This window comes from Mycobacterium sp. IDUB_17 (assembly GCF_055419465.1).
Window position 1 is genome coordinate 1 of record NZ_JBVAXS010000007.1, and the last position, 225,689, is coordinate 225,689.

Sequence of the window (225,689 nt, forward strand, 5' to 3'; positions counted from 1 at the left end):
CCTAAACGGGAAAAAGAGCGTGGCCAAAAAACAACAAACAAAAACCACCAAACACACTATTGAGTTCTCAAACAACAGACTTTACTTCTTCGCTGCCCTGTTTTGGGGCAACCTCACCAGCTTAATCAAGTCTCTCTGGCTTGTCAAGCTGCCCGTCCTGGCTTGTTTCATCCGGACCGAGGCAACTCCGCCAGCCTAGTACCGAACTGGCGGGGAGTCAAACTCCCTGAGCTAGGCCTTCAGCAGCTGATGAAACTTGCTGCGCTCCGGCACTTTCTAAGAGCTTACCCTCTCGATCTCCGCTCCCAAAATCAGCAGGTTCTCGACGAACAACGGGTACCCGCGATCGATGTGAAACACGTCGTGGACCTCGGTCTCGCCGTCGGCGACCAGCCCGGCGAGCACCAGGCCGGCGCCGGCGCGAATGTCCGACGACCACACCGGCGCGCTCGAAAGCTGCGGGATCCCGCGCACGACGGCATGGTGGCCGTCTGTCCGCGCATCGGCACCCAATCGGATCATCTCCTCGACGAACCGGAAGCGAGCTTCGAACACGTTCTCGGTGATCATCGACGTACCGTCGGCCACTGCGGCCAACCCGATCGCCATCGGCTGCAGGTCGGTCGGGAATCCCGGGAACGGCAGCGTCGCCACGTTGACCGCCTTGGGCCGCTCGTACTGCACCACCCGGAAGCCGTCATCGTTCTGGGTCACGGTGGCACCGGCGTCGTGCAACTTGTGCAGAACCAGCTGCAGGTGCTGTGGGTCCACGCCCGTCACCGAGATATCGCCGCGCGTCATCGCCGCGGCTATCCCCCAGGTCGCCGCCACGATCCGGTCACCGATCACCCGGTGTTCCGTGGGATAGAGCCGATCGACACCGGTGATCGTCAGCGTCGAGGTCCCCGCGCCGGAGACCTTGGCACCCATCTGGTTGAGCATGGCGCAGATGTCCACGATGTCCGGCTCGCGCGCCGCGTTGTGGATGGTGGTGACACCTTCGGCCAGCACCGCGGCCATGAGGATGTTCTCCGTCGCCCCCACGGACGGGAACTCCAGTTGGATCTCGGCACCCCGCAGATGGTCGGCCTCGGCCACCACACAACCGTGCTCGATATTGCAGGTCGCACCCAGTTGGCGGAGCCCGGCCTGGTGCATGTCCAGGGGCCGCGATCCGATGGCGTCACCACCCGGAAGCGCAACCTTCGCCTTCTTGCACCGTCCTACCAGCGGGCCCAGCACACACACCGAGGCGCGGAACTGACGGACCGCCGCGAAATCCGCGTCGTACTTGGGTTCGTCGGGCGATGTGATGCGCACGGTGTCGCCGTCCAGCTCGACGGTGGCGCCCAACCCGCGCAGGACCTCGGCCATCAGCGGCACGTCAAGGATGTCAGGGCAATTGGTGATCGTGCTCGTACCCTCGGCAAGCAACGAGGCCGCCATCAGTTTCAGCACACTGTTCTTCGCGCCACCGACAGCAACTTCGCCTGATAACCGGCTGCCTCCGGTCACCAAGAAACGCTCGCTCACGCCGGTTAGTGTAAACAGCCCGGCGTCGAGTTTCCGCCTGCTCGCACAGATCCGGCGGGCCCGGCCAACGTGTCCACGAGCCCGGTACGGTTCAGCTATGGCGGTTCATCTCACCCGTATCTATACCCGCACCGGCGACGACGGCACGACCGGGCTGAGTGATTTCAGCAGGGTTTCCAAGAATGATTCGAGGTTGGCGGCCTACGCCGACTGTGACGAAGCCAACGCTGCCATCGGCGTCGCAGTCGCTCTCGGCGAACCCGATCAGCAAATCCTGGCGGTATTGCGGCAGATTCAGAACGATCTGTTCGACGCCGGCGCCGATCTGTCCACCCCCGTCGTGGAGAACCCCGAGCACCCACCGCTGCGAATCTCGCAGGCCTACATCGACCGGCTGGAGAAGTGGTGCGACGAGTTCAACGAGGCGCTGCCTGCGCTGAATTCGTTCATCCTGCCCGGCGGAACTCCCCTGTCCGCACTGTTGCACGTCGCGCGAACTGTGGCCCGCCGCGCTGAGCGGTCGGCCTGGATCGCGGTGCAAGAGCACGGTGAATCGGTGAGCGTTCTGCCGGCGAAGTACCTCAACCGGTTGTCAGACCTGCTGTTCATCCTGTCGCGGGTGGCGAACCCGGATGGGGACGTGCTCTGGAAGCCCGGAGCCGCTCAGTAATTGCGCCGCCGGGCCCGCGGCGACGGCCGCGATTCCAGCCAGGAGGTGAACGCCGTCAAGGCGCCCCGGTCCAGGGCGATCTCATACCCTTGCCGGCGTTCGGGACTGTGGTCGCGAAGTTCGAGAATGACCGTCGCGGCGGTCATGATGTCGAACTCGTCGCCACGCGGGGCGCGACGCGACACCACTTCCAGCCCCCGCCGGCTCAATTGCCGGTCAGGCCACCACCGCATGCTGGACAGCCGGTAGAAACCGGCCTCCCCTCCGCGGTAGCGCATCACACCATGGCGCCAGCCACTACCGCCTTCGGCGGGAAAGTCACGCAGGATGGCGGCTGTTCCACCAACCTGACGTAGTTTCCACAGCCGGTAACTCAGGGCACCGACCAAAAGGAGCAGAACGCAGACGAGCGCGACCATGCCGATCATGGGCGCGCTCATCTGTCGTCTCTGTCGTCAGTCGATCTGGCCGAGCGCGCGCAGGCGTGCACGGCCCCAGGCCGCAGTCTGCTCGTCGTCGGACTCTGCATCCTGCTTGGCCGAGTCGGCGTCGATCTCGGTTTCGAACTGAGCGTTCTCCACCAAGATCCGGACCGTCTCCTCGGTCACCGACAGGAAACCACCGTCAACGGCGATACGCAGATCGTCCTCGCCTTCGCGCTCGACTCGCACCATGGCGTCGTCGACCAGCTGCGCCACCAACGGAATGTGCCGCGGCAGGATGCCGATCTCACCAGCGGTGGTCCGGGTGAAGACGAACGTAGCGGTGCCGGACCAGAGCTCACGCTCGACGGCAACGATCTCAACGTTCAATTCAGCCATTCCACACCACCTTTCGGGCTAGAGCGCTCATCACAGCTTGGCGCCGAGGCTTTCGGCCTTCTTCGCCAGGTCGTCCAGGCCACCGATGAGGAAGAACGCCTGCTCGGGCAGGTGATCGAACTCGCCCTTGGCCAGCTTGTCGAAGGCCTCGATGGTCTCCTTGAGCGGCACGGTCGAACCCGGCTGGCCGGTGAACTGCTCGGCCGCCATCATGTTCTGGCTCAGGAAGCGCTCGATCTTACGGGCGCGGTACACCAGAACCTTGTCCTCTTCCGACAGCTCGTCGATACCGAGGATGGCGATGATGTCCTGAAGATCCTTGTAGCGCTGCAGGATCCGGATGACTTCCTGGGCGACGCGGTAGTGCTCGTCGCCGACGACGCTGGGGTGCAGGATCGTCGAGGACGAAGCCAGCGGGTCCACCGCGGGGAAGATGCCCTTGGAGAACACCGCACGCGAAAGCTCGGTGGTGGCATCCAGGTGGGCGAACGTGGTGGCCGGGGCCGGGTCGGTGTAGTCGTCGGCGGGCACGTACACGGCCTGCATCGAAGTGATCGAGCGACCACGGGTCGAGGTGATGCGCTCCTGCAGCTCACCCATCTCGTCGGCCAGCGTCGGCTGGTAACCCACGGCCGAAGGCATACGACCCAGCAGGGTCGAAACCTCGGAACCGGCCTGGGTGAACCGGAAGATGTTGTCGATGAAGAGCAGCACGTCCTGGTTCTGCTCGTCGCGGAAGTACTCGGCCATGGTCAGGGCCGACAGGGCGACGCGCATACGGGTGCCTGGCGGCTCGTCCATCTGGCCGAACACCAATGCGGTGTCCTTGAGCACGTTTGCGTCGGCGAGCTCGACCCACAGGTCGTTGCCCTCGCGGGTGCGCTCACCCACGCCGGCGAACACCGAGGTACCACCGAAGTTGCGGGCAATACGGTTGATCATCTCCTGGATCAGAACCGTCTTACCGACGCCGGCGCCACCGAACAGGGCGATCTTGCCACCACGCACATACGGCGTGAGCAGGTCGACGACCTTCAGACCGGTCTCCAGCATCTCGGTGCGGGGCTCCAGGTCGGCGAAGGCCGGCGGCTTGCGGTGGATCGACCAGTGATCGAAGTCCTTGCCGTAGCCGGGCTCATCGAGGCAGTCGCCGAGGGCGTTGAACACATGGCCCTTGACGCCGTCGCCGACCGGCACCGAGATCGAGGCGCCGGTGTCGCGGACGTCGGTGCCACGCACCAGGCCGTCGGTGGGCTGCATGGAGATGCAGCGAACCAGGCTGTCGCCGAGGTGCTGGGCAACCTCAAGCGTCAGGGTCTTGGCGAGCGCGCCATAGGTGATATCGGCGTGCAGCGCGTTGAACAGCTCGGGCACGGCGCCGCGCGGAAACTCAATATCCACCACCGGGCCGGTGATGCGGACTACGCGGCCCGCGGTCTTTTCTGCAGTAGCAGTCATTCTCTCTTCGCTTTCCTACGAGGCTTTCGTCTTTGGTCCGGCTAGCGCGCGTCGGCCAGCGCGTTCGCGCCGCCCACGATCTCGCTGATTTCCTGGGTGATCTGCGCCTGACGTTCGCGGTTGGCCGCGAGCGTGAGTGCCTTGATCAGATCGTCGGCGTTGTCGGTGGCCGACTTCATGGCGCGCCGGCGCGAAGCCGACTCCGAGGCGGCCGCCTCCAGCAATGCCGCGTACACGCGGGTGGCGATGTAACGCGGCAGCAATGCGTCGAACAGGTCCTCGGCATTCGGCTCGAACGAATACAGCGTGTGCGGACCGGTGTCCGGCTCCCCGACGTACTCGACGACCAACGGCGCGATCTGATGTGCCACCGCGGTCTGCGAGAGCATCGAACGGAATTCGGTGGAGACGATGTGGAGTTCGTCGACACCCAAGATGCCGTCGGCTCCTGCATCGTCGCCCTCGTCATCGGCGCCGGACATGAACGTCGCCACCAGGGTGTCGGCGATCTCCTTGGCGTTCTCGTAGGTGGGCCGCTCGGAGAAGCCGGTCCACGACTGGGTGACCGTCCGCTGCCGGAAGCTGTAGTAGCCCAGGGCTTTCCGGCCGACGACGTAGAGCACCGGGCTCTTGCCCTGTTCCCGCAGCAGCGAGAACAGTTCTTCGGCCCGGCGCAGCACGTTGGCGTTGTAACCGCCGCAGAGACCGCGATCCGAGGACACCACGAGCACACCAGCCCGCTTGGGGTTCTCCCGCTGCACGAGCAGCGGGTGATCCAGCGCGCTGGCGCCCGCAAGCTCGGTGAGCATGTTGGTGATCTCGGTGGAGTAGGGCCGGGCCGCGTCGACCCGGGCCTGCGCCTTGGCGATCCGCGACGTGGCGATCAGCTCCTGTGCCTTCGTGATCTTCTTGATCGACGAAGCGGAGCGGATACGCCCGCGTAGCTCGCGAAGTGTGGCTGCCATTGGTTACCTAGGCCTTCTTCGGAGCCGGCTTGCGGACCTTGACCGATTCCTTCTCCAGGTCCTCGGGGTCCAGTGCATCAGCATCGGCCTCCTTGACAACCACGGAGCTGCCGTCGGTAGCGGCGAAGCCCTTCTTGAACTCGTTGATCACCGCAACAAGGTTGGCTTCGTTCTCCTCGGAGAGCTTCTTGGTCTCCTTGATGCTCTTGAGGATGTCGGAGTGGCTGGCCTTGACATGCTCCAGCAGCTCGTCGACGAAGCGGGTGACGTCCTCGGCCGGAACCGAATCCAGGTGGCCCTGGGTACCGAGGAAGATCGAGACGACCTGATCTTCGACCGCCAGCGGGCTGTACTGCGCCTGCTTGAGCAGCTCGACGAGGCGGACACCACGATCCAGCTGAGCCTTGGAGGCCGCATCCAGATCCGAGGCGAAGGCCGCGAAGGCCTCCAGCTCGCGGTACTGCGAGAGATCCAGACGCAGCGAACCCGCGACCTCTTTCATGGCCTTGATCTGCGCGGCGCCACCGACGCGGGACACCGACACACCGACGTTGACGGCCGGTCGCACACCCTGGTTGAACAGGTCGGACTCCAGGAAGCACTGGCCGTCGGTGATCGAGATGACGTTGGTCGGGATGAACGCCGAGATGTCGTTGGCCTTGGTCTCGATGATCGGCAGACCCGTCATCGAACCACCGCCCAGCTCGTCGGAGAGCTTGGCGCAACGCTCCAGCAGACGGGAGTGAAGGTAGAAGACGTCGCCGGGGAATGCCTCGCGGCCCGGCGGGCGGCGCAGCAGCAGCGAGATGGCGCGGTAGGCGTCGGCCTGCTTGGAGAGGTCGTCGAAGACGATCAGCACGTGCTTGCCGTCGTACATCCAGTGCTGGCCGATGGCCGAACCGGTGTACGGTGCCAGCCACTTGAAGCCGGCCGGATCGGACGCGGGGGCCGCGACGATGGTGGTGTACTCCATCGCGCCACCCTCTTCCAGCGCGCGCTTCACGCTGGCGATGGTGGTGCCCTTCTGGCCGATGGCGACGTACACGCAGCGCACCTGCTGCTTGGGGTCGCCGGTCTCCCAGGCTTCGCGCTGGTTGAGGATGGTGTCGACGCAGACCGCGGTCTTGCCGGTCTTGCGGTCACCGATGATCAGCTGACGCTGGCCACGGCCGATCGGGGTCATGGCGTCGATGGCCTTGATACCGGTCTGCAGCGGCTCGGACACGCCCTGGCGCTGCACCACCGAAGGGGCCTGCAGCTCGAGTGCGCGCCGGGTCTCGGACTCGATGTCGCCCTGGCCGTCGATCGGCTGGCCGAGCGGGTTGACGACGCGACCGAGGAACGCGTCGCCGACCGGCACCGAGAGCACCTCGCCGGTGCGCTTGACCTGCTGGCCTTCTTCGATCTTTTCGAACTCACCCAGGATGACGGCGCCGACGCTGTGCTCGTCGAGGTTGAGTGCCACACCCAACACACCGCCCGGGAACTCGAGGAGCTCCTGGGTCATGACCGAGGGCAGGCCCTCGACGTGAGCGATGCCGTCACCGGCATCGACGACGGTGCCGATCTCTTCACGCTCGGTGTCGGCGGAAAACGAGGATACGTAGTCCTCGATGGCACCTTCGATATCAGCAGCCGAGATTGTCAACTCTGCCATGGTTTTTCGTCTTCCTACCTTGTTCTTGGGTGGTTCTTGGTTCGGGTTAGTCCGGCAGCTGGGTCGCCGCGGCGGCCAGTCGGGACGAGATCGAGCCGTCGATCACTTCGTCACCGACGGTGATCGACAGACCACCGAGCAGTTCCGGGTCGACATACAGCTGCACTGACACCGGGTGTCCGTAGATGCGGGTGAGCACCTCCGCCAGCCGGGTCCGCTGGGCATCGGTCAGGTCAGCCGCGGCGGTCACGTGAGCGACCACCTCGCCGCGGCGGGAAACTGCGAGCTCGGCGAGGTCGATGACGGCCTCGTCGGCACGCTCGCCGCGCAGCAGTCCCACAGTCTGGGCCAACAGCGCGGCCGCCGTCCCGGTCCCACCCGCGTCGCCAAGCACCTTGTCCAGCAAGGCAATCCGACCGTCGACCGGGGTGGTGTAGTCACTGAGCAGGGCCGAGAGCTTGGGCTCGGCGTCGAGGAGGCGGCCGAACCGGAACAGCTGGTCCTCCACCTCGTCGACCTCACCGGCGGTCTCGGCGCGCTTGAGCAGCGCCAGACGTGCGGTGTGTTCAATCGCGTCGACCAGGTTCGCTTCGGTCGACCAGCGCTGCGAGACGGCGGTCCGCAGCACGTCCAGTGCGGTGTTGCCGACCTTGCCCGACAACAGTCGGTCGACCAGCTCGACCTTGGCGGCAGCGTCGTCGGTCGGCTCGGCCAGATGCCTGGTGAGCATCGACTCCGACAGCAGCAGCCTGGCCACCGAGGTCAGTTCCTCGGCCAGCGTGGTCAGCCCGTCGGCATCCAGACCGCCTGCGACGGAGTCGAACTTGTCGACCACGACCGCCAGCGACTCGCGACTCGCGGCTCGCAGCTTCGCGGTTGCGGCGGTGTCGATCAGCACGGCCGACGGGGCCATCTGGTCCAGCTCGGCGAGGAACCGGTCGACGGTGGCCGCCTGGGCGGCCGGGTCGGCGACGTGTGCCCGGACCAGAGCGTCGGCCTTGGCCACCGACTCCGATCCCAGACCGGTCCGCAGCTGGCGGATGAGCTGCTGGCGCATCAGCTGAACCTGCTGGGCGCCGTGCGCCTTGATCCGCTCGGCCTCGGTGCCGGCTTGCTCGGCCAGCTGAGCGGTGATCCGCTCGGAGTCCTGCGAGGCCTCGTCGGTCACCTTGGTCGATTCGGCCTTGGCCTCGGCGAGCGCCTTGGCATGCATCTCATCGGCGTCGGCGAGCTTCTTCGCCGCGTCGGCGCTCTCGGCGAGCGCGACCCGCACGGCGTCCTGCTGCTTCTGCATCAGGCTCCGCACCGGCGGCACCACCCACTTGATGATGATGAATGCGATGAAGGCAAAGCCGATCAGCTGCCCGATAAATATCGACATCTACTGCGTCCCACCTGATTTCACGTCGACGCCCAAAATTCGGTTGGCCAGGGTCTGCGAGAGTCCGTCCACGGACGACTCCAGGCCCGACCGCACCTCGGCACTCTGAGCAGCAAGCTGCTCATCGGCCTGGCGCACGGTCTCGGCCACTTCGGTGCTCGCCTCGGCGCGCTTGGCGTCGACCACCTCGCGACCCGCTGCGCGAGCCTCGTCACGGATTGCCGATGCCTGGGTGCGTGCCCCGGCCATCGCCTCGTTGTAATCGGCCTGTGCCGCGGCCACCTGTTCGGCCGACTTCCGATTGTCGGCGGCGGTCTTCGCCAGCATCGCTTCGCGCTCTGCCAGCACCTTGCCGACCGGTGGCACAACCCATTTCGCGATCACGGCGAGCGTGATCAGGAAAATGATCAGCACGGCGAAGAAGGTGCCGTTGGGGACCAGGAAGTTGCTCTGGCCCCCACCGCCTCCCTCGGCTGCCTGGCTCGCAGCCAGGATCGTTGCGCTCAGTTCACCCATGCTGATGGACTACTGCAGGCCCGGGGTGGCGAAGACGAACAGCGCCATGAAGGCCAGGTTGATGAAGTACGCGGCCTCCACCAGACCGACGGTGATGAAGAACGGGGTGAACAGCCGGCCCTGGGCCTCGGGCTGACGGGCGATGCCCGAGATCAGCGCGTTACCCGCGATACCGTCACCGATACCAGCGCCGATGGCGCCGCCGCCCATGATCAAACCGCCACCGATCAGCGCGCCGGCCGTGATGAGGGCGTTGGGGTCGAGTTCCATTCCTTTTATCCTCCTTGATAACTGGTGGCTGTGCCGCCAGAGGTTCGTGTCCTGCAGTTGTAGGGGTCTAGCCGGTCATGCTCAGTGCTCGTCGTGGTCCAGCTCCATCGACTGGCTGAAGTACAGGATCGTCAGCAGCGAGAAGATGAAGGCCTGGATCAGGCCGACGAACAGGTCGAAGGTCTTCCAGATCGCGTTGGGTGCCCACTGGATGTACCAGGGGAACATCGCGATCAGCGCGACGAGGATGCCGCCGGCGAAGATGTTGCCGAAAAGACGGAGGGCCAGCGAGATCGGCTTGGCGAGTTCCTCGACGATGTTGATCGGCATCAGCGCGGGAACGTGACCCTTGAGCACCTTCACCGGGTGGCCGATGATGCCGCGGCGCCAGATGCCGGCCGCGTGGTAGCAGATGAACACGAACAGGGCCAGCGCCAGCACGAAGTTGATGTCAGAGGCCGGCGGCTTGTACCACTCGGCGGCGGCGCCGTCCGCTCCCCCGTACTGCAGCGGCAGCACCGACAGCCAGTTGGAGACCAGGATGAAGACGAAGATCGTCACCGACAGCGGCAGCACGAACGGCGCGACCTTCATGCCGATCGCGGCCTCGATCTGGCCGCGCATCTGGATGGTCAGGGCCTCCCAGAACAGCTGCACACCGCCCGGGACGCCGGTCGAGGTGACCTTGGCCCGCAGGATGAATGCCAGGGCGATCACGATCACCGCGGTGACCGCGGTGGCCAGGATGGTGTCACCGTTGAACGTCATCCCGAACAGCTCGAACACCATCGTGTGGTGGCCGACGTGGATGGCAGCGCCACCCTCTTCGGCGGCGAGCACGGTCGTCGTCTGAGTCATATAGGTCAGCTCAACCCTTCGATTCCGTATCCAAGACATCCAGGCCGTTCGAGCGGATCTTCCGCAGCACGGGGATGCTGGTGCTCATCACCAGCAGAGCCTGGAAAATCGCCAGCCCGAACAGCACCGCGATGCCGCCCGAGGTTTTGAAGACAAATGCGATGCCGAGGGCGATCGCGGTGATGATCAACAGCCGTGTCGCGGAGTTCACGGCCATCTTCTTCTTGAGCGGGTGGTCTTCGGCCGTGATCGCTTCGACGGCCCGGCGCACCAGCAAGGCGTTGACCAAGCCGAGGGCCAGGCCGACACCGAAGAAGACGCCGAAGAAAATGTGTCCGGTGAATCCGGCGGCCAAGATGGCCAGCGCGGTCAGGACAACGCAAACAATCAGCAGACGCAGCGGCCGGAAGGCCACCGACGGGAACACCAACGGCGCGTCGTGCGCTGGCGTCGTCACTGCTTCACCCCAATCCCGCTGTCACAAAAAGCTGCACCCTCGGAGGTGCCAACGGTTGCTATCCCCTGGCAAAAGCCTGTGCATGCCCGCCGAGAATATCGGAGGGCTGCGGGCGGGCTCGAATCACCCACGGGGTAGCTCCCTTTGTCGGTCGTTGATCGGCACCTGACGGTTCGTCGAACCGATGGGCCGGGCCGGCAACCCGCGAGGTTTTTCGGGTTCTGGCAGCAGACTAACACATGGTAGGCACCCCTAAACCTGGCCTACTACTTTTCGTCGTACTTCGCCTCGTGCTCGTCCTCGGAGCCTTCGCTTCCGCGTTGTAACAGGGGAATCAGAGTCACCACGATCGCCACCAGAATGGCGGCCACCACGACCGCTCCGGTGTAGCGCGGATCGAAGAAGATCGTCGCTGCCGCACCGAAGGCGATGATGCCCACCCACAGGTAGATCAGCAGCACGGCGCGGCGATGCGAGTGCCCGATCTGCAGCAAGCGGTGATGCAGATGCATCTTGTCCGGGCTGAGCGGACTGCGGCCGGCCCGGGTGCGCCGCACGATGGCCAGCAACGTGTCCAGGGCAGGCACCAGCATCACGGCGATCACCAGGAGGAACGGCGACATCAGCGCGAAGACGTCGCGTGCGCCGTAGGCATTCTGCGAGATCGGCCCGGCAGCCGTCGTCGACGCCGCGCCCAACATGAGGCCGATCAGCATCGACCCGGAGTCGCCCATGAAGATCTTGGCCCGGTGGAAGTTGTGCGGCAGGAAACCCAGGCAGGCCCCGGCCAGCACCACCGATATCACCGCGGGTGGATAGAACAGGACGTCGCCGCCGTGGTCGCGCAGCAGCCCGACCGAGAACACACAGATGGCGAGGGCGGTGATGAGCCCCAGGCCCGCGGCCAGACCGTCGAGCCCGTCGACGAAGTTCATCGCGTTGACGATCGACACCGTGAGTGCGAGCGTCAGCAGGATCGACGACACCTGGTCGAGCACGATCGTGCCCACTCCCCCGAACGGGATGTAGAGCACGCTCCACGCCACACCCATCGTCACCAGCACGCTGGCCGCGGTTATCTGCCCGGCGAACTTCGTCAGGGCGTCCAGGCCCCAGCGGTCGTCGATCAGCCCGATGGCCATGATCAGCCCGCCCGCGACCACGACCGCGGGCATGCCGGTGGAGTAGACGAAACCCCGAGTGAGTGCGGGCAGTTGGGAGGCCAGCAGCACCGCGGCAGCCACCCCGATGTACATCGCGAGCCCGCCCATCCGCGGAGTCGGCTGCACATGTACGTCACGTTCGCGGGGATAGGCGACGGCGCCGAGCCGGATGGCCACCACCCGCACCCAACCGGTGGCGAAGTAAGTGATGATCGCGGCGGTCAACCCGACGAGCGCCAGCTCACGCAGCGGCACACCGGCCCCCCGGTCCGACAGCGCGAGAAGGCCGGAATTGACCGCGGGGATCACTGCGTCACCGGCCGACATCACCGATGAACCGTACTGCAGCAAGCTGAGATCACTCCGTAGGTGTTGTTGTGAGCGTGGACGTTTCCACGCCAAGGACCCTAGCGATGTCCCCCGCACTGATCGGGCCGGTCCGCAGGATGCGGGGCTGGGTGCCGGTGAGGTCGACGATGGTGGATGCGGCCTGTTGTTCGGCGGGCCCGCCGTCGAGATAGACCTCGACCTTGTCGCCGAGTTGCTCGTGGGCCTGCGCTGCCGTCACCGCGGCGGGCTGGCCCGAGACATTGGCGCTGGACTGGGCCATGGGGCCGACTTCCCGTAGCAACTCGATGGCCACCGGGTGCAGCGGCATCCGCAGCATGACGCTGCCGTTGGCGTCCCCGAGATCCCACTGCAGTGAGGGGGCCTGCGTAACCACCAGGCTCAGCGCCCCCGGCCAGAATGCCCGGATCAATTCGCGGGCCGCTGAGGGGACCGAATAAACGAGCCCGTCGATGGTGTTCCACGAACCGACGAACACACCGACCGGCATGTTGCGGCCCCGGCCCTTGGCGGCCAGAAGCGAACCCACCGCGTCCGAGTCGAACGCGTCGGCGCCGATGCCGTAGACGGTGTCGGTCGGCATCACCACAAGGCGGCCACCTTTGACCGCGCTGACCGCCGAGGCGATACCGGTCGCACGCTGATCGGCGTCGGTGCAATCGAAGATGGTCATGTCGACTCCCCGGTCGGTGCGCGCATCAACTCAGCTTCTCCCAATACGGGTCGCCGTCACGAAGCGGGGTCGCCCGGCGAGGTCATGGCGCGCGGTGACCTCGGTGAAGTGCCCGTCGCGGGTGAAGGCCTCGACGGAGAGCTCGGATGTGGTGTCGTCGTGCTCAACGGCGCAGAGCGCACCGTCGCGCAACCACCGGGCGGCCAGCGTGACGATCGGCCGGATCACCGACATGCCGTCGGGGCCGCCGAACAACGCAGGCACAGGATCATGTTCGGCCACTTCGGGTTCAAGGACCGCAGCCTCGGGGATGTAAGGCGGGTTGGACACCAGCAGGTCCACCCGGTCGTCGAGTTCGGGCAACAGTCCCGGGGTGGTGACGTCGGCGTCCAAGATTTCGACGCGCGTCCCTGCCGCGTTGCGACGCGCGAACTCCAGGGCCGCCGGCGAGTTCTCCACGGCCAGCACCCGGGCGTCAGACCACTTCGCAGCCAGCCCCAGCGCCAAAGCACCCGAACCCGTGCACAGGTCGACGATCACCGGGTTGCCCGGAAGTTGTTGCGCCCAAGCCCATTCCAGCAGCGCCTCGGTCTCCGGCCGGGGAATGAAAACCCCGGGGCCGACCGCGAGCGTCAACGGGCCGAACGGCGCGGTGCCGATCAGGTGTTGCAGGGGAATCCGGCGGGCCCGGGCGGCGACGAGTTCGTCGTAGGCCTGCTCGAACCGGTCACCGGGATCGTCGAGGAACATCAGCCGGCTGCGGTCGACACCCGCGACGTGCGCGGCGAGCAATTCGGCGTCGATGCGCGGGGAGGCGACGCCGGCGGCGGCCAGGCGTGCCGTTGCGGCTTCGATCGTCTGCCGCAGCCGGGTGGTGCCTCCCCTGGCGGGCCGGGTCATGACTGCTGCTGCAGCCGGGCCTGTTTGTCGGCGGCGGCCAGCGCGTCGAGCAGTGCGTCCATGTCCCCGTCGAGCACCTGGTCGAGGTTGTGCGCCTTGAAGTTGATCCGGTGATCCGCGATCCGGTTCTCGGGAAAGTTGTAGGTGCGGATCCGCTCGCTGCGGTCGACCGTGCGGATCTGGCTGGCCCGGTCGGCCGATGCGTCGGCCGATGCCTGCTCCTCCGCCAGTGCCTGCAGTCGAGCGGCGAGCACCACCATGGCCCGGGCCTTGTTCTGCAGCTGCGAGCGCTCGTTCTGGCAGGTCACGACGATACCCGTGGGCAGGTGGGTGATGCGGACCGCGGAGTCGGTGGTGTTCACGCCCTGGCCGCCCTTGCCCGAGGACCGGTACACGTCGATGCGCAGGTCGGATTCGTCGATCTGCACCTGCTCGACGTCTTCGGGCTCGGGGTAGACGAGCACGCCCGCGGCCGAGGTGTGCACGCGGCCCTGCGATTCGGTGACAGGCACGCGCTGCACCCGGTGCACGCCACCCTCGAACTTCATCCGCGACCACACACCGTCGGCGGAATCGCCCTTACTGGCGATGGTGATGGTGGCGTCCTTGTAGCCGCCGAGGTCAGACCACGTCTCGTCGAGCACCGTGACGGTCCAGCCGTGCCGTTCGGCATACCGGATGTACATGCGGGCCAGGTCGGCGGCGAACAGTGCCGACTCCTCCCCGCCTTCCCCGGACTTGACCTCCAACACGATGTCATCGGCATCGTGGGGATCGCGGGGGGCAAGCTGGTCGGTCAGCTGGGCGTCGAGCTCGGCGACCTTGGCGGTCAGCTCGTCCACCTCGGCGGCGAAGCTGGCGTCGTCGGCGGCGAGTTCGCGGGCAGCCTCCAGGTCGCCGCGGGCGGCATCCAACTTGCGGTAGGTACCCACGACCGGCGACACCTGGGCGAAGCGCCGGCCCACCTTGCGGGCGGCGGAGGCATCGGCGTGCAGGTTGGGATCGGCGAGCTGGCGCTCCAGGTCCGCGTACTCAGCGAGCAGCGCCTCGATCGCGGGTGCGGTATCCGTCACGTCAGCCTCCTCCAACTTTCTCCGGAAACGAGAACAGCGCCCAGATCTGACGCAAATGCGACAGATCGGGCGCCGTTGACGTAGCTACTTGTCGGCTGCGGCAGCCTGATCACCGGCAGGCTTGCGCTTGCCGTACCGCTTCTCGAAGCGGGCCACGCGGCCGCCGCTGTCGAGGATCTTCTGCTTGCCGGTGTAGAACGGGTGGCACTGCGAGCAGACCTCGACCACGATCTGGCCGCTCTGCTTGGTGCTACGGGTCTGGAAGGTATTGCCGCAACCACAGTGCACCGTGGTCTCGACATACTCAGGGTGAATGCCTGTTTTCATGGTTCCTCTTCAATCGTTGGCCCGGGTCGCCCACGCGGACGTGAACCGGGACCGAGGGTCGGCGGTTCATTATGCCAGGTCAACCGCCAACCTCCTAAACGCGGGATGACCGGCCGCTATTCCTCCCCCGGTCTCGATCGGAACTCGGACAACCGGCGCTCGAGGAATCGCCGTTCCGGATCCGTCTTGGCCAGCAGCAGGGCACGCTCGAACGCCTGCCGCGCCTCGTCGTCTCGACCCAGGCGGCGCAGCAGTTCCGCTCGACTCGACGGCAGATAGCGATAATCGCCGAGCTCCAGCGCGTCCATGAGTTCGAGGGCGCGGGCTGGATCACCCGCCTCGGCGGTGGCCACCGCACGGTTCAGCCCGACCACTGCCGATCCCGTCAGGTACTCGAGCCGCTCATAGAGCGCGACGACCGCGGGCCAATCGATCTCCGGGTCGGCCTGCAGTGAGGCGATCGCAGCCTGCAGCACGTACGGTCCGCTGGGTCGCCGCATAGCCAGCGCACGGTCGAGGGCGGCCCGGCCGTCATCGACCTTGGTCTGATCGTGCAGAGACCGGTCCTGCTCGGCCAACGGGATCAAAGCACCGGAAACGATCCGGGCGGCACGTCGCGAATCGTGCAGCAGCATCAGGGCCAGCAGCCCATGCACCTCGGGCTCGTCGGCCTTCAGCCCAGCGACCAAGCGCCCGAGCCTGATCGCTTCCGCGGCGAGGTCGTCGCGATCGGTGAACCCCTGGTTGAAGATCAGGTAGATCACCGCGAGCACAGCCGACACGCGGTCCGGCAGGACACGGTCGGCGGGCAGCCCGAACGGGATGTTCGTCGCCTTGATCTTGGCCTTCGCCCGAGAGAGCCGGCGCTTCATGGTCTCCTCGGAAACCAGGAACGCCCGGGCGATCTCGGCCGTGGTGAGCCCGCCCAGCGCCCGCAATGTGAGCGCCACCTGCGCCTCGGTGGCCAGCGCCGGATGGCAGCACATCAAGATCAGTTCCAGGCGTTCGTCGGGGATGGCGTTGTCGTCCAGATCGACGTCGTCCAGGAACACAGTCCGTTGATCGACTCGGAGCAGCCCGGTCTTGGTTCGCCGAGTCTGTTCCCGACGCACCCGGTCGATCGCGCGGTTGCGCCCGGTACGCACCAACCAGGCCACCGGCGCCTGCGGCATTCCGTCGCGGGGCCAGCGTTCGGCGGCGATGACGAACGCCTCCTGCGCGGCGTCCTCGGCGAGGTCGAAGTCGCCGAGGATGCCGATGAGTGCGGCCAGGACCCGGCCCCACTCGCGCTGGAAAATCGCCTCGATCAGTGCGCCCCCTCCCCGGGGGTATCGATGAGCGGTCGTACCTCGACCGCACCACCCAGCCTGATCGCCGGGACGCGCTGCGCGAACTCCAGGGCTTCATCCAGGTCAGCGGCCTTCAGCACGAAGTAGCCGCCGAGAACTTCCTTGCTGTCGGCGAACGGGCCGTCGGTGATCAGTCCCTGTCCCGGACCGCTGCGGATCGTCGTCGCCGTCTCGGCCGGCTCCAGGTGGGCGCCGCCGACGCACCGAGGATCCTGACGCAGCCCGACGTACTCGGCGTTGAGTGCGGCATATTCCTCGGGCGGCAGACCGTCGTGCGTGCCCGGCTTGGGGTAGATCAGGATTGCGTATTTCATCGTCATCTCCTTCGGGGGAATCGTCTAACAGCATCAAGACGAACGGGCGGGACCCGAGGGGACAACACGATCAAATAATCGAGTAAGTGGTGCCGTCGCGCTTCCAGAGCACCCGACCGGCCGGATCGGCGCCGAGGGCGACCAGTTCACGCTTGAGAATCTTGTTGGTCGCGGTGCTGGGCAGATCGTCGGCGAGCCAGACGTACCGCGGCCAGGATTTGGGCGATAGATCCGCCTGACCGGCAAGGAATTCGGTCAGCCCTTCCGGAGTGAGCTCCTGGCCATCGCGCAGCACGACGGCCGCCATCACCTGATCGCCGACGAACTCGTCGGGCACCGGGTAGACCGCCACACGGCTGATCACCGGCTGCCGCAACAGGATTCGCTCGATGGGTGCCGCGGTGATGTTCTCGCCATCCACCCGCATCCAGTCCGCGGTACGCCCGGCCAGGTAGATCCAGCCGTCGGCGTCGCGGTAGGCCAGGTCACCCGACCAGTACATGCCGTGCCGAAGGCGTTCATCGGTCGCGCCCTGATCATTGTGGTAGCCGCGGAACATCCCGCTGCCGTTGGTGTTGACCAGCTCCCCGGTGGCGGCGTCGGCGTTGACCAGAGCACCGGTGTCATCGAATTCTGCGATTGCGCATTCTTCGACGGTCTCCGGGTCGTAGATCGCCACCCCGGGAAATCCCTGGCCGACACTGCCGGCCGGGGTGCCCTCGGACCGGGTGATGATGATCGCCAGTTCCGTCGAGCCGAAGCCATCCCACACGCTGCAGCCGAACCGGCGGCTGAACTCGTCGATGTCGCGGTCAGCCGCCTCGTTGCCGAACGCCACCCGCAGCGTGTTGTCGTGATCGTCGGCCTGTTCGGCGGTGGCCAGGATGTAGGCCAGCGGCTTGCCGACGTAGTTCATATAGGTGGCACCGTACCGGCGGACGTCCGGAAGGAAGCCGGACGCGGAGAACTGTGCGGGCGCCATGGCCGCGCCCGAACTGAGCGCCACGCCCCAGCCCGCGTACACCCCGTTCGAGTGGAACAACGGCATGGCCAGGTAGCAGGTGTCCGCCTCGGTGAGGTCGTACCGCTGCACCAGCGCCGCGGCGGAGAACAGCACGATGGAGTGCGCCACCTCGACAGCCTTGGGCTCGCCGCTGGTCCCCGAGGTGAAGATCATCATGAACGTGTCATCGGGCCCGACCTCGCGCTGGGGCGTGAGTTCCTGCGGCGACCAGGCGGCCTCCGATACATCGATCACGGTGACGCCGGGCAGGTCGACGCCGTCGAGCAGGTCGCGGTGCTGCGGGTCCACGAGCACGATCTGACATTCGACCCGCGCGATATCGCGGGCCAGCGCATCGCCCCGACGGGTGTTGTTGATGCCGCACAGCACGTAGCCGCCGAGCGCCGCGGCGGCCAGTGCGGTCAGCATGTCGGGGGTGTTGCCGAGGAGTGTGCCGACATGCAGTGGACGCCGCGGATCGGCCAGCCCGATCAGCGTGGCGGCCTGGGCCTTCGCCTCGGCGATGTGCTCGCGCCAGGTCCAGGTACGTTCGCCGTACTTGATGGCGACCGCGTCGCCACTTTCGCGCTCGCGGAGCAACTGCTGCAGCGTTTCGGCCATCCGATGATTCCCCAAAGTTCAGTGAACAGATTTAGAAAACTGTCTACCATGGTTGTGGCGCGACGGGATACACCCTTGGCAGAATCATGTACCTAACCCCATCAGATGACCAGGAGACACCACAGTTGACCAGCACCACGGCACCCCGCAGCGTGCGAGATCGACTGATCGACGCTGCCGAAGAATGTCTGCGCACCAAGGGCATTCGCGCGACCACCGTCTCAGAGGTGGCCGAGGCCGCAGGCGTGTCCCGCGGGTGGCTCTATCGCCACTTCCCGGACAAGGCGACGCTGCTGGGCGCGGTGATCGTGCGACTCAACGACACATTCTGGTCGGAAGCCCACGCCATGCTCGAGCAGGTCGACGGCTTGGACAGCCAACTCGTCGCGGGTGTCGCGAACGGCCTGCGAGCCTATGACGATCCGGGCGCGGTGTTGATGAAGCTACGCAACGACGAGCCCGAGGAGTTCGCCGCGTGTGCGGGCGCCGGCGTGCAGGGCATGATCCCCGATCTCGCCGAATTCTGGTCGCGATACCTGGTGGCCGCCCGCGACCGCGGCGAGGTCCGCGCCGACATCGATGTCCCCGAGGCGTCGGAATGGGTTGCGCGAGTTCTGATCTCGCTGGCGACCTTGCCCGGGAACACGCTGGATCCCAGCGACGGCGACGCGGTGCTCGCGTTCGTCCGGCGTTACGTGATGCCCGGATTACGCCCCGACGCAACTGCCTGACGATACGCAAAAGGCCCCCGCGTACGGGGGCCATTCGCGCGTCGCTCGCGTTTAGTCGACGTCCATGTTGCCCGGGGCGGTCTTGGAGACCTGCACCAGGAACTCGTAGTTGGTCTTGGTCTTGCGCAGCTGGCTCATCAGCAGGTCGATGGCCTGGTGGCTGTCCAGCCCGGACAGCACCCGGCGCAGCTTGTGCACGACGGCGAACTCGTCGGTGGAGAGCAGCAGCTCGTCCTTGCGGGTACCCGACGGGTTGACGTCGACCGCCGGGAACACCCGGCGCTCGGCGATCTTGCGGTCGAGCTTGAGCTCGGCGTTGCCGGTGCCCTTGAACTCCTCGAAGATCACGGTGTCACCGGTCGAGCCGGTCTCGACCATCGCCGTGGCGATGATGGTCAGCGAGCCGCCGTGCTCGATGTTGCGGGCCGCGCCGAGGAACCGCTTCGGCGGGTACAGCGCGGTGGAGTCCACACCACCGGACAGGATGCGGCCCGAGGCCGGCGACGCGTTGTTGTACGCGCGGCCCAGACGGGTGATCGAGTCGAGAAGGACAACCACGTCTTTGCCCTGCTCGACCAGGCGCTTGGCCCGCTCGATCGCCAGCTCGGCAGCCTGGGTGTGGTCAGACGGCGGACGGTCGAAGGTCGAGGCGATGACCTCGCCCTTCACCGAACGCTGCATGTCGGTGACCTCTTCCGGGCGCTCGTCGACGAGCACCACCATGAGGTGGCATTCCGGGTTGTTCTTGGTGATCGCGTTGGCGATGTCCTGCATGATCGTGGTCTTACCGGCCTTGGGCGGCGACACGATCAGGGCACGCTGACCCTTACCGATCGGCATGATCAGGTCGATGACGCGGGTGGTCAGCCGCTCAGGCGTGGTCTCCAGGCGCAGCCGCTGGTTCGGGTACAGCGGGGTCAGCTTGGTGAAATCGGGCCGGTTCTTGGCCGCTTCGACCGGACCGCCGTTGACGCTGTCCAGGCGCACCAGCGGGTTGAACTTCTGCCGCGGGTTGTTGCCGCCGCTCTCACCACCCTCGCGGGGCACACGGACCGCACCGGTGACCGCGTCGCCGCGGCGCAGACCGTTCTTGCGGACCATGTTCATGGACACGTAGACGTCGTTCGGCCCGGCCAGGTAGCCCGAGGTACGGACGAAGGCGTAGTTGTCGAGGACATCGAGGATGCCGGCGACCGGCTGGACGACGTCGTCCTCACGCAGTTCGGTGTCGTTACCGCCCTCGGTGCCACGCTCTCCGCGGCGGCGGCGGTCGCGGTCACGGAACCGGCGGCCGCGGCGGCCCTGACGGCCATCGCCATCGCCGTCGTCGTCGTTGTTGCCCGACGAGTTGCCGCCCCGGTTCTGCTGGTTGTCCTGCTGATCGGACTCGCGGGCCTGGCCCTTGTCCTGCCGCTGGTCGCGGTCCTGCTTCTGGTCGCGCTTGTCGTCCTGCTTGTTGTCGGCCTTGTTCTCGTCGCCGGACTGCTCGCGCTTGTCCCGCCGTTCCTGGCGGTCACGCTTGTCCTGCCTGGCAGGCTTTTCCTGCTGCTCAGCGGCAGGCTCGGCGTCCTTGGTGACGGCCTCAACAGCGGAATCGGCCTTCGCCTCAACCTTGGCGGCCTCATTGGCGGCGTCACCCTTGGTGGTGTCGCCCTTGGCGGCGTCGGCCTTGGCGGTGTCGTCATTGGCGGCGTCGGCGACCGGGGCACCGGCCTGACGCGAAGAACCACGACGCTCACGACGACGGGTCGCCGGCGGCTCAGCGGCCTCGGCTCCGGCGTCCGGCCGGACGTCGGCGGGGGCTTTTTGCGGGGCCTCGGCGGCACCGTTGGATTCGCCACGGTGGGCGCGGATAGCTGCGATCAACTCACTCTTGCGCAAACCGGACGCGCCTTCAACACCGATTTCCTTGGCCAGCGCTCGCAGCTCAGGCAGCACCATGGTCGACAGCGACGCGGGCCGGGCGCTCGAAGCGCGCCGCGCGGTGTCCGATCCGGGCGCAGAGGCAGCAGCCGGCGCCGCGGTGTCAGCGGTCGCAGTGCTTTCAGATGTCACGGCGTGCGGTGAATCCCCAGCGCCATTGGCGCTGTCAGCCGTGAAGAGGTCCGTATCTGTCACGGATTTCCTTTCTTTCCCTCGCTCATCAGGTCGTACGAGGGTTCCCCAAAGGTCGATGCGCGTTCAGCTGAACCGCTGAGCGCGTAGCTCACACCGTCGCCTGCGCAACGGCGATCGCCAGGATTCGCCGATATACGGCGAACCGTCAGTCCACGAGTAGAACACAAGAAGATTGGGTGGTCGTCCTGGTGTCGACGCAGGCAGAGACCCTGCGAGTGCTGGACGAGAGCGAGAATAACTCGCTTTGGTCAAGTAATCAAGCAACATCGACGCTGGGCGTGTGGTGTTTGCTTCTTCTCGTGCCGCTCAATCGTCAGTTCCTGGCGACCACACCAGACGTCCAGCGGACGCCCGCTCCGACCGACATTTCCCTGACGGTGAACCCATTGGCAGTGCCGTAATCCATGGCCTCATCAGGCAATCCCGCCGCCGAACTCAGCCCAAGCACCGTAGGTCCGGCTCCGGACAGCACCGCTGCCACACCACAACGCCGCAGCAGCTGCAGGTATTCCGCCGAGGCCGGCATGGCCGCGGCGCGCTGTGGCTGATGCAACACGTCCTGAGTGGCGGCCATCAGCAGATCCGGGCGCTCACTCAGCGCCACGACCAGCAAGGCCGCACGGCTCAGATTGAATCGCGCGTCGTCGTGGCTGACCTGTTCGGGCAACACGGCGCGGGTCTCGGCGGTGGACGACCGCTGCTGCGGAACCGCGGGAAACAGCCGAATGTCCGGATGTACCCGAACCGGCGCCGCCCGGTAGCGCGGCCGCCCGTCGTCATCGGTTTCGGTCCAGGACACCACCGCCCCGCCGAGAACTGCCGCCGCGGCATTGTCCGGATGCCCCTCGAACTCACTGGACAGCTGAATCAGCTGCTCAGCGCTCATCGGATCCGAACCAGCTTGCGCCACAAGACCATTGACCACAGCCAAGCCGCCCACGACAGCGGCGGCCGACGACCCGAGACCACGCGAATGCGGAATCTCATTGCGGCAGCGCACGATCAGTCCGGCCACGCGATGGCCGGTGGCCGCCAGCCCCGCCTCGATGGCCCGCACCACGAGGTGCGTCGCATCAAGCGGCACCTGGCCCGCACCCTCCCCCTCGACCTCCAGCTGAAGGCCGGATTCGGTTGTCTCGACGATGATCTCGTCGTAAAGGCTCAACGCCAACCCGAGGCTGTCAAAGCCTGGGCCGAGGTTGGCGCTGGACGCTGCGACGACAGCGGTGGCCGTGAGTCCGGCGGGCAGGGTCTGATTCACCAGGCTCAGACCAGTCCGAGCTTGGCGACGACGGCAACCGGATCGACCGGCACCGGGGTGACGGTGGGCATGTCCTTGAGCGCGGTATCGGGATCCTTGAGGCCGTTGCCGGTGACGGTGCAGACCACGGTCGAGCCACGCGCGACCCAGCCGTCCTCGATCGACTTGAGCAGACCTGCCACGCTGGCCGCCGACGCGGGCTCGACGAACACGCCTTCGCTGCGGGCGATCAGGTGATACGCCGCCAGGATCTCGTCGTCGGTAGCCGCCAGGAACCGGCCCTTGGACTGCTGTTGGGCCTCGACCGCTCCGGACCACGACGCCGGCGAACCGATCCGGATGGCGGTCGCGATGGTCTCGGGCTCCTTGACCGGCTCACCCAGCACCAGCGGGGCAGCTCCGGCCGCCTGGGTGCCGAGCATGCGCGGAAGTCGGTCCGACAGGCCGTCGCGGTGGTACTCGGAGTAGCCCTTCCAGTAGGCAGTGATGTTCCCGGCGTTGCCCACCGGCAGCGCGTGCACATCGGGCGCGGTGCCCAGCGCGTCGACGATCTCGAACGCGGCGGTCTTCTGCCCCTCGATGCGGTACGGGTTGACCGAGTTCACCAGGGCGATGGTCGGGAAATCCGCGGTGATCTTGCGAGCCAGCTCCAGGCAGTCGTCGAAGTTGCCGTCGACCTGAATGATCTTGGCGCCGTACATGACCGCCTGCGCCAGCTTGCCCATCGCGATCTTGCCCTGCGGGATCAGCACGGCACAGGTGATGCCGGCCTGCGCGGCATAGGCCGCAGCCGAGGCCGAGGTGTTACCGGTGGAAGCGCACATCACGGCTTGCTGTCCGCGCGCCAGTGACTCGGTGACCGCCACGGTCATGCCGCGGTCCTTGAACGAGCCGGTCGGGTTGAGCCCCTCGACCTTGAGATGCACTGTGCAACCGGTGAGTTCGCTCAGGCGCTTGGCATGGATGAGCGGCGTGCCACCCTCGAGCAAGGTGATCGGCGTCCAGTTGTCGCCGACCGGCAGCCGATCGCGGTAGGCCTCGATCAATCCCGGCCAGGGCCGGTGCACCGGTCCTGCGCTGGTCTTTCCTTGCGTCCCGGGGTTCATGCGTCCGTTCCTTCCATACGCAGCACGCTGTTGATGGTCTGCACCACGTCGAGATCGGCCAGCGCCTCGACGGTTTCGGAGAGCGCGGCATCGGTGGCCTGGTGGGTGACCACCACGATGCGTGCACCACACGGCCGGCCGCCCTCGTCGACCATGCCCTCCTGACGTACCTCGGCGATGCTGACCTCACGCTTGGAGAACTCGGCCGACACGGCAGACAACACGCCGGGCCGGTCCGAGACGTTCATGTTCACGTAGTAGCGGGTGGGGATGAACCCGATCGGGGCGATCGGCAGCTTGGCGTACTTGGATTCGCGCGGGCCGCGTCCACCCTGGACCCGGTTGCGCGCGGCCATCACGACGTCACCCATCACCGCCGACGCGGTCGGCGCTCCCCCGGCGCCCTGGCCGTAGAACATCAGCCGACCGGCCGCCTCGGCCTCGACCACCACGGCATTGAAGGCACCGTTGACCGCCGCCAGCGGGTGCGACAACGGCACCAGCGCCGGGTAGACCCGCGCCGAGACACGTTGCTTGCCTTCATCGCTGGTCAGCCGCTCACAGATGGCCAGCAGTTTGATAGTGCAACCCAGGGCACGAGCGGATTCGAAGTCGGTCGCGCTCACCTTGGTGATGCCCTCGCGATAGACATCGTCGGCGGTGACCCGGGTGTGGAACGCAATCGAGGCCAGGATGGCTGCCTTGGCCGCGGCGTCGTAGCCCTCGACATCGGCCGTGGGATCGGCCTCGGCATAACCCAGAGCACTGGCGTCGGCCAATGCCGAGGCGTAATCGGCTCCGGTGCTGTCCATCTCGGACAGGATGTAGTTGGTGGTGCCGTTGACGATGCCCGCCACCCGCAGCACCGAATCACCGGCCAGCGACTGGGTGAGCGGGCGGATCACCGGGATGGCGCCCGCCACTGCGGCTTCGAAATACAGGTCGACGCGCGCCTTTTCGGCGGCCTGCGCCAGCTCGCCGGTGGACTGCGCCATCAACGCCTTGTTGGCGGTGACCACCGACTTGCCCTGCTCGAGCGCGGCCAGGATGGCCTTGCGGGCCGGCTTCACCGGCCCCATCAACTCCACCACGATGTCGACGTCGTCGCGCGATACCAGCTCGACTATGTCGTCGGTGAGCAGATCCTTGGGCACACCACGGTCACCGGAGACCTTGCGCACCCCGATGCCGCGCACCTCGAGCGGGGCGCCGATGCGGGCGGCGAGATCGGCGGCGCTCTCGTTGATGATGCGCACCACTTCGCTGCCGACGTTGCCCAGCCCCAATACCGCTACGCCGATGGGCTTCTCACTCATTGACCACTCACCTCCAGGCTCAAAAGATCGTCGACGGTCTCCCGACGGAGCACCAAACGCGCCTTGCCGTCCTTCACGGCCACCACAGCAGGTCGGCACAGCAGGTTGTACCGGCTTGACATCGAGTAGCAGTAGGCGCCGGTGGCGGCAACTGCCAGCAGGTCGCCGGGCGCGATGTCCTCCGAGACCCAGGTGTCGCGAACGACGATGTCACCGGTCTCGCAGTGCTTTCCGACGATCCGCGCCAGCGTCGCGGGTGCATCGCTGACCCGGGAGACCAACCGCGCGTCGTACTCGGCGCCGTACAGGGCGGGGCGGATGTTGTCGCTCATCCCGCCGTCGACACTCACGTAGCGCCGTTGCGCGGTGGCGCTGATCGCCACGTCCTTGACGGTGCCGACCTCGTAGAGCGTGATGGTGCCCGGCCCGGCGATGGCGCGGCCCGGCTCGACCACGAGCTTCGGCGTCGGGAGCCCAACGGCCTCGGACTCGCTACGCACGATGGCCAGCAGCTTGTCGGCAAGCTCCTGCATCGGCGGCGGATCATCCTGCGGCACATAGGAAATACCCAGACCGCCGCCGAGATCGATGATCGACATCTGAGACGTCTTCTCGACACCGAATTCCGATACGACGTCACGCAGCAGGCCGATCACCCGGTGTGCGGCCACCTCGAAGCCGGCCACGTCGAAGATCTGGCTGCCGATGTGACTGTGCAGTCCGACCAGGCGCAGGTTGTCGGTGGCGAACACCTTGCGTACCGCGTCCATCGCCGCGCCACTGGCCAGTGACAATCCGAACTTCTGGTCCTCGTGGGCGGTGGAGATGAACTCGTGGGTGTGCGCCTCCACCCCGGGCGTCACCCGCACCAGCACGTCCTGGACGATGCCCGCCGCTCCGGCGACCTCGTCCAGACGCGCGATCTCGATCAGGGAATCGACGACCACATGCCCGACCCCGACCTTGACCGCCGCGGTCAGCTCGGCAACGGATTTGTTGTTGCCGTGCAGGGTGATTCGCTCCGGCGGGAAGTCGGCGTGCAGCGCCACCGCAAGCTCGCCCCCGGTGGCCACGTCGAGCGACAGACCTTCCTCGTCGACCCAGCGCGCGATCTCACTGCACAGGAACGCCTTGGCGGCGTAGTGCACATAGTCGCCACCGCCGAACGCCGCGGCGATGTCGCGGCAGCGGGACCGGAAGTCGTCCTCGTCGATCACGAACAGCGGAGTGCCGTATTCGGCCGCCAATTGGGTGACCGGCACCCCGGCGATCGACACCACACCGCCGTCACCGCGAACCAGGTTGCGCGGCCACACATTCGGGGCCAGCAACATGACCTCGTCGGGACTCTGCGGCTTCACCGGCGCGCCGGGGTGGTGAACCTCTTCGGCGTGCCGCGGCCCGGCGGGATGCGCGTTCACATGCGCTCCGGAGCAGTGACACCGAGGATGGCCAGTCCGTTGGCGATAACCTGGCGGGTGGCCTCGCACAGCGCCAACCGCGCCGCGTTCAGATCGCCCGGTTCCTCGTCGCCCTGCGGCAGCACGCGGCAGGCATCGTAGAACCGGTGGTAGTCGCCGGCCAGATCTTCCAGGTAGCGGCACACCCGGTGCGGCTCACGCAGCGCGGCAGCGGCTTTGAGCACCCGGGGGAACTCTCCCAGGTTGCGGATCAGAATGCCCTCTTTGTCGTGGGTCAGCAGATCGAGGTGAGCCGTGTCGGCGGTGACATCGAGGTCGGCGGCATTGCGGGCCAGCGCCGACAACCGGGCATGCGCGTATTGCACGTAGTAGACCGGGTTTTCGTTGGACGCGCTGGACCACAGCGCCAGATCGATGTCGATCGGGGTGTCCACCGAGGAGCGGATGAGTGAGTACCGTGCGGCGTCGACGCCGATGGCGTCGACGAGATCGTCGAGGGTGATGACGGTGCCTGCGCGCTTGCTCATCCGCACCGGCTGGCCGTCGCGGACCAGGTTGACCATCTGGCCGATCAGCACCTCGACGGTGTCCGGGTTGTCACCGAGCGCGGCCGCGGCAGCCTTCAGCCGTGCGATATAGCCGTGGTGGTCGGCGCCGAGCATGTAGATGCACAGGTCGAATCCACGCTCGCGCTTGTCGAGGTAGTACGCCAGGTCACCGGCGATGTAGGCCGCGTTACCGTCGCTCTTGATGACGACGCGGTCCTTGTCGTCACCGAATTCGGTGGTGCGCAACCAGGTTGCGCCGTCCTTCTCGTAGATGTTGCCGGTCTCGCGCAGCTTGGCGATGGCCTGGTCGACGCGGCCGGAGGTGTGCATCGAGTCTTCGTGGGTGTACACATCGAAGTCGGTGCCGAACTCGTGCAGCGATTCCTTGATGTGGGTGAACATCAAGTCCACGCCGATCTCACGGAAGGCTTCCTGCCGCTCATCGTCGGGCAGGCTCATCGCATCGGGCCGCTTGGCCAGCACCGCCGCGGCGATGTCGTTGATGTAGCTGCCGGCGTAGCCGTCCTCCGGTGCCGGCTCTCCCTTGGCCGCGGCGACCAATGAGCGGGCGAACCGGTCGATCTGGGCGCCGTGGTCGTTGAAGTAGTACTCGCGGGTGACGTCGGCGCCCTGTGTGGTCAGCAGCCGGCCCAGCGCGTCGCCGACCGCGGCCCAGCGGGTGCCGCCGATGTGGATCGGCCCGGTCGGGTTGGCCGAGACGAACTCCAGGTTGACCTTCTCGTTCAGCTCGGCAGAGTTGCCGTACGCCGCGCCCGCGTCGAGCACGTTGGTGATGATGACGCCCTGCGCGGAGGCCTCGATGCGCAGGTTGACGAAGCCGGGACCGGCGACCTCGGCGGCGGCGATGCCGTCGGCCGCGGCCAGTGCGGTGGCCAGCCAGCCGGCCAGCTCGCGCGGATTGACGCCGACCTTCTTACCGAGCTGCAGCGCGAGGTTGGTCGCGTAGTCGCCGTGCTCAAGGTTGCGCGGGCGCTCGACCGTGACGGTGTCGGGCAACGCGGCGGTGTCCAGGTCGTGTTCGGTCAGCACTGCGGCGGCAGTAGCCTTGAGCAGCTCTGCAAGGTCAGCGGGGGTCACGAGGGTCCATCCTATGGTCTGGGGTCCCCGCGCCCCGAATCCGTATTCGCTCTTGTATGCGCTACGCTATGCAAGCCCAATCGGCGCAGCTGGTCTCCAGCCCGCGCCCCCGTAGCTCAGGGGATAGAGCGTCTGCCTCCGGAGCAGAAGGCCGCAGGTTCGAATCCTGCCGGGGGCACTCTTCCTACCAGCGGAAACAGGTTTTTCCAGCTAACACGTGCGATCTGCGCGCAATCCCGTCTCATGGCTCTGACCAGCGTCGGATGTAGCGCGGTCACTCCCGGAAGTCGCTCCATTCGATCTGCCCGTCGGGTCCGATTTTGGTCGTTTTGGTGTCCTCTCGGGCAATCCGCAGCGCCAGCGCTTCAAAGTGCTCGAACCGGGACGGCGCCTTGTCTTTCTCCCGAAGAGCCTTGATGGTCGGCCGCCACAGACTCCAGCGGTACGGGACGTGAAAGCCGAGTGAGCGGTACACGAGGTCGAAGTCCATCTGGCCGGGATCGACCATGATCGCGATGTCCTCCAGATAGCTCGGATCAGTCAGCAGCGTTCGATACTCGACGGCGTTCCTCCGTCGAAGCTCCAACACGGACTCCTTGAGTCGCTCCGGTCCAGGTGCGGCGGTGTGATCGAAGTCGTCTAGGCCAACCGTCGCGTAGCGCTGAACGTCCCGGCGCACCTCCCGATTGAGGGGCTCGTCCCACCGCCGCGACAGTTCCGCCATATGTTGCCCATTGCGGGCATTGCGGGCCTCCGCGACAGCGGACAGCGCCATGGTGCCAGCGATCACCAGGATGGCAGTAAGCACGACCATGGCGATGTCGGCCCAGTTCGGGCCGTTCGAATCAATCGGGATATGACGGACGATGTCGGCGCAGTGTTCCACCACTGCCCCGACGATGACGCCTATCGCCAGTAGCGTGACCATCCTCCATCCGCCCCGCTTCCACCACGCCCGGATGCCATCCGCATGCTTGGACCCGTTGGTCCCCCCGCCAGCCATGTGCGGGACTTTAATGCGCCTCGATACGTGATTACAGCGAACCGTTCACACCCCCGGCTGCGTCTAACCATCCATGAATGACATCGAACGGGCAGCCATCGCCGCCGAGGGATCCGACCCTGATGATCCGCCCAGTAACTACTCACGGCCTATCAGCTGAGCACTATCTCACCGAGAAATACAGCCCCTGTCTACCTGCACGTGCAAGATGATGCCCGGCAGACAACGAGAGGGCACGCACTCATGACGACACCGGCGAAACTGGGCACGCAGGCCATCGGCGCGGCTGGCGAACTGCTGGTGCAGTATCAGTTGCTCAAACATGGCATCGACAGTGCTCGATTGACCACCGATTCCGGGATCGATCTGGTGATGTACATGCCCGGGTCGAGCGTCGCGAAGACCATTCAAGTGAAACCAAGTGGAGGCCTGTGCCTGCCGGCGGAACGGGGAAGGACTCACTGAACTGGCCGGTCCCGGTGAAAGATTCAGCGCAATGGCTGGCGTGCGTCGACCTGTCTCGCGATGCTGTATGGCTGTTGACGATGGAGCAAGCACGCAGCTATCAGAAGCAAACTCCACCGCTCCTGTATTGGTTCACCGGCGAGTCCCCCGCAGGCGCGTTACGCGAAGATCAGATGGACGCATACCGACTCGATGCCGTCGCAACAAAGCTACGCGAAGGCCACTCGAAGCCACTCCCTTAGCGGCGCGATGGGTTATGCCGGGCTATTGACGCCCTTCGACCAGGTCCACGCCGTCAGCCGCCAACCGTCGTCACCGTCGCGGAGGGCAACCGTGAAGACTCCCCCGTTCTGCACGATCCGTTGACCGTTGAGATCGAACGTCATCGTCGTCGGGACAACGACGTAGCCACAATCCCCAGTGACATCGACGTGCCGCGGCTCACCGAGCGTGACGTGGTAGCCCGAGGCGCCGACATGCTCGCCCTCGGCGAGCACATCGCGCCACCAGTCCCGGGTGGCGGTCGGACCCTGCCACACGTGGGGCGCCATTCCGTCGAGAATCTGCATCGGATCGGCGCAGGCCGCGGCCAACCCATCGACGTCGCCCCGGTTGAAAGCGTCGATGTACCGGCGGACCGCCGCCATCGGATCGTTCGGCCGTGACATCACACCGCCTCCTCGCTCTGGTCACTACGTCGGAAACGCTAGACGCCGCCGCCGGCGAAGGCCCCGGAACGAAAACTCTATAGAATATTTTCTATAGAGTTTTCAGGGAGGATGCAGCAGTGATCACTTTGTCCGCCGAAGAGCAGGCCATCGTCAGTACCGTCCGCGACTTCGTCGACAAGCAGGTCCGGCCCGTGGTCCGCGAACTCGAGCACGCCAACACCTATCCCGAAGAGCTCATCGAGGCGATGAAGGAACTGGGCATCTTCGGGCTCGCGATCCCGGAACCCTATGGCTTCGCCGCCGTTTCGATGCCGTGCTACGCACAGGTCACCGAGGAACTCGCGCGCGGCTGGATGAGCCTGGCCGGCGCGATGGGCGGGCACACCGTGGTCTCCAAGCTGCTGTTGCAGTTCGGCACCGAGGAGCAGAAGCAGAAATACCTCCCGCGGATGGCCACCGGCGAGCTCCGCGCGACGATGGCGCTGACCGAACCCGGCGGCGGCTCCGACCTGCAGGCCATGCGGACCGTCGCCACGAAGAACGCATCCGGCTATGTGATCAACGGGTCGAAGACCTGGATCAGCAACGCCCGCAAAGCCGGCCTCGTGGCGCTGCTGTGCAAGACCGATCCGGCCGCCAGCCCCGCCCACAAGGGGGTGTCGATCCTGTTGGTGGAGAAGGTCCCCGGCTTCACGGTCTCGAAGGACCTGCCGAAACTGGGATACAAGGGCGTCGAGAGCTGTGAGATCAATTTCGTTGACTGCCAGGTGGATTCGGAGGCACTGCTCGGTGGCGTCGAAGGACGTGGCTTCGCGCAGATGATGAAGGGACTCGAGGTCGGCCGAATCCAGGTCGCGGCCCGGGCAACCGGGGTCGCCCGTGCCGCCTTCGACGACGCACTGCAGTACGCGCAGGACCGGGAGAGCTTCGGGGTGCCGATCTGGCAGCACCAATCGGTCGGCAACATGCTCGCCGACATGGGCACCAAGCTCTACGCCGCCCGCAGCCTCCTGCTCGATGCGGCCGAGAGGATCGACGCCGGCGGGCGCTGCGACATGGAGGCAGGCATGGCCAAGCTGTTCGCCTCCGAGACCGCGATGGAAATCGCGCTCAACGCGGTGCGGATCCACGGCGGCTACGGATACTCCACCGAGTACGACGTCGAACGCTATTTCCGTGACGCGCCACTGATGATCGTCGGTGAAGGCACCAACGAGATCCAGCGCGGCGTGATCGCCAAGCAGTTGGTCAAACGCGGCGGACTCGACATCTGAGGCATGCCATGACCGGGAACTCGAAAAGACTCGTACCGATGCGGTTGTCCGACGTCGCCTCGGCCCACGTTCGCGAACTCATCGTTTCGGGACAGCTGCAGTCCGGAGAGTTCATCCGACCGGAAACGGTCGCCGATGAACTCGGGATCAGCGCCACTCCGGCGCGCGAAGGCCTGCTCCAACTGCAGACCGAGGGCTTTCTGTCCGTGGAGCCTCGGCGCGGTTTCATGGTGACCGCGCTGTCCAGCGACGACATTCGCGACATCTATGACGCCCAGGCGCTGTTGGGCGGTGAGCTCACGGCCCGCACTGCCGCCACGATCACGCCGACCGCGGTCGATGAACTCGAACGCATCCAGGAGGCGCTCGAACGTGCCGCTGCCGCCAACGATTTCGATGAAGAGGAACGCCTCAACCATCAGTTCCACGCCCTGATCTACGAGCTGAGCGGATCGCGCAAGATGCGCTGGCTGATCAAGACAACGCTGGCATACGCACCGCGAAAATTCTTCGCCGCGGTGGAAGGGTGGCCCGAGGCCTCGGCCCAGGATCACCGCGCCATCATCGAGCATCTGCGGACCAACGACCCCGAGAAGGCCCGTGCCGCGATGGCCCGGCACATCCGCAATGCCGGCGCATTACTTGCCGAGCACCTGGCCCAGAACGGCGACTCCGCATGATCGCCACTTCACCCGACCGTGCGGTTCTGGCGAACGAAAGTTTGAATCCATCGCTACCCCGGTTCCGAGGGTCCTGCCTGCCCTGAGCAGAACGTGGCCCCGGTCTCCAAAGCGGCGGAAGAAAAGCCTTCAGCTAACTGCCCCAAGGGTATACAGTGACCCCAACGTTTCGGGATTCCGTCAGTGGGGGGACAAAAGCATGCAGAAGTTCGTCGCAGCAGCGGTGGCCGCTGGAGCCTTGGGCGCCGGACTCGCACTCGCCGCGCCGGCCGCGGCGGCACCGAACTGCTCCGACATCGTCGACAAGATCAACAGCGAGGATGGCTACACGCCGACCAGCGGCGAGAAGTGGTCCTGCGCCACCGAGATTCAGGCGAACAAGTGGGCCACCTTCCCGGGCAACATCACCGACAAGTGGGGCAGCTTCCCCGCCAACACCGCCGACAAGTGGGCCAAAGCCCCCGGCGAGGTCGCCAAGAAGTGGAGCGACTTCCCCGGCAAGCTGAAGGACAAGTGGTCCGGCGGTGGTGAGGAGTAAACCTCCGAACACCGCCTCGCATCAGTGGTGATCCGTTTACAGCGGGTCACCACTGATCTGTTTGTGACCCTCCGCCTCCCCCACGCCGAGCGCGGCGAGCAGCGCCTCGCGGTGCGCGACGAACTCAGGGTTGCGGTAGGTGCGGGCACCCGGCGTCTGGAAGTCCAGGTGACGATCGACGACGAACGATCCGCCGTCGAGGACGAGCACGCGATCAGCCAGCGTCACGGCTTCGTCGACATCGTGCGTCACCAGCAGGACCCCGGGTTCGTACTTCGCGCACAGTTCCTTGAGCAGGTGGTGCATGCGAACCCGGGTGAGCGCGTCGAGCGCCCCGAAGGGTTCATCTGCCAGCAATAGCGCGGGATTGCGCACCAGCGACCGGGCCAGCGCCACCCGTTGTTGTTCACCCCCGGACAGCTCGTACGGCCAGGCCTGTTCGCGTCCGGCCAGGCCGACATCGGCGAGCACCGTGCTCGCCCGTTGTCTGACCTCGCGACCGGACAAACCGAGCGCGACGTTGTCGAGTACCCGCGCCCACGGCAGCAGCCGGGAGTCCTGGAACACCACCGACACATCGCGGGCGACGAACAGGTCCCCTGTTCCGGCGACTCCGTGATCCAGCCCGGCCAGCGCCCGCAGCAGCGTGCTCTTGCCGGAGCCGCTGCGCCCCAGCAGGGCCACGAACTCACCCTTGCGGATGCTGAGGTCCACCGCGTCGAGAATCGTTGTGCCACCGAATGATCGGCTCAGTTGCCGGACGACGGCGACTTCGTCGGTCAGGTTCCCAGTGCGCGCCGCCACGACAACGCTCTCCTCTCGATGGCCCGGACCGCGTAGTCGCCGGTGAGTCCGAACACCGCGTAGACGAGCAGGCCGACCACCACGACGTCCAGCTGCCCATACAGCCGGGCTTGGGTCATCAGATAGCCGATACCACTGGTCGCATTGACCTGTTCGACGACCACCAGCGCGGTCCACGAGATGGTGACCGCGAGCCGCAGCCCGGTGAAGAAACCGGGCAGGGCACCGGGGATGGCCACCTTGCGGATGAACTGACTGCGGGAAAGCCCAACGGTTTCCGCGAGTTCGACGTGGCGCAGGTCGACACCCTTGAGCTGTGCGGTGGTGTTGATGTAGACGGGAATCAGCACGCTGGTGGCGATGATGATGATCTTCATGGTGTCGCCGATGCCGAACCAGATGATCGCGAGCGGGATGATGGCCAGGGTCGGCACGGCGCGCTTGACCTGGATGGGCCCGTCGACGATGGCCTCGCCGATGCGACTGAGCCCCGAGATCAACGCGAGCACCAGACCCAGTGCCACGCCGATGGCCAACGAGATCGATGCCAGCTTGAGTGAGGCGAGGATGTTCGTGGGCAAGCGACCGTCCGACCACATCTCGCCGATCGTGCGCACGATGTCCAGCGGGTGCGGCAGGGTACGCGGATCGAGGATGCCCAGCTGCGACGTGACGATCCAGATGACAACCAGCAGAAGCGGTCCGACGGCCAGCGACGCGGGGATGGCGCGCCCCGGCCCCAGCCGCCGGCGGCGTTCACTGCCCGACCGGTGTTCCAGATGCGGATAGTCCTGGCGTCCGGCAGCCTCCGCTCCCACTGTCACCGCCGAAGCGGGCGCCGTCTGGACGGTGGTCACTGTTTGCCCGTCGACGTCGCATTGAGATCGGCGAACCGGGAATCGAATTCGTCCTTGGCGGGCAATTGTTTCCCGGAGAATGCGCCCGCCTGCTGCAGCAGGTCGATGGTCTCCTGCTGGGTGGTGATCAGCTCATCAGTGAACCCCGGCACCGAGGACTTTCCGTCGGCCGCGGCGATGGCCTTTGCGTCTTCCGGGCTGACCTTCTGATCCTTGATCAGGTACTCGTCGATCCAGGTCTGCTTGTTGTCGTTGAGCCACTGTTCGGCGCGGTACCAGGCGATCACGAACTCGCGGATGGCCGCCGCGCGAGCCGGGTCGGACAGCGCTTCCCTGCTGGCGTAGACGTAGTACAGGCCGGGATAGGCACCTGGGGCATTGGGGATTTCGATGCTCCCCTCCCCCTGCGTGGACGCGAGGTACCGGACGCGGTCCGGTTGCTTGAGCACCGCGGCGTTGACCTGCTCGGCACGCAGGCCGTCGGCGAACTCGGCCAGACCCAGATTGATGGGCTGTACGTCCTTGATGCTCAGGCCGGCGGACTTGAGGTTGCGTAGCACGACCGCCTGCTGCGCCGTGCCCTCGTTGATCGCAATCTTCTTGCCTGCCAGGTCTTTCAGTGACTTGATACCCGAACCCGGTGAGGTTGCCAGCACCAGCCCGTTCCCGTCGTACTTCACCGCCCCGACGATCGGCACCCCGGCGTCCGAATACTGCGCGAGGATGGGCGGAACATCGCCGACCCGGCCCAGTTGCGCGTTGCCCGAACGGATCGCCTCCAGGCGCAGCGGTCCGCTGCTGAAGTTGGCGTAGGTCACGTCGGCGCTGAGCCGGTCCTGCTCACCGGAGAGTTTGAACAACGTCTTGAGCCGGTTCGCGTCGTCGGCGACCACCAGGCTGGTCCCCTCCGGAACCGCCACCGGAAGCGGTGCATCCGCGGACAGTCCGCCGCTGCCTTGCGCCCCGGATCCGGACGACTGGCAGCCGGCCACCACGCCCGCGACGAGGCCGGCGGCCAGGATCACCCGGGTCAAGCGGGTCAACGGATTACGCATATCTGGTTCCCTGTCAGCTCGCGGCCGACACGGGAGCGTCCGCGCCGGTGGTGAATCGGTTGGCCGGCCGGTCCAAACCGAGGTGGTCACGAAGTGTGCTGCCGGTGTATTCCTCGCGGAAGATGCCGCGGCGCTGCAACTCTGGGACGACGTGGTCGACGAAGTCGGTCAGCGAGGACGGCAGGGCCGGCGGGATGAGATTGAAACCGTCAGCGGCGCCGGTGGTGAACCATTCCTCGATGGTGTCGGCCACCTGTTCGGGCGTGCCTGCGAACAACCGGTGTCCCCGACCGCTGCTGAGCCGCAGCAGCAGCTCACCGACGGTGAGGTTGTCGGTCTCGACCAATCGCTTCACCAGCGCAAGCCGGCTCTTGATGAACGTGTCGCCCGGATCCTCGGCCGGGAAGCTCAGTTTCCGGTCCAGATCGTCCTTGGTGACCGCGAATCCGACGATGGCGCTCAGTTGTTCGAGCCCGTAATCGGGCACGGTGAGTTCTTCGAACTCGCGTTGCCGCTCGCGCGCCTCGGCTTCGGTGCCACCGATGATCGTCGACAGCCCGGGGAGAATGTGCACTTGGTCCTGGTTGCGACCGTAGCGCCGGATACGGGCCTTGACGTCGCGGTAGAAGTCTCGGGCTTCGTCCACTGTGGGTTGCGCGGTGAAGATGGCCTCGGCGTACCTGGCCGCGAGATCCTTACCCGGCTCGGAAGACCCGGCCTGGAACAGCACCGGATGCCCCTGCGGGGAACGCGGCACCTCCAGCGGCCCGGCCACATCGAAATGCGGGCCGGAGTGGTTGATCGCGTGGATCTTGGCGGGATCAACGAAGCGTGGCGCGACCTTGTCGCCGACGATGGCGTCGTCTTCCCAGCTGTCCCACAACTTCAACGCGACCTGGAGGAACTCATCGGCACGCCGGTACCGATCGGCCGGGTCCGGGTGATTTGGCACCCCGAAGTTGGCCGCGGCCGACGCATTGGCCGTCGTCACGACGTTCCAGCCGGCCCTGCCTCGGCTCACGTGGTCGAGTGTGGCGAACCGCCGCGCCAAACCGTACGGGTCGTTGTACGTGGTCGACGCCGTCGCGATCAGCCCGACGTTGGTGGTCGCCCCGGCCAGCGCGGCAACCAGCGTGATCGGGTCGAGCGCATCGAACGGGCGAAACTCGGTCTGGTCCTTGAGGACTGGATGGTCGGCGAAGAAAACCGCGTCGAGCTTGCCACGCTCGGCGATGCGGGCCAGTTCGATGTAGTGGGCGATGTCGGTGACGCCCGACAGATCGGTTTCCGGAAGACGCCACGCCGCTTCGTGTTGACCGATGTTGCGCAGGAATGCGTTGAGGTGCAACTGCCTTGCGGGCGCAGCCATTGAGACGAGCTCCTTTGGTCGGTGAACCGGGCTGCGTCTATTTCAGGGGGCGGGCTGTGCTGCGAGAACAGTTAGGATCAGTGAAATTTCAGCTAACCCGCAGACAGCACACGAGCGTGCGGCTTGCCTGCCGCACGCTCGTGAGGGGTTTGGTGCCTTCGGTCGGCCTCAGCCCAAGCCGGTCCACTTCTTCAGAACCTTGCCCGGGAAGCTTCCCCATTTCTCTGCGGTCTTGCCGGGGAACGTCGCCCACTTCTCAGCGGTCTTGCCGGGGAACGACGTCCACTTCTCAGCGGTCTTACCGGGGAACGACGTCCACTTGTCGACGATGGGGCTCTCGGGCAGATCGACCCCACCGGTGAGCGCGCTCTTGGCGGCGTCGGTGACGGCATCGGTGACCGACGAAGACACACGGTCACACGGCGAGCACCCGACGGTGCTGTTGCCCTTGGAATCGGCCGACGCGGGCGCGGACAGCGCCACCGCAGCGCCGATGGCCCCCGCGGCGAGGGTCGTGGCGATCAAACTCTTCTGCATTCTGAGTCCCCAACTGTCGTGTCCGGCATCGCCTGACGGCGACGCCAATTTGACACGCTAGTCCCAGAACCCCGCTGGCGTCCTGCCATGTCAGACGCCCGAGATCGTTTGCTGTAGCTGCAACTGCATGGGGTGGCCCCTGGCCGCAGCCCATTGCACCCGACCGGACCGGTCACCGTAACCGAACAGCAGGTAACCGCCGGGTTAACAGCCGCGTGGTACGCCGATCTATCATGCGCTTACTCGGTATTCGAGGGCGCCGCAGACAGTTCACCTTGAAGACGACAACGCAGGGGAACTCATCGCGATTTCGAGACCCAGACTACGCGGCAGGCCTCGGAATGATCTTGCTCACGTTTTGCTGGAGTGGCCCGGCCAGGATGCCTCAGGCGAAGACTTTGGCCACCTCGGCCACACGGCGCAACTGGTCGATATCGGAGCTGGTGGGGATCAGGTGCACCTCGTCGGTACCGATGTCCTCGAACTTGCCGAGCACCTCGATCAACTCCTCTTCGGTGCCGGCCCAACCGGTCATGGGAGCCATGGCGTCGACATATTCGGCCGGGATCCAGTTCATGTACCGGCGCAGGTGCCGGTGCACCTGGGCGCGGGCTTCCTCGGGTTTACCGAGCGCAAACCAGAACGACGTGGCGAGGTGCGGCTTGGGTTTGGCCGCCTCGGCCCAGGCGGTGCGGGCGATGTCGAACAACTCGGCCTGGCGGGTCAGATCCAGATCCAGAGTCGTGCCGGCTACGCCGTCGGCCCAGGCCGCGGCGTCACGGATGGTCTTCGGCCCGATGGAGCCGATCTGCAGGGGCGGGCCACCGGTCTGAACCGGTGGCGGCCCGACCGGAAGCACCGAGTCGGTGACTTTCTCACCGGCCCAGACCCGTTTCATCACCGCGACGCGCTCGGCCATTCCCCGCCGGGTCTGGGACGACGGGTCGGCGCCGACCGCGTGGTAATCCTCGTGGCGGCCACCGACGCCGATGCCCACGGTCAACCGGCCGCCGCTCAGCAGATCACCGGTCGCCAGCCCTTTCGCCAGCATCACGGGGTCATGCAACTGCGGCACCACCACCGTGGTCACCAGCCGTACCCGGTCGGTCCACGCCGCCAGTGCGCCCAGCAAGGTCAGGCTGTCGGGATTGTCGAAGGCGATGCGCTCGCCCCAGCGCAGCGACGAGAACGGGCCTCCGTCGATGACGTGCGCCCAGGACCGCAGCGTCGTCGCATCCAACTGAGGTTCCATGACCGGCATCGTCATTCCCACGCGCACGCACGGATTCTGTCACGTCCAGGTGGCAGCATGAACCCCATGGCCATCACCACGTCCTCGGTCGCCCATGTGCGGCTCACGGTCACCGACATCGAACGGTCCCGGCAGTTCTACGAGAGCGTTTTCGGCTGGCCGATTCTGATCGAACTGCCGCAGGACGCCGATGCCTCCACCCGCGCCCTTCTCAGTTTTCTGCACGGAGGCGTCATCTACGACGCCGGGGCAACGCTGATCGGCCTGCGTCCGGTCGGGCGCGACGCGTTCGACGAGAACCGAACCGGGCTGGACCACTTGGCCTTCCGGCTCAAGAACCTCGCGGAGCTGAACGATGCCGCGCAGCACCTCGACGATCTGGACATCGCGCACGAACCCGTCAAAGACATCGGCCCCTCCTACATCCTGGAGTTCCGCGACCCCGACAACATCGCGTTGGAGCTCACCGCGCCGAAGTAGGTTTCAACGGCGCAGGCCGGCGACCCTGAGCAGCTCGGGGCGTCGGAGCACCAGTCCGATCCACATCAGCACACCCAGATAGACCGCGAACAGGGTGTGGCTGAACAGCGGTGCCTCGACACGCATGTTCGCGGTTACCGCGCCACCGAGGTAGGCGGTGATGCCCACCGCGCCCAGCACCGCCGTGCGCGGGACGGCGTAGACGACAACGCACACCGCCAGGACGACTCCCATCACGAGGGCCTGCCCACCGGGAAAACCGAGGGCGGCAGTTCCGTCCTTGACCTGCTGGGGAAGGGTGAACTTGCCGAATGCGTCGAACACGAGAAAGGCACCGACAAGCCCGCTGATCCCTATTCCGATCTTGCGGCTCAGCGGCTTGGCGACAGGGCCTTCGGCATGGGTGTCGGATGTGGACAGGACGGTCATGGGTTGCTCCTAGCGTTTCGAGAGGGCGACAGCGGGTAGACCGGTCCGCCGGGCGAAACTCATCGGTGAAGGACAGGGGTGGTTATCCCCCACCCGGGTCTGGGGAAAACGCTGTGTCGCCGGGCCGCGCAACTTCGTAGGTTGAAGGGCATGGTCGCAATCAGCGAAACCGGATCGCCGGTCCTGCCCGTATCGCCCCCGCCGGCGCCCGAGCCCGTGACGACATCACGCAACATCGGCCTCGTGCCGACCGCATCGATGATCACCGGTGCCGCAGTGGCATTGGTGTGGTTCTGGATTCCGTTGTCCATCATGGTCATCGGGTTCTCCTCGATTCCTTCGGTGATCGGATTCCTGCTCTCGGGGGTGGTCTTCATCTACCTGATGCGCGGTGTCGAGTGGGTCGAGCGAACGCGCAGCGAAGCGGTGTTCGGCCTCGGTATCGGGATTCCGCCGCGCCAGCTGTCGCCTCACACGGGGTTCCAGGGTTGGGCGCACCAGCAGTGGCTGGACATCAGCAGTACCCGGTTCTGGAAAGCCGTATGCCACCACTACCTTCGGATGACCTACGACATGCTGGCCGCCGGCCTCGCGTTCGCGTTACTCGCCTTTGCGTTCTTGGGTCCGGCCGCTGCCGTCGCCATTCGGCAGAGCGACAACGACGCCGGGCTGATCTTCCTCTCGCCGCCGATCGCCTGGCTGCTGGCGATCGTCGCCGTCATCGCCGCGGCGGCCATCCTGATCCTCGCCCCTGCCATGGATGCCGCGATCGACCGTTGGCTCTTGTCGCCGTCGCCCACCGCAGCCCTGGAGTATCAGGTCAACGCGCTGGCCGATGCCCGGCAGGGAGCGGTGTCCTCGGCGCAGACCGAACGCCACCGCATCGAACGCGATCTGCACGACAGCGTGCAGCCCCGGCTGGTGTCCCTGGCGATGACGATCGGGCTGGCCCAGACCAAGCTGGATTCGGATCCGCCCGCCGCCAAGGCACTGATCGCCGAGGCCCACGATGACGCCAAGAGCGCACTGGTGGAACTGCGCAACGTGGTGCGCGGTATCGCCCCGACGATCCTGTCGGATCGAGGTCTCGACGCTGCGCTGTCATCGGTCGTGCACCGTGCCGAGACCTCCGGAGTACCGACCACATTGCACATCGAACTTCCGCGCAGGCTGCCCGATGAGGTGGAATCGGTCGCCTACTTCGTCGTCGCCGAGGCGCTGACCAATATCGCCAAGCATGCCAACGCCACTCAGGCCGTCGTCACCGTGCGGTTGGATGAGACCGCCAACGTGCTCCACGTCTCGGTGTTCGACGACGGTCAGGGCGCCGCAGTCATCGATGCCGGCGAGAACGCGACGGGTCTGCGCGGTCTGGACGAACGGGTACGTGCCGCAGGCGGGACCTTCGGGGTTTCCAGCCCCGCCACCGGACCGACGATCGTCACGGCGGTGCTGCCATGCGGATCGTGATCGCCGAGGACTCGGCGCTACTGCGGGCAGGCATCGAGCGGATCCTGGCCGACGCCGGGCACGAGATCGTCGCCGGGGTACCCGACGCCACCAACCTGCTGCGCCTGGTCAACGAGCATCACCCCGACCTGGCCATTCTCGACGTCCGGATGCCGCCGACCTTCACCGATGAGGGCATCCGGGCGGCGGCGCTACTGCGCAGCCAGAACCCCGAGTCCCCCGTCCTGGTGCTCTCCCACTACGTCGAAGAGCGTTACGCAGCCGATCTGATCGCCTCGGACACAAGAGGATTCGGCTATCTGCTCAAAGACCGGGTGGCCGATGTGCCTGCATTCCTCGACGCCGTCGCGGTGGTGGGCGGCGGAGGCACGGTGCTCGATCCCGAGGTGGTGTCACAGATCTTGCTACGTTCGGCCCGCCATAGCGCCCTCGACCAGCTGACCCCGCGCGAGCGCGACGTCCTGCAGTTGATGGCGGAGGGCAGAACCAACTCAGCCATCGCCGCCGCGCTGCACATCTCCGTCGGCTCGGCCGAGAAACACATCGCCTCGATCTTCACGAAATTCGACCTCGCTCCCGACGAGAGCGAGAACCGCCGGGTGCTGGCCGTACTGCGTTACCTCGAGACCTAGACCGAACATCCCTACCGGGAAGGACTTTCCATCGTGACCACCATCGCCCCTCCGCCGCCGGTGAACCCGCCGCCTCAGTTGAACCCCGGTGGACGCACCACATTCCGCCTCGTCCTGATCGCCGCGGCGACGCTGCTGGTGGCCGGCACCGTGGCCACGCTCGGTGTGGCGGCCTGGGCCGTGAGTGCCGTCCGGGTCGTCACCGATCGCCAGGGCCTGCCCGCGACGATGCGGTCACTGGTGATCGACACCGCGAGCATCCCGGTCGCGATCCGTATCACCGCGGACCGCGAAACTCGGGATGCCACCGCGGATCTACGCCTGGTGAACACCTCTCACAGCGGCGCGCACCGACTGCAGGTCACCACAGACGGCAACGAGACCCGGATCGCCATCGCGGGCAATCCCTCTCGCATGCTGGCATGGGCCCGCGGCGGGGAGATCACGATCGCCGTGCCGCCGGAGCAGGCCCGGCGGCTGACGGTGCGCACCGAGCAGGAGATCGGCACGGTGATTGCGCAGGCCGACGTGGACCAGTTGATCTCCCGCGTCACCGATGGGGCGATCATCCTGCGCGGCGCTGCCCGCCGCGTCGAGGCCCACACCGTCGACGGCGAGATCGTCTCGCGCGACCCGATCGCGGTCACCGAAGAATTCAGCGCCACCACGTCTGACGGTGACATCACCGTTGACTTCCGCGACTCCGCGCCGCGCCGCGTCGATGCGGTGAGCCGCAACGGCGATGTCGTGATCGGACTGCCGGAGCGGGGACCGTATCTCGTACACGCACAATCCGGAGCATCGACAGAGGTACGGGTGCCCGAGACCACCGACCCCGACACCGCGGCCGCCGAGATCACCGTCCGCTCCGACGACGGCGACGTCGTGGTGGAGCGGGTGGGTCCGGGACGGGCTAGAAACTGAGTTGTGAGATTGCGTGCAGGGTCGTGATTTCTCGACTTTCACGACCCTGAGTGCAATTTCAACCGTCCACGTTCGACCTCTACGCCAACCCGGCCATGATCTCGGCCACCGAACCGGTCCGGCCCTGGCGCCACCCGGTTCCGGCCCACACATTGGTGCCCTGCGGATCGCCTGCGGCCACCGAGGCCTTGCGTACCGGGCTTGTCAGGTAATGGATCTCGGGGTAGCCCAGCGGGGCCTGACCGTCGTGGTCGATGATGAAGCGGTTGCGCAGCCCGCGGGCATAGCGGCCGGAAAACGCCCGGGTGACAACGGTTTCGGTGAACTCAGAACTCTGCAGGGCGGCGCGGTGCACCGGGCTGCTCCCGGCTTCATCGGCCAGCAGGAACGCGGTGCCGAGCTGGGCGGCCGCCGCACCGGCAGCCAGCACCCCCGCGACATCGTCGGCGTTGATCAGCCCGCCAGCGGCCACAACCGGGATATCCACCGCCGCCAGCACGTCGGCCAGCAGATGGTCCAGTGACTGCGATGCGGGCGAGGCCGCCGGATCGAACGTGCCGCGGTGTCCCCCCGCTCCCGGCCCCTGGACGGCGAGGACGTCGACCCCGCGGTGCACCGCCAGCCAGGCTTCGTCCAGCGTCGTCACCGTCCCCACGGTGGTGATGCCGGCGCCGCGCAGCCGGGCCACCTCGGGCTCGCTGGGCAATCCAAAAGTGAACGACACCACCTCGGGACGTAGATCGAACACCACGTCCAGCTTGGCCGCCCACGCGTCGTCGTCGTAGCGCGGGGCACCGAGTTCCACACCGTAGCGCTGTGCTTCACCGGCCAATTCGGCGGCATAGGCCTGGATCTGTTCTGGCGTACCCGCACTGGGTTGCGGTGCAAAGAGATTCACGCCGAGTGGCTCGGTGGTCAAACCGCGTGCGGCCGTGATTCTTTCGACGAGCGCATCAGCGGTGAGATATCCGGCCGCGAGGAACCCCAGCCCACCGGCATCGCTGCCCGCCGCGGCCAGCTCCGGGGTCGAGGGGCCACCGGCCATCGGCGCCACGATCACCGGGTGCCGCAGCCCGCGAACATCGAATGTGCCCATCACCGCACCGCCTTCCCGAACAGCAGCACGTCCTGCGGTTCGTCACTGATATTGGGGAACGTCGCACACCGCGCAAGCCTTCCCTCCAGCGACAGACCACACCGGCGCAGCACCCCGGCCGAGCCGGCATTGTCGACGTGGCAGTATGCCGTGACCCGGTACACAGTGGGATCGGGCTGCACGTCGGTCAGCATCAACGAAACCGCTTCCGACATCAGGCCCCGTCGCCACCACTGACGGGCCAGGCAGTAACCGAACTCCACCGAGAACGGCTGCGGGCGACGCCGCGCACACAACCCGACCACCTCGCCGTCGACTTCGATCAACCAGGTCTGCTCATCACCGGCGTTGAACAACGTGGTGATGACGCGGCGCGTTTCGGCCACCCCCGAGTGCGGGCGCCAAGACAGATATCTCGTCACCTCGGGATCGGAGGCGATGCGGGTGTACAGCACCTCGGCGTCCTCGACAACCGGTGGCCGCAGCCGCACCTGTGGCCCGGCCAGGATCTGGGTGTTGGGCATGGTCTCTATCCTGCACCGTTGCCGGGGCCACCCGTCCAGCGGTTTACTGGACTGAATGGCAATCACCTTCAATCACACGATCGTCGCCGCCAAGGATCGGCGGGTCTCAGCCGAGTTCTTCACCGAGTTGTTCGGGCTGCCCGGCCCGCAGGAATTCGGGCCGTTTCTCGCCGTGACACTGAATCACGGAGTGAGCCTGGACTACGCCCAGATCGGCCCCGACGAGGAAGTCCGGCCGCAGCACTACGCATTCCTGGTGTCCGAGGACGAGTTCGACTCGATCTACGGCAAGATCCAGGACCGCGGCATCCAGCACTGGGCCGATCCGCATGGTCAGCACCCGGGCGAGATCAACCACAACGACGGCGGCCGCGGGGTCTACTTCCAGGACCCGTCGGGGCATTACCTGGAGATCATCACGCGCCCGTACGGGGGCTGATCGCTGCGACTAGCGGTGACCGCGCTTGTGCTCCTGATCGCGGTAGGCGTCGGCCAGCTTGTCGACGTGACCAGGCAGCGAACCGGCCGCCACATCGGCCAGGCTGGTCTCCTCCAGCACCGAGCGCATGCTCGCGCGCAGTGCACGCCAGACATCGGTCAGCGCCGCTGTAGGACCCGAGTACGGCAGGTCTCCCAGCCCGATGTCGCGCACGCTGGCCAGCGGTCCGTCGATGCAGCGCAGCACGTCGGCGATGCTGATCTCACCGGCCGGACGGGCCAGCTCGTAGCCGCCGTCGCGGCCTCGATGGCTGCGGACCAGCCGATCGGTGCGCAGGGCCGTGAGGATGTCGACCAGGAACTGCGCCGGGATGCCCTGCGCCTTGGCCAGGTCATCGGTTTTGACCAGCTCGCCGTCAGCGACCGTCGCGAGCTGGACCATGGCTCGGACGGCATACTCCGCCTTCGCCGACATCCGCATGCTCAGGATTGTGCCAGTTCACTCATCGCCCGCACCGATGCACCGAAGCTGGGTGCCCGCTGGGTCGGCGTGCCTAATCAGGAATCCCCGCGGCGTCCGGGACCACGATGGCGAACAAGTCCGACATCGCGGCCAGGCTCGCCGACTGCATGACCGCGGCGGGCACCGGTGCACTGTCGGGGCCGGCCAGCGTACGGGTGGCTGTGGCGGCGGCCACCACCGTCGGGGCGTATCCGAGGTTGAAGGCGCCACGCGCGGTGGAGTTGACGCACATGTGCGTCATGAATCCGGCCAGCACCAGGTTCGACGCATCGAGGCCTTTCAGCCGATCGTCGAGGTCGGTCTGGACGAATGAATTGGGGAACTGCTTGACCACCACCGGTTCTCCCTCGCGTGGAGCCACCGACGCGACGATCGCACCGCTCTCCCCCTCGATGTCATACAGCGAGCCCGGACCGTCGGAGTGCTGGATGTGAATGATCGGTATGCCCGCGCGGCGGGCCCGGTCGAGCAATTGCGCCGTCTGCTCGAGCGCGGCCTGCACCCCTTCGAGCTCCATGATTCCCTGGGTGTAGGTGTTCTGGCAGTCGATCAGGACCAGGGTGGAATCGGCGAGGCGGGCCGGTGCGGCGGGGAGGCTGGCCAGTTCGCGCAGCGTGGGGCGGGTCATGTTGATGAGCCTAGTGACCAGCGGCGGTGGTTAGGCTGCATCGGTGGGACTACCGGATTGGTCGAGAGGCAAGATCACGCTGGTCATGGGCGCTGTCGCGGCGCCCATCGCGGTGATCCTGATCGTCACCGCACCGAGCGAGAAGGCCCCGAGCGCGGACTGCCAACGCGTCGATCAGATTGCCCACCACCTCGTCACGGCAGGCGCCCTCCCGGGAGGGGACGGAGTCGCCGACCCGAACGTGACCCGAAAGGCCGCTGAAGCGGCTGCAGCGGCTCGGGACGAAGCCGCGTCGATCGAAGACCCCGATTTGAAACGGAAAGCGCTGGCATTCGCGGACGCACTGCACCAGTTCAGTCAGGGCAATCCCAGCGCGCCGCCGAACGGGTGGCCTGACAAGAACTACATGGGCGGATACCAGAATTCATTCAGCACGCTCCACGAACTGAAGCTCGCCTGTCCGAATGTCGGAACCGATCAGCTCCCCGACGGGATTGCGAGGTAGGCCGTCGGATCACGACTCCAGCAGCCGCTTCTCGTACGCATCCAGGCCCGCCAACAGGACCGGGCTGTCGCGGTAGTCGGCACGAGCCTGCGCGATGAACTCGGCGTTCTCGTCGTTGTCGCGCTGGGAGCCCATCTCGGTCGGGTATCGCTGAGCGGGATCGGCGGGTGGGGCCCAACGGAGTTGGCGGGCGCGTACGAACGCGTGGACCGCGGCAAAGTCACGTAGCTGCCGGTCGACATCGGCAAGATGGCTGCCGTATATCTCCTGCGGAACGGTGGCCTCGCCGAATGCCGCGTGAAGCGATGCCTCACCCGGCACAGCGGCGGCGACGGCATCCCAGATGGGTTGTGCGATCAAGGCAAAGACCAGCGGGTCCCCGTCCAGAACGGCCAACGGCAGGACCTCGAGGTCATCGCCTTCGAAGGTCGGCGACAACGACCAGGAGGATTCGATGAGACCAATCAGCGCATCGAGGTTGAAGTCGTCATCGTCGAACTCGACGAGATCCTCCAATGGGTGAATCCTGGCAGTGAATCGCCCACTGCGGCTTTCACGCGCGAAGTACTCGTAGACCAGTGTCGAGTTTCCATCGTCTGGGATGCCGTCAATCGTGCCGTAACCGTCGTACTCGCCTGAGAGCCCCAGCGCGACGGGTTCGTAACCAGCCGCGGTGCAGCGCAGAATCACCGCCGTAGCGCCGACGAAATCGACGCTTACACCGGTCAGCATGCATCGGCAGTCGTAGAACCCCATGCCCGGATCCTGGCATGGCTCGGGATGGGTTCTGCGCACCGATTTCTGTGAGGGACTACCCCGCCGTGACGGCCAAGACCCGTTCGGCCAGCTCGGGCCGGCACACGATCAGGTCGGGCAGCGTCGGATCAGCCGAGTTGTAGACCAATCGCGAGCCGTCGATGCGTGAGGTGTGCAGGCCGGCGGCACGGGCCACCGCGACGGGCGCGGCCGAATCCCACTCGTACTGACCACCGGCGTGTACGTACACATCAGCGACTCCGCGGACCACCGCGGCGACTTTGGCTCCGGCCGAACCCATTTCGACGAGGGTTCCGCCGAGTGCCTCGCGGACGGCCAGCGCCACTGCAGGCGGGCGGGTGCGCGACACCACGACCCGCGGCGGACCGTCGAAGGGACGCGGTGCGGCCACCTCGGGGGTGGACAGCGTGGTGTTCTGCGCGGGCAGCGCGACCGCGCCGGCCACGAGTTCGCCTGCGCTCCACAGCGCCACGTGCACGGCCCAGTCGTCGCGGCCGAGTTCGGAGAACTCCCGGGTGCCGTCGAGCGGGTCGACGATCCAGACCCGTTCGGCGCTCAGCCGTGCCGGGTCGGCCCGCTCGTCGGCCGTGGCTTCCTCGGACAGCACCGAGTCGCCGGGACGCAGCGCGGCCAGCTCGGCCATCAGGAAATCGTGGGACTGCTTGTCCCCGGCCGCCTTTCGCTCGGCGGCCGAGGCATCGGCAAAGTCGGCACGGACGTCGAGCAGCAGATCCCCGGCCCTGGTGGCCAGCCGGGCAGCCAGTTCGTGATCGTTCACGACGGTAATTCCAGCAGCTCGATCACCATGTCGGCCAGTTCAGCGGTGCCGTGGTCCGGAGTGAGCCGCAGATCCGGGTTCTTCGGCCGCTGGTACGGGCTGTCGATGCCGGTGAAGTGGGTGATCTCACCGGCCCGGGCCTTGGCGTACAGACCCTTGGGATCACGACGTTCGCAGTCTTCCAGCGGGGTGTCGCAGAACACCTCGTAGAAGTCGACGCCGCCCTCGTTGGCCACCTTCCGGGCCAGCTCACGGTGCTCCTCCAGCGGGCTGATCGCAGGCACCAGCACGATCTGGCCGGAGTCGGCCAGCAGCGCGGCGACGTGGGCCAGCCGGCGCAGGTTCTCGGCCCGGTCGGCCATCGAGAAGCCGAGGTCCGCGTTGAGGCCGTGGCGCAGGTTGTCGCCGTCCAGAACGTATGCAGGCACGCCCTTTTCGAGCAGTTTCTGCTCGACCAGCATCGCCACCGAGGACTTGCCCGAGCCCGACAGGCCGGTGAACCACACGGTGCGGCCACGGCTGAGTCGATCCCCCGGGGTTACCAGCGAATCGTGCCGGACCGCATTGGGGCTCGCGGTCTCGTTGCGGGTGTCGCGCAACACCATGCCGGCGCCGACGGTGCCGTTGGTGTTGGGATCGATCAGGATGAACGATCCGGTGGCCGCGTTGCGGCTGTACTCGTCGAGCAGCAGCGGGGCCTGGGTACGCAGCGAAATACGGCCCAGCTCATTGAGTTTGAGCGCACTGGCGGACTTGTCCCGATGCAGGGTGTTGACATCGAGGCGGTAGTCCAGACCGGTGATCTTGACCCTCGTGGTGCGGGTGGTGTGTTTGATCAGGTACTCGCGACCGGGCTCCAGCGACGACTCGTCGGCCATCCAGCACACGGTGGCGTCGAAGTCCTGGGTGACCCGGGGCTGGTTGTTGGGCCGGGCGATCATGTCGCCGCGCGAGATGTCGATGTCGTCGGACAAGCTGATCGACACCGCCATCGGCGGGAACGCCTCTTCGACGACACCGCTGGGGCCGTCGATCTGGGTGATGCGCGTGGGCTTTCCGGCCGGCAGCACGATCACGTCGTCACCGGGACGCAGCACGCCGCTGGCCACGGTGCCGGCGTAGCTGCGGTGGTCGGCGTGCTCGTGAGTCTGAGGACGGATCACGTACTGCACCGGGAAACGCACGTCGACCAGGTTGCGGTCACCGGCGATGTAGACGTCTTCGAGGTGACTCAGCAGAGACGGTCCCTCGTACCAGGGCGTCACATCGGATTTCGTCACCACGTTGTCGCCGTTGAGCGCCGACATCGGGATCGTCGTCACGTCGTGCACGTCCAATCGTGCTGCGAACGCGTGGAACTCGTCGCGGATCGCCTCGAAGCGTTCCTGGTCCCAGTCGATCAGGTCCATCTTGTTCACGGCCAGCACGATGTGCTGGATGCCCAGCAGCGAGGCCAGGAACGCGTGCCGGCGGGACTGCTCGAGCAGGCCGTGGCGCGCGTCGACCAGCACGATCACCAGCTGTGCAGTGGAAGCCCCGGTCACCATGTTGCGGGTGTACTGGATGTGGCCCGGGGTGTCGGCGATGATGAATTTGCGCTTGGCCGTGGCGAAATAGCGGTAGGCGACATCGATCGTGATGCCCTGCTCGCGCTCGGCCCGCAGGCCGTCGGTGACCAGAGCCAGGTCGGTGTAGTCGTGGCCACGTTCCTTGGAGGTCCGCTCGACCGCGGCCAGCTGATCCTCCATCACAGCCTTGGAGTCGAACAGCAGCCGTCCGATCAGCGTGGACTTGCCGTCGTCGACGGATCCCGCGGTGGCGATGCGAAGAAGCGTCGACATCAGAAGTAACCCTCTCGCTTGCGATCTTCCATTCCGGCCTCGGAGATCCGGTCATCGGCGCGGGTGGCGCCACGCTCGGTGAGCCGAGACACCGCGGTCTCGGCGATCACCTCGGAAACCGTTGCGGCCGTTGACTCGACGCAGCCGGTGCAGGTGACGTCGCCGACGGTGCGGAACCGCACGGTCTTCTCGATCACCGGCTCGTCCTTGCGGGGCTGCATGTACTTGTGCACTGCCAGCAGCATGCCGTCGCGCTCGAACACCTTGCGCTGGTGCGCGTAGTAGATGGACGGCAGCTTGATCTTCTCGGCGCCGATGTAGGACCAGATGTCGAACTCGGTCCAGTTGGAGATCGGGAAGGCACGGATGTGCTCGCCCTTGTGGTGACGACCGTTGTACAGGTTCCACAGCTCGGGCCGCTGGGCCTTGGGGTCCCACTGGCCGAACTCGTCGCGGAAGGAGAACACGCGCTCCTTGGCGCGGGCCTTCTCCTCGTCGCGCCGGGCCCCGCCGAAGGCCGCGTCGAACTTGTTCTCCCGGATGCCGCGCAGCAGCGTGACGGTCTGGATCGGGTTGCGGGACGGGATCGTCTCCACCACACGCCCCGCGTCGATATCGTCCTGCACCTTGGCGACGACCAGCCGCGCACCGTAGTGCTCGACGAGTTCGTCACGGGCCGCGTAGACCTCGTCGAAGTTGTGGCCCGTGTCGACGTGCATGACCGGGAACGGCAGGCGCCCCGGCGCGAACGCCTTGACCGCCAGGTGCAGCATGACGATCGAGTCCTTGCCGCCGGAGAACAGCAGCACGGGCTTCTCGAACTCCGCGGCGACCTCGCGGATGATGTGGATGGCCTCGGCCTCCAGGGACCGCAGGTGGCTCAGCTCGTAGTGACCGGCACGGCCGGTCTGCTGATCGGATTTCTGCGCTGTGGTCATCACTTCCCCATTAAGTTGGTAGGAATGGCCAGAATTGCAAGCATGGCCAGGAATCTAGCCGCCCGGTCGCCGCGGTGTCAATGGTGGTCTACCCGTCAGGCCGGTGCCCGCTGACGTGGGCCCCGGCCTGCCGGGGCAGGAGCACCGTGGCGAGCAGGGTCAGCGCCAGCAAAGCGCCCAGGACCAGGTAGGTCACCGAATATGAGGTCAGTTGGCTGAGCAGTAACGCCGCCACCGCGATGCCGAGGCCGGCGGCCAGCTCCTGCACCGAGGCGTTGAGCGTGTTGGCATGCGTCAGCTCCTCCCCCTCGACATCGGAGAACGCCAGGCTGTTGTATGCAGTGAAGCCGATCGACCGCAGCGCCCCGCTCAGATAGAGAACGACGGCCATCACGACCACCGGCAGGCCCGGCCGCACCAGGGCCAGCAGGCCGAAACACGCGACCGAGGCCAGCCCGTTGACCAGGAGCACGGTGCGGATGCCGAATCTGCGCATGAGCGGCGTGGTGGCCGGCTTGATGGTCAGGTTCCCGGCGAACAGCGCGGCCACCATGACACCGGCGGCCAGCGGCGTCCAGCCGAACTCCAGCTGGAACTGCAGCGGGAGCAGGAACGGCACCGCGGTGATGACCAGTCGATACAGCGACCCGGCCACCACGGTGATGCGCAGCGTGTGCACCCGCAGCACCCGCAACTGCACGAGCGGGGCCGTCGCGGTGAGCAGCCGCCACACCGCGCCGGCGAGCAGCAGGACCGCTGCGGCGCCGCACCCGCCGACCAGACCCCAGTCGGTCCCCGAGACCCGGATGTTCTCCAGGGCGATCAGGGCCGCAGCAATCCCCGAGCCGAGCGCCAGCAGACCCGGCCAATCCAAAGATCGGGCCGTGCGCTGTGGCTCGCCACGGACGAGTTTGAGCGCCAGAACAATTCCGATCACGCCGATCGGAATGTTGACCGCGAAGATCCATCGCCAGCTGCCCAGCGTCGCGATCGCCCCGCCCAGAACGGGGGCCAACACAGGCGCGGTCAGCGCCGGCCAGGTCAGCAATGCGATGGCACGCACCAGGTCCGACTTGCCGCTCTGACGCAACACGGCAAGCCGGCCGACCGGCACCATCATGGCGCCGCCGACCCCCTGCAACATCCGCATCAGCACCAGCATCGGGAGCGACGTACTCGCCGCACAGCCGACCGAGGCCAAGGTGAACACCGCGATGGCCCCGATGAACACCCGGCGCGTGCCGAATCGGTCGGCCAACCAGCCGCTGGCCGGGATCAGCACCGCCACCGTGACCAGATAGGCCGAGATCGCCACATTGACGTCGATGGCCTCGACACCGAACGAGGCGGCGATCAGCGGGATGGCCGGCGTGATGATCGTCGCGTCCAGGATTTCCATGAAGAGGCTGCCGGCCACCAGCAGCGCCATGCCCCGCGGGAAGGGCGGATTCTCGGGTACTGACATCACAGCTGCCCGCCCCCACGAGCCGGGACGGTTACCCCGCAGGTAATTGAGACGCCGACCGCCGTCGACACACACTGGCGGCCATGAGTATCCAGACCGGCCCGGCCGTGATGGCGGATTTCCTGCCCCAGTCGCCTTTCGTGACCAAGCTCGGGATCGTTGCCGAAACGCTGGAGGGCCCCGAGGTCCGGCTGCGGTTGCCGTGGGATCCTTCGAACATCACGATCGCCGACATGGTGCACGGCGGTGCGATCGCGGCGTTGGCCGACGTGACGGTGATGGCCGCGGCCTGGGCTCAGGCCGAGGTTCCGGATTCGCTTCGCGGAGTGACGGTCTCGATGACCATCAGCTATCTGGCGCCGGCGCGGGCGACCGATCTGATCGGCCTCGGGCGCGTGCTGCGCCAGGGCAGGTCCCTGGTGAACTGCGACGTCGATATCGTCACGCCCGACGGCGAGGCGGTGGCCAAGGCCATCGCGACGTACAAGGTGGGGTGAGCCTGCCGCGAAAATCAGGTGCGACGTTCGCGTTCGTAGCGCTGTGGCGAAAAAACGGCCGGATTCCCGCCGTAGCGCTACCAACGTGAACTTCAGCCCTGCGCGACGCACTGACGAGGCATCCTCACAGCGTGACCTCGTTGAGCTTGCCGGTGGCGACGTCGAAGACGAAGCCGCGCAACGACTCATGCTTGGTGACGAACGGGCTGGCCTCGATCCGCCGCAATGACTGACGCACGTCCACTTCGAGGTCGACGAATGACTCAGCCGCCCAGTTCGGCTTGATACCGGTGTCGTCCTGGATCTGCTGTTTGAAACCGTCATCAGTGAAAGTCAGCATGCCGCAATCGGTGTGGTGGATCAGGATGATCTCCTTGGTCCCCAGAAGACGCTGACTGATGGCCAGCGACCGGATCTCGTCATCGGTGATGACACCGCCGGCATTGCGGATGACGTGTGCCTCGCCGTCACCCAGACCGAGGATCCGATACACGTCCAGCCTGGCATCCATGCACGCCACCACCGCGACGTGCTTGCTCGGCGGCAGCGGCAACGGCCCGGTGAAGGTCGCGGCATAGACCTCGTTGTTGGCCAGGTACTGATCGGTGACAGACATATTTCGACGCTAACCCCGCAATGGGCGGCGCGGCTAGCGGCAGAATCAGGCTGAGTCGATGGGGTGCCCGCTGCGTGGAACGAGCGACAGCCGTCCTGCCGGGGGTGCAGGACGGCCGCCGCAGTCGGGACGTCAGGGACGTGGCGACGACAGGTCGTACACCGGAGTGTCGCCGACCAGGGTCTTGGTGAAGTGCGCCTTCACCCAGTCGGTGATCTCTGCGGCACTCCCGTGCTCTTCGCGCGGCGGCCCTGCAGGCCCACCGCGACCGCCCTCGGGCCGATCCAGGAAATACCGGACCTGACCGTCTGCGACGTACTGCTGGAACTGCGCGAGTGTCGGCGAGTTGTCACTGCCGGTGAACCCGCCGATTGCCATCAGCGACTCCCCCGTCCTGAGCTCGAGGTCGCTGACCATCATCGACCCCACACTCGCTGCGGCCCAACGGCCTTCGGCGCCCGAGATGAGCTCGGCCAGGGCCGGATCATCGGCTCGCCCGAAGCCCGGCGGCGGGCCGCCCGGCCCACCTGGACCGCCGAACCCGGAGTCCCGCTCGGGACCCGACATCGCGATCGGTCCACCGCTGTGACCCGCAGCCACCGTCTCCACGGTGTAGGCCGCGGTCGCACCGAAGCCGAACATCATGGCGGCCAAGGCCACCACCGCGGTCAGCCTGCCGGGACGGTGGGCGACGACAGCCAGGGCCACCGCGATGAGCACCGAGCCGACCAGCACGATCCAGCGCAGCGCCGGTAGCCAGTCGGGGGTCCGGTCGAGCAGGACGAAGGCCCACACCCCGGTGCCGGCCAGCATGACCGCCAGTACCAGCCGCGAAGCCAGCCGTGCACGAACCCGCCACAATTCGGCGACCGATATGCCCACGACCGCGGCCACGGCAGGCGCTAGCGCCACGGTGTAGTAGGGGTGGATGATCCCGTCCATGAAGCTGAAAACCACGGCGGTGACCAGGAGCCAGCCGCCCCACATCAGCAGGCCGGCCCGCAGCCCGGCGGTCCGCGCGGTGCGCCGCGTCAGCCACAGTACGGCGACCAGGCCGATCAGCGCGGCGGGCAACAACCACGATGCCTCGGTACCCATGGACATTCCGAACATCCGGCCGATGCCCGGATCGCCGCCGAACATCAGGTTTGCGCCGCTGCCGGGTCCCTGACCGGGTCCGGGGCCGCCCGGGCCGTGGCCAGGCCCCGGGCCCTCCTGCCCCATGATGCGTTGCAGGCCGTTGTAGCCGAATGCCAGTTGCAGCAGGCTGTTGTCGGTCGAACCGGCGATGTAGGGCCGGGAGTCGGCCGGCCACAATGCCACCAGGGCGATGTACCAACCAGACGAGATGACCATCGTCGCCGCGCCGATCAGCAAGGTGCCCAATCGTTTCCAGATACCGACCGCGGGTGCGGCCACCAGGAACATCAACGCCAGGCCCGGCACGACCAGGAACGCCTGCAGCATCTTGGTCAGGAAGGCGAAACCGAGCGCACATCCTGCCAGTGCCACCCACCCGGCGCTGGCCCTGGCCGATACCGGGCCGACCGCGCGCACCATGAAGTAGGCGGCGAGCACCAGAAGCAGTACCAGGAGCGCATCGGGATTGTTGTAGCGGAACATCGAGGCCGCCACCGGCGTCAACGCCAGCGCCGCCCCAGCGATCAGCGCGGCGCCGGGACCGCTGGTCCGCCGCACGGTGGCGTAGAGCAGTGCCACCGCACCAATGCCCATCAGTGCCTGTGGCAGCAGCATGGTGAACTCGTTGAAGCCGAACAGCCGGCCTGACAACCCCATTGCCCACATCGCGGCCGGCGGCTTGTCCACCGTGATGGCGTTCCCGGCGTCCAATGACCCGAACAGCCAGGCCTTCCAGGACTGGGTGCCGGCCTGGGCCGCGGCTGCGTAGTAGCTGTTGGCCCATCCCGACGATCCCAGGCCCCACAGGTAGAGCACCGCAGTGCCGGCCAGCAGAGCCCAGTAAGAGGGGCGAACCCAGCGCGGGGTGAGAGCCTTCGGAGATTCCGCGGTCGCTTCCGCGGAAGCCGGTGCCGTGTCAACGATGGTCGTCATAGCCCTGTCTCTCGGTTCGACCCGGCGGCACGCCGCGTCCGCGAGGGATGGAATACCCACCCCCGCAACAGTACGAAGCGCACCACGGTGGCCAACAGGTTGGCTGCCACCAACACTGCAAGTTCGACGCCGCGGTGCGGCACGGGCGCCACGAAGTGCAGGAGTCCCAAGGATCCGCTGGTGATCGTCAGCGCGATCGCGAACACCGTCAACCCCTCAAGATGATGGCGGGTGATGTTGCCGGCGCCGGCGATACCGAACGTGAAACGGCGGTTGGCGGCGGTGTTTCCGATCGCGGTCACCAGCAGGGCCACCAGATTGGCGGCCTGGGCGCCGACGCCGGCCCGCAGCGCCGTGAACAGCAGCAGATAAGCCAGCGTGGACACCACGCCGACGGCGCCGAAGCGCACCGCCTGGCGCAGCAGGGATTGGGGGGCACCCGATTTCCGCGACGATCCCAGCTGCGCGGCGATGGTGTTCACCGGGATCGAGCCGTTGGCGAATCCGCGTAGCAACCGGCCGATGCCCTTGAGGTCTGCGGTGGCGGTGGCGACGATGTCGACCCGGCTGTCCGGATCGTCCACCCAGTCCACCGGCACCTCGTGGATACGCAGGCCACTGCGCTCGGCCAGCACCAGCAGCTCGGTGTCGAAGAACCACCCGGTATCGGCGACATACGGCAACAGCCGGTGGGCAACATCGGCCCGGATCGCCTTGAATCCGCACTGGGCATCGGAGAACCGAGCTGCCAGAGTTGATTTCAGGATCAGGTTGTAGCAGCGCGAGATGAACTCGCGCTTGGCTCCGCGGACCACCCGTGAGCCGCGACCCAGCCGGGTGCCGATGGCCAGGTCGGAGTGACCGGAGATCAGCGGCGCCACCAACGGCGCGAGCGCGGCCAGATCGGTGGACAGGTCGACGTCCATGTAGGCCAGCACCGGTGCGTCCGAGGTTGACCACACGGCGCGCAGTGCGCGTCCGCGCCCCTTCTCCTCCAGTCGCACCACCCGCACACCGTCGAGTACGGAGGCGAGTTCGGCGGCGATACGCGGGGTGTCGTCCGTGCTGGCATTGTCGGCGATGGTGATGCGGACGGGCACGGCGAAGTTCTCTTCGAGGTAGCGGTGCAGCCGCCGTACCGAATGGGCAAGCGCCGCCTGCTCGTTGTACACCGGCACGACAATGTCGAGCACTGGAACCCCGGCCTCCCGGGCGGCCAGTGCGGCGTTGGGCCGTGACGCGAATTGGAACCGCTGCTCGGGGTCTTGGACCAAGGTTGTCATGACTTCATCGTTCTCCGGCGGCTTGTGATCTGGGTGGGGCGAAGCTATGCGCCTGCTATGTGTTCGTCGCACGCTGTGTCAGGTCGTAGATGGTCACGTCGTCGACGGCGACCGGGTTGTAGTGGGCCTGTACCCATTCCGCGATCTCGGTGGACGCCTGGCTGCCGCTCGGCATATGTCCGCCGAATCCGCCCGCCATGATGTGGGAGCGGATGAAGTAGTGGATCGCGCCGTCGTCGACCAGCTGTCGGAACTCCTGAAGCGTCGGCGCGGGATCGGTGCCGTTGAAACCGCCGACGGCCATTACCGGTGCACGAGTGGCCAATTGGTATCCAGCGGCATTGGACGAACCCACCACTGCTGCCGCCCAGGTGTAGCGGTCGGCATCGGCGGCCAGCGTCGCGGTCAGAGTCGGACCGGGTTCCGGTGCGGCGAACAGTCCGCCGAAGCCGCCGCCGCGCGACGGCCCGACGGACGGTATCGCCCCGTTGTGCGGACTTGCCGCGGTGGCGATCGAGTATGCGGCCGGACCGGCCAGACAGGCCCCGACGGCCAGCGCCGCGGTCACCCGCACCATCGGGCGATCCAGCCGTCCCACCATGAGCAGAAGTACCGCCGCCCCCACTCCGCCGACTGCCACCGCGGCCCGCAGCCACGGATACGGATCGTCGTGGCGGGCCAGCAGTACCGCCGTCAGGATCGCGGTCACGAGCACCGCACCCGACGTCGCTGTGGCGGCACGGATATCGGCGCGGTGCCGCCACAGCAGCGTGGCGCCGATCCCGGTCACCGCGCCGATCGCAGGGGCGAGTGCGACGGTGTAGTAGGGGTGCACGATGCCGTTCATGAAGCTGAACACCACCGCGGTGACCAACAGCCAACCGCCCCACAGGATCAGAGCGGCACGGGTCGGATCGGTGCGGGCCACGCGGCGGGTCAGGTAGAGCCCGGCCACCAGGCAGATCAGGGCGGCGGGCAGCAGCCAGGCGATGTCGGCGCCCATCTGGGATCCGAACAACCGGCCCGGCCCGACATCGAAGTTGAGGTTTCCCAGGCCGCCCGTCTCGTCCCCGGTCAGTCGTCCCAAACCGTTATAGCCCAGGGCCAATTCGACGATGCTGTCATTCTGCGAACCACCGATATAGGGCCGTGCCGAGGACGGCCACAGCTCCACCAACACCAGATACCAACCACCGCTGAGGACCATGGCGACACCGGCGGCGACGACATCGAGCACCCGCCGGCCCAGTGGGCGGTCTCCGGCGATCAGCGCCGCGGCGGAAACGGCCGGCAGCACCAGGAACGCCTGCAACATCTTGGCGAGGAACCCGAAGCCGACCGCGACCCCGGCGCCCACGAACCACCAACGGCTGGCATCCTTTTCGATCCCGCGCTGCACGCAGTAGGCCGCCGTGACGAGCAGCAGCACCAGCAGTGCGTCGGGGTTGTTGAACCGGAAGATCAATGCGGCCACCGGCGTCAGCGCCAGCACCGTACCGGCCAGCAGACCGGCCCACGGGCCGGCGGCCCGGCGCACCGCGGCGTAGAGCATCGCGACCGCTCCGACACCCATCAACGCCTGCGGCGCGAGAACACTCCACGAGTTCAGTCCGAACAGGCGCACCGAGAGGTCGATGATCCACAACGCCGCAGGTGTCTTGTCGACGGTGATGGCATTGCCCGCATCGCTGGACCCGAACAGCATGGCGGTCCAGTCCTGGGCCCCGGCCTGCGCCGCGGCCGAGTAGAACGCGTTGGCCCACCCGCTGCTCGACAGGTTCCACAGATAGAGCACGGCCGTGCCGGCCAACAACGCCGCGAGCGCGATGTGTCGGGCGACCGGGCTGGAGGGGCCGGGATTCGTACGGCCGGGCCCCGAGGCAGCCGGCGTTGCCGTCTCCTGCTCGGCAGCGGGATCTGCGGCAACGAGGGTCACTACTCCATGTTTGCCGCGGCCGCTAGGTGTCCGATTGGTCCGTCCTGTGTGTGCCCTGTGAGCTCGTCCCAGGCAGCCGCACCACGAACTCGGTCGAACCGGCGGTACTGCACACCTCGATGGTGCCACCGTGCGCCTTGACCACTGCGGCGACGATCGCCAGGCCCAACCCGGTACTGCCCTCCCGTCGTGACCGCGACGAATCGCCGCGGGCAAACCGCTCGAATACGTCGGGCAGCAATGCCGCCGGGATACCGGGGCCGTCGTCGGCGACGCTCAGCAGTACCGCGCCCTCGTCATTGTTGCCGGGCTTCAGCGCAACCGTGACCGAGGTTCCCGCTGGGGTGTGGGTCCGGGCATTGGCCAGCAGATTCGCCAGTACCTGATGCAGCCGGGCCTCATCCCCCTCGACCATCACCGGGTCCTCGGGCAGGTCGAGTGCCCACTGGTGGTCGGGGCCGGCGATGTGCGCGTCGCTGACCGAGTCGACCACGAGCCGGGACAGGTCCACGCTCTCGCGTTCCAGGGGCCGGCCGGCATCGAGGCGGGCCAGCAACAGCATGTCCTCGACCAGTTGCGTCATCCGCGTCGTCTCGGACTCCACCCGATTCATCGCGTGGGCCACATCGGCGGGCAGGTCATCGCGTTTGCGCTGGGCCAGCTCGGTGTAACCCCTGATCGCCGCGAGGGGCGTTCTCAACTCATGGCTGGCATCGGCGACGAATTGGCGTACCCGGGTCTCACTGGCGTGGCGGGCCGACAGCGCGCCGGCGATGCGGTCGAGCATCCGGTTCAGCGAGGTGCCCAGCTGACCGACTTCGGTGTGGGCGACGGCCGGGTCGACGGGCACGATCCGCGTGGGCAGCTGCACTTCCCCACGATCGAGTTCGAGATCGGCCACTTTCCGTGCCGCCGCCGAAACCCGTGACAGCGGGGCGAGTTGACGCCGAATGATCAGCGTGCCCGCGGTCGTCGCGGCGATCAATGCGATGGCCGCCAGCAGGCAGAACATTCCCAGCACCCACAACAATGTGTCGTCGACGACGGCGGTCGGCAGGCCGGTCACGATGATCTGCGAGCCGCCGTGGCGCGGGTGCAGGCCGATCAGCCGGTAGCGGCCCAACCCGTCGAGGTCGACGGTCTGGGGATCCCGGGTTCCCGGAATCTGGGCCAGCTGTGCCGCCGCGGCTGCGGTCACCTCGATCCGCTCCCCTTCACCCGTGATCACCCCGGCATCCACGGGCCGATGGGGCGACACCACGGCACCGACCGTGCGAGCGGCCTGCCCTGGCGCGTTGAGAAATCCGGGGCCCGGCCCTTCCTCTGGATCGAACGGCACGCGATGGTGGCCGCGCATCCCCGGCGGAGGCGGGGATCCCGGTGGCGGAGGCGGCAATTCGAAGATGGCCGCCGAGCGCCTTCCGGCCTCGATCAGTTGCTCGTCCAGCTGGTGCATCAGAAACCGCTGCAGCGCAAACTCCGTGGCCACCCCGATGCTGGCGCACACCACGGCCAGCAGGGCCACCTGGGTGACAACCAGCCGGGCGCGCAGCGACCAGGTCCGCGGTGACCACCACCGAGTGGCGCTTCCGGTCCCGGCAGTCACCTCAGCGCGCGGGACGGAGGACATAACCCGCACCGCGCAGAGTGTGGATCATCGGATCGCGCCCGCTGTCGATCTTCTTGCGCAGATACGACACATACAGTTCGACGATGTTGGACCGGCCACCGAAGTCGTAACTCCACACCCGGTCCAGGATCTGGGCCTTGCTCAACACCCGCTTGGCGTTGCGCATCATGAATCGCAGGAGCTCGAACTCGGTGGCAGTCAATGTGATCGAGTCACCGCCGCGGGTCACCTCATGACTGTCCTCGTCGAGCACGAGATCGCCGACGATGATCTTCGCGCCGCCGTCCTCGCTCGTCACCCCGGTGCGCCGGAGCAGTGCCCGCAACCGCAGCACCACTTCCTCCAGGCTGAAAGGTTTGGTGACATAGTCGTCGCCGCCCGCGGTGAGACCCGCGATGCGGTCCTCCACCGAATCCTTGGCGGTCAGCAGCAGCAGCGGCAGGCCGGGAATCTGCTCGCGCAGTTTGCGCAGAACGTCCAGACCGCTCATGTCGGGCAGCATCACGTCGAGGACGACGACATCCGGCGGGTTCTCCCGGGCCGCGGTGATCGCGCTCGCGCCATCTCCTGCCGTGGCGATGTCCCAACCCTCATAGCGCAGCGCCATCGACACCAGTTCGGCCAGTACGGGCTCGTCGTCAACCACCAGGACCTGGATCGGGTTGCCGTCGGCGCGGCGCATGACAGCGCGCCCGGACTCGGAATCGGTGCCATTGGTCGTCATGCTCACCCGTTCAGTATTCGCCGGCTCGATAGGCCCGAACTGAGCGCTGTCTATGCGCCAGCTGTGAAAGAGGGCCATATCCGGCGCAGAGCACGCACACAGCCGACTCACAGACAACACCTGCACCGTGGACCGCATGAGCATCCGACACACGGCCGCCGCAGTCGGCATTGCGGCGGCGATTGCCGGGCTCGGCGGCGCGACGATCTACGCCGCCACCGAAACTCACAGCTCGGGCTTTCCCGGGCCACCGCCCGGCATGCGCGGGCCGGGAGACCGGCCCGACCCGGCCACCGTCCACAGCGAGTCGGTGCTGGCCGACCACGATGGCAGCTACACCACGGCGCTGACGCAGACCGGCACGATCACCGAACTGACGGCCACCTCGGTCACGGTGCGCAGCAACGACGGGTTCATCCAGAGCTACACCTTGCCGGCCTCCGCCCAGACCCCGTTCGGGGTCGACGACCGGGTCCTGGTCCGGGCCACCCGCACCGGGCCGGCATCAACCGAAAGGCCGGCCGTCACCAGCATCGGTGAGGCCCCGAACCGTCGGCCCTCCCCCTAGTTGCCGTAGCCGTCGGGCAGTTGCGCTTTCACCGTCGGCTTCGCGAAAGACGTTTCCAACTCACTGGGAGCTGTTGTCTTCGTTACGGTTTCACCGACTTTGACCGCAGGCACCGCCGCGCTCGTCGGCGCCTCGGCCAGCATCGCGCCGAGGGCGCACATCATCACCAGTGCGATCGCTCCCACACCGGCCATCGCATGGTTGGTCCGCTTGTTGCGTTCGGCTCCTGTCATACAGACCTCCCTACCCGGGACCCACGGGCAAGGTAAACCGGCCGCGTCGCCTACCGGCTGACGGGATCAGCCGTGATCAGTGCGGAGTGGCAAACCCGGGCGGAGTCGTCGCCGATACCGTCGGTGAGGCCTCGGATGTCTCCGGAGCCGTCGGCGGAGTTGTCGGAGTGACGGTCTGTCCTGTGGTGATGGCAGGCGGTTCGACCCGCTGCTGGGCGCCGGTGAGACCACCGCCCACCCCGACTCCGAGCATCGCTGTGGCTAACCCGCCGATCGCGCCGATGCCGGCAGAGATCAATTTCAGATTTCGCTGATTGTTTTCCTTCGCGCAACCCATGCGCTCACCTCCCGCCGCCTCGTATATCCGATGCGGCCGGAGGCGAAACCACTACCAGGCGCCTCGCCCGGCGATCAGTGCGTGACGGCGAATCCGGACGGCGGCGTATAGCCCCTGATCCCAGGTACGGCCATCGAAACCGCCGGTGCAGTCGGAGGCGTCGTATCCGTGCTGGTCTGGCCGACGTTCATATGGGATCCGGACGCCAGCGCCGGCGAGCCCGGGGCCCCGACACCGTCCGAAATGGCTCCGATGACTCCCAGCCCCACCACTGCCGCACCACCGGTTACCGCAGCGATCACTTTCACATTCTTGAGCCCGCTGACCTTCATGTAATTCAGTGAACTACCGATTTCTATGCCGAGGCTGTGGCTCGACTGTCAGTTACCCACCGAGTGCGGGCGCGCCCGTGATCTCACACGACGACGGTGACCGGATTCCGGTTCCGGCTGATCTACCCTGTCTGGCATGCAGCCGTGGGTGGGAAGAACCGGATGACGCGCTTTCTGGCGCGCCGGCTGCTCAATTACATCGTGCTGCTGGCTCTGGCATCGTTCCTGACGTTCACCTTGACGTCGCTGAACTTCAAACCGCTCGACAGTCTCGAGCAGCGCAATCCGCGGCCACCGCAGTCCGCGATCGACGCAAAAGCCGCTGAGCTAGGCCTCGACCAGCCCATTCCGCTGCGCTACGCGAACTGGGCCGCCGGCGCGGTCCGCGGCGACTTCGGCACCACGGTGACCGGCCAGCCGGTAGCTGACGAGTTGTGGCGACGCATCGGGGTGACCTTGCGATTGCTCGTCATCGGCGCGATATCGGGCACCGTGATCGGCGTGGTGGTCGGGGCCTGGGGTGCGATCCGCCAGTACCGGCTGTCGGACCGCGTCATCACCGTGGTGTCCCTGCTGGTGATCAGCACACCATCGTTCGTGATCGCCAACATGCTGATCCTCGCCGCGCTCAACGTGAACTCGGTACTAGGCGTCCAGATTTTCGAGTACACGGGGGAAACGGCGCCGGTGCCCGTCGGCGGCGCCTGGGACCAGTTCGTCGACCGGCTTCAGCACCTCGTGCTGCCGACGCTCACGCTGGCGCTGATAGCCATCGCCGGCTACAGCCGCTACCAGCGCAACGCGATGCTCGACGTGCTCGGCCAGGACTTCATCCGCACCGCGCGGGCCAAAGGGCTGACCCGGCGTCGCGCCCTGTTCAAGCACGGGCTGCGAACGGCACTCATCCCGATGGCCACCCTGTTCGCGTACGGCGTGGCCGGGCTGGTCACCGGTGCGGTGTTCGTCGAGAAGATCTTCGGCTGGCACGGCATGGGCGAATGGGTGGTACAGGGCATCGCCACCCAGGACACCAACATCATCGCGGCCATCACGGTGTTCACCGGCACCGTGATCCTGGTCGCCGGCCTGCTCTCGGACGTCATCTACGCGATGCTCGACCCGAGGGTGAGAGTCACATGACCCAGACCTCCGCCCCCACCGGTGATGCCGCCGCGGCCCGCTCCGGTCTGCACACCGAGGAGTTCGCCACCCGGCGCACCCTGGTGTTCCGGCGGTTCCTGCGCAACTGGCCCGCCGTGGTGTCGCTGGCACTGCTCGTGATCATGTTCGTGGCCTGCTACACGCTGCCCTCGGTGCTTCCCTACAGCTATTCGGACCTCGACTACTACGCGCTGCAAGAGCCGCCGTCGGTCGACCACTGGTTCGGCACGAACGCACTCGGGCAGGACATCTTCGCCCAAACCCTGCGCGGCATGCAGAAATCCATGCTGATCGGTGTCTGCGTGGCGTTCATCTCGACCGTCATCGCCGCCACGGTCGGATCGGTGGCGGGATACTTCGGCGGCTGGCGCGATCGCACGCTCATGTGGATCGTCGACGTGCTGCTGGTGGTACCCAGCTTCATCCTGATCGCGATCGTCACGCCGCGCTTGAGCCAGTCCGACCGGGTGTTCTGGCTGATCGTGCTGCTCTCGGCGTTCAGCTGGATGATCAGTTCGCGCATCGTGCGCGGGATGACCCTGAGCCTGCGGGAGCGCGAATTCGTTTTGGCTGCACGCTATATGGGTGTCAGCAGTTGGCGCATCATCGTCCGGCACATCCTGCCCAACGTGGCATCCATCCTGATCATCGACACCGCGCTCAATGTCGGGGTGGCGATCCTGTCCGAAACCGGTTTGAGCTACCTGGGATTCGGCATCCAGGCGCCCGACGTATCGTTGGGCACTCTGATCGCCGACGGCACCAAATCCGCCACCACGTTCCCGTGGGTGTTCCTGTTCCCGGCCGGGGTACTGGTGCTGATCATCCTGTGTGCCAACCTGATCGGTGACGGCCTGCGCGACGCACTCGACCCGGGAAGCGGCCGGCTGCGACGCAAGAAGGCACGCCGATGAGCGAACTACTCGAAGTATCCGGCCTGACCGTGGACTTTCCGACCGACACCGACGTGGTACACGCGGTGCGGGGCCTCAACTTTCACGTCGGCGCCGGTGAGGTGGTCGCGCTCGTCGGCGAGTCCGGCGCCGGGAAATCGGCCAGTGCCATGGCCGTCGTCGGGCTGCTGCCCGAATTCGCCGAAGTCTCCGGATCGGTGCGGCTGCGCGGCGAGGAGCTCGTCGGCTTGTCCGACGCGCAGATGTCACAGGTCCGCGGCAACACCATCGGAACGGTGTTCCAGGACCCGATGTCCGCGCTCACCCCGGTCTATACCGTGGGCGATCAGATCGCCGAGGCGCTCACCGTCCACAACCGCGATCTGGGCCGGCGCGCGGCCCGTACCCGGGCCGTCGAACTGCTCGAGCTGGTGGGCATCGCCCAACCCGAGCAGCGTGCCCGGGCCTTCCCGCACGAGTTGTCCGGCGGCGAACGCCAGCGGGTGGTCATCGCCATCGCCATCGCCAACGACCCCGATCTGCTGATCTGCGACGAGCCCACCACCGCCCTCGACGTCACGGTGCAGGCCCAGATTCTCGAGGTACTCAAGACCGCACGCGACGTCACCGGCGCCGGGGTACTGATCATCACCCACGATCTCGGGGTGGTGGCCGAATTCGCCGACCGCGCCCTGGTGATGTATGCCGGGCGGGCTGTCGAGGACGCTCCGGTGACCCGGTTGTACGAGAAGGCCCGGATGCCTTACACCGTCGGCCTGCTCGGCTCGGTGCCACGCCTGGATGCCCCGCAGGGCACCCGCCTGGTCCCGATCCCCGGGGCGCCGCCGTCGCTCACCACGACGCCGCACGGCTGCCCCTTCGCCCCGCGCTGCCCGCTGGCCATCGACGAGTGCGACGCCGCCGAACCCGAACTGATCGAATTGGCGCCGGGCCACCACGCCGCCTGCATCCGCACCGACCAGGTCAGCGGGCACAGCGCCGCCGAGATCTATCAGGTGACCGGCACCGGCACCACCGCCGCCGCCCCCGAGGCCCGGCCCGCCGATGCCGACGTGGTGCTGCGGGTGCGCAACCTGTCCAAGACCTACAAACTGACCAAAGGGGCGGTGCTGCGCCGGCAGGTCGGTGAGGTCCGGGCCGTCGACGACGTCAGCTTCGACCTGCGCGGCGGCCGCACCCTCGGCATCGTCGGCGAGTCCGGATCGGGCAAATCCACCACCCTGCACCAGATTCTGAATCTGTCTGCACCGCAGTCGGGTTCGATCGAAGTCCTCGGCTCCGACGTGGCCACCCTGAACCGGAGAACGCGCCGCGCCCTGCGCACCGACCTTCAAGTGGTGTTCCAGGATCCGGTGGCTTCACTGGACCCGCGGCTGCCGGTGTCGGATGTGTTGGCAGAGCCGTTGACCGCCAACGGTTTCGACAAACCGCGGATCGACGAGCGGGTGGCCGAGCTACTCGAGTTGGTGGGCCTGCGACGCGCCGACGCGGGCCGCTATCCGGCCGAGTTCTCCGGCGGGCAGAAACAGCGCATCGGGATCGCCCGCGCCCTGGCATTGCAGCCCAAGATCATCGCACTCGACGAACCGGTCTCCGCGCTCGATGTCTCGATCCAGGCCGGGATCATCAACCTGCTGCTGGACCTACAGGACCGGTTCGGCCTGGCCTATCTGTTCGTCTCCCACGATCTGTCGGTGGTCAAGCACCTGGCTCACGATGTCGCGGTGATGCACAAGGGGGCGGTCGTCGAACAGGGCTCCGGCGACGAGGTGTTCGCCAACCCGCGGCACGCCTATACCCGCAAATTGCTGGCCGCGGTTCCGCAACCAAAGCCGGTCGACTGAGTTCACCTGTTGTACGAGCCCTCACGGACCCAACTGAACCCACGTTCCACCACCGGAAACGAATTCGGATCCACCTTGGTGCACCAGGCGTGGATGCGGTGCCCGGCGTAGTCGTCGGCGTCGATGACCAACCGGTTCGGGCCCGGCCACCAATATGTCAGGCGCACCCGCACCGGCGTCTCCTTGAAGGTACCCACCTCGACGTAGTGGTTCAGGTCGATGAAATGCCGGCCCGGGTCGATGGTGCCGCCGTACTCCTCGAACGAATCGTCCATGTGCTGGATGGTCAGCCTCACGGGATCGACCATGCTGAACGATCGGTCGAAAATCACTCGGCGCCACTGTAATTCATCGGTCAGGAGCGGATCACGCCGGTAGCCTTCGGCGGAGAAACCGTCGACCTGATAGATGCCGTACAACTCCGGGACCGGTCTGGCCCATTGCCGCCAGTTCTGCACGGCGATGACGCCGAGCAGGTTCGCGCCGAGAATCAACTGGGCCACCAGCGCAATCCGGTTGGCCCGCCGGGCGGCGAACAGCTGCGGTGTACGCGCCGCAGGGACCGCCTGATCGGAGAAGAACGCCGCAGCCAGCCGCGCGGCATACGGAGCCAGCAGGAACAGGCTCATCAGCAGCAGCATCGACGAGACCGTCTTGAGTCGGATGTCGTAGGTCATGTTGAGCAGGAAGACCTGCGTCATGTCGACTGCACATAGGAGCGCTCCCGCCGGCACCGCCCGCGGGATGAGCAGTAGCACACCGGCAAGCAGTTCAGCCGAGCCGAGCGCAATCTGGTACGGCTGGGAGATGCTCACCTGCGTCCACAGCACGCCTTGCGGGCTGAAATTGCCGAACGGCTCGACCAGGCGGTTCAGGACGAATGGCATCTGTGTCGGGATGGCCTTGGCCATCCCGAAATAGAACATCGCGGCGGCCAGCACGAGCCGCAAGTACAGCGACATCCAGGCCCACATCCGCGGATACCCGCCGCGACGGCGGTCCAGCACCGACCACAGCAGCGTGGCCACCGTCGACACCACCACCATGAGAAACAGAGCGGTCCACTGGAAGGCGCTGTCACTGCCCACCTGCGTACTCTCGACCCGCAGCCCCAGAATGTGCGACGCCGTCCACTCGATGGGCGGGCGCAGCGTCGCGAGCAGCCCCGACACCGACGACCACGGCAGCCTGATCCCCACCCCAGCCAGCAGGATCGGGGTCAACCCCAGCAGGCAGGCCAGGCCGAACAGGCCGAAGTAGCAGGATCCGAACCGGAAGCCGATCCGCGTCGCAAGCGGCCAGCGAACATCGCCTGCATCTGTGTCCGTCACGACGCCCCTCCCCGTCAACCACACCCCGTCATCACGGTATCGGCCCCCGCAGACCCAGCAACCGCCAACTGACACCTCGGGGTCCTGTCCCCAAATTGCCCCGGCTCCCTCTAGCATCGGCGAGATGAACGGATTGAAGATCCGACGCCTCGCCGTCGTCGCAGCGGTCACCGCACTGGCCCTGGCCGGGTGTTCGGGCGGCGAGCGGGAAACCCCGTCGGCCGGGGGTAACGCCGAGGTGGGCACCACGAACGACATGAATCCGCAGGATGTGGCGAACCTGCGCCAGGGCGGCAACCTTCGCCTGGCACTGACCGAGTTCCCGCCGAACTTCAACCCGCTGCACCTCGACGGCAACACCGGCGACGTCGGCGCGCTCACCAGATCCACGATGCCCCGCGCCTTCGTGATCGCGGCCGACGGGTCGGCGAGCGTGAACACCAACTACTTCACCAATGTCGAACTGACCGGCACCAACCCGCAGGTTGTCACCTACACGATCAATCCCAAGGCGGTGTGGACCGACGGCACCCCGATCACCTGGGAGGACATCAAGTCCCAGACCGAGGCCAACAGCGGCAAGGACCCGGCGTTCGTCATCGCCGCGCCCAACGGCTTCGAGCGGGTAGCCTCGGTGACCCGCGGCGTGGACGACCGCCAGGCCGTGATGACCTTCGCCAAGCCCTACGCCGACTGGCAGGGCATGTTCGCCGGCAACGGCAGCCTGCTGCCCAAGAGCATGACCGCCACCCCCGAGGCCTTCAACAAGGCTCAACTCACCCAGCCCGGGCCGTCGGCGGGCCCGTTCGTGGTGTCCAACATCGACCGGGGCGCACAGCGGATCACGTTGAGCCGCAACCCGAAATGGTGGGGTCCCCCTCCCGTGTTGGACACCATCACCTACCTGGTGCTCGATGACGCCGCCCGCATCCCGGCGCTGCAGAACAACACCATCGACGCAACCGGTACCGTGTCGCTGGATGAACTGACCATCGCCCGCAAGACCGCGGGCATCAGCATCCGACGGGCGCCGTCGGCCAGCTGGTACCACCTGACCTTCAACGGCGCACCCGGCTCGATCCTGGCCGATCCGGCCCTGCGCCGCGCGGTCGCCAAGGGCATCGACCGGCAGGCCATCGCCAACATCACCCAGCGGGGTCTCACCGACAATCCGGTGCCGCTGAACAACCACATCTACGTCGCGGGCCAGCAGGGTTATCAGGACAACGCGGCGTCGGTGGCCTTCGATCCCGAGAAAGCCAAGGCCGAACTCGACGCGCTGGGCTGGAAAGTGCCTGAGGGACGGCAGTTCCGGGAGAAGGACGGCAAGGAACTCGTCATCCGCAACGTGTTCTACGACGCGGGCAGCACCCGGCAGGTGGCCCAGATCGCGCAGAACATGCTCGGCCAGATCGGGGTGAACCTGAAGCTCGACACCAAGCCGGGCACGGGATTTTTCACCAACTACATCATCAAGGGCGACTTCGACATTGCCCAGTTTGCCTTCCTCGGCGACGCTTTCCCGTTGAGCTCGCTGACCCAGATCTACACGCAGGACGGCGCCAGTAACTTCGGCAGGATCGGCAGCCCTGAGGTCGACGCCAAGATCGAGCAGACGCTGGAAGAACTGGACCCGGTCAAGGCGCGCGCCCTGGCCAACGAGCTCGACCAGATGTTGTTCGCCGAGGTGTTCAGCCTCCCGCTGTTCCAATCACCCGGCAACGTGGCGGTGCGCAGCAACCTGGCCAATTTCGGGGCCCCGGGGCTGGCCGACACCGATTACACCAAGGTCGGCTTCCTCAAGTAGTTTCCGGGCACAGCCATTTGGCAGTGGGCAGCGCCGTCTCCACGACAGTGGCCACCGCGATCGCAGACACCGCCACCCGGATCACGGGACGTGCAGGCAGGGCGTCCAGCTCGGCGGCGGTGGCCGAAAGTTGTTCGGCCACACCGTCGCGCACCGCACGGATCACTGCGAACGCAGCACGCTCGCGGGTGTCGACGACACTGTGCACCACCGTCGGCATCCGAACCAACACGGATTCGGGGACCAGTGCCGCGATCCGCTCGGCCACAGCCGGCGGAGTGGTCAGATCCCGGCCACCGGACAGCACGACGGTGGGCCAGTGGAACTCCGGCAGCTCGGCGAGCAAGTCGAAGGGCTCGGCTTCGAACGGTTCGTAGAACTTCGCGCTGCCGATCATGTCGGCCATCTCCAGAGCCGGGTCCAGCGGCAGGCCGTCGGGCACGCCGGCGTAGTTCAACTCGCGAAACGCGATCCGCCCGACAAGATCTACCTCGTTGCGGTACGGCGCTTTTCGCGTCGAGAGCCGGCTCAGCCGGGCCAGACCCGACCACACCAGCGTGCGCCCGCGCAGCAGCAGATCGAGTTGGCGGTCCAGCAGTGCGGCACCGCCCAACCCATAGAGCAGGCCGGCCAGCTCTCCCCCTCTGGTGGCCAACGCCCCATCGGCCACCAGGCGGCGCACCTTGGGCGCCAGGCCGGCGGTCTCCGGGTCTGTGCCCTCCCACAGCAGCCCGCGAATGGCACTGCGCATGACTTCGATATCGGCGGTGGACAGCAGCGGAGAGTCGAGCACCATCGCCGCGATCCGGTCGGGATGCCGCACCCCGAACCCCGCGGCGATGTAGCTGCCGTACGACGTGCCGTAGAGCACCGCCTCGTGCACACCGGCGTCGTCGAGCACCGCGGCGATGTCATCCACCACCTGCTCGACGGTGATGGCCGCCGGAGGCAGATCCGCACCCCCATCGGTATGCCGCGACATCCCGATGCCCCGGTGCTCGATCATGATCACGTCGAACCCGGCCGCGGCCGCGCGCCTGCGCAGAGCGCGGTAGGGCTGGATCGATGCGACGCCGGGACCACCCGGGATGATCACCACCGGGTGCGCGGATTTGCGCCCGGCCCGTACGTAGAACAGGTCGAACTGCTCGTCGGAACCCGGACTGACCGGGCGTCGCACCGCCCGCACCCCCGGTAGCGCAGCCAGTTTGTCGTGCACCCGCCTGCGCTTGGCGTTCATCGTCATTGCGCTCCATTGTGCCGCGCAGCGCTCAGCTCAGATAGATGGCGAAGATCGCCCCGAACAGCACCACCAGCCACCCGTCGGTGGCGAGCTTGAGCCACGTCGGCGCGGTCCGGACCTCCATGAACTGCCGGATGATCAACCGAGACTTGATCAGCGTCAGCGCGAGCACCAGCGCGGTGATCGGCACACTGGCTCGGAGGGCATCCGAGTACTGGGCCGGCGCCAGCCACCAGGATCCGACGGTGATGGCGACCAGCAGTAGCCACGTCTGAGTCACGGCCTTGTCGGTCATGATCACCTCACCACGTACAGCAGGCCGAAGATGATCACCCAGAGCAGGTCGACCATGTGCCAGTAGACCGCGCCCGCCTCCACCACCGATGTCCGACGGCGGGCCGGATTGCGCAATTCCCGCACGATCACACCCAATGCGATGAGCCCGATCAGCACGTGGATCAGGTGTACACCCGTCAGCACGTAGTAGAACGAGTAGAACATCTCGGAGTTGGTGTGGCCGGCCCGGATCTTGACCACCCATTCATAACCCTTGCAGGCCATGAACATCACGCCGCCGACACCGCCGGCATAGGTGAGCCGGATCGCGGTCTCGGGGCGGCCGGCCCGAGCGGCCAGCACGGCCCGGGCCACCAACCAGGAACTGGTCAGCAGGATCACCGTGTTGACGACACCGATGGTGATGTCGAGATGCTGTTGAGCACGCAGGAATTCGTCCGGATGCATGGTCCGGTAGATCATGAAGACGATGAAGTAGCCACCGAAGATGACCAGATCACCGAGCACCATCACCCACATGTGGCCGTCGCCCGGCAGGCGTCCGGATGCGGCTCGCCGTTGCGAGTCAGACTGCGCCAGAACCGGATTACTCGTCATTGCGTCACTCATTCCAGTCCCGGCTCTTCTGCAGCCTCACGCATCGCGGCCTGCCGCAACAGCACGATCAGTGCCGAAAGCCAGACCGAGAACACCACCACTGCCCACCAGAACGCGATCGAGCCATTCCATGCGAACGGTCCCGACGAAAAGACGAACATCTGGGTGGCGATCACCTCGGTGATGATCTGCCAGATTGTCACGTACGCGAACCAGGCCGGGAACACGTTGTTCTTGTCGTAGAGGATGGCGATCGCCAACACCAGGTAGGCAGCCGTGAAACAGCCCAATGAGCCGTTGTACGAAAGCATTCCGAGGTCATAGAGCAAGCTGATCAGTTCCGGGTCACGGTCGGGCCGGAAGGCCGCGGTCAGAAAGCACACCGACACCAACAGAAACCCGGGCAGCGCGCCGACGCCCATGCCGCCGATGTAGCCGTAGGCGAACACCGACCCCACCGACATCCGTTTGATCTGATAGGCGACCAGTCCGTTGGTCATCGCCGCACCGCCCAGCAGGATCAGCAGCAGGCAGAAGCCGATCTTGATGGTCAGACCGTGTTCGGTGAAGAACGCCACCTTGTCGGCCGCGGTGACATCGGGCCGCGGTGGCGGTGTCACCCGGGTGAGGATGCAGATGATGACGCCGAAAGCTCCGTACCAGATCGGGAAGAACCAGGTCATCAACCGCACATCGGGCTTGCCCGGGGGCGCTTTTGTCATTGTCGTCATGCCGCAGTGCCCTCTACTACGCCCTCGTTGACGGCCTGGTTGAGCACCGCGCGACGCAGTACGAAGAACATCACGACGACGAAGACCGCGAAGGCACCGTTGCGCAACCAGAAGGCCAGCACGCCGTCCCAGGCCAGCGGCCCGGTGTGGAACACCGCCGCGCCCGCCGCCGGGATCATGGCCACTGCGGTGGCCAGCGAGTAATGCCCTACCCATCGGGGGAACACCGGGTCGGGCCCGTTGTCGAAGTAGACCGCGACTGCCAGCAGCGCGAACTGCGACACCACCATGCCCACCGGCGCGACGAACACGATCCAGGCCAGGTCGTTGAGCAGCAGGATCAGCTCGGGGTTGCGGTCCGGACGGAACGCGGCCACCAGGAAGAACACGTTGGACAGCGCGAAGATCGTGGCGCCGCTGACCGCCGCGGTGAGGTAGCAGTACGCGAACACATGGCTCTGGGTCTTCATACGCTTCATCTGGACGACGATCACCATGAAGAACGGCAGGATCAGGATCCCGCACAGGTTGAACGTCACCTGACTGAATCGGATCCAGGCGTTGTGATCGGCGTAGAACTCGGCGACCTGTTGTGCGTTCCAGGTCGGCGACATCGGCGGCCAGAAGCCGGGGAACGCCAGCAGCGCCACCAGCAGCACCGCGCCGACAACCGGCCCGGTCCACAGGCTCACCCACTGGGCCTTGATGTTCCCGGCTTCAGGCAGGTCTTGAACCTGCTCCAGGATCTGCACGCCAACCTCCAAAACTGACTTGAGTCAGAAGCACTTGTTGTCGAAACCGTAACGGCAGTCGGTACGAATTGAAAGAGTCAATACTGAGTGCAGTCAGTTTTTCGGTGTCGTAGCATCGGGCCGTGCGCACTGGACCACCACGCAGCCGCAAAGGCCTCCAGACGCGGGAACGGCTGCTGGGGGCCGCGATCTCCGAGTTCAAACGCGACGGTATGGCGGCGGCCGATACCGCCGCGATCGCGTCGGCCGCCGGTGTCGCCCACGGCACCTTTTTCTTCCACTTCCCCACCAAGGAACACATCCTGGTGGAGCTGGAACAACGCGAGCAGGTCCGCATGGCCACCGAACTCACCCGGTTCTTCGCCACACCGCACGATGTGCGGGCCACCCTGGCCGAATCCGTCCGCATGCTGGAGAAACTCGAACGGCGCCTTGGTCACCGTTTGTTCAAAGATTTTCTGGCCCTGCACTTTTCCACCACCCGGCCACCGTCAGAGGAGTGGGCCGGTCATGCCGTGATCGTCGCTGTGGTCGAGGAGTTGCAGCGGGCGCAGGAACGCAATGAGATCCCTGCCGACGTGGACGTGATGCACAACGGCGTGTCATTTCTGGTCGGGTTGTACGCGCTGCTGATCACCATCCCGGACGCGGCCGAAGTCCGGGCCCCGGTGATCGCCGAGTACCTGACCACGTATGTGTATGGCCTGCGGGCGGTCTAGGTGGCTTAGGTTCGGGCTGATCCAAACGCGTGCCCACCCATAGGCGATGCGGATACAACGGTGCCATGACGACCGTCGAGAACGTGACCCGTGTTTTGCCCGGTACGCCGGAGTGGGATGACCTGCTGGCCTCGATCGCCGCGGGCGCCAAGGACCGCGACCTCAACGACGAGAATCCCTTCGATCAGGTCGCCGCGCTCAAGCGCGCCGGGTTCGGCACCCTGCGCCTGCCCGAGTCCCTCGGTGGTGCCGGATTCACTGTGCCGCAGCTGTTCTCCGCGGTGATTGACGTGGCCAAGGCCGATCCCATCGTGGCCCACATCTTCCGGACCCACTTCTGGTTCACCGAGGAGCGGCTGCGCGGCGCCGACGATCCGGTGTCCAAGCGCTGGCTGGGCAAGATCGCCGAGGGAAAGATCTTCGGTAACGCGTTCAGCGAGAAGGGTTCCCTGGCCGTGGGCAGCCTGGTGTTCAACACCCGGCTGCTGGCCGATCCAGCCGGGTCAGGGTTCCGGCTGACCGGCGAGAAGTACTACAGCACCGGCACCTTGTTCTCGGACTATCTGACTGTCACCGCAACCACCGACCACGACTCAGTGGCCAACGTCCTGGTACCCACCGACCGGGAAGGAGTGCGGCTCGTCGACGATTGGGACGGATTCGGCCAGCGCCGCACCGGGACGGGTACCACGACATTCACCGACGTCGCCGTCGCCGCCGACGAGATACTCACCGACACACCGTATGACGCCGAACCGGTGCCGACCGTGCAATACGCCTCGCTCCAGTTGTTCATCCATGCGGTGGTCGCCGGCATCCTGGCCAATGTCGTCGACGACGGTGTGACGCTACTGCGCTCCCGCGAACGCAACTTCAGCCATGCCGTCACCGAGCGGCCGACCGACGATCCCCTGCTGCAACGCCAGCTCGGGGTTCTCGCCAGTACGGCCTATGTGGCGCGGGCCGCGGTCCTTGATGCAGCCGCGGCGATCGGAGCCGCGACCGATTCCGCGGTCGACGGGGTTCCCGATACTCGCCTCGCCGCGGAAGCGCAGCTCAAAGTCGCCAAGGTCAAAGTCCACCTCGACGACGTCGCCCCCGAAGCCGCCACCCGACTGCTGGAACTCGGAGGGGCCAGTGCCGCCTCCCGGCAGCGCAACCTGGACCGGCACTGGCGCAACATCCGCACGATCACGTTGCACAACCCGGTGGCCTACAAGGCACGGGTGATCGGCCAGAACCTGTTGCACGGCACGCCCGTTCCGGCCAACGCCTACTTCTGAGTGCGGGAGTGACGTCCCAGGCCTAGGGTCCACAGGAGAGGCGACCCCGGCGTCGAAAACGACGACACGTCCTGCGTCAGGCGCTCAGTTCGATGTGGTGTGCGCCGCCGACGCTCGCGTAGCGCTCCGGGCTGCAGGTCAACACGATGACCTGCCCATCCCCGCCGACAGCGTCGAACACCGCGCCCATCTTGGTCAACCGGGCCGGATCGGTGAAACCGAGCGCGTCGTCGATGATGACGGGCACGCTGTCCTCCTTGGCCACCATGGACGCACCGGCCAGCCGCGCGACGATCGCCAACTGCTCCTTGGCGCCGCCGGACAGCGATTCGTACGGGACCGTCCGCCCCGACAATGTGCGGGTCCGGATGTTGAGATCGCTGTCGACGTCGACCTCGAAATCCTCACCGAACACGAGCCGGCCCAGCCGCTGCACCTCGAGGCGGAACGGATCGGCGTAGCGCTGCCGGGTGGCATCACGGTGGCGCGCCATCACCGACCGCAGCGTCTCGGCCGCGCGAGCCCGGCGGTGCACCCGTAGATACTCGGCATGGGCATGTTCACGTTCGGTCTCGGCGGCATCCAGATGTCCCTTACGCCCCTGGGTGCCGTACACCTTGAGTTGAGCGGACACCTCCCGCAACCCCTCGACCGCCGTCTCGTGACGGGTGTCCAGCAGCGCGGCGCGGCGCGCCGCCTCGTCGAGCGCGGCCTTCACCGAATCCGGTTCGTTGGCCGACAATTCAGTACGGAGCGCGGCCACCCGGCCCGCGGAGGCACCGGCCTCCTCATCGGCGGCCTGGGCCTTGACGGCCAGCTCGTCGTCGCCGGTTTGCGCGCGCTGGACTTCCAACCGGCCGCCGGCCACCGTCATCTCCGCCTGGGCCGTGGTGAGCTTGTCGCGCAGCACACTGAGCCGGGTCGACTTCTCCGACAGCTTCTTGGCCGCGGCGGCCACCACCTTGCGGCTGGTCTCACTGTCGGCCACCGCCTGGCGGTGCGTTGCCACAGCGGTGTCGAGCTCGGTTCGGGCGGTGGCGGTGTCGGTGGGCCCGGCCAGCTCGAACAGCCCGGCCTCGTGGGGCTGGCCGGCCCGCAACTGCGTCAGCCGTGAGCGCAGATCCGCCAGATCGTCCTCACCGGTGAGCGCATCGACCGTGGCGCGCAACCGGTCCCGGCTACCGAGCAGTTCCCGGCGTCGGGCGTCGAGGACACGCGCGGCCTCCACATCGCCGACCCCGGCCGTGGCCAGCACGGCGGTCAGCGCGTTCTGCGCCTCGTCGAGACGGGCCTGTGTCTGCGCGGCGGGGGTGCCCGGCACCACGCGGACCGTGAGCACTCCGGGCACATCGATTTCGGTGTCTGCAGTGGTGTTGACCGACCAGGGTTGGCCTGCCTCCAGGGATACCTGCGCCTCATCCACCCGGACATCGCAGTCCGCGACGGCCACGAGTTCGATTCGCGCCGAGGCGAGTTCAGCCTGTCCCGCGGCACGTTCCACCGCCACCGCGGCGGTCTCGATGGTCCGCATCCCAGCATCGTCGAGGGTGATCTCAGCGAGTTCAGTCTTGATCCGGTCCAGATCCCGTACTCCGGCGTCGATCTTGCTCAGCCGGGTGGCCAGCCGGTCGGCCTCGTCGCGATCGGTCATGCGCGTCAGCGTGGTGCGGGCCGTCTCCACCCGGGCTTCATGTTCCTGCGCTGCCACCCGAGCCTGTTCGGCCGCTTCCTCGGCAGCCTCGTGAACCTCACGGGCCGTGGTGGTTTCACCCTCGGTCACGCCAAGGGCGGCCTGCAGCTCGGTGATGGTGGCGGCGCGCTCTTCGAGCTCGGCGCGCAGCCGTCGGCGTTCGATCAGCGCAGCGGCCGACGCGGCCTGGGCTACCCGGGCGGCCTCGGCGACCACCTCGGCCTCCTTGAGCCGCTGCAGCAGTGCGGCAACCTCATCGGCGGCCTTGCGGGCCGCGGCCAGGCCGGCCCGGGCCTGTTCGCGTTGACCGGCGACACCGGCGACCTCGACGGTGAGTTCGGCATGCCGGCGCACCGCGTCGTCGACCTCGGCCACTGCGGCAGCACACTGCGCCACCTCACCCTCGGCGGCCGCGAGCCGCTTGGTCACTGCCGCCCACTCGCCGGTCGGCCGACCGGTGGCGGTGAAGTAGCGCAGATACTCCGCGTCGATGCGCTCGATCAGCAGCGGCTCGTCCCCGGAGAGCGCGACCGCCTCGCCCGCGGCCACATCCAGTGCCCGGGCCAGTGCATCCGAGCCCGACAGGTCGACCGGTGCCGTCGAGCTCGACTGCAGCACCCGCTGGGCCTGCCACAGGTTGGTGTCCACCGTCTCGGCGAGCATGGCCAGCACCCGCTCATGAGCTTCGTCGCCGCTGAGCTGCTCGCGGACCGGCGCCAGCACCGTCAGCTGGGTCTCGGCGCGCTTGTGAAAGCGCTTGCGGTACATGAACCGGTAAGGGCCGGTGGAGATTTCGGCCATCACCTCGGCACCGACATCGGCGTGCGTCGGCTTGACCTGCTTGACTTCCTTCTTGCCCGAGCGATCTTTGGCCTCGAGCAGCAGGTCCAGCGCCTCGATCATCGACGACTTGCCGATCTCGTTGGCGCCGCTGACCACCACCACACCGTGATCGGGGAACTCGATCTCGCGGTGGGTGATGCCGCGGTAGTTGGTCAGGACCAGGCGGTGCAGTTTCATGCCGCACTCCCCCGCTCAACCAGGCGCAGCAGCAGCCCCAGTGCCGCCCGCGCGTCGTCAGCGCCGGCGCCGTCGGTGCGGGCGGTGGCCACCAACTCGTCCACCGCGGCCGCTGCGAACCCGCCGATTCCCAGGTCGTCGAACTCTCCGTCGGCGGGCAGGACCGCGATCTCGGTGTGCCGCTCCCATTGCGTCAGCGCGGCGAACAGCCGGGCGTAACGGTCCAGGCAGGCGTCGAGTGCGGCCTTGTCCGTCACCGTCAGCGAGCCCGACAGCGCCAGACGCACCACGGTGCGTTCCTTGTCCTCCAACAGATCCAGGTTCAGGTCCAGATCGGCCACGTCGCGGTCGGTGTCCACCTCACGGCGCAGCGTGACGAACCGCCAGCGGCCCACCCGCTCGGAGTCGACCCGGACGCCGCGGTGCGGATCGGTCTCGTCGATCTCGACCAGCAGCACGTGTCCCGGATCGGATTCGATGTCGTCGTAGTTCGTCACCTCCGGTGAGCCCGAGTACCAGACCCGGCCGGTCGACCCGACCTGGGTGCGGGAGTGCTTGTCCCCCAATGCCACATAGTGAACCGCACCGCGCGCCAGCGCGTCCTCGACGCCGGCCAGCCGGATCAGCGACGGCTTGTCCTTGTCCGGATCGAGGATGTCGACGCCGCCGTGGCCGACCACCACGCGGGTGACACCGTCGGCGGGCAGATCGGCCAGCACGTCCCCGATCAGATCCGAAGTCGGCGCCTTGGAGCGCCACGGCGCCGCCACGATTTCCAGCCCCGGCCGCACCTCGTGCACGCCCGCACGATCGAGGACCACGACGTTGTCCGGGCATTCGGCGGTGAACAGCGCACTGGTGTAGACCGACGCGGCATCGAGCGGGTCATGGTTGCCGGGCAGCAGATACACCGGCACGCCGATGGCCCGCATGGCCTCCAGCGACAGGCTGACCTCACGCGGGGCCAACTGGTTGTGCTCGAAGACGTCCCCGGACACCACGACGAACTCCGCACCCGCGGCCGCGGCCACGGGGCCCAGGGCCGCCACAGCCTCCCGGCGCGACGCCGAGTAGCGGGGCTGCGCCTCACCATTCAGGAAGTGACGGGTCATGCCGAGCTGCCAGTCGGCGGTATGCAGAAAACGCATCGGGCCCCGTCCCTTCTGTGTCCATTGCCTGTGGGTTCATCTTCCGAGCAAGGCGAGTCTAAAACCGGGGGCCGACAAGTCCTGGGACCTGCAGCGGCATGGCCTAACCTGGTTGGAATGGCCGACCCGATCAGTCCGATCAGAACCCTGCTGCTGATGCGCCACGCCAAGTCGGACTATCCCGACGGGGTGGCCGACCACGACCGTCCGCTCGCCGCCCGCGGCATCAGGGAGGCCGCGCTGGCCGGCGACTGGATCCGGGCCAATTTTCCCGCGGTGGACGCGGTGTTGTGCTCCACGGCGACGCGGACCCGTCAGACGTTGGAACGCACCGGCATCCAGGCACCCGTGCAGTTCGCCGAACGCATCTACGACGCCCGGCCGGGCACCGTCATCGACGAGATCAACGGTGTGTCGTCACGTTTCGGCACCGACCCTTCCACGGTATTGGTCATCGGGCACGAACCCGCCATGTCCGCCGTCGCGCTCGGACTGGCCGACGGATCCAACCGCGCTGCGGCGGAGAGCATTTCGTTGAAATTCCCGACCTCGGCGATCGCCACGCTGCGCACCGGCCACCCGTGGGACCAGCTCGAGCTCGGCGGCGCGACGCTGGTGCGTTTCCACGTGCCTCGCTAGGAGTTGGTGGCCAGCGTCAGTTCCATGAGCTTGATGGCCATGGGGCAGGCATCGATTCCCGGCGCCTGCGGATTGACCCACCAACCGACCACACCGGCCGCGTCGCTGGCCACGCCGCATGCACCATTGAGCCCGTTGGGCCTCATGACGATCGAATCGACGCCGGCGATCCGGCGTTGTTCGATCGCGTACTGCAGCTTCTCGGCGGTCTGGCGCTCGTTGGCCAGGCTGCCCTGCTCGTACCAGAACCGGGTGATGTCGACCAGGCCGGCCGGGTTGGCCGCCTGCCAGCGGCACACCGCGCCGACGAACGTGCTCTGGATGTCCAGCGGGTCGGCACCCACCGTCTTGGCCAGGATGTCCTGGGTCAGGACATCACATTCCTTGAGCAGGTTGGGGTAGGTCTTCTCGGACTTGTTGTTGCTGGGGCCGCCACTGGACCCCTCCTTGGCCGCGGTGCCGTCCACCGTGGTGGTGCAGCCGGTCAGCCCGACGAACACCGCCAGCCCGGCGAGCACAGCCATCGGTCCTCTGATCCCAAGTCGCGTCATCATTTGGAATTCACAATCGACTGGCGGGTCAGCTCCTTGGCGACCTCGCACGGATCGGGATAGGGCTTCTGATCGAAGCTCACGGACCATTCGATGAAATCGTCGTCGAACTGGATGCCGATCTCACACAGGTTCACGTCACCGGCCTTGAGCGGGTTCTCCCCGACGGCGATGAAACCGCCGTGGCCCTCGATGTTGATGTCCTCCACGCTGGTCCGCGACAGCTCCTCGGTCTTGCGTTCGCGGCCGATCGGGCTGCCCCGGAACCAGGTGAAGGAGAAGTGCGGTCCCAGGATGCTGCCGCCCTGCAGCCACTGGCAGCCCGAGGAATTGGTCGCGGTGTTGACCAGCCCCTGCACCTGGGTCAACTCGGTCACCGTCTGGTCGGTCACGCCACCGCAATGCGGAAAGTGCGGGCCGTGCTTGCCCGTTCCACCGGCACTCGGCGACTCGGTCTGCGGAACCTGCGGGGATGCCGGCTCGCCGGACGAGCAGGCGGCGAACACCGGAACCATTGCCGCAGCCAACACCGCGAAGGCTCTGGCGTGGGCGAATCGTGGCATGGCGGCCGTGCGGACAGTCACGCCATGCACTGTAGCGGCAACACCTATGCCCTATCCCGACATGCCGACTGACCTGGACTTTCACCAGCAAGGACACGACGGCGGCTGGACACCGACGACACCGCGCCGGTGTGCGAGAGTAGCCAGATGCTCTGGGCGCTGCTGCGACAGTACGTGCGGCCGTACCGGCGGCTGCTCGCGGTCGTCGCGACACTTCAGGTGATCAGCACCCTGGCCTCGCTGTACCTGCCGACGGTCAACGCGGCCATCATCGACGACGGGGTGGCCACGGGCGACACCGGGCACATCGTCGAGCTCGGCGGAGTGATGCTGGGCGTCACCGGTCTACAGGTGGCATGCGCCATCGGCGCGGTGTTCTTCGGGTCGCGGGCAGCCATGAGCTTCGGCCGCGATCTGCGTTCGGCGATCTTCCACCATGTCACCACGTTCTCGGCCGAGGAGACCGGCCGCTTCGGCGCCCCATCGCTGCTGACCCGAACCACCAACGACGTCGGGCAGATCCAGCAGCTGCTGCAGATGACCGCCACGATCCTGATCACCGCTCCGATCATGTCGGTCGGCGGCATCCTCATGGCGCTGCACCAGGACGCCGGGTTGTCGTGGCTGCTGCTCGTCAGCGTGCCGGTGCTGGCATTGACCAACTACTGGATCATCCGCCACCTGTGGCCGATCTTCCGTCGCATGCAACGGCTGATCGACGGGATCAACCGCGTGTTGCGCGATCAGCTGTCGGGCATCCGGGTGATCCGGGCGTTCGCCCGCGAACCCGTCGAACAGCGCCGGTTCACCGAGGCCAGCCAGGCCCTTTCGGCCACCGCACTGGACGCCGGGCGGTGGCAGGCGCTGATGCTGCCGGCCACCACCCTGGTCATGAACATCTCCAGCGTCGCACTGATCTGGTTCGGCGGGCTGCGCATCGATGCCGGGCACATGCAGGTGGGCTCACTGATCGCGTTCCTGGCCTACTTCATGCAGATCCTGATGGCCGTGTTGATGGCGGCGGTGCTGGCGGTGATGATCCCGCGCGCATCGGTGTGCGCCGAGCGCGTCACCGGCGTGCTGTCCACCCGTCCCCAGATCACCAGCCCGCACGATCCGGTCCGACCGCGAACTCTCACCGGCGAGATCGCCTTCGACGACGCATCGTTCAGCTACCCCGGCGCCGATCGCCCGGTGCTGCAGCAGGTTTCGTTGCATGTCCGGCGCGGTACCACCACCGCGGTCGTAGGGTCCACCGGCTCGGGCAAGTCCACCCTGCTCGCCATGATCTGCCGGTTCTACGACGTCACCTCCGGGGCGGTCCGCATCGACGGCCTCGACGTCCGAGAACTCGACCTCGAACAGCTGTGGGCGTCGATCGGCCTGGTCCCCCAGCGCGGCTACCTGTTCTCCGGGACCGTCGCCGAGAACCTGCGCTACGGCGCGGCACCGGGGCAGGAACTCACCGACGAACAAATGTGGGAGGCGCTGCGGATCGCGGCGGCCGACGACTTCGTTGCCGCTCACCCCGACGGACTGCAGCGCCCGGTGGCCCAGGGCGGCATCAACTTCTCCGGTGGCCAGCGCCAGCGGCTCGCGATCGCCCGGGCGGTGATCCGAAGGCCCGCGGTCTATCTGTTCGACGACGCGTTCTCGGCACTCGACGTGCACACCGATGCCCGGGTACGCGCCGCCCTGCGCGAGGTATCGGCCGACGCGACCGTCGTGATCGTGTCGCAACGGATCTCGACGGTGGTCGAGGCCGATCAGGTGGTCGTGGTGGAGGACGGCCGCGTCGTCGGCATCGGCACCCATGAGTCACTGCTCGCCGACTGCCCCACCTACGCCGAGTTCGCCGCATCGCAGGCGATCACCGCCGGAGACCGGCGATGACGGGGCCCGTGCTGCGTCGCTCGGGGACGCCCGTCGCACCTCCCCAACGCACCCGCGACTTCCGCGGGTCGGCCCTGCGTCTGCTCAGACGCCTGGTGCCGCAACGCGGTCTGGCGATCTCGGTGGTGCTGCTCGGCGTGGCCGGTGTCGCGATCGGGGTGATCGGCCCGCGGATTCTCGGCCACGCCACGGACCTGCTGTTCAACGGCGTGATCGGGCGCGGGCTACCCGCGGGGCAGACCAAGGAGCAGGCCATCGCGGCGGCCCGGGCCCGCGGCGACACCACGTTCGCCGACCTGCTGTCGGGCATGAACGTGGTCCCAGGTCACGGGGTGGACTTCGCTGCGGTGGCCCGCACCCTCGCGTTGGCGCTGGGCCTGTATGTGCTTGCCGCCGTGCTGGTTTGGTTGCAGGCCCGGTTGCTGAACGTCACCGTGCAACGCACCATGGTGGCGCTGCGGGCCGAGGTCGAGGACAAACTGCATCGGCTTCCGCTGTCTTACTTCGATTCCCGGCAGCGCGGCGAGGTACTCAGCCGGGTCACCAACGACATCGACAACATTCAGACCTCGGTGTCCATGACAGTCAGCCAGCTGCTGACCGCACTGCTGACAGTGTTCGCGGTGCTCGCGATGATGCTGACCATCTCGCCGCTGCTGGCGCTGCTGACCGTCATCACCGTGCCGCTGTCGCTGTGGGTGATCCACTGGATCACCCGCCGCTCTCAGCCGCTGTTCGTGGCGCAGTGGCGTAACACCGGGCGACTGGCCGCCCACATCGAAGAGACCTACAGCGGTTTCACCATCGTCAAGACATTCGGGCACCGGGAGGCAGCGCAACGGCGGTTCGACGAACTCAACGAAGAGGTCTACCGATCCAGCATCGGGGCGCAGTTCTTCTCGGGCCTGGTGGGGCCGGCGACCATGTTCATCGGCAATCTCAGCTATGTGGCCGTCGCGGTGGTCGGCGGCCTGCAGGTGGCGGGAGGGCAGATCACCCTGGGCAGCATCCAGGCATTCGTCCAGTACGTGCGCCAGTTCAACCAGCCGCTCGGCCAGGTGGCCGGGATGTACAACACGCTGCAGTCCGGGATCGCCAGTGCCGAACGTGTTTTCGACCTGCTCGACGCCGAGGAACAGTCGCCCGACCCGGATCCCCCGCTGCAGATCCACACGGGCCGCGTCGAATTCGACCGGGTGAATTTCAGCTACCTCCCGGACACCCCGGTGATCGAGGACCTGTCGCTGGTGGCCGAAGCCGGCAGCACCGTGGCGATCGTCGGCCCCACCGGTGCAGGGAAGACGACATGCGTGAACCTGCTCATGCGGTTCTACGACGTCGACTCCGGCCGGATCCTGATCGACGGCGTGGACATCTCGACGGTCAGCCGGCAGTCGCTACGGTCCTCGATCGGCATGGTGCTGCAGGACACCTGGCTGTTCGGCGGCACCATCTACGACAACATCGCCTACGGCCGACCGGACGCGACCGAGGATGAGGTACGCGAGGCGGCCAGGGCGGCCTATGTGGACCGGTTCGTACACACCCTCCCGAATGGCTACGCCACCCGCGTCGACGACGACGGCGGCGCCATCAGTGCCGGCGAGAAGCAGCTCATCACGATCGCGCGGGCGGTGCTCGCCCGGCCGCGGGTGCTGGTGCTCGACGAGGCGACCAGCGCGGTGGACACCCGCACCGAACTGCTGATCCAGCAGGCGATGGCCGAGTTGCGCCGGGACCGGACGAGTTTCATCATCGCCCACCGGCTTTCGACGATCCGCGATGCGGACCTGATCCTGGTGATGGACGCCGGCCGGATCATCGAACGCGGTACCCACGAGGAGCTCATGTCGCGGCATGGCCGGTACTGGGAAATGACCCGGGTTTAGCGCCCGAAATCCGTTACAAACCGTAGTGTCGGTGTAATGGCGACCGGTACCGTGCACACGTTCTGCCGGTACTGCCTGGCCTCGTGCGGCCTCGAGGTGACGGTCGAGGACAACCACGTGGTCAAGATCGCCGCCGACAAGCTCAACCCGCACACCTGGGGAGATTTCTGCGCCAAGGGCCGCACCGCCGGTCAGGTCGTGGAACACCCGCGGCGCATCATCGCGCCGATGCGCCGGGTCGGTGACACCTATGTCAAGGCGAGCTGGGACGAGGCGATCAGCGACATCGCGCAGCGGATGAACCGCATCATCGAGGCCGGGGGCCCAGATGCGGTGGCGGCCTACTACGGCAATCCGGCCGGATATTCGTCGTCGAACCTGGTGTTCATGAACGCCTGGCTGGACGCCATCGGCACGCACAACCGGTACGCGGTCGGATCGGTGGACCAGAACGCGCTGCACGTGGTGGCCGAGGCCATGTACGGATCGCCACTGATGGTGCCGGTGTCCGATGTCGACAACTGCGATTACTTCCTGATCGTCGGGGCCAATCCCGCTGTGAGCGCCTGGAATTGGGTGGAATCGGTACCGGGCGGCTGGCGTCGCGCGCTGGCTCGCCAGAAGCAGGGTGCGCGCATCGTCGTGGTCGACCCGATCCGTACCGAGAGCGCGCAGGCCGCCGATCTGCATCTGGCGGTACGCCCCGGCCAGGACTGGGCGCTACTGCTGGCGATGGTCAAGGTGATCCTCGACGAGGGGCGCGAGCACCGCGGCGATTGCGCCGAGCTGGCCACCGGGGTGGGCAATCTGCGCGCCCTGACCACCGAAGCCGACCTCGACGACCTGGCCGCGCGGTGCGACATCGCCCGCGACGTCATCGAGCAGGTGGCCCGCGAATTCGCCTCGGCGCCAGGGGCGATGGCCATCACGCGCACCGGCGTGTCGCTGCAGGCCGCGGGCACGGTGGCCGAATGGCTGGGGCACGTGCTCAACCTGATCACCGGGCGGATGGACCGTCCGGGTGGACGCCGCTTCGAGCCCGGCTATGTCGACACGCTGCGACTGGCCGGGCTGGCGGCGACCCGCCCGCACACGAGCCGGCTGGCCGGGCGGGATCTGGTGGCCGGCGCCCACGCGCTGGCCGAACTGCCCGACGAGATCACCACACCCGGTCGCGGTCAGATCCGGGCATTGGTGATCAACTCCGGTAACCCCGTGGTCTCCGGACCCGACGGGGCCAGCCTCGACGAGGCCCTGGCCCAGCTGGATCTCCTGGTGGCCATCGATCTGGTGCAGCGCGAGAGTCACCGGCATGCGCACTGGCTGTTGCCCGCGGTGCACTGGCTGGAACGCGATGATCTGCTGGCCTTCACCAGCGGCATGCACGACGAGCCCTATGTGCAGTACGGCGTGAAGGCTGTCGAGCCGCCGGACGGTGCCCGCGAGGAATGGCGGATATTCACCGATCTGGCGCTGGCCATGCGCCGTCCGCTGTTCGGCGCCAGAGGTCTCAACAGTTTTGTCCGCGCTACCCGGTGGCTGGGAAAGCGCTTCGGGCGGCCCGGGTTGTCGTTCGGGCCGCAGTGGATGGACCGCCTGATCATCCTCACCTCACGGAAGTTCGACGGGCACAAGCTCACCTGGCGCGAGCTCAAAGCGCACCCGCACGGCCTGGTGCTCGGGCCCCGGCAGTTCGGCCGGTTCCGCGAGGCGTTGCGGACGCCGGACCACAAGGTCCGTGCGGCGCCGGCAGAGTTCGTGACGCGGACCCGTGAACTGCTCGCCACACCGGATCTCGGGGCGCCCGAGGGTTTCCCGTTCCTGCTGGGCAACCGGCGCCGACGGCACTCGATGAACTCGTGGCTCAACGAATTGCCGGGCCTGCATCCGGCAGGCAAGGGCAACGAGGTGCTCGTCCACCCCGACGACGCCGCAGCGCTGGGCATCGCGGCCGGCGACCGGGTGCGGGTGGTCTCGCCGGTCGGGCGCTTGGAAGTGACGGCCTCCCTCAGCGACCGGCCCCGCCGCGGGGTCGTCGTGCTCGACCATGGCTGGGGCTCACGGGTATTCGACCCGCGACACGGCAGCGCACCGGACTCCTACGGGGTCAACCGCAATCTGCTGGCCGACCGCACATCGATCGATCCGCTCTCGCAGACCTCGACGCTGGGCTCGGTGTACGTCGGGATCGAGCGGGTCTAGGCGCCGGGGCCTTCGGAGCGCAGATCGTCGACCGTCTTCATGGCGTCGCGCAGCTTGTCCAGCCACTCCTCGGTGTGCTGACCGACCAGGCGCACCGACCAGGCCAGCGCGTCCGAGCGCGACCGCGCCACGCCCGCGTCGACCAGGGTGTCGAGCACCTGCCGCTCGGGCTGCTTGAGCCGGGTCATCACCGGTACGGCGATGTGGGTGAACAGGATTCGCTCGGTGCCGCCGTCGCCGGCACTGACCTCGACACCCCAGGAGACCTTGCGATCGAAACGGCCCTGCGCCTCGTCGGCGATGCGCATGCGCTCGCCACGAGTCTCCTCGCGGAACCGGGCTGCCCGCCCGGACGCGCGGGCAGCGGTCTCGCCTTCTGGATTGTCTGTGGCATCGGGAAGCCGGCCGATGACGGTGATCTCTTCACGGTCGACGATCACGGTCGGGTCGCCGGTGAACCAGGTATCGGGCAGTCGCCCCGCGAACCATTCGGCGGCCTCATCTGCAGACCGGCGATGGTGTTGATGTTTGTACATGATTACATGATTACACCGTTACACCGCAGATGGGACAGCGTTCACCCACGGCGAACGCGGTTTTTGCGGCTAAGCGGTCAGTTGCGCTTGAGCAGCAGTGCGGCGCCGCCGGCGAGCACGAGGGCCACCAGCAGCAGCCCCGCCCACCCTGGACCGGCTATCCACCACACGGCGCCCAGCACCACGATCGCCGGCGACACCGCGAACAGCACCATGCCGGGGTGCTGCTTGAAGACCGCGAGCGCACCCTGGGCGCGGATCGGGTCGATTTCCTTTGCCATGGCACCAGAATGCCAGCTGACCGGCCGCTCAGGTGGGCAGCAGCAGAATCTTGCAGTGTTTGTCAGGCTGCCGGAGTTCCGCGAAGGCATCGGTGGCCGAATCCAGCGGCAGCGTCGCCGTCACGAACGGCGCCACGTCCACCGTGCCGCTGACGATCCAGTCCAGGGCCCTGGCGAACTCGTCGGGGCGGTAGGCGAAGACGAAACGGATCGAGAGTTCCTTGGTGGTGCCGATTACGGGTGTGATGGTGTCCGGTTGCATACACACCCCGACCACCACGATCCGGGTCTGCGGCGGCACCGATTCCATCACGGTCGCGAGAATGCCTGGTACTCCGACACATTCGAACACCACCGTATTGGCTCGCTGCGGCGTATCCATCAGCGGAGACATGGGCACCGGGGTACCGGCCAGCTCGGCCCAGCTCTGGTACGGGCTGGTCACCGCGGGATCGATGACAATATCGGCGCCGATCTGCTCAGCCAGGGCACGGCGGCCGGGCGAGAAATCCGCCGCGACGACGGGCCCCACCCCGGCCGCCTTGAGGCAGGCGATGACCGACAGCCCCACCGGCCCACAACCGACGACGAGCACGGCGTCTCCGGGCTGCAAGTCGGCCGCGGCAACGGCGTGCACACCCACCGCCAGAGGTTCTGCCAAGGCCGCGTAGTGCACGGGGACATCGCCCGTCACCGGGACCAGGCGCTTCTCTTGCAGAACAAGGCGTTCGGCCAGCCCGCCCGTCACCCCCGGGGAGAGCCCCAACAGCTGCGGCCCGTCGCCGGTGTCCAGGTAGGGGACGGACGTGACCGCCGTACCGATCGGGACGATGCGTTCGGTGCCGGGACCGTAGTCGAGCACCTCACCGACGAACTCGTGCCCGAGCACGATGGCCGGCACCAGGTCCGGCATCGCGGCCTGTGACTCGACCAGGTGCAGGTCGGACCCACAGATCCCGCAGGCCAGAGGGGCTACGAGTACCTGCCCATGGCCGGGTACCGGCTCGACGACGTCCTCGACGCTCACCGAACCACGCTGCGCGATAACGGCTTTCATCAACCACCGAACCTCTCGCCGGACATCTGGACGAAGTTACCGTAGTCGTCACGGTACTTGCTGAGATCCACGACTTGTAGCCTGGTGTCGATTTCGCCTCCACCCGACGATTCGAGGAATGACTGTGAACGGAAACTGGCAACCCGGCTGGCTGCCCGACCCCGAGGGCCGCTACGAATACCGGTGGTGGGATGGGCAATCCTGGACCGACCAGGTGTCCCATCAGGGTCAGGCCGGCAAGGCGCCGATGGGCGCTGCCCCACAGCAGGCCCCGCAACAGCCACAGCCCCAGGTTCAGACCCAACCCACGGGTGACGGGTTCAACGGCATCAGCGGGGATCTCGTCGACGGGCGGTTCAGCGAGAAAGAGGCGACGCCGATCGCCAACCAGAACAAGAAGATGCTGCGGGTACGCCTCGGCGAACCCTTCATGGCCCGGCAGGGCTCGATGGTCGCCTACCAGGGCAACGTCGACTTCGCCTTCGAGGGTGGTGGCGCGTCGAAGTTCATCAAGAAAGCTCTCACGGGTGAAGGCCTTCCGCTGATGCGCTGCCAGGGCCAGGGCGATGTGTTCCTGGCCGATCAGGGTTTCGACGTACACCTGCTGCAGCTGTCCAACTCAGGCCTGTCGATCAGCGGCAAGAACGTGCTGGCCTTCTCATCGAGCTTGGACTGGAACATCGAACGGGTCCGTGGCGGCAGCATCGCCACCGGCGGCCTGTTCAACACCACCCTGCGCGGCACCGGGTGGGTGGCGCTGACCACCGACGGCCCGCCCGTGGTGCTCAACGCCTCCGAGGCCCCGACCTTCGCCGACACCAATGCCGTCGTGGCGTGGTCGGCGGACCTGCAGACCCAACTCAAGACCAGCTTCAAGGCGGGCGCGCTGATCGGCAGGGGCTCCGGCGAGGCCATTCAGGTCGCGTTCCACGGCAACGGCTTCGTGATCGTGCAGCCCTCGGAGGGTGTCACGGTTCCGATGCAGTAAGCGGTGCGCTGGGCGCCAGCTTCCCGCCGTCCCGAGTCAGCGCGTAGAGCGCGGCCGCGGATACCAGCCCGATTGCCGTGAGGCCCAGCCACACCAATTCGGCCAGGTCCGCGGCGCGCGCCGCGCCGATCAGCGAGCCGGTCGCCACGTTGCCCAGCAGGATCCCGACTCCGACGACGGTGTTGTAGAACCCGTAGTGGGTGGCCACCAGCCGATCGCCCGACAGCGCTACAACGGTGTCCATCTCGAACGGGAACACCGCGGCCGAGCCGAGGGCCAGTAGCGCGGACGAGCCGAGCAGTGCGGCCACCGCGGCGGCGCTACCGAACCGGTCGCCGTCCGGCACCACGGCCATCGGGACGAAGGCCGCCGCCAGCACCAGCAGACCCACCACCAGGCTGCGGCGCGGGCCCCAGCGGTCGGAGAACCACCGCGTGATGCGCAACTGGCCGCCCACCGCGATCAGGCCGGACACCACGAACACGGCTGCCACCAGTGCCGTTTCGTTCCCGGGCCGCAGCGCCGCAGCCTGTAGCGGCAACGCCAGATAGACCTGGAAGGACAGCACGTAGGAGCCGATCATCGCCACCGCGAACAACACGAACCCGCGGTTGGCGATGACGCTGCGCCAGTCGTCGAGTACCGAACTCCGCTCGGTGACCGGTTCGGGGCGGTGCCGCGGCAGTGCGAGCAGCTGGGCCACGGTCAGCACCGCGAAGACTCCGGCCGCTGCAGCGGCGGTCACCCGGAAATCGAAGGCCAGCAACGCCATTCCCACCAGCGGGCCCAGCAGGATCCCGGCCTGGTAGAACACATTGAACGTGGCGAAGGCCTCGAGCCGCCGGTCACCGGCGTCGGCGGCCAGATAGGCCCGCACCGCGGGATTGAACAGTGCCCCGGCGAAACCTGTTGCCGCCGAGGCGATCAGCATCGCCGGCAGGGAATCCGCGACGACGAGCAGACCGAACCCCGCAGTGCGCAACAGACACCCGGCGACGATCAGCGGCTTGTAGCCCAGCCGGTCGGCCAGGGTGCCGCCGACGATGAACATGCCCTGCTGCGAGAAGTTGCGCACTCCCAGCACCAGGCCCACCGCCCACGCCGCCAGACCGAGCGGCCCGGCGAGGTAGCCGGCCAGGTACGGCATCAACATGTAGAAGCCGAGATTGATGCCGAACTGGTTGACCATCAGCAGCCGGCTCGGCAGGTCGAAACTGCGGAACTGAGTGATGAGTCCGCTCATCGAGCCACCACCGTGGGGTCGACGACCGTCTCGCAGCGGGTCCAGGTTTGCACCACGCGGTCGGTGTGGTTGGCGATCGTCTCCGGTTCATCGGCAGGTTGGTGATCGAGCAGACCCAGTTCACGGCAGTAGTCGTCGTTGTACACCGTGTCGAAGTAGCGCTGCGGGCCGTCGGGGAACACCGCGGCAATCGTGGTGCCGGCCGGGTGGTTTCGGGCTGCCCAGCCGGCGACCAGACCGACCGCCCCGACGCTCCAGCCCCCACTCGCGTAGTACGTCGACGCCAGCGTCCGGGCGGCCCACACCGCGTCGGCCGGTGCGACCCAGTGCACCTCGTCGAACGCGGCGTAATCCACGTTGCGGGGATAGATACTCGAACCGAGGCCCCGCATGACGCGGGTCGCGGCGGGTTGGCCGAAGATCGTCGAGCCGATGGTGTCGACCCCAATCAGGCGCAGATCCGGGTTGAACTCCCGCAGCACCCGCGCCACCCCGGCCGAATGCCCGCCGGTGCCGACAGAGCAGACCAGCACGTCGACATGACCGATCTGGGCATTGAGTTCCAGCGCCAGCGGCCGGTAGGCCTCGACGTTGTCCGGGTTGTTGTACTGGTCCGGGTACCAGGCGTTTTCATCGGTTGCGAGCAGGTCGGCCACCCGGTCCCGCCGGGCCTGCTGCCAGCCCCCGGTGGGATGCGGTTCGGTCACCATCGATACCTGGGCACCGTAGGCGGTCAACATGCGCTCGATGATGGGTTCCAGACCCGGATCGGTCACCAGGGTCACCGGGTGGTGGTAGATCGTGCCGGCGAATGCCAGCCCCAGGCCCAATGTGCCACTGGTTGATTCGATGATGCGGCCACCTGGTTTCAGATCGCCGCGGGCCCGGGCCTGCTCGACCATGTGCATGGCGGGCCGGTCCTTCATGCCGCCGGGGTTGAAACCTTCGAGTTTCGCCCAGAATCCGCGCCCGGCGTCGGCGAACGGAGTGGACACCCACAGGGTGGGAGTGTGACCGACCATGGTGTTGGGACCATGGTTTCGGCGCAGGATGTGGAATGAACGGGTGGACAGGGCATGGTTCATGGATTTGCCGTTTCTGTATCCGCCGCGGCCGCGCGCGGCAACTGACCTGGACAGCGTTGGGGCAACGGCGCATTGAGCGCCGGCACCCCCGCCGGCAGATCAGCGGCGTGCGATACAGATCCGGGTCAGAAGTTCCTGTCCGGCGAGGAGGACACCGTGTCGGTCGGGCGGACCTCGCTGCGCGCGCACCGCGGCGCACGCGCACACCACCGCACAGCCGAGGACGAGCGCCACAACCGAAAGCGCTGCGGGGGTAACGGAGGGCCTGGGCAGAACGGCGGCGGTGAAGTCATCCGGCATGTGTGCAGGCGAACCATCACTGACGTGCGGGTGGTCCAGCATCATCAGATCGGCGCCCTCGCCGATCGCTGCCGAGACCGCGTGCGGCAGATGCGTCGGGTGGTCGTGGCTCGTCGCCTGCCACTGCCCGGTGAGTACCCCGGCCCACAAGACAATCGCCATCATGGCTGCCAGCCGTGACAGTGAGTGCATGCGAGAGCTGCGCGATATCACGATGTTTCCAACTGTAACCGCGCGATACCCACGATTCCGGTTGTGCGTGAATCGAATCCAGCCTGTGATTGATCAGCGATCATCGGAATCGTCTCAGCCGCAGGCTGTTACTGACCACGAACACCGAGGAGAACGCCATCGCGGCGCCGGCCAACATGGGGTTGAGCAGTCCGGCTGCGGCCAGAGGCAACGCGGCGACGTTGTAGGCGAATGCCCAGAACAGGTTGCCCTTGATCGTGGCCAGCGTGCGCCGGGACAACCGGATGGCATCTGCGGCCGCCCGCAGATCACCGCGGACCAAGGTCAGGTCACTGGCCTCGATCGCCACATCGGTACCGGTCCCCATGGCCAGGCCGAGGTCGGCCTGGGCCAGCGCCGCGGCGTCGTTGACACCGTCGCCGACCATGGCCACCACCCGGCCCTCGTCCTGCAGGCGTTTGATCACATCGACCTTGTCCTGCGGCAGGACCTCGGCGTATACCTCTTGCACACCAACCTGTTCGGCGATCGCGTGCGCTGCCGCCTCGTTGTCGCCGGTCAGCATGATCGGCTCCAGACCGAGGGCACGCAGCTGCCCGATCGCCTCCTCCGAGGTGGGCTTGACCGAGTCGGCGACCACCAGCACCGCGCGCGCCTGCCCGTCCCACCCCACGGCAATCGCCGTGCGGCCCAGCGCCTGAGCCTCGCGCATCGCGGCATCCAACTCCTGGGGCAACTGTTGCGACCAGTCGGCCAGCAGCTGACGCCGGCCCACCACCAGGGCATGGCCGTCGACGACGCCCTGCACCCCGAGGCCCGCCACGTTGGTGAAATCTTCCACCGGGGGCAGGTCCCCGACCTTCTCGCGGGCGCCCTTGGCGATGGCCCGCGCGATCGGATGCTCGGAGCCGTCCTCGACCGCACCGGCCAGCCGCAGCACCTCGGCGGGATCCTCTCCGGGCGCGGTGAACACGTCGAGCAGCGTCATCGCCCCGGTGGTCACCGTCCCGGTCTTGTCCAGCACCACGGTGTCCACGCGACGGGTCGACTCCAGCACCTCGGGCCCCTTGATCAGGATGCCGAGCTGGGCACCGCGGCCCGTGCCGACCAACAGCGCCGTCGGTGTGGCCAGGCCCAGCGCACACGGGCAGGCGATGATCAACACCGCCACCGCGGCGGTGAAGGCCGCCGCCACCGATCCGCCGGTGCCCATCCAGAAACCCAAGGTTCCCACCGCGAGCGCGATGACGATCGGCACGAACACCGCGGAAACCTTGTCGGCCAGGCGTTGTGCCTGTGCCTTGCCAGATTGCGCATCCTCGACCAACCGGGCCATCTGGGCCAGCTGGGTGTCGGATCCGATTCGCTTGGCCCGCACCACGAGCCGGCCGCCGACGTTGACCGTCGCGCCGACCACCTGGTCCCCCGGGGCGACTTCGACCGGCACCGATTCGCCCGTGAGCATCGAGGCATCCACCGCTGACGAACCGTCGACCACCTCTCCGTCGGTGGCGATCTTCTCGCCGGGACGGACCACGAACTCGTCATCTGTGGCCAGCGACTCGATCGGAATGCGTTGTTCCACACCGTTTCGCAGCACTGCGACGTCCTTGGCGCCGAGCTCGAGCAACGCGCGCAACGCCGCCCCCGCACGCCGCTTGGATCGCGCCTCGAAATACCGGCCGGCCAGGATGAAGGTGGTGACTCCCGCCGCGACTTCCAGGTAGATGTTGCCGGTGCCGTCCGACTGAGAGATCGACAGCGAGAACGGATGCGTCATACCCGGCATTCCGGCGGTACCCCAGAACAGCGCGTACAGCGACCAGCCGAACGCCGCGATGGTGCCCATCGAGATGAGCGTGTCCATGGTGGCGGTGCCATGGCGCAGGTTGCTCCAGGCCGCCCGGTGGAACGGCAGCGCGCCCCACACCACGACCGGCGCGGCCAAGGTCAACGAGAGCCACTGCCAGTTGGTGAACTGCAGCGCCGGGACCATCGCCATAGCCACCACCGGGATGGTCAACACCGCCGACACGATCAGCCGGGTGCGCAACGCGGCGGTCGGATCGCCCTCGACATGGCTCTCACCCGGTTCGGTGGCGGGCAGTTGTGCTGTGTAGCCCGCGGATTCGACGACCTCGATCAGCTGCTCGGGCGTCACCTCACCCGCTACGTCGACAGTGGCCTTCTCGGTGGCGAAGTTCACCGTCGCGGTGACGCCGTCCAGATGGTTGAGCTTCCGCTCGATACGTCCGGCGCACGAGGCACACGTCATCCCGCCGATCTCGAGTACGACGTGTCCGGTGGCGGTGCTCACGGTGTCCCCTCAACGGTGAATTCGGCGGTGTGCACCGCATCGCGGTGCTTGAAGTCCAGGAACAGCCGGTACTCACCGGCACTGGGAAGCGTGGTGTGGAACGCGATCTGCGGACCGGGCGCGGTGGCCGGGTCGGCCGCATCGCTCATCGGATGGACGTGCAGGTAGGCCAGATCCGACGCACGCACCGCGACCAGATGCCCGTAGGCGCCCAGGTACGGCTGCAGATCGGTGACCGGCTTGCCGTCGCGGCTGACCGAGAGCGTCAACTCCGATGGTTGCCCCGCCCTGGTCACCCCGGCGAGTGAGACGGTGTAACCGTCAACCGTCGCAGTGGTGGCAGGTGCAGGCAGCGGCTGCGGCTGGTACTTCCCGGCAACGGCCATGTCCGCGTCGAGCGTGACCGCACGACCGTCGGCCGGCACGAAGTCGGCGAATACCCGGTAGTCGCCGGGCTCGGTCAGATCCAGCGGAACGCTCCAAGTGCCGGAATCGTCGAGTACGGGATGCACATGCTGGTAGTCGGCGAGATCGCGGCGCACCACGATCAGATGCAGCAGCTTTTCGTGGCTCTCGACGTAGTCGGTCACCGGGGCGCCGGAGCCGTCGACGATGCGGAACCGCAGCGGTACCTCGGTGCCGGACGGCAGCGCAGTCTCATCGAGTTGCAGCGTGTACCCCGCCCCATGGGCTGAACCGTGGCCGACGTCGTGGCCTTCGGCGGGGACACTGCCCGGCGTGACCGCAGAACCGATCCCGAAGGACACGGCGAAAACCACGACGAGTCCGACGACGAACCCGATGAGCTTCTGCGGCGCACTCACGATCGACCCCTGCTCAACCCGCGACGGCGTAGCCGGCCTCGGCGACCGCGTCGCTGATGGCGGACGGATCGAGCTGACTGTCACTGTCGATGGTCACCAACCCGGTCGACAGGTCGACCTCGACGGTGCGCACGCCAGGAAGGCCGCCGACCTCTTCACGCACCGACGTGACGCAGTGCCCGCAGGTCATGCCGGTGACCGTGACAGTCTGGGTACTCATGCAGTTTCCTCCTGAACCGGATTCGATATCGCTTCATACTATACCCCCCTAGGGTATGAAATTCCTATGTCCCCCACCTCACTCCTGCACTATGGGCTGATGGAGCACATTCCGGGCGGCTACCGGGCCCTGGTGGTCGACGACGAAGCCCCACTCGCCGAGGTCATCGCCAGCTATCTGACCCGCGAACAGTTCGAGGTCACCCTCGCCCACGACGGGTCCGAGGCGCTGCGACTGGCCCGTGAGGTCGACCCCGACGTAGTGGTCCTCGACCTCGGCCTGCCGGGTATAGACGGCGTGGAGGTCTGCCGATCGCTGCGCACGTTCTCCGACGCCTACGTGGTGATGCTGACCGCCCGCGACACCGAGATGGACACCATCGTCGGCCTGTCGGTGGGCGCCGACGACTACATGACCAAACCGTTCAGCCCGCGGGAACTGGTGGCCAGGATCCGGGCCATGCTGCGCCGCCCGCGCGTCTCCTCCCCCGCCGCGACCGACGGCCGCGTGTTCGGCGCGCTGCGTATCGACGTCGACGGCCGCCAGGTGTTCCTCGATGACGAGCCGATCATGCTGACGCGCACCGAATTCGACGTACTCGCCGCGCTCTCGGCCCGCCCCGGGGTGGCGCTCAGCCGTCGCCAGATCCTCGAATCCGTCTGGGAGACCACCTATGTCGGCAATGAACACCTCGTCGACGTCCATATCGGTCACCTCCGCCGCAAGCTCGGCGACGATCCGGCTGATCCGCTGTACGTGATGACGGTGCGCGGGGTCGGATACCGGATGGGTACCGGGCAGGACGGCCAACGGTGAGCATCGGCCTGCGCACCCGACTGCTCTCGGCCCAGGCCCTGGTGCTCGTCGCCGGTGCGGGCACCACCGGACTGGTGGCTGCCATCGTCGGTCCGCCGCTGTTCCGCGAACATCTGCACCGCGCAGGGGTATCCGGCGACTCCGCCGAGCAGATGCACGCCGAAGAGGCCTATGTCTATGCCACGGTGATCTCGATCGGGGTGGCGTCGTGCGTCGCGATACTGGCGGCCCTGATCGTCACCTGGTACTTCGGCAGGCGTCTGCAGAAGTCGCTGACCCAGGTGTCGCAGGCCGCCACGGCCATCGCCGACGGCCACTACGACTCGCGGGTTCCGCCGGCTCATCTCGGTGACGAGTTCGACTCCCTGGCAAGTTCTTTCAATCAGATGGCCGGGCGATTGGAGGCCGTCGACGCCGGCCGCCGCAGACTGTTCAGCGACCTTGCCCATGAGATCCGCACTCCGGTTTCGGTTCTGGAGGCCTACTTCGAGGCCATCGAGGACGGCGTGAGAACTCTTGACCCCGAGACTGTTTCGATGTTGCGCCAGCAGACCCACCGCCTGGTCCGGTTTGCCGGCGACGCCGGCGCCCTGGCCAAGGCCGAGGAAAGCCCCGCCACGGTCACCCCGGTCCCGGTAGCGACTGACACCGTGGTGGCCGCCGCGGTCGCCGCGGCCCAGGACCGGTTCGACGACAAGGGCGTGACGCTGGGCTGGCGGGCGGACGAGAACCTGCCATCTTTGTGGGCGGACCCGCACCGGCTGGCCCAGATCCTGGGCAACCTGCTCGACAACGCGCTGCGACACACCCCGGCCGGGGGCCGGGTGACGATCGATGCCGGCATGGCCGCCGACCGGAGCGTCAGGCTGACGGTGACCGACACCGGCGAGGGCATCCCCGCCGAGCACCTGCCCCATGTCTTCGAACGGTTCTACCGGGCCGACACCGCGCGCGACCGCGACCACGGCGGCTCCGGGATCGGGCTGGCGATCGTGAAGGCCCTGGTCGAAGCGCACCGCGGCCGCATCAGCGTGAGCAGTTCGGGCGCTGGGACCACCTTCACGATCATCCTGCCGACCGGTTAGAGCGAACCCAGGATCTGGCGCATGGTGTCGATCTCCTGCTGCTGCGTCTTCACGATGGTGCGGGCCATCTCGACCGCCGCGGGGTACTGACCGTCCTTGATCTCGTCCTGCGCCATGGTGATCGCGCCCTCGTGATGAGCGATCATGTGCGTCAGGTACAGCTTGGCCGCCTCGACGCCCTGGGCGTTGCGCAGCGCGGTCATATCGGTCTCCGACACCATGCCCTGCATGGCGGGCATGCCACCCTGACCCATATTTCCGTGGCCCATGTCGCCGTGGCCCATGTTTCCGTGGCCCTGCTCCGGCATCGGCGGCATGGGGGGCATCGGGGGGTTGCCCCACTGCTTCAGCCAGCCCTGCATCTGCTCGATCTCCGGGGCTTGGGCACCCTTGATCTGGGTGGCCAGATCAGTCACCCGCGCATCGATACCCTGCTTGGCCAGCAGCACGTCGCTCATCTCGACCGCCTGCTGGTGGTGCGGAATCATGTGCTGGGCGAACATCACGTCGGCATCGTTGTGAGCCTCGCCGGCGACCGGTGAGCTCGCTGCCGCCGAGGTGCTCTGGGTGTTCGTCATCGGCTCGGCAGTCCTGTCAGCCTGGTCGTTGCTACAGCCGGCCACCAGGGCCGCCGCGACCACCGCGCCGGCACTCAGCATCATCAGTTTCATCACATCTCCAGCGTCCCGAGAGTCGATGTGGCTGCTCTAGTCGTTCGATGAAGATTCGATAAAGCTCTGGAGATCTCTATGCGGGCCGGGCCCGGAAGAGCTTCACGTCATTCTTGACGCCCTTGAGGTGTCGGGCTCCGGCAAACGACCAGCCGAACCGGCTCTCGCCGCCTTCGGTCTCGCCGATCGCCGCGCGGGTGGACTCGGCCACCAGTACGGTCCCGGGCCGCGCCGCCCCGGTGACCCGGCTGGCCAAATTGACCGAACCACCGAACCAGTCACCCGCCCGGCTCACCGCCGGCCCGGTCGCCAGCCCGACCCGCAGCCGCGGGAATTCCTCGTCGGTTTCGGTGGCAGCCACCAATCGCAGGGCCGCGTCCAGCAGTGCCGCCGGATCGGTGCTGACGAACATCACCGCGTCACCGATGGTCTTGATCAGCCGCACCGGGCCGACTGCCACCTCACGTGCCGCGTCGGCCAGCCGATTCGCCAGCCGCTCAAGGTCTTCGGGCTGCACGACCTCACCCAGCCGGGTGAAGCCGACGATATCGGCGAACGCGATGGTGACCAACCGGGCACCGGGCATCGGCAATCCCTCGGCGCGCTCAGAGGCAGTCACGGCCTCGGTCTCCAACGAGTGGCGCAGTTGCACGAACAGCATGTCGCGGATCATCGGCCCGATCAGCGGCGCCGCCTCCGCCACCAGCGCCTCGGTCGCCTTGGCGGTTTCCAGTTCTGTGGCTCCCGGCGTCAGCACGGCCGCCAGCGCGGCGTAGCGCATCACCTCGGCGGCCCGGCCCAGTCCCTCGGAGAGCACCCGGGTGATCAACACGATCTGGTCCGGAGCGATGCCCAGCTCCAGGAAACGCTCGGCGAACGCCACCGCCTCGGCGTCGGCGCGCAACAGCACAGCGGCATCGGGATCCTCGACTGTCGCCAGCCCCATCGACCGTTGCAGTCGCTGTACCAGTCCGACATCGAGCCCGGTCTGCTCGCTGATCTCGCGCGTCGACACATAGGTGCCGTCGTCGCCTGCCACCCGGCGCGAGGCCAGCAGCATCGGGGTACCGGCCTGGCGGATCTGGTCGGCCGTGATGCCGCGGGACAACAGCCATTCGACCAGTTCGGCACGCTGTGCGCCGGCTTCGCCGTCGAGCCCGTCAAGGAGTGTGGGGTCTGCCACCATCAGGTCAAGGTATACCGACGGGCTGCATGAACGGCCGGAGCTGTCGAGGACGCCAGCAACGACGACATGTCCTGGGGATAACGGACGTCCACGACCACCGAATCCCCGAAGCGGTACGGCCTGCCGGCCACCAGGCCGACGAACTGCTTACGCAGCCGCGACATCTCGGCGCGCACCGTCACCACCCTGGACCGGTCGCCGTAGAGATCCTCCGCCAGCTCCGGTGCCGACCGGCCCTGCTGGCTGGTCGCCAGGACCAGCAGAATCTCTGCATGGCGGCAGGAGATGCTGCGCCGCCAGCTGCCGAACTGGCCGGACATCTCCAGCGTCGGTTCGCCATCGCGTAGGTCGAGGATGACCCGCGACGGGGCCGCGCTGGGCTCGGCGTCGTCGGCCACCCGGACCAGCCACCCGCCCGGCAGTGCCTCCACATCGCACATGCCCAGCGGGGGAATCCACACCCGGCCGGGTAACCCGCTCTCGGGCAACAAGATCCGGTTGTGCAGCGGCAAGGAGTCCACCGCCGCGACCCAGCCCTCACCATCGACTGCCAGTGCCGGGCTGCCCACCCTGGCCAGGATGGGCGCCGCCACCGCACGCAGGCGGTTCAATGTTCGGTCATGCGCCTCGCGCAGTTGCGATTCCGCGAGCCGCGCCACCAGGTCCACCAGGGCGACCGTCGTCGGATGCACCGTGGAGGCCGGGCCTGACACATCGACGATGCCGATCACCTGACCGGTCCGCGGATCTCGGATCGGCGCGCCGGCACACGTCCACGGGTGGTGGCTGCGCAGGAAATGCTCAGCCGAGAAGATCTGCACCGCACGATGGGAGGCCAGCGCGGTACCGATCCCGTTGGTGCCCACCGCGTTCTCACTCCAGGTCGCGCCTTCGATGAAACCGAGGCGGTCGGCGAGGCTGAGCACGCGCGGCGAACCCGAGCGCCACAGCACCCGTCCCCTGGCATCCGCCACCACCAGGATGTTGTGGCCCTCGTCGATCACCGAGTCCAGCCCTCGCGAAACATCGTCGAGTACAGCGATGAGTCCGGACTGCTGCCGCAGCAAGTCCAGGCCGGTCGTCTCGACCTGCGGCGGGATGTGATGATCCGGGTTTATCCCCTTGGCGCGCAGCCTGTTCCAGGAGTCTTCGATCACCGCCCGAGGACGCGCAGGCGCGCGGTCACCCGACATGGTCGCGTCGTACACCGCCGACAAGAGCATGGCGTACCGCCGCGGATCCTCACCAGGCGAGACCGCGGGCTCAGGTATCGACGAACCGGCCATCATCGCCGATTGTGCTCCACATCACATCGGGACGCCAAACTCGGGCTACCGATACACCAGCCCCCCGTCGATGAGACCCGCCTGACCAGTCATGTAATCGGCATCCGGTCCGGCCAGATAAGCAACGAATCCGGCCACGTCCTCGGGTGTTTCCGGCCGCCCCAACGCGATGCCGCCCGCGTACTTCTGGAATGTCTCCCCCTCGGCGGCGCCGGTCAGTTCGGCGAACCGCTTGTCGATCTCGACCCACATGTCGGTGCCGACGATGCCGGGACAGTAGGCGTTGACGGTGATGCCCGCAGACGCGTACTCCTTGGCCGCGGCCTGGGTCAGGCCACGCACCGCGAACTTGGTCGCGCTGTACACCCCGAGCATGGCGAAACCGTCATGACCGGCGATCGACGAGGCGTTGATGATCTTGCCCGGCCGGCCCAGCTCGATGAACTTGGCTGCGGCAGCCTGGATTCCCCACAGCACGCCGTCGACGTTGATCGACCACACCCGGGCGACGTCGGCGGCCGTGACCTCGGCGATCGGTCCGACCAGCGCCACCCCGGCGTTGTTGACCATGATGTCGAACCCACCGAGGGTGGCCGCGGTGTGCTCGACCGCCGCGTAGACCGAGTCGCGGTCACTCACGTCGGTGACGAAAGTCGTTGTTTTCGAGCCGATTTCGGCGATCTCCTCGGCGACGGCGTTGATACCGTCCGGTACCACGTCGACCAGTGCGAGGTCGGCACCTTCCCGCGCCAGCCGCAGCGCGATACCCCGACCGATCCCCCGGCCCGCGCCTGTCACCAGCGCCACCTTGCTCTGCAACGTCACGATGCACCTCCGCTCGGGTCGACCAGAACCTTCATCTTCCTGCCTGCGTGCAGGGCTTCGAACCCCTCGTCGATCACGTCATCGATGGCGATGGGAGTGACCCATCCCCTCGTGTCGTACACCCCCTGCGCCATGAGATCAATGACCGCCTCGAAGTCGGCCGAGGTGTAGCACAGCGAACCCTGGATCCTGGACTCGTTCATCACCAGGTTGAGCAACGGTGTCGTCAGCGGCTTCTCGTAGATCGCAACGCTGACCGTCGGTTTGCGCGCACCCACGCACGCCGTGGCCGCCTCGATCGCGGGAGCCACGCCGGCAGCGTCGAATGCCGCGTCGGCCCCGCGGCCCCCGGTGTGATCCGCGATGAACGCCGGGACGTCGACGGCCGTCGGGTCCAGGGTCAAGGCACCGAGCGACTCGATCGCGGACCTGCGGGTGGGCGAGGGTTCCACGACGAACACGTCGTCGAGTCCCTTGCCCCGCAGCGCGAACCACAGGCCGATTCCGATCGGTCCGGCGCCGAAGATCACCGCGGTGTGCAGCGGGCCGACCTCACCGAGGGTGGCGGCGTGGTAGGCCACCGACATCGGCTCGACCAGCGCGCCGAGTTCGAGGGAGACGTTGTCAGGAAGCCGGTGCAACATGGCGATCGGCACCACGGTGTATTCGGCCATGCCGCCGTCGGACATCAGACCGTGGAATCCGATCTGCTGACAGATGTTGTAGGTGCCGGCCCGGCACGGTGCACAGTGTCCGCATCGGTAGATCGGCTCGACGGCCACCCGGTCGCCCGGGGCGAAGCCGGTGACGCCCGCACCCACATCGGTGATGGTTCCGGAGAACTCGTGGCCCATGGTCAGCGGCAGCTGCCGGCCGGTCAGCGGATGCGGCTCGGTCGGCACGAAGATCGGTCCTGCATAGTATTCATGCAGGTCAGTACCGCAGATTCCGTTGAAGCCGACTTTGACCTTGACGGTGCCCGGGGCGGGGTCGGGCTCGGGGACATCGGCGACTTCGACCTTGTTCGGTCCGTAGTACACGGCTGCTTTCATAGTGGACGTTCTTAGGCGACCTGCCGGGTGCGCCGTAAGGGTTGCAAGACGTTGCGGTCTCAAACGCCGGGTCGGTTGCAACCCCGTGCAACCCTTGTTGCGGTGTTTGACACGGTGTGGGCTGAGCCACATGACACAGACCACCGCCGCACCGCTGGCCACCCTGTCACCGCAGGAACGGGTTGACGCCTGGCTGGCCGATTTCGAATCCGCACTGGCCGACCGGGACGTCGAACGCGTCGTCGGAAAGTTCGCGACCGACAGCTTCTGGCGTGACCTGGTCGCCTTCACCTGGAACCTCAAGACCCTCGAGGGCCACGACGGCATCGCCGACATGCTTACCGCGCGGCTGGCGGACACCGACCCGTCCGGGTTCCGGACCGCGGAGACCCCGACCGAGGAATTCGACGGGGAGGCCGTCGTCACCTCGGCGTTCATCGAATTCGAGACCGCGGTGGGCCGCGGCAAGGGGCACCTGCGCCTGCGCGACGAGTTGGGCTGGACCCTCCTCACGACCCTGCAGGAGCTCAAGGGGCACGAGGAGCGCAAGGGCACCAACCGGCCGCTGGGCGCCGTGCACGGCTCCGATCCGGACCGGCGGTCCTGGTCCGAGAAGCGCCTCGACGAGGACCTCACGCTCGGCTACACCGAGCAGCCCTACATCGTGGTGATCGGTGGTGGCCAGGGCGGTATCGCGCTGGGCGCCCGGCTGCGCCAGCTCGGCGTGCCCGCCATCGTCGTCGACCAGCACGAACGCCCCGGCGACCAGTGGCGCAACCGCTACAAGTCGCTGTGCCTGCACGATCCGGTCTGGTACGACCACCTGCCCTACCTGCCGTTCCCGGCCAACTGGCCGGTGTTCGCGCCGAAGGACAAGATCGGCGACTGGCTGGAGTTCTACACCCGGGTAATGGAGGTGCCGTACTGGAGCTCGACCGCCTGCCTGTCGGCGTCCTACGACGAAGACGAGCAGCGGTGGACCGTCGAGGTGAACCGCAACGGCGAGCCCGTCACGCTGCGGCCGACGCAGCTGGTGCTCGCAACAGGCATGTCGGGCAAGCCCAGCATCCCGACGCTCCCGGGCCAGGAGACCTTCCGCGGGGAGCAGCACCATTCCAGCCACCACCCCGGCCCGGACCGATATCTGGGGAAGCGAGTCGTGGTGATCGGCTCCAACAACTCCGCCCACGACATCTGTAAAGCGTTGTACGAGAACGACGTCGACGTCACCATGGTGCAGCGCTCCTCGACACACATCGTGAAATCGGACTCGCTGATGGAGCTCGGCCTGGGCGACCTGTATTCGGAGCGGGCCGTCGCCGCGGGAATGACCACTGAGAAGGCCGATCTCACCTTCGCATCCCTGCCCTATCGCATCATGGCCGACTTCCAGCGGCCCATCTACGACGCAATCCGCCAGCGCGACAAGGACTTCTACGCGCGATTGGAAGCCGCCGGATTCGATCTGGACTTCGGCGACGACGACTCCGGCCTGTTCATGAAGTACCTGCGCCGCGGCTCGGGCTACTACATCGACGTCGGTGCCTGCGAGCTGATCGCCGACGGCAGCATCAAACTCGCGCACGGCGAGGTGGACCGGCTGACCGAGGACTCGGTGATCCTGGCCGACGGCACCGAGCTGCCCGCTGATGTGGTGGTGTACGCGACCGGGTTCGGCTCGATGAACGGCTGGGCGGCCGACCTGATCAGCCAGGAAGTCGCCGACCGGATCGGCAAGGTGTGGGGCCTCGGCTCCGACACCACCAAGGACCCCGGGCCGTGGGAAGGCGAACAACGCAACATGTGGAAGCCCACCCAACAGCCCAATCTGTGGCTGCACGGCGGCAATCTGCACCAATCCCGCCATTATTCGCTGTATCTGGCGTTGCAGCTCAAGGCCCGCTACGAGGGCCTGGCAACGCCGGTGTACGGACTGCAGGAGGTCCATCACCTGAGCTGAAGACTCACGACATGGCGCCCCGAACGTGACATAACCCCCACACCGTTCGGGGCGCCCGCGTGTGCGCGGTATACATGCGAGGGTGACCGAGCTGCTGCACGGGTTGGATCCCATCGTCGGCGAGGCGCCCCGGGTGCTGATCCTGGGCAATATGCCCAGCGTGATGTCGCTGACTGCCGGTCAGTACTACGGCAATCCGCGCAACGCGTTCTGGCGGATCACCGGCTCCCTCTTCGGATTCAGTGCCGATGCGCCCTATCCGGATCGGGTGAGGGCCCTGTGTGCACACAACGTTGCCGTGTGGGATGTACTGCGGTCCTGTCGTCGGGAGGGCAGCCTCGATTCGGCCGTGGAACGGGACAGCATGGTGCCCAACGACTTTGCGGTGTTCTTCGCCTTACGTCCCACGCTCGATCGGGTGGTGTTCAACGGGGCCGCCGCCGAGGCCAATTACCGGCGCCTGGTCGGCACGCCCGCGCTGCCCAGTGTGCGGGTGCCGTCGACCAGCCCCGCACAGACGATGCGCTACGAGGACAAATTGGACGCCTGGCGGACCGCACTGGGCGGTTAGGTTCGGTCAGGCCAGCCGGTCCACGATGTCCTTGGCCTCCTTGAGCCGCAGCCCGGTCTCATCGCGCAACAGTTTGACGGCGGCGATCTTGTTGCCCTGCAGGGCGAGCTGGCGGACCATCTGGCTGGCCATCATCTCGCTGGGCTGACCCGTGGGCGGCACTGACACCGGGTGCCCGGCCGCCGAGGCGGCCCGTTCCAGGGCGGCAACCCGGCGCTCGAGTTCCTGGACGCGTCGGCGCAGGTCGTTGCTCGATTCGTCACGGTCGGCGAAAAGTCCCATCGTGCCAGTGTGGCATCCGTACCCTTTCGGCGTTGCTGCGTTCTATCCTCGTTGCAGCAGGTTCTCCGATGGCGGGGGCTTCGAAATGACGGAAACTGCGACGTGCCGCGCGTGTGGTACCGAGCCGCGAGCGGGTGCCCGGTATTGCGATGCGTGCGGGGCGCCCGTCACTTCGGCAGCGGGCGCCGAGTACAAGCAGGTCACCGTCTTGTTCGCCGATGTCGTGCGGTCCATGGACATCGCATCGACCCTGGGCGCCGAGCGGCTCCGCGAGATCATGAGCGATCTGTTCAACCACTCCGCCGCCGTGGTCCGCCGATATGGCGGCACCGTCGACAAGTTCACCGGCGACGGCATCATGGCCATCTTCGGGGCGCCGGTTGCATTGGAAGACCATGCTTTTCGGTCCTGCCTGGCCGCACTGGAGATCCACCAGCAGACCGCCCTGCTGGCGGTGCAGGTAAAGGCCCGCGACGGCCTCGACCTGCAGTTGCGCATCGGATTGAGTTCCGGCCAGGTCATCACCGGCGAAGTCGGCACCGACACGATGAGCTACACGGCGATCGGCGAACACGTGGGGATGGCCCAACGCATGGAATCGGTCGCCCCACCCGGCGGAGTGATGCTCACCGAGTCGACCGCCCACCTGGTCGAAGACACCATGATGCTGGGCGCGCCCGAGATGGTGCAGGTCAAGGGTGCCGACCAGCCGATCCGGGCGCGCCGGCTACTGGAGCTCAATTCCGCACACAACCTGCTCAATGTCGGCGAATCGACCCTGGTCGGCCGTGGCTGGGAATTATCCGCCATCGAGGGCATCCTGGAGCGCTCGATCCAGGGGCACGGCAGCATCGTCCTGCTGGTGGGCGGGCCCGGCATCGGCAAGAGCCGGCTGGTCAGCGAGCTCGCGGCGAAGGCCGCCGCCCGCGGTGTACCGGTGAACTCCACATTCTGCGAGTCGCACACCAGCGAAATCCCATTTCATGCCATCGCCGGCCTGCTGCGGGCAGGATTCGGTGTGGCAGACCTGGACCGTGAGGCGGCCCGCGCGAAGGTTCGAGACCAGGTCCCCGACGACACCACGGAGAGTCTGGAGCTACTCGACGACCTGCTCGGCATCGCCGACCCCGATGTCGTTCTGCCGGTGATCGACCCCGACGCTCGGCGACGCCGGCTCACCACCCTGGTCAACGCGGCGTCGCTGGCGCGGACCACGCCGGCGGTCTACGTCATCGAGGATGCCCACTGGATCGACGGCGTCAGCGAATCGATGTTGTCGGACTTCCTGTCGGTGACGCCGCAGACTCCGTCCCTCGTCGTGATCACCTACCGCCCCGAGTACCACGGGGCATTGAGTCATGTCCATGGCGCACAGACGATAGTGCTTGCGCCACTGGATAATTCGGAGACCTCCGCCTTGATCACCGAGCTCCTGGGGCCCGGTGACGGCGTAGCCGACCTCACCGACACCATCGCCGGGCGGGCCGCCGGGAACCCGTTCTTCGCCCTCGAGATCGTGCGCGACCTGGCCGAACGAGGCCTGCTCCGTGGCGAACGCGGCGCCTACGTGCTGTGCGACGGGCAGGGCCGGGTGAGCGTGCCGGCCACCCTCCAGGCCACCATCGCCGCGCGTATCGACCGGCTGGATCCGGCGGCCAAACGAACACTGAGCGCCGCCGCGGTGATCGGGTCCCGGTTCAGTGCCGGTCTGTTGGCCTGCCTGGACACCGAGCCGTTCTTCGGGGATCTGATCGAAGCGGAGCTGATCGATCAGGTGCAGTACACCCCGCACGCGGAGTTCGCATTCCACCACCCGATGGTGCGGACCGTCGCCTACGAATCACAGCTCAAGTCCGATCGCGCTGAACTGCATCGACGCCTGGCCGACACCATTGCCGACCGCGAACCCGAACTGGCCGACGAGAACGCAGCATTGATCGCCGAACACCTGGAAGCCGCCGGCGACCTGCATGCGGCATACACCTGGCACATGCGCGCCGGAGCGTGGGCGAACAACCGCGATACCGCGGCAGCCCAGATGTGCTGGGAGCGCGCCCGGCAGATCGCCGACCTGCTGCCCGCCGACGATCCCGACCGGCCCGCGATGCGGATAGCTCCGCGCACTCTGGTGTGCGGCAATGGCTTCCGCAGCAAGGTGAAGGTCTCCGGCGCCCGGTTCGAGGAACTGCAGGAGCTGTGCGAGTCCGCCGGAGACAAAGCCTCACTGGCCATCGGTATGGCCGGGCTGACCGGCGAACTGATGCTGCAGGGCCGGGTGCGCGACGCATCACGGCAGGTGTCCGAGCACATGACCCTGATCGAGTCCATCGGTGATCCCGCACTCACCGTCGGCTTGTCGGCGACTCCGATCTCGCTCAAGATCGAAAGCGGCGAAATGGATGAGGTGCTGCGCTGGTCCCAGATGGCGATCGACCTGGCCGACGGCGACACCACCAAGGGCAACTTCATCGTCGGCTCACCGCTGGCAGCGGCCTTCGCAGCACGCAGCATCGCCAAATGGGCCCTGGGCCTTGATGGTTGGCGCGCGGACCTCGATCATGCTCTCGCCATGGCACGCAACACCGACAGATTCACCCACGCACTCGTCATCACCTGGACGTACTTCACCACGGTGTCCTGCGGCGTACTGCTCGCCAGCGACGACGCGCTGAGCGACATCGACGAGGCGCTGCAGATCACCGAAGGCGCCGGCGACGACATCGCGCTCGGCCTGGCTCGAGTGACCATGGGATACGCCTTGCTGAACCGAGATTCGCCGGCGGACCGGGAGCGCGGACTGGCCATCCTCGGCCAGGTACGGCAGATGTGCGTGAGCGGACGGTTCTATATGTCCGAGCTGGTTGGCATCGATGTGTACACCGCGCGCGAACGGGCCAAGCGCGGCGACCGGGCCGGGGCGATCCGGGTGCTGCGCGAAGCGGTCGACGACCTCTTTCACAGTGGACAGCTTCCCTACAACATCCTGGCGACCGGAATCCTCGCGGAGACCCTGCTGGACCGCGGCGCCGCGGGTGACGTGGACGAGGCCGAGGCCGCGATCGCCAGACTGGTGGCGATCCCGGTAGGCGATGGCCTCATCCTTCGCGACGTCATGTTGTTACGGATCCGCGCTCTCATCGCCCGCGCCAAGGGCGACGACGCCGGCTACCGCGATTTCCGCGACCGGTACCGGGACCTGGCCGGCCGGCTCGGCTTCGAGGGACACATGGCGCTGGCCGCGGCGTTGCCCTGACTGCGCGGCCGGGTCGCGGGCAACCTATTACGCTTCAGCCACCACGCCCTAGCCGATTGAGGTGATCGATGACGTTTCCGCCGACAAGCCCCTGGCCCCCTTCGCAGAACTGGCCGCCACCACAGCCTGTGCCCGGTCAGGGGTGGGGACCGGCCCCCGGCGGTTACCCGACGCCACCCCCGGCCGGCCCGCCGCCCGGCAACCGATCCACCCGGCTGATCATGATTGCCGTGGTGATCCTGGTTGTCGTAGTCGTGATTGTCGCGGCGCTTCTGCTGCTCGGCAGATTCGGCGAGAAGACCAAGACCGTTGGGGATTCCGCGTTGTCGGGTGCGCTGCTGACCGAGGAAGAAGCCGGCAAGGTCCTGCACGTCGGAACGCTGATCGGCAACTCCGACGATGGCAACGGCAGTGTTCAGTCGACTTGGGATACCAGTGACCCCGGCGAAACCTGTCTGGTCGGCACCCCCGGCGCCGAACGCGATCACGAGGGCAGCGGATCGACGGCCGTACGGCGGCAGTATCTGCAGTCACCCGACGACAGCGGCGACGGACCGAGCGCCTATTTCGACCAGGCAGTCGTAGCGTTTCCCGATGCTGACACCGCGCGGCGATTCGTCCAGAAGGCGAAAGAGAAATTGCAGCAATGCGCCGGAAAGACCGTGGAATCGGACGATACCGATGGGTCGGCCCACCAGTGGCGCAACGGCGATGTCTCAGAAGTCGACGGCGTGCTGTCCTCCTCGGCGGATGAACTCGGCGACGCGGGCGGTTGGACTTGTCAGTACGCGGTCGCCCCACGGCACAATGTCGTGGCCGAAATCCAGTTGTGCGGAGGCAACGCCGATGCCGACACCCTCGGTCAGCTCGTCTCGGAGATGACCAACAAGATCGATGAGGCGGCAGGAAGATAGCGATCGCGCTACAGCTTCTCCAGACCGGAATCCACTGAAACTGCGCTTGTGTCGGTAGACGGTGGCATAATCGAACGTATGTTCGACACCGATTCTGATGTATCCCTGGTCGACAGGATCAGTGCTGCGGCGCGGGCGGAGTCGGTGGCGATCGCGGCACGGTTGGCCGCGATCGGGGCGTTGGACAGCCTGCGGGAACAGGAGTTGGTCGAAAGCATTTTGTGGCGGACTGATCCGTTCGAGGAAGTGGCCGCGGAGGTCTCGGCGGCGTTGCGGATCAGTCGGGGTCGGGCCGGGACCCAGGTTCACCATGCTCGAGTATTGCGGGACAAGCTGCCCCAGGTGGCGGCACGGTTCGCGGTCGGGGACATCGACTATCGGGTGGTGTGCACCATCATTGCCCGCACCGGCATCGTGGATCCTGCGGTGTGGGCCGGGTTGGATGCCGAACTGGCGGCGCGGGCGCATCGGTGGATGCGGTTCTCGCAGCGGCAGTTGCGGGATCGGGTGGATCAGTGGATCGCCAAACTCGACCCGAATGGGGTGCGGGTGCCCCCGGATGTGGCTGAGGAACGGTTCGTGCAGATCGAGCCGGGCAGCCCCGGCAAGGCCACAGTGTGGGCCAACCTGGATGCCGCCGACGGGACAGCGTTGGATCAACGCCTCAACGCCCTGGCCGACACGGTGTGTGAGAACGATCCACGTACCCATGAGCAGCGCCGCGCCGATGCGGTGGGGCCCTTGGCCCGGTTGGAATCCCAACTGCCGTGCCGGTGTGGTCATGACGACTGCCCCGCGGCGCAGAAGCGGGCCGCGGCCGATGCGGCGGTGGTTCATGTGCTGGCCGATCGGGCCACCGTCGACGGCAGCTCGGATGATCCGGGATATCTACCCGGGCACGGGATCCTGCCCGCCGAGTCGGTGCGCGACCTGGCCGCCACGGCGAAACTCAAGCCCCTGCACGTGCCCACCCGACCTGCAGAACCCAGCGAGTCGTCTGACGCGACTGAGCCGACCGAAACCACCGAACCTGGCGAGCCCACCGAACCTGGCGAGCCTGCCGAACCTGGAGTACCCAGCGAGTCGCCCGACATGTTTGAGTCGGCCGATCCCAGCGCGCCCGCCGAACCCGCCGACCCCGATGCCGGTGAGCCTCGCTATCGCCCTTCGGTCGCACTCTCGGAATTCATCCGCTGGCGCGACCTGACGTGCCGGTTCCCGGGCTGCGATGCCCCCGTCGAGCGCTGCGACATCGACCACACGATGCCCTACCCGCTGGGGCCCACGCATCCCTCGAACAACAAGCTCTACTGCCGCGCCCACCACTTGGTCAAGACCTTCTGCGCGGGCTGGTCAGACCGTCAATTGCCCGATGGCACCGTCGAATTCACCGCACCCACCGGGCACACCTACACCACTGAACCCCACGGCGCCGGCCTGTTCCCGACCCTGGCACAACCCACCGGGGAACTGAACCTCCCCGAACCGCCGGCCCACCACCCGAACCGGGGCGCGATGATGCCGACCCGCCGCCAAACCCGCGAACAAGACCGCCGAGACCGCATCAACGCCGAACGCCGGCTACGCGCCGAACTCAACAACGACCTCGAAATCGAACGCCAATACCAAGCCTGGCTCGCCGAAGAATACGGACCACCCCCACCATTCTGATTAGGTGTAGACGCTGCTTGCCCGCAGCGAAAGGTACAAAGGCGCCACCCACGAGTTGCCTGCGCGGTAGCGTCCGTGGGTAGCTGCAGACGGGAGAACCCATGAAGCTCTTCATCATCGGAGGCCTGGCTGCCGTGCTGACGGCGGCCGGGCTGATCACCTCGGCCCCGCCGGCCAGTGCCGGCTGCCTGTATGGCGGTAACGTCATCAGCAAGTGCGACGGACCCATCCAGCCCGACGGCAGCTGGCAACGTTGCATCGGAACTTGGGGCTATGTGCCCAGCGGTTTCAGTTCCCACCTGGTGCCCGTGAAGCGCTGCGACCCGATGGGCCCGGGCCACGACTATCCCTTCGATTTCACCTTCACCGATCCGCCGACCCATATCGACGACTAATCGCCTCCATGCTGAGCCGCGTACTCCCCCGGCGTGCTGCCCAGCATGGACCGGAAGTCGTTTATGAAGTGGGCCTGGTCATACCAGCCGAGTCGCACTGCGAGATCGGCGAAATCGACGCCGGGCACACTCTCGATCTCCAGCGCCGCCTGCTGCAACCGGTACCGGCACAGCACCCACTTGACCGTCACCCCGACATAGCGACGGAACACCCGCTGCGTGGTCCGCGCACTCCACGGTGAGAGCGCCATGACCTGTTCCACCCGATGCAATGACGCGTCGTCACGCATCCGGTCGACCAACGGGACCAGCGCACGGTAGGTCTCATCCATCGGGGCTGTCGAAGCGGAGATGCCGGCTTCCAGGCGGGCGTGGACGGTAGCCGCATCCTCACTTAGAACGGCTGGTGTACCGAATAATTCGTCACTCGCAGGTACCACCCGACCGGTCATCGCGGCAGCGTCCCCACCGAAGCGGGCGGTGAAGCCCCCGGGCCGGAATCGGGCTCCGACCACAGCCCCGCGCCCGCTGATGGTGATGCGGAAAACCTTGGGCACGACACCATGCAGCAAGGTACTGGGCAGCTGATGACCATGGCGCACAACATCATCGCCCCACTCACGGGTCAGATGCATGGCCGGGAAGGTGATCACGGTGCTCTCGACCGGACCTGCCTCGCGCCGGTCCCAACTCACCGACCAGAAGTGCTCGACGAACCTCGCGGCGTCCTCCGACGGCGCCCACCGGTGCAGGTCGAACGCCGAGACATTGCCGGAACGGCCGACCACCCCGCGCACTGGCGCGTTTTTCCAAGCGGCCATGGCCAATAGCCTACGAAACTGGTCAACATGAGTGTCACACCGATTCCCGCGGGCTACAGCAGCCTGACCCCGTTCATCTGCGTCGACGGTGCCGCCGCGGCGATCACGTTCTACCAGAACGTGTTCGGCGCCGATGTCACCGAGCGGATGGACGGACCCGACGGCACCGTGGCACATGCCGAGTTGGACTTCGGCACCGGCCGGCTGCAGCTCGGCGATCCGCAGGAGGCCTATCAAATCGCTGCCCCCACCCCCGGAGCCCCTGCAACTCATTCGATCGGGTTGTACTGCCCCGACGTCGACGAGGTGGTGGCCCGGGCCGAGGAGGCGGGTGCGACGATCCGTGAGCCCGCGCAGACCTTCGTCACAGGCGACCGGTTCGCCTCCATCCTCGATCCGTTCGGCCAGCGCTGGACCGTCATGACGCGCGTCGAGGACTTCACGCCGCAGGAGCGCGAACGCCGCGTCGCCGAATGGGCGGCCACCGCCGGGGGTTAACGTGGCGGCATGTCTTGCGTATTCTGCGCCATCGTCGCAGGGGAAGCCCCCGCCGTCCGCGTCTACGAGGACGACGACTTCCTGGGCATTCTCGACATCAGGCCGTTCACCCGGGGACACACCCTGGTGATCCCGAAACGGCACACCGTGGACCTGACGGATACCCCGCCGGAAACCGTGGCCGCGATGGCCGGCATCGGCCAGCGCATCGCGCGCGCAGCCCGGCTGTCCGGGCTGCACGCCGACGGCAACAACATCGTGATCAACGACGGTAAGGCCGCCTTCCAGAGCGTGTTCCACATCCACCTGCACGTGGTGCCGCGCCAGGCCGGCGACAAGCTGTCGTTCGTCAAGGGCATGGTGGTGCGCCGTGACCCCGACCGTGAGGAATCAGGGCGCCTCCTACGTGCGGCGTTGGCGCGGCTCGACGAATCCGCGCAAGATTGAGCGCATGAGCATGCCCTGGTGGGAGCGCTATATCGGTCTCCCGATGTTGATGTTGCACGACAAGATCTACAAAGCCACGGACGGCCGGATCGGCCACACGATCCCTGGCGGCCCGTCGACGCTGATCCTGCATACCGTCGGCGCCAAAACCGGTCAGCAGCGCGCGAATTCGCTGGCCTACGCACAAGACGGCGCCGACTACCTCGTGGTGGCGTCGAAAGGTGGCGAGCCCACATCTCCGGGCTGGTACCACAACCTGAAGGCCAAGCCGCAGGTCGAGATCAACGTCGGCCCCAAGCGGTTCGGCGTCACGGCCAAGCCGGTGCTGCCCGGCGACCCTGACTACCCGCGGCTGTGGGACATCGTCAACGACATGAAGGGCAACAAGAACCGCTACATCGGCTACCAGAAGCGGACAACACGCCCCATTCCGGTGGTCGTGCTGACGCCTTAGAAGAGTTCCTTGGCGAGCAGTTCCAGGGTGGTGTCGCGCGCCGTCGCGGTGGCCGGGTCGGCACCGCGGCGAGCCGAGCCCACCGGGTTGACCATGACCTCGTCGACGTCGAATTCTTCGGCCAGGGCCCGGACCTGGTCGGCCGCCTCGGTGGGCGAGCCCACGACCGCGCGGGCCAGACCGGAGGCCACGATGGCCTGTGCCTGCGGAGTGAGAGTCGTCGCCTCGGCATCCTCGACCAGATCGAGGGCGCCGAGCGGCTGACCGGTGCGCAACCGGCCCATCATCTGCAGCTGCGGCAGGAGCAACGCCTTGGCCTCCTCGGTGGTCTCGGCCACCGAGGCGTTGACGGTCAGGAAGGTCACCGGCTCGGACGCCAGGTCACTGGGCTGGAATTCGTCGCGGTAGACGGCCAGCGCCTCGGCAGTGCCGTGCCCGGAGAAATGATGGGCGAACACATACGGCAGCCCCTTGGCCGCCGCCAGGTGCGCCGAGTACATCGACGAGCCGAGCAGCCACATCCGTGGCTCGGTCACCGCGGCCGGCGTCGCCTTGAGCACATAGTTCTCCCGCATCAGATCCCGCGGCAACGGCACCCGTACCCCGCGCGCGCCCATCAGCGCCACCACGTCGTCGAGGTACTGCGGGAACGCCTCGATATCGCGATCATCGCGGCCGGCGGCGCCGCGTAGCGCCAGCGAGGTGACGGGATCGGAACCCGGGGCCCGGCCGATGCCGAGGTCGATGCGACCCGGATGGGCGGCCTCCAGCAGCGCGAACTGCTCGGCCACCGCCAGCGGTGCATGGTTGGGCAACATGACCCCGCCCGAACCCAGCCGCACCTGCGTGGTGTGCGCGGCCAGATGGGCGATCAGGACCGGCGGGCTGGTGGCAGCCACCGCCGGCATGTTGTGGTGCTCGGCGAGCCAGTAGCGGGTATAACCGAGCCGGTCGGCGGTCTGGGCCAGGTGAGTCGTTGCGGTCAGGGCATCGGCAGTGGACTGGTCGGTACGCACCGGGACGAGGTCGAGGACAGAAAGCCGCATGACAGCGTCAACGTCACGAGCGGCCCGGTTCGTTCCCGCCCACCTGTGCCACCAGGCGTTCGGCGGTGACGAAGATGTCATCGAGCATGGCCTCGGTGAGCCGACCGGTGAAGGTGTTCTGCTGGCTGGGGTGAAAGCAGCCGAGCAGGGTGACCGGGCCGAAAGCCGAGGTCAGCACCGCCGTCGCGCCGTGGCCGAACTTCGGGGCCGGTTTGGTGTCTGAACCGAGCAACTCCAGCGCGGCCCGCCACGCGAACCCACCCAACGCGATGACCACCCGCACCGATGGCCCGACCAGCCGCCACTCGGCCTGCAACCACGGCGCGCAGGTGGCGCGCTCGGCTGGGGTCGGCGCGTTGGCCGGCGGCGCACAGCGCACCGCCGCGGCCACCCGGGTGCCGATCAGCTGCATGCCATCGGCAGCATCGACACACACCGCCTGGTTGGCCAACCCGGCCCGGTGCAACGCGGCGAACAGGAAATCCCCGGACCGGTCCCCGGTGAACACCCGCCCGGTGCGGTTGGCGCCGTGGGCGGCCGGGGCCAGCCCGACGATGAAGATGCCCGGCGCCTCCGCACCGAACCCGGTGGCCGGCCTACCCCAATACGGTTGATCGGCAAAGGATTTTCGCTTGGCCACAGCCACCTCTTCGCGCCATTCGACCAGCCGGGGGCAGGCCCGGCAGGCAGAGATCAGCGCGTCCAGTTCCGGCACGGTGGGCACTCGGGCGGCCAGTCGCCGCACCTGCGCGGCGGTCTTGGCCACCGGCGTCGTCGCATCCGCCGGATCGCCGGGCCACCCCGAACCGGGCGGTACCGGCGAGGTGAACTCAACCCCCGTCCTGGGATGAGGCAATCGCACCAACTCACTGTGCCGGAAATTCCGTCGCGGCGGGTGCGGGCGCGCTGTTAGATTCGCCGCGATACCCCATGACGAACACCAAGCGCGGCCCATTGCTGCTGATCCTGTTCGCCGCGTTGATGGCCGGCGCGGGCAACGGCATCACGATTGTCGCATTCCCGTGGCTGGTGTTGCAGCGCAACGGATCCGCGCTCGATGCGTCGATCGTCGCGATGGCCGGGACGTTGCCCCTGTTGGTGGCCACCCTGATCGCCGGGGCCGCCGTCGACTATCTGGGCCGCCGGCGGGTCTCGATGATCTCCGATTTGCTCTCGGCCCTGTCGGTCGCGGCGGTTCCGATGCTGGCCCTGATATTCGGGGTGGACGCGGTCAATGTCGCGGTGCTGGCGGCCCTGGCCGCGCTCGGCGCGTTCTTCGACCCGGCCGGGATGACCGCGCGCGAGACCATGTTGCCCGAGGCGGCGGGCCGGGCCGGGTGGACGCTGGACCACGCCAACAGCGTGTACGAGGCGGTGTTCAACCTGGCCTACATCGTCGGCCCGGGCATCGGCGGTCTGCTGATCGCCACCCTCGGCGGGATCAACACCATGTGGGTGACCGCCGGGGCGTTCTGCTGTTCGATCCTGGCCATCTCGGTGCTACGACTGGAAGGCGCGGGCACCCCGGACCGCTCGATGCTGACCGAGGGCGTGCTCGCGGGCATCGTCGAAGGGCTGCGATTCGTCTGGCACACACCGGTATTGCGGACGCTGGCGATCGTCGACCTGGTGGCCACCGGCCTCTACATGCCGATGGAATCCGTGTTGTTCCCGAAGTACTTCACCGACCGCAACGAGCCAACCGAACTGGGCTGGGTGCTGATGGCGTTGAGCATCGGCGGGCTGCTGGGCGCACTCGGCTACGCGGTGCTGTCGAAGTACATGAGCCGACGGGCCACCATGCTGACCGCGGTGATCACGCTCGGTGTGGCGATGACTGTGATCGCGTTCCTGCCGCCGCTTCCACTGATCCTGGTGCTGTGCGGGATCGTCGGGTTCGTATACGGCCCGATTGCGCCCATCTACAACTACGTCATGCAGACCACCGCACCGCAGCACCTGCGCGGCCGGGTGGTCGGGGTGATGGGTTCACTGGCCTACGCCGCAGGCCCGCTCGGGCTGATCCTGGCCGGGCCGCTGGCCGACGCCGCCGGCCTGCACGCGACGTTCCTGGCCCTGTCCCTGCCGATGCTGCTGCTCGGCCTGGTCGCGCTGTTCCTGACCGCGCTACGCGAGCTGGACCGGCCGTCCAGACAGGAACACGATTCGACGTAACCTCTTCGGGTGAGCGACGACTCGTGCCTCTGCCTTCTGTGCGCACCCCCGGCCGACGGCCCCGCCTGGGAGGAACGCGACAACCGCATCAGCGCGAGCGTGACCGATCACGGCTGGCACGTGATGGGCGTCGGCGCCGGGGGCGAGGCCCCTGCCGACTGGGCGTACTCGATCGGCCTGTGGCACACCCTGCGCAGTCCGGAGGTCTGCCTGTTCGGCCTACGGATCGAAACGATGATGACGATCGTCAATGTCGCGGGACAGGAAGTCCGCGACGGCCGTCCACTGGAACCCGACCAGGAACGTGACGACATCCTCGACGACTATTCGGTGGCCCTCCGGGAGGTACACCCCAGTTGGTACCGGGACTTCTTCGGTGCCGGGATCGACTTCCACCAAGCATGGTTCCCGGTCGTACAGATGTTCTGGCCCGACCGGGACGGCAGATTCCCCTGGGACGAGCAGGCGCAGGAATACTGCCGGGCGAGCCAGCCGCTGTTGTGGATCCCGAAAGAGGAGACCAGCGGACCGTGGGCTGAGCTCGACTAGCTCCTGATCCGTGGCGGGGCAAAGACTTTCGCCAACTGCCTGACCGCGGCGGGATCTCCGTCGATCACCAGGCTGCCATCGGCTAACAGGGCGGGCACCTGCGCCGGGTCCATCGCCGCACCCAACACCTCGGCCTCGCCCATGAGTGTCACGTCGGCCGCCGTCCCGTCCTCACACGCGTCGATGCGGTCCGGCCCGATCTCGACGGTCGCCTGCCCCTCGGGCGTCACCAGACACACGGTGACCGGTGGCCCGTCACGGTCCGCACTGACGAAGGCACGCACCGCGCGGATCAGCCACTCGGGACGCACCGCATCCCCGGGTGCGCGGGTCTCGATCAGATGCCGGCCCCACCGGGAGTAGGCGTTGATCACCTCCTCGAGCGCCCGGCCGTCGTCGGTGAGCTCGTACACCGCGGTGGATGCGGGCTTGGGCAGCATCCGCTTGCGCGCCAGCCCGTTCGCCTCCAGGTCGCGCAGCCGCCCGGCCAGCATGTCGGTGGAGATCGGGGCCAGCGAGCTCAGTAGATCCCCGTACCGCAGCGGGCCTTCCAGCAGGTCCCTGACCACCAGCAGGGTCCAGCGATCCCCGACCATGTCGAGGCTCTTCGCCAGTGCGCAGTGCTGCCCGTAGGACCGTGACGCCATACGCCCAGAATAGCTGAAGTTGGAATTTCCAACTTGATACTTGTTTTTTCCAAGTCGGTGGGCCTACCGTGACGACATGACCCTCGACCATCTGCTCACCGCCGCCACCGACGAGGCCCTGGCCTTCGCCGACCTGCTCGAAAGCCTCGACGCGGACCAGCGCCGCTGCCCCACCCCATGCGCGGGGTGGACAATCGACGACCTGGCCGACCACGTGGCCGTCGTCTGTTTCCGCGACGCCGAGGCCTACCACCGTGCACGGGCCCAAATCACCACGCCGCCAAGAGAACTCACGCTGGCCAACCCCGACTTACCGGCGGCCATCCGGCTGGCGGTCGGACATCTGCAGACCGCGTTCGACCAGGCGCCCAGTCAGTGGCCGGTGATACCGGCCCCGTTCGGCGACTTCCCGGTGGCCGCCGCGCTCCGCTCGCTGATCCTGGAATTCGGGGTACACCTCGACGACCTGAGAGTGGCCACCGGCGACCGGCACTCGACGTTCTCCCCCGCCACCATCGAAGCGATCCTCGGATTCGGTGAGCTGTTCCTGCTACGCCAAGCCCAGCCGCTGGAGAGCGGGCCCGTCACCTTGAGGCTGACCGCGCCGTCGAAGTCGATGGCGATCACCTGGACCGGAACGAACTGGGTCCAGGGCCCAGGGGCCGACGAGCACCGCGTCGACGGCTCCGACGACGCGATCGCCCGGCTCATGCTGCGCCGGGGCGAAGCCGACGACCTGGTGGGCGCAGCGATTCGCCCGCTCTGAGACAGCCCTTCTAGCATCGAAGCGTGAATGCCGCCGCGCTGCCGATGCTGATCAGCGAACTCCCCGAGGGTGTCGTCGTCACCGACCCCGACATCCTGGCCTCCTATCGCCAGGACCGGGCTGCCGATCCGACTGCGGGCACACCGCTGGCGGTGGTCCGGCCCACCCGCACCGAGGAGGTGCAGACCGTGCTGCGCTGGGCCAGCGCGCACCAGGTGGCGGTCGTGCCGCGCGGCGCGGGCACCGGGTTGTCCGGCGGCGCGACGGCACTCGACGGCGGCATCGTGTTGTCCACCGAGAAGATGCGGGACATCACCGTCGACCCGGTCACCCGCACCGCCGTCGTCCAACCCGGGCTGCTCAACGCCGAGGTGAAGAAAGCCGTTGCCGCACAGGGCCTCTGGTACCCACCCGACCCGTCGTCCTTCGAGATCTGCAGCATCGGCGGCAATGTCGCCACCAACGCGGGCGGGCTGTGCTGCGTCAAGTACGGCGTGACCACCGACTACATTCTGGGCCTGCAGGTCGTGCTGGCCGACGGCACTGCGGTGCGCCTGGGCGGCCCGAGGTTGAAAGACGTTGCCGGACTGAGCCTGACCAAGCTGTTCGTCGGCAGCGAGGGCACCCTCGGCGTGGTCACCGAGGCTACGCTGCGGCTGCTACCCCCGCAGCACTCCCCCTGCACCGTGGTGGCCACCTTCGATTCCGTGGAAGCCGCGTCGAACTCAGTCGTGACGATCACCGGCAAGATCCGGCCGTCCATGCTGGAGTTCATGGACTCGGTTGCCATCAACGCCGTCGAGGACAAGCTCAAGATGGGGCTGGACCGCAACGCCGCGGCGATGATGGTGGCGGCCTCAGACGATCGGGGTGCCGCAGGAGCCGACGACGCCGAATTCATGGCACAGGTGTTCACCGAATGCGGTGCCACCGAAGTGTTTTCCACCTCCGACCCGGACGAGGGCGAGGCCTTCGTCGCGGCCCGCCGGTTCGCCATCCCGGCCGTGGAGGCCAAGGGGTCACTACTCCTGGAGGACGTCGGGGTGCCGCTGCCCGCACTGGCCGAACTGGTGAGCGGAGTGGCGGCGATCGCGGCCCATCGGGACCTGCTGATCTCGGTGATCGCCCATGCGGGTGACGGCAACACCCACCCGCTGATCGTCTTCGACCCGGCCGACGCCGACATGGCGGCGCGGGCCCAGCTGGCATTCGGCGAGATCATGGATCTCGCTGTGGGACTGGGCGGCACCATCACCGGCGAGCACGGCGTGGGCCGGCTCAAGCAGCCGTGGCTGGCCGGTCAGATCGGCCCGGATGCAGTGGAACTCAACCACCGGATCAAGCGGGCGCTGGACCCGCAGAACATCCTCAACCCGGGCGCGGCGATCTAGACCCCGCTCAGGCCATCCCGTAGCTGGTGAGCAGACTGGTTGTGCGCCAGGCGATCAACGCGGCGAACAGCACCAGTACCGCCACCGAGACCCCGGCCTGAATCGCGTTGCGGCGCTCACGCGGGGCGTACACGAAGGCCGCGGCGATGCCCGCACCGGTGACCAGCCCGCCGATGTGACCCTGCCAGCTGATCGCTCCGGTCCCCAGCGCCGGCCCGGCGAAGGTGAACACCAGATTGATGACGACGACGGCAACGATCGAGCGGACGTCGAGGTTGAGCTTGCGGGCCACCACGAAGATCGCGCCGAACAGGCCGAAGATTGCCCCGGAGGCGCCGGCCGTCGCACTGTTCAGCGGGGACAGCAGATACACGAGCACCGAGCCGCCGAGCCCGCTCAGCGCGTACAACGTCCCGAACCGCAGCCGGCCCAGCCACTGTTCCAGCGGCGGCCCGACCACGTAGAGCGCCCACATGTTGAACGCCAGGTGCATCAGGCCGTAGTGCAGGAACATCGACGTCACCAAGCGGTAGTACTCGTCGTGCGCGGCGACACCGGGCGGCCACAGCGTGAGTTCCTGCTCCAGGTTCTTCGAGGTCATCTGCACCACGAACATCAGCACGTTCACTGCGATAAGGGCATAGGTCAGGATCGGCGCACCCGTGCGCACCTTCCCGCCGAACTGGGTGCGCGGTGCCTGAACCGACTTGGCTCCCTCGTTGACGCAGTCCACGCACTGATGCCCCACGGCCGCCGAGCGCATGCACTCCGGGCAGACGGGACGCTGGCAACGCGTGCACCGCACGTAGGTGGGACGGTCCGGATGCCGGTAACACGTCGGCGTCTGGGCAGGTAGCTGCGGCGTGTCAGGGATGCTCATCACGCCCGAGCCTAATGCGGGCCGATCCGCATGAGGCGATTAGATCGGCGAGTGGACAATCAATTGCTAAGGTCTGGCCCGAACTCCATACCGTTGACCAGTACCGGCAGGACGTGGGTAGGCGTCGGCCCCGCTTCGACCGATTGGGTGGTTTGACGGTTGCGCGACCGCCGTTCTGACCTCCAAGGCAATCTCGAACGGAATCAGGGGCCCACATGAACAACAGCGACGCCGCAGATTACATCGTCGTCGGCGCAGGCTCGGCCGGATCAATCGTGGCCTCGCGCTTGGCCTCGGCGGGCGCAGAGGTCAGCCTCATCGAGGCCGGCGGGACCGACCGTCGCCCCGATGTCCGGATACCGGCGGGGATCTCCTCGCTCTACATGACGGCGAACTGGAAACACCAGTGCGCACCCGATTCCAGCAAGAATGGCGACGTCGAACGGTTTCCCGGCGGCCGGATCATCGGCGGCAGCGGGTCGATCAACGCCATGGTCTATGTGCGTGGCCGTAGCGACGACTACGACCGTTGGGCCGACGCCGGGTGCCAGGGCTGGTCGTACGACGAGGTGCTGCCGCATTTCAAGGCGATCGAGACCTGGACCGGCGGCGAGGATGCGTATCGCGGTGCTACCGGCCCGATCCCGGTGTCGTGGTGCGGACACCATCACGACGTCGACGAGGCCTATATCGCGGCCGCCGTCGAGGCCGGCCATCGACTGAACCCCGACCAGAATGGCGTTTCGCAGCTGGGCGTCGCTCGGACTCAGGTCAATCAACGCCGCGGACTGAGGGTTTCGTCGGCGCGCGGTTTCTTACGACCGCTACCGCCGGACAGACGGCCCCGGCTTCTCACCAGGACGTACGTGCAACGGATTCTGGTCGAGAACGGCCGAGCTGTAGGTGTCGAATGTGCGGGCCGTGGAAGCCGTGCAGGCCGCCGACTCCTGGCCCGCCAAGGGGTCCTCGTGTGCGCAGGTGCCATCGGTTCACCGGCCATGTTGTTGCGTTCCGGAATCGGACCGTCGGGCGCTGTGTTGGATCTGCCCGGCGTCGGCGCGAACTTCCAGGATCACCTGGTCGCCACCCAGACCTGGGAATCTCGAGTACCCACCGCCAATACGCTGGGCCCCATCCGTGCACTCAAGGGGATCGGTTCCCTGTTGCTCAGAGGCGAAGGCATACTCACCCTGTCTCCGTTCGAGGCACAGATCTTCACCGATGAGTTCCAAATCGCCGTGAGCCCAATGCATTACGACCTCGACTCCAACTCCGGCCGGATGGGGCTCGAACGTACCGACGGATTCACCGTGTACACCGTGCTCATGCATCCGCGCGGACGTGGTCGCGTCGTGCTGGACCACGGATCACCACGCATCGAATTCGAGCGCCTGGGCGACGGCGATGACGTCCAGCGGCTTCTCAGGGGCACCGCCACTGCCCGCGACATCATCGAGAATTCCTCGGCGATGCGGGGCATCGCCGGCGAATACCGGAACACGGGCGAGCAGAACCACGCCTGGCTGGCACAACGCGAGGCCAGCATCGGCCATGCGGTCGGAACCTGCCGGATGGGCACCGATGACGGATCGGTGGTGGACCCACATCTGCGCGTTCACGGGATCGAGGGACTCCGCGTGATCGATGCGTCGGTCATGCCGACATTGACCTCGGGCAACACCAACGCACCCACGATGATGATCGCCCACCGCGCAGCAGACCTTGTCCTACACGACGCGCGGTGAGTACGACCGCACGAACCAGCTATTGACACTATTCCGCTCGATGTCGTACGAATAAGACATGGCAGCGACTTTGTCTCACAGCTCCGCCCGGTTCGTACCCGCCGACGCCGACACCTGGCCCAACCCTTGGCCGATGTACGCCGCGCTGCGCGACCACGACCCGGTGCACCACGTGGTGCCCGACGAGCATCCCGAGCAGGACTACTACGTGCTGTCCCGGCACGCCGACATCTGGGCCGCGGCCCGTGACCACGGGACCTTCTCCTCGGCACAGGGCCTGACGGTCACCTACGGCGAACTGGAGATGATCGGCCTGGCCGACAATCCGCCGTTCGTCATGCAGGACCCGCCGGTACACACCGAGTTCCGCAAGCTGGTCTCCCGCGGGTTCACCCCACGCCAGGTAGAAGCCGTCGAGCCGAAGGTTCGGGAGTTCGTCGTCGAGCGCCTCGAGGGGTTGCGCTCGAACGGCGGGGGCGACATCGCCGCCGAGCTGTTCAAACCGCTGCCCTCGATGGTCGTCGCGCACTATCTCGGGGTGCCAGAGGAAGACCGAGACCAGTTCGACGCCTGGACCGATGCGATCGTCGCGGCCAACAGCTCGGCCGGCGGCATCACCGCGGCCATAGGCACCGCCGGCGCCGCCGTGGCCTCGATGATGGCCTACTTCTCCGAGCTCATCGAACGGCGCCGCAGCGAACCCGGCGACGACACGATCTCGCACCTGGTGGCCGCAGGCGTCGGCGCCGACGGCGACATCGCCGGCGTGCTGTCGATCCTGGCCTTCACCTTCACCATGGTCACCGGCGGGAACGACACCACAACCGGAATGCTCGGCGGCGCAGTACAACTCCTGCAGCAGCGGCCCGATCAACGCCAACTCCTCATCGACGATCCCGAACTGATCCCGGAAGCGATCGACGAATTCCTGCGGCTGACCTCTCCGGTACAGGGACTGGCTCGCACCACCACCCGCGACGTCACCATCGGTGACACCACGATCCCGGCCGGACGGAAGACCCTGCTGCTGTACGGCTCGGGAAACCGCGACGAACGCGAATTCGGCGACAACGCAGCCGAACTCGACGTGCGGCGGGCTCCGCGCAACATCCTGACCTTCAGCCACGGTGCGCATTTCTGCCTCGGCGCGGCGGCCGCGCGGATGCAGTCCCGGGTGGCGCTGACCGAATTGCTCTCGCGCTACCCGGATTTCGAGGTCGACCTGGACTCGGTGGCATGGGCAGGCGGCAGCTATGTGCGACGGCCGTTGTCGGTGCCGTTCCGGGCCGGGGCCTGATGCCCCGCGACTGGTTGTCGGCACGGCGGTCCGAAGTGGCCGCCGACCACATCCTCGACGCCGCCGACGCCCTGTTCACCCGACAGGACGCGGCGACCGTCGGCATGCATGAGATCGCGGCGGCCGCAGGCTGTTCCCGTGCCACGCTGTACCGGTATTTCGAGAATCGGGACGCGCTCTATACCGCCTACGTGCACCGCGAGGCGCGCCGACTGTACGAAGAGGTCAGCGAGCAGGTGGCCGCGGTCACCGATCCGGCGCAACGGCTGATCGAAGGCGTGATCACCGCGCTGAACGCAGTGCGCGACAGTCCGGCGCTGGCCTCGTGGTTCGCCACCGCACAGCGACCGATCGGCGGAGAGATGGCCGAACACTCCGAGGTGATCCGGGCATTGGTCGAGGGCTTCGTCCGTTCGCTCGCCGGCGGAGCCGACGGCAGCGACGACGAGGTGGGCCGGCGGGCCCGGTGGCTGGTGCGGGTCATGGTGTCGCTGCTGGTCTTTCCCGGCTGCAACGAAGCCGACGAGCGCGCCATGCTGGCCGAGTTCGTCGCCCCGCTCGTCATACCGGGACAACTACCGGTCGAGTAGCCGATTGCCGGGCGGGACAGGCTGACCTGGCCCATACTTTCGAGTATGGGCAGCCATCCGACGCCACTGCCACCGCTACCGGTGGTCACCAGCATCGCCGAAGTTGTCTCGGCGATCGACACGATTACCGACTGGGCCGTGGAAACCTCAAGTCGGCTGGGCTATTTCGCAGCCCTGTACAAGCGGATCACCATCGCAGTCGGCACCGCGGTGGAGGACGGGGCATTCGAGGACGGTCCGCGGATGGACCGGCTCGACGCGGCGTTCGCGTCCCGGTACTTCGATGCGCTCAACGGGTACTTCCACCCCGACCGCTACCCGAAACCCACCCGGTCGTGGCGGGCCACCTTCGAGTGGGCCGACAAGCCCGAGCCGATCCTGGTGCAGCACATGCTCGCCGGGGTCACCGCCCACATCGTCCTGGATCTCGGCATTGCGGTCCAGGGTCTCGTCGGCGCGGGCCGACTACCCTCGCTGCACAAGGATTTCGACACCATCAACGCGGTGCTGGCAAGCCAGATCGGCGGGGTGGTCAACGACATCAACGAACTATCCCCGGCATTGGCGGACATCTATGCCGTACTCCAACAGCATCAGATCTTCGTCCTCAACGAGGCGATCCGCTCCCTGCGCGACAGCGCCTGGCGGTTCGCCACGGTACTGGCCCTTGAACCCGGATTCGCCCGGCCCGCGACGATCTGGGCGCGAGACCTACAGGTGAGCCAACAGGCGCAGGCAGTGTTCGACCCGCCCAGCCTGGTCGGCGCATTCGATCTGGCGATCAAAGAGATCGCCGCGCGCGAGAGCCGCGACGTGGCCCACAACGTCCAGGTGCTCGACGAGATCGCGGCGACGCCCGCCCCGATCCAAACCGCGCTGTGATCCGGGTGGCTCAGGCCACCCAGTACGCCTGCGCCTTGATGGATCTGCGCGGGATCCCGTACTCCTCGCGGAAGACCCGCGCCACGGCCCGGGTGGTGCGGTTGTTGCAGGCGACCCAGCCGAAGTGGTCGGAGGCGTCGAAAGCCGATGCGCTGAGGGTCTCCAGCAGATCCTCGTCGAATCGGTCCACCCAGATGATCTCCGCGCCCCCGGTGACCGGGAGCTCACGGTCGTCGTCGTGACCCGCCTCCAGGAAGACCCACGCGGGGGCATCCCCGATCGCGTCCAGCAGCGAGTTGATGGCCGGAAGCGAGGCGGTGTCGCCGACGATCAGGTAGCCGGCCGGTGCCGGTTCGGGCAGCGTGAAGTTGCTGCCGAGGACCGTCACGTCCAGAACGTCGCCGGGCTGGGCCTCGCGTGCCCAGCGGGTGGCGATGCCGTCGTGCATGGCGAAATCGATGTCCACCGTTCCGGCCTGAGGATCAGCGTTGACCAGCGTGTAGCCGCGTTGATGGGCCTTGCCCTCGTCAGGGAACCAGCCCCGCACCCACATCGTCGGGTGCACCCGGTGTTCGGCGAGCAACCGCTCGGCACTGAAATGCAGCCTGAGGTAATTCGGCGTGAGCTCGGTACGGCCCGACACCGTCAGCTCGTAGTCACCGCCCCGCCAGAGCTTGACCAGGGCTCCTTCGAGCCCGCGCGACGCCTTCTGCTCGCCCATGCCACCTCCCGTGAACATCTTCGTTAGGTAAGCATAACCTAACTAAATATTCAGGAGCGGACGCGCGTGAACCGGTGCAGCAGCCAGGCCGCCGGAATGGTGAAGACCATCGTGAGCACGAACAGGTTGAACATCGACCCCGTGTAGACCGGATCGCGCATCACCTCGACCATCACCAATTCCATGATCATCAGGTGGATCAGGAAGATCTCGTAGGAGATCTCACCGAGGAAGACCATCGGGCGGGAAGCCAGAAACCGGTTGTACCAACCATGGTCGCCGAGTGCGGGCGGTGCCACCAGCAATGCCGCGATGAACGCGTAGAAGAACGTCTTGACCAGCGCCTCGCTCAACTTGGCGGGCGACGTGGTGGGCTCCCCCGCGATCGGCGTCGACGCGATGAAGTAACTCACCAGGGCCAACGGCACACACACCATCCCGTAGCCGCGCACCTTGAGCTGCCCCAGCACCGTCAGCGCCATGCCCGCCACGAACCAGGCCATGTAGGTGGGCAGCCAAAGCCGGGCCCCGTCAGGGAGATTCGTGGAATCGTGCACGATCCACAGCCACCCCGGCGACACCGCGGCCAGCAGCGCCAGGCCGAAGAACAACAACCCCGGCCGCCAGCGCCGCCGGCACAGCACCACCAGTAGCAGATAGGCCATCAGCGGCAGCGCCACGTAGAACGCCGCCTCGACCGCCAGGCTCCACATCTGGGTCAACCCCTGATGCAGATAGGCGAACAGGTAGTTGTCGGTGTAGATCTGCGACAGCGTCAGATTGCGAAACAGCCCCATCCAGGTGTGACCAGGATTCGGGCCCGCCGTGCGAAAGTGGTAGAGCAGGTAGGCGATCAGCACCGTCACGACATAGGCCGGCATGATCCGTCGCACCCGGTGCCAGGCATAGCGGCGCACCGACGGTGCCTCGCCATTCGTGGCCGCGGCCTTCACCCAGGGCCGGAACAACAGGAAACCACTGAGCACAAAGAAGATCGGCACACCGATCTCGGCGCGCGAATACACCAGCCCGAGATAGCCCTGCCCGTATTTTCCGGTGGTGTAGGCCGCATGCGTCAGCACCACCAGGATGGCGGCCACGGCACGGATCCCCGTCAGAGCGGCGACACGCGTCGAGGCAGAAGCCACGGTGTCTATCGACTCAAGGCCACCCTGATCCGACGGCCCCGTCACGCTCCTGGAGACCGTCACTTGGTCTTCCGGTGCGGCTTCCCCGAGCGATCGCGGTAATCCGAACGGTCTTTGTTGTCGGATCGGCCCTTGTACTCGGAACGGCCCTTGTATTCGCGGCGCGGCCCACGATCGCCGCGGTCGGCGCGCTCAACATGCTCCCGCTCCAGATTGATGAGCATCCCCGAGATACGGGTGTTCTCCAGGGCTTTGAGTGTCTTGCTGGGCAGCTTCTCCGGCAGCTCCACCAGCGAGTAGTCGCCGCGAATGGTGATGTGGCCGAATTCGTTGCGGTGCAGGCCACCCTCATTGGCAATGGCGCCGACGATGTGGCCGGGCCCGACCTTGTGCCGCTTGCCCACCGAGATCCGGTAGGTCGCCAACCCTTCGCGCGGCGGGCGCTCCTTGCGCGCGGGCCGCTCGCCCCGATCGTCACGGTCGCGCTCGCGGCGCTTCTCCGGCGGCGGCTCGGTCATCAGGAACTCTTCGCCGTTGCGCGACTGCAACGCCAACGCCGCGGCGATATCGACCATCGGCACGTCGTTCTCGCGCTCGTAGTCCTCGATGATCCGACGGAACAACTCCAGGCCCGGACCATTGATCGAGTCGGTGATGGAGTCACGGAACTTGGACACGCGCTGCGCGTTGACATCGTCGACGCTGGGCAGCTCGGCCTCGATAACCTTCGACCGGGTGTGCTTCTCGATCGACTTGAGCAGGTGGCGTTCGCGCGGGGTGACGAACAGCAGCGCATGTCCGGACCGGCCGGCCCGGCCGGTCCTGCCGATGCGGTGCACGTACGACTCGGTGTCGTGCGGGATGTCGTAGTTGACGACATGCGAGATGCGTTCGACGTCCAGACCGCGCGCGGCGACGTCGGTGGCGATCAGGATGTCGATCGTGCCGTCCTTCAGCGCGCTGATCGTGCGCTCACGCTGAGCCTGGTTGATGTCACCGTTGATGGCTGCAGCCGCGAAACCGCGGGCCTTGAGCCGCTCGGCGACCTCCTCGGTGGCCTGCTTGGTGCGGACGAACACGATCATCGCGTCGCCCTCTTCGACCTCGAGCACCCGCGTCAGCGCGTCCAGCTTGCGCGCGCCGGCCACCTGGATGAACCGCTGCGTGATGTTCTCGGCGGTGGCGGTCTTGGCCTTGACCGTGACCTCGACCGGATCGTGCAGGTACTTGGTGGTGATCTTGCGGATGGCCGGCGGCATGGTGGCCGAGAACAGCGCCACCTGCTTGTACTCCGGGGTGTCGGCGAGGATCCGCTCGACCTCTTCGGCGAAGCCCATGGTGAGCATCTCGTCGGCCTCGTCGAGCACCAGGTAGTCCAGGTTCGACAGATCCAGCGTGCCGCGCTCTAGGTGATCAATCACCCGGCCCGGGGTGCCCACCACCACCTGCGCTCCGCGCCTCAGCCCGGACAGCTGAACGGTGTAGGACGCCCCGCCGTAGATGGGCAGCACGTTGATCGCGGGCAGATGCGAGCCGTACCGGCCGAACGCCTCGGCGACCTGCAATGCCAGCTCACGAGTCGGTGCCAGCACCAGCGCCTGGGTGTTGCGGCTGGTGGTGTCGATCTTGGACAGGATCGGGATGGCGAAGGCCGCGGTCTTGCCGGTACCGGTCTGGGCCAGCCCGACCACGTCGGAGCCGGCGAGCATGGCCGGAATGGTCGCGGCTTGGATCGCCGACGGCGATTCATAGCCGACTTCAGTGACTGCCTTCAACACCGCAGGGTGGATCTGCAGGTCGGCAAACGTTGGGGCGGTATCCCCCGAATCCGGGTCTGGCGAGGTCATCGGTTCAGAAGTCTAGTGCCAATCGACGGGAATCCTGGCCGCGCGCCTGCACAAACCCGCCACAGGAGCGCGGTAGGTTGCCCAACTGTGAAACGGGTCGCAATGTTCACCATGGCCCCCGGCGCCATCTTGGCGGCTGTGCTCACTCTCGCGGGGTGCGGATCGGGCGATTCAACCGTCTCCAAAACCCCCGATGCGGGACCCGGCCCGGCCCCGACCTCGGTGTCCGCACCTGCCCCGAAGGCCGCTCCGACGTCAGCACCACCACAGGCCGACCCCTGCGCGGTGAACCTGGCCGCCCCGGAGATCGCCAAGGCCGTCTCCGAGCTGCCCCGTGATCCGCGCAGCAATCAGGCCTGGAGCCCCGAGCCGGTGGCGGGCAACTTCAACGAGTGCGCACAGCTGTCGGCGGTGATCGTGCGGGCCAACACCAACACCGAGCACCCCAACACCCGGGCGGTGCTGTTCCACCTCGGCAAGTTCATCCCGACCGGCGTGCCCGACACCTACGGCTTCAATGGCATCGACAAATCGGTCAGCACCGGTGACACCGTGGCGCTGCAGTACTCCGGCGGATTCCACGGGCTGGCCAGCACCGTGAAGTTCCGCTGGAACGGCAGCGGTGTGGAGTTGACGGGCAACGTCTAGCTTCATCCCGATGTCGGTGCCCTCACCTACAGTGGCAGCGTGTTCGTCACCGACGAGGGCGCGTCGGGTCCGACGGTCATCTACAGCGCCTCGGATCTGGCCGCGGCCGCCCGCTGTGAGTACGCCCTGCTGCGTTCCTTCGACGCGCAGCTCGGTCGTGGCCCTGCGGTGTCGTCCGACGACGAACTGCTCGCTCGCACCGCACAACTCGGCGGCGAACACGAGCAGCGCCATCTCGAGGACCTGCGCGCGCACTCTGAGGTGACGGTGATCGGCCGGCCCACCTACACGGCGGCGGGGCTGACGACGGCGGCCGAAGCCACCCTCGAAGCAGCGCAACGCCGCGACCCGGCGATCTATCAGGCCGCGATGTTCGACGGACGGTTCGCCGGGTTCGCCGACTTCCTGATCTGGGACGGTCAGCGCTACCGCCTGCGGGACACCAAACTGTCCCGCTCGGTCAAGGTGGAGGCGCTGCTCCAGCTGGCCGCCTACGCCGATGTGCTGTCGGGCGCCGGCGTGCCGGTCGCCGATGAGGTCGACCTCGTCCTCGGCGACGGGGCGATATCCAGCTACCGCGTCGACGAACTGCTGGCGGTGTACCGCCCGCGGCGCACCGCGCTTCAGGCACTGCTCGACGGTCACCTGGCCGGCGGCACCGCAGTGCAGTGGTCCGACGACACGGTGCGGGCGTGTTTCGGCTGCAGTGAATGCGAGCAGCAGATCCGCGCCACCGAGGACCTGTTCCTGGTGGCCGGAATTCGGGCCAGCCAGCGCGCCCGGCTCATCGAGGCCGGTGTCACCACCACCCGTCAACTGGCCGACCACACCGATGCGGTGCCCGGGTTGGCCCAGCGCGCCCTGACCGCGCTGAGCGGGCAGGCCCGGCTACAGGTGGCACCGCGGCCAGATGGCAAGCCGCCCTACGAAGTCGCCGATCCGCAACCGCTGATGCTGCTGCCGGATCCGGACAAGGGCGACCTGTTCTTCGACTACGAAGGCGACCCGTTGTGGACGGCCAACGGACAGGACTGGGGCCTGGAATACCTGTGGGGTGTCCTGGGCGCCGAAGGGAACTTCCAGCCGTTGTGGGCGCACGACCGGGCCAGCGAACGCCAGGTACTCATCGATTTCCTGGACCTGGTCCGCAAGCGGCGCAAGCGTTTTCCCAAGATGCACATCTACCACTACGCGCCCTATGAGCGCAGCACCCTGCTGCGTCTGACCGGCCGCTACGGGGTCGGCGAGAACGATGTCGACGACCTGCTGCGCAACGGTATCCTCGTCGATCTGCTTCCGTTGGTACGCAAGAGCATTCGCGTCGGCACCGAGAACTACAGCATCAAATCGCTGGAACCGCTGTACATGGGTAACGAATTGCGCGGCGGTGAGGTCACCAAGGCCACCGATTCGATCACCGAATACGCACGCTACTGCGCACTGCGCGACGCCGGTCACCACGACGAGGCTGCCACCGTACTCAAGGAGATCGAGGACTACAACCGCTACGACTGCCGGTCCACCCACCGGCTGCGGGACTGGCTGATCAATCGAGCGTTCGAAGCCGAGGTGCCACCGCGCGGCCCACAACCGGTGCGCGACGGAGCACCGATCGAGAAAGCCGACGCCGTCGACCGCAAGCTGATGCGCTTCGCCGGTGACGGAGTGGAACCTCGAACGGCCGAGCAACAGGCGGTGGCACTCATCGCCGCGGCCCGCGGTTTCCACAAACGTGAGGACAAACCGTTCTGGTGGGGTCATTTCGATCGGATCAACAGTCCTGTCGACGAATGGGCCGACAGCACAGGTGTTTTCGTCGCCGAACAAGCCCGGGTCGTGACCGACTGGCACACTCCGCCCCGGGCCCGCAAACCACAACGACAGGTCCTGCTGACCGGCACCATCGACACCGGGGAGCTGGGCACCGAGATGTACGCGCTCTACGCCCCGCCGGCACCGGCAGGCCTGTCCGACGACCCGGACCGTCGCGGCTTCGGCAGCGCCGCCGTCGTCGAGTGCAACAACCCGGATGCGCCCACCGAGGTGGTGATCACCGAACGCCAACCCAAACACGGCGACGCCTTCGCCCAGGTGCCGTTCGCGCTGACCCCCGGGCCGCCGATCAACACCAAGCCCCTGCAGGCATCCATCGACAGCACGGCAACCACCGTCTCCGCCGGTCTGCCGAAGCTGCCCGCCGACGCGGTGACCGATGTCCTGCTGCGCCGCCCACCCCGCACCGTCAGCGGCCGGGCACTGCCCCGCGGCGGGGAGACCGCCGCCGATATCACCGCGGCCCTGCTGGATCTGAACTCCTCATACCTCGCGGTGCACGGGCCGCCCGGCACCGGCAAGACCCACACGTCGGCGAAGATCATCGCCCGCCTGGCCAACGAATATCACTGGCGGATCGGCATCGTCGCGCAGTCACACGCGGTGATCGAGCATCTGCTGGATCAGGTGATCGACGCCGGGGTGGACGCGGCGCTGGTTGCCAAGAAACGCAAGGGCGCCGACCCCCGGTGGACTGAGATCGGCGAGAACGCCTTCGCGTCGTTCATCGCTGATCATCCCGGATGCGTGATCGGCGGCACCGCATGGGATTTCGCGAACGAGGCCCGGGTCCCGCGCCTTTGCCTCGACCTGCTGGTGATCGAAGAGGCCGGCCAGTTCAACCTGGCCAATACCGTCGCGGTGGCCCCGGCCGCACGCAACCTTCTGCTCCTGGGGGATCCGCAGCAATTGCCCCAGGTCTGCCAGGGCACCCATCCGGCACCGGTCGACGATTCCGCATTGGGGTGGCTGGTCGAGGGCGCGCACACGCTGCCGGCCGATCGCGGCTATTTCCTGGACTGCTCGTTCCGGATGCATCCGGCAGTGTGCGGCCCGGTGTCGCGCCTGTCCTATGACGGTCGGCTGAAGTCACACGAAAAGGTCAGTGGCGCACGCAAACTCGACGGTATCGAACCCGGAGTTCGGGTACTCGAGGTCGGGCACCTGGGCAATTCGACCGACAGTCCCGAAGAGGCCGCAGCGATCGTCGCGGCCATCACCGGCCTGCTCGGCGCCACCTGGACCGACGAGCACGGCAGCACGCCGCTGGGGCAGGACCACTTCCTGGTGGTGACGCCCTACAACGCCCAGGTGACCACCGTGCGTCGAGCTCTCGACGCGGCGGGCCTGACCGAGGTACAGGCCGGCACGGTGGACAAGTTTCAGGGCCGACAGGCACCTGTGGTCTTCGTATCGATGACGGCGTCCTCGGCCGCCGATGTGCCCCGCGGGATCGGGTTCCTGCTGAACCGCAACCGGCTCAACGTGGCGATCAGCCGGGCCAAATATGTCGCGTACATCGTGCGCTCACCCCAGCTCACCGACTATCTGCCGGCTCAGCCGGACAGCCTGATCGCGCTCGGTGCATTCCTGGCCCTGACCGATCCTGTGATACACCCGACCGGTGACTGAAACGCTTACCGAAACGCTTGCCGGGATCGTCGGTGCCGGGTACGTCACCACCGACCCCGACGTGTTGGACGGTCGCTGCGTCGACCACACCGGGCGTTACCGCGGACAGGCCACCGCGCTGGTCCGCCCCGGCAGCGCCGACGAAGTGGCCGCGGTGCTGCGGGCCTGCCGCGACGCCGGAGCGTGTGTCACGGTGCAGGGCGGCCGAACCTCGCTGGTGGCCGGGACGGTGCCCGAGAACGACGACATCCTGCTGTCCACCGAGCGACTCACCGAGATCGGCACCGTCGACACCGTCGAGCGCCGGGTCAGTGTCGGCGCCGGGACTCCCCTGGCCGCCGTGCAGCGGGCTGCCACCGCGGCCGGTCTGGTGTTCGGGGTGGACCTCGCCGCGCGGGAATCGGCCACGGTCGGCGGCATGGCCTCCACCAACGCCGGCGGTCTGCGCACGGTGCGCTACGGCAACATGGGCGAGCAGGTACTGGGCCTGGACGTCGCACTGCCCGACGGGTCGGTGGTGCACCGGCACAGCCGGGTACGACGCGACAACACCGGCTACGACCTGGCCTCCCTCTTCGTCGGCGCGGAGGGCACCCTCGGCGTGATCACCGGGCTGGACCTCCGGCTGCATCCCACCCCCACCCACCGGGTCACCGCCATCTGCGGGTTCGCCAACCTGGACGCACTGGTCGGCGCCGGCCGCATCTTCCGCGACCTCGAGGGCATCGCCGCCCTGGAGTTGATCGACGCCCGAGCCAGCGCACTGACCGCCGAGCACCTCGGCGTGGGCGCCCCGGTCGACGGTGCCTGGCAGCTGCTGATCGAACTGGCCGGTGACAGCGACCAGACCGAACGCCTGGCCGATGCGCTCGAGGGCGCCGACCTCTGCGGCGAACCTGCCGTCGGCGTCGACACGAACTCCCAGCAGCGGTTGTGGCAGGTGCGCGAATCGGTGGCCGAGGTACTCGGATTGTTCGGCCCGCCACTGAAATTCGATGTCTCCCTGCCGCTGTCGGCCATCCAGGGTTTCGCCGACGCGGCCGCCGAATTGATCGCCAGCCACGCGCCAGACGCCATCCCGGTGCTGTTCGGTCACATCGGCGAGGGCAACCTGCACCTGAACGTGCTGCGCTGCTCCACCCAGTCCGAACCCGGGCTGTACGCCGCGATGATGACGCTGATCGCCGACTGCGGCGGCAACGTCAGCTCAGAACACGGCGTCGGCTCACGCAAACGCGACTACGTGGCGATGTCACGCACCGAGGCCGACATCGCGGCAATGCGCACGGTCAAGGCCGCGTTCGACCCCGGTGGTCACCTCAATCGCGCCGTACTGTTCGGTCACGCTCGGACATGAACTCGGCGTAGAGGTTCTCCCACCGGTCAGGGTCAGCGGATACCGGTTGAGCCACGGGGACCGCCCGGAATGCATCCGTCACCGCCTCGGCGTCCACTGCGTCGTCGTCGCCGTCATGGCTCACGGTGAACTCGACGTAGTCGTCGTCATCGTCGTCACGAGGATCGATGTAGGGCTCCGGGTCGGGCTCCGCCGCCAAGGTGGGCTGGGCATCGAAACCGAGCAGGAACAGGGCCGCCACCACACCGAACAGCGCGACGAACGCGGGCAGCAGCATCGACTGCGACATCGCCGCGGCGAACGGCGCGTGCAGGAACTCGGGCAGCTCGGCCGCCGAACCCTCCCCGCGCGGCGCCGCACTTGCCGCCCCCGGCAGTTCGGCGCCGATGCGCGACGTCATGTACGCCGCGATACCGGCGCTGCCCAGCACCGACCCGACCTGGCGCGTGGCGTTGTACACACCCGACCCGGCCCCGGCCAGGTCCGGCGGCAGGTTGCGCGTCGCCGTCGCGGCCAGCGGCGACCAGATGAATGCCATCCCGACGCCCATCACCACCTGCGGCAGCAGCAGCCGCCAGATCGGCGTCGTCGGCGTCATCTCCAGCGCCAGCCAGGTCAACCCGATCGCCATGGCCGAGAAGCCGAAGCCGATCACCGGCGTCGGATGCGCCCGGTCGACGATGCGGCCCACCACCGGTGCCAGCACACCGCTGGCGATCGCGGTCGGCGCGGTCAACAGGGCCGAGCGGATCGGCGACAGCCCGCACACGGTCTGGGCGTAGAACATCAACGGCAGGATCATCGCGGTCACCGCGAACCCGATCGTCGCGACGCCCACGTTGGCCAGGCTGAAGTCGCGGTCTTTGAAGATCCGCAGCGGGATCAGCGGCTCGGCGGTGTTGACCGCCTGCCAGCACACGAACGCCACCATCACCGCGATGCCGACGGCCCCGGTGGCCCACACCCACGGCGCCCAGTCCCGCGACTGCCCCTCCTGCAGCGCGAACACGATCAGGAACATGCCGACGCCGGACAACACCACGCCCAGCACGTCGAACCGGTGCGGCTGGGTCGGCAGCACCGGAACCAACCACACCGCCAGCGCCAGACCCAGGATTCCGATCGGCACGTTGACGAAGAAGATCCACTGCCAGCCCAGTCCCCCGACCAGCACGCCACCGGCCAGCGGCCCGACCAGGGTGGCCACCCCGGCGGTCGCACCCCACACGCTCATCGCCACCCCGCGCCGCTCGGGCGGGAAGATGCGGGTGATCGTCGACAACGTCTGCGGCGTCAACAACGCCGCGCCGATGCCCTGCACCACGCGTGCGGCGATCAACATCTCGACGCTGCCGGCCAGACCACACCACAGCGAGGCCAAGGTGAACACGGCCAGTCCGGCCAGATAGAGGTTCTTGGGCCCGTACACATCGCCGAGCCGACCGGCGACGAGCAACGGCACCGCATAAGCGAGCAGGTACGCACTGGTCACCCAGATGACCCCGTCGTAGTCCGCACCGAGCTGATCCATGATCGTGGGGTTGGCGACCGCGACGATCGTCGCGTCCACCAGGATCATGAAGAAGCCGACCATCATGGCCCACAGCGCGTTCCACGGATTCTCCGGACGCGCGGACACCCTGCCCTGCGGGCTCGGGGTGCGGGCGTTCAGCACTGGAGACATGTCGAATGTGGTGGGTTGGGCCTCGGGTCCGACCTAATTTGGGTTGTTGGCGCGCCCAGCCGACGCTACCCGGGACGGGTCAGGCCGGCTCGACAACCGCCTCCGGAGCGACGTCGAGCGTGTCGCCTGGGTATTCGCCGGCATCGTCGTCACCGTTACGCCGGCCCACCATCAGCAGCGCCGCCAAGGCGATCGCCATGCCGGCCGTCATCACCCACGACAACGCCGGCGCACCGTTGCCCAGGGCCCCGATCGCGGGTGCCACCGCGGCACCGAGCCCGAACTGCGCCGCGCCCAGCAGCGCGGCCGCCGTTCCGGCAGCGTCGGGATGGCGCGACAGCGCCACCGCCGGGGCATTGGGAAGCACCAGGCCCATCCCGGCCAGGATCGCCAGCACCGGCACCAAGAACGCGGACAGCCCGCCCACGTGCGCGACGGTCAGTGCGACGAACACCACGCCGGCCAGCGTCGACCAGGTCAGCGCCGCCACCGTGATGGCCTGCGGCGAGAACCGGCGCAGCAACACCACGTTGAACTGTGTGGAGCCGATCAGCGCGATGGCGCCCGCGGCGAACACCAGCGCGAACGCCTGCTGGTCCAGACCGTAATGGCCCTGCAGGACGAACGGCGCGGCCGAGATGTAGGCGAACAGCCCGGACATGCCCAGCGCGGCGACCAGCACCAGGATCACGAACCGCGAGTCACGCAGAAGCTCGACGTAGGTGCCGATGATGCCGCCCACCGCCAGCGGGCGCCGGTGCGAAACCGGCAGCGTCTCGGGCAGGGCGAGCGCAGCCATCACCAACAGTCCGCCGGCCGCCACCACCAACGCGACGAAGACCCAGTGCCAGGACCCGTGCAACAGCACCGCCGCGCCCAACGACGGGGCCAGCACCGGAGCCACCCCGAGCACCAGCATCAACCGCGACATCACCGTCGCCGCCGCCGTGCCGCTGTAGAGGTCACCGACCACGGCGATGGCCACCACCGAGGCGGCCGCCGCACCCATGCCCTGCAGTCCGCGGGCCAGCCCGAGGATCGCGATGTTGGGCGCCAGTACACACAGCACCGAGGCCACCATGTGCAGCACGATGCCCGCCATCAAGGGACGCCTGCGGCCCAGCGAATCGGACAGCGGGCCGACGATCAGCTGGCCGAGTGCCAGGCCGGCCAGGGTGCCGGTGAGCGTCAACTGCGACACCGAGGAGGAGACCGAGAGCTCGTCGGCGATCCGGGGCAGCGCCGGCAGATACATGTCGATGGTCAGCGGCCCCAGCGCCACCAGGGCGCCCAGCACCAGGATCATCCGGATCCGGCCCGGCATCCGAGTGTGCGCTGTTGCCGATGCTGCCTGCCCCACGTCGGGCGATGATGCCATGAAGTTGAACAGCCCCGCATTTGAGTTTTTTGTTCCCCGTCACGTCCGGCGGACGTACGCAGTGACAGCCGTCACCCTCGGGCACCCGCAGCCGGTCGTCGTTCGTTCTCCCGGCGTCAGGTCACGCGTTAGCCTGGCAGTCAACGATGGGTTCACACCTGGGAGGCCCCGAAGTGCGTGCGCGGTCCAAGCCACAACTGCCTGCGACGGTCGAGGCGTCCGAAGATCCCAGCGCCGCCGCCAGGGTGCTCTCGACCATCATCGAGGGCAGCTCACGGGTCCAGGCGCCCGCGGTCAAGGCGTACGTGGATCGGCTGCGCAGCAACCAGCCCGATGCCACCCCGGCCCAGATCGTCACCCGGCTCGAGAAGCACTACCTGGCCGCAGTGATGGCCAGCGGTGCCGCCGTCGGCTCCGCGGCGGCGTTCCCGGGCATCGGGACCCTGGTGGCCCTGTCGGCCGTCGCCGGCGAGACAGTCGTGTTCCTCGAAGCCACGTCGGTGTTCGTGCTGGCGGTCGCCGAGGTCCACGGCATCCCCGCCGACCACCGCGAACGGCGCCGCGCCCTGGTGCTCTCGGTGCTCGTCGGCGATGACAGCAAGCACGCCATCGCCGACCTCCTGGGCACCGGACGCACCAGCGGCGCATGGCTGTCCGACGGTGCCGCGACCCTACCGTTGCCCGCCGTCTCGCAGCTCAACTCCCGGCTGGTCAAGTACTTCGTCAAGCGGTATACGCTCAAGCGCGGCGCGATGGCTTTCGGCAAGATGCTGCCGGTGGGTATCGGTGCTGTCATCGGCGGTGTCGGCAACCGGCTGATGGGTAAGAAGATCGTCGCCAACGCCCGCCAGGCGTTCGGCGCGCCCCCGCCGCGGTGGCCTGCAACGCTGCATGTACTGCCGTCCGCAAAGTCCTGAGGCCCATGCCGACCTCGGGTCGCGCCGAAAGGCGATAGCCTTTATGCGGCGGTCGAGCGGGGTCAACCGCCCACAGAAGAAACACAAGCGGCAAGCCTCCTTGTGACGGCGAGCCGGACATAAGAATCGAGGCGAGTGTCTGCCGTGAGCAGTTCACCTTCACCATTCGGGCAGAACGAGTGGTTGGTCGAGGAGATGTATCGCAAGTTCCGCGAGGATCCCTCTTCGGTGGATCCGAGTTGGCACGAATTTCTGGTCGACTACTCCCCTGAGCCCACCACCGACAACACCGTCGCCAACGGTCAGTCGACGGCGCCGGCAGCGCCGGCAGCGCCAGCAGCGCCGGCTGCGCCGGCAGCAACTCCGGCCGCGCCTGCGGCGGCCGCTCCGGCAACCGCCGCTCCGGCGGCGCCCGCGAAGCCTCCGGCAAAAGCGGCTCCGGCCAAGGCTGCGCCGGCCGCTCCCACCGCGGCCGAGGGCGACGAGACGCAGGTGCTGCGCGGCGCGGCAGCAGCCGTCGTCAAGAACATGAACGCTTCGCTGGAGGTGCCCACCGCGACGAGCGTGCGGGCCATCCCGGCCAAGCTGATGATCGACAACCGCGTCGTCATCAACAACCACCTCAAGCGCACCCGCGGCGGCAAGGTCAGCTTCACCCACCTGCTCGGCTACGCCATCGTGCAGGCGGTCAAGAAGTTCCCGAACATGAACCGGTACTTCGCCGAGGCCAACGGCAAGCCCGCCGCGGTCACGCCGGCCCACACGAATCTGGGCCTGGCCATCGACCTGCCCGGCAAGGACGGCAGCCGCTCACTGGTCGTGGCCGCGATCAAGCGCTGCGAGACCATGCATTTCGGCCAGTTCATCGCAGCATACGAGGACATCGTGCGGCGGGCCCGCGACGGCAAGCTGACCGCCGAGGACTTCTCCGGCGTGACGATCTCGCTGACCAACCCGGGCACCATCGGCACCGTGCACTCGGTGCCGCGGCTCATGCAGGGCCAGGGCGCCATCATCGGTGCCGGCGCCATGGAGTACCCGGCCGAGTTCCAGGGCGCCAGCGAGGAACGCATCGCCGACCTGGGCATCGGCAAGCTGATCACCCTGACCTCGACGTATGACCACCGCATCATCCAGGGCGCGGAGTCGGGTGACTTCCTGCGCACCATCCACCAGTTGCTGCTGGACGACGAGTTCTTCGACGAGATCTTCCGCGAACTCGGCATCCCGTACGAGCCGGTGCGCTGGCGCACGGACAACCCGGACTCCATCGCCGACAAGAACGCACGCGTCATCGAACTGATTGCGGCCTACCGCAACCGCGGCCACCTGATGGCCGACATCGACCCGCTGCGGCTGGACAACACCCGGTTCCGCAGTCACCCGGACCTCGACGTCAACACCCACGGGCTGACGCTGTGGGACCTGGACCGCGAGTTCAAGGTGGACGGGTTCTCCGGCAAGCAACACATGAAGCTGCGCGATGTGCTGTCGGTGCTGCGGGATGCGTACTGCCGCCACATCGGCGTGGAGTACACCCACATCCTCGAGCCCGAGCAGCAACGCTGGCTGCAGGAACGCGTCGAGATCAAGCATGACAAGCCGACCGTCGCCGAGCAGAAGTACATTCTGAGCAAGCTCAATGCGGCCGAGGCGTTCGAGACCTTCCTGCAAACCAAATACGTTGGGCAGAAGCGCTTCTCGCTCGAAGGTGCAGAGACCGTCATCCCGATGATGGACGCCGCGATCGACCAGTGCGCCGAGCACGCGCTCGACGAGGTCGTCATCGGCATGCCACACCGCGGCCGGCTCAATGTGCTGGCCAACATCGTCGGCAAGCCCTACAGCCAGATCTTCACCGAGTTCGAGGGCAACCTGAACCCGTCGCAGGCGCATGGCTCCGGCGACGTGAAATACCACCTCGGCGCATCCGGCAACTACATCCAGATGTTCGGCGACAACGACATTCAGGTGTCGCTGACCGCCAACCCGTCGCACCTCGAAGCGGTCGACCCGGTGCTCGAGGGCCTGGTCCGAGCCAAGCAGGATCTACTGGACGGCAGCAGGGACGCCGACGTCTCCGGTGAGTACCCCGTCGTCCCGCTGATGTTGCACGGCGACGCGGCATTCGCCGGCCAGGGCGTGGTCGCCGAGACGCTGAACCTCGCGCTGCTCAACGGTTACACGACCGGCGGCACCGTCCACATCGTGGTCAACAACCAGATCGGGTTCACCACGGCGCCAACGGATTCGCGCTCCAGCGAGTACTGCACCGACGTCGCCAAGATGATCGGTGCGCCGATCTTCCACGTCAACGGCGACGACCCGGAGGCCTGCGCCTGGGTGGCGCGGCTGGCCGTGGACTTCCGCCAGGCGTTCAAGAAGGACGTCGTCATCGACATGCTGTGCTACCGCCGCCGCGGACACAACGAAGGCGACGACCCGTCGATGACCCAGCCGTACATGTACGACGTCATCGACACCAAGCGCGGCTCCCGCAAGGCCTACACCGAGGCCCTGATCGGCCGCGGCGACATCTCGATGAAAGAGGCCGAGGACGCCCTGCGCGACTACCAGGGCCAGCTCGAGCGGGTGTTCAACGAGGTGCGCGAACTGGAGAAGCACGCCGCCGAACCCAGCGAGTCCGTCGAGTCCGACCAGCAGATCCCGCAGCGGCTGGCCACCGCGGTGGACAAGTCGCTGCTGGCCCGGATCGGCGATGCCCACCTGGCCCTGCCGGACGGGTTCACCGTGCACCCGCGCGTCAAGCCGGTGCTGGAGAAGCGCCGGGAGATGGCCTACGAAGGCAAGGTCGACTGGGCATTCGCCGAGCTGCTCGCGCTCGGGTCGCTCATCTCGGAGGGCAAGCTGGTCCGGTTGAGCGGCCAGGACACCCAGCGCGGCACGTTCACCCAGCGCCACGCCGTCATCGTCGACCGCAAGACCGGCGAGGAGTTCACCCCGCTGCAGCTGCTGGCCACGAGCACCGACGGCACCCCGACCGGCGGCAAGCTCCTGGTGTACAACTCGGCGCTGTCGGAGTACGCCGCGGTGGGCTTCGAATACGGCTACTCGGTGGGCAACCCGGACGCAATGGTGTTGTGGGAGGCCCAGTTCGGCGACTTCGTCAACGGCGCCCAGTCGATCATCGATGAGTTCATCAGCTCCGGTGAGGCCAAGTGGGGTCAGCTGTCCGACGTCGTGCTGCTGCTGCCGCACGGCCACGAGGGCCAGGGCCCCGACCACACGTCGGGCCGCATCGAGCGCTTCCTGCAGCTGTGGGCCGAGGGTTCGATGACCATCGCGGTGCCGTCGACCCCGGCGAACTACTTCCACCTGTTGCGCCGCCACGGCCTCGACGGCATCCAGCGTCCGCTGATCGTCTTCACCCCGAAGTCGATGCTGCGCAACAAGGCCGCCGTCAGCGACATCCGGGACTTCACCGAGAACAAGTTCCGCTCGGTGCTGGAGGAAGCCTCCTACACCGATGGTGAGGGCGACCGCAGCAAGGTCACCCGGGTCCTGTTGTGCAGCGGCAAGATCTATTACGACCTGGCGGCACGCAAGGCCAAGGACAACCGTGAGGACGTCGCGATCGTGCGTCTCGAACAGCTCGCCCCGCTGCCGCGGCGCCGGCTGGCGGAGACTCTGGACCGCTACCCGAACGCCACGGAGAAGTTCTGGGTACAGGAGGAGCCGGCCAACCAGGGTGCATGGCCGTCACTGGGCCTGACCCTGCCCGAGGTGCTGCCGGACTACTTCACCCCGATCAGGCGGATCTCGCGGCGCGCGATGTCGGCTCCGTCCTCGGGGTCGTCGAAGGTACATGCCGTCGAACAGCAGGAGATCATCGATCTGGCCTTCGGGTAACCAGCTTCCCTGATCTCCGAAGTCAACGAAATGGTCGCTGCCGCACGACGGTAGCGACCATTTCGCTTCTTTCGGGGCGGGTTTCGATCAGGGTGCGCACAACGCTGGGCGGGGCGAGTGGCGCTAACTAGACAACTAGGGTGACATTGACGCCCGTCGCCGCCCCCGCCCAGACGGGCCCAGCGACACCCACCAATCCCGCCACGGTGCGCACCGCGGTCCTGGCCAGCGTGCTCGGGACGACGATCGAGTGGTACGACTTCTTCCTGTACGCCACGGCCGCGAGCCTGGTGTTCAACCACACCTTCTTCCCGGACCAGAGCTCTTTCGTCGGCACGATGCTGGCGTTCGCCACGTTCGCGGTCGGGTTCCTGGTCCGGCCCATCGGCGGATTCGTCTTCGGTCACATCGGCGACCGGATCGGCCGCAAGAAGACGCTCGCCCTGACGATGCTGCTGATGGGCACGGCCACCGCGTTGATGGGTGTGCTGCCCACCGCGGCGCAGATCGGTGTGCTGGCGCCGATCCTGCTTCTGGTGTTGCGCGTGGTTCAGGGATTCGCCCTCGGCGGTGAGTGGGCCGGCGCGGTGCTGCTGGCCGTCGAGCACAGCCCTCGTCATCGCCGCGGATTGTTCGGGAGCATCCCCCAGGTCGGGCTGGCGCTGGGCCTGGCGCTCGGCACCGGAGTGTTCGTGCTGTTGCAGCTGTGGCTGTCGGCCGAGGCGTTCCAGGCCTACGGGTGGCGGATCGCGTTCCTGTTCAGCGTCGTGCTGGTGATCTTCGGCGTCGTGGTGCGGTTCCGGGTGGCCGAGACCCCGGCGTTCGAGAAGCTGCGCGACGACGACGAACGCTCGGCGGTCCCCGTGAAGGAGATCTTCCGTCCCCCGACGCTGCGCTCGACCGTGCTGGGCCTCTTGTCACGCTGGGGCGAGGGCGCCGCGTTCAACACCTGGGGCGTGTTCACCATCTCGTATGCCACCGCGACCCTGCACCTGGGCAAGGTGCCCGTCCTGACCGTGGTGACCGCGGCAGCGCTGCTCATGGCGGTGCTGCTGCCGGTGTCGGGTCTGCTGGCCGACCGGTTCAGCCCGAAGGCCGTCTACGCGTCGGGCATCGCCGCGTACGCGGTCGTGGTGTTCCCGGCGTTCGCGTTGTTCGGCACCGGCAACATCGTGGCGTACGCGGTGGGAATGTTGTTGGCGTTCGGGGTCATTCACGCCTGGTTCTACGGCGCGCAGGGCACGCTGTACGCGTCACTGTTCCCGACCCGCACCCGCTACACGGGGCTGTCGACGGTGTATCAGCTCTCCGGGGTCTACGCCTCTGGCCTGACCCCGCTGATCCTGACGGCGTTGATCGCGGCGGGCGGCGGCACCCCCTGGTTGGCGTGCGGGTACCTGGTGGCCACCGCGGTGATCAGCGTCGTCGCGACACTGTTGCTGCGCCCCGAGCACTAGGCGGCAGCAAGAGTCAGCACGTCAGTACCAGCGGGCCGGACTCGGTGATCGCCACGGTGTTCTCGGTGTGGGCGGTACGGGAGCCGTCGGCCGATCGGATGGTCCACCCGTCGCGGTCGTAGACGATGCGGTTGGTGCCGGCGGCAAGCCACGGTTCGAGCGCCAGCGTCATCCCCGCCCGCAACTTCATGCCGCGGCCCGGATTGCCGCGGTTGGGCACGTGCGGGTCCTCATGCATGGTCCGGCCCAGCCCGTGCCCACCGAATTCGAGGTTGACCGGGTAGCCATAGTCGGCCGCGACGGCGCCGATGGCGGCCGAGATGTCGCCGAGCCGGTTACCCGGCCGTGCTTCGGCCGTTCCGGCGGCCAGCGCCTCCTCGGTGGCCCGGACCAGTCGCACGTCGGCGGCCGCGGGGGTTCCGACGATCACGGTGCGCGCCGCGTCAGCCACCCAACCGTCGATGGACACCGCGAAGTCCATGCTGAGCACATCGCCGTCGCACAGCCGGTAGTCATGCGGAAGGCCATGCAGCACAGCGTCGTTGACCGACAGGCAGATGACGTTGCGGAACGGACCTTTGCCGAACGACGGGTCGTAGTCCCAGTAGCAGGACTCGGCGCCGCGGCTTTTGACCATGTCGCGGGCGTGGTGTTCGAGGTCGAGCAGGTTCACTCCGATCGCGACGAGCCCACTCAGCTCGCTGAGCACCTCGGCCACGAACCGCCCGGTGACCCGCATCTTCTCGATCTCGGCGTCGGTCTTCAGCTCGATCATGTCTACACCTTCCTCGGTATTTAAATACCAACACTAGCGGTATATAAATACCGGCGCTACCGTGGAGCCGTGGTCCGCACCCCGCTCACACCCGCACAGATCGCAGCCGGCCGACGGCTCGGCGAGACCCTGCGCGCCGCCCGGGGCGCCCGCTCGCTCGACGAGGTGGCCGAACATGCCGGCATCTCCCCGGAGACCCTGCGCAAGATCGAGACCGGCCGGCTGCCCTCCCCCGCGTTCGGCACGGTCGTCGGACTGAGCGACGCCCTCGGAATTCCGCTGGAGGCCCTGGCGCAGGTATGGCGGCCGGTGCGCGCGGCGGCGTCATAGCCCTACCGTGGGAGAAATGGACTCCCCGGATTACGGATTCGACGGCGATTACAACAAGGTGTCGGCACGCAACCAGGCCGCGATCGCCGGCGGCGCGTTCATCGGCCTGCTGATCACGGCGATCATCGGCATCGTTCGCGGTCGACACCGAACCGGCTGGCTCGCAGGGGGTTTGGCCGCGTTGCTGGCGACCACCGTCGGATTGTTCGTGCACGCCACGCGGCGCGGGAAGTTCGCGGTGTGGCGCGACATCCTCGACGACCTGGCCCTGCGGGGCGATGAGACGCTGCTCGATCTCGGCTGCGGGCGCGGCGCGGTGCTGCACGCCGCGGCCAAACGGCTACCGGACGGACGCGCCCTGGGCGTCGACCTGTGGCGTGCCGATCAGACCGGCAACTCGCCGGAGCAGACTCTGGCCAACGCGGCAGCCGAGGGCGTCGCCGACAGGGTCGAGGTACACACCGGCGACATGACCGCGCTGCCGTTCGACGATGCCAGCGTCGACGTCATCGTCAGCAGCCTGGCCATTCACAACATCCCGGATCGCGCCGGCCGGTCCCGCGCACTCGATGAGGCCGCCCGGGTGTTGCGCCCCGGTGGGCGACTGGCGATCGCCGATATCTGGGACACCCGGCGCCACACCGACCGGTTGCGCGCCATCGGCTGGCAAGACGTGCGGCGACGAAATCTCGGCTGGCGGATGTGGTGGGGCGGCCCTTATGTGGGAACTCACCTCGTGACCGCCACCAAGCCAGCCGACGAACGCGAGACCGCGGGTACCGGCTAATCTCGACAAAAGGTCGAACGACACAAGGGAGTGGGCATGGAAGGCTTCGCCGGAAAGGTCGCCGTCGTAACCGGCGCCGGATCAGGCATCGGACAGGCTCTGGCCATCGAGCTGGGACGCTCGGGCGCCAAATTGGCGATCAGCGACGTCGACACCGAAGGCCTGGCCGTCACCGAGGAACGCCTCAAGGCGATCGGCGCCGAGGTCAAGACCGACCGGCTCGACGTCACCGAGCGCGAGGCTTTCCTGCTCTACGCCGACGCTGTCAAGGAGCACTTCGGCAAGGTCAACCAGATCTACAACAACGCAGGCATCGCATTCAGCGGCGACGTCGAGATCAGCCAGTTCAAGGACATCGAGCGGGTGATGGACGTCGACTATTGGGGCGTCGTCAACGGCACCAAGGCCTTCCTGCCGCACCTGATCGCCTCCGGCGACGGGCACGTCATCAACGTCTCCAGCCTGTTCGGCATCTTCTCGGTTCCCGGCCAAGCCGCCTACAACTCGGCCAAGTTCGCGGTGCGCGGCTTCACCGAGGCCCTGCGTCAGGAAATGGCCCTGGCCAAGCATCCGGTCAAGGTGACGTGTGTGCACCCGGGCGGGATCAAGACCGCCATCGCGCGCAATGCCACCGTCGCCGAGGGACTGGACCAGAAGGCGCTCGCGGAAACCTTCGATCGGCAGCTGGCCAACACCACTCCCCAGCGCGCCGCCACGATCATCCTCGAGGCCGTGCGCAAGGACAAGGCGCGCGTGCTGGTCGGGGCCGACGCCAAGATCCTCGACGTCATCGTGCGGATCACCGGCTCCGGCTACCAGAAGCTGTTCGCCTCCGCGATGGGTCGGATGATCCCGCGCTGACGCCGGCCACTGGATCTGCCGAGATCTGGTCGCTGTCGGTGTCGTAGTCGAACAGCTCGCCGTAGCGACCCCAGTCGATCGCGATGTCGAGTTGGCGCTGGGCGTCGTCCGGACCGAACCCACGCCGGAGCAGATCCAGGAAGAACCCGGCCCGCAGGTTTCCATCGGAGCTGGTACCCAGCGCGGTGCAGATGGTGCGGACCAACGGCGCCCGCGTGCGCGCTTGCTCGGCGAAGATCCGCTTGCTCGACTGGATGTCGGCGGTGGTGAATTCACCTCCGGTAACCGTCAATTCGAGGTCCCCGTGGCGCACGTGCAACATCCCGAGCATGGCCGCGGCGTCCACGAGCGGCAGCAGGTCGTCGATCTCGAAGTTGAGTTCGGTGGCGATGTCGGGCAGGTCGGCTTTCCCGCCTCTGGCGTAGACGATCTCGACCAGCCCGGCCAGGCCGCCGACGGTGGCATCCGGCAGCGGGACGCTCGTCGGGGTCGCCTCGGTGGATTCGGGCCGCGCCGCACCGGATTCGGTACCGGTCAACAGCTCGTAGAGCTTGTCGACCAGCGCCTCGAACGCCGGAGCGCGGCGGTCTCTGGGCCGGGCCAGGTCCACGCTGACCTCGGCGCGGATCCGGCCGGGGTTGGCGTCCAGCACGATGACCCGATCGGCGAGCAGCACGGCCTCCTCGATGTTGTGGGTCACCAGGCAGATCGCCTGGGTCGGGAACTGCCCTCCGGTCCACAGCGCCATCAGCTCGGTGCGCAGGTTCTCGGCGGTCAGCACGTCCAGCGCGGAGAACGGCTCGTCCATCAACAGCAGATCCGGCTCCAGCACCAGCGCCCTGGCGAACCCGACCCGCTGCCGCATGCCGCCGGAAAGCTCCTTCGGATAAGCCGATTCGAACCCGTCCAGGCCGATCATGTCGATCGCGGCCAGGGCCTGCGCCCGCCGCCGTGACGGCGACACACCGCGGGCGGCCAGGCCGAGCTCGACATTGTCCTGCACGGTCAGCCACGGCATCAGCGCGAACGTCTGGAACACCATGGCGGTGCCTGGATTCGCGCCGTTGAGCTCGGTGCCGCGATAACGGACGGAGCCGCTCGTCGGGGCGATCAGGCCGGCGATCGTGCGCAGCAGGGTCGACTTGCCGGAGCCGGAGCGGCCCAGCAGTGCGACGACCTCGCGGGCCCGCAGGTCCAGCTTGATGTCGTCGAGCACCAGCAGGGAGTCACCGGCCGACCCGGTGAAACTCTTGCTCACGCCGTCGACGCTGACCAGTACGTTGTCGGTCATGGGAACCTCCATCGGATTTCGTTTCAGGACAAGGAGAATCGGCGTTCGGACAAGGTGTACAGGCGACGCCAGAACAGCCGGTTGGTCGCGACCACGTACATGCTCATGACGATCACGCCGACGAGGATGCGGCCGCCGTCGCCTGCCGCGGTCGCATGGGTGATGTAGGCACCCAGACCGGTTGCGGTCAGCGTGGTGCCGTTGAAGCTGACCACCTCGGCCACGATCGACGCATTCCAGGCCCCGCCCGCGGCAGTGATGCCGCCCGTGACATAGCTCGGGAAGATCGCGGGAAGAATCAGCTTGCGCCACCAGAGCATTCGCGGTAGCCGGAGATTGGCGGCGGCCTCGCGCAGGTCGTTGGGGATCGCGCTGGCCCCCGCGATGACATTGAACAGGATGTACCACTGCGCACCGAGTGCCATCAACAGGATGCCGCCGATGTTCAGGCTGATGCCGGTGAACAGCAACACCGCGGTGACCAGAGGGAACAGGAAGTTCGCCGGAAACGACGCCAGCACCTGGACCACCGGTTGCGCCAGCCGGGACACCTTGGGGTTCAATCCGATCCACACCCCCACCGGAACCCAGATCGCGGTCGCGACCGCCACCAGCACCACGACCCGGGCAAAGGTTGCCAGCCCGAGTAGCAGTGCATCGCCGACCTCGCCGAGACCGACGGTGCTCGAGATGAAACCGATCGCGCGGTAGCAGCCGTACCCGATGAGTACCGCCAGAACGACCCCGAACACCCAGTCCCCCAACCGGCGCCGGGCCATCGCGGTCCGTAGTGGGCGCTCGGCGACGCCGAACACCGACATCACCCGATCCATCGGGTAGACCAGAAAACCGAGCGGACGTCCCACCAGGCGCGAGACATTCGACCGGCGCAACACGTCCAGGGTGATACTGCGCGGCGCCTGCGCCGCCTCGGAATCCTCCATCCGGAACCGTTCCACCCAGGCCGTGAGCGGGCGCCAGAACAGCACGTTCACCCCGACCACCATCACGATCATCACCGAGATCGCCACCAGCACCTTGTTCAGTTCACCTGCGTCGCTCGCGGCGGCGACGAACGCGCCGATACCCGGCAACGCGAATTCGTGGTTGTTGACGCTGAGCGCCTCGGCCGCGGTGAGGAAGAACCAGCCGCCGCCGAAACTCATCATGCCGTTCCACACCAGCGGGATCATGCCGCCGGGCAGATCCGCCCGCCAGAACCGTTGCCACCGAGACAGTCTCAGCAGACGACAGGCCTCATCCAGCTCACGCGGCTGCGATTTCAGCGAGTAGTAGAACGAGAACGTCATGTTCCAGGCCTGCGACGTGAAGATCGCGAAGATCGCGGCGCATTCCAGCCCGAGCTCCGAGCCCGGGAACAACGCGATGAAGCCGGTGATGGTGATCGATAAGAAGCCCAGGATCGGCACCGACTGCAGGATGTCCAGCAGTGGGATCAGCACCTTCTCGGCCCGCCGCAAGCGTGCCGCGGCGGTGGCGTAGACGAAGGTGAACACCAGCGACAGCCCGAGCGCGGCGAACATGCGCAACAGCGACCGGCCCGCGTAGTACGGCAGATTCGCCAGATCGGTGGACACCGAGGACGGGGCGGAGGTCACCTGCCACGGCACTGCGGCGCTCTGCACGAGCCGCACGACCACCCACAGCACCGCGGCCGCGCCGACGAACACCAGCACGTCGGCAGCCACGCTGCGGGACGGTCGCGACAGAGCGCCGCGGGTCGGAAAGGTTTGTGTCACAGCCATATCGCCTCAGTCCTGATCCTCGTTGGTCTCTGGTTCGTCGATCTGCCACCGCACACTGATCACCGACGGCTCGAACGACAACCGGCTGACCGCCGTCTCCATGCCCTTGTCGTCACGCCCGGGTGCCCTCAGCGTCGCGCACACCTCGACCCGGTCGCCGTCGGCCATGTGCGTGCTCTGCACCGATTGCAGCGCAAAATCGGTGCGGGACAGTGCATCTACCAGAACTGTGCGCACGTGCGCCTCGGCGCTGTCGGCGGCCATCGCGCGGAACGTGTAGGTGGTCGGGGTCTCGGTCCCGGTGTCGGGCTGCCGGTCCACGAACATCCCGACCGGCCGCAGGATCACGTGCACGGCGACCACGACACCGGCACCGGCGACCGCCTCGACGTACATGCCGGCCCCCGCCAGCGCACCGACCGCCGCCGAACACCAGAGGGTGGCCGCGGTGTTCAGCCCGCGCACGGTCAATCCCTCGCGCAGGATCACCCCGCCGCCGAGAAATCCGATACCGGACACAATCTGGGCGGCCACCCGTGTCGGGTCAGCGGTGGCACCGGCGAAGCCGTGCGCCGAGAGCACCACGAAAAGCGTGGCCCCGGCGGCCACCAGCGCATTGGTGCGCAGCCCCGCCATACGCGCCCGGTACTGGCGCTCCAGTCCGATCAGTGCCCCCAGGCCCACCCCGGTCCCAAGGCGCAGCAACATCTCCGCAGTCGTCATCCTGCGCTCGCTTTCGAAATCGTGAAGGAATTACAGCCAGCTACGGTGCCGGCGAAGGTACCTGCGCTTGACCACGTGCGCGGCGAGTCCGTACGCCGCCACGACCGCGGTCAACCACAGTGCGTATGTCATTGGCAACGGACTCATTTGGAGCAAACCGGCCAACGGGGTGAACCCGAGAACCAGACCCACACCCGCCACGACGGCGGCTGCCGCCACCACGATGCGGGCGGGGCGCGCGCCGCGCCACGGCGCCATTGTCGAGCGCAGCACCAGCACCACCGCGAGCTGGGTCAGCAGGCCTTCGACAAACCAACCGGCATGGAACATCGCCGGGTTCTGGCCGGCCCCGAAGATCCACCACAGCGCGGCGAATGTGGCCAGGTCGAACATCGAGCTCAGCACACCGAAGACCACCATGAAGCCGACCAGGCCGTCCGACGGCCACCGTCGCGGCGCACGCAGGTAGTCACGCTCGACCCGGTCCCACGGCAAGGCCAGTTGTGCGGTGTCGTACAGCAGGTTCTGCACCATCAACTGGATGGGCAGCATCGGCAGGAACGGCAGGAGAACACTTGCGGCGACGACCGACAACACGTTGCCGAAGTTCGACGCGGCGGTGATCTTGACGTACTTCATGGTGTTGGCCAGCGTGCGCCGGCCCTCGACCACCGCGCGGGCCACCACTTCGAGATCCTTGTCCAACAGGATCACGTCGGCGGCGTCCTTGGCCGCGTCGGTGGCGGTGTCGGCAGCGATCCCGGCGTCGGCGGTGCGCAACGCCGCGACGTCGTTCACTCCGTCACCGAGAAAGCCGACAGCACAGCCATTTTGGCGGAGCGCGGAAACGATCCTGACCTTGTGCCCCGGCCCCAACTCGGCAAACACCGACGTTCCGGTTACCACCGCGGGTAACCTGTGGTCGCCGATCCGGTCGATCTGGGTACCGACCAACACCCGCTCCGGGTCGACCCCGACCTGGCCGGCGACCTGCCGGGCGACGATCGCGCTGTCGCCGGTGAGAATCTTCACCTCGACGCCGCAGTCGGCGAGCCGGCCGACAGCGGGCGCCGCGCTGGCCCGTACCGGATCGACGAATCCCACGAATCCGGCCAGTATCAGGTCGGTTTCGTCGTCCTCGCGGTAATGCTCCAGGCGGGCGGGTCCCGGCTTGACCGCCACGGCCAGCACCCGCATGCCCTGCCTGCGGTAAGCCTGAACGAGATCGTCGGCCTCCAGCCGGACGTCGTCGCCCAGCGCGACATCCGCCTGCTCCAGCCACACCCGCGAGCAGCGCGGCAGCACCCGGTCGGGATCACCTTTGCAGATCAGTACATGCTCATCCGGCTGGCGCTGCACCACCACACTGGAGCGGCGGCGCGCAGGGTCGAAGGCGATCTCGTCGACCTTGTCGAAAGCGGCCTCGGCCAGCAACGGCATGCCGTGTTCGGCCAGCATCTCGCACATCGCGGCGTCCAGCCGGTCGTGCGACTCATCGGCGAAAAATGATGCGAGGTAGGCGAACTCGGCAACCCCGTGATCGATCCGGCCGGTGACGTCGATGCTGTTGGCGTAGACCACCCGGTCCTCGGTGAGGGTTCCGGTCTTGTCGACGCACAACACCTCCACCGCACCCAGATCCTGGATGGCGTTGAGCCGGCTCACCACCACCCGGTCGCGGGCCAGCCGGGTGGCACCCCGTGCGAGATTGGAGGTGACGATTACGGGCAGCATCTCCGGGGTCAGGCCGACCGCCACCGCCACCGCGAACATCGCTGCCTGGGACCAGATTCCGGAGACTGATCCGTTGACCACGAACACGATCGGGACCAGCACCAGCATGAACCGGATCAGGGTCCAGCCGACGGTGCGGACCCCGATGTCGAAGCTGGACTCCGTGCGCACGCGAGCGGCATCGCGCGCGAGCGATCCGCCGTAGGTCTGACTTCCGGTGGCCACCACCACCGCGGTACCGCTTCCCGCGACCACGGCCGATCCCGCGAAGCACAGGCTGGCCGATTCGATGATCCCGGTGCCGGCCGCGGCGCCGTCGGCCACCGAGGCGCTCTTGCGCACCGGCAGCGCCTCACCGCTGAGCACCGACTGGTCGATGAGGAGGTCGGTGCAGGACAGCAGCCGCAGATCGGCTGCCACCACGTCGCCGGCCCGCAGCGTCACGACGTCGCCGGGCACCAGGTCGCTCACGGGCACTTCACGCGCGAGCGGTTCCTCGGATTCGTCGGCCCGGCGGCGCACCGTCGCGGTGGCCGATGCCAGGGTGCGCAGCTGTCGCGTCGCCCGTACCGTCCGCGTCTGCTGCCACAGCCGCAGCCCGACCGCGAGGACCACCATTACGGCCACGGTGATGGATCCGCGCGGGTCACCGACGGCCACGAAGATCGCGGCGAGTCCGCTGAGCAGGGCGACGAACGGACTGCGCAGTGCCGCGGCGAGCCGCGCGAAGAAGCCGTCCTCGGCGGCTGTTGGGAGGTTCTCGCCGTGGCGGTGCAGCCGTTCAGCCGCCTGCGCTTCGGTCAGTCCCCGCGGCGTCGCGTCCATCTGCTGGAACACCGTGAACACCGGCGCCTCGGCCAGTTCGCGCAGCGGCATCACGTCGCCGACCGCGTCGAGACGGCCCGCACTGCGGTGAATCCCGGGTGAGGTCATGATCCGGTCCTTATCGCGTCGGAGGCTCCTTGGGTGGGGTTTGTGCTCCGCGCGGACCGAGGCCGGCTAGACGGACTGCAACAGGTTGCGCTGCGTCCGTGCGCGGAGGCGGGTACTACTTCCCTCGACCATGTGGTCCACCTCCAAGCCGCCGTTCGCCGCGGGTGCGGCGTCGCAGTCCAGTAGAACCCAAGACATCCGAACAGTCAAACGCTTGCACAACTGTTAGAAATCCGTCAGCCTGGCAGATGCCATCGAGAGGAGTTCCGTGCCCGACCCCACGCCAGCTGACGACGAGCTTCCGCCGCGGCTGTTGCAAGACACCGCGGCCACCTTCGGGTTGCTGTCCGCGCCCGTACGTCTGCACATCCTGTGGCTGCTCTCCCGCGGCGAACAGGACGTCGGCACCCTGGCCGACAAGACCGGACAGAGCCTGGCCACCGTGAGCCACCACCTCGGCAAGCTCAAGCTGGCCGGCCTGGTGCGCGCCCAACGGCACGGCAAGCGCCAGGTCTACGTCGCGACAGACCCGCGCGTACTCGCTGTCATCCGAGAGGCGATCGGCGGGCACGCCGACCCGGACATGCCGCTGCGCATCCGCCACGCCTGAGCCTGACAGCAGCAGACACCGGTACCGGCCCTGTGCGCCTGGTATGCGGTGGCGCAGGTGTCACAACGCAGGCGCGTGCTGCGCTTCGCGACTCTGGACCCGCTTTCCAGCGTTGCCCCGCAACGGATTTCACGATGGCGGCAGGTACCCGCACTGCTGTTGGTGTGCTCGTTCGCGGTGTTCACCGTTGGACTGGCTGGGAGTGATGGCCCTGGCGCCGGCCACTGTGGCCGGATTGGTCATCAACCGGCGCCTGCCCGGCTGACCGGGAAGGCTCAGTGACCCAGCGGGTTGGCCTGGAGGAACGCATCGGCCACCGCACCGGGATCCTTGCCCTCGGCGACCTGCCTGCGCATATCGGCCAGTGACCCCGTGTCGAGGACACCGGCGATCTCGTTGAGAGCCAGGATCTGGCGCTCGTCGAGCGTGTTGCGGCGATACAGCGGCACCACGTTCTCGCCGCGGATCAGGGACGTCTTGTCAGCCAACACGGTCAGGTCCGACGGGATGGCCGGATCGGCCGTCGTCGACCAGGCCGCGTTGATCTTGCCGGCCCGCAGGGCCGCGAACAGGCTCTTGTCATCAGGGAACACGAGTGCCTCGGGCAGCGTGCACGACCCGACTGCCGCGGGCACACGCATCGACGCCACGGCACCCGGCCGGGCCTTGGCACAGTTACGGCGCAGCGCGCTCAGATCGGTCCCACCCCACGCCGTGGCCGTGGCCTCGGTGACCACCAGCGCGGGCTTGTCCTGCGCCGACATGGTGTAGTCGCCGGCCGCGACACCTTCGGGTAGCGCCGACAGCAGATCCCGGTAGACCTGTTCATCCGCGCGTGCCGTGGCGCTCGGATCGAGCTCGGTCAGAAACCTGCCGGTGAACCCCGGCTGCACCGTCACCGATCCGGAATCCAGCACGCCGGGGACGCCATCGGTGTCGGTCACCACCGCCGGGGTGCCGTAGTAGCGCAGCGCCGCCGCGTAGAGATGACCGAGCAGCACCGACTCGGGCGCCGGACCCGCCCCGACCGCAAGAGCGGCCGGGGCCGAGTTGGACACGCATCCCCCCAACACCGGTGCCACCAGCGCCAACAGCAGCAGTAGTGCCGACGCCAGGGTGCGGCGCATTCGTGAGCTCAGGACTCTGCGGGGTCAACCGCCGCCGCGACCGCGGCCGCAACCGCAGGGCCGACCCGCGGATCCAGCGCACTGGGCACGATGTGGTCGACGGCCAGATCATCGCCGACGACGGAGAAGATCGCCTCGGCAGCCGCCACCTTCATCTTCTCCGTGATGCGGCGGGCGCCGGCATCGAGCGCACCGCGGAACACCCCGGGGAAGGCCAGCACGTTGTTGATCTGGTTCGGGAAGTCGCTGCGCCCGGTCGCCACGACCGCCGCGTATTTGCGGGCGGCGTCCGGGTGGATCTCGGGATCCGGGTTGGACAGTGCGAAGACGATGCCGTTGGGCGCCATCGTCGCGATGAGCTCCTCGGGCACGACGCCGGCCGACACCCCGAGGAAGACGTCGGCGCCCTCGAGCGCCTCGGCCACACCGCCGGTGAGCTTGCGCGGGTTGGTGCGCCCGGCCAGCTCCGCCTTGAAGGCATTGAGGTTGTCCCGGCCGGAGTGCACGATGCCCTGCGAATCGAGCACGACGACGTCGGCGATGCCCTTGTTCAGCAAGATGTTTGCGCAGGCGACACCCGCCGCACCGGCACCCGAGATGACCACACGCAATGCATGGATGTCCCGCTCGAGCACCTTGGTGGCGCCCAGCAGCGCGGCCAGCACCACGATCGCCGTGCCGTGCTGGTCGTCGTGCATGACCGGGCAGTCCAGCGCCTCGATGACCCGGCGCTCGATCTCGAAGCACCGCGGGGCCGAGATGTCCTCCAGGTTCACCGCGCCGAACGTCGGACGCAGCCGGATCAGGGTTTCGACGATCTCGTCGGGATCCTTGGTAGCGAGCACGATCGGGATCGAGTTCAGCCCGCCGAAGGACTTGAACAGCGCGCTCTTACCCTCCATGACCGGCAGCGACGCCGCGGGGCCGATGTCGCCGAGGCCCAACACCGCGGTACCGTCGCTGACCACCGCGACCAGGCGGTTGGCCCATGTGTACTTGGCGGCAAGGGTGTGATCAGTGGCGATCGCCCGGCTCACCTGGGCGACGCCAGGGGTGTAGGCGATCGACAGCGCACGCTGGGTATCCAGCGGCTCCTTCAACTCGACCGAGAGCTTTCCGCCTTCGTGATGATCGAAGATCTCGGCGTCTTCGATGACAACTTGCGGGGTGCGCTCCGCTGACGAGCGCTCGGACGAGGAGGCGACTGTACTTTCCGACACGGCGCAAGGGTACTTCAATGCCAATTCTCACAGGGGCGGGTTCCCCGCTGGTGAGCGTTACTTAACAGTAGGTACGCGTACCATTCGTTGTGCTGATCAGGTTGCTGCACATCGCCCAGGAAGGCCGGAAACGATGCCCACATTCCGCGCCTTGCCACCGGCCCTGCGGGCCACGGCGAGGACCCGGCCCGCAGACCCCGACGCCAGGACGATCCACGTTCCGGTGGCGCGGGCCATGGTCGATTGCGGTGTCTACAGCGGTGGCGACCGGCTGCCCGGCAAATACACCCACGCGGCGGCACTGAACAAGGTCCGCGAACTGCAGGCCGCAGGCGAGAAGGCGTTCGTCTGGATCGGCCTGCACGAACCCGACGAATTCCAGATGCAGTCGGTGGCAGACGTTTTCGGCTTGCACGAGCTGGCTGTCGAGGATGCTGTGCACGCCCACCAGCGTCCCAAGCTCGAACGGTACGACAAGACCCTGTTCCTGGTGCTCAAGACCATCAACTACGTCGAGCACGAGTCGGTGGCGCTGGCCCGCGAGATCGTCGAGACCGGCGAGATCATGATCTTCGTCGGGCCGGACTTCGTGGTCACCGTGCGGCACGGCGAACACGGCGGACTGGCCGGGGTCCGGAAACAGCTCGAATCCTCGCCCGCCATCCTCAAACTCGGACCGTTCGCCGTCATGCACGCGATCGCCGACCACGTGGTGGACAGCTACCTCGACGTGACCGACTTGATGGAAACCGACATCGACGCCATGGAGGAGGACATCTTCTCCCCCCGCACGCACACCAACATCGAGTGCATCTACCTGCTCAAGCGGGAGGTCGTCGAGATGCGCCGTGCCGTGGCGCCGTTGACGCTCGCGCTGGCCCGGTTGCTGACCGACCACAACGACCTGATCTCGGTCGAGGTGCGCAGGTACATGCGCGACGTGCACGACCACAATGTGCAGGCCTCCGACCGCGTCACGAGCTACGACGAGATGCTCAGCTCACTGGTGCAGGCCGCGCTCGGCAAGGTCGCCATGCAGCAGAACGTCGACATGCGCAAGATCTCGGCGTGGGTGGCGATCGCCGCGGTACCCACCGCGATGGCCGGGATCTATGGGATGAACTTCGAACACATGCCCGAATTGCAGTGGACGTGGGGCTATCCCGCCGTGCTACTGACGATGGCCACCATCTGCTTCGTGCTGTACCGCACGTTCCGTCACAACGATTGGCTCTAGCCCGGATCAGCTTGGGCTGGCGGCCCTTCGGGTCGGATCGAGCACGTCGACCCCGTCGGTCTGCCACGCCTCGCGCATCGCATCCGCACCCTTGAGCCGCACCCAGGCGGCCTCGGTGGCAGTGATCGGCGTAGCCGAGAGCACCGTCACCGGAGACAGCGGGTCGGACAGGACTACCTCGCCGATATCGCTGGGGCCCAACAGGAATGCACTGAACGGTGCGGAGTCGAACAACTGCGTCTCCAGGTCGACGAGCGCGTCGGCCTCCAGGATCAGCCCCTCCACGGCGGGCGCGGCAGCCAGGACGGCCAGCGACCGGGCCAGCCCGCCGGGGGTCGGCCCCCGCAGCGACAGCACCACCTCGGCCCGGGGACCGTGGATCGGATCGGAGACCAGCTCAGTCGGATCGAACATCGGGTGCCGCGAACAGCCCAGCGTCACATAGTGATACAGATCCCTGCCAGCACTGTCGGTACCCCCGGCCCGCAGGTCCGGCCCGAACCGCAGCACGTCGATGCGCTCGGTTCCCAGGAAGGTGACGCTGGCGCTGACAGGTTCCGCGGTGATACCCACCGCACCGAAGTGCTCGACCACATGGGCGCGAACCGCAGCCAGGACGTCGATCACTCTTCTGTCGGTTCTCCGGCCGGTTCGGCCGATTCGGCGGGTGCAGCTGCCTCGGGCGCCTCGGGTGCCTCGGCTTCTTCGGTCTCGGGCTCCTCGGGCTCCTCGGCCGCCACGGGCTCGGTACGGGTCAGGTTCGCTCCGGTTTCGGCATCGAAGATCACCAACTTTGAGGTGTCGAACGCCAACTGGATCTGCTGACCATTGGCCACCGTGGATTCTGCCGACACCCGAGCCACGAACTCGTTGACACCGCCCCCGGAATCGGCGACCAACTCGGCGAGCTGCGCCGCCTCCGCGCCGGCACCGTCGATGGTGAAGTGCACGTACTTGTCCGCACCGAGCGATTCGACGATGTCGGCACGCACTCCGAAGCTCAGCGCCCGGATCCGGGCGTACCCGTCGAGCAGCGACGCATCCTCCAGGTGCTCGGGCCGGATTCCGACGATGATGTTGTCGGGTTTGGGCTGACGGTCCAGCAGATCGTGCACCTGCGGCGTCAGAGTGACGTCGCCGAACGGCAGCCGCACCCCGACGTCGGTGAAGGTGGCCGGGAAGAAGTTCATCGCCGGGGATCCGATGAAACCGGCCACGAACAGGTTCGCGGGGTTGTTGTACAGCTCGTCAGGCGTGCCGATCTGCTGGATCTCGCCGGCCAGCAACACCACGACGCGATCACCGAGCGTCATCGCCTCGGTCTGATCGTGCGTCACGTAGACGGTCGTGGTGCCCAGCCGGCTCTGCAGCCGCGCGATCTCGGCACGCATCTGCACGCGCAGCTTGGCGTCCAGGTTGCTCAGCGGCTCGTCCATCAGGAATGCCTTGGGGCGGCGCACGATCGCCCGGCCCATCGCCACTCGCTGACGCTGCCCGCCGGACAGCTGGGCCGGCTTGCGGTCGAGCAGTTCGGTCAGGTCGAGGATCTTGGCGGTCTCTTCGACCTTGGCCGCGATCTCGTCCTTCTTGAGCTTGGCCAAGGTCAACGGGAATGCGATGTTCTGGCGCACCGTCATGTGCGGGTAGAGCGCATAGGACTGGAACACCATCGCGATATCGCGGTCCTTGGGCGCCTTCTCGTTGACCCGCTCGCCCCCGATGCGCAGCTCGCCCGACGAGATGTCGTCAAGCCCGGCAATCATGTTCAGCGTGGTCGACTTACCGCAGCCCGACGGCCCCACCAGGATGATGAACTCGCCGTCGGCGATGGTCATCGAGAACTCTTTGACGGCTTCTCTGGTACCGCCTGCACCGTCGGGGTAACTCTTGGTGACCCGGTCCAACACAATTTCGGCCATCCAATTACCCCTTTACCGCACCGGATGTCAGGCCAGCGACGATGCGCCGCTGGAAGATGAGAACAAAGATAATGATCGGGATGGTGATGACCATCGCGCCCGCCGCGATCGACCCGGTCGGCTCCTCGAACTGCGAACTGCCGGTGAAGTTCGCGATCGCCACGGGTGCGGTGATTGCCCGCTGCGTCGCGGTCAGCGACAACGCCAGGAGCAGGTCGTTCCACGCGAAGATGAAGACCAGGATGGCCGCCGTGACGATGCCCGGGGCCGCCAACGGCGCGATCACCTTGCGGAAGGCCTGGGCCGGAGTGGCCCCGTCCATCTTGGCGGCCTTCTCCAGATCCCATGGGATCTCCCGGAAGAACGCCGACAGTGTGTAGATCGCCAGCGGCAGTGCGAACGTGATGTAGGGAATGATCAGCCCGGGCCACGTGTCGAACAACCCGATGCTCCGCCACAGGTTGAAGATCGGGGTCACCAGCGAGATCTGCGGGAACATCGCGATCAACAGGGCTACGCCCACCAACAGCTTCTTGCCGGGAAAATCCAACCGTGCCACGGCGTAGGCGGCCATGCCGCCGATCGCCACGGCGATCACCGTGGTGATCAGACCGATACCGATCGAGTTGATCAGTGCCGAGGTGAAGATGTTGCCACTGAAGATGCCCTTGTAGTTGTCGAACGTGATCTTGGTCGGAATCAGCTTGCCGTCCTTGACGCTTGACGTCGGTTTCAACGACAGCGACAGGATCCACAACACCGGTACCAACGCATAGAGCACCACCAGGATGTTCACGATCGTCCACCCGGTCGCGCGCCGCGCACCCACTCGCTCGGTCATCGGTGTCCCTCCACGTCTGCACCGGGCGCCGACGCACCGAAGATCTTGATGAAGATGAACGCGATGATCGCGACCGACAGGAAGATCAACACGCTGATGGCCGAACCCAATCCGAGGTTGAATGCCTTGAACAAGTTGTCGTACCCCAGGATCGACACCGACCCGGTGTTGTTGGCACCTCCGGTCAACACATAGATGTTGTCGAAGATCCGGAACGCGTCGAGGGTCCGGAACAGCAGCGCGACCAGGATGGCCGGTTTGATCAGCGGCAGAATCACTTTCACCAATCGCGTCCAGGCTCCGGCGCCGTCGACCTGGGCAGCGTTGAGCAGATCCTGCGGCACCAGCGCCAGGCCGGCGAGCAGCAGCAGCGCCATGAACGGGGTGGTCTTCCACACTTCGGCGAGCACGATGATGGCCAGCGATGGCAGCTGCTCGGTCAGCGGGGCGCTGCCGTCGGGTAGCAGGTTCGCCAGGTAACCGGTACCCGGCGTCCAGGCGTAGTACCAGCTGTAGGAGGCCGCCACCGTCACGATCCCGTAGGGGATCAGCACCGCGGTACGGACCACACCCTTACCGAAGATGGTGCGGTGCATGACCAGTGCCAGCGCCATGCCGAGTACGAACTCTATGGTCACCGAGACGACGGTGATCGCCAGCGTCACCGCGAACGCCGTCCACCAGTAGCGGTCGGTGAGGATGGTCTGGTAGTTGGCGAACCCCACAAAGGCGGTGTCGTCGGGGGCCGCCAGGTTGTAGCGCTGCAGGCTCAGCCACACCGCATATCCGATGGGGTACGCGGTCACCGCAATCATCAGAATCACGGCGGGCGCGATCAGCGCGAACGCCAACTTGCGTTCGGACGTGCGGTTGTCGGTGCGGCTCATGGAATCAGCCCCTTGCCGTCGATGGCCTTCTGCACCTGTTCGGTCAGCTCATCGGCGGTGTGCTCCGGATCGATGTCGGTGATCGGGGCCAGGGTGGCCGAAATGCGGGTGGACACAGCCTGATACACCGGGGTCGCGGGACGCACCGCGGCGTTGGTGAGCTGCTCACGGATGATCGCGTACTGCGGGTACTTGGCCTGGAACGCCGGATCGTCGTAGAGCGACTCGCGCACCGCGGGCAACCCGCCCTCGACCGAGGTGTAGCGCTGGTTCTCGACGTTGCGCAGGCATCGGATGGCGTCGAAGGCCTCGGCCTTGTGCTGGCTGGTCTTGGCCACCGCGAGGTTCAGCCCGCCCAGGGTCACCTTGGCCGGCTCCCCCTCGCGCACGCCCGGATAGTTGGCGAACCCGAACACATCTTTGCTGGCCTCGTAGGCAGACTCGAACTGTTCGTCCGTGGGCGAGAAGGTGCCCAGATCGTTGATGGCCCCGGCGAGGTCGGCACGCTCGTTGAGCGGCAGGAAGTTCACTCCGCCCTTCACTGCGTTCTCCAGCAGCGAGGGCAGCACGAACGGCCAGTTGACCTCGAGGGCGGCCTTGCCCTGCTCGAGTGCGAGTCGGGCAGTCCCCTCATCGGTCTGGGTCACCGACGGATCGGCGCCGGGCGCAGTGGCAACCGACTTGATGATTTCCAGCGCCTTGACCGTCGCCGCACGATGCTCCGGTGTATCGGTCAGCGTGACGGTCTTCCCGTCATCGGAGAGCACCTGCCCTCCCGCACTGGCCAGCAGGGTGTTGAACCACACCACCAGGCCCTCGTACTGCTTGGCCTGCACCGCAATCCAACTGGGCTTGCCCGCTGCGTGCAGGCGGTTCGCCTCAGACACCATACCGTCCCAGGTGGACGGCGGCTCAGCCATCAAATCGGCTCGGTACCAAAGCAATTGGGTGTTGGTGGTGATCGGTGATGCGTACAACTTGCCTTGCCAGCGGGCGGTCTCCAGCGGACCGGGCAGGGTGTTGTCCAGCGCGTCGGATTCCGCCTCACCCGCCGGATCCTCTGATAGCGGGACCGCCCAGCCCGCCTCGGCGAACTCGGCGGTCCACACCACGTCGAGCGCCATGATGTCGAGGGTCTTGTCGTTACCGGTCAGCCGCCGGGCCAGCTGCAACCGTTGGTCGTCAGCACCTTTCGGCAAACTCACCTGCTTGATGGTGAAGCGGTCGCCGAGTTCGGAGTTGCAGCGTTTGGCAACGGCGGTGAAAGTCGCCATCTCGTTGGCCGGCGTGTAGTAGTTGATGACGATCCCGCCATCGGCCTTACCACACGCAGACAGCACCGAGGCCGTCGTCAACGCGGCCACTGCCGCAGCACATAGCCGCCGAGCGCGCACCGCTGTGCCTCCCGTTCGCATTCGATGTCGCCGCCAGAGCGGCTCCCGCGCGCAAACCGTAGAGCTCTGCCCGCTTATGTGCAACAGTTTGGGCGTGCCGCGTCACAATCGTGACCTGCGGACATTTGCCACCGCGGCCGGCCCGCGGCCGCATATGAGGTCAGATCGTCAAGCGCGCCAGCAGATCCCGACCCTGCTCGGCACTCTGCGGATCGCACAGAACGTCGTAGCGGCCTGCGACCAGCTGCATCGTCGAACTGAAATCTCTTGTGCCGCGAGCCATCGCATAAGGGATGGCAGAGGTGATCAAGCCGAAGAAGACACCGGCGACCAGGCCGGTGAGCAGTGCGCTCCACGGGTTGGGGCTGAAGAAACCCAGGATCAGGCCGATGAACAAGCCGAGCCAGGCACCCGACAGCACACCACCGCCGAGCACCTTGGGCCAGCTCAGCCGACCGGTGACCCGCTCGACTTGCATCAGATCCACCCCGACAATCGTCACCTGCTGCACCGGGAACTGTTGGTCGGACAAGTAGTCGACGGCACGCTGGGCCTCCGCGTACGTCGGGTAGGAACCGATTGGCCAGCCTTTGGGCGGCGTCGGCAACGCGCCGCGCGCAGCGGGCGCGGCACCCGGTGTCTGACCGGACTGAAATGGGCTCGTCATCGATCTTCACTCTCCTCCGCACCGCCTGCTCGGCGGCGGCTCTCGTTACAGCAACGCCCTGGCACCGGATTTGGTGCCGCAGTCACGCGACCGGGGCGTTGCCGTCCGTGCGCTAGGTTGATCAGCATGACAAACCCGGACGGCAACGCGGGCGAAACGCCGCCATCCGACCCCGGCTCCCAGCCGTCGGAACCGTTGTCCGGCGGCTACGAAGCACCTTCCATCGAGCATTCCCAGGATCGGCCGCACAGCGGCGGGGCGCAACCGTCCTACGAGCTGGGACCGCAGAGCTACGAGGCCAGCCCGCCGTATCCGCCCGCGATCGACTATCCCGCGGACATCCCACACGACTACGCGCCGCCACCGCCGTACCCGGGCGCGGCCGGCTATCCCCCGCCCTATCCCCCGCCAGTGCCCGGGTATCCGCCTCCGCCGGGTTACGGCATGCCGGGATACCCCGCGTACCCAACCGGCCCCGGATACCCCGGCGGCTACGGGATGTCGCCGTCGGGCACGACCAACAGCGTGGCCATCGGATCGCTGGTGGCCTCGATCATGTCGCTGCCACTGCTCGCGATGTGCGCGATCGGACTGCTTCCCGCCCTGGTCGGAATCGGTCTCGGGATCACCGCGCTGAACCAGATCACGCGGAGCGAGCAGGCGGGCTTCGGTCCGCAGGGCGGGCAATCCGGCTTCGGTCCGCAGGGCGGACAATCAGGCCGGGGCCTGGCAATCGCCGGCATCATCATCGGCGTGCTCGGCACCCTCCTCAACGGGGGCTGGATTCTGTTGTTCCTGATCGGCATATCCTCCACGTAGCAGGCCGCATCGAATTGCGGTGCGGCACTGCACGACCCGCCTCAGCTCGGCGGCCGGAACGGTTCGGCCAGCCGAGTCATCCCAGCCGCCCGGCCCTTGCCTGCGACCACCAGCGCCATCTTCCGGCTGGCCTCGTCGATCATCTCGTCGCCCAGCATCACCGCTCCCCTGGCCCCACCGGCGTGCGAGGTGTGCCATTCGTAGGCGTCGAGGATCAGCTCGGCATGGTCGTAATCGGCCTGGCGTGGGCTGAAGATCTCGTTGCCCGCCTCGATCTGGTCCGGATGCAGAACCCACTTGCCGTCGTAGCCCAGCGCGGCTGAACGGCCGGCCACCCGGCGGAACCCGTCGACGTCGCGCACCTTCACGTACGGCCCGTCGATCGCGTTGATACCGCGGTTGCGCGCGGCGATCAGGATGCGCATCAGCACGTGGTGGTGGGCGTCGCCGATGTCGTATCCGTCGGGCTGCCCACCGACCTCCAGGGTGCGCATGTTGAGGCTGGCCGCCATGTCCCCGGGGCCGAGCACCAGCGCCTGCACGCGTGGGGCCGCCGCGATGGCGTCGATGTTGGTCAGTCCCTGCGCGTTCTCGATCTGCGCCTCGATGCCGATCCGGCCGGGTTCCAGGCCGTGGGTGGCCTCCAGCTGGCTGAGCAGCAGATCGAGGGCCTGGACATGGGCCGCCTCGGTCACCTTCGGCAACACAATCAGGTCCAAGTCGGTGCCGGCGGCCGCAACCCCGGTGACCACCTCGATCACATCGGCGTAGGTCCACGGTGTGGTCCAGTCGTTGACCCGCACCCCGCGCAGCTGGCCGGCCCAGCCGTCGTCTGCCAGCGCCGCCGCCACCTGCGTACGGGCCGATTCCTTGGCCTCGGGAGCGACCGCATCCTCCAGGTCCAGGAACACCTCGTCAGCGGGCAGGCTTTTGGCCTTCTCGATCATCTTCAGGCTGCTTCCCGGAACCGAGAGGCACGTTCTACGGGGTCGATACGTGTTCTCCACGACAACACTCTCTACCCTTTGACTCATGGCGGCGGTGAACAGGGTCTACGCGGCCCGGCTAGCGGGGATGGTGGTGCTGGGTCCCGACGGGGAGTCTGTCGGCCGTGTCCGCGATGTGGTGATCAGTATCAGCATCGTCCGCCAGCAACCGCGGGTTCTCGGCCTGGTCGTCGAATTGCTCACCCGGCGAAGGATTTTCGTTCCTATCCTGAGGGTCACCGCGATCGAACCGGGTTCGGTGACACTGGCCACCGGCAGTGTGTCGCTGCGCCGCTTCGCCCAACGCCCCGGCGAGGTGCTGGTGTTGGGCCAGGTGCTGGAGACCCGGGTGCGGATCGACGATCCGGATCTGGAACAGCTGGCCGGAATCGACCTCGTGGTAGTCGATCTGGGCATCGAACAGACCCGGACCCGGGACTGGGTGGTGACCCGGGTGGCGGTGCGCCCACAGCGACGTCTGGGGCGGCGCAGCAACATCCACGTCGTCGAGTGGCAGAACGTGCACGGGCTGACCCCGTCGGGTCTCGCGATGCCCGACCAGGGCGTGGCCTCGCTGCTCGAGCAGTTCGAGGGTCAACGCCCGGTCGAGGTGGCCGAGGCGCTCCGCGAACTGCCGGTCAAGCGGCGCTACGAGTTGTACCGGGCCTTCGACGACGAGCGTCTGGCCGACGTGCTGCAGGAGCTGCCCGAGGACGAGCAGGCAGCGGTGCTGCGCCAGCTGAAAACCGAACGCGCGGCGGACGTCCTCGAAGCGATGGATCCCGACGATGCCGCCGACGTCCTCGGCTCCATGACCCCGGCCGACGCCGAGGCGCTGCTGCTGGAGATGGACCCCGAGGACTCCGAGGATGTGCGACGGCTGCTGGCCCACTCACCCGACACCGCGGGCGGTCTGATGACCAGCGAGCCCGTGGTCCTGGCGCCTGACAACACCGTCGCAGAGGCGCTGGCGCGGGCACGCGACCCGGACCTCACGCCCGCTCTGGCCTCGATGGCCTTCGTCACCCGGCCGCCGACCGCCACTCCGACGGGTCAGTACCTGGGCTGCGTCCACCTGCAGCGACTACTGCGAGAACCCCCTTCCGCCCTGGTGAGCGGCATCATCGACACCGACCTGCCGAGTCTGAGCCCGGACGATTCGCTCGCCGCGGTGACCCGCTACTTCGCCGCCTACAACCTGGTGTGCGGGCCGGTGCTCGACGAGGAGAACCACCTGCTGGGTGCGGTGTCGGTGGACGACGTGCTCGACCACATGCTGCCCGACGACTGGCGGGAACGCGATGAACCCGAGCTGCCGGTGGCGGGCTCATGAGCGAATCGACCGCGCGCCAGCGGCTGGACACGCCGCGCACGCGCCGCAGCTTCGGGTTGCGCGTCGACGTCGAAGCCGTCGGCCAGGTGGGAGAATCCGTCGCCCGGTTCCTCGGCACCGGCCGATATCTGGCGATCCAGACGATCTTCGTATTGATCTGGATCGCGCTGAACATCGGCGTCTTCGCGTTTCAGTGGGACCCCTACCCGTTCATCCTGCTCAACCTGGCCTTCTCGACCCAGGCCGCCTATGCCGCCCCGCTGATCCTGCTGGCCCAGAACCGGCAGGAGAACCGGGACCGGGTCTCGCTGGAGGAGGACCGGCGCCGGGCCGAGCGGACCAAGGCCGACACCGAGTACCTGGCCCGCGAGCTGGCGTCGCTCCGGCTGGCGGTGGGCGAGGTCGCGACGCGCGATTACCTGCGCCGCGAGTTGGAAGAACTGCGCGATCTGATCACCGAACTCACCTTGCCGGCCGATACCGAGCGCGCAGTCGCGAGCAAAGCCGACGGCGGCGAGCGCAGGTCCAAACGCAGTGGTTGATCTCGCTGTCAACGATTGTCGTAACAACAGAAACCAGGACTATGTATGGTGACTTGGTTCACAACATGGTATTTGGCCAAAGCTGACCTAAGGACGGGTAAGTGCGCGTAGGGGGAGGAGCGGTGATCGCCACCGCTCGGCGCCGGATGAGCCAGCTTGTGCGCTCACCTGCGCTCGGCGTAGCCGTCCTGGCCCCCATCGTGCTGGTCGCCGGCGCCGGATCGGCCGCCCCGGGTGCCGGCGTGTCCAACACCGCCGTCACCCCGCTGGCCTCTGTCGAACCCCAAATCGACCGCTCGGGTCCCGCGGTGGTCGCCGCGGCCAGGCCGCCGACGAACTTCCGCATCAAGGCGATGAACACGATTTCGGCTCCCCCGCCCGCGTTCGTCGTCAACAGCCCTGGCGCCCTTGGCATTCCAGGAACATCACTGAAGGCGTACCGCAATGCCGAACGGATGATGGCCGCGGCCTACCCCGGCTGCGGCATCAGCTGGAATCTGCTCGCCGGTATCGGGCGGATCGAATCCGGGCACGCCAACGGCGGCGCCACCGATGCCCGCGGCACTGCCGTCCGCCCGATCTACGGCCCGGCACTCGACGGCACCTTGCCCGGCAACGAGATCATCATCCAGAGCGCGCAGGCCGGACGGGTCTCGTACGTCCGGGCCATGGGGCCGATGCAGTTCCTGCCCGGAACCTGGGCCCGCTACGCCTCCGACGGCGACGGTGACGGCAAGGCCGACGTGCAGAACGTGTTCGACTCGGCGCTGGCCGCCGCCCGTTACCTGTGCAGCGGCGGGCTCAACCTGCGTGATCAATCCCAGGTCATGACGGCCATCCTCCGGTACAACAACTCGGTGGCCTACGCCCGCAACGTCCTGGGCTGGGCCGCGGCGTATGCCACGGGCGTGGTGCCGGTCGACCTGCCCGAGATCACCGGGTCCATTCCGCCGATCGGCGATTCCCATCTGGACCACGCGGAAGGCCTCGGCCCGGGACTGCCCGCGGATGCCACCGGGCTCCCCGCAGGCGATCCGCTGGCCTTGATTCCGCTGCTCAACCGCAATGAGACCGGTACCCAGAACGTTCCCGGTTTCGCCCCCGGGCAGGTGCTCGGCCCGTTGCCGGGTCCGGCGCAGGCCATCCCGTCGGAGACGCCGGCCGCCCCGCCGCCGTGGGTCCCGCCGTGGGAGCAACCGCGTCAGCCCGCGTGTGTGGTGTTCTGCCTGGGCGAGCAGGCTCCCCCGCCGCCACCCGCCCCAGGACCGCCGCAGGCGCCACCTGCGGCGCCCGCTCCGATCGGCCCCTTGGCCCCGCCGCCGGCCCCGGCTCCGGCTCCGGCTGGCCCGCCGATCGAGGCCGCGCCTTCGGCACCGGTACTCGGTCCGATGCCCGGACCGGCCCCCGGGCCCGCCCCGGGACCGGCCTGAGGCCGGGCTGAATCCTGGTGGCAGTGCCGTCGCCGTAGACTCGGCGGTGATGTCCGAATCTGCCACTGAGCTGCAATCCGCGGTTCGCGCCGCGCTGGCCAAGGTGATCGACCCCGAATTGCGGAAGCCGATCACCGAACTTGGCATGGTCAAGAACATCTCGATCGAGGCCGACCAGGGCGTGCACGTCGAGATCTACCTGACCACCGCGGCCTGCCCCAAGAAGAACGAGATCGCCGACCTGGTGAAGGCTGCCGTCACCGACGTTCCCGGCACCGGCGCCGTCAAGGTGAGCCTGGACGTGATGAACGACGAGCAGCGCGGCGAATTGCGCAAAATGCTGCGCGGCGATTCCCGCGAGCCGGTGATCCCGTTCGCCCAGCCCAACTCACTGACCCGGGTCTACGCGGTGGCCTCCGGGAAAGGTGGCGTCGGCAAGTCGAGCGTGACGGTCAACCTGGCCGCCGCGATGGCCGCCCGCGGGCTGTCCGTCGGCCTGCTGGATGCCGACATCTACGGCCATTCGGTGCCGCGCATGATGGGCACCGGCGACCGGCCCACGCAGGTCGACTCGATGATCCTGCCGCCGATCGCCCATGACGTGAAGGTCATCTCGATCGCGATGTTCACCCAGGGGAACACCCCTGTGGTGTGGCGCGGGCCGATGTTGCACCGGGCCCTGCAGCAGTTCCTGGCCGACGTGTACTGGGGCGATCTGGACGTGCTGCTGCTCGACCTGCCACCTGGCACCGGCGATATCGCCATCTCGGTGGCCCAGTTGATCCCGGGTGCCGAGATCCTGGTGGTGACCACTCCGCAGATGGCTGCCGCCGAGGTGGCCGAGCGGGCCGGTGCGATCGCCCTGCAGACGCGCCAGCGCATCGCGGGCGTGGTGGAGAACATGTCGGGCCTGCAGATGCCCGACGGCACGGTCATGCAACTGTTCGGTGAGGGCGGCGGCCGTCAGGTGGCCGACTCGCTGACCCGCTCGGTGGGCGCCGAGGTGCCGCTGCTGGGCCAGGTTCCGCTGGACCCGGCGCTCGTGGCGGCCGGTGATTCCGGTGTGCCGCTCGTGTTGTCGGCGCCCGAGTCAGCGGCAGGCGCCGAGCTGCGCAAGATCGCCGAGGGATTGTCGGCCCGCAAACGCGGCCTGGCCGGGATGTCGCTGGGTCTGGATACCACCCGCCGCTAGGTGGCGTCGGGGTCGAACGTCGTGCCGGCCGGCTTGTCTGCCGGCGTGGCGGGCGGTTCGGCCGCGGGCTGCCCGTTGAGCGCATCCGCCGGCCGGTCGCCCGGCACCGACGGCTGGTCCGTCTTGCGGTCATCGAAGGCACCGGTCAGGAACGAGTCGTCACCATCGAGCAGATGCTTGGTGATCGCGGCCCGCGGGGTCATGCCGCGCAGCTTCTGCAGATCGGCAAGGGGCTGCCGGAGATCGTCGAACTCCGGGCCGAGGTCCTCGCGCAACTGGCTGGTGGCACCGCTGACGTAGTCACGTGCCTGACGCAGGGCATTCGATGTCCATCGGATTGCACCGGGCAGGCGCTCGGGCCCCAGGATCACCAAACCGGCGATCACCAGGACCAACATCTCTCCCCACCCGATGTTCGCAAACATTGCTACTGCGCTTTTTGATCGTCGCCGATCGGCGTGACCATGAACGTCATCGGCCGACCGTCGCGGAGCACCTCGATCGGGGCTTCCTGCCCGATCTTGAGCTGACGTACCGCGACCACCATCTCATCGGCGTCGGCGACCTTGCGGTCCCCGACCTTGACCACGACGTCGTTCTCCAGGATGCCGGCCTTGTCGGCCGGGCCACCGGCGTTGACGTTGCGGACCTGAGCACCCGAGGCCACGCTGTTGCTCACCGTGACGGCGCTGAGCAGCAACGTCGGATGCGCGACCTTGCCGTCCTTGATCAGGTTCTCGACAACCTGCTTGACCTCGTTGACCGGGATCGCGAAGCCGAGGCCACTGGCGCTGTCCGACAACGACTTTCCGGCCGTGTTGATCCCGATCACCTCGGAGGACATGTTGATCAGCGGGCCACCGGAGTTGCCGTGGTTGATCGAGGCGTCGGTCTGGAGCCCGTCGATCACGGTGTCGGTGTCGGAACCTTCACCCGAGAGCGGCACCGGCCGGTGCAGCGCGCTGATGATGCCGTGGGTGACCGTGCTGCGCAGCCCCAGCGGGGCGCCGGCCGCGATGACTTCCTCGCCGACGCGCACCTTCTCGGAATCACCCATCCGCGCCACGACGAGGTTGTCGACGTTGTCGACCTTGAGCACCGCCAGGTCGGTCTTGGGGTCACGGCCGACCAGGTTGGCCGGTACTTCCTTGCCGTCGTTGAACACGACGGTGATCTGGTAGTCAGCCGGCTTGCTCGCGGCATCGGAGATCACGTGGTTGTTGGTGACGATGTAGCCCTTGCCGTCGACGACGACGCCGGAGCCCTGTGAGCCCTCGGTCTTGCTCTTGGCCTCGATGGTCACCACCGAGTCCTCGACCGCCGCGGCGACCGTGGCGAACCGGCCGGCGTCCGGCGACGGGAGGTCACCGGTCTCCAGCGTCACCTTGGAGGTGGTGAACGCCTGCACGGTGCCTGCCGTCTTCTGCCCGACCCAGCCGCCGATGAAGGCGATCAATCCGGCGACGATGAACAGGATGAACAGCGACGGCCACGACACCCGGCCGCCGAACAGCACCTCGCGGGCGCCCAGCTTGCCGATCGGGGCCGCCACGATCACGGGTGCGGCCGGGGCCTGTGCGGGTACGCCCAGCGCCGGCATGGCGCCCGGATCGCGCCAGGGATCGTCGAAATCGTCGTCACCGGCGTACTTCTCGGCCTCCAGCGCGCCGGCGTCGGTGGGGTGGCGCTGCAGTGAGTCACCGGCACCCCCGGGACGTCCGAACGCCTCGGCCAGCACCGGATCCGGAGGTTGGTCCTTGGGGGCGTACTCGCCCTGGTCCTGGTACTTGTCCGCACCGAGGAACGAGCCATCGACGCCGGTGGGACGGCCGAACGTCCGCTGCGACAACTGGTCGACGGGAGGCCGCTCGACAGGGCGCGGTTCCAGACGGCCGCTCTCGTCGGACTGGTCCTGGTTGGTCACCGGTGTATCACTCTCTGTTGGAGCGCCCGCCCCAGCCAGATAGGCCGACGCCGGTCACTGATCGCCTTGTGTCCAGCCTACCGGCGCTTACGCCGACTCTGCGTCGGGTCATCAGCAAAGGGAGGCTGTTCATCGACCTCGGCCGAAGGCTGCGGGCTGTGGTGCGGTATCTGCGACAACAGTCCCAACAGGGAATTCGGAATGGCTATCGGACAGGAGTCCCGCAATGCGGCCCGGGCCTGGCCCTGGGCATCGACCTCGGCCGCGCAATCCGGGCACAGGGACAAGTGGTGTGCGGCCCGAAGGTGAGCGCTCATCCGCAGCTCACCATCGACGAAGGCCGCGATGGCCTCGGTCGAGAGGTGCTCGGTGGAACCGAACTGGCGAGGCGCGCCGACCGGCGCATCGCTCTGGGAAGCGAACTGCGCGGGCAGCCAGGAGAATGCCCGACGGAACACATGTCCCGGGTCGACCATCGCCCAGCTCCTCTCGCCACGACCAAATGTCCTGACCCGAATGTAGCGCGACCGGGCGCGCTGGACACCAACCACCGCTAGGCGGATTTGGCGGTTTCCGGCGAGTTCTTCGCCAGATAATCGCGCAACGCCTGACGACCGCGGTGAATGCGGCTGCGCACGGTTCCGAGCTTCACGCCCAGCGTGGCACCGATTTCCTCGTAGGACAGACCCTCGATGTCGCACAGGACCACCGCGGCGCGGAACTCCGGCGCCAGTGAGTCCAGGGCGGCCTGAAGGTCGGCCCCCAGCCGCGAGTCGTGGTAGATCTGCTCGGGGTTCGGGTCGTCGGCGGGCACCCGGTCGTAGTCCTCGGGCAGCGCTTCCATCCGGATGCGGCCACGGCGACGGACCATGTCCAGGAACAGGTTGGTGGTGATGCGGTGCAACCACCCCTCGAAGGTTCCCGGCTGGTAGTTCTGCACCGAGCGGAACACCCGGATGAAGGTTTCCTGGGTCAGGTCCTCGGCATCGTGCTGGTTACCCGAGAGCCGGTAGGCCAGTCGGTACACCCGGTCCGCGTGTTGACGCACCAGCTCGTCCCATGACGGCATGGCGGCCTGGTCGCCGGTGGCGTCGAAAACCGCGGTACCGGTCAATTCATCGGACGGCTCGACCCACTCGCCCGCGGTGAACTGCTCCAGATGTGCCATTGACACCGGGGCGTGTTGGGTGGCGGGGTTCGAGGTAACAGCGGTGGTGCTCGTCGGATCCTCCTGATCACAGATTTCACTCAGCTCAACACGACTGATCACTTCGTTATTCCGATTGCTGTCCTGGTTGTGCTGGGCAGTGCGCCAGCGGGCGCCGTGTTCCATGCGGATACCGTTCCTGATCCCGGTGTGGCGGATATATGAGCAATCTGAACTTTCCCTGAGAATGCCGACGATACGTCCGGTCACCTGCCCGAACCAGCGAATATCCGTCGGTGATAACCGCCACGCACGGGCGTGTCGCGACGGCGCCCCCGGGGTCTGGCCTACGCTGCGGGCATGGTCAGCTCCAACCCCGGTCACGCCGAGGCGATCGTCACGCATGCCGAACGGTCGATCTCCGAAGACGAGATCGTCGCGGCTGCGCGTGAGCGGGCCGAAGAACTCGGCGCAGGCGCCGTAACCCCGGCGGTGGGAGCCCTGCTGAGCGTGCTCGCGCGGCTCACCGGGGGCAAGGCGGTCGTCGAAGTCGGCACCGGCGCCGGCGTCAGCGGGTTGTGGCTGTTGTCCGGCATGAGCGACGACGGCGTGCTGACCACGATCGACGTCGAACCCGAGCATCAGCGCATCGCCAAGCAGGGGTTCCACGAGGCCGGTGTCGGCCCCGGGCGGACCCGCCTGATCAGCGGGCGCGCCCAGGAGGTGCTGACCCGCCTGGCCGACGAGTCCTACGACCTGGTGTTCATCGATGCCGAGCCGATCGACCAGCCGCAGTTCGTGACCGAGGGGGTGCGCCTCCTACGTTCCGGCGGCGCGATCGTGCTGCACCGGGCCGCGCTCGGCGGCCGGGCCGGCGACGCCTCGGCCAATGATGCCGAGGTCAGCGCCGTGCGCGAAGCGGCCCGGCTGATCGCCGAGGACGAACGACTCACCCCGGTGCTGATCCCGTTGGGCGACGGCCTGCTGGCCGCCGCTCGAGACTGACTTTCCTCGCTTCCCTCCCGGCCTCACCCCTCGCTTTGGGGTGAGGCCGGATTTTTCTTTACAGATTCCTGACGCGGCATCCCCTTGACCGCGAACTGAACGCATGTTTAGCGTATTAAACATGCGTTCAGTCGATGATCGAACAGCGATGGCCCGGATCCGTGACGCCGCGATCGAGCAGTACGGGCAGCGCGGATTCAGCGTGGGGCTGCGCACCATCGCCGAGGCCGCCGGCGTCAGCGCCGCCCTGGTGATCCACCACTTCGGCTCCAAGGAAGGGCTACGCAAGGCGTGCGACGCCTACGTGGCAGAGGTGGTGCGCGAGGCCAAGACCGAATCCCTGCAGAGCAGCGACCCCGCGACCTGGCTGGCCCAGATGTCCGAGATCGAGTCCTATGCGCCGCTGATGGCCTACCTGGTCCGCAGCATGCAGTCCGGCAGTGACCTGGCGACTACGTTCTGGCGCACCATGGTTGCCAACGCCGAGGAATACCTGGAAGAGGGCGTGCGCACCGGAGTGCTCAAACCCAGCCGCGACCCGCGGGCCCGGGCGCGGTTCATGGCGATCTGCAGTGGCGGCGGGTTTCTGCTGTACCTCCAGATGCATGACGACCCAACGGATCTGCGCCGGGTGCTGCGCGACTACGGCGAAGACATGATGCTGCCCGCCCTTGAGCTCTACACCGAGGGCCTGATGACCGACTCGACCATGTACGAGGCGTTCCTGCACCAACGCGAACAAGGCATCCCGTTCAGCTCAGAGTCCGAAACCAAGACCGACACCAAGGAGCCAGCGTGAACAACTCCGTCGAAATCCGCGGATTGTCAAAGTCTTTCGGGCACACCAAGGCCCTCGATGGACTGAACCTGACGGTCTCCCCCGGCGACGTCACCGGCTTCCTCGGGCCCAACGGCGCGGGCAAGTCCACCACGATCAGGGTGCTGCTCGGTCTGCTGCGCGCCGACGGGGGTTCCGTGCGACTGCTCGGCGGCGACCCATGGCGCGACGCGGTCGCCCTACACCGCCGAATCGCCTACGTCCCCGGCGATGTCACGTTGTGGCCCAACCTGACCGGCATGCAGGCCATCGACTTCCTGTGCCGGCTGCGCGGCAACGGCGTGGACACCCGGCGCCGCGACGACCTGATCGAACGGTTCGAGCTGGACCCGCACAAGAAGGCCCGCACCTACTCCAAGGGCAACCGGCAGAAGGTCGCCATCGTCGCGGCGTTCAGCTGCCATTCCGAGCTCTACATTCTCGACGAGCCGACATCAGGACTGGACCCGTTGATGGAAAGGGCATTTCAGCAATGTGTGGCCGAGGTCGCCGGCCAGGGCGCCGCGGTCCTGCTGTCCAGCCACATCCTGGCCGAAGTGGAAAAGCTCTGCGACAACGTGACGATCATCCGGTCCGGGCGCACGGTGCGTTCCGGCTCCCTCGCCGAACTGCGGCACCTGATGCGCACCAAGGTCACGGCGCGCACCCGCTCCGATGGCCGCGCACTGCAGAACACCCCGTACGTGCATGACTTCACGAGCCGCGATGGCACAGTGAGCTTCTCGGTGAACCGGGCCGAACTGGAGTTCGTCCTGGAGCACCTGGCCGACCTCGGAATCGAAGATCTCAACGTCGCACCGGCATCCCTGGAGGACATGTTCCTGCGCGAGTACCAGGAGGCGAGCCGGTGACCACCGCGAGCGCTCCGGTCAGGCCCACCGGTCCGGTCCGCAGTACCACATCGCCGTTCACCGGTACCGCGACACTGTTGCGGCTGGCGCTACGCCGGGACCGGGTACGGCTCAGCGTGTGGGCCGGCGCGCTGACCCTGATGATGGTCTACGCGCCCAACGCTATTCGGTTGGCCTACCCCGGTGAGGAACAGCGGCTGGCCCGGGTGAACCTGCTCAAGACACCTGCCGGGACGATGCTGGGCGGCCCGATGTTCGGCGTCAACGAGACCGACCTCGGCGTGATGATGGCCAACGAGCTGACTCTCACATTGACCATCGCGACCTCGATCCTGGCCATTCTCACCGTGATTCGCCACACCCGGGCCGAGGAGGAGAACGGCAGCGCCGAACTGGTGCTCTCCTCGGTGGTTGGTCGGTACGCCCGGACCGCGGCCGCACTGATCCTGGTCGGTGGGCTCAACGCCGTGCTGGCACTCACCATGACCCTGGCGATGGCATCCACCGGTTTCGCGGTGATCGACACCGCCGCCATGTGTCTGGGCATCACCGGGGTAGCCATGGTGTTCGGCGCGGTCGCCGCCGTGACCGCCCAATTCTGGCGCCAGGCCCGCACCGCGTCGGGCGCAGCGATGGGGACGCTCGCGGTGGCCGCGCTGGTACGCGGGGCCGGGGACGTCATCAACAACTCCGGCAGCGCCCTGAGCTGGTTCTCCCCCATCGCGTGGGCACAGCAGATGCGTCCGTTCACCGATCTGCGCTGGTGGCCGTTCGGGCTGTTGGCCATCCTGGCCGTCGGGCTGATGACCTTGGCCGCGGTGTTGGAGAGTCGTCGTCAATACGACGCGGGCACCATCGCATCGACGGGAGAGAAGCCCGACGCGCCCACGATCACCGGCCCGCTGCGACTGCACCTCACGCTGCAACGGGGCCAGACGATCGGTTGGGCCGTGGGACTGTTCGTGGCCGGGCTGGTGTTCGGCTCGATGACCAAGGCGCTGCTCGATGCCGCCAAGACCAACGAGTTGATCGCCCGGTTGCTGTCCACGACGGGCAACGACGGCATCTACACCACCATGACCCAGTTCCTGGCCGCGGCGGCCAGCGCGTACGTCGCCTCGGTGGTGCTGCGGGTGTACGCCGACGAGCAGAACGGGCTGGGCGAGCCGGTGCTGGCCGGTTCGGTGTCGCGGTGGCGGTGGCTGCTGGGTGCGGTGTGGTGTGCACTGGCGGGGGCGGCGATCCTGATGTTCTGCGCCGGCCTGGGCAACGGCCTGGGCGCCGGACTGACGCTGGGCGAGCCGGGCACGATCATCCGCCTCACCCTGGCCGCGCTGGCCTTTCTGCCCGCGCTGGCCGTGGTGGCCTCGATCGCGGCGCTGGCCGTGGCATTGCGCGCGCCCTGGATCGCCTGGCTGGCAGTCACGTTCGTGATCACCGCGCTGTATCTCGGGGCGCTGCTGCGGCTGCCGCGATGGCTGATCGAGCTGTCCCCGGTGGGGCAGACCACCGTGCCGAGCCAGTTCCCCGCCATGGCACTGGCAGTGATGCTCATCGCCGCAACGGCTTTGGCGGCCGTCGCGGGCTGGATCTATCGCAACCGTGACGCGGTGTGAACCCGATAGGAGACAACTGATGAAACTCGTGCTTCAGGCAATCGCATCGGGAGTGCTCGGTCTGGCATTCTTCGCCGCGACGCTGTTCTGGCCGGCCGGCACGTTCCACTATTGGCAGGCCTGGGTTTTCATCGCCGTGTTCATGGCCACCACCGTGGTACCGAGCATGTACCTCGCGGTCAAGGACCCCGCGGCCCTGCAGCGGCGCCTACACGGCGGGCCGACAGCGGAGACCAGGATCGTGCAGAAGATCGTCATCTGGGCCGTCACGGGCTCGGCCGTCGCAGCGTTCGTCCTCAGCGCCCTCGACCACCGGTTCGGCTGGTCCAGCGTGCCGACCGCGGTGGTCGTCCTCGGCAACGCCCTGGTCGCGGTCGGCCTCGTCCTGGCGCAGACAGTGGTCTTCCAGAACAGCTTCGCCGGCGCCAGCATCCAGGTGGAGGACGAACAACAGCTTGTCTCTACGGGTCTCTACGGACTGGTCCGTCACCCGATGTACTTCGGCGCGGTGTTGATGATGTTCGGCACCCCGCTGGCGCTGGGGTCCTACTGGGCGTTGCTCGTGTCCATCGTCTCGATACCGGTTTTCGGAGTACGGATCGCCGACGAGGAGAAGATGCTGCGCGCCGAACTCGACGGCTACGACGAGTACACCCAGAAGGTCCCCTACCGGCTGTTGCCCTACGTCTGGTGAGGAGGGTGAGGTGAAAATCGGTCTATTGACCGCCGTGTCGGCCGTCATCGGACTGGTCGTATTCGGTGCGCTGGTGTTCGGCCCGGCCGGAACGTTCCATTACTGGCAGGGGTGGGCATTCATCGTGGTGTTCGCCTTGACCACCCTCGTTCCGAGCAGATACCTGTCGGTGCACAATCCGGACGCACTGCGACGACGAATGCGGGCCGGACCGGCCGCCGAGACCAGACCGGTGCAGAAGATCGCCAGCGCACTGGCATTCACGTTCCTTGCGGCGATGATCATCGTGAGCGTCTTGGACCACCGGTTCGGCTGGTCGGTGGTGCCCGCCTGGGTGTCGGTGGTGGGAAACGCGTTGGTGGCCACCGGACTCGGGATCGCGATGTTGGTGGTGAGCCAGAACAGCTACGCGGCCGCCAACGTCATCGTGGAGTCCGGTCAAACCGTGGTGACCACCGGCCTGTACCGGTTCGTCCGCCATCCCATGTACGCCGGAAACGTCGTCATGATGGCCGGCATCCCGCTTGCCCTCGGTTCGTACTGGGGGCTGCTGTTCATGCTCCCGGGCATGGCGGTACTCGCCATGCGCATCGTCGACGAGGAGAAGCTGCTGCGCGCCGAGCTCGACGGCTACGACGCGTACGCCCGGAAGGTCCGCGACCGGCTTCTGCCCTACGTCTGGTGAGCCACGACGCGGGTGGCGGCTTCGACGGCGGCCGCCCGGCGCGAGGTCAGGACGGCCGGATCATCGGTGGCCGCGTCGGGATGCGGTAGGTGGGCCCACGCCAGGCCGATCCCGAACAACATCGCGATCAGATCGGCCGGGTTCCAGGCCGGGTCGACGTGGCCGCCGGCCTGGGCCGCCTCGATGGCGGCCACCGCCTGCGCGTGCACGGGTGCGCCGTCGGCCTGGGGCTCATCGAGGGTGAAACCCTCCAGCTGGGCCCAGGTGATCATGCGCAGATGCTCGGGCCGACGGCAGGCCAGGTCGTAGATGTCCCCGACGAATTCGGGGACATCGTCCGCACGCAGGGTGACCGATCGGAAGAACTCGGCCCCGTCGGCGGCGAACACCTCGCGGAACAGGGCCTCCTTGTCACCGAAGTGTGCGTAGAGGCGTTCCTTGCTGGCGTGTGCGGTACGGGCGATCCGGTCGATCCTCGCCCCGGCCAGTCCGTACCGGGCGAACTCGGCGCGCGCCGCCGCCAGGATCTCACCACGCAGTTCCGTCGTGCTTCTCACCGCAGAATCATAACCAGACGAACTAGTTCGTTCGGTATCGTGGTGCCAACAGGTCCGAACGCATCGGCGAATCCCCCGACCGGACGGCACCAGCCCTACTCGAATCAACACAGCCCGAGGAGCCGCGGCGATGTCCGTCACCAAGATCGACGAGATCATGAATCAACCCAGCCACGTCCAGACCCTGCGCCGCGCGGTCGAGACCGTCGCCGACGGCGTCGACCCGCTGGTCAATCTCTACCGGCCCTATGTGGACGGCTTGGAGAATCTGCCCCGCGACGGACGATTTCTGTTGGTGGGCAACCACACCCAGTTCGGTACCGAGACCCTGTTGATCCCGTACGTGGTGCGCCGCGAGATCGGGATACGGGTACGGCCACTCACCGACCGCCGGTTCGGTGACATGCCCCGGCCTGTCTCCGACCTCATGGCGGCGTGCGGGGCCGTCGTCGGATCACCCGAGGGCGCCGGCGAACTGATGCAACACGACGAGCCGGTCATGGTGTTTCCCGGCGGTGGCCGCGAGATCGGCAAGTTCAAGGGCGAGCAATACAAACTGCGCTGGGAGGGCCGCGCGGGATTCGCGCGCGTCGCCGTCGAACACGGCTATCCCATCGTCCCCGTGGCGCTCGTCGGCGGCGACGACGTCTACGTGGGAGTGACGACCCGTGACCATTGGCTGGGCCGGCTCAGCCGGACCGTCGGCGAGAAGCTGACCGGTCAGCGCGATATGGCCATACCGCTGGTCCGCGGCCTCGGCCCCACTCTGATCCCGCGGCCGCAGCGCATGTATCTGCGCTTCGCCGAGCCGATCGGCACCGCGAAACCGGCACGGGTGGCGAACGACAACTGGGTGGCCACCGTCAAGCAGCGCACCCAGGAATCGCTGGAGCAGAGCCTGGACGAACTGCTGACCCTCCGGGCTGAGGATCCCTACCGCGAACTGAACCCGCTGGCTTGGCGCAACGCGACCCAGAGCGGATAACGGCGAACCGCCCGGCACCAGTGCGAGTTAGCCGCATACTGCAGTGATGGAACTGTTGACCGGCTTCGGCCTGGCGACTGCGGCGGGGCTCAATGCCTACATCCCGTTGCTGGCGCTGGGTCTGCTGTCACGCTTCACCCATCTGGTGTCACTGCCGTCGGGATGGTCCTGGCTGGAGAACGGCTGGGTGATGGCGATCGTCGCGGTGCTGCTGATCGTCGAAGTGGTCGCCGACAAGATCCCCGCGCTCGACTCCGTCAACGACACCATCCAGACCTTCGTCCGCCCGACCGCGGGCGGCATCGTGTTCGGATCGGGCACCGCGTCCCAGACCGCCGCCGTGGCCGACCCGGGCGCATTCGCCCATTCCGGCCAGTGGATTCCGGTGGCGATCGGCGCCGTCACCGCTCTGGTCGTGTCGTTGACCAAGTCGACGGTGCGACCAGCCGCCAACGTCGCCACCGCCGGGGTCGCCGCACCCGTGCTGTCCACCGTCGAAGACGTCACGAGCGTCGGTCTGGTCTTCGTGGCGATCCTGCTACCGATCCTGGTGCTCGTGGCGCTGCTGGTGTTGATCTGGGGCGCCTTCCGGCTCTGGCGGTGGCGAAAGCGACGGGGCGAGGCCAAGATCGGCGTGAACGCCCGCAGCAATGCGGCACCCCGACCGGCCGCGGTCGACCCCTGGGAATGAACCCGGACTGACGTCCAGACGGGTCAGATCCACACACCCTTGCCGACGGCGACCACACCGCCCGCGCTGATCGCGAACCGTTCCCGGTCCTTGTCGAGGTCCACGCCGACCATCTCGCCCGGACCCACCACCACGTTCTTGTCGAGGATCGCGTGGCGCACCACCGCGCCGCGGCCGATCCGCACCCCGGGCATCAACACACTGCCCTCCACGATGGCGCCGTCATCGATCACCACGTTGGAGGACAACACCGAGTTGCGCACCGAGGCAGCCGAAATGATGCTTCCGGCACCGACCACCGACTCTTGTGCCGAACCGCCGTTGACGAACTTGGCCGGCGCCAGGTTCTCCGATTCACCGCGGATCGGCCAGCGCTTGTTGTAGAGGTTGAACACCGGGTGCACCGACACCAGGTCCATGTGCGCGTCGTAGAACGCGTCCAGCGTTCCGACGTCGCGCCAGTAACCGTGATCGCGTTCGGTGGCCCCTGGCACCTCGTTGTTGTTGAAGTCGTAGACCGCCGCCATCCCGTCGGACACCAGCCGCGGAATGATGTCGCCACCCATGTCGTGGTCGGAGTGGTCGTCGTCGGCGTCGGCGCGGATCGCGTCGATGAGCACCTTGGTGGTGAAGATGTAGTTGCCCATCGACACAAAGGTCTGTTCGGGATCGTCGGGCGTGCCCGGCGGATCCGCGGGCTTCTCCACGAAGTCCCTGATGCGCCCCGAGTCGTCGGCGTCGATGCAGCCGAACGCACTGGCCTCCGCGCGCGGCACCCGGATCCCGGCGACGGTTGCGCCGGCTCCGCTGTCGATGTGGAACCGCAGCATCTGCTCGGGATCCATGCGGTACACGTGGTCGGCACCGAAGATGATGATGTAGTCCGGGTCTTCGTCGTAGATCAGGTTGAGCGACTGGTAGATCGCATCCGCCGATCCGGTGTACCAGCGCGGGCCGAGCCGCTGCTGGGCCGGCACCGGGGTGATGTACTCACCGGCCAGGCCCGACAGGCGCCAGTTCTGGCTGATGTGACGGTCCAGTGAATGCGACTTGTATTGCGTCAGAACGCAGATCCGTAGATATCGGGCGTTCACCAGATTGGACAACACGAAGTCGATCAGCCGGTAGGCGCCGCCGAAGGGAACTGCCGGCTTCGCGCGATCGGCCGTCAGCGGATACAGCCGTTTGCCCTCTCCCCCGGCCAGAACGATGCCCAGCACATGTGGCAACTCCCTCATGCGTCCAAACCTATCCGCCAACCAGCACCGCGGCCAGCCAATGGCAACAGAAGTGTGCGGCGTGTAGCTGGACCCACGGCGACCTACTACCGTCTCGGATATGCGGGTGGCCATGATGACTCGGGAATATCCACCCGAGGTGTACGGCGGTGCCGGTGTGCACGTGACCGAACTTGTCGCGCAGTTGCGTCAGCTCTGCGACGTCGACGTCCATTGTATGGGAGCCCCGCGGGACGGGGCTTTCGTGGCGCAGCCCGATCCTGCGCTGCGCGGGGCCAACGCGGCGCTGTCGACACTGTCGGCGGACCTCAACATGGTCAACTCCGCGGCGGCGGCCACGGTGGTGCACTCGCACACCTGGTATGCCGGAATGGCCGGGCACCTGACCGGTCTGCTCTACGGCATCCCCCATGTGCTGACCGCGCATTCACTGGAGCCTCTGCGCCCGTGGAAGGCCGAACAGCTCGGCGGGGGCTACCGGGTGTCCTCGTGGGTGGAGCGCACCGCGGTCGAGGCGGCCGACGCGGTGATCGCCGTGAGCTCCGGTATGCGCGACGACGTGCTGCGCACGTACCCGGCGCTCGATCCCAACCGGGTCCATGTGGTGCGCAACGGGATCGACACCGACGTCTGGTACCCGACTTCGCCGGCCGACCAGGACTCGGTGCTCGCCGAGCTCGGGGTGGACATGAGCCGCCCGATCGTGGCGTTCGTCGGGCGCATCACCCGCCAGAAGGGCGTGGCCCACCTGGTGGCCGCGGCCCACCGGTTCAGCCCCGAGGTGCAGCTGGTGTTGTGTGCCGGCGCCCCCGACACCCCTGAGATCGCGGCGGAGGTGTCCTCGGCGGTGGCCGAACTCGCCCGGGCCCGCACCGGCGTGTTCTGGGTGCGCGAAATGCTGCCGATCAACAAGATCCGCGAAATACTCTCCGCTGCAACAGTTTTCGTGTGCCCATCGGTGTACGAGCCATTGGGTATCGTGAATTTGGAAGCGATGGCTTGCTCGACGCCGGTGGTCGCCTCCGACGTCGGCGGTATCCCCGAGGTCGTCGCCGACCGGCAGACCGGGCTTCTCGTGCACTACGACGCGACTGACCCACGCTTCTTCGAGATGCGGCTGGCCGACGCGGTCAACTCACTGGTGGCCGAGCCGGAAACCGCCAGGAAGTACGGCGAGGCAGGACGCCAGCGCTGCATCGCAGAATTCTCCTGGGCGCACATCGCTGAGCAGACCCTGGAGATATACCGCAAGGTGTCCGCCTGAGCGGACACCTTGCGAGGTCGATCAGCTGGTGACGGCCTTGAGTTCGTCACCCAGCGCAGCGGCCTCGTCTGGAGTCAGTTCGACAACGAGGCGCCCACCGCCTTCCAGCGGTACTCGCATCACGATCCCTCGCCCCTCTTTGGTTGCTTCCAGTGGACCGTCACCAGTCCGGGGCTTCATCGCCGCCATCGAGTGCTCCCTCCAACTTCGCCGACCCGCGTCAGCGGGCCAGGTTGGGGCCGAAGCCGCCCACTCGTTGGCGACACCCGGCGTTGAAATGCTACTGAACTACCCCTATTGTTCCTTATCCGCGGCGATGGTTGTGCAAAGACCCGTCGGATACCGACCGAAGGCATGTTTTACCGGTCACAATTACTGTGCCGGGACCCAGCAGGCCGCGATGTGGTCATCGACCATCCCGGTGGCCTGCATCAACGCATATGCCGTGGTGGGGCCGACGAATTTGAAGCCCCGGCGCTTGAGTTCCTTGGCCATGGCTGTCGATTCCGTGGTCACCGCAGGCACTTGGGCCAGGTCAGCGGGCCGCGGCCGGGCCGGTGGGGCGAATGACCACAGCAGCTCACCCAAATCGACGTCGAGCTCGGTGACTGCCCTGGCATTGGCGATGGTCGCGAGGATCTTGGCCCGGTTGCGCACGATGCCGGTGTCGGCCATCAACCGCTCGACGTCGTCGTCGGTGTACTTCGCGACCGTGGCCGCGTCGAACCCGTCGAATGCGGCGCGGAAGTTCTCCCGCTTCCGCAGGATGGTCAGCCAGCTCAGCCCGCTCTGGAAGGCCTCCAGGCTGATCCGCTCGAACAGCGCGCCGGAATCCCGCAGCGGCCGGCCCCACTCGGTGTCGTGATAGTCGCGGTACAGAGTGTCGCCCGCGGCGGCACTACTGGATTGGACCACCCAACCGCACCGGATCCGGCCGTCGTCGGCGGTGCCGACAATCCGGCCATCGTCGGTCATGGCTCCTCCGGGGTGCGGACCTCGCCTGCGGTGGCCGACACCTCGGCGTCGGCGGTGCCGACAGTCAGGTCATCGTCGGCGGTGCCGACAGTCAGGTCAGCGTCGTCATCGAAGTCGGCGGGCACACCGTAGGCCGCGCGAACTGCCGCCAGTTCCCCACGGACCGCATCGAGTTCGCGGCCCAGCCGATCCAGCACCCAGTCCACCTCGCTGGTCTTGTATCCGCGTACGACCTGGGCGAACTTGATGGCATCCACATCGGCACCGGTGACGCCCGAGGCAGGCAGGACCGTGGCGGTCGTCCCCCGCGGAAGCGGCGGCAACGTCTCACCCCGGCCGAAGATGACGCTGCCCAGACCGAACAGCACCGTGGCCACCAGAACCAGCACCACCAGGTACAGCAGTATCAGTGTCACGTCCTCGATACTGCCTCACGCATACGACACCTAGCGCGGGCGCAGGGTCACCATGGGCGGGCGGTCGGCCAGCGACACCGACGACACCCGCGGGGTGAAGTCGTCCCCGTCGGCGTAGAACTGCGTCAGCCCCACCCCCGAATCGGCGATCCCGCAGCGCGACAGCAGGGTCGCGATGACCTGCCGGCTCATCGATGCCAGCTCGGTCAGCGGCCGGTTGCGATGCACCCGTACGCCCAGGTTCACCTGCGCGATGGCGTCCAGGCCGAGCTGGTCGTAGGTGTCGACCAGCAGGCCGATCTCCACGCCGTAGCCGGGCGCGAACGGCACCGAGGTCAGCAGCTCACGGGTACCCGCGTATTCGCCGCCCAGCGGCTGGAACACGCAGTTCAGCTCGGGGCGCAGCGAGGCCAGCAGCGGGCGCGCCACCAGTTCGGTGACCCGGCCGCCGCCGTTGGCGTCCTCGGCGCCGCTGACCTTGAGCGGCCGCCGGTAGAACCCCTTGACCAGATGCACACCGTCGGTGGTCAGCAGCGGGCCCAGCAGCTTGGGAACGAACATCGGATCGGGGTCGATCAGGTCGGAGTCGACGAAGGCGATGATGTCGCCCGTGGTGGCGGCCAGCGACCGCCACAGCACCTCGCCCTTGCCCGGCTGCGGCTCAACCTCGGGTAGCGCGACCTCACGGCTGATCACCCGGGCCCCCGCGGCGACCGCACGGATCTCGGTGTCGTCGGTGGAACCCGAATCGAGCACGATCAACTCGTCGACCAGCCCGCCCAGCAGCGGGGTGATGGTCCCGACGACGGAGGCGACGGTTTCTTCCTCGTTGAGGGCGGGCAGCACCACCGAGACCGTGCGGCCGGCCTTGGCGGCCTCCAGTTCGGAGATGGTCCAGCTCGGCCGGTTCCAGCTGTGGTCGGTCAGCCAGCGGTGGCCCACCACTCCATCGGTGACATCCAGTTCAGGCAGTGCAGTCATGCCAGTCCCCTCACTGTTCGTGCGGGTGCCCGCACTCCCTGGATCGACGCGACCATCTCCAGCACGCGCCGCGTGGGTCCGACCTCGTGTACCCGGAACATCGCGGCACCATCTGCGGCGGCCAGCGCCGTCGCGGCCAGGGTGCCCTCCAGGCGTTCGGTCAGATCCACACCCAGAGTCTCCCCGACAAAATCCTTGTTGCTCAGCGCCATCAGGACTGGCCATCCGGTCTTAACAAGATCTTTTACGTGGCGCAACAAACTAAGACCGTGATGAGTGTTTTTACCGAAATCATGGGTTGGGTCGATCAGGATCCGGTCTCGCGGCACACCCGTTGCTACCGCCCGTTCGGCCGCGGCGGTCACCTCGGCGATGACGTCGTCGACGACACCGCGTTCGGTGATCCCGTAGTTCACCCGGAACGGCCGGGTGCGCGGCACGGCGCCGCCGGTGTGTGAGCACACCAGCCCGGCGCCGAATTCGGCGGCCACCTCGGGCAGCCCGGGATCCGCGCCCGCCCAGGTGTCGTTGATCAGGTCGGCTCCGGCCGCACAGGCCTGTTTGGCCACCGCGGCGCGCCAGGTGTCGACGCTGATCAGCTGGTCGGGATAGGTGGTGCGCAGCCATTCGATGAACGGCACGACGCGGGCGATCTCCTCCTCGGCGTCGACCATGCTGCCCGGGCCGGCCTTGACCCCGCCCACGTCGATCACATCGGCGCCCTCGTCGATCACCCGCTGCGCTGCGGCCTTGGCCGCGTCGTCGGTGAAGGTGGCCCCGCGGTCATAGAACGAGTCCGGCGTCCGGTTGACGATCGCCATGATCAGCGCACGGTCACCCGCGACCGGGCGCCCGCAGAACAGGCCATTGCACGTCGACAACACGCCTCCATAGTGCCTGGTGCGGCATGCACGGCAGCATTGGCGCCAGATTCCGCGCCGTTTTCTACCTGTTGGTCGTCGCCCGACACGATCGACAACCCAGGCGTAGAAATCGGCGCGGAACCTGGCGTCTACTACTTGGGCCGCTGACCGGCCGTCACTTCGTCGGGGTACTCGGGGTAGAACGGCACGTAGCCGTCCGCCCGGCCTGCCAGCACGTACACCGGGTCCTTGATTTCCGATCCATAGCCCTGCTTGCGCAGGTCCACCTTCTGGCTCTTGAACGTCGAGGTGTGGGCCAGCTCGGTGACGACGCGAACGAACAACGGCACGGCGTAGGCCGGCAGGTGTCCGTAGAACGCGTCGGCGATCGCCTTCCCGTCGAACTCGTGGTCGGCCTTGAGCTGAATGGCGGCCATGCCGGCGCGGCCGCCCGCACCGGGCACCTCGACACCGAACACCGTGCACTCGTCGACTACCGGGTCCCCGGCGAGCGCGGCCTCCACCTCCGTGGTGGCCACGTTCTCGCCCTTCCACCGGAAGGTGTCACCGAGCCGGTCGGCGAATGCGGCGTGGCCCAGCCCCTGAGAACGCATCAGGTCGCCGGTGTTGAACCAGACGTCGCCGTCCTTGAACGCGTTGCGCACCAGCTTCTTCTCACTGGCCGACGGATCGGTGTACCCGTCGAACGGCTGCAGCGCGCTGATCTTGGACAGCACCAGCCCCGGCTCGCCGCGTTTGACCCTGCGCAGCCGGCCGTCGGCGGCGCGGGCCGGTTCGCCGCTGGCGGCGTCGTATTCGACGAATGCGACGGGGCTCGGGCAGATGCCGGTGGACTTGGAGACGTTGAAGACGTTGACAAAGGCGGTGTTGCCCTCGCTGGAGGCGTAGAACTCGCAGACCCGCGGGATGCCGAACCGCTGGGTGAACTCATCCCAGATGGCCGGCCGCAGCCCGTTGCCGACGATGACGCGGACCTTGTGCGCCCGGTCGGTCGGCTTGGGCGGCTGGTTGAGCAGGTAACCGCAGATCTCGCCGATGTAGGCGAACGCGGTCGCGCCGTAGTCGATGACCTCGTCCCAGAACCGGGATGCCGAGAACGACTTGCCCAGGGCCAGTGCCGCCCCCGAGTTCAGCGCCGATCCGATCGAGACGGTCAGGGCGTTGTTGTGATAGAGCGGCAGGCAGCAGTACAGGGTGTCATCGCTGTGCAGGCGCAGTCCCAGGCCGCCGAACCCGGCCAGGGCCCGCAGCCAGCGGTAGTGGCTCATGACGCTTGCCTTAGGCATGCCGGTGGTGCCCGAGGTGAAGATGTAGAAGGCCTTGTCCTTGGCCAGTACGGCCGCCGCGCTGGCCGGGTTGGTGGTCGGCGCGGTGGCCGCGAGCCGACGCAGCTCCTCGACCGTGATCAGGCCGTTGGGCTCGGCCCCGCATTCGCTGATGTGCTCGATCAGGTCGGACTCGGCGACCACTGCCGTGGCATTGAGCAGCCCGATGCTGTGGGCCAGGACCTTGCCGCGCTGGTTGTAGTTCAGCATGCCGGTGACGGCGCCGCATTTGACGATCGCCAGCATCAGCAGCACCGCGTCGGGCGAGTTGCGCAGCATCACCCCGACCACGTCACCGTGGCCGACGCCCTTGGCCGCCAGCACCGCCGCGTAGCGGTTGACCGTCTCGTTGGCCTCGCGGTAGGTGATGCGCTCGTCGCCGAACTTGAGGAAAACCCGGTCGGCGTACTGGGCAGCCCGCTCCTGGAACACCTTGCCGATCGAGGTCTTGGCCGTCGGCCGGGCCATCATTCCGGTGAGGACGCCCCGCGCGATGACCGGCGCGTCCATCAGCAGACCGGGTACCTGGCTGGCGAGGTCGAGTAGGCCGACGCTGCTCCTGGTGCCCGATTTCTGGTCGGTCATGCGGTCTCCCCCTGCGCGTTGTGTGGGTCTCGAGATGGCTCTCGTGTGGGCAACACCATAGCCGCGCGGGTAACCGGGCGTTACCGCCGGTTCTACATAAGCGGCGCGCACACGTCGAGCGCTGCGGCGACCTCGTCGACAACGATCAGCCGGTCGAGGGCCTGGCTGCTCACATAGCCGGAGTCGACGAGCCCACGCAACCAGTTCAACAATCCGTCGTAGTGGCCGAACGGGTCCAGCAGTACGACGGGCTTCTCGTGCATCCCCAGATAGCCCGCCGTCCAGGCCTCGAAGAACTCCTCCAACGTGCCGATGCCGCCGGGCAGGGCGATGAACGCGTCGGAGCGGTCCTCCATCTCCTTCTTGCGTTCCCGCATGGTGTCGGTCACCACGAGTTCTTCGGCGTCCACGTCGGCGAGTTCACGATGCACCAGCGCCTTGGGGATCACGCCGACCGTGCGGCCGTTCGCCGAGCGCGCCGCACGGGCGACCGCACCCATGGCCGAGACGTTGCCGCCGCCGGAGATCAACGTCCATCCGCGCTTGGCGATCGCCACCCCGACCTCACTGGCCAATGCCAGCAGCTCGGGATGGGTAGGCCCCGAAGCGCAATAGACACACACCGCAAACTCGCGGTCAGTTTCACCGGACACCTACACAAACTAGAGGGTGCTGGTGAACCGCCGATGACGGGTGGGCAATGTCCGCCGGTGATGGACTCAGCCCCGGCTCGCAGGGAGACTGAACGGAACGCGGAGGGACGATCCTGGTGACTGACGATGTCGATCAACCGACACGGTTGAGCCGCGAGTTCATCTTGGACACCGCGATCGGGCTGATCGATCGCGACGGTCTGACGAAATTGACCATGCGACGGCTGGGTACGGCCTGCGGTGTCGAGGCGATGGCGCTCTACCGCTATGTGCACAGCCGGGGTGACCTGCTGACCGGCATCGTGAACCACATCGTGGACCGCCTCTACGCCGATCAGCTCGCCGCCCGCCGCCAGGAGGATGGTTGGCAGGACTTCCTGCTCCGGCTCGGCCATGGCGTGCGCCAGATCGCGATCGAACACCCCGAGGTGTTCCCACTTGTGGCAACTGAGGCGCCGGAAGCCCCGTGGGTGCGGCCGCCGCTGCGCAGCCTGCGCTGGATGGAGACGTTCCTGGAGACACTGATCTCCTACGGGTTCAGCGATGACGCCGCCGTGGCCGCGTACCGGACGTACACCACATTCCTGGTGGGCCAGTTGCTGCTCGAGGTGTCCGCCCGCGGTGTCGCACTCAGTCCCGACGAGACGGTGCTCGACACCGAGCCACGGCCCGATACGTCGCTGGCCGATTACCCGAACCTGCGTCGGCTGCAATCGATGCTGGCCGAGGACCACAGCACCGACGAGTTCGAGGACGCGTTGGAGGCCCTGCTCGACCGCATCGAAACGTGGTCAGGCTCCTGACCAGGGACCTGAACAGGGGCGTTTACAACGTAAACTTCGGCGGTTATGCTCGGTTTCACCGTGGAATCGACCCAGCAGAATCACGAGCTGCACTGGACGGCTCGCACCACACCCGAAGGCCTCATCGTTCAGGTCTCCGGACAGGTCGATGCCCACAACGAATCCGCCTGGCAACGCATGCTCAGCGAGTCGGCAGCTGCCGCGCCCGAATCCTCGATGCTCATCGTCGACGCCGGATTCCTGGACTTCATGAGCTGTGGGGCACTCGTCGCCCTGGCCAAGCAGACCGTCGACAGCCGTCAGCAAGGGATCACGGTCCGGCTGGTCATCCGTCAGCAGAGCATCAGGCGGATCATCACCGAATGCGGCCTGGACGACGCGGTGTCGGCGCACCCGGACCTCGATTCGGCGTTGAACGGCCACCGCCCGCCATAGGATCCGGTGGATGGCTGTCGACTGGGTGATCGCACCGCGTGACCGCGTGCTCGACGGTCTGGAGGCCGGCCTGCACGAGCGCCGCGGCGCGGCTCTTCTCGGCCCGGCCGGTGTGGGCAAGACGTCCGTCGCCCGCACCGCGGCCGAACATCTCGCCAGCGATTTCCGCCGGGTCGTGTGGATCGCCGGCACCGAATCGGCTGCGGCGGTCCCGTTCGCCGCGGTGGCGCACCTGATCGATATCCCCTCGGCGGGCAAGACCGCCGAAGTGCTGCGAGCCGCGCGCGAGGCGCTCGGGTCCGACCTGTTGCTGGTCGTCGACGACGCGCACCTGCTGGACCGGTTGTCGGCAGCCCTGGTGTACCAACTCACGGTGAGCGGCGCGGCCAAACTCATCGTCACCGCGTCCGCGGCACAGGCACCCGATGACGTCGCGGCGTTGTGGGGTGACGGCTTGGTGAGTCGTGTCGACATCTCCCCGCCGGGCCACGATGACGCCCGGCTGGCCGATCAGGTGGCCACGTTTCTCGCCGATCTGCCCAACGGTGCGGGAGCCGTATTGCGTCAACTGGCGGTGCACGATCCGCTGCCACTTGCCGATCTGACAGCCCTGACCAGCACCGAGGCGGTGCAGGAGGCGCAACAGTGCGGCGTCGTGTGCGTCGACGAGGCGGTGGCGCGTTGTGTGCATCCGCTGTTTCTCAACGCGATACGCGCCACGATCGGCGGGCCCGGCCTGCGGCGGCTGCGCAGCACGCTGGTCGAGCAGCTGTCTGCGGCGCCCCGCCCCGGTGTGGTGGACCGGCTGCGGGTGGCGGTGCTGGCGCTCGACAGCGACTCCCCACTGCCCGCGGCCGAACTCGTGGACGCTGCCGGCGAGGCGCTTCGACTGGGCGACCTGGAATTGAGTGAGCGACTGGCGCGGGCCGCGACGGCGTCGGGTGGTGAATTCCAGGGGCTGCTCACCCTGGCGTACGCGTTGGCCTGGCAGGGCCGCGGCCGTGAGGCCGATGCCGTCCTGGCGCAGATCGACCCCGCCGACCTGACCGAGGACCAGTTGATGGCGTGGGCACTGCCGCAGGCGGCCAATCAGTTCTGGATGCTGTCGGAGCCCGAACGCGCCACCGCGTTCCTGCGCGCCACCCGCCGCCGGGTATCGACACCGACGGCCCAGATCACGCTCGACGCGCTGGCGGCCACTTTCGCGATGAATGCCGGTGCGCCACAACGGGCTTTGGGACTGGCACTGGAAGTACTCGCCTCCCCCGCCGCCGATGACACCGCGGTCGGTTGGGCCGGGTCGACGGCAGCACTGAGTTGCGCGCGGATCGGCCAGTTCGATCAGGTGGACGCGATGGCACACCGTGCACTCGCGGCAGGGCATCCGGGCCTGTTGCGGTTCACCAGCGGCTTCGGCCAGACCACGGCGCTGATGATGACCGGCCGGCTGGACCAGGCGCAGGAAATGGCCAAGAGCATCACCGATTTCACCCAGCTGCTGCAGCCCGGCCGCGCCATCGGCGAGGTGTTGATGGCCGACGTGCTGCTGGTCCGCGGCAGTTTCGACGAGGCGATTGCGTTGTTGCGCAAGGCAACCGCCGCACTGGCACCGACCGGGTATTCCTGGGGACCATTGGCCTGGATGTTGTTGGCGCAGGCCGTCGGTCAGCGTGGCATGCCGGTCGAGGCTGGAAAAGCACTGTCCCGTGCGGAGTCCCGGCACGGGCTCAAGTCGATGCTGTTCGCACCTGAGTTGGCACTGGCCCGAGCCTGGACTTGCTCTGCCCGCAAGGATTCGGTGGGCGCGGTGACCGCGGCGCGCGAGGCCGCCAAGGCCGCCGAGCGCGGCGGCCAATCCGCGGTGATGCTGCGGGCCTTGCACGACGGCGTGCGGCTGGGCGACACCCGGGCCGTCGACGCGCTGACAAGGGTGGATCTGGACTGCGTGTTCGGGCAGCTGACGTTGGATCATGCCCGCGCGTTGGCGGCCGGGGATGGTGCGGCTCTGGCCGAGGTTTCGGCTCGGTACCGCGACGTTGGGATGCTCGCCGCTGCGGACGATGCGGCGCGCCAAGCCTCGGCGTGAGGTCTACCGGACCGTGACTGCCAAAAGCCGAGTGAACTTCCCGCTCGGCACCCACCCGCGCCGAACGTAGGATGCGCAGTTGGACCGCACGATCTCCAGGGGGCTCGATGAACCAGTTCGTCGCCGACACGGCCGCCATCACAGGCCTGCAAGGGACCGTCGGCAGCGTCAGTGAAGACATGAACAACTTCAAGAATGCGTTCTCCGGCCCGTCGGACCTCGCGTCCAGCCACGGCCAGATCGGCTTTCCGTTCCAGAATTCGCACGGCGGTGCCCAGTCGTCCCGTGATGGCGCCTTAGCTGCCACCCAGTTTGCCGCGAGCAGGATGGCCGAATTGCTCGGCCAGGCCTCACAGGCATATGCCCGTGGCGATATGGAATCCGCCAGCCGGCTCAAGGCCCAGGCCGATCAGCTCGAGGGCGCAGGCTCCGCGGCGTCCGGCGCCGGCGGCGGCGCCGATCCCGCGGGCGCAGGAGCGGGCGGTGCGGGCCAGGTGCTGGGCCAGTTCGGCCAGATGGCTTCGCAGATGGCGCAGTCGATCACCCAGCCGCTGCAGGGACTGACCCAGGCGATGACCCAGGCGCCACAGCAAGTCATGCAGGGTGTGCAGGGCATTGTCGAAGCCGCTACCCAGGCAGCGGGAGGCGGCGGGGACGCTGCTGCCACGGCCGCGGACACCGGTGGCGCGGGAGCCGAGAACGCCATCAAAGCCGCCGACCACCAGGGGCCCGGCGATGGTGCTGGGGGCGGCCCAGCGGATCAGCCCGACGCCAAGCACGACGCCAAGCACGACGGCAGGGACGACGCCGAGCCCCGCAAGCATGACGGTGATCGCGCTCCTGTGGGCGAGGCCGGGGCCGCCGCTGATCGCAGCTACGAGCAACTCGGCAATCGCGCCTCAGCCGGTGCCGCAGCTGAGGACGGCTACGGCGTCGGCACTGTGCCGACCCAGATCCACAACATCAACCCGCGGCGCCAGTAGCACTCAACTCTCCGCCGTCCAGCCGCAGCCACCGGTCGATACCGATGGCCTCCAGGAACCGTTCGTCGTGACTGACCACCGCGAACGCGCCCCGGTAGGCGTTCAGCGCCGATTCGAGCTGTCCCACGCTGACCAGATCGAGATTGTTCGTCGGCTCGTCCAGCAACAGCAACTGGGGCGCGGGTTCGGCATAGAGCACGCACGCCAGCGTCGCCCGTAACCGCTCCCCGCCCGACAACGCTGCCACCGGCAGGTGGATCCGGTCGCCGCGAAACAGGAACTGCGCCAACAGATGCATGCGCCGGGTGTGTGACAAGCTCGGCGCAGCGGTAGCCAGGCTCTCGGCCACCGTACGCTCGTCGTCCAACAGGTCCAGGCGCTGCGACAGGGAGGCGATGCGCCCGTCAACCCGTTGCACCGTTCCTGAGTCGGGTTCCAGGGTGCCGTCGATGATGCGTAAGAGTGTCGACTTGCCGGCTCCGTTGGGACCGGTCAGGGCGATACGTTCCGGCCCGCGGATGGAGAGGTCGATCCCGTTGTCGGCGAACAGTTTCCGGCCGCCGCGGCTGATCTGCAAGCCGTCTCCGGCGAACACCGTGCGCCCGGCAGGCACCACGGTGTCGGGCAGATCCAACGCAATCACCTTGTCGTCACGCAACGCTCGTTCAGCTTCGTCGAGCCGGCTCCGGGCATCGTCGACTCTCCGAGCGTGTACGTCGTCGGCGCGGGCCGCCGATTCCTGGGCATCGCGTTTCAGCTTGCCCGCCACGATCTTCGGCAGCCCGGCGTCCTTGAGGTTGCGCGCCGCGGTCGACGAGCGTCGGGCGGCCCGCTCGCGGGCCTCCTGCATCTGGCGCTTCTCCCGCTTGAGCTGTTGTTCGGCGTTACGGATATTGCCCTCGGCCACCTGTTGAGCAGCGCGGCCGGCCTCCTCGTAGGCGGTGAAATTGCCTCCGTAGAAGACGATTTCACCGCGGTACAGCTCGGCGATCTGATCCATCCGGTCCAGCAGCACCCGGTCATGGCTGACCACCAGCAGGCAACCGGTGTAGCTGTCCAGCGCGTCGTACAGGCGGTGCCGGGCCTCGCTGTCCAGGTTGTTGGTGGGCTCGTCGAGCAGCAGCACACTGGGCCGCTTCAGCAGTTGGGCAGCCAGCCCCAAAGACACCACTTCCCCGCCGGACAAGGTTCCCAACCGGCGGTCCAACGCCAGGTCATCCAGGCCGAGCCGGTCCAACTGGGCACGGGAGCGTTCCTCGATGTCCCAGTCCTCGCCGATGGCGGTGAACACCTCCTCGCTGGCGTCACCATCGGCCAGCGCTGCCAGTGCGTCGAGCACCGGAGCGATCCCCAATACCGCGGCCACGGTGAGATCGGCTGTGAACGGCAGGCTTTGGGGCAGGTAGCCGACGGCGCCATCGGCGACCACTGAGCCCGCGGAGGGCCGGTACTCGCCGGCAATCAGTTTGAGCAGCGTGCTCTTTCCGGCGCCGTTGGGTGCGACCAGGCCGGTGCGGCCGGGCCCGATGGAAAACGACAGGTCCGAGAACAGCTCGACGTCATCGGGCCAGGAGAACGACAAATGGGAACAGACGATAGACATGCTGGTACTCCAAAGTGATGCGGGCAACAGGCACCGCATTGAGGGGCAGGAACGAATCGACTCTCGGGATCACCCGGAGATGTCGTCTCCCAGCATGTTTTCGGCCCACCTTGGTTGACAGCAGATGCGAGACCCATACTACGCATGCATGCAACCGATTTACGGTTCAGAACGTCTCGCGCAATCGATCCAGTTGTCGCCGTTCACGTTTCGTGGGTCGGCCGGCGCCTCGATCGCGGACCGGAACGGACGCCACCATCTCCTTGGGCGGCGGTGGCGGGCTGCGGTCGATCAGGCATTCCGATGCGATGGCGGGACCGACTCTCTTGGCGATGGGCCGGATGACCTCCACGATTCGTTCACGTCCGTCGAGCCGGACCCGCACCTCGTCACCGGGGCTCACGTGCTGCGCCGGTTTGGCCGGCACGTTGTTGACCCGGACGTGTCCGCCCCGGCAGGCGGCCGCCGCCGCGGACCGGGTCTTGGTGAGGCGCACAGCCCAGATCCAGCTGTCGACGCGGACGGTGCTCATGTCAGGTAGCGCCGCAGCATGTCGGTGACCGCGGTGATCTGGGCGATCTCGACCCGTTCGTCGACCTTGTGGGCGAGGTTGGGGTCGCCCGGACCGTAGTTGACGGCGGGTATCCCCAGCGCGGCGAACCGGGACACATCCGTCCAGCCGTACTTGGCACGGACCTGTCCCCCGGCTGCGGCCACCAGCGCGGCGGCGGCCGGTTTGGCCAGCCCCGGCAGGGCGCCCGCGGCGGCGTCGGTCAATTCGATGTCAAGGTCGAGGCCGTCGAACACCTCGTGCACGTGGGCGAGGGCCTGCTCGACGCTGCGGTCGGGGGCGAACCGGAAGTTGACGGTCACCGATGCCGCGTCGGGGATGACATTGCCGGCGATGCCGCCGTCGATACGTACTGCCGACAGCCCTTCCCGGTAGACGCACCCGTCGATGTCGACATTGCGGGGCTGATAGGCCGTGAGCCGGTCAAGTACCGCACCGAGTTTGTGAATGGCGTTGTCGCCCAGCCAGGAACGTGCGGAATGCGCGCGGGTGCCGGTGGCGCCGACGACGACGCGGATGGTGCCCTGGCAGCCCGCCTCGATGAAGCCGCCGGACGGTTCACCGAGGATCGCGACGTCGGCCTGTAGCCAGTCCGGCAGCTCTCGTTCGATGCGGCCCAGCCCGTTGGCGCTGGACTCGATCTCCTCGCAGTCGTACATCACCAGGGTGATGTCGTGGCTCGGCTCGGCAATGGTGGCTGCCAGGTGCAGGAACACCGCGTCACCCGACTTCATGTCCGAGGTGCCGCAGCCCCACATCTCGCCGTTCTTGATGTGGCTGGGCAGGTTGTCGGCAGCGGGCACGGTGTCGATGTGTCCGGCCAGCATCACCCGCGACGAGCGGCCCAGGTGGGTGCGGGCCAGCACCGCGTCACCATTGCGGATCACCTCGAACCACGGCGCCTGCGCACGTAGCGCGGCCTCGATCTCGTCGGCAATGCGCTGCTCATGACGTGACTCGCTGGGGATGTCCACCAAGGCAGCGGTCAGCGCGATCGGATCAGCAGTCAAATCCAGGCCCACGATGCTCAACGGTAGTCCAGTAACCTTGGCCAACGTGACTGCAGCATCTGGCGTCGGCCTGGCCACCATCACCGCCGACGGGACCGTCCTGGACACCTGGTTTCCCGCCCCCGAGCTGAGCGCCTCTGGCGATGCCGGCACGGTGAAGCTCAGCGGCGATGACATCCCCGCTGAGTTCGCGGGCCTGACCGGCCCCGATGCCGACCGCGGTGTCGAGGTGGTGGCGGTGCGGACCACGATCGCCGACCTCGCGGACAAGCCCGCCGATGCGCATGACGCCTACCTGCGGCTGCACCTGCTCTCCCACCGGCTGACCAAGCCGCACGAGGCCAACATGGACGGCATCTTCGGAGCGCTGGCCAACGTGGTGTGGACGAACTTCGGGCCGTGCGCGGTCGAGGGCTTCGAGACGGTGCGCGCCAAGCTGCGCCGCCGCGGTGCCGTCGCGGTCTACGGCGTCGACAAGTTCCCGCGGATGGTCGACTACGTGTTGCCGTCGGGCGTGCGGATCGCCGACGCCGACCGCGTCCGCCTGGGTGCGCACCTGGCCGCGGGCACGACTGTCATGCACGAAGGTTTCGTGAACTTCAACGCCGGCACACTGGGCACCTCGATGGTGGAGGGCCGGATCTCGGCCGGTGTCGTGGTGGACGACGGCTCCGACATCGGTGGCGGCGCGTCGATCATGGGCACCCTGTCCGGTGGCGGCAAAGAGGTGATCTCGGTGGGCAAGCGCTGCCTGCTGGGCGCCAACGCCGGCCTGGGCATCTCGCTCGGCGATGACTGCGTGATCGAGGCCGGGCTGTATGTCACCGGCGGCACCAAGGTGACCACCGCTGACGGGCAGACCACCAAGGCCGTCGAGCTCTCCGGGGCCAACAACCTGCTGTTCCGCCGCAATTCGCTCTCGGGTGCGGTCGAGGTGGTCAAGCGTGACGGCACCGGCATCACGCTCAACGAGGCGTTGCACGCCAACTAGCGCCGGAGCAGGGACCGCCAGCGTACCGTGAATTGACGATCGCGTCAGCGGTCGATGAAACCGGTCCCTGGGAGCGCACAATGGCACCCTCAACCAGCTACAAACTTCTACAGATCGCGCTGGCCCTGTTCGGCACCGTGATGCTTCTGCTCTATCCGCTGGCGGTGGTCTGGCCGTCCGGATGGGCTTGGCATCCCGGTGCCCCCTATCAGTCCAACTACTTCATGATGATCGTCGGGGTCTACGCCACCCTCGGTGTTTTCCTCTGGATCGCGGCGCGGCGCCCCGAGGCGAACCTCAGCCTGATCTGGTTCACCGTGTGCTCAAGCTTTGTCCACGCCGTCATCATGGCGGTGCAATCGTTCGGCGACGGTCACCACATGGGACATCTGTGGGGTGATGTCGCTGCGCTGATTCTGGTGGCCGCGGTGTTGTCGGTCCTCGTGGTGTCGTCGGACCTCAAGCAGCGCGCGAGTGTGCCCTAGGTGCAAGGAATCCCGTGCGGGCCACCCACCCAGTGACCTGGCGGGGATTGCCACGGGCACCACTTCTTGACCTGTCCGGGCGGGCCCCAGTTGACCCCAGGATTCCAGTCAACCCAACCAGGCCCCGGAATCCACGGAATATCGGGACCCCAACCAGGGTCAGCCTGTGCCGAACCGGCGCCCAACCCGAGGGAGCCGAGGCCGAGCGCACCCGCGATCATCGCCGTTCCCGCGACTTTTTTGAAACTCATACGTGCCTCCAAACCGAGGCAGGGCGTGACGTGCGATCTACGCCCCGTCACTTCCCAAGCTACCCCTGCTCGGCAGCAAGCACGCAGAACTCGTTGCCCTCTGGGTCGGCCAGCACCACCCACGTTTCGTCACCCTGGCCGACGTCGACGTGGCGGGCGCCGAGGCCGATCAACCGGTCCACCTCGGCCTGTTGATCGTCGGGGGTGAAGTCCGGATGCAGACGGTTCTTGACCACCTTGTCCTCCGGCACGGCAGTGAACAGCCAGATCGGGCCGGCGCCCGGCGGCGGGGTGAGCAGCACGTCGCCGTCGGCATCGGTGTGTGCGGGCCAGCCCAGCGCTTCCGACCACCAGGCGCCCAACGCTTCGGGATCGTGTGCGTCGATGCAGATCTCGGAGAACCTCAACCCCATTGCGCCAGTTCCTTTTTCATCACCTTGCCCATGGCGTTGCGGGGCAGGCTGTCCACGAGTCGCACTTCGCGAGGACGTTTGTGCACTGAAAGTTCTTGGGCGACATACTCGATCAGCGTATCGGGTGCGGCATTGCCGACAACGAACGCAACGATGCGCTGCCCCAGATCGTCGTCGGGCACCCCGACCACGGCCACCTCGTCGACGCCGTCATGACCCAACAGCACGGTCTCGATCTCACCGGCGCCGATGCGGTACCCGCCCGATTTGATCAGGTCCACCGACTCCCGCCCGACGATGCGGTGCATCCCGTCGGCATCGATGACCGCGACGTCGCCGGTGCGGTACCAGCCGTCGGAATCGAAGGCGTCGGCGGTGGCCTCGGACCGGTTGAGGTAGCCGCCGAACACCATGGGGCCCTTGATCTGCAGCCGTCCGATCGTCTCGCCGTCGTGAGGCACCGGCGCGCCGTCGTCGTCGACGAGCCGGGTCTGCACTCCGGCCAGCGGCAGCCCGACCCAGCCGGGCCTGCGCTCACCGTCGACCCGAGTGCTGAGGGTGATCAGCGATTCCGTGCTGCCGTAGCGCTCCACCGGCGCGTGCCCGGTCAGTCGCACCAGCTCGTCGAACACCGGCACCGGCAGCGGCGCGCTGCCGGAGACCAGCAGCCGTGCGGTGGACAGCGCCAGCGCCGAGTCGAGGTCCTTGACCACCCGCGACCACACCGTCGGCACCCCGAAGTAGAGCGTGCCCTGCGCCTGCGCGTACGCGGCCGGTGTCGGTTTCCCGGTGTGTACGAAGCGGTTTCCGATCCGCAGCGAGCCGAGCAGACCCAGCACCAGGCCGTGCACGTGGAACAGCGGCAGCCCGTGCACCAGGGTGTCGGCAGCGGTCCACTGCCATGCCGCGGCCAGCGCGTCGATGTCGTCGGCGATGGCCTGGCGGCTGATCGGCACGCCCTTGGGCGCTCCGGTCGTCCCGGAGGTGTACATGATGATCGCGGTCGAATTCGGTGCCGGCTCGGGATAGCGGTGCCAGGACCGGGCGTGCAGCCGCACCGGGATGTGCGGCAGTCCCTCGGTCTCCTCTGGCCGCTCCCCCAGCCAGGCCTGGGCGCCGGAGTCGGCGAGGATGTGTCGACGCTCTGCCGCGCCGACGTCGGCAGGTACCGGGACCACCGGCACACCGGCGATCAGGCATCCGATGACGGCGAGGACGGTCGTCGGGGTCGGTGTCGCCAGGACGGCGACGCGTTGCGCGACAGCCACGCGCTCGGCCACCGAGGTGGCGGCGCCGACGAGATCACTGCGGCTCAACACAGCACCGTCGATGGATACAGCGTCGGCGAGCTCGGCGCCGGCGGCGACGGCTGCGGGGTTCAGGGAGGCCAGCAACACTCTTGTGAGGCTACCGGCGTGCCGTCCGTCGATCCCACGCACTCGACAGGATGCGGAGTTGGCGCGAGGCTGGTGCTCATGGGCACAGCTACGCGCGATCGCGATGACTCCGGCCGGCCCCGCAGCACCCGCCCGCGCGACGCACTTGGCCGGCCATTGCCGTACGGCAGTGAAGGCGTCGCCCGGATCCCCGATGACCTGGAGCTCTCACCGGCTGAAACTCTCGCGTACGCCCAGGATCTGCTCGACCGTGGTCAGGCGTTCGGTGCTCACGAGGTACTCGAAGCGGCGTGGAAGAACGGCCCGGATCACGAGCGTGCGCTCTGGCAGGGATTGGCACAGCTGGCCGTGGGCATCACCCATGTGCAGCGCGGCAATCGGACCGGTGCCTCGGCCCTGTTGAGACGCGCGTCGGCACGGCTTTCTCTGGTCGACCAACCGTCGCCCCATGACATCGATGTGGCGAATCTGGCCGAGTTCGCCGCCACGCTCGCCGACGAGATCGACGAGGGCGACGTCGAAGCACAGCGGCTGCACATCCGCCTGCGCGTGGACGGGTAACGGAGACGATGGGAACGATCCGGCAGGCTGCGACGCGCGAGGTGTACCAGAACAACTGGTTGACACTGCGCGAGGACGACGTCGTCCGGCCCGACGGCAGCACCGGCGTCTACGCCGTTGTGGACAAGCCGACCTATGCCCTGGTGATCCCGTACGACCCCGCTCACGATCGGTTTCACCTCGTCGAGCAGTTCCGGTACCCGCTGGGGCTGCGGCGCTGGGAGTTCCCGCAGGGCACCGCACCCGAACAGCAACATCTGGATCCGACTGCGCTGGCCCACCGCGAACTTCGTGAGGAGACCGGGCTGCGCGCCGAGAGCATGGAACGTCTGGGCCAGCTCGACGTGGCTGCCGGGATGAGTAGCCAGCGGGGGTGGGTGTTCCTGGCGACCGGGCTCACCGAGGGTGAGCACGAACGCGAGCCCGAGGAACAGGACATGCACAGCGCGTGGTTCTCCCGCGGGGAGCTGGACCGGATGATCCGGGACGGTGAGATCACCGATGCCCAGAGCCTGGCGGCCCTGACCTTACTGGCGCTACACCAGCGCTATGCCTGAAATTTCACTCATAATCGTTGACAACGGCCCACCAGAGCGAGACCATGGGCTCAATGCCTGGAAAATTGAGCATAAGGCCGCTCCGGCCCGAATAGCAGTGGCCAACCCACCTTGTGCATGAAAATCCGAGCATAAGGAGGACGGATGCCCGAGCCACGCCGCACCAAGCCGGCCCCCAGGTCGACGACGCCCGAGATCGCCGAACTGGGGGCAGCCTTCGCTGCCAGGCGAATCCAGCTGGGGCTCACCCAGCAGGTCCTGGCCGACCTCGCCGGCGTCTCGCGCTACAGCATTCAAGCCCTCGAACACGGCACGGGCTCAATCAAATTGGCCTCGGTCATCGAGATCGCCGACATTCTCGGCCTCAGGGTTCAGGTCACCGCCACATGACCGACTTCGAGGCGCTGCGCGAAATCGAGCAGGCCGACGTGTATCTCGGCGATCACGCAGTCGCGAGGCTGGCCCGTGACCGCGGCGACGAGATTGTCTTCAATTACACCGGTGCGGCGCCGGAGCCGGGGTCGTCAGACCGCGCCCGGTCGGTGTCGTGGTCGCTGCCCCGCGACGGGGACTACCCGCTCGTGACGCACGGCGGTGCGGTTCCGACGTTCTTCGCCGGGCTCCTGCCCGAAGGGGTTCGGCTGGGGATCGTGACCGCGTCGACGAAGACGTCGGCCGATGATCACTTCACCTTGCTTCTCGCGATCGGCGCCGACACCGTCGGCAATGTCCGCGTCCTGCCGTCCGGCACCGCCGCGCCCAGTTTGACCCCGATGTTCGACCCGAAGCACAGCAACGACTTTCGCGCGGTCTTCGCCGACCTCACCGGATCCCTCGCGGCGGACCCCGTCGGGCTGTCCGGAGTCCAGCCCAAGGTCAGCGCCGCGATGTGGTCGACTCCCGCGCGTACCACCTCAGGGCCGGCAATCCTGAAACTCAACCCGCCCAGTGGGTTTCCGCGCCTGGTGGAGAATGAGCACTTCTTCATGCAGATGGCGGCTGACTGTGGACTTCGAACCGCTCGGACACATCTCCTGCATGACGCACAGGGACGCAGCGCGCTGCTGGTGGAGCGCTTCGACCGTCAAGGCGATCTACGCATCGCGCAGGAGGACGCCTGCCAGGTCGCCGGCGTCTATCCGGCCTCGAAGTACCGCATCCACACCGAAACCGCGATCGGCGCCCTCGGTGACGCGTGCGCTCGCGGCGGCGGATCGGGGGCAGCCGCCACCCTCGAGTTGTTGCGAATCGTGATGTTCTCCTGGTTGATCGGCAACGGTGACCTGCACGGGAAGAACCTGTCGATCTACTGCCCCGATGGCTTCTGGCGGCCAACACCGGCATACGACCTGCTGACCACGCAGCCCTACACCGGTTGGCGGGATCCGATGGCCATGAGCCTGTATGGCCGTGCCAACCGTCTTGATCGGAATTGGTTCCTCGATGCTGCCGAACGGCTCGGGCTGCGCAGCCGGGCGGTGGCCCGGATGACCGACGACCTCGTTGACGCGGCCCAACAGTGGCCTCATCGCTGCAGCGAAATCGGGTTCACGACACGGCAAACCGAACTCCTTGCCGACCTGCTCTCGGCACGGATCGACACGCTGAAATAGCGGCCGGCTCAGTGCCGCTCGGCCAGGGCGCGCAGGAAGAACATCAGGTTGGCCGGCCGCTCGGCCAATCGCCGCACGAAGTAGCCGTACCACTCGTTGCCGAACGGAACGTACACGCGCACATGGTTGCCCGCCTCGGCCAGCCGGCGTTGTTCGGCGTCTCGGATGTTGTAGAGCATCTGGTACTCGAAACCGTCCACGCCACGGCCGAATTCAGAGGCCAGTGCCGGTACCGCGTCCATGATCACCGGGTCGTGTGAGGCCACCATCGGGTAGCCCGACCCGGCCATAAGCACCCGCAGGCACCGTAGGTAGGAGCCGGTGACCTCCTCGGCGTCGCGGTAGGCCACCGAGGCGGGTTCGTCGTAGGCGCCCTTGCAGAGCCTGATCCGGGCCCCCGCCGCGGCGAACTCGCGGCAATCCGCCTCGGTGCGATGCAGATAGGCCTGCAGAACCGTTCCCAGCCAATCGAATTCGGTGCGCAGGTCACGCACGATCGACAGGGTCGAGTCCGTGGTGGTGTGGTCCTCGGCGTCCACGGTCACCCAGGCCCCCACGTCGCGGGCCTTGGCGCAGATGGTGTGCGCGTTCTCGTAGGCGATTTTCTCGCCGTCGCGGGGCAGCGCCTGCCCGAGCGCCGAGAGCTTGAGCGACACTTCCAGCGGACGCACTGCCGCATCACCGTCACCGCGGCGTGCCAACCCGTCGAGCAGGGCCAGGTAGGCCTGCACGGTACGTTCGGCGTCCTCGTTGCTCGTGGTGTCCTCGCCGAGGTAGTCGACGGTGACGAACCGACCCGAATCCCGCAGCGCACCAACGGTGTCGAGCGCGTCGGGCACGGTCTCCCCCGCGACGAAGCGGTCCACCACCTTGCGGGTGATCGGGAGGCGTTCGGCCGTGTGGCGCAGCCGCAACGAGTGCGATGCGGCCAGGATCGTCGGGCGGGCAACCCGCTGAAACACGCCCATCTCAGGCCTCCATGTGCGGGTAGGTGTGGTTGGTGGGCGGCACGAACGTCTCCTTGATGGAGCGGGCCGAGGTCCAGCGCAACAGGTTCAGCGCCGAGCCGGCCTTGTCGTTGGTGCCCGAGGCCCGTGATCCGCCGAACGGCTGCTGGCCGACGACCGCCCCGGTCGGTTTGTCATTGACGTAGAAGTTGCCCGCCGCGTTGCGCAACCGGTCGGCGGCGGTGAGCACCGCCGCGCGATCGTCGGCGATCACCGCGCCGGTCAGGGCGTAGCGGGCGCCGGTGTCCACGACGTCGAGGATGCGCTCGTACTCCCCGTCCGGATAGACGTGCACGGCCAGGATCGGGCCGAAGTACTCCGTGGAGAAGGCCTCGTCGGTTGGGTCGTCGGACAACAGCACGGTGGGTCGCACGAAATAGCCCTCGCTGTCGTCATATTCGCCGCCGGCGGCGATTGTGACGCCCGCGGCGCCCTTGGCCCGCTCGATCGCCGCGACATTCTTGGCGAAGGCGCGTTCATCGATCACGGCTCCGCCGTAATTGGTCAGGTCGGTGACATCGCCGTACTTGAGGTCCGATGTGGCCGAAAGGAAATCGTCGCCCATCTCGTGCCACACCGACCGCGGAATGAAGGCCCGCGAGGCCGCTGAGCACTTCTGTCCCTGGTAGTCGAAGGCGCCGCGGATCAGCGCGGTGCGCAGCACATGCGGGCGGGCCGAGGCGTGCGCGACGACGAAGTCCTTGCCGCCGGTCTCACCGACCAACCGCGGATACGTGTGGTAGCGATCGATGTTCGCGCCGACCTCGCGCCACAGGTGCTGGAACGTGGCGGTCGACCCGGTGAAGTGGATGCCGGCCAGACGCGGATCGGCCAGCGCCACATCGGAAACCGCGATTCCGTCACCGGTCACCAGGTTGATCACCCCGGGCGGCAGCCCGGCGACCTCCAGGAGCTGCATGGTCAAGTAGGCCGCGAAGGTCTGGGTGGGTGAGGGTTTCCACACCACGGTGTTGCCCATCAATGCGGGCGCGGTGGGCAGGTTGCCGGCGATCGCGGTGAAGTTGAACGGGGTGATGGCGTAGACGAAGCCCTCGAGCGGCCGGTGGTCGGTGCGGTTCCAGACGCCGGGGCTGCTGACCGGCTGCTGGGCCAGGATCTGGCGGGCGAACTCGACGTTGAACCGCCAGAAGTCGATCAGCTCGCAGGGGGCGTCGATCTCGGCCTGGTAGGCGGTCTTGGACTGGCCGAGCATCGTGGCGGCGGCGATCTTCTCGCGCCACGGTCCGGACAGCAGGTCGGCCGCCCGTAGGAATACCGCGGCGCGTTCGTCGAACGGCATCGCCGCCCACTCGTGTTTGGCGGCCAGGGCGGCTTCGATGGCCGCGCCGGCGTCGGAGTGTTCGGCGTTGGTCAGTGTGCCCAGCCGCGCACTGTGGCGATGCGGCTGCACGACGTCAATCCGTGCGCCGCTGCCCATCGTGTGTTTGCCGCCGATGACGTGGGGCAGGTCGATCGGGGCGCCGGCGAGGTCGCCGAGCGCGGTGATGAGCCGGGCGCGTTCGCCCGAGCCCGGTGCGTAGTCGTGGACCGGCTCGTTGGCCGGCGAGGGCACGTCGGTGATGGCATCCATGAGTCAAGAATCCCCGACGTGACCCACACAACACTTGTCCGATCAGACAAGCCTAACCGCGTACAGCAGTAGAATCGGACAACATGCGGACGACGGGTGTCAGCCTGGGCCAACTGCTGTTGGCGCTGGACGCCACGCTGGTCCGGCTGGTGCAGGCACCACGCGGCCTGGATCTGCCGGTGGCCTCGGCCGCGCTGATCGATTCCGACGATGTGCGGCTGGGCCTGGCACCGTCCGCGGGGGCCGCCGACGTGTTCTTCCTGCTCGGCGTCTCCGAGAACGATGCGCTGCGCTGGGTCGAGCAGCAGAGTGCGCGCCGCGCACCCACCGCGATCTTCGTCAAGGAGCCGTCGGCGACGGTGGTCAGCCGTGCAGTGGCCGCAGGCACCGCGGTGGTCGCCGTCGATCCGCGGGCCCGCTGGGAGCGGCTCTACCGGTTGGTCAACCATGTCTTCGAGCACCACGGTGACGGCGGCCTGCACGATTCGGGCACCGATCTGTTCAGCCTGGCCCAATCCGTGGCCGAACGCACGCACGGCATGGTCAGCATCGAGGACGCCCAGTCACACGTGCTGGCCTATTCGGCGTCCAGCGACGAGGCCGACGAGTTACGGCGGCTCTCCATCCTCGGCCGGGCCGGGCCACCGGAGCATCTGGCCTGGATCGCGCAGTGGGGCATCTTCGACGCGCTGCGCTCCCGGCCGGAGGCGGTACGGGTGGCCGAGCGTCCCGAACTCGGACTGCGCCCCCGGCTGGCGATCGGCATCTTCGCACCCGCGGTCGACGAGCGCCGGGCCCCGGCGTTTGTCGGCACCATCTGGGTGCAGCAGGGCAGCCGCCCGCTCGCCGACGACTCCGAGGAGGTGCTGCGCGGCGCCGCGGTGCTGGCCGCACGCATCATGGCCCGGTTGGCCGCCGCCCCGTCGACGCATGCCGTGCGGGTGCAGGAACTGCTGGGCTTGCGAGAGCCGGACGAGGCGTCCGACATCGGCCTGATCGCCCGCGAACTGGGGGTGGCAGTCGACGGCCGAGCCGCGGTGATCGGCTTCGACGGCGGAACTGCCGGCACTCGGCTCGCTGATGTTCTGGCGTTGAGCGCCAGCGCTTTTCGCCATGACGCACAGATGGCCTCGGTGGGTTCGCGCGTCTACGTCTTGTTCCCCAGCACCGGCAAGGCAGTGACTTCGTGGGTACGCGGCACCGTGGCGGCTCTGCGGGCCGAATTGGGGCTGAAGTTGCATGCGGTCATCGCGAGCCCGGTGGCCGGGTTGTCCGGTGCGGCCGCTGCCCGCACCGACGTGGACCGGGTGCTCGACACCGCCGAACGCCACCCCGGGACACTGGCCCCGGTCACTTCACTGGCCGAGGCACGCACCACCGTGCTGCTCGACGAGATCGTCACCGCGATCGCGGCCGACGAGCGGCTGATCGATCCACGGGTGCAACAGTTGCGGGCCGAGGAGCCGACCCTCGCCGAAACCCTGGGCGTGTACCTGGACTGCTTCGGTGACGTCGCTGCGGCGGCACAGCATCTGCACGTACACCCCAACACCGTGCGCTACCGGATCCGCCGGGCCGAGCAGCTGTTGGGGGCCTCGCTCAACGATGCCGATGTGCGACTGCTGCTCGCGTTGAGTCTGCGCGCGACGGCGTGAGGCGGCCCTGTCCATCGTTCGGTTGACAGACGAATCAGCCGTGAAGTCGTCGCGCCGAAGCCGCCGAAGCGGCACCGTATGGGTATGACTACCGAAGCGGTCCAGCAGGAATCCGAACATCCGTTTCTGAGCGGAAACTTCGCACCGGTGCACGACGAGGTCACCGTCACCGACCTCAGGATCACCGGGACCATTCCCGACTACCTCGATGGGCGCTATCTGCGCACGGGGCCCAACCCGCTGAAGGCACCGGACCCGCAGCACCACCACTGGTTCCTTGGCGACGGCATGGCGCACGGGATCCGGCTGCGCGACGGTGCCGCGACCTGGTACCGCAACCGCTGGGTTCGGTCAGCGTCGGTGGCCCGCCTACTTGGCGAGAAGTGGGCCGGCGGCGCGCACGCGGGAGGATTCGATTTCCCGGCCAACACCAACATCATCGGCCACGCCGGCAAGACGCTGGTGATCACCGAGGCCGGTGCGCGGCCGTACGAGCTCACCGACGAACTCGACACGGTGGGGCCGTCCGATTTCTGCGGGACACTGTTCGGCGGATTCACCGCCCACCCCAAGCACGACCCGAAAACAGGTGAGCTGCACGCCGTCTCATACAACCCGCTGCGCGGAAACCTGGTGAGCTACACCGTCACCGGCGTGGACGGCAGGGTGCGGCGCACTGTGGACATCGCCTTGCCGACACACACGATGATGCATGACTTCACCCTGACCGAGAAGCACGTGGTGATCTACGACCTGCCGGTACAGCTGGATCTCACCACCATGGTCAAGAGCGCTCCGGTGCGGGCCGCGGCGCGGCTGCTGACCGGATTCGCCGCGCGGCACGCGGCACCGGACTTCGTGTTGCGCGCGGCGATGCGCGGATCCGAACGCGCGGCACTGCCGACGACGTCGATGCCGTACCGGTGGGCACCTGAACATGGTGCCCGTCTCGGGGTGCTGCCGCGGGAGGGTTCGGCCACCGACATCCGCTGGTTCGACGTGCCGCCGTGCTACGTGTTCCACGCCCTCAACGGTTACGACCAGACCGGGCCCGACGGCGAGCAGATCGTGCTCGACGTCGTCCGGCACCCGGAGGTGTTCACCACCGGGGACCGGTTGTTCACCGACTCGATCACGTTGGACCGCTGGACCATTGACCTTCGTACCGGCCGGGTGCGCGAGCAGCGACTCGACGACTCGGCCCAGGAGTTCCCGCGCGTCGACGATCGGCTCACCGGACTGCCGCACAGGTATGGCTACACCGTCAGCCTCCCATCGGAACCGGACGCGGCACCGGACGCCATCCTGCGTCACGACCTGCGTGACGGCACAACCGATCGGGTCGACTTCGGTCCGGGGCGCGAACCCGGCGAGTTCGTTTTCGTCCCGTCCGGTCCGGACGCCGACGAGAACGACGGTGTGGTCATGGGATTCGTCTACAACCGCGCCGAGAACCGCAGCGATCTCGTGCTGCTCGATGCCGCGAGCCTGGCACCCGTTGCCACCGTGCATATTCCGGTCCGAGTTCCACACGGCTTCCACGGCAACTGGGTGGCCTCAGACCGTTAGCATCGGCAGATGACCGAAACCGGTCCACCCACAACGTCGAGGCCGGCCGTAGGCGAGCCGTCGGACTGGCATTGGATGTGGGAGACCTACGTCTGCGGGCTGTGCATCGCGGCGATCGTCGCGGTCGTGGTGCTGCGGCACACACTCGGCGGCAACGTACCGGTAGCTTGCGGCGCCCTCACCGCGATGGTCGTGATCGTTCTGGTGTTCGGACGCAACGTCATTCATGAGGCGGATCCGATCACCGGCCCGGTGCGGGCACGCACCGCGACGTTCGTGGCGGTGATGATCGGCCTGTGGCTGATCGCCCTGCTGGCCGCGGCGCCGGCCGTCGCGGCGATTCCGGCGCTCTTCCCGCTGATCTTCGCCACGCTGCCGCTGGCGGCGGCGCTGACGCTGACGTTCGTGGTCACCCTGGCGCCGTTGGGCCTTGCCGTGGCGATCCACGGGCTGGGGTGGCCGAGTCTGCCCGCGGTGGCCGCGGTGACGCTGGTAGGCGCGGTGGCGGCCCCGATCATCGGCACGACGATCATGACGACCACGCGGCAGCGGCAGCAGTTAGCCGACACGGTCGCCGAGTTGGCGGCGAGCCGGGCCCAGCTGGCTCAGCTGTCCCGCGAGGCCGGGGTTGCCGCGGAGCGGGAGCGGCTGGCCCGGGAAATCCATGACACCCTGGCCCAGGGGTTCACCAGCATCGTGGCGCTGGCTCAGGCCGTGCAGGCCGAAGGTGAGAGCGATCCGGCCGCCGCCACCCGCCACGTCGAGCTGATCCGCAGCACCGCGCGGGACAACCTGGCCGAGGCCCGCACGATGGTGACCCGGCTGACCCCCGCGGCGTTGGAGGAGGGCACCCTGTCCGCCGCGCTGCGCCGTCAGGCCGAGGGGCTCGCCGCCGAGACCGGCATCGCCGTCGACGTACGTATCGACGACGACCTGCCGCAGCTGGGCATGGCCACCGATGTGGTGCTGCTGCGCAGCGCGCAGGAAGCGATGGCGAACGTGCGCCGGCATGCCCACGCCAGCGAGCTCCACGTGCGGCTGCAGAAGGCCGCGGACGGAGTACGACTTTCCTTGTCCGACAACGGCATCGGTCTACAGACCGATCACGTCGACGGGTTCGGCCTGCGCGGTATGCGGGCCCGGCTGGATCAGGTCGGCGGCACGTTGACGGTTTCCACGCCGGACGGCGGCGGGGTGCGGGTCGTCGTGGCGGTGCCGGCATGACGACGGTTCTGTTGGTCGATGACCACCCCGTGGTCCGTGAAGGGCTGCGCGGCATGATCGACGCCGAGGACGACCTGACCGTGATCGGCGAGGCCGGCTCCGGGGCCGAGGCGATCAGGCTGGCCCACACGCTGCGGCCCGACGTCATCCTGATGGATCTGCGGATGCCCGGGATCGACGGCGTCACCGCGACCGCGCGAATCCTGGCCGACAATCCGTCGACGCACATCGTCGTCGTCACGACCTACGAAAGCGACACCGACATCCTTCGCGCCGTGGAGGCCGGCGCGACCGGCTATCTGCTCAAGGACGCGTCGCGGGCCGAGTTGGCTCGCGCAGTTCGCGACGCCGCGCGCGGCAAGACGGTGCTCGCCCCGGGCGTCGCCGACCGATTGGTGCATGCGGTGCGTGCACCGTCGGTGACGCTGTCGGCGCGCGAGGCGGAGGTGCTGGGGCTGGTGGGCACGGGTGCCACCAATGCCGATATCGGCCGCGCCCTGCACATCAGCGAGGCCACGGTGAAGACGCACCTGCTGCGCGCGTTCCACAAGCTGGGGGTGTCCGACCGCACGGCGGCGGTCACCACGGCGATGTCGCTCGGGTTGCTCGACTGAGGTTTCTCTCGCGAGGGTTCAGGCGGCCAACCGCTGGACCGCGGCGGCGATGCGCTCGTCGGTCGCAGTCAGCGCGACCCGCACGTACTGCGCGCCGGCCGGACCATAGAACTCGCCCGGCGCAGCGAGAATTCCGCGCTCGGCCAACCACTTCACGGTGTCGCGGCAGGGCTCGCCGCGGGTGGCCCACAGGTACAGGCCCGCCTCGGAGTGCTCCACGGTGAATCCGGCCGCCTGCAGGGCGGGCAGCAGAACCGCACGACGATTCGCGTACCGCTCGCGTTGGACGGCCTCGTGCTCGTCGTCGTCGAGCGCGGCCACCATCGCGGCCTGCACCGGCGTCGGCACGATCATCCCGGCGTGCTTGCGCACCGCGAGCAGTTCGGCCACCACGGCAGGGTCGCCCGCGACGAACCCGGCGCGGTAGCCGGCCAGCGAGGAAGTCTTGGACAGGGAGTGCACGGCCAGCAGCCCGGTGTGGTCGCCGTCGCAGACCGACGGGTGCAGCACGCTGAACGGCTCGACCTCCCAGCTCAGGCCCAGATAGCACTCGTCGGAGGCGATCACCACGCCGCGGTCACGGGCCCAGGACACCACCTTGCGCAAGTGGTCCACCCCGAGCACGCGGCCGGTGGGGTTGCTGGGTGAGTTCAGGTAGATCAGCGCGGGACGCTGCGGCCCGAGCTGGGTCAGCGAGTCGGCCCGCAGGACCTGCGCCCCGGCGAGCAGGGCGCCCACCTCATAGGTGGGGTAGGCCAGTTCGGGCACGACGACGGTATCGCCGGGACCGATCGCCAACAGCGTCGGCAGCCAGGCGATCAGCTCCTTGGTGCCGATCACCGGCAGGACCGCATCCGGCGCCAGGTCGGTGATGCCGTACCGGCGTCGCAGCGCCGCCTCGGCGGAGGCACGAAGGGCCGGGGTGCCGGCGGTCGTCGGATAGCCCGGAGCGGAACTGGCGGCGGCCAGCGCATCCCGGATCACCGGCGCCACCGGATCAACCGGGGTGCCTACCGAAAGGTCGACGATCCCATCGGGGTGCGAACGAGCCAGAGCCGTGACGTCGGCCAGGGTGTCCCATGGGAACTCTGGCAATGCCGCCGAACGACGCTGTCGCACCACGTCAGTCTCGAAGCCGGATTCGACCGTGCTCAGTCCTCGGCCTTGGCCGGCAGGTCCTTGATCGCCTGCGGGTCGTTGTCCGTCTGGCCGACCTTGGAGGCACCGCCGGGCGAACCCAACTCGGAGAAGAAGTCAGCGTTGGCCTGCGCGTAGCTGCTCCACTGGTCCGGGACGTCATCTTCGTAGTAGATGGCCTCGACCGGGCAGACCGGCTCGCATGCGCCGCAGTCCACACACTCATCGGGGTGGATGTACAGCATGCGTGCACCCTCGTAGATGCAATCGACCGGGCACTCCTCGATACATGCCTTGTCTTTGACGTCGACGCAGGGTTCGGCAATGACGTACGTCACTGATGTCTCTCCTGTCCAGTGGGCTGCTGGGCTCGGTGTTCGGGACTCTGATGAGTCGACGTCACAGTATGCGTTGCGCATACCTGCACGCTCGTCTCAGTGTGCCCTAACTTCGCGCGTCACCATTTAAGGGTGGCGCGTGGTAACAGATACTAAACGTTGCAGATACCCCTCGCCTAGTCGCCACGACAATTACTTGTACCCCCGGCAATGTCAGTCAACTAGTTGCATAGGACCGACGGTCCCACCTACCCTGCCGACATGGGCTTGGCGTATCCGAACCTTTTGTCACCGCTGGACCTTGGGTTCACCACCCTGCGCAACCGGGTGGTGATGGGCTCGATGCACACCGGCCTGGAAGATCGCGCGAGTGACACCGCGAAGCTGGCCGAGTACTTCGCCGAGCGGGCCCGCGGCGGCGTCGGCCTGATCATCACCGGCGGCTACGCCCCGAACAAGACCGGCTGGCTGCTGCCGTTCGCCTCGCAATTGGTGTCCTCGTCAGAAGCACGGCGGCATCGCCGGATCACCGGCGCCGTGCACGAGGCCGACGGCAAGATCCTGTTGCAGATCCTGCACGCCGGACGCTATGCCTACCATCCACTTTCGGTGAGCGCCTCCGCGATCAAGGCCCCCATCAACCCGTTCCGGCCACGCGCGCTTCGCGATGTCGAGGGCACCATCGACGACTTCGTCCGCTGCGCGCTGCTGGCCCGCGAGGCGGGTTATGACGGAGTCGAGATCATGGGCAGCGAGGGCTACCTGCTCAACCAGTTCCTGGCCCCGCGCACCAACAAGCGCACCGACGCGTGGGGCGGCACCCCGGAGAAACGTCGCCGCTTCCCGGTCGAGATCGTGCGCCGCGTGCGCGAGGCGGTGGGCTCCGATTTCATCATCTGCTACCGGATGTCGATGGCCGATTATGTCGAGGACGGTCAGAGCTGGGACGAAATCATCGCATTGGCAACCGAAGTCGAGGCGGCCGGAGCGACGATGGTCAACTCCGGGTTCGGCTGGCACGAGGCACGGGTGCCCACGATCGTCACCTCGGTGCCCAACAGCGCGTTCGTCGACATCAGTAGCGCGGTGGCCGAGCACATCTCCATCCCGGTGGTGGCGTCCAATCGGATCAACATGCCGCAGACCGCGGAACAGACTCTGGCCGAGACTCACGTGCGGTTGATCTCGATGGCCCGGCCCTTCCTCAGCGATCCGGACTGGGTGCTCAAGGCCGCTGAGGAGCGCGTCGGTGAGATCAACACCTGCATCGCCTGCAATCAGGCCTGCCTCGATCACGCCTTCGTACACAAGAAGGTTTCGTGCCTGCTCAACCCGCGGGCCGGGCGGGAAACCTCGCTGGTGCTCAGCCCGACGCGCCGCGCCCGGTCCGTCGCCGTCGTCGGCGCCGGGCCGGCCGGACTGTCCGCTGCCGTCAGCGCCGCCCAGCGCGGCCACCGGGTGACCCTGTTCGAGGCGGGGTCGGCGATCGGCGGGCAATTCGACCTGGCCAGAAGGATTCCCGGCAAGGAAGAGTTCAACGAGACCATCCGGTACTACACCACCATGCTCGACAAGCTCGAGGTCGACGTGCGACTGGGGGTCCAGGCTGGGGTGGACGACCTGTCCGGCTTCGACGACGTGGTCCTGGCCAGCGGGGTGACGCCGCGGCTTCCCGCCATTCCCGGCATCGACCATCCGAAGGTCCTCACCTACGCCCAGGCCATCACCGGTGCGCCCGTGGGCAAGTCGGTGGCGGTGATCGGCGCGGGCGGAATCGGTTTTGACGTCAGTGAATTCCTGACAACCGACGAGTCGCCGACGTTGAATCTCAAGGAGTGGAAGGCCGAGTGGGGTGCGGCCGATCCCCAGGAAACCCGCGGCGCACTCACCACTGCATTGCCGGCCCCCGCGGTCCGCGAGGTGTATCTGCTGCAGCGCACCAAGGGCGCACAGGGCCGCAACCTCGGCAAGACCAGTGGCTGGGTTCATCGTGCGTCACTGAAAGCCAAAGGGGTACAACAGCTTTCCGGGGTGAATTATGAGCTCATCGATGATGAGGGTTTGCACATCAGCTTCGGTACCGAGCGCCGCGACCGACGGGTGCTGCCCGTCGACAACGTGGTGATCTGCGCCGGGCAGGAGTCGGTGCGCGATCTTGAGGATGCGTTGCGCACCGCCGGGATCGAGCCCCACATCATCGGGGGCGCCGCTGTCGCAGCCGAACTCGATGCCAAGCGGGCCATCAAGCAGGGCACGGAGTTGGCTGCTCGCCTGTAGCTCGCCGTTGTCGCGCTGGAGTGGCGCAGTTGGCCGGCGCCACTCCAGCGCGACAAGGCACGGGATCAGGCCTGCTTGAGGGCTTCGATCTCCAGGGTGACGGTGATCTTGTCGCCGACGACGGTGCCACCGGTCTCCAGCGGCATGTCGATGTCGATGCCGAAATCCTTGCGGTTCAACACAACCGAGGCCTCGAAGCCCGCGACTGCACCCTGTCCCATACCCGGGTTGACGCCGTTGTACTCGAGCTTCAGCGAGACCGGCTTGGTCACGCCCTTGAGGGTGAAGTCGCCGTCGACGATGTAGTCGTCGCCGTCGGGACGCACACCGGTCGAGACGAAGGTGGCGGTCGGGTGGTTCTCGGCGTCGAAGAAGTCTGCGGACCGCACGTGGGCGTCGCGCTGCTCGTTGCGGGTGTTGATCGAGGTGACGTCGATGGTGGCGTTGACCGACGGGGTGCCGTCTTCGGCAACCGTGACGGCGCCGCTGAACGCCTCGAAGCTGCCGCGGACCTTGCTCACCATCAGGTGACGAACCGAAAAGTTGATCGACGAATGCACGGGGTCGATGGCCCAGGTGCCTGCGGTCAGGTCGGTGGCTACTGCGACGGTCATGGTGTCTCCTTGGTTCGAGAGCCGGTCGGTCCGGCACCTTCACCAAACACTAACCGGACCGTGGTCCGATTCAATTCCCGATTTTCTCGGATTTCTTCTCGATCTTGAGTCCGGCGGCGCATCATGCGGTGGTCAGCAATTTGCGTAGTTGTCAATTTGAAGATCGGAACCACTGGTATGCGCCTACTCGCCCTCATCCTGATGTCTGCCGCAGCAACAAGCTCACTCCTCGCGGCGCCGATCGCCAACGCCTACCCGAATTGCGCAGCGGCCCGAGCCGCCGGCGCCGCTCCCCTCTATGCGGGCCAACCCGGTTACAGCACGAAACTGGACCGGGACGGCGACGGCGTCGCGTGCGAGACCGGAGGAGGGTCGGCATCCGGCGGCGGAGGGCTCCCGCTCTACGACGGGAATGGCAGCGGTCCGGCCGCGACCGGCCCGGCCGCACCGGTTCCGGCCGTCCCCGCCACCACAGCTGGAGGCGGCTACACGACCGTGGTCAGATGGACCGGCGCGAACTGCATCGACATCACAACGCCCTCGGGTCCGGCGGGCACTCTGCTGACCGGCACGCATTGCGGCGGCCAGGCGACGTTGTTCAGTAGCGGGGTCGGCGACCAGATGGTGGGTGCGGACCCGATCATCGGCGATGCCGGGAGCCTGGCCTGCGAGATCCTCAGTGGGCGGTTGACAGACTCGGGAACCGCCGGCGACGGGCACGACGTAAATTGCCTGACCCGCGCGAGCGCACTGTCGTAGTCCGCGTCCACCGACAGACACGCACGCTCACGGTACAGCGGGATCGCCCGTGGCATTACTTACGCAGCGCGGGGCGAGTAATCCGTGGTTCGTTGACGGGCCGGCCGGCCGATACCCTTGGCAATCGCCTCGGCGCATGGCACGTTCGCCGATACACCAGGCCCTCCTGCCGACGGGCCGTCACCCTTCGCTTTCGGCGACAACGCGCAGGTGCGCCCGCGCAGCGAGCTCTTCGTCGTCGACGAGGGTCAGCATCGGTTGCCCTGGTACGCACAACATGGTGACCAGGAACCTGCTGCGGATGTCGTCGCGGTGGTTGGCATCCGAGTAGTGGATGACATCGCCGCCGGGCTCCCAGAACGCCTCCCCCGCGCGGATGACACGGGGCGGTTCACCCTCCAGCTCGAAGAGCATCTCCCCCTCGAGCATGTAGCCGAACGCGGGGCCACCGGGATGTTTGTGCGGGGGTGCACCTGCGCTGCCCGGTGGATACTCGATGACCACCGTCATCGCATGTGCCCCGTGGGGAAGGAACGGAGGCACCACCTCGTGCACCACGGTCAGTGCGCCTTCCCAAGCCGGGTCATATTTCTTCGTCATGGCTGCTCCTCAATCCGGTACCGACCGAACGGTTCACAGGGCACTCCCGCCACCGTCGACGTGCAATGTCGAACCGGTGACGAAACTCGAACGTGGCGAGGCCAAGAAGAGGACCGCCTGGGCGATCTCCTCGGGGTCCGCGGTGCGGCCCAACGGCAGCGACCGACCGAGCTCCTCGTTGGACTCGCCCCATTCCGCCTGCACGCCTTCGGTTCTGGTCGGTCCGGGAGCTACGCTGTTCGCCCGCACCCCGGCTGGGCCGAATTCCACCGCCCATGTGCGAGTCAGGGATTCCACCGCCGCCTTGGAGGCGCTGTAGGCCGACGCACCGGCGATACCCTTCGTCGCCACCATGGTGGTCACATTCACGATGCTGCCCCGTCCCCGCTGCAGCATCCCGGGCACCAACCCCGCGGTGAGGAAATAGAGTCCACGGACGTTCGTGCCATACGTCCGCTCGAAGGACGAGACTTCCTGGTCGACGGTCAGCGCGGCCGGGAAGCTCGCTGCGTTGTTCACCAGGACGTCGACCGTGTCTACCTGCTTCACAAGCTCTTTCACCGCGCGGATGTCGGACAGATCGGCCTGGATGAATCGGGCGCGCGGTCCGATTCCGGCGGCCGCGGCGGCACCGCGGTCGGCATCACGGCCGGTGATCATGACCGACGCACCAGCCTGGGCCAGAAGCCGTGCCGAAGCCAGCCCGATACCGGCGGTGCCGCCGGTGACCAGCGCGCATTGCTGGGATAATTCCACTGCGCCTCCTTGACTAGGCGATACGTTGTTCGGGCGGCGCCAACGATTCCCGTAACCGCTGCCGCCCACGGGATGCTCGCGACATCACGGTGCCGACCGGGATGTTCAGGATGGCGGCGGTTTGGGCGTAGGTGTATCCCTCGACGCAGGCGTAATACAGCACCGCCGGGTAGCCGTCGGGGAGTTCGGCCAACGCCTCGGTGAGACTGGGATCGGGCAGTGCGCCCAGCGCCTCGGTCTCCGCGGAACGCAGACTGTCGGAGCGGTACACGGCAACACGAGCCAGATCACGGTCGGTGACGTCCTCCACCGCGATCTCGGCCAACCGCCGTTGCGTAACCCGGTGGTTGCTGACCCACCGGTTGTACATGATCCGGAACAACCACGCCCGCAGATTGGTACCCGCCTGGAACTTGCGGAAGCCCGCATAAGCGTGCAACAGGGTGTCCTGCAACAGATCCTCGGCGTCGGCTTCGGTTCGGGTCAGCCGGCGGGCCCCGCGTTGAAGCACATCGCGCAGCGGGCCGGCCTCCCGGGTGAACCGCGCCGCCATCTCGGCGTCGGATTCGGCGGTGTCCGATGTGTCCGGGACAGATGTCAGCGTCACTGTTGCGCCGCCGGCGTATTGGCGTCGAGCACATCCATGTTGAGAACCTCCAGGTGAGAGTTGGTTTCCGTCTGGATCCAGCCTCACCTGTGCGGGCCCTACGCGGACCCCTGAAAATCCGTAGTCCGATCCGTGGTGGCGGCCACGTCGAGCCCGATCCGACAGGCGTTCAGTAGTCCCAGACAGCCGGAACGCAGCGGAACGCGTCTCCGGCGTCCGCAACGCGGCAGACCGACGGGAACGGCAGGTGGGTGGCCACCAATGACTCGCCGGTCGCCGCCAGCTCCCGCAACAGATCGACCCGGACGCGGGCCGCCTCCTCGGGGTCGTGTTCGAATCCGTTTTGCCACTCGGGGTTGTCGAAACCTGGCGCGAACACAGCGTCGCCGGCGAAAGTCAGCTTCTCGCCCCGGGAGTCCAGGCGGACCACGCTGTGTCCGGGGGTGTGTCCGCCGGTGCGGCTGATGAGCACGCCCGGTGCGACCTCGTACTCCGTCTCGAACGTTCGCAACTGCCCGCGGTACTCGTCGAGGAACTGCGTGGCGACCCGGCGCAGCACGTCCGGGATCGGCTGCGGCATGACAGTGCGGGAGAAATCGGGTGACTCCCAGAACTCGGCCTCTGCCGTCGCGGCGTGGACCCGCAGGTCTGGGCGCAGTCTTTCCTTGACGCCCTTGGTGATCAGCCCGCCGACGTGGTCCATGTGCATGTGGGTGAGCACCACATCGGTCACCGACGTCAGATCGACACCGGCCGCCTCGAGTCGCTGCACAGTATTGCCGGCCCGCGGGAAATCCGGAAACTCCAGCCCCAGTCCGGCGTCGACGAGAATGGTTCGTTCGCCGGTGCGCACCACCACCACATTCAGCGGCCAGTCGACCACCTCGGGCGGCAGGAAATTGTCGCCGAGCCAGCCCGCCAGCTCGCTTGGTTCGGCGTTGGTGGCCAACGTCGAAGCGGTGATCGGCAGCACCCCATCGCTGATCACCAGCACCTCGATGTCGCCGACCTGCACCGCGTAGCGCGACGGGACCAACTCATCGAGACCCCGATTACCAAGGTGCGCAATGCTATCCAAGCTCATGTTCTCTCCTTCTGAGGGCTGAGACACGGTCGACATGACCTGCCTTTCCCGTAGAACGCCCCCGGGCGGCGAGAACTATCCAGACCACGACACTGTGCGCAATTGGCGGCGCGAGGTGATGCCGAGCTTGACGAAAACCTTGCGCAGGTGCCACTCCACGGTGTGATTGCTGATGAACAACTGTGTGCCGATCTCCTGATTGGTCAGCCCGTCGCGGGCCAGGCCGGCGATCTGCGCCTCCTGCGAGGTCAGCTGATCACCAGACACCACCGGTTGTTTGCGGACCTTCTCCCCGGTCACCAACAACTCCCGGCGGGCTCGTTCGGCGAATCCCTGCGCGCCCATCTTGGTGAAGATGTCGTGGGCTGCAGCGAGTTGGCGCCGGGCCTCGGTGCGGCGGTTCACCCGGCGCAGCCATTCCCCGTAGGACAGCCGGGCCCTCGACAGGTGCAAGGCGATATCGGCGCGTTCCAATCGCTCGATCGCCTCGACGAATCTGGCCTCGGCGTTCTCGTTGTCGGCCAGTAGTGCCTGCGCCGCCGCCAGTGCACCAAGGCCCCAGTCAGTACCGCTGACTTCCGCCCGCTCCCGAAATGCCGGCAGCGCAGCGATGGCGGACTCCCGGTCACCGAGATGCACCGCCGCCTCGATGAGTTCGTACAAGCACCAGCTGTAGAACCCGAGGTCCTCGTATTCGCAGGCCGTCTGTGCCGCCGCCAGGGCCTCCTCGTAGCGGCCGAGACCGTTGTAGAGCACCGTGGTGCTGAAGCCGCAAAGCCCGAGCAGCCGTCCTTCGCCCCTGGCCGCCCCGTCGGCGGCGGCTCCCGCGATGATGGCGAGGGCCTCGTCGTGCATGCCCCGCCACGCTGCCACCGTCAAACTGTGGTAGCGCACCGGCACATAACCCATCGATGCGTTGATAGCATTCGATTCTTCGATAAGCCTTGTCGCTGCATCGAATTCGCCGCGATAGAAATGCACGCCGGCCCGGTACCCGAGAGCGGGCGGCAGAGCGGCCAGCGCTCCCGCTTCCCGGGCCCGACGCACGGTGTCGGTGGCGATGCGCTCCAATACCTTGTCGTCCCACATCTCATGCGCGGCCGATTCCTGCGCGACGGGGAACGGCCAGAACAGCCATTGACCCGGGCTCTGTTCTGCGTGGGTGTTCCAGAGTTCAAGGGCCGCACGCAGATCGGCGGACCCCGCACCGGGTCCGTTCATGATCCGCGACGACATGCCCCGCAGCAGGAAGTCGTGCGGACGTTCGAGCCGCGCCACCCGGCCGACCGCTGTTCCGCCCGCCGCGGCCACCTCTGCCAGCAGGCCGGGGTCAGCGAGACGCCCGGCGTACATCGCAGCGGTGAGCGCCTCCAGGTACGTCTCGCGGGCCAGGTCATCGTCGAGTCCATCGAGGGTCCGCGCGACGGCGAGAAGGTGCGCAGCCGCATCGCCGACCTTCGGAGCTCCCGCTGCGCCGGCCCGGCTGCGGACGAAGTCCATCTGCGCGCGCATGCGCGCGACCTGAGCTCGCTGCAGCGCAGACAGCGAGGCGGAATCCGCGATCGCGAGCAGTGCGTAGGCCGCATCGGGTGACGCCGCTTCGCGCTTGGCCTGGGCCGCGGTGATCGCGCGAGAGCCGCGCAGCTCGGGGTCTCGGGTGAGCACGGTCGAGCGCTCCAAAAACGCTGCAGCCGAGGCGATTCCACCCCTACTCTGCGCGCGGTCAGCCGAGGCGGCCAGCTCGGCGGCCACCGTGTCGTCGGGTCCGGTCGCCGCCGCGGCGGCATGCCATGCCCGACGATCGGGGTGATCGCTCGGATCGGTCGCATCCGCCAACGCTCGATGAGCGGTCCTGCGTTCGCCCAGTTCGGCAGCGCGGTAAGCGGCCGAACGCATCAGCGGATGCAGGAACCGCATCCGGGTGCCGAACTCGATGAGACCGGCCGCCTCGGCCGGGCCCAGCGCGTCGGCCGGGATGCCGAGCGAGGCCGTGGCCCGCAGAAACAGAGCGGGATCACCCACTGGTTCGGCCGCTGCGACGAGCAGCAGCCACCGGGTGCTCTCCGGCAGCGCCTGAATGCGCTGCACGAAACCCTCCTCGATGGCCGCGGTGGAAGAACGCTTGCCGGAGATCCAGAAGCCGCCCGCCAGCTCGGTAGCCGAAACGGTCTGCGGTACATCGAGAATCGCCAGTGGGACACCGCGGGTCTCGGCGACGATCCGGTCCCGCACCAACGGGTCGATACCGCCGAGCATCACCGATTCGAGCAGGGCTCGCGCGTCGGCATCGGACAGCCCGGTGACAATGAGTTCGGGAAGTCCGGCCAGTATCTCCGAATGCCCGTCGCGAATCGCGAAGACGAGAGCGACCCGTTCGGCCAGTAACCGTCGTGCGACGAAACCCAGCGTCTGCACCGATACCTGGTCGAGCCACTGTGCGTCATCGACGATGCACAGCACCGACTGGTCGGCGGAGGCCGCCGCCAGCAGGCTCAGGACCGCCAACCCGACCAGAAACCGGTCCGGCGTCGGTCCGGTGCCATAGCCGAAGGCGACGGTCAGCGCGTCCCGCTGCGGGCCCGGCAACCCACCGAGGTGGCCCATCAGCGGTGAGCACAACTGTTGCAGGCCGGCATAGGCGAGGTCCAGGTCGGACTGCACCCCGGCGACCCGCAATGCTCGGAACCCCGCCGAGGCCGAAGCGAATTCGGCCACATGATCCAGCAGCGCGGTCTTACCGATACCCGCCTCACCACGCAGCACCAGTACCTGGCCCTGACCCGAGCCGGCTGCGGCGACCAGTTCCGTCAGGACCGCGCAATCACGTTCGCGTCCCCGCAGCCCAGAGCTGCCAGCCTGGCTCGACATGTGCACCACCGTGTCAGTTGCGAACGAACCCAGCTATGGGCCAGCCATGGCTGGTCCAGTGGCCGATCTGATCCTAGCGAGCGCGATGGTGTGGGTACTGCCAGCGCATCCACGGCGGGAAGGGAGTCAGGCAGCGAGGGGCGAGTAATCCGTGGTGCGTTGACGGGCAGGGCGGCCGATGCCCTCGGCGATCGCGACGAGTTCGGCCACCGTCTTGGCTGACCCGTTCTCCGAGCCGGCCATCCGGGAGATGGTCTCCTCCATCAACGTGCCGCCGAGATCGTTGGCGCCGCCGCGCAGCATCACCTGGGTGCGTTCGACGCCGAGTTTGACCCAGCTGGTCTGAATCGACGGGATCCGGCCGTGCAACATGATCCGTGCCAAGGCGTGCACTGCGCGGTTGTCGCGGTGCGTGGGCCCGGGACGCGCGCCGCCGGCCAGATACAGCGGTGAGGACTGGTGCACAAACGGCAGTGGCACGAATTCGGTGAATCCGCCGGTCTTGTCCTGGATGCCACGGAGCACGTTGAGGTGCCCGACCCAGTGCTTGGGCGTGTCCACGTGGCCGTACATCATCGTCGACGACGAGCGCAGCCCCACCTCGTGCGCGGTCGTCACCACGTTGATCCACTCTGACGTCGGCAGCTTGCCCTTGGTGAGCACCCAGCGCACCTCGTCGTCGAGGATCTCGGCGGCCGTGCCCGGGATGGTGTCGAGACCGGCCTCACGCAGACTTGTCAGCCATTCCCGCACGGACAGCCCGCTGCGGGTCACGCCGTTCGCGATCTCCATCGGGCTGAACGCGTGCACGTGCATCGACGGCACCCGTGCCTTGACGGCACGCACCAGATCGGCGTAACCGGTGACCGGAAGTTCCGGGTCGATACCGCCCTGCATGCAGACCTCGGTGGCACCCGCGACATGCGCCTCCCAGGCACGGTCGGCAACCTCGTCGGTGGACAGCGAGTACGCGTCGGCGTCACCCTTACGCTGCGCGAACGCGCAGAACCGGCAGCCGGTGTAGCAGATGTTGGTGAAGTTGATGTTGCGGTTGACGACGAACGTGACGTCATCCCCGACGACATCGCGACGCAACGAATCCGCCAGTGCGGTAACGGCTTCCAGTGCCGGACCGTCCGCGGTGGCCAGCGCGAGGTACTCGTCGTCGCTGCAGCCGCCCGGATCCCGTTCGGCGGAGCGCAGCGCAGCCAGCACGTCGGTGTCGATTCGTTCGGGCGCGCGGGCGGCGAGCTCGTGCACCTTGGCGCGGATCGACTCCCAGTCGCCGAATGCACTGTCCAGGTCGCTGCGGGTCTCGGTGAGCCGGCCCTCGGAGTCGATCGCGGAGTGCAGATCGATGCGGCCCAGCGAACCCGCTTCGTCGGGTTCTTGCCACTGCAGGCCCACGGGTTTGACGTCGAGCGCGAACCCGGTGTCGGGATCGGCCAGCGCATCGACATGCCCGCGCACCCGCGGATCGATCCATGCCGCACCCGCCTGCACGTACTGCGGTTGCGCGGTCAGCCGCTGCACCAGGTCGTAACCTGCCTCGGCGGTGACGTCGGCCAGATCGTCCAGCGCCGGCCAGGGCCGTTCCGGGTTGACGTGGTCGGGGGTCAGCGGTGACACACCGCCCCAGTCGTCGACGCCGGCGCCGATCAGCGCCAGGCATTCGTCACGCGACACCAGGTTGGGCGGGGCCTGGATACGCATCTTGGGCCCCAGCACCAGGCGCGTCACCGCGATCGTCGCCAGGAAGTCGTCGATCCCGGCATCGGGCGTCGATGCCATCGCGGTGTGGTCCTTGGCCCGGAAGTTCTGCACGATCACTTCCTGAACGTGGCCGAACTCCTTGTGGGACTTGCGGATCGCATGCATGGTCTCGGCACGCTCGGTCAGCGTCTCGCCGATGCCCACCAGCAGGCCGGTGGTGAACGGGATCGACAACCGACCGGCGTCGTCCAGCGTCCGCAGCCGCACCGCAGGATCTTTGTCCGGGCTGCCGTAGTGGGCCTCGCCCTTGATCTCGAACAGACGCCGCGAGGTGGTCTCCAGCATCATTCCCATGGACGGCGCGACGGGCTTCAGGCGCGACAACTCCGACCAGCTCATCACGCCGGGGTTCAGATGCGGCAGCAGGCCGGTCTCCTCGAGCACGCGGATGGCCATGGCCCGCACGTAGTCCAGCGTGGAGTCGTAGCCACGCTCGTCGAGCCATTGCCGCGCCTCGTCCCAGCGATCTTCGGGGCGGTCACCGAGGGTGAACAGCGCTTCCTTGCAGCCCAGCTCGGCACCCTGGCGGGCCACGTCGAGGATCTCGTCGGGCTCCATGTACATGCCCATGCCCTGCGCGCGCAGCTTGCCGGGCACGGTGACGAAGGTGCAGTAATGGCAGGTGTCTCGGCACAGATGCGTCACCGGGATGAAGACCTTGCGCGAGTAGCTGACCGGAAGCCGGCCGCCGGCTCCACGCCGGCCGGCTGATTCCAGGCCGGCGTCGCGCACCCGGGCGGCGCTGGCACACAGATCGGCCAAATCCTCGCCGCGGGCCGTCAACGCGATGGCGGCCTCGTCGACATTGAGCGTCACGCCGTCACGGGCTCGGCGCAACACCCGCCGTAGGGCGCCCGAAGTGGTCGGCGCGCTGGGCACCGCGGATTTCGGTGGGACGGCCGGGGTGGGCAGATCGGCGCCGTGCTGGGGGTTCAGAGCCACTCCCGTGTAACCCCGTCGTTGTGCACAATCATCCACGCGTCTCACATTCTGAAACCAATGCGCCCGGCATAACCGCCACGATAGACCCAGCATGTCCGCACGGCGTCAGGCCCTTAGGGGACACACACCATAAAGGAACGACGAACGGGTTGCCGACCGCGTAAGTTGTTTCCGTCGGGAAGGGGATACCGAAGGAGTCGTGATGCCCACAAGTGTTCGTTCATATCTGGTGGCAGGAGCCGCCGCAGCTACCGCCACAGCCATCGCGCTCACCCCGGTCCAACCAGCTCCGGCTGACATCGCCGTCCCCGCGCACCCGACCTCCACACAGCCGCAGCTGACGCAGGCCATGGTCGATCTGCTCGCCGCGGCCAGCCGGATGACGGCCGCGGTGGCACCGAAGCTCCCCACCCAGACCGGTTCCGCCGCCGCGCCGGGCATCGCGCCGTCGGCCGCGGTCGCCGGTGATGTGACCGCACAACCCACCGCGATCGCTATCGCACCTAATCTGGCCAACACGATCGACCAGGTCTATGTGACGGTCGAGCCCTGGGTGCGGTGGGGATTCGAAGTCGGCGCATACGCACTCGGATGGATTCCCTGGGTCGGCGGATGGGCCGGCGGCCTACTCATGGACGCCTACAACTTCGGCCAATCCCTCGTCGCCAGCGGCGTCTTCAACTTCACCGACTGGTTGCGCGGGAACGGCGGCATCATCCAGAACCTCGCCGACTTCGGCGTGGATGCCGTCCTGGCCGTCGCGTGGCTGGGCATCGATGTCGTCGGCACGTTCATCCCGTTGCCGCCGATCCCGCTCCCACCGCGTCCGCCGCTGCAGGGACCGTTCCTGGCCAGCGCGCTCGCCGCACCGACAGCAGCGCTCGGAGGCGCCGTCCAGAGCCCGCTCACGTCGCTGACCGACGCACTCGCCAAGGCCCGCGACGACTTCGCCACGGCGTTCAAGTCGCTGGCCGGGGGAACCGGCCTCGCAACCCTCACCGACCGTCTCAAGGTGCAGGCAGCGGCGGACGAAGTGAATCCGGTCACGGAGATCGCCGGGAGCACAGCCGAAAAGGCTCTCGAAGGCACGATCGAGAGCGCCAAGGAAGCGTCGGAGAACCTCGCCAACGGCCTCAAAGACACCGTCAAGGCCATTTCGGACTACACCGGCGCGCAGGAGATCACGACCGCACAGAAAGACGACATCAGCGTCGTCCCGAAGTCGGTACGCGAGTCTCTGCGGAATGTCGGCGCCGATACGACAGCAACCGAGGCGCCGAACGAAACCTCGGTCGACAAGACAGAAGCGGTCGACAAGACACCGGCCCGTACCGTGCCCTCAGGCAAACAGGGCATCCGCTCTGCCTTCGACAAGTCGGCGGCGGGCGTGAAGAAAGCCACCGACGACACCCGCGAGGCAGTCAGGAACGCGGTCAAGAACGTGGCGCCGAAGCCCAAGGTCAAGAAGGAAAAGACCGTGTCGTCCAAGGATTCCCAGCAGTCCAAGGACAACAGCAAGTCCGACAACGGCAAGAGCTAGGTCAGCGGCGGTAGCGCAGTCGAAGCATCGCCGCCGGTGGTAACGCACCGGCGGCGATGAATATCAGCGATCCGTAGGACATCAATCCGCGGCCGGCGAAGATGATGTCTCCGCCTGGGCCGCCGAACGTCATGGCAACGACGGTGGCCAGCCAA

At 67.2% G+C, this 225,689-nt stretch carries 218 protein-coding genes and 1 tRNA gene (1 of these 219 running past the window's edge); 88 read left to right on the forward strand and 131 right to left on the reverse strand.

Annotation, left to right across the window (positions count from 1 at the left end; all coding sequences use genetic code 11):
- Positions 1–199: hypothetical protein (locus ACZYZ7_RS25765; protein ID WP_463742148.1), on the forward strand; the 199-nt coding region annotated here is incomplete at its 5' end.
- Positions 200–276: 77 nt separating this feature from the next.
- Here ACZYZ7_RS25765 and murA read toward each other — a convergent pair.
- A complete protein-coding gene (gene murA, locus ACZYZ7_RS25770) occupies positions 277–1,533 on the reverse strand; it encodes a UDP-N-acetylglucosamine 1-carboxyvinyltransferase (RefSeq protein ID WP_135456989.1) in 1,257 nt (418 codons plus the stop codon).
- 97 nt (positions 1,534–1,630) lie between these two features.
- Here murA and ACZYZ7_RS25775 point away from each other — a divergent pair, with 97 nt between their 5' ends.
- On the forward strand, positions 1,631–2,203 hold the full coding sequence (locus ACZYZ7_RS25775; RefSeq protein ID WP_273735032.1) for a cob(I)yrinic acid a,c-diamide adenosyltransferase: 573 nt from the start codon (positions 1,631–1,633) through the stop codon (positions 2,201–2,203).
- On the opposite strand, the gene ACZYZ7_RS25780 is transcribed toward ACZYZ7_RS25775, so the two are convergent.
- From ACZYZ7_RS25780 to fadD1, 18 genes are all read right to left on the reverse strand, one after another.
- A complete protein-coding gene (locus ACZYZ7_RS25780) occupies positions 2,197–2,643 on the reverse strand; it encodes a DUF2550 domain-containing protein (RefSeq protein WP_450069769.1) in 447 nt (148 codons plus the stop codon). The two genes, ACZYZ7_RS25775 and ACZYZ7_RS25780, sit on opposite strands and share 7 nt — an antisense overlap.
- 15 nt (positions 2,644–2,658) lie before the next feature.
- Entirely contained in the window at positions 2,659–3,024 is a 366-nt protein-coding gene (locus tag ACZYZ7_RS25785; RefSeq protein ID WP_135456993.1) for a F0F1 ATP synthase subunit epsilon, read from the reverse strand.
- A gap of 30 nt (positions 3,025–3,054) precedes the next feature.
- Positions 3,055–4,482, reverse strand: coding sequence for a F0F1 ATP synthase subunit beta (gene atpD / locus ACZYZ7_RS25790; protein ID WP_090428634.1), 1,428 nt, complete (start codon positions 4,480–4,482; stop codon positions 3,055–3,057).
- Positions 4,483–4,523: 41 nt separating this feature from the next.
- The gene (locus ACZYZ7_RS25795) at positions 4,524–5,447 is read right to left on the reverse strand and encodes a F0F1 ATP synthase subunit gamma (RefSeq protein WP_135456995.1); all 924 of its coding nucleotides are present in this window, start codon (positions 5,445–5,447) and stop codon (positions 4,524–4,526) included.
- Positions 5,448–5,454: 7 nt separating this feature from the next.
- Complete coding sequence (gene atpA / locus ACZYZ7_RS25800) at positions 5,455–7,104, reverse strand: F0F1 ATP synthase subunit alpha (protein ID WP_463742149.1); 1,650 nt, start codon at positions 7,102–7,104, stop codon at positions 5,455–5,457.
- Between the two features lie 46 nt (positions 7,105–7,150).
- A complete protein-coding gene (locus ACZYZ7_RS25805) occupies positions 7,151–8,485 on the reverse strand; it encodes a F0F1 ATP synthase subunit B/delta (RefSeq protein WP_463742150.1) in 1,335 nt (444 codons plus the stop codon).
- The gene (locus ACZYZ7_RS25810) at positions 8,486–9,001 is read right to left on the reverse strand and encodes a F0F1 ATP synthase subunit B (protein WP_135457000.1); all 516 of its coding nucleotides are present in this window, start codon (positions 8,999–9,001) and stop codon (positions 8,486–8,488) included. It lies immediately after the preceding gene.
- Between the two features lie 9 nt (positions 9,002–9,010).
- Entirely contained in the window at positions 9,011–9,271 is a 261-nt protein-coding gene (locus ACZYZ7_RS25815; protein WP_003888102.1) for a F0F1 ATP synthase subunit C, read from the reverse strand.
- Positions 9,272–9,352: 81 nt separating this feature from the next.
- Complete coding sequence (atpB, locus tag ACZYZ7_RS25820; protein WP_167857935.1) at positions 9,353–10,129, reverse strand: F0F1 ATP synthase subunit A; 777 nt, start codon at positions 10,127–10,129, stop codon at positions 9,353–9,355.
- Between the two features lie 10 nt (positions 10,130–10,139).
- Entirely contained in the window at positions 10,140–10,586 is a 447-nt protein-coding gene (locus ACZYZ7_RS25825) for an ATP synthase subunit I (protein WP_135457002.1), read from the reverse strand.
- Positions 10,587–10,852: 266 nt separating this feature from the next.
- Complete coding sequence (locus tag ACZYZ7_RS25830; protein WP_450070148.1) at positions 10,853–12,097, reverse strand: glycosyltransferase family 4 protein; 1,245 nt, start codon at positions 12,095–12,097, stop codon at positions 10,853–10,855.
- Between the two features lie 10 nt (positions 12,098–12,107).
- Entirely contained in the window at positions 12,108–12,770 is a 663-nt protein-coding gene (locus ACZYZ7_RS25835) for an L-threonylcarbamoyladenylate synthase (protein ID WP_135457006.1), read from the reverse strand.
- Positions 12,771–12,800: 30 nt separating this feature from the next.
- Positions 12,801–13,670: a peptide chain release factor N(5)-glutamine methyltransferase gene (gene prmC, locus ACZYZ7_RS25840; RefSeq protein ID WP_463742151.1), complete on the reverse strand. Its 870-nt coding sequence runs from the start codon at positions 13,668–13,670 to the stop codon at positions 12,801–12,803.
- Positions 13,667–14,743, reverse strand: coding sequence for a peptide chain release factor 1 (gene prfA, locus ACZYZ7_RS25845; protein ID WP_135457011.1), 1,077 nt, complete (start codon positions 14,741–14,743; stop codon positions 13,667–13,669). Before prfA ends, prmC begins: the two co-directional genes overlap by 4 nt.
- An 84-nt stretch (positions 14,744–14,827) precedes the next feature.
- Positions 14,828–15,070: a 50S ribosomal protein L31 gene (gene rpmE, locus ACZYZ7_RS25850; RefSeq protein WP_019344296.1), complete on the reverse strand. Its 243-nt coding sequence runs from the start codon at positions 15,068–15,070 to the stop codon at positions 14,828–14,830.
- 116 nt (positions 15,071–15,186) lie between these two features.
- Complete coding sequence (locus tag ACZYZ7_RS25855; RefSeq protein WP_463742246.1) at positions 15,187–16,380, reverse strand: RNA polymerase sigma factor; 1,194 nt, start codon at positions 16,378–16,380, stop codon at positions 15,187–15,189.
- Complete coding sequence (locus ACZYZ7_RS25860; protein WP_135457015.1) at positions 16,377–16,733, reverse strand: YciI family protein; 357 nt, start codon at positions 16,731–16,733, stop codon at positions 16,377–16,379. Before ACZYZ7_RS25860 ends, ACZYZ7_RS25855 begins: the two co-directional genes overlap by 4 nt.
- A gap of 70 nt (positions 16,734–16,803) precedes the next feature.
- Entirely contained in the window at positions 16,804–18,357 is a 1,554-nt protein-coding gene (gene fadD1 / locus ACZYZ7_RS25865; RefSeq protein WP_463742152.1) for a fatty-acid--CoA ligase FadD1, read from the reverse strand.
- Between the two features lie 125 nt (positions 18,358–18,482).
- Between fadD1 and ACZYZ7_RS25870 the strand changes: the two genes are divergently transcribed.
- Positions 18,483–19,088, forward strand: a complete 606-nt coding sequence (locus ACZYZ7_RS25870) for a TetR/AcrR family transcriptional regulator (protein ID WP_286175100.1) — start codon at positions 18,483–18,485, stop codon at positions 19,086–19,088.
- Between the two features lie 51 nt (positions 19,089–19,139).
- Here the strand turns inward: ACZYZ7_RS25870 and rho are convergent, their stop codons facing one another.
- The 6 genes from rho to argS form a co-directional block, all read right to left on the reverse strand.
- A complete protein-coding gene (gene rho / locus ACZYZ7_RS25875) occupies positions 19,140–21,206 on the reverse strand; it encodes a transcription termination factor Rho (protein ID WP_463742153.1) in 2,067 nt (688 codons plus the stop codon).
- Positions 21,207–21,519: 313 nt separating this feature from the next.
- Positions 21,520–22,467, reverse strand: coding sequence for a homoserine kinase (gene thrB / locus ACZYZ7_RS25880; protein ID WP_135457024.1), 948 nt, complete (start codon positions 22,465–22,467; stop codon positions 21,520–21,522).
- Between the two features lie 5 nt (positions 22,468–22,472).
- Complete coding sequence (gene thrC, locus ACZYZ7_RS25885) at positions 22,473–23,573, reverse strand: threonine synthase (protein WP_135457026.1); 1,101 nt, start codon at positions 23,571–23,573, stop codon at positions 22,473–22,475.
- On the reverse strand, positions 23,570–24,889 hold the full coding sequence (locus ACZYZ7_RS25890) for a homoserine dehydrogenase (RefSeq protein WP_135457028.1): 1,320 nt from the start codon (positions 24,887–24,889) through the stop codon (positions 23,570–23,572). The genes thrC and ACZYZ7_RS25890 overlap by 4 nt, the downstream gene beginning before the upstream one ends.
- Positions 24,886–26,223 (reverse strand): diaminopimelate decarboxylase, encoded by a 1,338-nt coding sequence (gene lysA, locus ACZYZ7_RS25895; RefSeq protein ID WP_463742247.1) that lies wholly within the window; start codon positions 26,221–26,223, stop codon positions 24,886–24,888. Before lysA ends, ACZYZ7_RS25890 begins: the two co-directional genes overlap by 4 nt.
- A gap of 83 nt (positions 26,224–26,306) precedes the next feature.
- Complete coding sequence (gene argS / locus ACZYZ7_RS25900) at positions 26,307–27,956, reverse strand: arginine--tRNA ligase (protein ID WP_463742154.1); 1,650 nt, start codon at positions 27,954–27,956, stop codon at positions 26,307–26,309.
- 105 nt (positions 27,957–28,061) lie between these two features.
- Between argS and ACZYZ7_RS25905 the strand changes: the two genes are divergently transcribed.
- Positions 28,062–28,134: transfer RNA gene (locus tag ACZYZ7_RS25905), tRNA-Arg, on the forward strand.
- Between the two features lie 96 nt (positions 28,135–28,230).
- Here ACZYZ7_RS25905 and ACZYZ7_RS25910 read toward each other — a convergent pair.
- Positions 28,231–28,959 carry a DUF4760 domain-containing protein gene (locus tag ACZYZ7_RS25910; RefSeq protein WP_463742155.1) on the reverse strand — a complete coding sequence of 243 codons (729 nt, stop codon included), beginning with the start codon at positions 28,957–28,959 and terminating at the stop codon, positions 28,231–28,233.
- 243 nt (positions 28,960–29,202) lie between these two features.
- On the opposite strand from ACZYZ7_RS25910, the gene ACZYZ7_RS25915 reads away from it, so the two are divergent.
- Positions 29,203–29,424 (forward strand): hypothetical protein, encoded by a 222-nt coding sequence (locus ACZYZ7_RS25915; RefSeq protein ID WP_463742156.1) that lies wholly within the window; start codon positions 29,203–29,205, stop codon positions 29,422–29,424.
- Positions 29,425–29,678: 254 nt separating this feature from the next.
- On the opposite strand, the gene ACZYZ7_RS25920 is transcribed toward ACZYZ7_RS25915, so the two are convergent.
- Positions 29,679–30,092: a YybH family protein gene (locus ACZYZ7_RS25920; RefSeq protein WP_463742157.1), complete on the reverse strand. Its 414-nt coding sequence runs from the start codon at positions 30,090–30,092 to the stop codon at positions 29,679–29,681.
- A 119-nt stretch (positions 30,093–30,211) separates the two neighbouring features.
- Here ACZYZ7_RS25920 and ACZYZ7_RS25925 point away from each other — a divergent pair, with 119 nt between their 5' ends.
- From ACZYZ7_RS25925 to ACZYZ7_RS25935, 3 genes are all read left to right on the forward strand, one after another.
- The gene (locus ACZYZ7_RS25925) at positions 30,212–31,369 is read left to right on the forward strand and encodes an acyl-CoA dehydrogenase family protein (protein WP_463742158.1); all 1,158 of its coding nucleotides are present in this window, start codon (positions 30,212–30,214) and stop codon (positions 31,367–31,369) included.
- A gap of 38 nt (positions 31,370–31,407) precedes the next feature.
- The gene (locus ACZYZ7_RS25930; RefSeq protein WP_463742159.1) at positions 31,408–32,049 is read left to right on the forward strand and encodes a GntR family transcriptional regulator; all 642 of its coding nucleotides are present in this window, start codon (positions 31,408–31,410) and stop codon (positions 32,047–32,049) included.
- Between the two features lie 199 nt (positions 32,050–32,248).
- Entirely contained in the window at positions 32,249–32,587 is a 339-nt protein-coding gene (locus ACZYZ7_RS25935) for a hypothetical protein (RefSeq protein WP_450069782.1), read from the forward strand.
- 36 nt (positions 32,588–32,623) lie between these two features.
- Here ACZYZ7_RS25935 and ACZYZ7_RS25940 read toward each other — a convergent pair whose 3' ends face one another.
- The 6 genes from ACZYZ7_RS25940 to ACZYZ7_RS25965 all read right to left on the reverse strand — a co-directional run bounded on the left by ACZYZ7_RS25940 (position 32,624) and on the right by ACZYZ7_RS25965 (position 38,476).
- Positions 32,624–33,391 carry an ABC transporter ATP-binding protein gene (locus tag ACZYZ7_RS25940; RefSeq protein ID WP_450069783.1) on the reverse strand — a complete coding sequence of 256 codons (768 nt, stop codon included), beginning with the start codon at positions 33,389–33,391 and terminating at the stop codon, positions 32,624–32,626.
- The gene (locus ACZYZ7_RS25945) at positions 33,367–34,248 is read right to left on the reverse strand and encodes an ABC transporter permease (protein WP_135457045.1); all 882 of its coding nucleotides are present in this window, start codon (positions 34,246–34,248) and stop codon (positions 33,367–33,369) included. The genes ACZYZ7_RS25940 and ACZYZ7_RS25945 overlap by 25 nt, the downstream gene beginning before the upstream one ends.
- Complete coding sequence (locus ACZYZ7_RS25950; protein WP_450069785.1) at positions 34,245–35,303, reverse strand: ABC transporter substrate-binding protein; 1,059 nt, start codon at positions 35,301–35,303, stop codon at positions 34,245–34,247. The genes ACZYZ7_RS25945 and ACZYZ7_RS25950 overlap by 4 nt, the downstream gene beginning before the upstream one ends.
- Before the next feature lie 13 nt (positions 35,304–35,316).
- A complete protein-coding gene (locus ACZYZ7_RS25955; RefSeq protein ID WP_463742160.1) occupies positions 35,317–36,672 on the reverse strand; it encodes an LLM class flavin-dependent oxidoreductase in 1,356 nt (451 codons plus the stop codon).
- Positions 36,673–36,840: 168 nt separating this feature from the next.
- Complete coding sequence (locus ACZYZ7_RS25960) at positions 36,841–37,209, reverse strand: hypothetical protein (protein ID WP_450069787.1); 369 nt, start codon at positions 37,207–37,209, stop codon at positions 36,841–36,843.
- Between the two features lie 385 nt (positions 37,210–37,594).
- Positions 37,595–38,476, reverse strand: coding sequence for an LLM class flavin-dependent oxidoreductase (locus tag ACZYZ7_RS25965; protein ID WP_463742248.1), 882 nt, complete (start codon positions 38,474–38,476; stop codon positions 37,595–37,597).
- A gap of 51 nt (positions 38,477–38,527) precedes the next feature.
- Between ACZYZ7_RS25965 and ACZYZ7_RS25970 the strand changes: the two genes are divergently transcribed.
- Positions 38,528–38,941, forward strand: a complete 414-nt coding sequence (locus tag ACZYZ7_RS25970) for a VOC family protein (RefSeq protein WP_450070151.1) — start codon at positions 38,528–38,530, stop codon at positions 38,939–38,941.
- A gap of 3 nt (positions 38,942–38,944) precedes the next feature.
- Here the strand turns inward: ACZYZ7_RS25970 and ACZYZ7_RS25975 are convergent, their stop codons facing one another.
- Positions 38,945–39,370, reverse strand: coding sequence for a DoxX family protein (locus ACZYZ7_RS25975; RefSeq protein WP_463742161.1), 426 nt, complete (start codon positions 39,368–39,370; stop codon positions 38,945–38,947).
- A 150-nt stretch (positions 39,371–39,520) separates the two neighbouring features.
- Between ACZYZ7_RS25975 and ACZYZ7_RS25980 the strand changes: the two genes are divergently transcribed.
- Genes ACZYZ7_RS25980 through ACZYZ7_RS25990 form a run of 3 tightly spaced genes read left to right on the forward strand, consistent with a single transcriptional unit; the run spans position 39,521 to position 42,396 of the window.
- Positions 39,521–40,840: a sensor histidine kinase gene (locus ACZYZ7_RS25980; protein WP_167857937.1), complete on the forward strand. Its 1,320-nt coding sequence runs from the start codon at positions 39,521–39,523 to the stop codon at positions 40,838–40,840.
- Positions 40,828–41,472, forward strand: coding sequence for a response regulator transcription factor (locus ACZYZ7_RS25985; protein ID WP_135457053.1), 645 nt, complete (start codon positions 40,828–40,830; stop codon positions 41,470–41,472). The genes ACZYZ7_RS25980 and ACZYZ7_RS25985 overlap by 13 nt, the downstream gene beginning before the upstream one ends.
- 33 nt (positions 41,473–41,505) lie before the next feature.
- Positions 41,506–42,396 (forward strand): DUF4097 family beta strand repeat-containing protein, encoded by an 891-nt coding sequence (locus ACZYZ7_RS25990; protein ID WP_463742162.1) that lies wholly within the window; start codon positions 41,506–41,508, stop codon positions 42,394–42,396.
- Between the two features lie 79 nt (positions 42,397–42,475).
- On the opposite strand, the gene ACZYZ7_RS25995 is transcribed toward ACZYZ7_RS25990, so the two are convergent.
- The gene (locus ACZYZ7_RS25995; RefSeq protein ID WP_463742163.1) at positions 42,476–43,492 is read right to left on the reverse strand and encodes a nitronate monooxygenase; all 1,017 of its coding nucleotides are present in this window, start codon (positions 43,490–43,492) and stop codon (positions 42,476–42,478) included.
- Positions 43,492–44,016, reverse strand: a complete 525-nt coding sequence (locus ACZYZ7_RS26000; protein ID WP_135457059.1) for a GNAT family N-acetyltransferase — start codon at positions 44,014–44,016, stop codon at positions 43,492–43,494. Before ACZYZ7_RS26000 ends, ACZYZ7_RS25995 begins: the two co-directional genes overlap by 1 nt.
- 55 nt (positions 44,017–44,071) lie before the next feature.
- Here ACZYZ7_RS26000 and ACZYZ7_RS26005 point away from each other — a divergent pair, with 55 nt between their 5' ends.
- Complete coding sequence (locus tag ACZYZ7_RS26005) at positions 44,072–44,455, forward strand: VOC family protein (protein ID WP_463742164.1); 384 nt, start codon at positions 44,072–44,074, stop codon at positions 44,453–44,455.
- A gap of 9 nt (positions 44,456–44,464) precedes the next feature.
- Here ACZYZ7_RS26005 and ACZYZ7_RS26010 read toward each other — a convergent pair whose 3' ends face one another.
- Together ACZYZ7_RS26010 and ACZYZ7_RS26015 are read right to left on the reverse strand one after the other, a co-directional pair.
- Positions 44,465–44,935, reverse strand: coding sequence for an Rrf2 family transcriptional regulator (locus tag ACZYZ7_RS26010; RefSeq protein WP_135457064.1), 471 nt, complete (start codon positions 44,933–44,935; stop codon positions 44,465–44,467).
- 73 nt (positions 44,936–45,008) lie between these two features.
- On the reverse strand, positions 45,009–45,605 hold the full coding sequence (locus ACZYZ7_RS26015) for a cysteine hydrolase family protein (RefSeq protein WP_135457066.1): 597 nt from the start codon (positions 45,603–45,605) through the stop codon (positions 45,009–45,011).
- Between the two features lie 43 nt (positions 45,606–45,648).
- On the opposite strand from ACZYZ7_RS26015, the gene ACZYZ7_RS26020 reads away from it, so the two are divergent.
- Positions 45,649–46,110 (forward strand): hypothetical protein, encoded by a 462-nt coding sequence (locus ACZYZ7_RS26020; protein WP_450069792.1) that lies wholly within the window; start codon positions 45,649–45,651, stop codon positions 46,108–46,110.
- A gap of 9 nt (positions 46,111–46,119) precedes the next feature.
- Here ACZYZ7_RS26020 and ACZYZ7_RS26025 read toward each other — a convergent pair whose 3' ends face one another.
- From ACZYZ7_RS26025 to ACZYZ7_RS26045, 5 genes are all read right to left on the reverse strand, one after another.
- A complete protein-coding gene (locus ACZYZ7_RS26025; protein WP_450069793.1) occupies positions 46,120–46,866 on the reverse strand; it encodes a hypothetical protein in 747 nt (248 codons plus the stop codon).
- Between the two features lie 55 nt (positions 46,867–46,921).
- Positions 46,922–47,665, reverse strand: a complete 744-nt coding sequence (locus ACZYZ7_RS26030) for a 3'(2'),5'-bisphosphate nucleotidase CysQ (protein WP_135457070.1) — start codon at positions 47,663–47,665, stop codon at positions 46,922–46,924.
- Entirely contained in the window at positions 47,662–49,506 is a 1,845-nt protein-coding gene (gene cysC, locus ACZYZ7_RS26035) for an adenylyl-sulfate kinase (RefSeq protein WP_135457073.1), read from the reverse strand. Before cysC ends, ACZYZ7_RS26030 begins: the two co-directional genes overlap by 4 nt.
- On the reverse strand, positions 49,506–50,444 hold the full coding sequence (cysD, locus tag ACZYZ7_RS26040) for a sulfate adenylyltransferase subunit CysD (RefSeq protein ID WP_135457075.1): 939 nt from the start codon (positions 50,442–50,444) through the stop codon (positions 49,506–49,508). The genes cysC and cysD overlap by 1 nt, the downstream gene beginning before the upstream one ends.
- Positions 50,445–50,532: 88 nt before the next feature.
- Entirely contained in the window at positions 50,533–51,873 is a 1,341-nt protein-coding gene (locus ACZYZ7_RS26045) for an MFS transporter (RefSeq protein ID WP_463742249.1), read from the reverse strand.
- A gap of 119 nt (positions 51,874–51,992) precedes the next feature.
- Between ACZYZ7_RS26045 and ACZYZ7_RS26050 the strand changes: the two genes are divergently transcribed.
- The gene (locus ACZYZ7_RS26050; RefSeq protein WP_450069794.1) at positions 51,993–52,406 is read left to right on the forward strand and encodes a PaaI family thioesterase; all 414 of its coding nucleotides are present in this window, start codon (positions 51,993–51,995) and stop codon (positions 52,404–52,406) included.
- 124 nt (positions 52,407–52,530) lie between these two features.
- Here the strand turns inward: ACZYZ7_RS26050 and ACZYZ7_RS26055 are convergent, their stop codons facing one another.
- The 6 genes from ACZYZ7_RS26055 to ACZYZ7_RS26080 form a co-directional block, all read right to left on the reverse strand.
- Positions 52,531–53,022, reverse strand: coding sequence for a beta-class carbonic anhydrase (locus ACZYZ7_RS26055; RefSeq protein WP_463742165.1), 492 nt, complete (start codon positions 53,020–53,022; stop codon positions 52,531–52,533).
- Between the two features lie 132 nt (positions 53,023–53,154).
- Positions 53,155–55,095: an ArnT family glycosyltransferase gene (locus tag ACZYZ7_RS26060; RefSeq protein ID WP_463742166.1), complete on the reverse strand. Its 1,941-nt coding sequence runs from the start codon at positions 55,093–55,095 to the stop codon at positions 53,155–53,157.
- Positions 55,092–56,378, reverse strand: a complete 1,287-nt coding sequence (locus tag ACZYZ7_RS26065; RefSeq protein ID WP_135457085.1) for a bifunctional glycosyltransferase family 2/GtrA family protein — start codon at positions 56,376–56,378, stop codon at positions 55,092–55,094. The genes ACZYZ7_RS26060 and ACZYZ7_RS26065 overlap by 4 nt, the downstream gene beginning before the upstream one ends.
- Before the next feature lie 55 nt (positions 56,379–56,433).
- Positions 56,434–58,206: a glycosyltransferase family 39 protein gene (locus tag ACZYZ7_RS26070; RefSeq protein WP_463742250.1), complete on the reverse strand. Its 1,773-nt coding sequence runs from the start codon at positions 58,204–58,206 to the stop codon at positions 56,434–56,436.
- Between the two features lie 130 nt (positions 58,207–58,336).
- Positions 58,337–59,944, reverse strand: a complete 1,608-nt coding sequence (locus ACZYZ7_RS26075) for a sensor histidine kinase (protein ID WP_450069798.1) — start codon at positions 59,942–59,944, stop codon at positions 58,337–58,339.
- Entirely contained in the window at positions 59,922–60,626 is a 705-nt protein-coding gene (locus tag ACZYZ7_RS26080) for a response regulator transcription factor (RefSeq protein WP_135460199.1), read from the reverse strand. Before ACZYZ7_RS26080 ends, ACZYZ7_RS26075 begins: the two co-directional genes overlap by 23 nt.
- Positions 60,627–60,804: 178 nt before the next feature.
- On the opposite strand from ACZYZ7_RS26080, the gene ACZYZ7_RS26085 reads away from it, so the two are divergent.
- Positions 60,805–61,236: a hypothetical protein gene (locus tag ACZYZ7_RS26085; RefSeq protein ID WP_463742167.1), complete on the forward strand. Its 432-nt coding sequence runs from the start codon at positions 60,805–60,807 to the stop codon at positions 61,234–61,236.
- Here the strand turns inward: ACZYZ7_RS26085 and ACZYZ7_RS26090 are convergent.
- The 3 genes from ACZYZ7_RS26090 to ACZYZ7_RS26100 all read right to left on the reverse strand — a co-directional run bounded on the left by ACZYZ7_RS26090 (position 61,233) and on the right by ACZYZ7_RS26100 (position 62,138).
- Entirely contained in the window at positions 61,233–61,469 is a 237-nt protein-coding gene (locus ACZYZ7_RS26090; protein WP_463742168.1) for a hypothetical protein, read from the reverse strand. The genes ACZYZ7_RS26085 and ACZYZ7_RS26090 overlap by 4 nt on opposite strands.
- Positions 61,470–61,545: 76 nt before the next feature.
- Positions 61,546–61,806 (reverse strand): hypothetical protein, encoded by a 261-nt coding sequence (locus ACZYZ7_RS26095; protein WP_450069801.1) that lies wholly within the window; start codon positions 61,804–61,806, stop codon positions 61,546–61,548.
- 74 nt (positions 61,807–61,880) lie between these two features.
- Complete coding sequence (locus ACZYZ7_RS26100) at positions 61,881–62,138, reverse strand: hypothetical protein (RefSeq protein ID WP_450069802.1); 258 nt, start codon at positions 62,136–62,138, stop codon at positions 61,881–61,883.
- A 162-nt stretch (positions 62,139–62,300) separates the two neighbouring features.
- Between ACZYZ7_RS26100 and ACZYZ7_RS26105 the strand changes: the two genes are divergently transcribed.
- The 3 genes from ACZYZ7_RS26105 to ACZYZ7_RS26115 are packed head-to-tail and all read left to right on the forward strand — an operon-like array spanning position 62,301 to position 66,057.
- A complete protein-coding gene (locus tag ACZYZ7_RS26105; RefSeq protein ID WP_450069803.1) occupies positions 62,301–63,278 on the forward strand; it encodes an ABC transporter permease in 978 nt (325 codons plus the stop codon).
- Positions 63,275–64,213 carry an ABC transporter permease gene (locus ACZYZ7_RS26110; protein WP_135457102.1) on the forward strand — a complete coding sequence of 313 codons (939 nt, stop codon included), beginning with the start codon at positions 63,275–63,277 and terminating at the stop codon, positions 64,211–64,213. The genes ACZYZ7_RS26105 and ACZYZ7_RS26110 overlap by 4 nt, the downstream gene beginning before the upstream one ends.
- A complete protein-coding gene (locus ACZYZ7_RS26115) occupies positions 64,210–66,057 on the forward strand; it encodes an ABC transporter ATP-binding protein (RefSeq protein ID WP_463742169.1) in 1,848 nt (615 codons plus the stop codon). Before ACZYZ7_RS26110 ends, ACZYZ7_RS26115 begins: the two co-directional genes overlap by 4 nt.
- A 2-nt stretch (positions 66,058–66,059) precedes the next feature.
- Here the strand turns inward: ACZYZ7_RS26115 and ACZYZ7_RS26120 are convergent, their stop codons facing one another.
- Positions 66,060–67,388 (reverse strand): DoxX family protein, encoded by a 1,329-nt coding sequence (locus ACZYZ7_RS26120; RefSeq protein ID WP_463742170.1) that lies wholly within the window; start codon positions 67,386–67,388, stop codon positions 66,060–66,062.
- A 124-nt stretch (positions 67,389–67,512) separates the two neighbouring features.
- On the opposite strand from ACZYZ7_RS26120, the gene ACZYZ7_RS26125 reads away from it, so the two are divergent.
- Positions 67,513–69,195, forward strand: a complete 1,683-nt coding sequence (locus ACZYZ7_RS26125) for an ABC transporter family substrate-binding protein (RefSeq protein ID WP_463742171.1) — start codon at positions 67,513–67,515, stop codon at positions 69,193–69,195.
- On the opposite strand, the gene ACZYZ7_RS26130 is transcribed toward ACZYZ7_RS26125, so the two are convergent.
- From ACZYZ7_RS26130 to ACZYZ7_RS26150, 5 genes are read right to left on the reverse strand one after another with little or no spacing between them, the layout of a single operon-like run.
- The gene (locus tag ACZYZ7_RS26130) at positions 69,188–70,441 is read right to left on the reverse strand and encodes an alpha/beta fold hydrolase (protein WP_450069807.1); all 1,254 of its coding nucleotides are present in this window, start codon (positions 70,439–70,441) and stop codon (positions 69,188–69,190) included. The genes ACZYZ7_RS26125 and ACZYZ7_RS26130 overlap by 8 nt on opposite strands.
- 25 nt (positions 70,442–70,466) lie before the next feature.
- Positions 70,467–70,733 (reverse strand): cytochrome C oxidase subunit IV family protein, encoded by a 267-nt coding sequence (locus tag ACZYZ7_RS26135; RefSeq protein WP_463742172.1) that lies wholly within the window; start codon positions 70,731–70,733, stop codon positions 70,467–70,469.
- Between the two features lie 2 nt (positions 70,734–70,735).
- Positions 70,736–71,332 carry a cytochrome c oxidase subunit 3 gene (locus ACZYZ7_RS26140; RefSeq protein WP_463742173.1) on the reverse strand — a complete coding sequence of 199 codons (597 nt, stop codon included), beginning with the start codon at positions 71,330–71,332 and terminating at the stop codon, positions 70,736–70,738.
- Positions 71,333–71,340: 8 nt separating this feature from the next.
- A complete protein-coding gene (locus tag ACZYZ7_RS26145) occupies positions 71,341–72,063 on the reverse strand; it encodes a hypothetical protein (protein ID WP_450069810.1) in 723 nt (240 codons plus the stop codon).
- A complete protein-coding gene (locus tag ACZYZ7_RS26150; RefSeq protein WP_450069811.1) occupies positions 72,060–72,815 on the reverse strand; it encodes a hypothetical protein in 756 nt (251 codons plus the stop codon). Before ACZYZ7_RS26150 ends, ACZYZ7_RS26145 begins: the two co-directional genes overlap by 4 nt.
- Before the next feature lie 122 nt (positions 72,816–72,937).
- Between ACZYZ7_RS26150 and ACZYZ7_RS26155 the strand changes: the two genes are divergently transcribed.
- Together ACZYZ7_RS26155 and ACZYZ7_RS26160 are read left to right on the forward strand one after the other, a co-directional pair.
- Entirely contained in the window at positions 72,938–73,534 is a 597-nt protein-coding gene (locus ACZYZ7_RS26155) for a TetR family transcriptional regulator (protein WP_463742174.1), read from the forward strand.
- A gap of 65 nt (positions 73,535–73,599) precedes the next feature.
- The gene (locus ACZYZ7_RS26160; RefSeq protein ID WP_450069812.1) at positions 73,600–74,817 is read left to right on the forward strand and encodes an acyl-CoA dehydrogenase family protein; all 1,218 of its coding nucleotides are present in this window, start codon (positions 73,600–73,602) and stop codon (positions 74,815–74,817) included.
- 76 nt (positions 74,818–74,893) lie between these two features.
- Here ACZYZ7_RS26160 and ACZYZ7_RS26165 read toward each other — a convergent pair whose 3' ends face one another.
- On the reverse strand, positions 74,894–77,527 hold the full coding sequence (locus ACZYZ7_RS26165) for an AAA family ATPase (RefSeq protein WP_463742175.1): 2,634 nt from the start codon (positions 77,525–77,527) through the stop codon (positions 74,894–74,896).
- Positions 77,524–78,675, reverse strand: coding sequence for a metallophosphoesterase family protein (locus ACZYZ7_RS26170; protein ID WP_463742176.1), 1,152 nt, complete (start codon positions 78,673–78,675; stop codon positions 77,524–77,526). Before ACZYZ7_RS26170 ends, ACZYZ7_RS26165 begins: the two co-directional genes overlap by 4 nt.
- A gap of 117 nt (positions 78,676–78,792) precedes the next feature.
- Here ACZYZ7_RS26170 and ACZYZ7_RS26175 point away from each other — a divergent pair, with 117 nt between their 5' ends.
- Complete coding sequence (locus ACZYZ7_RS26175; RefSeq protein WP_463742177.1) at positions 78,793–79,314, forward strand: SixA phosphatase family protein; 522 nt, start codon at positions 78,793–78,795, stop codon at positions 79,312–79,314.
- Here ACZYZ7_RS26175 and ACZYZ7_RS26180 read toward each other — a convergent pair.
- Positions 79,311–79,838: a DUF3558 domain-containing protein gene (locus ACZYZ7_RS26180; protein WP_286175105.1), complete on the reverse strand. Its 528-nt coding sequence runs from the start codon at positions 79,836–79,838 to the stop codon at positions 79,311–79,313. The genes ACZYZ7_RS26175 and ACZYZ7_RS26180 overlap by 4 nt on opposite strands.
- 26 nt (positions 79,839–79,864) lie before the next feature.
- Entirely contained in the window at positions 79,865–80,428 is a 564-nt protein-coding gene (locus ACZYZ7_RS26185) for a DUF3558 domain-containing protein (protein ID WP_135460202.1), read from the reverse strand.
- A 147-nt stretch (positions 80,429–80,575) separates the two neighbouring features.
- Here ACZYZ7_RS26185 and ACZYZ7_RS26190 point away from each other — a divergent pair, with 147 nt between their 5' ends.
- From ACZYZ7_RS26190 to ACZYZ7_RS26200, 3 genes are read left to right on the forward strand one after another with little or no spacing between them, the layout of a single operon-like run.
- Complete coding sequence (locus ACZYZ7_RS26190) at positions 80,576–82,321, forward strand: ABC transporter ATP-binding protein (protein ID WP_463742178.1); 1,746 nt, start codon at positions 80,576–80,578, stop codon at positions 82,319–82,321.
- Positions 82,318–84,210: an ABC transporter ATP-binding protein gene (locus ACZYZ7_RS26195; protein ID WP_463742179.1), complete on the forward strand. Its 1,893-nt coding sequence runs from the start codon at positions 82,318–82,320 to the stop codon at positions 84,208–84,210. Before ACZYZ7_RS26190 ends, ACZYZ7_RS26195 begins: the two co-directional genes overlap by 4 nt.
- 36 nt (positions 84,211–84,246) lie before the next feature.
- A complete protein-coding gene (locus ACZYZ7_RS26200; RefSeq protein WP_463742180.1) occupies positions 84,247–86,412 on the forward strand; it encodes a molybdopterin-containing oxidoreductase family protein in 2,166 nt (721 codons plus the stop codon).
- Here the strand turns inward: ACZYZ7_RS26200 and ACZYZ7_RS26205 are convergent.
- From ACZYZ7_RS26205 to ACZYZ7_RS26215, 3 genes are all read right to left on the reverse strand, one after another.
- On the reverse strand, positions 86,409–86,948 hold the full coding sequence (locus tag ACZYZ7_RS26205) for a hypothetical protein (protein WP_135457137.1): 540 nt from the start codon (positions 86,946–86,948) through the stop codon (positions 86,409–86,411). The two genes, ACZYZ7_RS26200 and ACZYZ7_RS26205, sit on opposite strands and share 4 nt — an antisense overlap.
- Before the next feature lie 77 nt (positions 86,949–87,025).
- Entirely contained in the window at positions 87,026–87,229 is a 204-nt protein-coding gene (locus ACZYZ7_RS26210; RefSeq protein ID WP_135457139.1) for a hypothetical protein, read from the reverse strand.
- A gap of 28 nt (positions 87,230–87,257) precedes the next feature.
- Complete coding sequence (locus ACZYZ7_RS26215) at positions 87,258–88,286, reverse strand: zinc-binding dehydrogenase (protein WP_463742181.1); 1,029 nt, start codon at positions 88,284–88,286, stop codon at positions 87,258–87,260.
- A 118-nt stretch (positions 88,287–88,404) separates the two neighbouring features.
- Here ACZYZ7_RS26215 and ACZYZ7_RS26220 point away from each other — a divergent pair, with 118 nt between their 5' ends.
- The gene (locus ACZYZ7_RS26220; RefSeq protein ID WP_450069820.1) at positions 88,405–89,274 is read left to right on the forward strand and encodes an AIM24 family protein; all 870 of its coding nucleotides are present in this window, start codon (positions 88,405–88,407) and stop codon (positions 89,272–89,274) included.
- Here the strand turns inward: ACZYZ7_RS26220 and ACZYZ7_RS26225 are convergent.
- From ACZYZ7_RS26225 to ACZYZ7_RS26250, 6 genes are all read right to left on the reverse strand, one after another.
- Complete coding sequence (locus ACZYZ7_RS26225; protein WP_450069821.1) at positions 89,255–90,517, reverse strand: MFS transporter; 1,263 nt, start codon at positions 90,515–90,517, stop codon at positions 89,255–89,257. The genes ACZYZ7_RS26220 and ACZYZ7_RS26225 overlap by 20 nt on opposite strands.
- Entirely contained in the window at positions 90,514–91,602 is a 1,089-nt protein-coding gene (locus tag ACZYZ7_RS26230; RefSeq protein ID WP_450069822.1) for a PLP-dependent cysteine synthase family protein, read from the reverse strand. Before ACZYZ7_RS26230 ends, ACZYZ7_RS26225 begins: the two co-directional genes overlap by 4 nt.
- A 99-nt stretch (positions 91,603–91,701) precedes the next feature.
- Positions 91,702–92,094 carry a putative copper homeostasis (lipo)protein LpqS gene (gene lpqS / locus ACZYZ7_RS26235; RefSeq protein ID WP_450069823.1) on the reverse strand — a complete coding sequence of 131 codons (393 nt, stop codon included), beginning with the start codon at positions 92,092–92,094 and terminating at the stop codon, positions 91,702–91,704.
- A gap of 100 nt (positions 92,095–92,194) precedes the next feature.
- The gene (locus ACZYZ7_RS26240; RefSeq protein WP_450069824.1) at positions 92,195–94,411 is read right to left on the reverse strand and encodes a heavy metal translocating P-type ATPase; all 2,217 of its coding nucleotides are present in this window, start codon (positions 94,409–94,411) and stop codon (positions 92,195–92,197) included.
- Positions 94,408–95,235, reverse strand: a complete 828-nt coding sequence (locus ACZYZ7_RS26245) for a hypothetical protein (RefSeq protein ID WP_450069825.1) — start codon at positions 95,233–95,235, stop codon at positions 94,408–94,410. The genes ACZYZ7_RS26240 and ACZYZ7_RS26245 overlap by 4 nt, the downstream gene beginning before the upstream one ends.
- Before the next feature lie 13 nt (positions 95,236–95,248).
- A complete protein-coding gene (locus tag ACZYZ7_RS26250; RefSeq protein ID WP_044519704.1) occupies positions 95,249–95,455 on the reverse strand; it encodes a heavy-metal-associated domain-containing protein in 207 nt (68 codons plus the stop codon).
- 99 nt (positions 95,456–95,554) lie between these two features.
- Between ACZYZ7_RS26250 and ACZYZ7_RS26255 the strand changes: the two genes are divergently transcribed.
- Both ACZYZ7_RS26255 and ACZYZ7_RS26260 read left to right on the forward strand, forming a co-directional pair.
- Positions 95,555–96,271: a response regulator gene (locus tag ACZYZ7_RS26255; protein ID WP_450070154.1), complete on the forward strand. Its 717-nt coding sequence runs from the start codon at positions 95,555–95,557 to the stop codon at positions 96,269–96,271.
- A complete protein-coding gene (locus tag ACZYZ7_RS26260) occupies positions 96,268–97,356 on the forward strand; it encodes a HAMP domain-containing sensor histidine kinase (protein WP_450069826.1) in 1,089 nt (362 codons plus the stop codon). The genes ACZYZ7_RS26255 and ACZYZ7_RS26260 overlap by 4 nt, the downstream gene beginning before the upstream one ends.
- Here ACZYZ7_RS26260 and ACZYZ7_RS26265 read toward each other — a convergent pair.
- From ACZYZ7_RS26265 to ACZYZ7_RS26285, 5 genes are all read right to left on the reverse strand, one after another.
- Positions 97,353–98,027 carry a DUF305 domain-containing protein gene (locus ACZYZ7_RS26265; RefSeq protein ID WP_450069827.1) on the reverse strand — a complete coding sequence of 225 codons (675 nt, stop codon included), beginning with the start codon at positions 98,025–98,027 and terminating at the stop codon, positions 97,353–97,355. The two genes, ACZYZ7_RS26260 and ACZYZ7_RS26265, sit on opposite strands and share 4 nt — an antisense overlap.
- Before the next feature lie 76 nt (positions 98,028–98,103).
- The gene (locus ACZYZ7_RS26270; RefSeq protein WP_450069828.1) at positions 98,104–99,213 is read right to left on the reverse strand and encodes an adenylate/guanylate cyclase domain-containing protein; all 1,110 of its coding nucleotides are present in this window, start codon (positions 99,211–99,213) and stop codon (positions 98,104–98,106) included.
- Positions 99,213–100,499: a GAF domain-containing protein gene (locus ACZYZ7_RS26275; RefSeq protein ID WP_450069829.1), complete on the reverse strand. Its 1,287-nt coding sequence runs from the start codon at positions 100,497–100,499 to the stop codon at positions 99,213–99,215. Before ACZYZ7_RS26275 ends, ACZYZ7_RS26270 begins: the two co-directional genes overlap by 1 nt.
- Before the next feature lie 45 nt (positions 100,500–100,544).
- Positions 100,545–101,324 (reverse strand): acetoin reductase, encoded by a 780-nt coding sequence (locus ACZYZ7_RS26280; protein WP_450069830.1) that lies wholly within the window; start codon positions 101,322–101,324, stop codon positions 100,545–100,547.
- Complete coding sequence (locus tag ACZYZ7_RS26285; RefSeq protein ID WP_450069831.1) at positions 101,321–102,376, reverse strand: 2,3-butanediol dehydrogenase; 1,056 nt, start codon at positions 102,374–102,376, stop codon at positions 101,321–101,323. Before ACZYZ7_RS26285 ends, ACZYZ7_RS26280 begins: the two co-directional genes overlap by 4 nt.
- A 130-nt stretch (positions 102,377–102,506) precedes the next feature.
- On the opposite strand from ACZYZ7_RS26285, the gene ACZYZ7_RS26290 reads away from it, so the two are divergent.
- Together ACZYZ7_RS26290 and ACZYZ7_RS26295 are read left to right on the forward strand one after the other, a co-directional pair.
- The gene (locus tag ACZYZ7_RS26290; protein ID WP_450069832.1) at positions 102,507–104,336 is read left to right on the forward strand and encodes a flavin-containing monooxygenase; all 1,830 of its coding nucleotides are present in this window, start codon (positions 102,507–102,509) and stop codon (positions 104,334–104,336) included.
- Positions 104,337–104,418: 82 nt separating this feature from the next.
- Positions 104,419–104,907: a DNA-deoxyinosine glycosylase gene (locus ACZYZ7_RS26295; RefSeq protein ID WP_450069833.1), complete on the forward strand. Its 489-nt coding sequence runs from the start codon at positions 104,419–104,421 to the stop codon at positions 104,905–104,907.
- A gap of 6 nt (positions 104,908–104,913) precedes the next feature.
- Here ACZYZ7_RS26295 and ACZYZ7_RS26300 read toward each other — a convergent pair whose 3' ends face one another.
- Positions 104,914–105,189, reverse strand: coding sequence for a ribosomal protein L7/L12 (locus ACZYZ7_RS26300; protein ID WP_450069834.1), 276 nt, complete (start codon positions 105,187–105,189; stop codon positions 104,914–104,916).
- 85 nt (positions 105,190–105,274) lie between these two features.
- Here ACZYZ7_RS26300 and ACZYZ7_RS26305 point away from each other — a divergent pair, with 85 nt between their 5' ends.
- The 4 genes from ACZYZ7_RS26305 to ACZYZ7_RS26320 all read left to right on the forward strand — a co-directional run bounded on the left by ACZYZ7_RS26305 (position 105,275) and on the right by ACZYZ7_RS26320 (position 111,422).
- Entirely contained in the window at positions 105,275–108,442 is a 3,168-nt protein-coding gene (locus tag ACZYZ7_RS26305; RefSeq protein WP_450069835.1) for an ATP-binding protein, read from the forward strand.
- A gap of 68 nt (positions 108,443–108,510) precedes the next feature.
- Entirely contained in the window at positions 108,511–109,356 is an 846-nt protein-coding gene (locus ACZYZ7_RS26310) for a sensor domain-containing protein (protein WP_450069836.1), read from the forward strand.
- Between the two features lie 78 nt (positions 109,357–109,434).
- Positions 109,435–111,027, forward strand: a complete 1,593-nt coding sequence (locus tag ACZYZ7_RS26315) for an HNH endonuclease signature motif containing protein (RefSeq protein ID WP_450069837.1) — start codon at positions 109,435–109,437, stop codon at positions 111,025–111,027.
- Positions 111,028–111,128: 101 nt separating this feature from the next.
- Entirely contained in the window at positions 111,129–111,422 is a 294-nt protein-coding gene (locus tag ACZYZ7_RS26320) for a CDGP domain-containing protein (protein ID WP_135457176.1), read from the forward strand.
- On the opposite strand, the gene ACZYZ7_RS26325 is transcribed toward ACZYZ7_RS26320, so the two are convergent.
- Complete coding sequence (locus tag ACZYZ7_RS26325; protein WP_450069838.1) at positions 111,419–112,243, reverse strand: AraC family transcriptional regulator; 825 nt, start codon at positions 112,241–112,243, stop codon at positions 111,419–111,421. The two genes, ACZYZ7_RS26320 and ACZYZ7_RS26325, sit on opposite strands and share 4 nt — an antisense overlap.
- 27 nt (positions 112,244–112,270) lie before the next feature.
- Here ACZYZ7_RS26325 and ACZYZ7_RS26330 point away from each other — a divergent pair, with 27 nt between their 5' ends.
- Genes ACZYZ7_RS26330 through ACZYZ7_RS26340 form a run of 3 tightly spaced genes read left to right on the forward strand, consistent with a single transcriptional unit; the run spans position 112,271 to position 113,642 of the window.
- A complete protein-coding gene (locus ACZYZ7_RS26330) occupies positions 112,271–112,741 on the forward strand; it encodes a VOC family protein (RefSeq protein WP_135457181.1) in 471 nt (156 codons plus the stop codon).
- Between the two features lie 9 nt (positions 112,742–112,750).
- Positions 112,751–113,188, forward strand: coding sequence for an HIT family protein (locus tag ACZYZ7_RS26335; RefSeq protein WP_135457183.1), 438 nt, complete (start codon positions 112,751–112,753; stop codon positions 113,186–113,188).
- A 10-nt stretch (positions 113,189–113,198) separates the two neighbouring features.
- On the forward strand, positions 113,199–113,642 hold the full coding sequence (locus ACZYZ7_RS26340; protein ID WP_135460206.1) for a nitroreductase family deazaflavin-dependent oxidoreductase: 444 nt from the start codon (positions 113,199–113,201) through the stop codon (positions 113,640–113,642).
- On the opposite strand, the gene ACZYZ7_RS26345 is transcribed toward ACZYZ7_RS26340, so the two are convergent.
- Both ACZYZ7_RS26345 and ACZYZ7_RS26350 read right to left on the reverse strand, forming a co-directional pair.
- Positions 113,639–114,688 carry an LLM class flavin-dependent oxidoreductase gene (locus ACZYZ7_RS26345; RefSeq protein ID WP_135457185.1) on the reverse strand — a complete coding sequence of 350 codons (1,050 nt, stop codon included), beginning with the start codon at positions 114,686–114,688 and terminating at the stop codon, positions 113,639–113,641. The two genes, ACZYZ7_RS26340 and ACZYZ7_RS26345, sit on opposite strands and share 4 nt — an antisense overlap.
- A 13-nt stretch (positions 114,689–114,701) precedes the next feature.
- The gene (locus ACZYZ7_RS26350) at positions 114,702–115,550 is read right to left on the reverse strand and encodes a uracil-DNA glycosylase (RefSeq protein WP_450069839.1); all 849 of its coding nucleotides are present in this window, start codon (positions 115,548–115,550) and stop codon (positions 114,702–114,704) included.
- Between the two features lie 68 nt (positions 115,551–115,618).
- On the opposite strand from ACZYZ7_RS26350, the gene tap reads away from it, so the two are divergent.
- Both tap and ACZYZ7_RS26360 read left to right on the forward strand, forming a co-directional pair.
- The gene (gene tap, locus ACZYZ7_RS26355) at positions 115,619–116,863 is read left to right on the forward strand and encodes a multidrug efflux MFS transporter Tap (protein WP_450069840.1); all 1,245 of its coding nucleotides are present in this window, start codon (positions 115,619–115,621) and stop codon (positions 116,861–116,863) included.
- Positions 116,864–116,872: 9 nt separating this feature from the next.
- Positions 116,873–117,412, forward strand: a complete 540-nt coding sequence (locus ACZYZ7_RS26360; protein WP_450069841.1) for a DUF4262 domain-containing protein — start codon at positions 116,873–116,875, stop codon at positions 117,410–117,412.
- Here the strand turns inward: ACZYZ7_RS26360 and ACZYZ7_RS26365 are convergent.
- Positions 117,409–118,059: a winged helix-turn-helix transcriptional regulator gene (locus tag ACZYZ7_RS26365; RefSeq protein ID WP_450069842.1), complete on the reverse strand. Its 651-nt coding sequence runs from the start codon at positions 118,057–118,059 to the stop codon at positions 117,409–117,411. The genes ACZYZ7_RS26360 and ACZYZ7_RS26365 overlap by 4 nt on opposite strands.
- A gap of 76 nt (positions 118,060–118,135) precedes the next feature.
- On the opposite strand from ACZYZ7_RS26365, the gene ACZYZ7_RS26370 reads away from it, so the two are divergent.
- Positions 118,136–118,825: a maleylpyruvate isomerase family mycothiol-dependent enzyme gene (locus ACZYZ7_RS26370; protein WP_450069843.1), complete on the forward strand. Its 690-nt coding sequence runs from the start codon at positions 118,136–118,138 to the stop codon at positions 118,823–118,825.
- A 44-nt stretch (positions 118,826–118,869) separates the two neighbouring features.
- The gene (locus ACZYZ7_RS26375) at positions 118,870–120,216 is read left to right on the forward strand and encodes an FAD-binding oxidoreductase (protein ID WP_450070155.1); all 1,347 of its coding nucleotides are present in this window, start codon (positions 118,870–118,872) and stop codon (positions 120,214–120,216) included.
- A gap of 7 nt (positions 120,217–120,223) precedes the next feature.
- Here ACZYZ7_RS26375 and ACZYZ7_RS26380 read toward each other — a convergent pair whose 3' ends face one another.
- Entirely contained in the window at positions 120,224–121,096 is an 873-nt protein-coding gene (locus ACZYZ7_RS26380; protein WP_450069844.1) for a rhomboid family intramembrane serine protease, read from the reverse strand.
- A gap of 215 nt (positions 121,097–121,311) precedes the next feature.
- Between ACZYZ7_RS26380 and ACZYZ7_RS26385 the strand changes: the two genes are divergently transcribed.
- Genes ACZYZ7_RS26385 through ACZYZ7_RS26400 form a run of 4 tightly spaced genes read left to right on the forward strand, consistent with a single transcriptional unit; the run spans position 121,312 to position 125,610 of the window.
- Positions 121,312–122,841 carry a GMC family oxidoreductase gene (locus tag ACZYZ7_RS26385; RefSeq protein WP_450069845.1) on the forward strand — a complete coding sequence of 510 codons (1,530 nt, stop codon included), beginning with the start codon at positions 121,312–121,314 and terminating at the stop codon, positions 122,839–122,841.
- 58 nt (positions 122,842–122,899) lie between these two features.
- Positions 122,900–124,138 (forward strand): cytochrome P450, encoded by a 1,239-nt coding sequence (locus tag ACZYZ7_RS26390; protein ID WP_450069846.1) that lies wholly within the window; start codon positions 122,900–122,902, stop codon positions 124,136–124,138.
- The gene (locus tag ACZYZ7_RS26395) at positions 124,138–124,728 is read left to right on the forward strand and encodes a TetR/AcrR family transcriptional regulator (protein ID WP_135457200.1); all 591 of its coding nucleotides are present in this window, start codon (positions 124,138–124,140) and stop codon (positions 124,726–124,728) included. The genes ACZYZ7_RS26390 and ACZYZ7_RS26395 overlap by 1 nt, the downstream gene beginning before the upstream one ends.
- A 45-nt stretch (positions 124,729–124,773) precedes the next feature.
- On the forward strand, positions 124,774–125,610 hold the full coding sequence (locus ACZYZ7_RS26400; RefSeq protein ID WP_450069847.1) for a DUF5995 family protein: 837 nt from the start codon (positions 124,774–124,776) through the stop codon (positions 125,608–125,610).
- A 10-nt stretch (positions 125,611–125,620) separates the two neighbouring features.
- On the opposite strand, the gene ACZYZ7_RS26405 is transcribed toward ACZYZ7_RS26400, so the two are convergent.
- Genes ACZYZ7_RS26405 through ACZYZ7_RS26415 form a run of 3 tightly spaced genes read right to left on the reverse strand, consistent with a single transcriptional unit; the run spans position 125,621 to position 129,326 of the window.
- Positions 125,621–126,331, reverse strand: a complete 711-nt coding sequence (locus ACZYZ7_RS26405; RefSeq protein WP_450069848.1) for a siderophore-interacting protein — start codon at positions 126,329–126,331, stop codon at positions 125,621–125,623.
- A 50-nt stretch (positions 126,332–126,381) separates the two neighbouring features.
- Complete coding sequence (locus ACZYZ7_RS26410) at positions 126,382–127,542, reverse strand: acyltransferase family protein (protein WP_450069849.1); 1,161 nt, start codon at positions 127,540–127,542, stop codon at positions 126,382–126,384.
- Positions 127,539–129,326, reverse strand: coding sequence for a DEAD/DEAH box helicase (locus ACZYZ7_RS26415; RefSeq protein WP_135457208.1), 1,788 nt, complete (start codon positions 129,324–129,326; stop codon positions 127,539–127,541). The genes ACZYZ7_RS26410 and ACZYZ7_RS26415 overlap by 4 nt, the downstream gene beginning before the upstream one ends.
- Positions 129,327–129,437: 111 nt before the next feature.
- On the opposite strand from ACZYZ7_RS26415, the gene ACZYZ7_RS26420 reads away from it, so the two are divergent.
- Genes ACZYZ7_RS26420 through ACZYZ7_RS26430 form a run of 3 tightly spaced genes read left to right on the forward strand, consistent with a single transcriptional unit; the run spans position 129,438 to position 134,796 of the window.
- A complete protein-coding gene (locus ACZYZ7_RS26420; RefSeq protein ID WP_450070156.1) occupies positions 129,438–129,974 on the forward strand; it encodes an LppP/LprE family lipoprotein in 537 nt (178 codons plus the stop codon).
- Between the two features lie 39 nt (positions 129,975–130,013).
- Positions 130,014–133,439: a TM0106 family RecB-like putative nuclease gene (locus ACZYZ7_RS26425; RefSeq protein ID WP_450069850.1), complete on the forward strand. Its 3,426-nt coding sequence runs from the start codon at positions 130,014–130,016 to the stop codon at positions 133,437–133,439.
- Positions 133,432–134,796, forward strand: coding sequence for an FAD-binding oxidoreductase (locus tag ACZYZ7_RS26430; RefSeq protein WP_450069851.1), 1,365 nt, complete (start codon positions 133,432–133,434; stop codon positions 134,794–134,796). Before ACZYZ7_RS26425 ends, ACZYZ7_RS26430 begins: the two co-directional genes overlap by 8 nt.
- Here ACZYZ7_RS26430 and ACZYZ7_RS26435 read toward each other — a convergent pair.
- The gene (locus ACZYZ7_RS26435) at positions 134,759–136,480 is read right to left on the reverse strand and encodes a DHA2 family efflux MFS transporter permease subunit (protein ID WP_450069852.1); all 1,722 of its coding nucleotides are present in this window, start codon (positions 136,478–136,480) and stop codon (positions 134,759–134,761) included. The genes ACZYZ7_RS26430 and ACZYZ7_RS26435 overlap by 38 nt on opposite strands.
- A gap of 79 nt (positions 136,481–136,559) precedes the next feature.
- On the reverse strand, positions 136,560–137,858 hold the full coding sequence (locus ACZYZ7_RS26440) for a multidrug effflux MFS transporter (protein WP_135457221.1): 1,299 nt from the start codon (positions 137,856–137,858) through the stop codon (positions 136,560–136,562).
- Positions 137,859–138,004: 146 nt separating this feature from the next.
- Between ACZYZ7_RS26440 and ACZYZ7_RS26445 the strand changes: the two genes are divergently transcribed.
- The 3 genes from ACZYZ7_RS26445 (at position 138,005) to ACZYZ7_RS26455 (ending at position 144,102) form a co-directional block, all read left to right on the forward strand.
- Positions 138,005–138,775 (forward strand): hypothetical protein, encoded by a 771-nt coding sequence (locus tag ACZYZ7_RS26445; RefSeq protein ID WP_135457222.1) that lies wholly within the window; start codon positions 138,005–138,007, stop codon positions 138,773–138,775.
- A gap of 144 nt (positions 138,776–138,919) precedes the next feature.
- Complete coding sequence (locus ACZYZ7_RS26450) at positions 138,920–142,645, forward strand: multifunctional oxoglutarate decarboxylase/oxoglutarate dehydrogenase thiamine pyrophosphate-binding subunit/dihydrolipoyllysine-residue succinyltransferase subunit (RefSeq protein WP_450069853.1); 3,726 nt, start codon at positions 138,920–138,922, stop codon at positions 142,643–142,645.
- 146 nt (positions 142,646–142,791) lie between these two features.
- A complete protein-coding gene (locus ACZYZ7_RS26455) occupies positions 142,792–144,102 on the forward strand; it encodes an MFS transporter (protein ID WP_450070157.1) in 1,311 nt (436 codons plus the stop codon).
- A 13-nt stretch (positions 144,103–144,115) separates the two neighbouring features.
- Here ACZYZ7_RS26455 and map read toward each other — a convergent pair whose 3' ends face one another.
- Complete coding sequence (gene map, locus ACZYZ7_RS26460; protein ID WP_463742182.1) at positions 144,116–144,877, reverse strand: type I methionyl aminopeptidase; 762 nt, start codon at positions 144,875–144,877, stop codon at positions 144,116–144,118.
- Positions 144,878–144,946: 69 nt separating this feature from the next.
- Here map and ACZYZ7_RS26465 point away from each other — a divergent pair, with 69 nt between their 5' ends.
- The 3 genes from ACZYZ7_RS26465 to ACZYZ7_RS26475 are packed head-to-tail and all read left to right on the forward strand — an operon-like array spanning position 144,947 to position 146,855.
- On the forward strand, positions 144,947–145,207 hold the full coding sequence (locus tag ACZYZ7_RS26465; RefSeq protein WP_135457225.1) for a helix-turn-helix domain-containing protein: 261 nt from the start codon (positions 144,947–144,949) through the stop codon (positions 145,205–145,207).
- 16 nt (positions 145,208–145,223) lie between these two features.
- Complete coding sequence (locus tag ACZYZ7_RS26470; RefSeq protein WP_463742183.1) at positions 145,224–145,994, forward strand: class I SAM-dependent methyltransferase; 771 nt, start codon at positions 145,224–145,226, stop codon at positions 145,992–145,994.
- Between the two features lie 36 nt (positions 145,995–146,030).
- The gene (locus ACZYZ7_RS26475; RefSeq protein ID WP_135457227.1) at positions 146,031–146,855 is read left to right on the forward strand and encodes an SDR family NAD(P)-dependent oxidoreductase; all 825 of its coding nucleotides are present in this window, start codon (positions 146,031–146,033) and stop codon (positions 146,853–146,855) included.
- Here the strand turns inward: ACZYZ7_RS26475 and ACZYZ7_RS26480 are convergent.
- The 4 genes from ACZYZ7_RS26480 to mgtA are packed head-to-tail and all read right to left on the reverse strand — an operon-like array spanning position 146,794 to position 153,302.
- Positions 146,794–148,146 (reverse strand): ABC transporter ATP-binding protein, encoded by a 1,353-nt coding sequence (locus tag ACZYZ7_RS26480; protein WP_450069856.1) that lies wholly within the window; start codon positions 148,144–148,146, stop codon positions 146,794–146,796. The two genes, ACZYZ7_RS26475 and ACZYZ7_RS26480, sit on opposite strands and share 62 nt — an antisense overlap.
- A 23-nt stretch (positions 148,147–148,169) precedes the next feature.
- Entirely contained in the window at positions 148,170–149,912 is a 1,743-nt protein-coding gene (locus ACZYZ7_RS26485) for an ABC transporter permease (RefSeq protein WP_450069857.1), read from the reverse strand.
- A gap of 6 nt (positions 149,913–149,918) precedes the next feature.
- Positions 149,919–150,635: an MgtC/SapB family protein gene (locus ACZYZ7_RS26490; protein ID WP_450069858.1), complete on the reverse strand. Its 717-nt coding sequence runs from the start codon at positions 150,633–150,635 to the stop codon at positions 149,919–149,921.
- 30 nt (positions 150,636–150,665) lie between these two features.
- Positions 150,666–153,302, reverse strand: a complete 2,637-nt coding sequence (gene mgtA / locus ACZYZ7_RS26495; protein ID WP_450069859.1) for a magnesium-translocating P-type ATPase — start codon at positions 153,300–153,302, stop codon at positions 150,666–150,668.
- A 268-nt stretch (positions 153,303–153,570) separates the two neighbouring features.
- Here mgtA and ACZYZ7_RS26500 point away from each other — a divergent pair, with 268 nt between their 5' ends.
- Complete coding sequence (locus ACZYZ7_RS26500; protein ID WP_135457237.1) at positions 153,571–153,912, forward strand: ArsR/SmtB family transcription factor; 342 nt, start codon at positions 153,571–153,573, stop codon at positions 153,910–153,912.
- Between the two features lie 275 nt (positions 153,913–154,187).
- Here the strand turns inward: ACZYZ7_RS26500 and ACZYZ7_RS26505 are convergent, their stop codons facing one another.
- Positions 154,188–155,039: a glycine betaine ABC transporter substrate-binding protein gene (locus ACZYZ7_RS26505; protein WP_450069860.1), complete on the reverse strand. Its 852-nt coding sequence runs from the start codon at positions 155,037–155,039 to the stop codon at positions 154,188–154,190.
- Between the two features lie 8 nt (positions 155,040–155,047).
- Positions 155,048–156,259, reverse strand: coding sequence for an NAD(P)-dependent malic enzyme (locus tag ACZYZ7_RS26510; protein ID WP_135457241.1), 1,212 nt, complete (start codon positions 156,257–156,259; stop codon positions 155,048–155,050).
- Between the two features lie 133 nt (positions 156,260–156,392).
- Here ACZYZ7_RS26510 and corA point away from each other — a divergent pair, with 133 nt between their 5' ends.
- Positions 156,393–157,496, forward strand: a complete 1,104-nt coding sequence (gene corA, locus ACZYZ7_RS26515; RefSeq protein ID WP_450069861.1) for a magnesium/cobalt transporter CorA — start codon at positions 156,393–156,395, stop codon at positions 157,494–157,496.
- A gap of 6 nt (positions 157,497–157,502) precedes the next feature.
- Here corA and ACZYZ7_RS26520 read toward each other — a convergent pair whose 3' ends face one another.
- The 6 genes from ACZYZ7_RS26520 to ACZYZ7_RS26545 all read right to left on the reverse strand — a co-directional run bounded on the left by ACZYZ7_RS26520 (position 157,503) and on the right by ACZYZ7_RS26545 (position 163,204).
- Positions 157,503–158,123, reverse strand: a complete 621-nt coding sequence (locus ACZYZ7_RS26520) for a suppressor of fused domain protein (protein WP_450069862.1) — start codon at positions 158,121–158,123, stop codon at positions 157,503–157,505.
- Positions 158,120–159,415 (reverse strand): ABC transporter ATP-binding protein, encoded by a 1,296-nt coding sequence (locus tag ACZYZ7_RS26525; protein WP_450069863.1) that lies wholly within the window; start codon positions 159,413–159,415, stop codon positions 158,120–158,122. The genes ACZYZ7_RS26520 and ACZYZ7_RS26525 overlap by 4 nt, the downstream gene beginning before the upstream one ends.
- A gap of 4 nt (positions 159,416–159,419) precedes the next feature.
- Positions 159,420–160,244, reverse strand: a complete 825-nt coding sequence (locus ACZYZ7_RS26530; RefSeq protein WP_210115690.1) for a carbohydrate ABC transporter permease — start codon at positions 160,242–160,244, stop codon at positions 159,420–159,422.
- A gap of 8 nt (positions 160,245–160,252) precedes the next feature.
- Positions 160,253–161,143, reverse strand: a complete 891-nt coding sequence (locus ACZYZ7_RS26535; RefSeq protein WP_135457251.1) for a carbohydrate ABC transporter permease — start codon at positions 161,141–161,143, stop codon at positions 160,253–160,255.
- Entirely contained in the window at positions 161,140–162,537 is a 1,398-nt protein-coding gene (locus ACZYZ7_RS26540) for an ABC transporter substrate-binding protein (RefSeq protein ID WP_450069864.1), read from the reverse strand. The genes ACZYZ7_RS26535 and ACZYZ7_RS26540 overlap by 4 nt, the downstream gene beginning before the upstream one ends.
- 160 nt (positions 162,538–162,697) lie before the next feature.
- Positions 162,698–163,204: a YflT domain-containing protein gene (locus ACZYZ7_RS26545; RefSeq protein ID WP_135457255.1), complete on the reverse strand. Its 507-nt coding sequence runs from the start codon at positions 163,202–163,204 to the stop codon at positions 162,698–162,700.
- A gap of 126 nt (positions 163,205–163,330) precedes the next feature.
- Here ACZYZ7_RS26545 and ACZYZ7_RS26550 point away from each other — a divergent pair, with 126 nt between their 5' ends.
- Positions 163,331–164,023: a DUF4190 domain-containing protein gene (locus ACZYZ7_RS26550; protein ID WP_450069865.1), complete on the forward strand. Its 693-nt coding sequence runs from the start codon at positions 163,331–163,333 to the stop codon at positions 164,021–164,023.
- Positions 164,024–164,064: 41 nt separating this feature from the next.
- Here the strand turns inward: ACZYZ7_RS26550 and ACZYZ7_RS26555 are convergent, their stop codons facing one another.
- Complete coding sequence (locus tag ACZYZ7_RS26555) at positions 164,065–165,030, reverse strand: HpcH/HpaI aldolase/citrate lyase family protein (RefSeq protein ID WP_135457259.1); 966 nt, start codon at positions 165,028–165,030, stop codon at positions 164,065–164,067.
- Positions 165,031–165,055: 25 nt separating this feature from the next.
- Here ACZYZ7_RS26555 and ACZYZ7_RS26560 point away from each other — a divergent pair, with 25 nt between their 5' ends.
- The 4 genes from ACZYZ7_RS26560 to ACZYZ7_RS26575 all read left to right on the forward strand — a co-directional run bounded on the left by ACZYZ7_RS26560 (position 165,056) and on the right by ACZYZ7_RS26575 (position 169,506).
- The gene (locus tag ACZYZ7_RS26560) at positions 165,056–166,342 is read left to right on the forward strand and encodes a magnesium transporter MgtE N-terminal domain-containing protein (protein WP_450069866.1); all 1,287 of its coding nucleotides are present in this window, start codon (positions 165,056–165,058) and stop codon (positions 166,340–166,342) included.
- Entirely contained in the window at positions 166,339–166,884 is a 546-nt protein-coding gene (locus ACZYZ7_RS26565; protein ID WP_135457263.1) for a DUF1003 domain-containing protein, read from the forward strand. The genes ACZYZ7_RS26560 and ACZYZ7_RS26565 overlap by 4 nt, the downstream gene beginning before the upstream one ends.
- 101 nt (positions 166,885–166,985) lie before the next feature.
- Positions 166,986–168,314, forward strand: a complete 1,329-nt coding sequence (locus ACZYZ7_RS26570; RefSeq protein ID WP_463742184.1) for a lytic transglycosylase domain-containing protein — start codon at positions 166,986–166,988, stop codon at positions 168,312–168,314.
- Between the two features lie 49 nt (positions 168,315–168,363).
- Complete coding sequence (locus ACZYZ7_RS26575) at positions 168,364–169,506, forward strand: Mrp/NBP35 family ATP-binding protein (protein WP_167857941.1); 1,143 nt, start codon at positions 168,364–168,366, stop codon at positions 169,504–169,506.
- Here the strand turns inward: ACZYZ7_RS26575 and tatB are convergent.
- From tatB to sigE, 4 genes are all read right to left on the reverse strand, one after another.
- The gene (tatB, locus tag ACZYZ7_RS26580; protein ID WP_135457267.1) at positions 169,503–169,931 is read right to left on the reverse strand and encodes a Sec-independent protein translocase protein TatB; all 429 of its coding nucleotides are present in this window, start codon (positions 169,929–169,931) and stop codon (positions 169,503–169,505) included. The genes ACZYZ7_RS26575 and tatB overlap by 4 nt on opposite strands.
- A gap of 2 nt (positions 169,932–169,933) precedes the next feature.
- The gene (gene htrA / locus ACZYZ7_RS26585) at positions 169,934–171,430 is read right to left on the reverse strand and encodes a serine protease HtrA (protein ID WP_135457269.1); all 1,497 of its coding nucleotides are present in this window, start codon (positions 171,428–171,430) and stop codon (positions 169,934–169,936) included.
- 77 nt (positions 171,431–171,507) lie between these two features.
- Positions 171,508–171,906, reverse strand: coding sequence for an anti-sigma E factor RseA (rseA, locus tag ACZYZ7_RS26590; protein ID WP_064932063.1), 399 nt, complete (start codon positions 171,904–171,906; stop codon positions 171,508–171,510).
- Between the two features lie 77 nt (positions 171,907–171,983).
- The gene (sigE, locus tag ACZYZ7_RS26595) at positions 171,984–172,763 is read right to left on the reverse strand and encodes an RNA polymerase sigma factor SigE (protein WP_353653690.1); all 780 of its coding nucleotides are present in this window, start codon (positions 172,761–172,763) and stop codon (positions 171,984–171,986) included.
- A 174-nt stretch (positions 172,764–172,937) separates the two neighbouring features.
- Here sigE and ACZYZ7_RS26600 point away from each other — a divergent pair, with 174 nt between their 5' ends.
- From ACZYZ7_RS26600 to ACZYZ7_RS26625, 6 genes are all read left to right on the forward strand, one after another.
- Complete coding sequence (locus ACZYZ7_RS26600; RefSeq protein ID WP_064932061.1) at positions 172,938–173,582, forward strand: O-methyltransferase; 645 nt, start codon at positions 172,938–172,940, stop codon at positions 173,580–173,582.
- 121 nt (positions 173,583–173,703) lie between these two features.
- Entirely contained in the window at positions 173,704–174,381 is a 678-nt protein-coding gene (locus ACZYZ7_RS26605; protein WP_064932060.1) for a TetR/AcrR family transcriptional regulator, read from the forward strand.
- Entirely contained in the window at positions 174,378–175,271 is an 894-nt protein-coding gene (locus ACZYZ7_RS26610; RefSeq protein ID WP_463742185.1) for an ABC transporter ATP-binding protein, read from the forward strand. Before ACZYZ7_RS26605 ends, ACZYZ7_RS26610 begins: the two co-directional genes overlap by 4 nt.
- Entirely contained in the window at positions 175,268–176,887 is a 1,620-nt protein-coding gene (locus ACZYZ7_RS26615) for an ABC transporter permease (protein ID WP_450069868.1), read from the forward strand. Before ACZYZ7_RS26610 ends, ACZYZ7_RS26615 begins: the two co-directional genes overlap by 4 nt.
- A 19-nt stretch (positions 176,888–176,906) precedes the next feature.
- Positions 176,907–177,581 carry a methyltransferase family protein gene (locus ACZYZ7_RS26620; RefSeq protein ID WP_135457281.1) on the forward strand — a complete coding sequence of 225 codons (675 nt, stop codon included), beginning with the start codon at positions 176,907–176,909 and terminating at the stop codon, positions 177,579–177,581.
- Between the two features lie 10 nt (positions 177,582–177,591).
- A complete protein-coding gene (locus ACZYZ7_RS26625; protein ID WP_135457283.1) occupies positions 177,592–178,266 on the forward strand; it encodes a methyltransferase family protein in 675 nt (224 codons plus the stop codon).
- Here the strand turns inward: ACZYZ7_RS26625 and ACZYZ7_RS26630 are convergent.
- Positions 178,254–178,823: a TetR/AcrR family transcriptional regulator gene (locus ACZYZ7_RS26630; RefSeq protein WP_450069869.1), complete on the reverse strand. Its 570-nt coding sequence runs from the start codon at positions 178,821–178,823 to the stop codon at positions 178,254–178,256. The two genes, ACZYZ7_RS26625 and ACZYZ7_RS26630, sit on opposite strands and share 13 nt — an antisense overlap.
- Before the next feature lie 130 nt (positions 178,824–178,953).
- Here ACZYZ7_RS26630 and ACZYZ7_RS26635 point away from each other — a divergent pair, with 130 nt between their 5' ends.
- Both ACZYZ7_RS26635 and ACZYZ7_RS26640 read left to right on the forward strand, forming a co-directional pair.
- Entirely contained in the window at positions 178,954–179,808 is an 855-nt protein-coding gene (locus ACZYZ7_RS26635; RefSeq protein ID WP_135457287.1) for a lysophospholipid acyltransferase family protein, read from the forward strand.
- Positions 179,809–179,854: 46 nt separating this feature from the next.
- Entirely contained in the window at positions 179,855–180,499 is a 645-nt protein-coding gene (locus ACZYZ7_RS26640) for a DUF4126 domain-containing protein (protein ID WP_450069870.1), read from the forward strand.
- 23 nt (positions 180,500–180,522) lie between these two features.
- On the opposite strand, the gene glgC is transcribed toward ACZYZ7_RS26640, so the two are convergent.
- Complete coding sequence (glgC, locus tag ACZYZ7_RS26645) at positions 180,523–181,737, reverse strand: glucose-1-phosphate adenylyltransferase (RefSeq protein ID WP_066898792.1); 1,215 nt, start codon at positions 181,735–181,737, stop codon at positions 180,523–180,525.
- 100 nt (positions 181,738–181,837) lie between these two features.
- Between glgC and glgA the strand changes: the two genes are divergently transcribed.
- Positions 181,838–183,001, forward strand: coding sequence for a glycogen synthase (glgA, locus tag ACZYZ7_RS26650; protein WP_450069871.1), 1,164 nt, complete (start codon positions 181,838–181,840; stop codon positions 182,999–183,001).
- Between the two features lie 21 nt (positions 183,002–183,022).
- Here the strand turns inward: glgA and ACZYZ7_RS26655 are convergent, their stop codons facing one another.
- From ACZYZ7_RS26655 to ACZYZ7_RS26685, 7 genes are all read right to left on the reverse strand, one after another.
- Entirely contained in the window at positions 183,023–183,190 is a 168-nt protein-coding gene (locus ACZYZ7_RS26655) for a DUF3117 domain-containing protein (protein ID WP_003885506.1), read from the reverse strand.
- Between the two features lie 183 nt (positions 183,191–183,373).
- Positions 183,374–183,976: a DNA-3-methyladenine glycosylase I gene (locus tag ACZYZ7_RS26660; RefSeq protein ID WP_450069872.1), complete on the reverse strand. Its 603-nt coding sequence runs from the start codon at positions 183,974–183,976 to the stop codon at positions 183,374–183,376.
- Positions 183,973–184,392, reverse strand: coding sequence for a DivIVA domain-containing protein (locus tag ACZYZ7_RS26665; RefSeq protein WP_450069873.1), 420 nt, complete (start codon positions 184,390–184,392; stop codon positions 183,973–183,975). Before ACZYZ7_RS26665 ends, ACZYZ7_RS26660 begins: the two co-directional genes overlap by 4 nt.
- A 30-nt stretch (positions 184,393–184,422) precedes the next feature.
- Positions 184,423–185,373, reverse strand: coding sequence for a glucosyl-3-phosphoglycerate synthase (locus tag ACZYZ7_RS26670; RefSeq protein WP_450069874.1), 951 nt, complete (start codon positions 185,371–185,373; stop codon positions 184,423–184,425).
- Complete coding sequence (gene folP / locus ACZYZ7_RS26675) at positions 185,370–186,194, reverse strand: dihydropteroate synthase (protein ID WP_135460211.1); 825 nt, start codon at positions 186,192–186,194, stop codon at positions 185,370–185,372. Before folP ends, ACZYZ7_RS26670 begins: the two co-directional genes overlap by 4 nt.
- A gap of 194 nt (positions 186,195–186,388) precedes the next feature.
- On the reverse strand, positions 186,389–188,167 hold the full coding sequence (fadD6, locus tag ACZYZ7_RS26680; RefSeq protein WP_450069875.1) for a long-chain-acyl-CoA synthetase FadD6: 1,779 nt from the start codon (positions 188,165–188,167) through the stop codon (positions 186,389–186,391).
- Between the two features lie 92 nt (positions 188,168–188,259).
- Positions 188,260–188,820 (reverse strand): LOG family protein, encoded by a 561-nt coding sequence (locus tag ACZYZ7_RS26685; RefSeq protein WP_135457299.1) that lies wholly within the window; start codon positions 188,818–188,820, stop codon positions 188,260–188,262.
- Positions 188,821–188,936: 116 nt separating this feature from the next.
- On the opposite strand from ACZYZ7_RS26685, the gene ACZYZ7_RS26690 reads away from it, so the two are divergent.
- The 4 genes from ACZYZ7_RS26690 (at position 188,937) to ACZYZ7_RS26705 (ending at position 193,127) form a co-directional block, all read left to right on the forward strand.
- Positions 188,937–189,623 (forward strand): TetR/AcrR family transcriptional regulator, encoded by a 687-nt coding sequence (locus ACZYZ7_RS26690; RefSeq protein WP_450069876.1) that lies wholly within the window; start codon positions 188,937–188,939, stop codon positions 189,621–189,623.
- Between the two features lie 45 nt (positions 189,624–189,668).
- Positions 189,669–190,058 carry an anti-sigma factor antagonist gene (locus ACZYZ7_RS26695; protein ID WP_450069877.1) on the forward strand — a complete coding sequence of 130 codons (390 nt, stop codon included), beginning with the start codon at positions 189,669–189,671 and terminating at the stop codon, positions 190,056–190,058.
- 10 nt (positions 190,059–190,068) lie between these two features.
- Positions 190,069–192,144, forward strand: a complete 2,076-nt coding sequence (locus ACZYZ7_RS26700; protein WP_450069878.1) for an ATP-binding protein — start codon at positions 190,069–190,071, stop codon at positions 192,142–192,144.
- Positions 192,145–192,251: 107 nt separating this feature from the next.
- On the forward strand, positions 192,252–193,127 hold the full coding sequence (locus ACZYZ7_RS26705) for a type VII secretion target (protein WP_450069879.1): 876 nt from the start codon (positions 192,252–192,254) through the stop codon (positions 193,125–193,127).
- On the opposite strand, the gene ACZYZ7_RS26710 is transcribed toward ACZYZ7_RS26705, so the two are convergent.
- From ACZYZ7_RS26710 to dapE, 3 genes are all read right to left on the reverse strand, one after another.
- Positions 193,108–194,730: an ABC-F family ATP-binding cassette domain-containing protein gene (locus ACZYZ7_RS26710; protein ID WP_450069880.1), complete on the reverse strand. Its 1,623-nt coding sequence runs from the start codon at positions 194,728–194,730 to the stop codon at positions 193,108–193,110. The two genes, ACZYZ7_RS26705 and ACZYZ7_RS26710, sit on opposite strands and share 20 nt — an antisense overlap.
- Before the next feature lie 166 nt (positions 194,731–194,896).
- Entirely contained in the window at positions 194,897–195,262 is a 366-nt protein-coding gene (locus tag ACZYZ7_RS26715) for an RNA-binding S4 domain-containing protein (RefSeq protein WP_450069881.1), read from the reverse strand.
- A complete protein-coding gene (dapE, locus tag ACZYZ7_RS26720) occupies positions 195,259–196,323 on the reverse strand; it encodes a succinyl-diaminopimelate desuccinylase (RefSeq protein ID WP_450069882.1) in 1,065 nt (354 codons plus the stop codon). Before dapE ends, ACZYZ7_RS26715 begins: the two co-directional genes overlap by 4 nt.
- Positions 196,324–196,357: 34 nt before the next feature.
- Here dapE and dapD point away from each other — a divergent pair, with 34 nt between their 5' ends.
- Both dapD and ACZYZ7_RS26730 read left to right on the forward strand, forming a co-directional pair.
- Positions 196,358–197,302 carry a 2,3,4,5-tetrahydropyridine-2,6-dicarboxylate N-succinyltransferase gene (gene dapD / locus ACZYZ7_RS26725; protein WP_450069883.1) on the forward strand — a complete coding sequence of 315 codons (945 nt, stop codon included), beginning with the start codon at positions 196,358–196,360 and terminating at the stop codon, positions 197,300–197,302.
- Positions 197,303–197,382: 80 nt separating this feature from the next.
- Positions 197,383–197,787 (forward strand): DUF6632 domain-containing protein, encoded by a 405-nt coding sequence (locus tag ACZYZ7_RS26730; protein ID WP_450069884.1) that lies wholly within the window; start codon positions 197,383–197,385, stop codon positions 197,785–197,787.
- A gap of 310 nt (positions 197,788–198,097) precedes the next feature.
- Here the strand turns inward: ACZYZ7_RS26730 and ACZYZ7_RS26735 are convergent, their stop codons facing one another.
- Positions 198,098–198,451, reverse strand: coding sequence for a VOC family protein (locus ACZYZ7_RS26735; RefSeq protein ID WP_450069885.1), 354 nt, complete (start codon positions 198,449–198,451; stop codon positions 198,098–198,100).
- A complete protein-coding gene (locus ACZYZ7_RS26740; RefSeq protein ID WP_450069886.1) occupies positions 198,442–199,848 on the reverse strand; it encodes an acyl-CoA synthetase in 1,407 nt (468 codons plus the stop codon). Before ACZYZ7_RS26740 ends, ACZYZ7_RS26735 begins: the two co-directional genes overlap by 10 nt.
- Before the next feature lie 78 nt (positions 199,849–199,926).
- Between ACZYZ7_RS26740 and ACZYZ7_RS26745 the strand changes: the two genes are divergently transcribed.
- From ACZYZ7_RS26745 to ACZYZ7_RS26760, 4 genes are all read left to right on the forward strand, one after another.
- Complete coding sequence (locus ACZYZ7_RS26745; RefSeq protein ID WP_450069887.1) at positions 199,927–200,409, forward strand: DUF309 domain-containing protein; 483 nt, start codon at positions 199,927–199,929, stop codon at positions 200,407–200,409.
- An 8-nt stretch (positions 200,410–200,417) separates the two neighbouring features.
- Positions 200,418–200,966 carry an NUDIX domain-containing protein gene (locus ACZYZ7_RS26750; RefSeq protein WP_450069888.1) on the forward strand — a complete coding sequence of 183 codons (549 nt, stop codon included), beginning with the start codon at positions 200,418–200,420 and terminating at the stop codon, positions 200,964–200,966.
- Between the two features lie 144 nt (positions 200,967–201,110).
- Entirely contained in the window at positions 201,111–201,356 is a 246-nt protein-coding gene (locus ACZYZ7_RS26755; RefSeq protein WP_450069889.1) for a helix-turn-helix domain-containing protein, read from the forward strand.
- Positions 201,353–202,579 (forward strand): type II toxin-antitoxin system HipA family toxin, encoded by a 1,227-nt coding sequence (locus ACZYZ7_RS26760; RefSeq protein WP_450069890.1) that lies wholly within the window; start codon positions 201,353–201,355, stop codon positions 202,577–202,579. The genes ACZYZ7_RS26755 and ACZYZ7_RS26760 overlap by 4 nt, the downstream gene beginning before the upstream one ends.
- Before the next feature lie 8 nt (positions 202,580–202,587).
- On the opposite strand, the gene ACZYZ7_RS26765 is transcribed toward ACZYZ7_RS26760, so the two are convergent.
- Both ACZYZ7_RS26765 and pruA read right to left on the reverse strand, forming a co-directional pair.
- Positions 202,588–203,547 carry a proline dehydrogenase family protein gene (locus ACZYZ7_RS26765; RefSeq protein WP_450069891.1) on the reverse strand — a complete coding sequence of 320 codons (960 nt, stop codon included), beginning with the start codon at positions 203,545–203,547 and terminating at the stop codon, positions 202,588–202,590.
- A 1-nt stretch (position 203,548) separates the two neighbouring features.
- Entirely contained in the window at positions 203,549–205,177 is a 1,629-nt protein-coding gene (gene pruA / locus ACZYZ7_RS26770) for an L-glutamate gamma-semialdehyde dehydrogenase (RefSeq protein WP_450069892.1), read from the reverse strand.
- Positions 205,178–205,260: 83 nt separating this feature from the next.
- On the opposite strand from pruA, the gene ACZYZ7_RS26775 reads away from it, so the two are divergent.
- The 4 genes from ACZYZ7_RS26775 to ACZYZ7_RS26790 all read left to right on the forward strand — a co-directional run bounded on the left by ACZYZ7_RS26775 (position 205,261) and on the right by ACZYZ7_RS26790 (position 210,239).
- Complete coding sequence (locus ACZYZ7_RS26775) at positions 205,261–206,832, forward strand: PucR family transcriptional regulator (protein WP_450069893.1); 1,572 nt, start codon at positions 205,261–205,263, stop codon at positions 206,830–206,832.
- 84 nt (positions 206,833–206,916) lie between these two features.
- Positions 206,917–208,401 (forward strand): carotenoid oxygenase family protein, encoded by a 1,485-nt coding sequence (locus ACZYZ7_RS26780; RefSeq protein ID WP_463742186.1) that lies wholly within the window; start codon positions 206,917–206,919, stop codon positions 208,399–208,401.
- A gap of 9 nt (positions 208,402–208,410) precedes the next feature.
- On the forward strand, positions 208,411–209,625 hold the full coding sequence (locus ACZYZ7_RS26785; RefSeq protein ID WP_450069895.1) for a sensor histidine kinase: 1,215 nt from the start codon (positions 208,411–208,413) through the stop codon (positions 209,623–209,625).
- A complete protein-coding gene (locus ACZYZ7_RS26790) occupies positions 209,622–210,239 on the forward strand; it encodes a response regulator (RefSeq protein ID WP_450069896.1) in 618 nt (205 codons plus the stop codon). Before ACZYZ7_RS26785 ends, ACZYZ7_RS26790 begins: the two co-directional genes overlap by 4 nt.
- An 18-nt stretch (positions 210,240–210,257) precedes the next feature.
- Here ACZYZ7_RS26790 and dapC read toward each other — a convergent pair whose 3' ends face one another.
- Entirely contained in the window at positions 210,258–211,361 is a 1,104-nt protein-coding gene (gene dapC, locus ACZYZ7_RS26795) for a succinyldiaminopimelate transaminase (RefSeq protein ID WP_450069897.1), read from the reverse strand.
- 29 nt (positions 211,362–211,390) lie between these two features.
- Entirely contained in the window at positions 211,391–211,714 is a 324-nt protein-coding gene (gene fdxA / locus ACZYZ7_RS26800) for a ferredoxin (RefSeq protein WP_036448192.1), read from the reverse strand.
- A 261-nt stretch (positions 211,715–211,975) separates the two neighbouring features.
- Between fdxA and ACZYZ7_RS26805 the strand changes: the two genes are divergently transcribed.
- Complete coding sequence (locus tag ACZYZ7_RS26805) at positions 211,976–213,991, forward strand: FAD-dependent oxidoreductase (protein WP_450069898.1); 2,016 nt, start codon at positions 211,976–211,978, stop codon at positions 213,989–213,991.
- Positions 213,992–214,056: 65 nt separating this feature from the next.
- Here ACZYZ7_RS26805 and ACZYZ7_RS26810 read toward each other — a convergent pair whose 3' ends face one another.
- Positions 214,057–214,605: a YceI family protein gene (locus ACZYZ7_RS26810; RefSeq protein WP_135457345.1), complete on the reverse strand. Its 549-nt coding sequence runs from the start codon at positions 214,603–214,605 to the stop codon at positions 214,057–214,059.
- A gap of 201 nt (positions 214,606–214,806) precedes the next feature.
- Between ACZYZ7_RS26810 and ACZYZ7_RS26815 the strand changes: the two genes are divergently transcribed.
- Positions 214,807–215,364 carry an excalibur calcium-binding domain-containing protein gene (locus ACZYZ7_RS26815; protein ID WP_450069899.1) on the forward strand — a complete coding sequence of 186 codons (558 nt, stop codon included), beginning with the start codon at positions 214,807–214,809 and terminating at the stop codon, positions 215,362–215,364.
- A 180-nt stretch (positions 215,365–215,544) separates the two neighbouring features.
- Here ACZYZ7_RS26815 and ACZYZ7_RS26820 read toward each other — a convergent pair whose 3' ends face one another.
- From ACZYZ7_RS26820 to ACZYZ7_RS26845, 6 genes are all read right to left on the reverse strand, one after another.
- Positions 215,545–215,964: a cupin domain-containing protein gene (locus ACZYZ7_RS26820; protein WP_450069900.1), complete on the reverse strand. Its 420-nt coding sequence runs from the start codon at positions 215,962–215,964 to the stop codon at positions 215,545–215,547.
- Positions 215,965–215,997: 33 nt separating this feature from the next.
- Positions 215,998–216,720, reverse strand: a complete 723-nt coding sequence (locus ACZYZ7_RS26825; protein ID WP_450069901.1) for an SDR family NAD(P)-dependent oxidoreductase — start codon at positions 216,718–216,720, stop codon at positions 215,998–216,000.
- A gap of 13 nt (positions 216,721–216,733) precedes the next feature.
- Positions 216,734–217,327, reverse strand: a complete 594-nt coding sequence (locus ACZYZ7_RS26830) for a sigma-70 family RNA polymerase sigma factor (RefSeq protein WP_450069902.1) — start codon at positions 217,325–217,327, stop codon at positions 216,734–216,736.
- Positions 217,328–217,496: 169 nt separating this feature from the next.
- A complete protein-coding gene (locus ACZYZ7_RS26835; protein ID WP_135457351.1) occupies positions 217,497–218,411 on the reverse strand; it encodes an MBL fold metallo-hydrolase in 915 nt (304 codons plus the stop codon).
- Positions 218,412–218,486: 75 nt separating this feature from the next.
- Entirely contained in the window at positions 218,487–221,279 is a 2,793-nt protein-coding gene (locus ACZYZ7_RS26840) for a helix-turn-helix transcriptional regulator (protein WP_450069903.1), read from the reverse strand.
- 126 nt (positions 221,280–221,405) lie between these two features.
- Positions 221,406–223,994 (reverse strand): bifunctional FO biosynthesis protein CofGH, encoded by a 2,589-nt coding sequence (locus tag ACZYZ7_RS26845; protein WP_450069904.1) that lies wholly within the window; start codon positions 223,992–223,994, stop codon positions 221,406–221,408.
- 202 nt (positions 223,995–224,196) lie between these two features.
- On the opposite strand from ACZYZ7_RS26845, the gene ACZYZ7_RS26850 reads away from it, so the two are divergent.
- Positions 224,197–225,534 carry a hypothetical protein gene (locus tag ACZYZ7_RS26850; protein ID WP_450069905.1) on the forward strand — a complete coding sequence of 446 codons (1,338 nt, stop codon included), beginning with the start codon at positions 224,197–224,199 and terminating at the stop codon, positions 225,532–225,534.
- Between the two features lies 1 nt (position 225,535).
- On the opposite strand, the gene ACZYZ7_RS26855 is transcribed toward ACZYZ7_RS26850, so the two are convergent.
- On the reverse strand, positions 225,536–225,689 hold the final stretch of the coding sequence (locus tag ACZYZ7_RS26855) for a hypothetical protein (RefSeq protein WP_450069906.1). 203 nt of this gene lie beyond the right edge of the window; the window shows 154 of its 357 coding nt (coding positions 204–357); its start codon lies off the right edge, out of view — the gene reads right to left on this strand; its stop codon occupies positions 225,536–225,538.

Excerpts from the sequence above, each read along its gene's own strand:
- ACZYZ7_RS25775 (WP_273735032.1), top strand. The coding sequence starts at position 1,631 with ATGGCGGTTCATCTCACCCGTATCTATACCCGCACCGGCGACGACGGC.
- ACZYZ7_RS25780 (WP_450069769.1), bottom strand. The coding sequence starts at position 2,643 with ATGAGCGCGCCCATGATCGGCATGGTCGCGCTCGTCTGCGTTCTGCTC.
- ACZYZ7_RS25785 (WP_135456993.1), bottom strand. The coding sequence starts at position 3,024 with ATGGCTGAATTGAACGTTGAGATCGTTGCCGTCGAGCGTGAGCTCTGG.
- atpD (WP_090428634.1), bottom strand. The coding sequence starts at position 4,482 with ATGACTGCTACTGCAGAAAAGACCGCGGGCCGCGTAGTCCGCATCACC.
- ACZYZ7_RS25795 (WP_135456995.1), bottom strand. The coding sequence starts at position 5,447 with ATGGCAGCCACACTTCGCGAGCTACGCGGGCGTATCCGCTCCGCTTCG.
- atpA (WP_463742149.1), bottom strand. The coding sequence starts at position 7,104 with ATGGCAGAGTTGACAATCTCGGCTGCTGATATCGAAGGTGCCATCGAG.
- ACZYZ7_RS25805 (WP_463742150.1), bottom strand. The coding sequence starts at position 8,485 with ATGTCGATATTTATCGGGCAGCTGATCGGCTTTGCCTTCATCGCATTC.
- ACZYZ7_RS25810 (WP_135457000.1), bottom strand. The coding sequence starts at position 9,001 with ATGGGTGAACTGAGCGCAACGATCCTGGCTGCGAGCCAGGCAGCCGAG.
- ACZYZ7_RS25815 (WP_003888102.1), bottom strand. The coding sequence starts at position 9,271 with ATGGAACTCGACCCCAACGCCCTCATCACGGCCGGCGCGCTGATCGGT.
- atpB (WP_167857935.1), bottom strand. The coding sequence starts at position 10,129 with ATGACTCAGACGACGACCGTGCTCGCCGCCGAAGAGGGTGGCGCTGCC.
- ACZYZ7_RS25835 (WP_135457006.1), bottom strand. The coding sequence starts at position 12,770 with ATGACCATCTTCGATTGCACCGACGCCGATCAGCGTGCGACCGGTATC.
- prmC (WP_463742151.1), bottom strand. The coding sequence starts at position 13,670 with ATGACCCGGCCCGCCAGGGGAGGCACCACCCGGCTGCGGCAGACGATC.
- rpmE (WP_019344296.1), bottom strand. The coding sequence starts at position 15,070 with ATGAAAACAGGCATTCACCCTGAGTATGTCGAGACCACGGTGCACTGT.
- ACZYZ7_RS25860 (WP_135457015.1), bottom strand. The coding sequence starts at position 16,733 with ATGAAATACGCAATCCTGATCTACCCCAAGCCGGGCACGCACGACGGT.
- fadD1 (WP_463742152.1), bottom strand. The coding sequence starts at position 18,357 with ATGGCCGAAACGCTGCAGCAGTTGCTCCGCGAGCGCGAAAGTGGCGAC.
- thrC (WP_135457026.1), bottom strand. The coding sequence starts at position 23,573 with ATGAACCCCGGGACGCAAGGAAAGACCAGCGCAGGACCGGTGCACCGG.
- ACZYZ7_RS25890 (WP_135457028.1), bottom strand. The coding sequence starts at position 24,889 with ATGAGTGAGAAGCCCATCGGCGTAGCGGTATTGGGGCTGGGCAACGTC.
- lysA (WP_463742247.1), bottom strand. The coding sequence starts at position 26,223 with ATGTTGCTGGCCCCGAATGTGTGGCCGCGCAACCTGGTTCGCGGTGAC.
- ACZYZ7_RS25910 (WP_463742155.1), bottom strand. The coding sequence starts at position 28,959 with ATGGCTGGCGGGGGGACCAACGGGTCCAAGCATGCGGATGGCATCCGG.
- ACZYZ7_RS25915 (WP_463742156.1), top strand. The coding sequence starts at position 29,203 with ATGACGACACCGGCGAAACTGGGCACGCAGGCCATCGGCGCGGCTGGC.
- ACZYZ7_RS25920 (WP_463742157.1), bottom strand. The coding sequence starts at position 30,092 with ATGTCACGGCCGAACGATCCGATGGCGGCGGTCCGCCGGTACATCGAC.
- ACZYZ7_RS25930 (WP_463742159.1), top strand. The coding sequence starts at position 31,408 with ATGCGGTTGTCCGACGTCGCCTCGGCCCACGTTCGCGAACTCATCGTT.
- ACZYZ7_RS25935 (WP_450069782.1), top strand. The coding sequence starts at position 32,249 with ATGCAGAAGTTCGTCGCAGCAGCGGTGGCCGCTGGAGCCTTGGGCGCC.
- ACZYZ7_RS25950 (WP_450069785.1), bottom strand. The coding sequence starts at position 35,303 with ATGCGTAATCCGTTGACCCGCTTGACCCGGGTGATCCTGGCCGCCGGC.
- ACZYZ7_RS25955 (WP_463742160.1), bottom strand. The coding sequence starts at position 36,672 with ATGGCTGCGCCCGCAAGGCAGTTGCACCTCAACGCATTCCTGCGCAAC.
- ACZYZ7_RS25960 (WP_450069787.1), bottom strand. The coding sequence starts at position 37,209 with ATGCAGAAGAGTTTGATCGCCACGACCCTCGCCGCGGGGGCCATCGGC.
- ACZYZ7_RS25965 (WP_463742248.1), bottom strand. The coding sequence starts at position 38,476 with ATGACGATGCCGGTCATGGAACCTCAGTTGGATGCGACGACGCTGCGG.
- ACZYZ7_RS25970 (WP_450070151.1), top strand. The coding sequence starts at position 38,528 with ATGGCCATCACCACGTCCTCGGTCGCCCATGTGCGGCTCACGGTCACC.
- ACZYZ7_RS25975 (WP_463742161.1), bottom strand. The coding sequence starts at position 39,370 with ATGACCGTCCTGTCCACATCCGACACCCATGCCGAAGGCCCTGTCGCC.
- ACZYZ7_RS25980 (WP_167857937.1), top strand. The coding sequence starts at position 39,521 with ATGGTCGCAATCAGCGAAACCGGATCGCCGGTCCTGCCCGTATCGCCC.
- ACZYZ7_RS25985 (WP_135457053.1), top strand. The coding sequence starts at position 40,828 with ATGCGGATCGTGATCGCCGAGGACTCGGCGCTACTGCGGGCAGGCATC.
- ACZYZ7_RS25995 (WP_463742163.1), bottom strand. The coding sequence starts at position 43,492 with ATGGGCACATTCGATGTTCGCGGGCTGCGGCACCCGGTGATCGTGGCG.
- ACZYZ7_RS26000 (WP_135457059.1), bottom strand. The coding sequence starts at position 44,016 with ATGCCCAACACCCAGATCCTGGCCGGGCCACAGGTGCGGCTGCGGCCA.
- ACZYZ7_RS26005 (WP_463742164.1), top strand. The coding sequence starts at position 44,072 with ATGGCAATCACCTTCAATCACACGATCGTCGCCGCCAAGGATCGGCGG.
- ACZYZ7_RS26010 (WP_135457064.1), bottom strand. The coding sequence starts at position 44,935 with ATGCGGATGTCGGCGAAGGCGGAGTATGCCGTCCGAGCCATGGTCCAG.
- ACZYZ7_RS26015 (WP_135457066.1), bottom strand. The coding sequence starts at position 45,605 with ATGACCCGCCCCACGCTGCGCGAACTGGCCAGCCTCCCCGCCGCACCG.
- ACZYZ7_RS26025 (WP_450069793.1), bottom strand. The coding sequence starts at position 46,866 with ATGGGGTTCTACGACTGCCGATGCATGCTGACCGGTGTAAGCGTCGAT.
- cysC (WP_135457073.1), bottom strand. The coding sequence starts at position 49,506 with ATGTCGACGCTTCTTCGCATCGCCACCGCGGGATCCGTCGACGACGGC.
- cysD (WP_135457075.1), bottom strand. The coding sequence starts at position 50,444 with ATGACCACAGCGCAGAAATCCGATCAGCAGACCGGCCGTGCCGGTCAC.
- ACZYZ7_RS26045 (WP_463742249.1), bottom strand. The coding sequence starts at position 51,873 with ATGGCGCTGCTGGTGGCCGGCAGCCTCTTCATGGAAATCCTGGACGCG.
- ACZYZ7_RS26050 (WP_450069794.1), top strand. The coding sequence starts at position 51,993 with ATGAGTATCCAGACCGGCCCGGCCGTGATGGCGGATTTCCTGCCCCAG.
- ACZYZ7_RS26055 (WP_463742165.1), bottom strand. The coding sequence starts at position 53,022 with ATGTCTGTCACCGATCAGTACCTGGCCAACAACGAGGTCTATGCCGCG.
- ACZYZ7_RS26060 (WP_463742166.1), bottom strand. The coding sequence starts at position 55,095 with ATGACGACCATCGTTGACACGGCACCGGCTTCCGCGGAAGCGACCGCG.
- ACZYZ7_RS26065 (WP_135457085.1), bottom strand. The coding sequence starts at position 56,378 with ATGACAACCTTGGTCCAAGACCCCGAGCAGCGGTTCCAATTCGCGTCA.
- ACZYZ7_RS26075 (WP_450069798.1), bottom strand. The coding sequence starts at position 59,944 with ATGTCCTCCGTCCCGCGCGCTGAGGTGACTGCCGGGACCGGAAGCGCC.
- ACZYZ7_RS26080 (WP_135460199.1), bottom strand. The coding sequence starts at position 60,626 with ATGCGCCGCGCCGACGGCAACCCGATCCAGGTCCTGGTGGTTGACGAC.
- ACZYZ7_RS26085 (WP_463742167.1), top strand. The coding sequence starts at position 60,805 with ATGAGCATCCGACACACGGCCGCCGCAGTCGGCATTGCGGCGGCGATT.
- ACZYZ7_RS26090 (WP_463742168.1), bottom strand. The coding sequence starts at position 61,469 with ATGACAGGAGCCGAACGCAACAAGCGGACCAACCATGCGATGGCCGGT.
- ACZYZ7_RS26095 (WP_450069801.1), bottom strand. The coding sequence starts at position 61,806 with ATGGGTTGCGCGAAGGAAAACAATCAGCGAAATCTGAAATTGATCTCT.
- ACZYZ7_RS26100 (WP_450069802.1), bottom strand. The coding sequence starts at position 62,138 with ATGAAGGTCAGCGGGCTCAAGAATGTGAAAGTGATCGCTGCGGTAACC.
- ACZYZ7_RS26105 (WP_450069803.1), top strand. The coding sequence starts at position 62,301 with ATGACGCGCTTTCTGGCGCGCCGGCTGCTCAATTACATCGTGCTGCTG.
- ACZYZ7_RS26110 (WP_135457102.1), top strand. The coding sequence starts at position 63,275 with ATGACCCAGACCTCCGCCCCCACCGGTGATGCCGCCGCGGCCCGCTCC.
- ACZYZ7_RS26115 (WP_463742169.1), top strand. The coding sequence starts at position 64,210 with ATGAGCGAACTACTCGAAGTATCCGGCCTGACCGTGGACTTTCCGACC.
- ACZYZ7_RS26125 (WP_463742171.1), top strand. The coding sequence starts at position 67,513 with ATGAACGGATTGAAGATCCGACGCCTCGCCGTCGTCGCAGCGGTCACC.
- ACZYZ7_RS26130 (WP_450069807.1), bottom strand. The coding sequence starts at position 70,441 with ATGACGATGAACGCCAAGCGCAGGCGGGTGCACGACAAACTGGCTGCG.
- ACZYZ7_RS26135 (WP_463742172.1), bottom strand. The coding sequence starts at position 70,733 with ATGACCGACAAGGCCGTGACTCAGACGTGGCTACTGCTGGTCGCCATC.
- ACZYZ7_RS26140 (WP_463742173.1), bottom strand. The coding sequence starts at position 71,332 with ATGACGAGTAATCCGGTTCTGGCGCAGTCTGACTCGCAACGGCGAGCC.
- ACZYZ7_RS26145 (WP_450069810.1), bottom strand. The coding sequence starts at position 72,063 with ATGACGACAATGACAAAAGCGCCCCCGGGCAAGCCCGATGTGCGGTTG.
- ACZYZ7_RS26160 (WP_450069812.1), top strand. The coding sequence starts at position 73,600 with ATGACGACCGTCGAGAACGTGACCCGTGTTTTGCCCGGTACGCCGGAG.
- ACZYZ7_RS26165 (WP_463742175.1), bottom strand. The coding sequence starts at position 77,527 with ATGAAACTGCACCGCCTGGTCCTGACCAACTACCGCGGCATCACCCAC.
- ACZYZ7_RS26170 (WP_463742176.1), bottom strand. The coding sequence starts at position 78,675 with ATGCGTTTTCTGCATACCGCCGACTGGCAGCTCGGCATGACCCGTCAC.
- ACZYZ7_RS26175 (WP_463742177.1), top strand. The coding sequence starts at position 78,793 with ATGGCCGACCCGATCAGTCCGATCAGAACCCTGCTGCTGATGCGCCAC.
- ACZYZ7_RS26180 (WP_286175105.1), bottom strand. The coding sequence starts at position 79,838 with ATGGCTGTGCTCGCCGGGCTGGCGGTGTTCGTCGGGCTGACCGGCTGC.
- ACZYZ7_RS26185 (WP_135460202.1), bottom strand. The coding sequence starts at position 80,428 with ATGCCACGATTCGCCCACGCCAGAGCCTTCGCGGTGTTGGCTGCGGCA.
- ACZYZ7_RS26190 (WP_463742178.1), top strand. The coding sequence starts at position 80,576 with ATGCTCTGGGCGCTGCTGCGACAGTACGTGCGGCCGTACCGGCGGCTG.
- ACZYZ7_RS26195 (WP_463742179.1), top strand. The coding sequence starts at position 82,318 with ATGACGGGGCCCGTGCTGCGTCGCTCGGGGACGCCCGTCGCACCTCCC.
- ACZYZ7_RS26200 (WP_463742180.1), top strand. The coding sequence starts at position 84,247 with ATGGCGACCGGTACCGTGCACACGTTCTGCCGGTACTGCCTGGCCTCG.
- ACZYZ7_RS26205 (WP_135457137.1), bottom strand. The coding sequence starts at position 86,948 with ATGTACAAACATCAACACCATCGCCGGTCTGCAGATGAGGCCGCCGAA.
- ACZYZ7_RS26210 (WP_135457139.1), bottom strand. The coding sequence starts at position 87,229 with ATGGCAAAGGAAATCGACCCGATCCGCGCCCAGGGTGCGCTCGCGGTC.
- ACZYZ7_RS26215 (WP_463742181.1), bottom strand. The coding sequence starts at position 88,286 with ATGAAAGCCGTTATCGCGCAGCGTGGTTCGGTGAGCGTCGAGGACGTC.
- ACZYZ7_RS26220 (WP_450069820.1), top strand. The coding sequence starts at position 88,405 with ATGACTGTGAACGGAAACTGGCAACCCGGCTGGCTGCCCGACCCCGAG.
- ACZYZ7_RS26225 (WP_450069821.1), bottom strand. The coding sequence starts at position 90,517 with ATGAGCGGACTCATCACTCAGTTCCGCAGTTTCGACCTGCCGAGCCGG.
- ACZYZ7_RS26230 (WP_450069822.1), bottom strand. The coding sequence starts at position 91,602 with ATGAACCATGCCCTGTCCACCCGTTCATTCCACATCCTGCGCCGAAAC.
- lpqS (WP_450069823.1), bottom strand. The coding sequence starts at position 92,094 with ATGCACTCACTGTCACGGCTGGCAGCCATGATGGCGATTGTCTTGTGG.
- ACZYZ7_RS26250 (WP_044519704.1), bottom strand. The coding sequence starts at position 95,455 with ATGAGTACCCAGACTGTCACGGTCACCGGCATGACCTGCGGGCACTGC.
- ACZYZ7_RS26255 (WP_450070154.1), top strand. The coding sequence starts at position 95,555 with ATGGAGCACATTCCGGGCGGCTACCGGGCCCTGGTGGTCGACGACGAA.
- ACZYZ7_RS26265 (WP_450069827.1), bottom strand. The coding sequence starts at position 98,027 with ATGAAACTGATGATGCTGAGTGCCGGCGCGGTGGTCGCGGCGGCCCTG.
- ACZYZ7_RS26270 (WP_450069828.1), bottom strand. The coding sequence starts at position 99,213 with ATGGTGGCAGACCCCACACTCCTTGACGGGCTCGACGGCGAAGCCGGC.
- ACZYZ7_RS26275 (WP_450069829.1), bottom strand. The coding sequence starts at position 100,499 with ATGGCCGGTTCGTCGATACCTGAGCCCGCGGTCTCGCCTGGTGAGGAT.
- ACZYZ7_RS26285 (WP_450069831.1), bottom strand. The coding sequence starts at position 102,376 with ATGAAAGCAGCCGTGTACTACGGACCGAACAAGGTCGAAGTCGCCGAT.
- ACZYZ7_RS26290 (WP_450069832.1), top strand. The coding sequence starts at position 102,507 with ATGACACAGACCACCGCCGCACCGCTGGCCACCCTGTCACCGCAGGAA.
- ACZYZ7_RS26300 (WP_450069834.1), bottom strand. The coding sequence starts at position 105,189 with ATGGGACTTTTCGCCGACCGTGACGAATCGAGCAACGACCTGCGCCGA.
- ACZYZ7_RS26305 (WP_450069835.1), top strand. The coding sequence starts at position 105,275 with ATGACGGAAACTGCGACGTGCCGCGCGTGTGGTACCGAGCCGCGAGCG.
- ACZYZ7_RS26310 (WP_450069836.1), top strand. The coding sequence starts at position 108,511 with ATGACGTTTCCGCCGACAAGCCCCTGGCCCCCTTCGCAGAACTGGCCG.
- ACZYZ7_RS26315 (WP_450069837.1), top strand. The coding sequence starts at position 109,435 with ATGTTCGACACCGATTCTGATGTATCCCTGGTCGACAGGATCAGTGCT.
- ACZYZ7_RS26320 (WP_135457176.1), top strand. The coding sequence starts at position 111,129 with ATGAAGCTCTTCATCATCGGAGGCCTGGCTGCCGTGCTGACGGCGGCC.
- ACZYZ7_RS26325 (WP_450069838.1), bottom strand. The coding sequence starts at position 112,243 with ATGGCCGCTTGGAAAAACGCGCCAGTGCGCGGGGTGGTCGGCCGTTCC.
- ACZYZ7_RS26330 (WP_135457181.1), top strand. The coding sequence starts at position 112,271 with ATGAGTGTCACACCGATTCCCGCGGGCTACAGCAGCCTGACCCCGTTC.
- ACZYZ7_RS26335 (WP_135457183.1), top strand. The coding sequence starts at position 112,751 with ATGTCTTGCGTATTCTGCGCCATCGTCGCAGGGGAAGCCCCCGCCGTC.
- ACZYZ7_RS26340 (WP_135460206.1), top strand. The coding sequence starts at position 113,199 with ATGCCCTGGTGGGAGCGCTATATCGGTCTCCCGATGTTGATGTTGCAC.
- ACZYZ7_RS26345 (WP_135457185.1), bottom strand. The coding sequence starts at position 114,688 with ATGCGGCTTTCTGTCCTCGACCTCGTCCCGGTGCGTACCGACCAGTCC.
- tap (WP_450069840.1), top strand. The coding sequence starts at position 115,619 with ATGACGAACACCAAGCGCGGCCCATTGCTGCTGATCCTGTTCGCCGCG.
- ACZYZ7_RS26365 (WP_450069842.1), bottom strand. The coding sequence starts at position 118,059 with ATGGCGTCACGGTCCTACGGGCAGCACTGCGCACTGGCGAAGAGCCTC.
- ACZYZ7_RS26370 (WP_450069843.1), top strand. The coding sequence starts at position 118,136 with ATGACCCTCGACCATCTGCTCACCGCCGCCACCGACGAGGCCCTGGCC.
- ACZYZ7_RS26375 (WP_450070155.1), top strand. The coding sequence starts at position 118,870 with ATGCTGATCAGCGAACTCCCCGAGGGTGTCGTCGTCACCGACCCCGAC.
- ACZYZ7_RS26380 (WP_450069844.1), bottom strand. The coding sequence starts at position 121,096 with ATGAGCATCCCTGACACGCCGCAGCTACCTGCCCAGACGCCGACGTGT.
- ACZYZ7_RS26385 (WP_450069845.1), top strand. The coding sequence starts at position 121,312 with ATGAACAACAGCGACGCCGCAGATTACATCGTCGTCGGCGCAGGCTCG.
- ACZYZ7_RS26390 (WP_450069846.1), top strand. The coding sequence starts at position 122,900 with ATGGCAGCGACTTTGTCTCACAGCTCCGCCCGGTTCGTACCCGCCGAC.
- ACZYZ7_RS26395 (WP_135457200.1), top strand. The coding sequence starts at position 124,138 with ATGCCCCGCGACTGGTTGTCGGCACGGCGGTCCGAAGTGGCCGCCGAC.
- ACZYZ7_RS26400 (WP_450069847.1), top strand. The coding sequence starts at position 124,774 with ATGGGCAGCCATCCGACGCCACTGCCACCGCTACCGGTGGTCACCAGC.
- ACZYZ7_RS26405 (WP_450069848.1), bottom strand. The coding sequence starts at position 126,331 with ATGGGCGAGCAGAAGGCGTCGCGCGGGCTCGAAGGAGCCCTGGTCAAG.
- ACZYZ7_RS26415 (WP_135457208.1), bottom strand. The coding sequence starts at position 129,326 with ATGACCTCGCCAGACCCGGATTCGGGGGATACCGCCCCAACGTTTGCC.
- ACZYZ7_RS26420 (WP_450070156.1), top strand. The coding sequence starts at position 129,438 with ATGGCCCCCGGCGCCATCTTGGCGGCTGTGCTCACTCTCGCGGGGTGC.
- ACZYZ7_RS26435 (WP_450069852.1), bottom strand. The coding sequence starts at position 136,480 with ATGTCTCCAGTGCTGAACGCCCGCACCCCGAGCCCGCAGGGCAGGGTG.
- ACZYZ7_RS26440 (WP_135457221.1), bottom strand. The coding sequence starts at position 137,858 with ATGGCATCATCGCCCGACGTGGGGCAGGCAGCATCGGCAACAGCGCAC.
- ACZYZ7_RS26445 (WP_135457222.1), top strand. The coding sequence starts at position 138,005 with ATGGGTTCACACCTGGGAGGCCCCGAAGTGCGTGCGCGGTCCAAGCCA.
- map (WP_463742182.1), bottom strand. The coding sequence starts at position 144,877 with ATGATCGAGCTGAAGACCGACGCCGAGATCGAGAAGATGCGGGTCACC.
- ACZYZ7_RS26470 (WP_463742183.1), top strand. The coding sequence starts at position 145,224 with ATGGACTCCCCGGATTACGGATTCGACGGCGATTACAACAAGGTGTCG.
- ACZYZ7_RS26475 (WP_135457227.1), top strand. The coding sequence starts at position 146,031 with ATGGAAGGCTTCGCCGGAAAGGTCGCCGTCGTAACCGGCGCCGGATCA.
- ACZYZ7_RS26480 (WP_450069856.1), bottom strand. The coding sequence starts at position 148,146 with ATGACCGACAACGTACTGGTCAGCGTCGACGGCGTGAGCAAGAGTTTC.
- ACZYZ7_RS26485 (WP_450069857.1), bottom strand. The coding sequence starts at position 149,912 with ATGGCTGTGACACAAACCTTTCCGACCCGCGGCGCTCTGTCGCGACCG.
- ACZYZ7_RS26490 (WP_450069858.1), bottom strand. The coding sequence starts at position 150,635 with ATGACGACTGCGGAGATGTTGCTGCGCCTTGGGACCGGGGTGGGCCTG.
- mgtA (WP_450069859.1), bottom strand. The coding sequence starts at position 153,302 with ATGACCTCACCCGGGATTCACCGCAGTGCGGGCCGTCTCGACGCGGTC.
- ACZYZ7_RS26505 (WP_450069860.1), bottom strand. The coding sequence starts at position 155,039 with ATGCGCCGCACCCTGGCGTCGGCACTACTGCTGCTGTTGGCGCTGGTG.
- corA (WP_450069861.1), top strand. The coding sequence starts at position 156,393 with ATGCCCACATTCCGCGCCTTGCCACCGGCCCTGCGGGCCACGGCGAGG.
- ACZYZ7_RS26525 (WP_450069863.1), bottom strand. The coding sequence starts at position 159,415 with ATGGCCGAAATTGTGTTGGACCGGGTCACCAAGAGTTACCCCGACGGT.
- ACZYZ7_RS26535 (WP_135457251.1), bottom strand. The coding sequence starts at position 161,143 with ATGAGCCGCACCGACAACCGCACGTCCGAACGCAAGTTGGCGTTCGCG.
- ACZYZ7_RS26545 (WP_135457255.1), bottom strand. The coding sequence starts at position 163,204 with ATGACGAGCCCATTTCAGTCCGGTCAGACACCGGGTGCCGCGCCCGCT.
- ACZYZ7_RS26550 (WP_450069865.1), top strand. The coding sequence starts at position 163,331 with ATGACAAACCCGGACGGCAACGCGGGCGAAACGCCGCCATCCGACCCC.
- ACZYZ7_RS26560 (WP_450069866.1), top strand. The coding sequence starts at position 165,056 with ATGGCGGCGGTGAACAGGGTCTACGCGGCCCGGCTAGCGGGGATGGTG.
- ACZYZ7_RS26565 (WP_135457263.1), top strand. The coding sequence starts at position 166,339 with ATGAGCGAATCGACCGCGCGCCAGCGGCTGGACACGCCGCGCACGCGC.
- ACZYZ7_RS26575 (WP_167857941.1), top strand. The coding sequence starts at position 168,364 with ATGTCCGAATCTGCCACTGAGCTGCAATCCGCGGTTCGCGCCGCGCTG.
- tatB (WP_135457267.1), bottom strand. The coding sequence starts at position 169,931 with ATGTTTGCGAACATCGGGTGGGGAGAGATGTTGGTCCTGGTGATCGCC.
- rseA (WP_064932063.1), bottom strand. The coding sequence starts at position 171,906 with ATGGTCGACCCGGGACATGTGTTCCGTCGGGCATTCTCCTGGCTGCCC.
- sigE (WP_353653690.1), bottom strand. The coding sequence starts at position 172,763 with ATGGAACACGGCGCCCGCTGGCGCACTGCCCAGCACAACCAGGACAGC.
- ACZYZ7_RS26600 (WP_064932061.1), top strand. The coding sequence starts at position 172,938 with ATGGTCAGCTCCAACCCCGGTCACGCCGAGGCGATCGTCACGCATGCC.
- ACZYZ7_RS26605 (WP_064932060.1), top strand. The coding sequence starts at position 173,704 with ATGCGTTCAGTCGATGATCGAACAGCGATGGCCCGGATCCGTGACGCC.
- ACZYZ7_RS26620 (WP_135457281.1), top strand. The coding sequence starts at position 176,907 with ATGAAACTCGTGCTTCAGGCAATCGCATCGGGAGTGCTCGGTCTGGCA.
- ACZYZ7_RS26635 (WP_135457287.1), top strand. The coding sequence starts at position 178,954 with ATGTCCGTCACCAAGATCGACGAGATCATGAATCAACCCAGCCACGTC.
- ACZYZ7_RS26640 (WP_450069870.1), top strand. The coding sequence starts at position 179,855 with ATGGAACTGTTGACCGGCTTCGGCCTGGCGACTGCGGCGGGGCTCAAT.
- glgC (WP_066898792.1), bottom strand. The coding sequence starts at position 181,737 with ATGAGGGAGTTGCCACATGTGCTGGGCATCGTTCTGGCCGGGGGAGAG.
- glgA (WP_450069871.1), top strand. The coding sequence starts at position 181,838 with ATGCGGGTGGCCATGATGACTCGGGAATATCCACCCGAGGTGTACGGC.
- ACZYZ7_RS26655 (WP_003885506.1), bottom strand. The coding sequence starts at position 183,190 with ATGGCGGCGATGAAGCCCCGGACTGGTGACGGTCCACTGGAAGCAACC.
- ACZYZ7_RS26660 (WP_450069872.1), bottom strand. The coding sequence starts at position 183,976 with ATGACCGACGATGGCCGGATTGTCGGCACCGCCGACGACGGCCGGATC.
- ACZYZ7_RS26670 (WP_450069874.1), bottom strand. The coding sequence starts at position 185,373 with ATGACTGCACTGCCTGAACTGGATGTCACCGATGGAGTGGTGGGCCAC.
- folP (WP_135460211.1), bottom strand. The coding sequence starts at position 186,194 with ATGGCGATCGTCAACCGGACGCCGGACTCGTTCTATGACCGCGGGGCC.
- fadD6 (WP_450069875.1), bottom strand. The coding sequence starts at position 188,167 with ATGACCGACCAGAAATCGGGCACCAGGAGCAGCGTCGGCCTACTCGAC.
- ACZYZ7_RS26695 (WP_450069877.1), top strand. The coding sequence starts at position 189,669 with ATGCTCGGTTTCACCGTGGAATCGACCCAGCAGAATCACGAGCTGCAC.
- ACZYZ7_RS26700 (WP_450069878.1), top strand. The coding sequence starts at position 190,069 with ATGGCTGTCGACTGGGTGATCGCACCGCGTGACCGCGTGCTCGACGGT.
- ACZYZ7_RS26705 (WP_450069879.1), top strand. The coding sequence starts at position 192,252 with ATGAACCAGTTCGTCGCCGACACGGCCGCCATCACAGGCCTGCAAGGG.
- ACZYZ7_RS26710 (WP_450069880.1), bottom strand. The coding sequence starts at position 194,730 with ATGTCTATCGTCTGTTCCCATTTGTCGTTCTCCTGGCCCGATGACGTC.
- ACZYZ7_RS26715 (WP_450069881.1), bottom strand. The coding sequence starts at position 195,262 with ATGAGCACCGTCCGCGTCGACAGCTGGATCTGGGCTGTGCGCCTCACC.
- ACZYZ7_RS26730 (WP_450069884.1), top strand. The coding sequence starts at position 197,383 with ATGGCACCCTCAACCAGCTACAAACTTCTACAGATCGCGCTGGCCCTG.
- ACZYZ7_RS26735 (WP_450069885.1), bottom strand. The coding sequence starts at position 198,451 with ATGGGGTTGAGGTTCTCCGAGATCTGCATCGACGCACACGATCCCGAA.
- ACZYZ7_RS26745 (WP_450069887.1), top strand. The coding sequence starts at position 199,927 with ATGGGCACAGCTACGCGCGATCGCGATGACTCCGGCCGGCCCCGCAGC.
- ACZYZ7_RS26750 (WP_450069888.1), top strand. The coding sequence starts at position 200,418 with ATGGGAACGATCCGGCAGGCTGCGACGCGCGAGGTGTACCAGAACAAC.
- ACZYZ7_RS26755 (WP_450069889.1), top strand. The coding sequence starts at position 201,111 with ATGCCCGAGCCACGCCGCACCAAGCCGGCCCCCAGGTCGACGACGCCC.
- ACZYZ7_RS26760 (WP_450069890.1), top strand. The coding sequence starts at position 201,353 with ATGACCGACTTCGAGGCGCTGCGCGAAATCGAGCAGGCCGACGTGTAT.
- ACZYZ7_RS26765 (WP_450069891.1), bottom strand. The coding sequence starts at position 203,547 with ATGGGCGTGTTTCAGCGGGTTGCCCGCCCGACGATCCTGGCCGCATCG.
- pruA (WP_450069892.1), bottom strand. The coding sequence starts at position 205,177 with ATGGATGCCATCACCGACGTGCCCTCGCCGGCCAACGAGCCGGTCCAC.
- ACZYZ7_RS26775 (WP_450069893.1), top strand. The coding sequence starts at position 205,261 with ATGCGGACGACGGGTGTCAGCCTGGGCCAACTGCTGTTGGCGCTGGAC.
- ACZYZ7_RS26780 (WP_463742186.1), top strand. The coding sequence starts at position 206,917 with ATGACTACCGAAGCGGTCCAGCAGGAATCCGAACATCCGTTTCTGAGC.
- ACZYZ7_RS26785 (WP_450069895.1), top strand. The coding sequence starts at position 208,411 with ATGACCGAAACCGGTCCACCCACAACGTCGAGGCCGGCCGTAGGCGAG.
- ACZYZ7_RS26790 (WP_450069896.1), top strand. The coding sequence starts at position 209,622 with ATGACGACGGTTCTGTTGGTCGATGACCACCCCGTGGTCCGTGAAGGG.
- ACZYZ7_RS26805 (WP_450069898.1), top strand. The coding sequence starts at position 211,976 with ATGGGCTTGGCGTATCCGAACCTTTTGTCACCGCTGGACCTTGGGTTC.
- ACZYZ7_RS26810 (WP_135457345.1), bottom strand. The coding sequence starts at position 214,605 with ATGACCGTCGCAGTAGCCACCGACCTGACCGCAGGCACCTGGGCCATC.
- ACZYZ7_RS26815 (WP_450069899.1), top strand. The coding sequence starts at position 214,807 with ATGTCTGCCGCAGCAACAAGCTCACTCCTCGCGGCGCCGATCGCCAAC.
- ACZYZ7_RS26820 (WP_450069900.1), bottom strand. The coding sequence starts at position 215,964 with ATGACGAAGAAATATGACCCGGCTTGGGAAGGCGCACTGACCGTGGTG.
- ACZYZ7_RS26835 (WP_135457351.1), bottom strand. The coding sequence starts at position 218,411 with ATGAGCTTGGATAGCATTGCGCACCTTGGTAATCGGGGTCTCGATGAG.
- ACZYZ7_RS26840 (WP_450069903.1), bottom strand. The coding sequence starts at position 221,279 with ATGTCGAGCCAGGCTGGCAGCTCTGGGCTGCGGGGACGCGAACGTGAT.
- ACZYZ7_RS26850 (WP_450069905.1), top strand. The coding sequence starts at position 224,197 with ATGCCCACAAGTGTTCGTTCATATCTGGTGGCAGGAGCCGCCGCAGCT.